The 189,590-nt window shown below is 71.3% G+C and carries 167 protein-coding genes and 5 pseudogenes; 88 read left to right on the top strand and 84 right to left on the bottom strand.

Annotated elements, in window-relative coordinates:
- A partial coding sequence (locus ACZ7L6_RS31750) for a cytochrome c oxidase subunit I (protein WP_471929851.1) occupies positions 1 to 723 on the top strand: 723 nt, incomplete at its 5' end.
- Entirely contained in the window at positions 720 to 1,055 is a 336-nt protein-coding gene (locus tag ACZ7L6_RS31745; protein WP_471929849.1) for a hypothetical protein, read from the top strand. The genes ACZ7L6_RS31750 and ACZ7L6_RS31745, both read left to right, overlap by 4 nt.
- Here the strand turns inward: ACZ7L6_RS31745 and ACZ7L6_RS31740 are convergent.
- A complete protein-coding gene (locus ACZ7L6_RS31740) occupies positions 1,052 to 3,016 on the bottom strand; it encodes a ricin-type beta-trefoil lectin domain protein (protein WP_471929847.1) in 1,965 nt (654 codons plus the stop codon). The genes ACZ7L6_RS31745 and ACZ7L6_RS31740 overlap by 4 nt on opposite strands.
- Positions 3,017 to 3,217: 201 nt before the next feature.
- Between ACZ7L6_RS31740 and ACZ7L6_RS31735 the strand changes: the two genes are divergently transcribed.
- Positions 3,218 to 4,426, top strand: coding sequence for a glycosyltransferase (locus tag ACZ7L6_RS31735; protein WP_471929871.1), 1,209 nt, complete (start codon positions 3,218 to 3,220; stop codon positions 4,424 to 4,426).
- A gap of 112 nt (positions 4,427 to 4,538) precedes the next feature.
- On the top strand, positions 4,539 to 4,868 hold the full coding sequence (locus ACZ7L6_RS31730; protein WP_471929845.1) for a PepSY domain-containing protein: 330 nt from the start codon (positions 4,539 to 4,541) through the stop codon (positions 4,866 to 4,868).
- A 23-nt stretch (positions 4,869 to 4,891) separates the two neighbouring features.
- Here the strand turns inward: ACZ7L6_RS31730 and ACZ7L6_RS31725 are convergent, their stop codons facing one another.
- Positions 4,892 to 5,551: a TetR/AcrR family transcriptional regulator gene (locus tag ACZ7L6_RS31725; RefSeq protein WP_471929843.1), complete on the bottom strand. Its 660-nt coding sequence runs from the start codon at positions 5,549 to 5,551 to the stop codon at positions 4,892 to 4,894.
- Between the two features lie 182 nt (positions 5,552 to 5,733).
- On the opposite strand from ACZ7L6_RS31725, the gene ACZ7L6_RS31720 reads away from it, so the two are divergent.
- Positions 5,734 to 6,987 (top strand): YncE family protein, encoded by a 1,254-nt coding sequence (locus ACZ7L6_RS31720; RefSeq protein WP_471929841.1) that lies wholly within the window; start codon positions 5,734 to 5,736, stop codon positions 6,985 to 6,987.
- 92 nt (positions 6,988 to 7,079) lie between these two features.
- On the opposite strand, the gene ACZ7L6_RS31715 is transcribed toward ACZ7L6_RS31720, so the two are convergent.
- Positions 7,080 to 8,939, bottom strand: a complete 1,860-nt coding sequence (locus ACZ7L6_RS31715) for a cellulase family glycosylhydrolase (RefSeq protein ID WP_471929839.1) — start codon at positions 8,937 to 8,939, stop codon at positions 7,080 to 7,082.
- Between the two features lie 72 nt (positions 8,940 to 9,011).
- Positions 9,012 to 11,054 (bottom strand): GTP-binding protein, encoded by a 2,043-nt coding sequence (locus ACZ7L6_RS31710; protein WP_471929837.1) that lies wholly within the window; start codon positions 11,052 to 11,054, stop codon positions 9,012 to 9,014.
- 258 nt (positions 11,055 to 11,312) lie between these two features.
- On the opposite strand from ACZ7L6_RS31710, the gene ACZ7L6_RS31705 reads away from it, so the two are divergent.
- From ACZ7L6_RS31705 to ACZ7L6_RS31675, 7 genes are read left to right on the top strand one after another with little or no spacing between them, the layout of a single operon-like run.
- Complete coding sequence (locus tag ACZ7L6_RS31705) at positions 11,313 to 11,783, top strand: (2Fe-2S)-binding protein (protein ID WP_471929835.1); 471 nt, start codon at positions 11,313 to 11,315, stop codon at positions 11,781 to 11,783.
- Positions 11,780 to 14,155 carry a xanthine dehydrogenase family protein molybdopterin-binding subunit gene (locus tag ACZ7L6_RS31700; protein ID WP_471929833.1) on the top strand — a complete coding sequence of 792 codons (2,376 nt, stop codon included), beginning with the start codon at positions 11,780 to 11,782 and terminating at the stop codon, positions 14,153 to 14,155. Before ACZ7L6_RS31705 ends, ACZ7L6_RS31700 begins: the two co-directional genes overlap by 4 nt.
- Positions 14,152 to 15,006 (top strand): FAD binding domain-containing protein, encoded by an 855-nt coding sequence (locus ACZ7L6_RS31695; protein WP_471929831.1) that lies wholly within the window; start codon positions 14,152 to 14,154, stop codon positions 15,004 to 15,006. The genes ACZ7L6_RS31700 and ACZ7L6_RS31695 overlap by 4 nt, the downstream gene beginning before the upstream one ends.
- A gap of 15 nt (positions 15,007 to 15,021) precedes the next feature.
- Positions 15,022 to 15,897, top strand: a complete 876-nt coding sequence (locus ACZ7L6_RS31690; RefSeq protein WP_471929829.1) for an AAA family ATPase — start codon at positions 15,022 to 15,024, stop codon at positions 15,895 to 15,897.
- 5 nt (positions 15,898 to 15,902) lie between these two features.
- Positions 15,903 to 17,108 (top strand): vWA domain-containing protein, encoded by a 1,206-nt coding sequence (locus ACZ7L6_RS31685; protein WP_471929827.1) that lies wholly within the window; start codon positions 15,903 to 15,905, stop codon positions 17,106 to 17,108.
- Positions 17,101 to 18,201 carry an XdhC family protein gene (locus ACZ7L6_RS31680; protein ID WP_471929825.1) on the top strand — a complete coding sequence of 367 codons (1,101 nt, stop codon included), beginning with the start codon at positions 17,101 to 17,103 and terminating at the stop codon, positions 18,199 to 18,201. The genes ACZ7L6_RS31685 and ACZ7L6_RS31680 overlap by 8 nt, the downstream gene beginning before the upstream one ends.
- Positions 18,202 to 18,220: 19 nt before the next feature.
- Positions 18,221 to 18,829, top strand: a complete 609-nt coding sequence (locus ACZ7L6_RS31675; RefSeq protein ID WP_471929823.1) for an SRPBCC family protein — start codon at positions 18,221 to 18,223, stop codon at positions 18,827 to 18,829.
- A 163-nt stretch (positions 18,830 to 18,992) separates the two neighbouring features.
- Here the strand turns inward: ACZ7L6_RS31675 and ACZ7L6_RS31670 are convergent, their stop codons facing one another.
- Positions 18,993 to 19,571 (bottom strand): metallophosphoesterase family protein, encoded by a 579-nt coding sequence (locus tag ACZ7L6_RS31670; protein WP_471929821.1) that lies wholly within the window; start codon positions 19,569 to 19,571, stop codon positions 18,993 to 18,995.
- Between the two features lie 182 nt (positions 19,572 to 19,753).
- Here ACZ7L6_RS31670 and ACZ7L6_RS31665 point away from each other — a divergent pair, with 182 nt between their 5' ends.
- Entirely contained in the window at positions 19,754 to 21,700 is a 1,947-nt protein-coding gene (locus tag ACZ7L6_RS31665; RefSeq protein ID WP_471929819.1) for a glycosyltransferase family 2 protein, read from the top strand.
- A gap of 4 nt (positions 21,701 to 21,704) precedes the next feature.
- Entirely contained in the window at positions 21,705 to 22,316 is a 612-nt protein-coding gene (gene rfbC / locus ACZ7L6_RS31660; protein ID WP_471929817.1) for a dTDP-4-dehydrorhamnose 3,5-epimerase, read from the top strand.
- 78 nt (positions 22,317 to 22,394) lie between these two features.
- On the opposite strand, the gene ACZ7L6_RS31655 is transcribed toward rfbC, so the two are convergent.
- From ACZ7L6_RS31655 to ACZ7L6_RS31635, 5 genes are all read right to left on the bottom strand, one after another.
- The gene (locus ACZ7L6_RS31655) at positions 22,395 to 23,201 is read right to left on the bottom strand and encodes a class I SAM-dependent methyltransferase (RefSeq protein WP_471929815.1); all 807 of its coding nucleotides are present in this window, start codon (positions 23,199 to 23,201) and stop codon (positions 22,395 to 22,397) included.
- Positions 23,188 to 24,069: a dTDP-4-dehydrorhamnose reductase gene (gene rfbD / locus ACZ7L6_RS31650; RefSeq protein ID WP_471929813.1), complete on the bottom strand. Its 882-nt coding sequence runs from the start codon at positions 24,067 to 24,069 to the stop codon at positions 23,188 to 23,190. Before rfbD ends, ACZ7L6_RS31655 begins: the two co-directional genes overlap by 14 nt.
- A complete protein-coding gene (gene rfbB, locus ACZ7L6_RS31645) occupies positions 24,066 to 25,055 on the bottom strand; it encodes a dTDP-glucose 4,6-dehydratase (protein WP_471929811.1) in 990 nt (329 codons plus the stop codon). Before rfbB ends, rfbD begins: the two co-directional genes overlap by 4 nt.
- A 23-nt stretch (positions 25,056 to 25,078) precedes the next feature.
- Positions 25,079 to 26,146, bottom strand: a complete 1,068-nt coding sequence (locus ACZ7L6_RS31640; protein ID WP_471929809.1) for a glucose-1-phosphate thymidylyltransferase — start codon at positions 26,144 to 26,146, stop codon at positions 25,079 to 25,081.
- Between the two features lie 95 nt (positions 26,147 to 26,241).
- Positions 26,242 to 28,695, bottom strand: a complete 2,454-nt coding sequence (locus ACZ7L6_RS31635; protein WP_471929807.1) for a SpoIIE family protein phosphatase — start codon at positions 28,693 to 28,695, stop codon at positions 26,242 to 26,244.
- Between the two features lie 187 nt (positions 28,696 to 28,882).
- Here ACZ7L6_RS31635 and lanKC point away from each other — a divergent pair, with 187 nt between their 5' ends.
- From lanKC to ACZ7L6_RS31610, 5 genes are all read left to right on the top strand, one after another.
- Positions 28,883 to 31,489: a class III lanthionine synthetase LanKC gene (lanKC, locus tag ACZ7L6_RS31630; protein WP_471929805.1), complete on the top strand. Its 2,607-nt coding sequence runs from the start codon at positions 28,883 to 28,885 to the stop codon at positions 31,487 to 31,489.
- Positions 31,490 to 31,550: 61 nt separating this feature from the next.
- Complete coding sequence (locus ACZ7L6_RS31625) at positions 31,551 to 31,667, top strand: SapB/AmfS family lanthipeptide (protein ID WP_471929803.1); 117 nt, start codon at positions 31,551 to 31,553, stop codon at positions 31,665 to 31,667.
- A 164-nt stretch (positions 31,668 to 31,831) separates the two neighbouring features.
- Complete coding sequence (locus tag ACZ7L6_RS31620; RefSeq protein ID WP_471929801.1) at positions 31,832 to 33,523, top strand: ABC transporter ATP-binding protein; 1,692 nt, start codon at positions 31,832 to 31,834, stop codon at positions 33,521 to 33,523.
- A gap of 127 nt (positions 33,524 to 33,650) precedes the next feature.
- Entirely contained in the window at positions 33,651 to 33,785 is a 135-nt protein-coding gene (locus tag ACZ7L6_RS31615; protein ID WP_471929799.1) for a hypothetical protein, read from the top strand.
- Entirely contained in the window at positions 33,782 to 35,812 is a 2,031-nt protein-coding gene (locus ACZ7L6_RS31610) for an ATP-binding cassette domain-containing protein (RefSeq protein ID WP_471929797.1), read from the top strand. Before ACZ7L6_RS31615 ends, ACZ7L6_RS31610 begins: the two co-directional genes overlap by 4 nt.
- Before the next feature lie 167 nt (positions 35,813 to 35,979).
- Here the strand turns inward: ACZ7L6_RS31610 and ACZ7L6_RS31605 are convergent, their stop codons facing one another.
- Positions 35,980 to 36,588 (bottom strand): LuxR C-terminal-related transcriptional regulator, encoded by a 609-nt coding sequence (locus ACZ7L6_RS31605; protein WP_471929795.1) that lies wholly within the window; start codon positions 36,586 to 36,588, stop codon positions 35,980 to 35,982.
- Positions 36,589 to 36,949: 361 nt separating this feature from the next.
- Here ACZ7L6_RS31605 and ACZ7L6_RS31600 point away from each other — a divergent pair, with 361 nt between their 5' ends.
- Complete coding sequence (locus tag ACZ7L6_RS31600; RefSeq protein ID WP_471929793.1) at positions 36,950 to 39,100, top strand: PP2C family protein-serine/threonine phosphatase; 2,151 nt, start codon at positions 36,950 to 36,952, stop codon at positions 39,098 to 39,100.
- Between the two features lie 412 nt (positions 39,101 to 39,512).
- Here ACZ7L6_RS31600 and ACZ7L6_RS31595 read toward each other — a convergent pair whose 3' ends face one another.
- The gene (locus ACZ7L6_RS31595; protein WP_471929791.1) at positions 39,513 to 40,868 is read right to left on the bottom strand and encodes a S1 family peptidase; all 1,356 of its coding nucleotides are present in this window, start codon (positions 40,866 to 40,868) and stop codon (positions 39,513 to 39,515) included.
- Positions 40,869 to 41,055: 187 nt separating this feature from the next.
- On the opposite strand from ACZ7L6_RS31595, the gene ACZ7L6_RS31590 reads away from it, so the two are divergent.
- From ACZ7L6_RS31590 to ACZ7L6_RS31565, 6 genes and pseudogenes are all read left to right on the top strand, one after another.
- Positions 41,056 to 41,469: a PaaI family thioesterase gene (locus tag ACZ7L6_RS31590; RefSeq protein ID WP_471929789.1), complete on the top strand. Its 414-nt coding sequence runs from the start codon at positions 41,056 to 41,058 to the stop codon at positions 41,467 to 41,469.
- Positions 41,470 to 41,945: 476 nt separating this feature from the next.
- Entirely contained in the window at positions 41,946 to 42,161 is a 216-nt protein-coding gene (locus ACZ7L6_RS31585; RefSeq protein ID WP_471929787.1) for a type A2 lantipeptide, read from the top strand.
- Positions 42,162 to 42,256: 95 nt separating this feature from the next.
- The gene (locus ACZ7L6_RS31580) at positions 42,257 to 43,063 is read left to right on the top strand and encodes a hypothetical protein (RefSeq protein ID WP_471929785.1); all 807 of its coding nucleotides are present in this window, start codon (positions 42,257 to 42,259) and stop codon (positions 43,061 to 43,063) included.
- Entirely contained in the window at positions 43,060 to 45,282 is a 2,223-nt protein-coding gene (locus tag ACZ7L6_RS31575; RefSeq protein ID WP_471929783.1) for an NHLP family bacteriocin export ABC transporter peptidase/permease/ATPase subunit, read from the top strand. Before ACZ7L6_RS31580 ends, ACZ7L6_RS31575 begins: the two co-directional genes overlap by 4 nt.
- Before the next feature lies 1 nt (position 45,283).
- Positions 45,284 to 48,103, top strand: coding sequence for an NHLP bacteriocin export ABC transporter permease/ATPase subunit (locus ACZ7L6_RS31570; RefSeq protein WP_471929781.1), 2,820 nt, complete (start codon positions 45,284 to 45,286; stop codon positions 48,101 to 48,103).
- Positions 48,104 to 48,213: 110 nt separating this feature from the next.
- Positions 48,214 to 48,375: pseudogene (locus ACZ7L6_RS31565) on the top strand (alpha/beta hydrolase); the annotation flags it as partial.
- Between the two features lie 39 nt (positions 48,376 to 48,414).
- Here the strand turns inward: ACZ7L6_RS31565 and ACZ7L6_RS31560 are convergent.
- Together ACZ7L6_RS31560 and ACZ7L6_RS31555 are read right to left on the bottom strand one after the other, a co-directional pair.
- Entirely contained in the window at positions 48,415 to 48,945 is a 531-nt protein-coding gene (locus tag ACZ7L6_RS31560) for an SRPBCC family protein (protein ID WP_471929779.1), read from the bottom strand.
- 5 nt (positions 48,946 to 48,950) lie between these two features.
- Positions 48,951 to 49,307 (bottom strand): ArsR/SmtB family transcription factor, encoded by a 357-nt coding sequence (locus ACZ7L6_RS31555; RefSeq protein WP_471929777.1) that lies wholly within the window; start codon positions 49,305 to 49,307, stop codon positions 48,951 to 48,953.
- Between the two features lie 168 nt (positions 49,308 to 49,475).
- Here ACZ7L6_RS31555 and ACZ7L6_RS31550 point away from each other — a divergent pair, with 168 nt between their 5' ends.
- The 7 genes from ACZ7L6_RS31550 to ACZ7L6_RS31520 all read left to right on the top strand — a co-directional run bounded on the left by ACZ7L6_RS31550 (position 49,476) and on the right by ACZ7L6_RS31520 (position 55,601).
- Complete coding sequence (locus ACZ7L6_RS31550) at positions 49,476 to 50,978, top strand: MFS transporter (RefSeq protein WP_471929775.1); 1,503 nt, start codon at positions 49,476 to 49,478, stop codon at positions 50,976 to 50,978.
- A 211-nt stretch (positions 50,979 to 51,189) separates the two neighbouring features.
- A complete protein-coding gene (locus ACZ7L6_RS31545) occupies positions 51,190 to 52,251 on the top strand; it encodes a Ppx/GppA family phosphatase (RefSeq protein WP_471929773.1) in 1,062 nt (353 codons plus the stop codon).
- 19 nt (positions 52,252 to 52,270) lie between these two features.
- Positions 52,271 to 52,453 (top strand): hypothetical protein, encoded by a 183-nt coding sequence (locus ACZ7L6_RS31540; protein ID WP_471929771.1) that lies wholly within the window; start codon positions 52,271 to 52,273, stop codon positions 52,451 to 52,453.
- 604 nt (positions 52,454 to 53,057) lie between these two features.
- A complete protein-coding gene (locus ACZ7L6_RS31535; RefSeq protein WP_471929769.1) occupies positions 53,058 to 54,089 on the top strand; it encodes an iron-containing redox enzyme family protein in 1,032 nt (343 codons plus the stop codon).
- Entirely contained in the window at positions 54,090 to 54,773 is a 684-nt protein-coding gene (locus tag ACZ7L6_RS31530) for a HemK2/MTQ2 family protein methyltransferase (protein ID WP_471929767.1), read from the top strand.
- A complete protein-coding gene (locus ACZ7L6_RS31525; RefSeq protein WP_471929765.1) occupies positions 54,754 to 54,960 on the top strand; it encodes a CDGSH iron-sulfur domain-containing protein in 207 nt (68 codons plus the stop codon). Before ACZ7L6_RS31530 ends, ACZ7L6_RS31525 begins: the two co-directional genes overlap by 20 nt.
- A 209-nt stretch (positions 54,961 to 55,169) precedes the next feature.
- Positions 55,170 to 55,601 (top strand): STAS domain-containing protein, encoded by a 432-nt coding sequence (locus tag ACZ7L6_RS31520; protein WP_471929763.1) that lies wholly within the window; start codon positions 55,170 to 55,172, stop codon positions 55,599 to 55,601.
- Between the two features lie 164 nt (positions 55,602 to 55,765).
- On the opposite strand, the gene ACZ7L6_RS31515 is transcribed toward ACZ7L6_RS31520, so the two are convergent.
- Positions 55,766 to 56,200 carry a subtilase-type protease inhibitor gene (locus tag ACZ7L6_RS31515; protein ID WP_471929761.1) on the bottom strand — a complete coding sequence of 145 codons (435 nt, stop codon included), beginning with the start codon at positions 56,198 to 56,200 and terminating at the stop codon, positions 55,766 to 55,768.
- A 337-nt stretch (positions 56,201 to 56,537) separates the two neighbouring features.
- On the opposite strand from ACZ7L6_RS31515, the gene ACZ7L6_RS31510 reads away from it, so the two are divergent.
- From ACZ7L6_RS31510 to ACZ7L6_RS31490, 5 genes are all read left to right on the top strand, one after another.
- Positions 56,538 to 57,098, top strand: coding sequence for a hypothetical protein (locus ACZ7L6_RS31510; protein WP_471929759.1), 561 nt, complete (start codon positions 56,538 to 56,540; stop codon positions 57,096 to 57,098).
- A gap of 287 nt (positions 57,099 to 57,385) precedes the next feature.
- Positions 57,386 to 58,921 carry a purine-cytosine permease family protein gene (locus ACZ7L6_RS31505; RefSeq protein WP_471929757.1) on the top strand — a complete coding sequence of 512 codons (1,536 nt, stop codon included), beginning with the start codon at positions 57,386 to 57,388 and terminating at the stop codon, positions 58,919 to 58,921.
- Positions 58,918 to 59,613: an alpha/beta fold hydrolase gene (locus ACZ7L6_RS31500; protein ID WP_471929755.1), complete on the top strand. Its 696-nt coding sequence runs from the start codon at positions 58,918 to 58,920 to the stop codon at positions 59,611 to 59,613. Before ACZ7L6_RS31505 ends, ACZ7L6_RS31500 begins: the two co-directional genes overlap by 4 nt.
- A 73-nt stretch (positions 59,614 to 59,686) precedes the next feature.
- Entirely contained in the window at positions 59,687 to 60,856 is a 1,170-nt protein-coding gene (locus ACZ7L6_RS31495) for a lactate 2-monooxygenase (RefSeq protein WP_471929753.1), read from the top strand.
- Positions 60,853 to 61,830, top strand: a complete 978-nt coding sequence (locus ACZ7L6_RS31490; RefSeq protein WP_471929751.1) for a 2-hydroxyacid dehydrogenase — start codon at positions 60,853 to 60,855, stop codon at positions 61,828 to 61,830. Before ACZ7L6_RS31495 ends, ACZ7L6_RS31490 begins: the two co-directional genes overlap by 4 nt.
- A 74-nt stretch (positions 61,831 to 61,904) precedes the next feature.
- Here the strand turns inward: ACZ7L6_RS31490 and ACZ7L6_RS31485 are convergent, their stop codons facing one another.
- From ACZ7L6_RS31485 to ACZ7L6_RS31475, 3 genes are all read right to left on the bottom strand, one after another.
- Positions 61,905 to 63,521 carry an RICIN domain-containing protein gene (locus tag ACZ7L6_RS31485; RefSeq protein WP_471929749.1) on the bottom strand — a complete coding sequence of 539 codons (1,617 nt, stop codon included), beginning with the start codon at positions 63,519 to 63,521 and terminating at the stop codon, positions 61,905 to 61,907.
- A gap of 520 nt (positions 63,522 to 64,041) precedes the next feature.
- Positions 64,042 to 64,419 carry a toxin Doc gene (locus ACZ7L6_RS31480; protein WP_433053095.1) on the bottom strand — a complete coding sequence of 126 codons (378 nt, stop codon included), beginning with the start codon at positions 64,417 to 64,419 and terminating at the stop codon, positions 64,042 to 64,044.
- A 3-nt stretch (positions 64,420 to 64,422) separates the two neighbouring features.
- Positions 64,423 to 64,668, bottom strand: coding sequence for a hypothetical protein (locus ACZ7L6_RS31475; RefSeq protein ID WP_030845137.1), 246 nt, complete (start codon positions 64,666 to 64,668; stop codon positions 64,423 to 64,425).
- Positions 64,669 to 64,873: 205 nt separating this feature from the next.
- Between ACZ7L6_RS31475 and sigJ (ACZ7L6_RS31470) the strand changes: the two genes are divergently transcribed.
- Both sigJ (ACZ7L6_RS31470) and qcrB read left to right on the top strand, forming a co-directional pair.
- Positions 64,874 to 65,803: an RNA polymerase sigma factor SigJ gene (sigJ, locus tag ACZ7L6_RS31470; protein WP_471929746.1), complete on the top strand. Its 930-nt coding sequence runs from the start codon at positions 64,874 to 64,876 to the stop codon at positions 65,801 to 65,803.
- Entirely contained in the window at positions 65,800 to 67,293 is a 1,494-nt protein-coding gene (qcrB, locus tag ACZ7L6_RS31465; RefSeq protein WP_471929744.1) for a cytochrome bc1 complex cytochrome b subunit, read from the top strand. Before sigJ (ACZ7L6_RS31470) ends, qcrB begins: the two co-directional genes overlap by 4 nt.
- A 12-nt stretch (positions 67,294 to 67,305) precedes the next feature.
- Here qcrB and ACZ7L6_RS31460 read toward each other — a convergent pair whose 3' ends face one another.
- From ACZ7L6_RS31460 to ACZ7L6_RS31450, 3 genes are all read right to left on the bottom strand, one after another.
- Complete coding sequence (locus ACZ7L6_RS31460; RefSeq protein ID WP_471929742.1) at positions 67,306 to 67,764, bottom strand: hypothetical protein; 459 nt, start codon at positions 67,762 to 67,764, stop codon at positions 67,306 to 67,308.
- A 59-nt stretch (positions 67,765 to 67,823) separates the two neighbouring features.
- Positions 67,824 to 70,058, bottom strand: a complete 2,235-nt coding sequence (locus ACZ7L6_RS31455) for a glycoside hydrolase family 9 protein (RefSeq protein WP_471929740.1) — start codon at positions 70,056 to 70,058, stop codon at positions 67,824 to 67,826.
- A 232-nt stretch (positions 70,059 to 70,290) separates the two neighbouring features.
- Entirely contained in the window at positions 70,291 to 73,398 is a 3,108-nt protein-coding gene (locus tag ACZ7L6_RS31450; protein ID WP_471929738.1) for a glycoside hydrolase family 2 TIM barrel-domain containing protein, read from the bottom strand.
- Between the two features lie 190 nt (positions 73,399 to 73,588).
- Here ACZ7L6_RS31450 and ACZ7L6_RS31445 point away from each other — a divergent pair, with 190 nt between their 5' ends.
- Together ACZ7L6_RS31445 and ACZ7L6_RS31440 are read left to right on the top strand one after the other, a co-directional pair.
- Positions 73,589 to 75,982, top strand: a complete 2,394-nt coding sequence (locus ACZ7L6_RS31445; RefSeq protein WP_471929736.1) for a SpoIIE family protein phosphatase — start codon at positions 73,589 to 73,591, stop codon at positions 75,980 to 75,982.
- A gap of 34 nt (positions 75,983 to 76,016) precedes the next feature.
- Positions 76,017 to 76,688, top strand: a complete 672-nt coding sequence (locus ACZ7L6_RS31440; protein ID WP_471929734.1) for a DUF4232 domain-containing protein — start codon at positions 76,017 to 76,019, stop codon at positions 76,686 to 76,688.
- Positions 76,689 to 76,696: 8 nt separating this feature from the next.
- Here ACZ7L6_RS31440 and ACZ7L6_RS31435 read toward each other — a convergent pair whose 3' ends face one another.
- Positions 76,697 to 78,913, bottom strand: coding sequence for a ricin-type beta-trefoil lectin domain protein (locus ACZ7L6_RS31435; protein WP_471929732.1), 2,217 nt, complete (start codon positions 78,911 to 78,913; stop codon positions 76,697 to 76,699).
- Between the two features lie 346 nt (positions 78,914 to 79,259).
- Positions 79,260 to 80,179, bottom strand: a pseudogene (locus ACZ7L6_RS31430) (helix-turn-helix domain-containing protein).
- 63 nt (positions 80,180 to 80,242) lie between these two features.
- On the opposite strand from ACZ7L6_RS31430, the gene ACZ7L6_RS31425 reads away from it, so the two are divergent.
- A complete protein-coding gene (locus ACZ7L6_RS31425) occupies positions 80,243 to 81,064 on the top strand; it encodes a phytanoyl-CoA dioxygenase family protein (protein ID WP_471929730.1) in 822 nt (273 codons plus the stop codon).
- A 15-nt stretch (positions 81,065 to 81,079) separates the two neighbouring features.
- Here the strand turns inward: ACZ7L6_RS31425 and ACZ7L6_RS31420 are convergent, their stop codons facing one another.
- The 3 genes from ACZ7L6_RS31420 to ACZ7L6_RS31410 form a co-directional block, all read right to left on the bottom strand.
- A complete protein-coding gene (locus ACZ7L6_RS31420; protein WP_471929728.1) occupies positions 81,080 to 82,048 on the bottom strand; it encodes an aldo/keto reductase in 969 nt (322 codons plus the stop codon).
- Positions 82,049 to 82,185: 137 nt separating this feature from the next.
- Positions 82,186 to 82,716 (bottom strand): flavoprotein, encoded by a 531-nt coding sequence (locus ACZ7L6_RS31415; protein WP_471929726.1) that lies wholly within the window; start codon positions 82,714 to 82,716, stop codon positions 82,186 to 82,188.
- A 45-nt stretch (positions 82,717 to 82,761) separates the two neighbouring features.
- Positions 82,762 to 83,220 (bottom strand): nuclear transport factor 2 family protein, encoded by a 459-nt coding sequence (locus tag ACZ7L6_RS31410; protein ID WP_471929724.1) that lies wholly within the window; start codon positions 83,218 to 83,220, stop codon positions 82,762 to 82,764.
- Positions 83,221 to 83,329: 109 nt separating this feature from the next.
- Between ACZ7L6_RS31410 and ACZ7L6_RS31405 the strand changes: the two genes are divergently transcribed.
- Positions 83,330 to 83,884 (top strand): TetR/AcrR family transcriptional regulator, encoded by a 555-nt coding sequence (locus ACZ7L6_RS31405; protein ID WP_471929722.1) that lies wholly within the window; start codon positions 83,330 to 83,332, stop codon positions 83,882 to 83,884.
- An 82-nt stretch (positions 83,885 to 83,966) separates the two neighbouring features.
- On the opposite strand, the gene ACZ7L6_RS31400 is transcribed toward ACZ7L6_RS31405, so the two are convergent.
- The gene (locus tag ACZ7L6_RS31400) at positions 83,967 to 84,167 is read right to left on the bottom strand and encodes a ferredoxin (protein WP_433053053.1); all 201 of its coding nucleotides are present in this window, start codon (positions 84,165 to 84,167) and stop codon (positions 83,967 to 83,969) included.
- Between the two features lie 78 nt (positions 84,168 to 84,245).
- Positions 84,246 to 85,457: a cytochrome P450 gene (locus ACZ7L6_RS31395; protein ID WP_471929720.1), complete on the bottom strand. Its 1,212-nt coding sequence runs from the start codon at positions 85,455 to 85,457 to the stop codon at positions 84,246 to 84,248.
- 309 nt (positions 85,458 to 85,766) lie between these two features.
- Here ACZ7L6_RS31395 and ACZ7L6_RS31390 point away from each other — a divergent pair, with 309 nt between their 5' ends.
- Positions 85,767 to 86,405 carry a LysE family transporter gene (locus ACZ7L6_RS31390; RefSeq protein WP_471929718.1) on the top strand — a complete coding sequence of 213 codons (639 nt, stop codon included), beginning with the start codon at positions 85,767 to 85,769 and terminating at the stop codon, positions 86,403 to 86,405.
- 67 nt (positions 86,406 to 86,472) lie between these two features.
- Positions 86,473 to 86,922: a nitroreductase family deazaflavin-dependent oxidoreductase gene (locus ACZ7L6_RS31385; protein ID WP_471929716.1), complete on the top strand. Its 450-nt coding sequence runs from the start codon at positions 86,473 to 86,475 to the stop codon at positions 86,920 to 86,922.
- Between the two features lie 65 nt (positions 86,923 to 86,987).
- Here the strand turns inward: ACZ7L6_RS31385 and ACZ7L6_RS31380 are convergent, their stop codons facing one another.
- Positions 86,988 to 87,959 carry a cation diffusion facilitator family transporter gene (locus ACZ7L6_RS31380; protein WP_471929714.1) on the bottom strand — a complete coding sequence of 324 codons (972 nt, stop codon included), beginning with the start codon at positions 87,957 to 87,959 and terminating at the stop codon, positions 86,988 to 86,990.
- Between the two features lie 121 nt (positions 87,960 to 88,080).
- Between ACZ7L6_RS31380 and ACZ7L6_RS31375 the strand changes: the two genes are divergently transcribed.
- Together ACZ7L6_RS31375 and ACZ7L6_RS31370 are read left to right on the top strand one after the other, a co-directional pair.
- The gene (locus ACZ7L6_RS31375) at positions 88,081 to 89,094 is read left to right on the top strand and encodes a glutathione S-transferase family protein (RefSeq protein WP_471929712.1); all 1,014 of its coding nucleotides are present in this window, start codon (positions 88,081 to 88,083) and stop codon (positions 89,092 to 89,094) included.
- A 17-nt stretch (positions 89,095 to 89,111) separates the two neighbouring features.
- Positions 89,112 to 89,420: a DUF4235 domain-containing protein gene (locus ACZ7L6_RS31370; protein WP_471929710.1), complete on the top strand. Its 309-nt coding sequence runs from the start codon at positions 89,112 to 89,114 to the stop codon at positions 89,418 to 89,420.
- A gap of 79 nt (positions 89,421 to 89,499) precedes the next feature.
- On the opposite strand, the gene ACZ7L6_RS31365 is transcribed toward ACZ7L6_RS31370, so the two are convergent.
- Positions 89,500 to 89,892, bottom strand: a complete 393-nt coding sequence (locus ACZ7L6_RS31365; RefSeq protein WP_471929708.1) for a VOC family protein — start codon at positions 89,890 to 89,892, stop codon at positions 89,500 to 89,502.
- A gap of 164 nt (positions 89,893 to 90,056) precedes the next feature.
- A complete protein-coding gene (locus tag ACZ7L6_RS31360) occupies positions 90,057 to 90,797 on the bottom strand; it encodes a TetR/AcrR family transcriptional regulator (RefSeq protein WP_471929706.1) in 741 nt (246 codons plus the stop codon).
- Between the two features lie 125 nt (positions 90,798 to 90,922).
- On the opposite strand from ACZ7L6_RS31360, the gene ACZ7L6_RS31355 reads away from it, so the two are divergent.
- The 3 genes from ACZ7L6_RS31355 (at position 90,923) to ACZ7L6_RS31345 (ending at position 96,039) form a co-directional block, all read left to right on the top strand.
- Positions 90,923 to 92,428 (top strand): APC family permease, encoded by a 1,506-nt coding sequence (locus ACZ7L6_RS31355; RefSeq protein WP_471929704.1) that lies wholly within the window; start codon positions 90,923 to 90,925, stop codon positions 92,426 to 92,428.
- A gap of 30 nt (positions 92,429 to 92,458) precedes the next feature.
- Complete coding sequence (locus tag ACZ7L6_RS31350) at positions 92,459 to 94,093, top strand: amidohydrolase (RefSeq protein WP_471929702.1); 1,635 nt, start codon at positions 92,459 to 92,461, stop codon at positions 94,091 to 94,093.
- Positions 94,094 to 94,308: 215 nt separating this feature from the next.
- Complete coding sequence (locus ACZ7L6_RS31345) at positions 94,309 to 96,039, top strand: hypothetical protein (protein ID WP_471929700.1); 1,731 nt, start codon at positions 94,309 to 94,311, stop codon at positions 96,037 to 96,039.
- A gap of 49 nt (positions 96,040 to 96,088) precedes the next feature.
- Here ACZ7L6_RS31345 and ACZ7L6_RS31340 read toward each other — a convergent pair whose 3' ends face one another.
- From ACZ7L6_RS31340 to ACZ7L6_RS31315, 6 genes are all read right to left on the bottom strand, one after another.
- Entirely contained in the window at positions 96,089 to 97,333 is a 1,245-nt protein-coding gene (locus ACZ7L6_RS31340) for a cytochrome P450 (RefSeq protein WP_471929698.1), read from the bottom strand.
- On the bottom strand, positions 97,330 to 97,935 hold the full coding sequence (locus ACZ7L6_RS31335; RefSeq protein WP_471929696.1) for a GTP-binding protein: 606 nt from the start codon (positions 97,933 to 97,935) through the stop codon (positions 97,330 to 97,332). The genes ACZ7L6_RS31340 and ACZ7L6_RS31335 overlap by 4 nt, the downstream gene beginning before the upstream one ends.
- Positions 97,916 to 98,287: a DUF742 domain-containing protein gene (locus ACZ7L6_RS31330; RefSeq protein ID WP_471929694.1), complete on the bottom strand. Its 372-nt coding sequence runs from the start codon at positions 98,285 to 98,287 to the stop codon at positions 97,916 to 97,918. The genes ACZ7L6_RS31335 and ACZ7L6_RS31330 overlap by 20 nt, the downstream gene beginning before the upstream one ends.
- Positions 98,284 to 98,694, bottom strand: a complete 411-nt coding sequence (locus ACZ7L6_RS31325; protein ID WP_015655861.1) for a roadblock/LC7 domain-containing protein — start codon at positions 98,692 to 98,694, stop codon at positions 98,284 to 98,286. The genes ACZ7L6_RS31330 and ACZ7L6_RS31325 overlap by 4 nt, the downstream gene beginning before the upstream one ends.
- Entirely contained in the window at positions 98,691 to 100,430 is a 1,740-nt protein-coding gene (locus ACZ7L6_RS31320; RefSeq protein WP_471929869.1) for an ATP-binding protein, read from the bottom strand. The genes ACZ7L6_RS31325 and ACZ7L6_RS31320 overlap by 4 nt, the downstream gene beginning before the upstream one ends.
- 692 nt (positions 100,431 to 101,122) lie before the next feature.
- Complete coding sequence (locus tag ACZ7L6_RS31315; RefSeq protein WP_471929692.1) at positions 101,123 to 102,097, bottom strand: GlxA family transcriptional regulator; 975 nt, start codon at positions 102,095 to 102,097, stop codon at positions 101,123 to 101,125.
- Positions 102,098 to 102,168: 71 nt separating this feature from the next.
- Here ACZ7L6_RS31315 and ACZ7L6_RS31310 point away from each other — a divergent pair, with 71 nt between their 5' ends.
- Entirely contained in the window at positions 102,169 to 103,119 is a 951-nt protein-coding gene (locus tag ACZ7L6_RS31310; RefSeq protein WP_471929690.1) for an NADP-dependent oxidoreductase, read from the top strand.
- A 1-nt stretch (position 103,120) separates the two neighbouring features.
- Here ACZ7L6_RS31310 and ACZ7L6_RS31305 read toward each other — a convergent pair whose 3' ends face one another.
- Together ACZ7L6_RS31305 and ACZ7L6_RS31300 are read right to left on the bottom strand one after the other, a co-directional pair.
- The gene (locus ACZ7L6_RS31305; RefSeq protein ID WP_471929688.1) at positions 103,121 to 104,227 is read right to left on the bottom strand and encodes an NAD(P)-dependent alcohol dehydrogenase; all 1,107 of its coding nucleotides are present in this window, start codon (positions 104,225 to 104,227) and stop codon (positions 103,121 to 103,123) included.
- A 25-nt stretch (positions 104,228 to 104,252) separates the two neighbouring features.
- The gene (locus ACZ7L6_RS31300; RefSeq protein WP_471929686.1) at positions 104,253 to 105,704 is read right to left on the bottom strand and encodes an aldehyde dehydrogenase family protein; all 1,452 of its coding nucleotides are present in this window, start codon (positions 105,702 to 105,704) and stop codon (positions 104,253 to 104,255) included.
- A gap of 103 nt (positions 105,705 to 105,807) precedes the next feature.
- On the opposite strand from ACZ7L6_RS31300, the gene ACZ7L6_RS31295 reads away from it, so the two are divergent.
- The 3 genes from ACZ7L6_RS31295 (at position 105,808) to ACZ7L6_RS31285 (ending at position 108,895) form a co-directional block, all read left to right on the top strand.
- The gene (locus ACZ7L6_RS31295) at positions 105,808 to 106,245 is read left to right on the top strand and encodes a MarR family winged helix-turn-helix transcriptional regulator (protein WP_471929684.1); all 438 of its coding nucleotides are present in this window, start codon (positions 105,808 to 105,810) and stop codon (positions 106,243 to 106,245) included.
- A gap of 99 nt (positions 106,246 to 106,344) precedes the next feature.
- Positions 106,345 to 108,357 carry an FxSxx-COOH system tetratricopeptide repeat protein gene (gene fxsT, locus ACZ7L6_RS31290; protein WP_471929682.1) on the top strand — a complete coding sequence of 671 codons (2,013 nt, stop codon included), beginning with the start codon at positions 106,345 to 106,347 and terminating at the stop codon, positions 108,355 to 108,357.
- A gap of 157 nt (positions 108,358 to 108,514) precedes the next feature.
- Positions 108,515 to 108,895 carry an anti-sigma factor antagonist gene (locus tag ACZ7L6_RS31285; protein WP_471929680.1) on the top strand — a complete coding sequence of 127 codons (381 nt, stop codon included), beginning with the start codon at positions 108,515 to 108,517 and terminating at the stop codon, positions 108,893 to 108,895.
- 26 nt (positions 108,896 to 108,921) lie between these two features.
- Here the strand turns inward: ACZ7L6_RS31285 and tuf are convergent, their stop codons facing one another.
- From tuf to ACZ7L6_RS31270, 3 genes are all read right to left on the bottom strand, one after another.
- Positions 108,922 to 110,115 carry an elongation factor Tu gene (gene tuf, locus ACZ7L6_RS31280; RefSeq protein WP_471929678.1) on the bottom strand — a complete coding sequence of 398 codons (1,194 nt, stop codon included), beginning with the start codon at positions 110,113 to 110,115 and terminating at the stop codon, positions 108,922 to 108,924.
- Between the two features lie 80 nt (positions 110,116 to 110,195).
- Positions 110,196 to 111,149 carry a ribose-phosphate diphosphokinase gene (locus ACZ7L6_RS31275; protein ID WP_471929676.1) on the bottom strand — a complete coding sequence of 318 codons (954 nt, stop codon included), beginning with the start codon at positions 111,147 to 111,149 and terminating at the stop codon, positions 110,196 to 110,198.
- 101 nt (positions 111,150 to 111,250) lie between these two features.
- The gene (locus tag ACZ7L6_RS31270) at positions 111,251 to 112,441 is read right to left on the bottom strand and encodes a cytochrome P450 (protein WP_471929674.1); all 1,191 of its coding nucleotides are present in this window, start codon (positions 112,439 to 112,441) and stop codon (positions 111,251 to 111,253) included.
- Positions 112,442 to 112,585: 144 nt separating this feature from the next.
- On the opposite strand from ACZ7L6_RS31270, the gene ACZ7L6_RS31265 reads away from it, so the two are divergent.
- Positions 112,586 to 113,248, top strand: coding sequence for a DUF4230 domain-containing protein (locus ACZ7L6_RS31265; protein WP_471929672.1), 663 nt, complete (start codon positions 112,586 to 112,588; stop codon positions 113,246 to 113,248).
- A gap of 12 nt (positions 113,249 to 113,260) precedes the next feature.
- On the opposite strand, the gene ACZ7L6_RS31260 is transcribed toward ACZ7L6_RS31265, so the two are convergent.
- From ACZ7L6_RS31260 to ACZ7L6_RS31235, 6 genes are read right to left on the bottom strand one after another with little or no spacing between them, the layout of a single operon-like run.
- Positions 113,261 to 115,021, bottom strand: a complete 1,761-nt coding sequence (locus ACZ7L6_RS31260; protein ID WP_471929670.1) for a complex I subunit 5 family protein — start codon at positions 115,019 to 115,021, stop codon at positions 113,261 to 113,263.
- Positions 115,021 to 115,368: a sodium:proton antiporter gene (locus ACZ7L6_RS31255; protein WP_471929867.1), complete on the bottom strand. Its 348-nt coding sequence runs from the start codon at positions 115,366 to 115,368 to the stop codon at positions 115,021 to 115,023. Before ACZ7L6_RS31255 ends, ACZ7L6_RS31260 begins: the two co-directional genes overlap by 1 nt.
- A gap of 10 nt (positions 115,369 to 115,378) precedes the next feature.
- Positions 115,379 to 116,119, bottom strand: coding sequence for an MnhB domain-containing protein (locus ACZ7L6_RS31250; RefSeq protein ID WP_471929668.1), 741 nt, complete (start codon positions 116,117 to 116,119; stop codon positions 115,379 to 115,381).
- Between the two features lie 19 nt (positions 116,120 to 116,138).
- Entirely contained in the window at positions 116,139 to 116,411 is a 273-nt protein-coding gene (locus ACZ7L6_RS31245; RefSeq protein WP_471929666.1) for a Na(+)/H(+) antiporter subunit B, read from the bottom strand.
- Positions 116,404 to 116,856, bottom strand: coding sequence for an MrpF/PhaF family protein (locus ACZ7L6_RS31240; RefSeq protein WP_471929664.1), 453 nt, complete (start codon positions 116,854 to 116,856; stop codon positions 116,404 to 116,406). Before ACZ7L6_RS31240 ends, ACZ7L6_RS31245 begins: the two co-directional genes overlap by 8 nt.
- A complete protein-coding gene (locus ACZ7L6_RS31235; RefSeq protein ID WP_471929662.1) occupies positions 116,853 to 117,035 on the bottom strand; it encodes a hypothetical protein in 183 nt (60 codons plus the stop codon). The genes ACZ7L6_RS31240 and ACZ7L6_RS31235 overlap by 4 nt, the downstream gene beginning before the upstream one ends.
- 223 nt (positions 117,036 to 117,258) lie before the next feature.
- On the opposite strand from ACZ7L6_RS31235, the gene ACZ7L6_RS31230 reads away from it, so the two are divergent.
- Positions 117,259 to 117,888, top strand: a complete 630-nt coding sequence (locus ACZ7L6_RS31230; protein WP_471929660.1) for a VanZ family protein — start codon at positions 117,259 to 117,261, stop codon at positions 117,886 to 117,888.
- Here the strand turns inward: ACZ7L6_RS31230 and ACZ7L6_RS31225 are convergent.
- Complete coding sequence (locus ACZ7L6_RS31225; protein WP_471929658.1) at positions 117,885 to 118,661, bottom strand: sulfite exporter TauE/SafE family protein; 777 nt, start codon at positions 118,659 to 118,661, stop codon at positions 117,885 to 117,887. The genes ACZ7L6_RS31230 and ACZ7L6_RS31225 overlap by 4 nt on opposite strands.
- A 189-nt stretch (positions 118,662 to 118,850) precedes the next feature.
- On the opposite strand from ACZ7L6_RS31225, the gene ACZ7L6_RS31220 reads away from it, so the two are divergent.
- Positions 118,851 to 120,080 carry a ricin-type beta-trefoil lectin domain protein gene (locus ACZ7L6_RS31220; RefSeq protein WP_471929656.1) on the top strand — a complete coding sequence of 410 codons (1,230 nt, stop codon included), beginning with the start codon at positions 118,851 to 118,853 and terminating at the stop codon, positions 120,078 to 120,080.
- A 32-nt stretch (positions 120,081 to 120,112) separates the two neighbouring features.
- On the opposite strand, the gene ACZ7L6_RS31215 is transcribed toward ACZ7L6_RS31220, so the two are convergent.
- Entirely contained in the window at positions 120,113 to 120,349 is a 237-nt protein-coding gene (locus tag ACZ7L6_RS31215) for a hypothetical protein (protein ID WP_356576052.1), read from the bottom strand.
- An 85-nt stretch (positions 120,350 to 120,434) separates the two neighbouring features.
- Complete coding sequence (locus tag ACZ7L6_RS31210) at positions 120,435 to 121,451, bottom strand: DNA topoisomerase IB (protein WP_471929654.1); 1,017 nt, start codon at positions 121,449 to 121,451, stop codon at positions 120,435 to 120,437.
- Positions 121,452 to 121,619: 168 nt separating this feature from the next.
- On the opposite strand from ACZ7L6_RS31210, the gene ACZ7L6_RS31205 reads away from it, so the two are divergent.
- From ACZ7L6_RS31205 to ACZ7L6_RS31195, 3 genes are all read left to right on the top strand, one after another.
- Positions 121,620 to 122,630, top strand: a complete 1,011-nt coding sequence (locus ACZ7L6_RS31205; protein ID WP_471929652.1) for a PHP domain-containing protein — start codon at positions 121,620 to 121,622, stop codon at positions 122,628 to 122,630.
- A gap of 309 nt (positions 122,631 to 122,939) precedes the next feature.
- Positions 122,940 to 123,899: an SDR family NAD(P)-dependent oxidoreductase gene (locus ACZ7L6_RS31200; RefSeq protein WP_471929650.1), complete on the top strand. Its 960-nt coding sequence runs from the start codon at positions 122,940 to 122,942 to the stop codon at positions 123,897 to 123,899.
- A gap of 79 nt (positions 123,900 to 123,978) precedes the next feature.
- A complete protein-coding gene (locus ACZ7L6_RS31195; RefSeq protein WP_471929648.1) occupies positions 123,979 to 125,007 on the top strand; it encodes an SDR family oxidoreductase in 1,029 nt (342 codons plus the stop codon).
- 73 nt (positions 125,008 to 125,080) lie between these two features.
- Here the strand turns inward: ACZ7L6_RS31195 and ACZ7L6_RS31190 are convergent, their stop codons facing one another.
- From ACZ7L6_RS31190 to ACZ7L6_RS31170, 5 genes and pseudogenes are all read right to left on the bottom strand, one after another.
- A complete protein-coding gene (locus ACZ7L6_RS31190; RefSeq protein ID WP_471929646.1) occupies positions 125,081 to 125,320 on the bottom strand; it encodes a hypothetical protein in 240 nt (79 codons plus the stop codon).
- Between the two features lie 62 nt (positions 125,321 to 125,382).
- The gene (locus ACZ7L6_RS31185; RefSeq protein WP_471929644.1) at positions 125,383 to 126,672 is read right to left on the bottom strand and encodes an ROK family protein; all 1,290 of its coding nucleotides are present in this window, start codon (positions 126,670 to 126,672) and stop codon (positions 125,383 to 125,385) included.
- 56 nt (positions 126,673 to 126,728) lie between these two features.
- Positions 126,729 to 127,709, bottom strand: a complete 981-nt coding sequence (locus ACZ7L6_RS31180; RefSeq protein WP_471929642.1) for a phosphotransferase family protein — start codon at positions 127,707 to 127,709, stop codon at positions 126,729 to 126,731.
- 22 nt (positions 127,710 to 127,731) lie between these two features.
- A pseudogene (locus ACZ7L6_RS31175) lies at positions 127,732 to 128,221 on the bottom strand (ferredoxin reductase domain-containing protein); the annotation flags it as partial.
- Positions 128,222 to 128,275: 54 nt separating this feature from the next.
- Positions 128,276 to 129,148, bottom strand: a complete 873-nt coding sequence (locus ACZ7L6_RS31170; protein WP_471929640.1) for a DUF3626 domain-containing protein — start codon at positions 129,146 to 129,148, stop codon at positions 128,276 to 128,278.
- Positions 129,149 to 129,284: 136 nt separating this feature from the next.
- Here ACZ7L6_RS31170 and ACZ7L6_RS31165 point away from each other — a divergent pair, with 136 nt between their 5' ends.
- The gene (locus ACZ7L6_RS31165; protein WP_471929638.1) at positions 129,285 to 129,779 is read left to right on the top strand and encodes an FBP domain-containing protein; all 495 of its coding nucleotides are present in this window, start codon (positions 129,285 to 129,287) and stop codon (positions 129,777 to 129,779) included.
- 4 nt (positions 129,780 to 129,783) lie between these two features.
- Here ACZ7L6_RS31165 and ACZ7L6_RS31160 read toward each other — a convergent pair whose 3' ends face one another.
- Positions 129,784 to 131,115 carry an erythromycin esterase family protein gene (locus tag ACZ7L6_RS31160; protein ID WP_471929636.1) on the bottom strand — a complete coding sequence of 444 codons (1,332 nt, stop codon included), beginning with the start codon at positions 131,113 to 131,115 and terminating at the stop codon, positions 129,784 to 129,786.
- A gap of 265 nt (positions 131,116 to 131,380) precedes the next feature.
- On the opposite strand from ACZ7L6_RS31160, the gene ACZ7L6_RS31155 reads away from it, so the two are divergent.
- The 3 genes from ACZ7L6_RS31155 to ACZ7L6_RS31145 all read left to right on the top strand — a co-directional run bounded on the left by ACZ7L6_RS31155 (position 131,381) and on the right by ACZ7L6_RS31145 (position 135,094).
- Positions 131,381 to 132,634: an FUSC family protein gene (locus ACZ7L6_RS31155; protein WP_471929634.1), complete on the top strand. Its 1,254-nt coding sequence runs from the start codon at positions 131,381 to 131,383 to the stop codon at positions 132,632 to 132,634.
- 46 nt (positions 132,635 to 132,680) lie between these two features.
- Positions 132,681 to 133,739 (top strand): hypothetical protein, encoded by a 1,059-nt coding sequence (locus ACZ7L6_RS31150; protein ID WP_471929632.1) that lies wholly within the window; start codon positions 132,681 to 132,683, stop codon positions 133,737 to 133,739.
- A 134-nt stretch (positions 133,740 to 133,873) separates the two neighbouring features.
- On the top strand, positions 133,874 to 135,094 hold the full coding sequence (locus ACZ7L6_RS31145; RefSeq protein ID WP_471929630.1) for a lactonase family protein: 1,221 nt from the start codon (positions 133,874 to 133,876) through the stop codon (positions 135,092 to 135,094).
- Here ACZ7L6_RS31145 and ACZ7L6_RS31140 read toward each other — a convergent pair.
- Both ACZ7L6_RS31140 and ACZ7L6_RS31135 read right to left on the bottom strand, forming a co-directional pair.
- Positions 135,062 to 135,787, bottom strand: a complete 726-nt coding sequence (locus ACZ7L6_RS31140) for a DUF2470 domain-containing protein (protein ID WP_471929628.1) — start codon at positions 135,785 to 135,787, stop codon at positions 135,062 to 135,064. The genes ACZ7L6_RS31145 and ACZ7L6_RS31140 overlap by 33 nt on opposite strands.
- Before the next feature lie 103 nt (positions 135,788 to 135,890).
- Positions 135,891 to 136,499, bottom strand: a complete 609-nt coding sequence (locus ACZ7L6_RS31135) for a TetR/AcrR family transcriptional regulator (RefSeq protein WP_471929626.1) — start codon at positions 136,497 to 136,499, stop codon at positions 135,891 to 135,893.
- A 107-nt stretch (positions 136,500 to 136,606) separates the two neighbouring features.
- Here ACZ7L6_RS31135 and ACZ7L6_RS31130 point away from each other — a divergent pair, with 107 nt between their 5' ends.
- The gene (locus tag ACZ7L6_RS31130; protein ID WP_471929624.1) at positions 136,607 to 138,130 is read left to right on the top strand and encodes a cytochrome P450; all 1,524 of its coding nucleotides are present in this window, start codon (positions 136,607 to 136,609) and stop codon (positions 138,128 to 138,130) included.
- Here the strand turns inward: ACZ7L6_RS31130 and ACZ7L6_RS31125 are convergent.
- Positions 138,092 to 138,922 carry a pentapeptide repeat-containing protein gene (locus ACZ7L6_RS31125; RefSeq protein ID WP_471929622.1) on the bottom strand — a complete coding sequence of 277 codons (831 nt, stop codon included), beginning with the start codon at positions 138,920 to 138,922 and terminating at the stop codon, positions 138,092 to 138,094. The genes ACZ7L6_RS31130 and ACZ7L6_RS31125 overlap by 39 nt on opposite strands.
- Before the next feature lie 166 nt (positions 138,923 to 139,088).
- Between ACZ7L6_RS31125 and ACZ7L6_RS31120 the strand changes: the two genes are divergently transcribed.
- Positions 139,089 to 139,289 carry a DUF5999 family protein gene (locus ACZ7L6_RS31120; protein WP_433052899.1) on the top strand — a complete coding sequence of 67 codons (201 nt, stop codon included), beginning with the start codon at positions 139,089 to 139,091 and terminating at the stop codon, positions 139,287 to 139,289.
- Between the two features lie 27 nt (positions 139,290 to 139,316).
- Here the strand turns inward: ACZ7L6_RS31120 and sigJ (ACZ7L6_RS31115) are convergent, their stop codons facing one another.
- The 10 genes from sigJ (ACZ7L6_RS31115) to ACZ7L6_RS31070 all read right to left on the bottom strand — a co-directional run bounded on the left by sigJ (ACZ7L6_RS31115) (position 139,317) and on the right by ACZ7L6_RS31070 (position 150,091).
- The gene (gene sigJ / locus ACZ7L6_RS31115) at positions 139,317 to 140,210 is read right to left on the bottom strand and encodes an RNA polymerase sigma factor SigJ (protein WP_471929620.1); all 894 of its coding nucleotides are present in this window, start codon (positions 140,208 to 140,210) and stop codon (positions 139,317 to 139,319) included.
- A gap of 31 nt (positions 140,211 to 140,241) precedes the next feature.
- Positions 140,242 to 140,985 carry a PIG-L deacetylase family protein gene (locus ACZ7L6_RS31110; RefSeq protein WP_471929618.1) on the bottom strand — a complete coding sequence of 248 codons (744 nt, stop codon included), beginning with the start codon at positions 140,983 to 140,985 and terminating at the stop codon, positions 140,242 to 140,244.
- Positions 140,986 to 141,013: 28 nt separating this feature from the next.
- Entirely contained in the window at positions 141,014 to 142,315 is a 1,302-nt protein-coding gene (locus ACZ7L6_RS31105; protein ID WP_471929865.1) for an alpha/beta fold hydrolase, read from the bottom strand.
- Positions 142,316 to 142,416: 101 nt separating this feature from the next.
- Positions 142,417 to 143,442 (bottom strand): LacI family DNA-binding transcriptional regulator, encoded by a 1,026-nt coding sequence (locus ACZ7L6_RS31100; RefSeq protein WP_471929616.1) that lies wholly within the window; start codon positions 143,440 to 143,442, stop codon positions 142,417 to 142,419.
- Positions 143,443 to 143,529: 87 nt separating this feature from the next.
- Complete coding sequence (locus tag ACZ7L6_RS31095; protein ID WP_471929614.1) at positions 143,530 to 144,960, bottom strand: BNR repeat-containing protein; 1,431 nt, start codon at positions 144,958 to 144,960, stop codon at positions 143,530 to 143,532.
- A 49-nt stretch (positions 144,961 to 145,009) separates the two neighbouring features.
- Entirely contained in the window at positions 145,010 to 145,330 is a 321-nt protein-coding gene (locus ACZ7L6_RS31090) for an L-rhamnose mutarotase (protein ID WP_003995764.1), read from the bottom strand.
- Positions 145,331 to 145,347: 17 nt separating this feature from the next.
- Positions 145,348 to 146,430, bottom strand: a complete 1,083-nt coding sequence (rhaS, locus tag ACZ7L6_RS31085; RefSeq protein WP_471929612.1) for a rhamnose ABC transporter substrate-binding protein — start codon at positions 146,428 to 146,430, stop codon at positions 145,348 to 145,350.
- A 124-nt stretch (positions 146,431 to 146,554) separates the two neighbouring features.
- On the bottom strand, positions 146,555 to 147,544 hold the full coding sequence (locus ACZ7L6_RS31080; RefSeq protein WP_471929610.1) for an ABC transporter permease: 990 nt from the start codon (positions 147,542 to 147,544) through the stop codon (positions 146,555 to 146,557).
- A complete protein-coding gene (locus ACZ7L6_RS31075; protein WP_471929608.1) occupies positions 147,537 to 148,577 on the bottom strand; it encodes an ABC transporter permease in 1,041 nt (346 codons plus the stop codon). The genes ACZ7L6_RS31080 and ACZ7L6_RS31075 overlap by 8 nt, the downstream gene beginning before the upstream one ends.
- Entirely contained in the window at positions 148,574 to 150,091 is a 1,518-nt protein-coding gene (locus ACZ7L6_RS31070; protein WP_471929606.1) for a sugar ABC transporter ATP-binding protein, read from the bottom strand. Before ACZ7L6_RS31070 ends, ACZ7L6_RS31075 begins: the two co-directional genes overlap by 4 nt.
- Positions 150,092 to 150,374: 283 nt before the next feature.
- On the opposite strand from ACZ7L6_RS31070, the gene rhaI reads away from it, so the two are divergent.
- From rhaI to ACZ7L6_RS31040, 6 genes are all read left to right on the top strand, one after another.
- The gene (rhaI, locus tag ACZ7L6_RS31065; protein WP_471929604.1) at positions 150,375 to 151,535 is read left to right on the top strand and encodes an L-rhamnose isomerase; all 1,161 of its coding nucleotides are present in this window, start codon (positions 150,375 to 150,377) and stop codon (positions 151,533 to 151,535) included.
- A gap of 160 nt (positions 151,536 to 151,695) precedes the next feature.
- Complete coding sequence (locus tag ACZ7L6_RS31060; protein ID WP_471929602.1) at positions 151,696 to 153,735, top strand: bifunctional aldolase/short-chain dehydrogenase; 2,040 nt, start codon at positions 151,696 to 151,698, stop codon at positions 153,733 to 153,735.
- Positions 153,736 to 153,743: 8 nt separating this feature from the next.
- A complete protein-coding gene (locus ACZ7L6_RS31055) occupies positions 153,744 to 155,180 on the top strand; it encodes a rhamnulokinase (protein WP_471929863.1) in 1,437 nt (478 codons plus the stop codon).
- A gap of 71 nt (positions 155,181 to 155,251) precedes the next feature.
- On the top strand, positions 155,252 to 156,007 hold the full coding sequence (locus ACZ7L6_RS31050) for a (Fe-S)-binding protein (protein ID WP_471929600.1): 756 nt from the start codon (positions 155,252 to 155,254) through the stop codon (positions 156,005 to 156,007).
- Positions 156,004 to 157,482, top strand: coding sequence for a LutB/LldF family L-lactate oxidation iron-sulfur protein (locus tag ACZ7L6_RS31045; RefSeq protein ID WP_471929598.1), 1,479 nt, complete (start codon positions 156,004 to 156,006; stop codon positions 157,480 to 157,482). Before ACZ7L6_RS31050 ends, ACZ7L6_RS31045 begins: the two co-directional genes overlap by 4 nt.
- Positions 157,479 to 158,198, top strand: coding sequence for a LutC/YkgG family protein (locus tag ACZ7L6_RS31040; RefSeq protein WP_471929596.1), 720 nt, complete (start codon positions 157,479 to 157,481; stop codon positions 158,196 to 158,198). Before ACZ7L6_RS31045 ends, ACZ7L6_RS31040 begins: the two co-directional genes overlap by 4 nt.
- Before the next feature lie 26 nt (positions 158,199 to 158,224).
- On the opposite strand, the gene ACZ7L6_RS31035 is transcribed toward ACZ7L6_RS31040, so the two are convergent.
- On the bottom strand, positions 158,225 to 159,151 hold the full coding sequence (locus ACZ7L6_RS31035) for a hypothetical protein (protein ID WP_471929594.1): 927 nt from the start codon (positions 159,149 to 159,151) through the stop codon (positions 158,225 to 158,227).
- A gap of 151 nt (positions 159,152 to 159,302) precedes the next feature.
- Here ACZ7L6_RS31035 and ACZ7L6_RS31030 point away from each other — a divergent pair.
- Positions 159,303 to 159,491: pseudogene (locus ACZ7L6_RS31030) on the top strand (threonine dehydratase); the annotation flags it as partial.
- Between the two features lie 28 nt (positions 159,492 to 159,519).
- Here the strand turns inward: ACZ7L6_RS31030 and ACZ7L6_RS31025 are convergent.
- Entirely contained in the window at positions 159,520 to 161,247 is a 1,728-nt protein-coding gene (locus ACZ7L6_RS31025) for a sensor histidine kinase (protein WP_471929592.1), read from the bottom strand.
- A 439-nt stretch (positions 161,248 to 161,686) separates the two neighbouring features.
- On the opposite strand from ACZ7L6_RS31025, the gene ACZ7L6_RS31020 reads away from it, so the two are divergent.
- Entirely contained in the window at positions 161,687 to 162,151 is a 465-nt protein-coding gene (locus tag ACZ7L6_RS31020; RefSeq protein WP_471929590.1) for a pyridoxamine 5'-phosphate oxidase family protein, read from the top strand.
- Positions 162,152 to 162,527: 376 nt separating this feature from the next.
- Here ACZ7L6_RS31020 and ACZ7L6_RS31015 read toward each other — a convergent pair whose 3' ends face one another.
- The 7 genes and pseudogenes from ACZ7L6_RS31015 to ACZ7L6_RS30985 form a co-directional block, all read right to left on the bottom strand.
- Positions 162,528 to 163,028 carry a flavodoxin domain-containing protein gene (locus ACZ7L6_RS31015; RefSeq protein WP_471929588.1) on the bottom strand — a complete coding sequence of 167 codons (501 nt, stop codon included), beginning with the start codon at positions 163,026 to 163,028 and terminating at the stop codon, positions 162,528 to 162,530.
- Positions 163,029 to 163,044: 16 nt separating this feature from the next.
- Entirely contained in the window at positions 163,045 to 163,776 is a 732-nt protein-coding gene (locus tag ACZ7L6_RS31010; protein WP_471929586.1) for a CBS domain-containing protein, read from the bottom strand.
- 299 nt (positions 163,777 to 164,075) lie between these two features.
- Positions 164,076 to 164,339: pseudogene (locus tag ACZ7L6_RS31005) on the bottom strand (type I glyceraldehyde-3-phosphate dehydrogenase); the annotation flags it as partial.
- A 79-nt stretch (positions 164,340 to 164,418) separates the two neighbouring features.
- Positions 164,419 to 166,809: a phosphoketolase family protein gene (locus ACZ7L6_RS31000; RefSeq protein ID WP_471929584.1), complete on the bottom strand. Its 2,391-nt coding sequence runs from the start codon at positions 166,807 to 166,809 to the stop codon at positions 164,419 to 164,421.
- A 104-nt stretch (positions 166,810 to 166,913) separates the two neighbouring features.
- The gene (locus tag ACZ7L6_RS30995) at positions 166,914 to 167,786 is read right to left on the bottom strand and encodes a universal stress protein (RefSeq protein WP_471929582.1); all 873 of its coding nucleotides are present in this window, start codon (positions 167,784 to 167,786) and stop codon (positions 166,914 to 166,916) included.
- A 5-nt stretch (positions 167,787 to 167,791) separates the two neighbouring features.
- On the bottom strand, positions 167,792 to 168,814 hold the full coding sequence (locus ACZ7L6_RS30990; RefSeq protein ID WP_471929580.1) for a zinc-dependent alcohol dehydrogenase: 1,023 nt from the start codon (positions 168,812 to 168,814) through the stop codon (positions 167,792 to 167,794).
- A gap of 27 nt (positions 168,815 to 168,841) precedes the next feature.
- Positions 168,842 to 169,759 (bottom strand): universal stress protein, encoded by a 918-nt coding sequence (locus tag ACZ7L6_RS30985; RefSeq protein WP_471929578.1) that lies wholly within the window; start codon positions 169,757 to 169,759, stop codon positions 168,842 to 168,844.
- A gap of 458 nt (positions 169,760 to 170,217) precedes the next feature.
- On the opposite strand from ACZ7L6_RS30985, the gene ACZ7L6_RS30980 reads away from it, so the two are divergent.
- From ACZ7L6_RS30980 to ACZ7L6_RS30955, 6 genes are all read left to right on the top strand, one after another.
- Positions 170,218 to 170,682 (top strand): cyclic nucleotide-binding domain-containing protein, encoded by a 465-nt coding sequence (locus ACZ7L6_RS30980; protein WP_471929576.1) that lies wholly within the window; start codon positions 170,218 to 170,220, stop codon positions 170,680 to 170,682.
- A gap of 36 nt (positions 170,683 to 170,718) precedes the next feature.
- Positions 170,719 to 171,447 (top strand): CBS domain-containing protein, encoded by a 729-nt coding sequence (locus ACZ7L6_RS30975; RefSeq protein ID WP_471929574.1) that lies wholly within the window; start codon positions 170,719 to 170,721, stop codon positions 171,445 to 171,447.
- 204 nt (positions 171,448 to 171,651) lie between these two features.
- On the top strand, positions 171,652 to 172,353 hold the full coding sequence (locus ACZ7L6_RS30970; protein ID WP_471929572.1) for a response regulator: 702 nt from the start codon (positions 171,652 to 171,654) through the stop codon (positions 172,351 to 172,353).
- An 81-nt stretch (positions 172,354 to 172,434) separates the two neighbouring features.
- A complete protein-coding gene (locus ACZ7L6_RS30965; protein ID WP_471929570.1) occupies positions 172,435 to 173,445 on the top strand; it encodes a 2-hydroxyacid dehydrogenase in 1,011 nt (336 codons plus the stop codon).
- Between the two features lie 223 nt (positions 173,446 to 173,668).
- Positions 173,669 to 174,460 carry an ABC transporter ATP-binding protein gene (locus ACZ7L6_RS30960; protein WP_471929568.1) on the top strand — a complete coding sequence of 264 codons (792 nt, stop codon included), beginning with the start codon at positions 173,669 to 173,671 and terminating at the stop codon, positions 174,458 to 174,460.
- A gap of 3 nt (positions 174,461 to 174,463) precedes the next feature.
- Positions 174,464 to 175,774, top strand: coding sequence for an FtsX-like permease family protein (locus ACZ7L6_RS30955; protein ID WP_471929566.1), 1,311 nt, complete (start codon positions 174,464 to 174,466; stop codon positions 175,772 to 175,774).
- 45 nt (positions 175,775 to 175,819) lie between these two features.
- Here the strand turns inward: ACZ7L6_RS30955 and ACZ7L6_RS30950 are convergent, their stop codons facing one another.
- Complete coding sequence (locus ACZ7L6_RS30950) at positions 175,820 to 176,389, bottom strand: TetR/AcrR family transcriptional regulator (RefSeq protein ID WP_471929564.1); 570 nt, start codon at positions 176,387 to 176,389, stop codon at positions 175,820 to 175,822.
- A 149-nt stretch (positions 176,390 to 176,538) separates the two neighbouring features.
- On the opposite strand from ACZ7L6_RS30950, the gene ACZ7L6_RS30945 reads away from it, so the two are divergent.
- On the top strand, positions 176,539 to 177,396 hold the full coding sequence (locus tag ACZ7L6_RS30945; RefSeq protein ID WP_471929562.1) for an AAA family ATPase: 858 nt from the start codon (positions 176,539 to 176,541) through the stop codon (positions 177,394 to 177,396).
- Positions 177,393 to 178,751, top strand: a complete 1,359-nt coding sequence (locus tag ACZ7L6_RS30940; protein ID WP_471929560.1) for a VWA domain-containing protein — start codon at positions 177,393 to 177,395, stop codon at positions 178,749 to 178,751. Before ACZ7L6_RS30945 ends, ACZ7L6_RS30940 begins: the two co-directional genes overlap by 4 nt.
- A 50-nt stretch (positions 178,752 to 178,801) precedes the next feature.
- Here ACZ7L6_RS30940 and ACZ7L6_RS30935 read toward each other — a convergent pair whose 3' ends face one another.
- Positions 178,802 to 179,503 carry an SDR family oxidoreductase gene (locus tag ACZ7L6_RS30935; protein WP_471929558.1) on the bottom strand — a complete coding sequence of 234 codons (702 nt, stop codon included), beginning with the start codon at positions 179,501 to 179,503 and terminating at the stop codon, positions 178,802 to 178,804.
- Positions 179,504 to 179,686: 183 nt separating this feature from the next.
- On the opposite strand from ACZ7L6_RS30935, the gene ACZ7L6_RS30930 reads away from it, so the two are divergent.
- Positions 179,687 to 180,661 (top strand): NAD(P)-dependent alcohol dehydrogenase, encoded by a 975-nt coding sequence (locus ACZ7L6_RS30930; RefSeq protein ID WP_471929556.1) that lies wholly within the window; start codon positions 179,687 to 179,689, stop codon positions 180,659 to 180,661.
- 24 nt (positions 180,662 to 180,685) lie between these two features.
- Here ACZ7L6_RS30930 and ACZ7L6_RS30925 read toward each other — a convergent pair whose 3' ends face one another.
- From ACZ7L6_RS30925 to ACZ7L6_RS30915, 3 genes are all read right to left on the bottom strand, one after another.
- Positions 180,686 to 181,042: a cupin domain-containing protein gene (locus tag ACZ7L6_RS30925; protein ID WP_471929861.1), complete on the bottom strand. Its 357-nt coding sequence runs from the start codon at positions 181,040 to 181,042 to the stop codon at positions 180,686 to 180,688.
- A 143-nt stretch (positions 181,043 to 181,185) separates the two neighbouring features.
- Positions 181,186 to 182,172, bottom strand: coding sequence for a threo-3-hydroxy-L-aspartate ammonia-lyase (locus ACZ7L6_RS30920; protein WP_471929554.1), 987 nt, complete (start codon positions 182,170 to 182,172; stop codon positions 181,186 to 181,188).
- Positions 182,169 to 182,882, bottom strand: coding sequence for a helix-turn-helix transcriptional regulator (locus ACZ7L6_RS30915; protein WP_471929552.1), 714 nt, complete (start codon positions 182,880 to 182,882; stop codon positions 182,169 to 182,171). Before ACZ7L6_RS30915 ends, ACZ7L6_RS30920 begins: the two co-directional genes overlap by 4 nt.
- Before the next feature lie 150 nt (positions 182,883 to 183,032).
- Between ACZ7L6_RS30915 and ACZ7L6_RS30910 the strand changes: the two genes are divergently transcribed.
- From ACZ7L6_RS30910 to ACZ7L6_RS30895, 4 genes are all read left to right on the top strand, one after another.
- Positions 183,033 to 184,205, top strand: a complete 1,173-nt coding sequence (locus ACZ7L6_RS30910) for an MFS transporter (RefSeq protein WP_471929550.1) — start codon at positions 183,033 to 183,035, stop codon at positions 184,203 to 184,205.
- 66 nt (positions 184,206 to 184,271) lie between these two features.
- On the top strand, positions 184,272 to 186,038 hold the full coding sequence (locus tag ACZ7L6_RS30905) for a beta-galactosidase (RefSeq protein ID WP_471929548.1): 1,767 nt from the start codon (positions 184,272 to 184,274) through the stop codon (positions 186,036 to 186,038).
- Complete coding sequence (locus ACZ7L6_RS30900; protein WP_471929546.1) at positions 186,035 to 188,398, top strand: beta-galactosidase; 2,364 nt, start codon at positions 186,035 to 186,037, stop codon at positions 188,396 to 188,398. The genes ACZ7L6_RS30905 and ACZ7L6_RS30900 overlap by 4 nt, the downstream gene beginning before the upstream one ends.
- 104 nt (positions 188,399 to 188,502) lie before the next feature.
- A complete protein-coding gene (locus ACZ7L6_RS30895; RefSeq protein ID WP_471929544.1) occupies positions 188,503 to 189,570 on the top strand; it encodes a LacI family DNA-binding transcriptional regulator in 1,068 nt (355 codons plus the stop codon).
- Positions 189,571 to 189,590: the final 20 nt, after the last annotated feature.

The following is a 189,590-nucleotide window of genomic DNA, read 5'->3' as shown; positions in this document are numbered from 1 at the left end:
GGCGGTGTGCTGCTGCCGTTCTTCGCCTTCATGACGTTCCTCATCGCCGTCCCCACCGGCGTGAAGTTCTTCAACTGGATCGGCACCATGTGGAACGGCTCGCTGAGCTTCGAAACACCCATGCTCTGGGCCTTCGGTTTTCTGATCACGTTCGTCTTCGGCGGCCTGACCGGCGTCATGCTCGCCTCACCGCCGCTGGACTTCCCGACGTCCGACACGTATTTCGTCGTCGCCCACTTCCACTACGTCATCTTCGGCACGGTCGTCTTCGCGATGTTCTCGGGATTTCATTTCTGGTGGCCGAAGTTCACCGGCAGGATGCTGGACGAGCGCCTCGGCAAGATGACCTTCTGGACTCTCTTCATCGGTTTTCACGGCACGTTCCTGGTCCAGCACTGGCTGGGTGTGAACGGAATGCAGCGCCGGATCCCCGACTATCTGGCGGTGGAAGGGCTGACGCCCCTCAACACGCTGTCGACGGTGTTCTCGTTCGTGCTCGGGCTGTCCCTGCTGCCGTTCTTCTACAACATCTGGAAGACGGCGAAATACGGGGAGAAGGTCGAGACCGACGACCCGTGGGGGTATGGCCGCTCCCTGGAGTGGGCGACGTCCTGCCCACCACCACGCCACAACTTCCTCGTCCTGCCGCGGATCCGTTCCGAATCCCCGGCGTTCGACCTGCATCACGCCCCTGCGCCGGAGAGGGAGTTGACCACTCTGTGAGCCTCACGGACAAGTTCGTGAACGACGTCGAGGGGCATCTGCTGCTCGCCGCGACCCGCGAGGAAGGCCGTACGGCCGCCGCGCGTTTCAGCGCGCCACTGCACTGGCTGACGGACGCACAACGGGAAGAGGTGGAGCGGCGGTTCGAGGCGGAGTACCTCGCACTCGCCCGCGCCTCCTGGCAGCACACGGCGGCGCGTGCCGGGAGTCTGCGGGACGAGTACGAGGCGACCTACCTCGGTCTGCGACGCCGTCTGCTGTCCGGCTGGCTGCTGACCTGCGCCTCGGCTTTCGGCGTCCTTGCCCTGTGCCTGGGCCCGGTCCTGCGCTAGCTCACCGTCCACTTCTGGTTGCCCTGGCCGTTGCACGTCCAGAGCACCAGCTTGGTGCCGTTGGCCGTGGCCGCGCCGTACGCGTCGAGGCAGAGTCCGGCGTTCACGTTGGTGATCGTGCCGTCGCTGTTGAGGTTCCACTTCTGGTTGGTCTGGCCGTTGCAGTCCCAGATGACGACGCGGGTGCCGTTGGTGGTGCCGCGGTTGTAGGCGTCCAGGCACTTGTTGCCGTAGACCACCAGCTCCTTGCGGGTGCTGTTGTACTGCCACACCTGGTTCTGGCCGCCGTTGCAATCCCACAGCTGGGCGTCGGTGCCGTTGACGATGGTGTTGTCGTTGATGTCCGCGCACCGGCCGGACCCGGTACCGGTGATCAGCGTGCCGTTCTTGCCGGGCAGTGGCCGGACGACGATGCCTTCGAGGGTCGGGGCGCTGGAGAAGGCGATCGTGTTGGCGTTGCCCTTGGCCAGGGAGACGTTGACGGAGATGTTGCCGGGGCCGGCGCCGGTAGGCGGGAAGGAGACCTTGGTGGGGGTCTGGCCGTTGACGGTGAGCGTGGCCGTGCGCGCCGTCGTCGTGTTGTTGGTGTAGGAGACCTCGACCGTCTTCAGACCGGCGCTTGCGGCGACCACGCCGGAGAAGGTCGACGTGCCGTTGTAGGTGCTCGCCGTCTGCTCGGTGCCGCCGGTGATGGTGAGTATCACGGAACCGCCCGCCGGGACGCTGGTGGTGTAACTCGTGCCGGTGGTGGCGACGTTCTGGCGGGCCCACAGGTCACGGACGGTCGCGGTCGCGTTCGTCAGGCCGAGGTCGGACCAGCGGACGGTCATGTTCTGGGTGGTCGACGTGCGGTTGAGGAGGACGACGGCACGGTTGCCGCTGCCGGCCAGGACCTTGCCGTACACCTGGAGACCGGTGGTGTCCTCGGCGACCTTCACGCCCTGGAGGCCGCGCGGGTCCTGGTCGACGGCGATGACCTCGGGGTTCTTGAGGATGTTCGCCGTCTCGGTGGTCAGGGTGGTGAGGTCGAGGCCGGTGAGGAGCGGGGCGCCGGAGATCGCCCACAGGTTCATGTGGCTGCGGTTCTGGGCGGCGGTCAGGCCCGTCATCCCGACGACCATCATGTCCGGGTCGTTGTAGTAGCCGGTGTGCTGGGCCGTGGGGTGGATGTTCCGGTCGAAGTTGGTCAGCACCTCGCTGTACGACGGGGTGTTGCCGTGGAAGAAGATGTCCGTGTTCGTCCGCCACATCGGGCCCATGCCCGGCGCCCAGTTCCACGGGTTCTGCCTGCCCCAGTTGCACAGGGAGAGGGCGAGCGGGCGGCCGGTGGTCGCGGTCGCCTTGGTCACGGCGTCGCTGATCGCCTGGTAGGTCGTCTTCGGGTCGAGGCTCTCGGCGTCACCGCCGCACCAGTCGACCTTCACGAAGTCGAAGCCCCACCGCGAGAACTGGAGCATGTCCTGCTCGTAGTGTCCCTCACTGCCCGAGCCGGGCGCAGCGGGGCGGCCGGTGGGGAAGTAGTAGCCGCAGCCGTCCTTTCCGGCGTCGGTGTAGATGCCGGCCTTGAGGCCCTTGCTGTGGATGTAGTCCGCGATGGCCTTCATGCCGCCCGGCCACTCCGTCTCGTCGACGGTGATGTTGCCGGCGCTGTCGCGGGTGCCCTGCCACCAGCCCTCGTCGATGTTGACGTACTCGTAGCCGGCCTCGGGCAGCCCCGCCGCCACGAACGCGTCGACCTGCCGCTTGATGACGTTGTAGTCGACCTTCGCCGCGAAGGCGTTCCAGGACGCCCAGCCCATGGGCGCGGCGGGCACCGGTATCTGACGGGTCGTCGTCGCCGCCAGAGCCGGTGCGGATCCGGCGAACAGCAGGGCGGCCGACGCGGCGAGCAGCAGGGCCAGGACACGTGCGACCGCGGATCTGCAGCGGCGTACGAGAGGCATGCGGGGCGGGGAGTACATACGGCTCCTAAGTGCGGAGGAACACTCAGCTGGTTCGTGATTTCGAACGCAATTCGGAAACCCGAACATGTGGCGCTGAAAGTAGAGCCACGAGGGGGTGAAGTCAACGGCCGGGACGGCCTTGAAGTCGCCCTTTTCCTCGAACCGTTGGAGCACGGAGCAGTCCTCGCCGCCATACTGGCCGATGTGCGTGTAGCGATCATGACGGCGGGCTCCCGGGGTGACGTGGCACCCTACACCGGTCTCGGGCACGCCCTCTCCGTGGCCGGACACGATGTCACCCTGGTCACGCACAGCCGCTTCGAGCGGCTGGTCGCGGGGTCGGGCGTACGCTTCCACTCGCTGCCCGTGGATCCACGGGCGGAGCTGGAGTCCGAGCGCGGGCAGAGTCTGCACCGGAGCACGACCGGCGTCGGCAAGCTCGTGCGCGTGGTCGCGATGGCGCGGGCCCTGGCCGGTCGGATGACGGACGACATGCTGACGGCGGCCCGGGACAGTGACGTCCTGCTCCTGGCAGCCTCCACCGCACCGCTGGGGCAGGCCATCGCCGAGGGCCTCGCCCTGCCCGGCATCGAGCTCCCTCTCCAACCGCTCGCTCCCACCCGGGAGTTCGGGCCGCCGATGCTCGGAGGCCGCTCCTGGGGAAGCCTCGGCAACCGCGTCGCCGGGCACGGCGTGAACCTGGCCATCGAACGCGTCTTCTCGGCGGCCGTACCGGAGGTGCGGACGAGGCTCGGGCTTTCGCGCCGCGCAGTGCCGGGCGCACGAAGGGGCCGCGTGCTCCACGGTTTCAGCCCCCTGGTGGTGCCCCGGCCGCGCGACTGGCGGCCGGACCTGGAGGTCGCCGGGTACTGGTGGCCGTACGACGGCGAGGCGCAACTCCCGTCCGAGCTACGGGACTTCCTGGACGCGGGCCCGCCGCCGGTCTTCGTGGGCCTCGGCAGCGCGACCGTGCCCGATCCTGCGGGGCTGAGCGCCGAGGTCGTGGGCGCCCTGCGCCGGGCCGGGATGCGCGGGGTGATCCAGCGGGGCTGGGGCGGCCTCGAGGCCACCGGGGACGACGTCCTGACCGTCGACGACGTACCGCACTCCCTGCTGTTCCCGCGGATGGCCGCCGTGGTTCACCACTGCGGTGCGGGCACGACCGCGGCCGGGCTGCGCGCCGGGGTGCCCGCCGTTCCCGTGCCGGTCCAGTTCGACGAGGGGTTCTGGGCCGCTCGCCTGGTCGCGCTCGGCGTGGCGCCCGGGGCCGTGCCACTGCGGACGTTCACCGCCGAGGCGCTGGCGGCGGCCCTGCGGCAGGCGACCGCCGACCCGTCCTACCGCCGTCGTGCCCGAGCTCTGGCCGACGGGCTGCGCGCCGAGGACGGTGTGGCTCCCGTGCTCGACGCGGTGAACCGGCTCACCTGAATCGCCGTTCAGCTTCGTTCAGCGCGTGTTCAGCCAGCGGGTCGCATCCTGGAACCGCAGGTCGGACCGCACGACAGGGCGGGCACCGCACCGCGCGGCACAGGGAGTGGACATGAAGCGCAAGGGCAAGTGGATCGTCGCAGGCGTGATCTCGGCCGCGCTCGTCGGCGGCGGCACCTCACTCGCCGTGGCCACGGCCGGTGGGGACGACTCCGAGCCGCCCATCACGGGCAGCGCGCTCCAGAGGGCGAGCGCGGCGGCGCTGGAACACACCAGTGGCGGCAGGGTCACGGACACCGAGGCCGGTGACGAGGACGCGTACTACGAGGTCGAGGTGACGCTCGACAACGGCAAGCGGACCGACGTCCACCTCGACAAGGACTTCAAGGTCGTCGGCAGCTCGGCCGACAGCGGCGAGCACGACACGAACGGCGACGACTGACCCCGGCGGTCCCCGCCCCGCCGTCAGGGGGCGAGGCGCGGGTCCGCCGGCTGGAGGATGCCGAGGAGGAGGCGGACGAGTTCGTCGACGACCTCGTCGAGGGTCGCGTCCACCCACCCCGCGCTCCAGTCGTGCAGCAGCCCGTTGACGCTGCCGATGAACGCGGTCACGGCGAGGCGGTAGTCGCGGGGTGCCGCCTCCCCGCGGGCGACGGCGGCCGCCACCTCGGCGCAGACGAGGTCGATCCACTGGGCGCGGCGGGCGAGGCGCTGCTCCTCCAGGCGCGGGCTGACGCCGACGATCTCGACGAAGGTGATGCGGATGCGGCGCGGGTCGGCGGTGACGTTGGCGGCGTAGGCGCGGAAGATCGCGGTGGCGCGTTCGGCGAGCGGGAGGTCGGCCGCGTCGGCTGCCACGGCCAGGACGGCTTCCTGCGCCCACCCGTTGACCTGGAGGTGCAGGGCGGCCAGGACGTCCTCCAGGGTCCGGAACTCCTCGTAGAACTGACGGGTCGACAGGCCTGCGGCCTCGCTCAGCGCCGCGACGGTCGTGCCCCGGTAGCCGGGGCTGTCACCGAAGAGCTGGAGTGCCGCGTCCAGGAAGCGGCGACGCCGCTCGGCCTGTCGTTCCTCGGCCGACTTGCCGCCGTAGCGACCGGTGGGCGCCTTGAGCCTGCCCGCCACGCTGTCCTCCCGCCACCTCGCCGACCCGACGGCCAATTTTGTCGTGTCCGCGGTCTTGTGGAGAAGGGCCCCCCTTCCTTACTTTGCAGTAAGTTGATTCTGAAAGCGCTTGTGTTCAGATTCGCCACTCTGCTTTTGGCATGCCCCACTCATGACGCCCACCTCAGAGGAAGGGAGCAGTCATGCCTGCCATCAGACCCAGGCACCTGTTCTCCGCAGCCGCCGCCCTCGCCCTGACGGTGACCGCCCCCGCGACGACAGCCACAGCAGCCGACTCCTCCGCCGCCGCGCTGCGCGAGGTGCTGTTCGTCGGCAACAACTGGGACGGCACCGCCGAAGTCATCAAGTCCTCCGGCGACTTCGCGAAGATCGGCCGCGTCAATGTCATCCCGGACAAGGACGAGCGGATGGCGGAGATCAACGCCGATCCGATCAAGTGGATCTACTTCATGGCGATCCGCAACAGCGTCGGCGAGGGCCACGACCAGTTCGTCGACGACATGTACTCCACACCCGACGGCACGTCGATGGTCGTCTCCCGGCCGAGCTTCGCCGACGTGGTGTCCATCGACCTGAGCACGGGTGACATCAACTGGCGCTTCCCCGTGTCCGGTTACCGCGCCGACCACATGGCGGTCTCCCCAGACGGCAAGCGGGTCGCGGTGTCGGCCTCGACGTCCAACACCGTGCATGTGCTGGACATCGTCACGGGCAAGGAACTGGGCAAGTTCGCGACCGGCGACAAGCCGCACGAGAACATCTTCACCCAGGACGGCAAGTACATCTACAACATGGCGATCGGCGACGTGAACACGCAGACCGACGCCCCCTGGCTGGACTGGACGAAGGGCGACCGGCGTATCACCGTCGTCGACGCGACGACGTACCGGCAGGTCAAGGTCATCGACATGCGCCAGCGCCTGGACGCGATCGGTCTGACGGACTACTCCGACGCGGTCCGGCCCGCCGTGTTCTCGCCGGACGAGTCGAAGCTGTACTTCCAGGTGTCGTTCTTCAACGGCTTCTTCGAGTACGACCTGGCCACCGACAAGATCACCCGCACGAAGACCCTGCCGAAGAACCCGGCGACCAGCGACGACCGCACCACCTTCGTCAACGACTCGCGCCACCACGGCCTTTCCATGAGCCCCGACGGCAGCAAGCTGTGCGTCGCGGGCACGATGGACGACTACGCCACCGTCGTCAACCGCAGCACCCTCCAGGAGGGCCCGCTCGTCACCGCCTCCAAGCCCTACTGGGCCACGGTCAGCGGTGACGGCAAGTCCTGCGTGGTCTCCGAGAGCGGCACCGACCAGGTCACGGCGATCGACTTCGCCACGGGCAAGAAGACGGTGTCGGTCCCGGTCGGCGACCACCCGCAGCGGGTCAGGCTCGCCCATGTACCGGCCAACTGGACGAGTCCCTCGGCCGGTTGATCGGACCGCCCAGTCAGCCCAGGGCCTTGAGCACGGCTCCCGCACCGTCCTCGGTCGCCATCCGCCGCACGGCGACCGAGGAGAAGCGGTAGTTACCCGGCGTTCCGGGCGGCCCAAGCAGCCAGCTCGGACTTGGCGGCGTTCAGTAGAGCGGCCGACGGGGCGCTCGCCCCGTTCGTCACCAGCGCGTAGTGCAGGACCCCGGCGTCCGAGTCGGTCAGCAGCAGGCGGCGGCTGCCCGTGCCGCCCGGTTCGGCGGCCACGCCGATCGGGGTCGTCGAGGTGTACGCCGCAGGCGCGTACGCCGTGCCCAGGTCGGAGACGACGGTCGTGGAGGCGGTCGGGAAGGACGCCGGAAGGTGCAGTTCGGTCGGTGCCGTGCCACTGTTCGAGCGCCACAGCAGCAGCCCGTACTGGCCCGATCCCACCAGCTGCGCGACGTTCGGCAGCGAGCTGGGCACCGGGTTCCAGGTCAGGGTCGTCGAGCCGTCGCGGGAGCGGTCCTCGTAGGTGAAGGCGACCGTCGTGCCGGAGGTGGCGCTCGGGTAGATCCGGTCCAGCAGCCGGGCGTCCTGCCGCAGCACCGGCGTGCCCGAGTCGTCCAGGCGTACGGCGGACAGGTCCTCGCCGTTCCAGGCGTCGCCGTCGGTCTGCACCTTGTCCGGGTTGTCGTTCATCAGCTCGTGGTGGCGGCCGTTGTAGATGTCCCACTGCCACTGGGAGCCCGACAGGACGGGACCGGAGCCCGCCGGGTTCGACCACCAACTCGCGCCCTTCACGCGGGAGTCGAGGGCCTGGTACATCGCCTTGTAGACCGTCGGAGCCTTGTCGGAGACGGCTCCGGTGAGCGGATGCCCGAACTCGCTGACGATCGCGGTCGTCCCGGTGGCCGAGGCGCGGTCGCGGACGGTCCCGAAGTCGCCGACGTACTGTCCGTCGGCCGCCTTGCCCCACATGAAGACGCCGGAGATGGCCTTCTGGTCGTAGAAGTGGGTGTTGAAGACGTAGCGCGGGCCGAGCGTACCGGCGTCCAGCAGTCCGCCCTCCTGCTTCTGGAAGTCGAGGTTGGCGTTCCAGAAGAGGTTCGGCTCGACGAAGGCCGGTTTGGCCTGCCAGCCCGCCGCGTCCATGCGGGCGCGGAACTTGACGTAGAACGGCCACAGCACGTCCTTCTCCCACGCCCGGCTGGTCTGGCCGGAGTCGTAGCTGCCCGCGTGCGGCTCGTTCCACGGGTCGAACCCGACGACGCCCGTGAACTGGGCGGCCGTGAGGTTCTGCTTGACGTACGTCATCGTCTTCTGGGCGGTATCGAGGAAGGCGTCCTGGAGGCCGTACTCGTTGTGCCAGAAGTCGTACGTCGACTGCTTGACGGCTTCGTTCGAGGTGATGTTCTGGCCCCAGAACGGGCAGATGCCGCAGTATTCGTCGGGGTAGTCACCGAGGTCGACGGCCCACTTGGGGGCGCCGTCGCCGGTGTACCAGCTGTCCGGATCGAACAGCCAGCGGGAGTAGAGGTCCTGGTGGAAGTCGGGGTACACGCGGATCCCGGCGTCCAGGAACGCGCGCATCTGGTCGGTGGCCTTCGCCAGGTAGGCGGTGTCGACCTGGCCGCGCACGGGCTCCGCGTAGGCCCAGGAGAGCAGGAAACGCACCGAGTTGCCGCCGCCCAGCGCGCGCAGCGCGGTCGCGGACTTCTTCGCGTCGGCGGTCGACGCGAAGGGCAGGCCGTTGTTCTCCTTCAGTTTCGTCTCGCCTGAGACGTTGTAGCCGCGTAGCACGACCTCGCGGCCGTCGCCGTCGACGAAGCGGCCGTTCTGCACGGTGAGCGGTGTTTCGTCGAACCAGAGGGAGTCGGGGAGGGTGGCGGCGGTGGCGGGAGTGGGGCCCGCCACCGTCAGGGATCCGAAGAGGACGACCAGGACAACCAGGAAACGCGTCCGAATGTTCGGCATTCCACTACCGTCGGGTGATATCAGGACACAGTCAACACCCCTGACTCCTGAGTAAGTTCCGTCTCGGCCGGCTCAGTTGCCCACCCTGCGCGTCAGGTTCAACAGGTACTCCTTCCGGTTCAGCGGGTTCAGGTCGGTGCGCCGGCGTTCCGGAACCGTGCCGCGCGGGGCGGGCGCGTAGTGGTCGAAGGCGCTCTCCAGCTCGCCCTCGCCGCGCGTCAGCCCCGGCAGTTGCTGCTCCAGTTCATGCACGTGGGCCGCGGGCACCGAGCCCTCCAGCGCGCAGGACGTACCGCGTGTCTCCGTGGTCTGCGGCACCGCACGCAGCCTGGACAGCACCGGCAGCAGAGCCGCCAGGGTGTCGGTCGGGGCCTCGATGCGGAAGCGGTGCAGGGGCTCGTGGACCTGGGTCCCCGCCCGGCGCAGGGCCTCGATCAGGACCAGCGGGGTCAGACCGCGGAAGTCGTAGCCGGTGCTGGACATGCTCTTGTCGAAGCCCTGGTGGGCGTGGCTCTGCCGGGGCGAGTAGCCGGAGTGGGTCATGGTGACCGTGCAGTCGGGGATCTGCCAGCCGTGCAGCCCCTGGCCGAGGGTCTCCCGGACGGTGTCCTCGACGGCCTTGAAGAAGGCGTACGGCATGGAGCCCAGCTCCACCTCCAGACGGAACTCCACGCCCGAGCCGGGCGGCGCGGCGTCGACGCGCAGGCCGACCGTGGCGAGGAACGGGTTCGCGTCCTTCTTGTTGAACTCGACCGCCGCGCCCGAGCCGACCGGCCGCTCGATGCACAGCGGTGTCGTCTCGCGGAACGTGACGTGGACGCCGAACTCGTCGGCGAGCGTGGCCTGAATGACCTCCTTCTGCACCTCGCCGTAGAGGGAGACGAAGGTCTCCTGCCGTACCTCGTCGTGGCGCAGGTCGATCAGCGGGTCCTGCTCGGCGAGCCGCGTGAGGGCACGGTGCAGGGCCCGCCGGTCCGCGCCGTCGGCCGGGACGACGACCGTTTCGAGCGTGGGCGGCGCGAAGAAGTGCCCGTACGCCTTGCGGGGTTCGCCGAGCGCGTCGCCGATCCTGATGTCGGCCAGACCCCAGAGCTTGGCGATCCGGCCCGCCGTGACCAGGTCGTCCCTGACGTCCGCGCCCTGGTCGAAGACGCTGATCGCGGTGACTCTGCCCTCGGTGCGGGTTTCACCGTCGGCGGGGGTTTCACCGTTGACGCGGGTTTCGCCGTCTGTGCGGCTGTCACCCTCTGTGCGGGCCTCGCCGAAGGGGATCCGGTCGCGGGTGCGCAGCGTGCCGGAGAACATCCGCGCGTACGCGACCTTCTCCCCCGCCGGTCCCCGCTCCACCTTGAAGACGGTGCCCGAGACCGGCCCGTCGGGGTCGCCGCCCGCGGCGGGCAGCAGCTCTCTGATGCCGTCGATCAGCGCGCCGACGCCTGCGCCCGTGATGGCGGAGCCGGCGTAGACGGGGTGGACCAGAGCCTGCCGGGTCTGGTCGGCAAGGGCGGCGCTCAGGCGGTCGTACGAGACCGTGTCCTCGATGTACGCCGCGAGCAGCTCGTCGTCGTGGTCGGCGAGGACGTCGAGGGCCGCCGGTGCGAGGCCGGGGACGAAGCGGGCGTCGCGGGTGCCGGGGGCGTCGGTCGTCCCCATCGGTACGACGGCCGCCGTGAGCCGTTCGGAGATCGCGCGCAGGACGGCGTCGTAGCGCGCCCCGCGGCGGTCGATCTTGTTGACGAAGACGAGCGTGGGGATGCGCAGCCGCTGCAGCGTGCGCATCAGGACCCGCGTCTGGGGCTGCACGCCCTCGACGGCGGAGACGACCAGCACGGCCCCGTCGAGCACGCCGAGCACCCGCTCCACCTCGGCGATGAAGTCCGGGTGGCCGGGGGTGTCGATGAGATTGACCGTCACGTCGTCCAGCGCGAAGGAGACGACGGCGGACTTGATGGTGATGCCGCGCTGCCGCTCCAGCGCGAGGGAATCGGTCTGCGTGTTCCCGGCGTCGACGCTGCCGATCTCGTCGATCACGCCGGCCGAGTGCAGCAGGCGCTCGGTCAGGCTGGTCTTACCTGCGTCGACATGGGCGAGGATCCCGAGGTTGAGCAAGTGCACGAAGCGTCATGTCCTTCGATGAGGGGGTCGTTCCTTCCTGGGGGGACATGAACGCAGTGCGCATCGCTGCTCCTCTGTGCGTGACGAGACGTGAACCCGTGCAGTGCAGCAGGACCGACCCCGCGCGGGCAATGGATTAACGCTCAACGAACCGTGCCGCAGCACTCGCCGCCTCCCCGGTGCCGCCATAGAGTGACGTACATCACGCCCGGCCGATGTTTCCCTCTCTCATCCACCCGATCGGCCTCTGGAGGGCACATGACCCACATCTCGGTGAAGGTGGACGGCACGACCTACGAGGACGACGTGGAGCCCCGTCTCCTCCTGATCCACTACCTGCGCGACCGCCTCGGTCTGACCGGCACCCCGATCGGCTGTGACACCTCGAACTGCGGGGCGTGCACGGTCGAGCTGGACGGCACCGCCGTCAAGAGCTGCACCGTCCTCGCCGTCCAGGCGGACGGCAGCGAGGTGACCACCGTCCAAGGGCTGGCCCGGGACGGGGAACTGACCGCCCTGCAGCGGGCCTTCCACGAGAAGCACGCGCTGCAGTGCGGCTACTGCACCCCGGGCATGATCATGGCGGCGCGCGATCTGCTGCGCGAGCACCCGCATCCCACGCCGGACGAGGTACGGCACGGCCTGGAGGGCAACATCTGCCGCTGCACCGGCTACCAGAACATCGTGCGGGCCGTGCTGGCCGTCTCCGAGGAGGAGGTGAGGGCATGAGCGAGACCGTCGAACGCGAGGTCGGCCGCGCCCGGCCCCGCAAGGAGGACGCGCGCCTGATCACCGGGCAGACCACCTGGACCGACAACATCAGCGTCAACGGTCTGCTGCATCTCGCGATCCTGCGCAGCCCGATGGCCCACGCCCGCATCGACCGCGTCGACGTCTCGGCGGCCCTCGAACTGCCAGGCGTGATCGCCGCGTTCAGCGGACGCGACGTCGCGCAGGAGATGGGCTCGCTGCCGTGTGCCTGGCCCGTCGCCGAGGACACCGTGGTGCCGGACCACCCGCCGATCGCCGTCGACGAGGTGCGCTACGCCGGTGACCCGGTGGCGGTCGTGGTGGCCCGCGACCGGTACACGGCCGCCGACGCGCTGGAGGCCGTCGAGGTCGAGTACAGCCCGCTGCCCCCCGTGCTGGACATCGAGGGAGCACTGACCGACGGCACCCCGCTGGTCCACTCCGACAAGGGCACTAACCGCTGCTACGACTACCACGCGACCAGCGGCGACTACGAGGCCGCCAAGGCCCAGGCCGACGTCGTCCTGTCCCGCCGCTACCACCAGCAGCGCCTCATCCCGACGGCGATGGAGCCGCGTGCCGTCGTGGTCACCCCGCTCGCCGCGTCCGGCGAGTTCACCGTCTACTCGTCCACCCAGATCCCGCACGTCCTGCGGGTGCTGCTTGCCGTCACCACCGGCATCCCCGAGCAGAAGCTCCGCGTCGTCGCCCCCGACGTGGGCGGCGGTTTCGGCTCCAAGCTCCAGGTGTACGGCGAGGAAGTGATCACCCTCGTCCTGGCCAAGCGCCTGGGCCGGCCCCTGAAGTGGACCGAGACCCGCTCCGAGGCCCACGTCGCCACCCACCACGGCCGCAGCCAGGTCCAGGACATCGAGATCGCCGCCCGCCGCGACGGCACCCTGCTGGGCCTGAAGGTGTCGCTCATGGCCGACATGGGCGCGTATCTGATGCTGCTCAGCCCGGGCATCCCGATCCTCGGCGCCTCCATGTACCCGGCGATCTACAAGATGGGCGCCTACGACTTCTCCTGCACCGGCGTCTTCACCAACCGCACCCCGATCGACGCCTACCGCGGCGCCGGCCGCCCGGAGGCGACCTTCGCGATCGAGCGGATCATGGACGATCTGGCGGCGGAGCTCGGCATGGACCCCGTCGACCTGCGGCGCCACAACTGGATCCGGCACGAGGAGTTCCCGTACACCACGATCGCCGGGCTCACCTACGACAGCGGGAACTACGAGGCCGCCACCGACAAGGCCCTCGCCCTGTTCGACTACGACAAGCTGCGCGCCGAGCAGGCGGACCGCGTCGACCACGACGACACCGTACGGCTCGGCCTCGGCGTCTCCACGTACACCGAGATGTGCGGCCTCGCGCCGAGCCGCTGGCTGGGCGAGATGCGCTATGCGGCCGGCGGCTGGGAGGCGGCGAGCATCCGGGTGCTGCCCACCGGCAAGGTCGAGGTCGTCACCGGCACCAGCCCGCACGGCCAGGGCCATGTGACGTCCTGGAGCCAGATCGCCGCCGACGTCCTGGGGGTGCCGTTCGAGGACGTCGAGGTGATGCACGGGGACACCAGGCTGGCGGTGCACGGCATGGACACCTACGGCTCACGCTCCCTCGTCATCGGCGGCGTCGCCGTCCACGAAGCGGCCCGCAAGGTGGTCGACAAGGCCCGCAAGGTCGCCGCGCACCTGCTGGAGGCCAACGAGGCGGACCTCGACTTCGCCGACGGCACGTTCTCCGTCAAGGGCTCCCCCGAGGCGCGCAAGACCATCCAGGAGGTGGCGTTCGCGACCTTCGCCTCGCACGACCTGCCCGACGGCATGGAGCCGTCGATCAACGCCGAGCACGTCCTCGACCCCGACACGTTCTCGTTCCCGCACGGCACCCACCTGTGCGCGGTCGAGGTCGACACCGAGACGGGCGCCGTGCACATCCGGTCGTACGTGTGCGTCGACGACGTCGGCAAGGTGATCAACCCGCTCATCGTCGAGGGCCAGCTGCACGGCGGCATCGCCCAGGGCATCGCGCAGGCGCTGTACGAGGAGGCCGTCTACGACGAGGAGGGCAACCTGGTCACCGGCACGCTGGCCGACTACCTGGTGCCGGGCGCCCCTGACCTGCCCGAGTTCGTCTCCGACCGCACCGAGACACCGGCCACCTCCAACCCGCTGGGCGTCAAGGGGGTCGGTGAGGCGGGCACGATCGCCTCGACGCCGGCCGTGGTCAACGCGGTCGTGGACGCCCTGCGGCCCTTCGGTGTGCAGGACATGCGGATGCCGTGCACACCCGAGCGGGTCTGGCAGGCCCTTCGGTCCGCTCCGTCCGGGAAGGAGGCGTCGGCATGATTCCCCCCGCATTCGACTACGCCCGCCCCAGCAGCGTCGACGAGGCGGTGCGCACGCTCGCCGACGGGGGCGAGGACGCGAAGGTGCTGGCCGGCGGGCAGAGCCTGCTGCCGCTGATGAGGCTGCGGCTGGCCTTCCCGGAGCTGGTCGTGGACGTCAACCGGATCCCCGAGCTGCGCGGCGTCCGCGAGGACGGCGACACACTGGTCATCGGCGCGATGACCACGCACCACGACGTCATCGTCGATCCGCTGGTCCGGCGGCACGCGGGACTGCTGGCGGCCGCCACCTCCACGGTCGCGGACCCGGCGGTACGGCATCGCGGCACCCTCGGCGGGTCGCTCGCGCACGCCGACCCGGCCGGGGACCTGCCCGCGGTGGTGCTGGTGCTGGACGGTGAGCTGGTGGCCCAGGGGCCCCGGGGGCGGCGCACGATCCCGGCGCGGGAGTTCTTCGTCGACTATCTCCAGTCCGCGCTGGCCACCGACGAGCTGCTGGTCGAGGTCCGCATCCCGAAGGCGGACGGCTGGGGCTTCCGCTACGAGAAGTTCCACCGGATCGCGCAGGCCTGGCCGATCGTCGGCGTGGCCGCGCTGGTGCGGCGCGACGACGGGCACATCGCCGAGGCCAGGGTCGGGCTGACCAACATGGGCACCACACCCTTGCGGGCTCCGGCCACCGAGGCGGCGCTGTCCGGGGCCGGGGATCCGGTCGCCGTCGCGCAGGCCGCTCAGGACGCGGCACAGGACGCCCGGCCGGCGCAGGACGCCTCGGCCTCGCCCGAGTACCGGGCGCATCTGGCGCGGGTCCTCACCAAGCGGGCGGTACTGGCCGCCGCCGGAATGGGGTGAGCGCCGATCACGTCGATGAACGGCCCGGAGGAGGTGCGGGCCCGCCTGGCGGAGACGGGGTACCTCGTCGACGACGGGTTGGCCGTCGCCTGCTTCCTGGCCCTGAGGCTGCACCGGCCGCTGTTCTGCGAGGGCGACGCGGGCGTCGGCAAGACCGCGCTCGCGTCGGCCCTCGCAGAAGCCCTCGGCGCCCCGCTGATCCGGCTCCAGTGCCACGAGGGCATCGACGCCTCGCAGGCCCTGTACGACTGGGACTTCCCGCGCCAGCTGCTGCATCTGCGGGCCGCCGAGGCGGCCGGGGTGACCGATGCCGCCCGGCTGGAGGACGAGTTGTACGACCGGCGCTTCCTCGTCGCCCGGCCGCTGCTCAGGGCGCTGGAGACGCATCCCTCGGTGCTGCTGGTCGACGAGATCGACCGGGCCGACGACGAGTTCGAGGCGTTCCTGCTGGAGCTGCTGTCGGAGTTCTCGGTGACGATCCCGGAGCTGGGCACGCTGCGGGCCGAGGTGCCTCCGGTGGTCGTGCTGACGTCCAACCGCACACGCGAGGTGCACGACGCGCTGAAGCGCCGCTGCCTCTACCACTGGTTCGACCATCCGGACTTCGCCCGCGAACTGGCCATCGTCCGGCGGCGGTTGCCGGAGGTGTCGGCGCGGCTGGCGGAGCAGGTGACGGCACTGGTGCAGGCGCTGCGCGCGCAGGATCTGCTGAAGCCGCCGGGCGTCGCCGAGACGATCGACTGGGCCGAGGCCCTGGACACGCTGGGCGCGACCGAGGTGGACGCCGAGCTGGCGGTGGCGACGCTGGGCTCGGTGCTGAAGTACCGGGAGGACGCGGAGCGGGCCCGGGGTCTGGACTTCGCGGCGGTGCTCGCGGCCCGGGGTGCGTGAGCGGCATGGGCGGTGCGGGACGTGAGGTACGGGACGGGCGGCGAGCCCCGCTGGACGCGAGCGACCCGCCGGGCGCGGACATCCGCACCCCCGCCTCGCCCGCCGCGGACGCCGTGCTCCTCGGCTTCGCGCGGGCCCTGCGCGCGGCGGGCGTCGGTGCGAGTGCCGAGCGGGTGCACGCGTTCCTGTCCGCGGTGGACGTACTGCGGCCGGGCATACGGGCGGACGTGTACTGGGCGGGCCGGCTGACGCTGTGCGGGGAGCGGGATGATCTCGAGCGGTACGACCGGGTGTTCGCGGCGTACTTCGGGGGTGCCGGTGAATCCGCCCGGCGGCCGGTGACCGCCCCTCCCCCGCCCCGACTGCGGCTGGTCGTACAGGACACGCTCAGTGGGCCCCGTACCCGGACAGGGGACGAACCGGAAGCCCCGCCCGCACCGTCCCTCGCCAGTTCCTCCGAAGTGCTGCGGCACCGCGATTTCGCCGGGCTGAGCGGCGCCGAGCGGGCGCAGGTGCGCCGGCTGCTGGCCGCGTTCGCGCTGCGCGGCGAGACCCGGCGGTCCGCACGGCGGCGGCCGGCCCGGCGCGGGGAGGTCGATCCGCACCGGACCGTGCGCGAGCTCCTGCGGCGCGGCGGGGAGCCCGCGCGGCTGCGCCGGCACGCGCGGGCCGAGCGGCCACGGAGGGTCGTGCTGCTGGTGGACGTGAGCGGCTCCATGGCGCCTTACGCGGACGCGCTGCTGCGCTTCGCGCACGCGGCCGCCCGCGCCGGGCACACGGAGGTGTTCACGATCGGCACGCGGCTGACCCGGGTGACGCGGGAACTGTCGCACCGCGACCCGGACCTGGCGATGGCGGCGGTCGCCTCGGCGGTGCCGGACTGGCGCGGGGGTACCCGGCTCGGTGAGCTGCTGCGCGCCTTCCTGGACCGCTGGGGACAGCGGGGCATGACGCGCGGTGCCCTCGTGGTCGTGCTGTCCGACGGCTGGGAGCGGGGCGATCCGGAGCTGCTCGCGGCCCAGATGCGCCGCCTGCACCGCCTGGCACACCGGGTCATCTGGTCCAACCCGCGCAAGGCACGCCCCGGATACGCGCCGCTCGCGGCCGGGATGGCGGCGGCGCTGCCGAGCGTGGACGCGTTCGTCGAGGGACACAGCCTGGCCGCGCTGGAGCGGCTGGCGGCGGCGGTGAGAGGAGCGGACGATGCGTGACGTTCTGCCGGTGCTGAACGGCTGGTACACGGCCGGGGTGCCGTTCGGGCTCGCCACGGTGGTCGCCACGAGCCGCAGCGCCCCGCGCGACCCCGGCGCCGCGATGGCCGTCGGCCCGGACGACGAGGTCGTGGGCAGTGTGTCGGGCGGCTGTGTAGAGGGGGCGGTGTTCGAGCTCGCCCAGGAGGTGGTGGCGAGCGGGGAGGCACGCCTTGAGACCTTCGGGTACAGCGACGAGGACGCGTTCGCGGTGGGGCTCACCTGCGGCGGCGAGATCACCCTGCTGGTGCGGCCGGTGACGCCGGAGAGCGATCCGGCGTTCGGGGAGGTCGCGGAGTCGGTCGCCGCGGGCCGCCCGGTCACGGTGGCGACGGTGACCGACGGGCCCGCTCCGCGCGGGGCGACCCTCGCCGTGTGGCCGGACCGGGTCGCCGGCACGCTCGGCGCGCCCGGCCTGGACGTGGCGGTCACCGCCGACGCACGCGGCGAACTCGCCCTCGGCGCCACGGGCCTCAGACACTACGGCCCGCACGGTGAGCGCCGCGAGGACGCGGTCACCGTCTTCCTGCACTCGTTCGCACCACCGCCCCGCATGCTGGTGTTCGGCGCGATCGACTACGCGGCCGCGGTCGCCCGTATCGGCGACTTCCTCGGCTACCGGGTCACGGTGTGCGACGCCCGCCCCGTCTTCGCCACGCCGAAACGCTTCCCCGAGGGCGTGGAGGTGGTCGTGGACTGGCCGCACCGCTACCTGAACGGCACCGACACCGACGAGCGCACCGTGATCTGCGTGCTCACCCACGACCCGAAGTTCGATTTGCCCTTGCTCGAGGAGGCACTGCGGCGCCCGGCGGCGTACATCGGGGCGATGGGCAGCCGCCGTACGCACGACGACCGGATGAAGCGGCTGGTCGAAGCCGGGCTGGGCGAGGGCGAGTTGGCCCGGCTGCGCTCTCCGGTCGGGCTGGACCTCGGGGCGCGGACGCCCGAGGAGGTCGCCGTGTCCGTCGCCGCGGAGATCGTCGCGCTGCGGTGGGGTGGCACGGGCGCCCCGTTGACGGCCACGGCGGGCGCGATCCATTCATCGTCGTAGCAGCCGGTTGGAGGAAGTCATGGAGCTGCACCACGAGTTCACCGTCCCGGTCCCGGTCGACGAGGCCTGGCGCGCGCTCCTCGACATCGAGCGCGTCGCGCCCTGCATGCCCGGGGCGACCGTCGAGGAGTACGACGGCAAGACCGTGACCGGCGCGGTGAAGGTCAAGGTGGGCCCGATCACCGTGACGTACAAGGGCACCGCGGTCTTCGAGGAGCAGGACGAGACGGCGCACCGCATGGTGCTGATCGCGAGCGGCCGGGAGACGCGCGGGCAGGGCACCGCACGGGCCACGGTGACCGGCACGCTCGGCGAGGGCGACGGCGGTACGGCGGTGTCGGTGCACACCGATCTGACCGTGACCGGGCGCCCGGCGCAGTTCGGGCGCGGGGTGATGGCCGAGGTGGGCGACCGGCTGGTCGGGCAGTTCGCCACGTGTCTGTCGGAGCGGCTGGCCGAGCCCGCCGGCACTGCGACCGCTGCCGAAGGGCAGCCGCAGGAGCCGCTCGACCTGTTCCGCACGGCCGGGGTGCCGGTGGCGAAGCGCGCCGCGGTGGCGGGGGCGGTGGTGGGCCTGGTGCTGGTGATGGTGCGCATACGGCGGTGGCGGCGTGCCCTCCGTGCGTGATCAAGGCGACGATCGCCCAGGAACCACCACCAAGGGCTTGATCCCGGAGGAATGGCTCGAATCCGGGGTGTAGGCCGCGCACGAAGGGGTAGTCGCGCCACAACGGAGGCCTACGTGGCCCCCAACCTCACGTCGAAGTGGGAAGGAGGTCCGTGTCAGCGCATCACTCGCAGCGCCCGGGCCGCTTCCCTGCGTATGGAGCGGCCCGGACTTTGTTGCGGCGCATCCCCTGAACCGGTGCCTGGCGCGGCGGCAGCCGGTGAAGATCCACGTCCGTGAGACGGCCCTCGTCCACGGTGGCGGTCATGTAGGTGCAGTGGGGCTGGCGGCGGCGGTCGGTCGGCGAGCCGGGGTTGAGCAGGCGCAGACCTGAGGACGCGGTGGTGTCCCAGGGGATGTGGCTGTGGCCGAAAACCAGGACGTCCAGATCCGGGAAGCGGGCGGCGCAGCGCGCCTCACGGCCCTGGGCGGGGCCGGTCTCATGGACCACGCCGAAACGCAGGCCGCCGAGTTCGACGTAGGCCACCTCGGGGAGCCGGGCGCGCAGATCCGGTCCGTCGTTGTTGCCGTACACGCCGACGAGCCGGGCGCAGCGGCGCTCCAGCAGGTCGAGCGTGGCCGCGTCGACCCAGTCCCCGGCGTGGAACACGACGTCGGCGCGCGGGAGTTCGGCGAGGAGCCGGGCGGGCAGTTCCTTGGCGCGTTTGGGCAGGTGGGTGTCGCTCATTAACAGCAGGCGCACCTTGTCAGGCTACCCGCGTGAGAGGACTTCGTCCGAGGTCGGCCGGGTGTGGGTGACAGTGTCGGCCGGGCGCGGGGTCCGTGGTTGAGCGGTGGACAAAACCGGTGACGTGGTTAGGATTTGGCCACGAGCGCCGTAATCTGACGCAAACGCACAGCGACCCCTAGGGGGCTCGGACCCGGATGCCGGTCAAGGTCAGCGTCGTCGTCCCCGTGTACAACCCCGGGGTCTATATCGAGGACTGCATCGAGTCACTGCTCGGACAGTCGCTGCCCCCGGACGAGTACGAAGTGATCTTCGTCGACGACGGTTCCACCGACGACACGCCGGCCCGGCTCGACGCGCTCGCCGCCACGGATTCCCGGGTGACCGTCGTCCACCAGGAGAACTCCGGCTGGTCCGGCAAGCCCCGCAATGTCGGCATCGCCGCCTCCCGCGGCGAGTACGTGATGTTCGTGGACAACGACGACCATCTCGGCGACGAGGCCCTCGAGCGGATGTACGACTACGGTGTGGCCAACGCCGCCGACGTCGTGGTCGGCAAGATGGCCGGCAAGGGCCGTGCGGTGCCGGTGGAGCTGTTCCGCCGCAACCACCCGCGGGCCACCGTCGAGAACGCTCCGCTGATCGACAGTCTCACCCCGCACAAGATGTTCCGCCGTGCCTTCCTCGACGACATCGGCCTGCGCTTCCCCGAGGGCAGACGCCGGCTGGAGGACCACGTCTTCGTCACGGAGGCGTATCTGCGCGCGGACAACGTCTCCGTACTCAGCGACTACGTCTGCTACTACCACGTCCGGCGGGACGACTCCTCGAACGCCGGCTTCCAGCGCTTCGACCCGGGCGGCTACTTCAAGAACCTCCGCGAGGCCCTGGACGTCGTCGAGCGGTACACCGAGCCGGGCCCGCTGCGTGACCGGCTCTTCCGGCGGTGGCTGCGGGTCGAGATGGTCGAGCGGATGCGCGGGCGGCGTTTCCTCGCGATGCCGGCGGACTGGCGCCGGGGACTGTTCGAGGAGATCCACCAGGTAGTCGTGGAGCGCTTCGGACCCGGCGTCGCGGCCGGCCTCCAGCCGACACAGCAGGTCGTCGCCGCCCTGATCAGGGCGGGCCGGTACGACGACGTCGAGGCCTTCGCCGAGTGGGAGGCCGGCATCGCCCTCACGGCCGTCCCCGAGCGCGTGGCCTGGGAGGACGGCAGGCTGCGGGTCGGTTTCTCCACCGAGTACACGTCCGCCGGTGAACCGATGACCTTCGCCGCCGACCCGGCCCGCACCCCGCCGGCCGGCCCGCCCGAGGACCTGACCGCGGCCCTCGCCTGGGTCGGCGCCGACACCGTCGCCCGGTTCGGCCAGGCCACCGCGGACCTGCTGCTGCGCGAGCGCGCCAGCGGCGCCCAGTACTTCCAGCAGGTGGAATTCACCCGGGAGGAGATCCCGGAACCCGGCGACGACGGCCGCGTCCGCCTGCTCCTGCGCGCGACCGCCGCCGTGGACCCCGCCACCCTCACCGGCGACGGCCTGTGGGACGCCTACGTCCGCGTCAAGCTGGGCGGCTGGACCAAGGAATGCCGCCTCGGCCCCGCACCGCGAGAGAACCGCCCCGCGCCGTACGCCGGTGTGGTCGCCGGCCACGTGGTCCTGCCGTACTGGACCGCACCGCACGCGAGCCTCGCCCTGGACGTCGACCGAGCGACCCACCGCGTCGGCCTGGGCACCCTCGCTCTGGACGACGTCTCGGTCTCGGACGACCGTCTGCGCGCACCGCTCCCCCTCCACGTCCCCGACGCCGGCGCCGAACTGCCCCTCCGCCTCACCTCCTCCGGCACCACCCACGAGGTGCCGGCCAGGCTGTCCCCGCACGGGTCCGGGGCACTGCTGGAGTCGGTGCTCCCCCTCGGTGAGCTGAGAAGAGCGACCTGGCGGGCAGCACTCGGCACGTCCGGGCCGCGCTTCCTCACGCTGCCGTTCGCCCTGCGGGCCGGGGCCGGCGGAATGCGAGTCATACGGGCTCCCCGCGCCGGTGCCCTACGACGGTTCGTCCGCAGGGCAAGGCGGCGGCTCGGCACGACCCTGGGCCGAACGGCGACCCGGCTCCGGACCCGGGCCGCCCGGGCCCGCAGGAGGTGACGGCGTGCGATCCCTCGGCATCGAAGGCGCCTGGGCGCTGGAGCCCAAGGTCTTCCCGGACGACCGGGGCACCTTCCACGAGTGGTACCGCGCCGCGGAGTTCCGCGAGACCACCGGCTACGACCTGACCCTGGCACAGGCCAACTGCTCGGTCTCCCGCCGGGGCGTACTCCGCGGCGTCCACTTCTCCGACGTGCCGCCCGGCCAGGCCAAGTACGTCACGTGCGTGCGCGGCGCCGTCCTCGACGTCGTGATCGACATCCGCGTCGGCTCCCCCACGTTCGGCCAATGGGAGGCGCTGCGCCTGGACGACACCGACCACCACGCCGTGTTCCTCGCGGAGGGCCTCGGCCACGCCTTCATGGCGCTCACCGACGACGCGACGGTGGTCTACCTGTGTTCGACGGGCTACGCACCGGAGCGCGAACACGGGGTGCACGCTCTGGATCCCGACCTGGCCATCGCCTGGCCGGCGCACATCACGCCCGTACTGTCACCCAAGGACGCGCAGGCACCGTCACTGGCACAGGCGCGAGAGGCGGGCCTGCTCCCGTCGTACGAGACCTGCACGGCCCATTACGACCAGTTGCGCACGGGACGTCTGAAGCACGACTGACGACAACTTCCTGGGGGCGCCGGGAACTGCGCGACCAGCCACGATGGCGCGGCAGACACACGACGGCAGATCCCGGCACTACGGATGGCCACCCACCACCCCCTCAACCGCCTTCCGCAGCGGCTCCCACCCCCGAGACCGCCCGACCCCCAACCTGCGAGCTCGCGCCAACGGCCGCCAGAAACCCGCCGCGAGCAACACCTCCGGCGCCACCGCCCCCGCCCGGTCCAGAATCATCTCCGGCACCTTCTGCGGATCGGGCACCTCATACTCGGCCACGATCTCGTCGTACCGATCACGCAGCACCGTACTGCGAGGATCCGCGCCGAACACCACGAGCTGCCCGGTCGGCTGCGTGTCGACGAGCACGGTCACCAGGTCAGGGCGATAACGCCCCAGGATCTCGGCGATCTTGTACACGTCCCCGGTCCACGCCCCGGTATGCCGGTCCCGCGCCGCCTCGTCGACGTTCCGCGGCAGCATGTCGTCGAAGACGATCACGCTGGTCCAGTCGGAGTGCCGCTCGATGTTCATGAAGTCCCGCAACGCGTACTCGAACAGATGCATCCCGTCGATGAACGACAGGTCGAGGACGGTACGCCGCCAGTACCCGAGCGGACTGCGCCCCCGTCGCAGATTCCGCAACGGATGACGTCCGCCCTTGAGATGGATCAGCGGATTGTCACGGGCGAAGAAGTCGTCGCTGGTGGCCTTGACGAGATGGACGTCGCAGCGGATCTCCGTGACGACCTTGAAGGCGGGGTCGACGGCGATGGTGGGGACGCGGGAGAGTCTGAGGCTGCGGCCGTCGTTGACGCCGATCTCCAGGTAGTTGCGGTTGCCGCTGACCTTGTGCAGCTCCTTGAGGAACTCATGGCGTTTCACGAAGGGTCTCCTTGCGGATCCGGGGCAGTGCTTCGTGCAGGGCGGTGCGCCAGTCGCGCGGTGGCGCGAGGCCGAGCCGCTGCAGGCGGCCGTACGCGAGGACGCTGTACGCGGGGCGGGGTGCGGGCCGGGGGAAGGCCTCGCTGGTGACGGGGCGCACCCGGTCGGGGTCGGCGCCGAGCAGGCGGAACACCTCGCGGGCCAGGTCGTACCAGGTGGCCTCGCCGGAGTTGGTGGCGTGCAGGACGCCGGTCGCGTGGGCGCCGACGCGCGGGCCGAGGTCGGCGATCGTCGCGGCGACGTCGGCGGTCCAGGTGGGGCGGCCGCGCTGGTCGTCGACTACGTCGACGGTGTCGCGGCTCGCCTCCAGGCCGATCATCGTGCGGACGAAGCTGCGGCCGTGGACGCCGTAGAGCCAGGCGGTGCGCACGACGGTGCTCGCGGCCGGGAGTTCGTCCAGCACTCCCCGTTCGCCCGCCAGTTTGGTGCGTCCGTAGGCGGTGCGGGGGGCGGGGGGATCGTCCTCGGCGTACGGGGTGCCGGCGTCCCCGGCGAAGACGTAGTCGGTGGAGACATGGACCAGGCGCGCACCGTACGCGTCGCACGCCCGGGCAAGCAGGCGCGGACCGTCTCCGTTGACGCGCAGGGCCTGTTCCTCGTCCTGCTCCGCGTCGTCCACGTTCGTGTACGCGGCGCAGTTGACGACCACGTCCGGATGGTGTGCGGCGAGGGCGCGGTCGACGGCCCCGGGGCCGGTGATGTCGAGGGCGGCGTGGTCGAGGCCGGTCACCTGCTCGCCGCGGGCGAGGAGTTCCTCGACCGTGTCGCGGCCGAGCATGCCGCCCGCGCCGGTGACCAGCCACCTCATGCGTGCTCCTCGTCGACGCGCCGCTTGAGGGGTTCCCACCAGGCGCGGTGGTCGCGGTACCAGGCGACGGTGGCGGCGAGGCCCGACGCGAAGTCGTGGCGGGGGCGGTAGCCGAGTTCGGTGCGGGCCTTGCTCCAGTCGACGGAGTAGCGCAGGTCGTGCCCTTTACGGTCCTCGACGTGCCGCACCCGGTCCCAGCCCGCTCCGCAGGCCTCGAGCAGCAGCGCGGTGAGGTCCCGGTTGCTCAACTCGGTGCCGCCGCCGATGTTGTAGATCTCGCCGGGCCGGCCCTTGGTGCGGACGAGTTCGACGCCGTGGCAGTGGTCGTCGGCGTGCAGCCAGTCGCGGACGTTGAGGCCTTCGCCGTAGAGGGGCACCTGCTCGCCGTCGAGGACGTTGGTGATGAAGAGGGGGATGACCTTCTCGGGGAACTGGTGCGGGCCGTAGTTGTTGGAGCAGCGGGTGACACGGACGTCGAGGCCGTGAGTGCGGTGGTAGGCGAGGGCGAGCAGGTCGGAGGAGGCCTTGGAGGCGGAGTACGGCGAGCTGGGCCGCAGGGTGTCCTCCTCGGTCGCCGAGCCGGTCGCGACGGAGCCGTAGACCTCGTCCGTCGATATGTGCACGAAGGGTTCGACGCCGTGGCGCAGGGCCGCGTCCAGCAGGGTCTGGGTGCCGACCACGTTGGTGAGGACGAAGTCGTCCGCGCCCGCGATCGAGCGGTCCACATGGGATTCGGCGGCGAAGTGCACGACCTGGTCGGCCTCGGCCATCAGCTTGTCGACGAGCTCGGCGTCACGGATGTCGCCACGCACGAACTGCAGCCGGGGGTGGGCGAGTTCGAGGTTGTCCAGGGTGCCGGCGTAGGTGAGCTTGTCGAGCACCGTGATCCGCGGCGCCTCGGGCGCATCCGGTGCGTCGCGGGCGAGCAGACGGCGGACGTAGGTCGAGCCGATGAAGCCGGCGGCGCCGGTGACGAGAAGGTTCACGGGTGGATCTGCACCTTGACCGTTCATGTGTGGATCTGCACCTTGCTGTGGTCTCCGAGGACGAGTCGGTGGGCGCTGGGGACGCTTGGCGCGGGGGTTACCTGGACGTGCCGGCCGATGAGGGAGGACTCGATGCGGCCGACGCCGTCGATGGAGGAGTCCCGCAGCACGATGGAGAACTCCAACTCGCTGTCGGTGATACGGCAGTTCTCCGCGATGGAGGTGAAGGGGCCGACGTAGGAGTCCTCGACGATCGTGCCGGCGCCGACGACGGCGGGGCCGACTATGCGCGAGTTGACGATGCGTGCGCCCTCCTCGACGACCACCCGGCCGATGGTCTCCGAGGCTTCGTCGACGTCGCCGTCGATGCGGCGGGCGAGGCTCTCCAGGACGGTCCGGTTGACCTCCAGCATGTCGGTGACGTTTCCGGTGTCCTTCCAGTAGCCCTTGATGACCGTGCAGCGCACGTCGGCTCGGGAGTCGATCAGGTGCTGGATGGCGTGGGTGATCTCCAACTCGCCGCGCCAGGAGGGGGTGATGGCGCGGACCGCGGCGTGGATCGCGGGTGTGAAGAGGTAGACGCCGACCAGGGCGAGGTCGCTCTTGGGGTGCTCGGGTTTCTCCTCCAGGCCGATGACCTGGCCGCTTTCGTCGAGTTCCGCGACGCCGAAGGAGCGCGGGTCCTGGACGCGGGTGAGCAGGATCTGGGCGTCGGGGCGGTTGGTGCGGAATTCGTCGACGAGGTCGGTGATTCCGCCGACGATGAAGTTGTCGCCGAGGTACATCACGAAGTCGTCGTCGCCGAGGAAGTCGCGGGCGATGAGGACGGCATGGGCGAGTCCCAGCGGCCGTTCCTGCGGGATGTAGGTGATGTCCAGGCCGAATCTGGTTCCGTCGCCGACCGCGTCCTGGATCTCCGCGGCGGTGTCGCCGACGATGACGCCGACCTCGGTGATGCCGGCCTCGGCGATGGATTCCAGGCCGTAGAAGAGCACGGCCTTGTTGGCGACCGGTACGAGCTGTTTGGCCGAAGTGTGCGTGATCGGCCGCAGGCGTGTACCGGCGCCGCCGGACAGCACAAGAGCCTTCATCTGCTTCACCTTAGCCCGGATCCGGCCGATTTGAGGATGGCGGGAATGGCTTGTTCGTCACCGCCGTGCCGTCGGGCGTTCACCGGAATGCGGCCTCAGTCGCCCAATGCGATCTCGCTCCACACCTGTTTTCCGCCACTGACCGGCACCGTTCCCCAGGCCGCGGACATGGCCTCGACCAGGAGAATGCCGCGGCCGCCGGTGGCCTCCCAGTTGATGCTGGTGGGCTTGACCGGCGTGCGCGGTGAGGCGTCGGCGACGGCGACGCGCAGCCGGCCGTGGACGAGGGTGAGGTCGAGGCGGACCCGGCCGTCGGTGTGCACGAGGGCGTTGGTGACGAGTTCGCACACGACGAGCAGCACGGTGTCCATGTCCTCGCGCGCAACCCCCCAGGCGCGCAGGGTGCGCCTGGTGAAGCGGCGGGCGTGGCCGACGGCTTCCGGGACGCGCCAGACCGTCCAGCTCTCGCGCAGCGGGCGTACCGCCATGCCGTCGTAGCGCATCAGGAGCAGGGCGATGTCGTCGCTGCGGCGCGCGCCCACGAGCAGGGCGTCGGCGACCAGGCCGAGGTGGGCGGGGTCGGAGCGGGTGAGCTCGTGGGCGAGCCGCTCCAGGCCGGTGTCGATGTCGGCGTCGGCGGACTCCACGAGGCCGTCGGTGGTGAGGGCGACGAGGGTGCCGGGCTGGAGCCGCAGCGGGCTCATCGGGAAGTCGGCCTGCCGCATCACACCGAGCGGTGGTCCGCCCTCCGCCTCGGCGATCTCCGTGCTGCCGTCGGGGTGGCGCAGCACCGGCGGGAGGTGGCCGGCGCGCACGCACCAGGCGGAGCCCTCCTCCAGGTCGACGTCGACGTAGGCGCAGGTGGCGAAGAGGTCGGTCTCCATGTCCATGAGGAGGCGGTTGGCGTGGTGGACGACCACGTCCGGCGGGTGTCCTTCGGCGGCGTAGGCGCGCAGGGCGGTGCGCATCTGGCCCATGAGGGTGGCGGCGGCCGCGCTGTGGCCCTGGACGTCGCCGATGACGAGGGCCACGTGGTTGTCGGGCAGCGGGATCACGTCGTACCAGTCGCCGCCGACCTCCAGCCCTGCCGTGGTCGGCAGATAGCGGGCGACGGCCTCCGCGCCGGGCAGCCGGGGCAGGCGGCGCGGCAGCAGCTGGCGCTGGAGCATGCCGACGAGTTCGTGTTCGGCGTCGAAGGCGTGGGCGCGCAGCAGGGCCTGTCCCGCGAGGCCGGCGGAGGCGGTGAGCAGGGCGCGTTCGTCGGGGCCGAAGTCGTGCGGGGCGTCCCAGCCGATCAGGCAGGCGCCGGCCATCCTGCCCCCGGCGGGCAGGGGCAGGACGGCCAGGCCGCCGGGGCCGACGTCGGCGAGGGCGGGTTCCAGCGGGGTGCCGGCCGGCCAGATCTGGGCGCGGCCCTCGCGCAGGGCGGAGGCGAGGGTCGGCATGGCGCGCACGGGTGCGTCGGGCCACTCGGTACGCCACTCCAGGCGCCACAGCTCCGGCCAGGACTCCGGTTCGGGCGGGTCGAGGACGGTGACGACGAGGCGGTCGTTCTCCAGCTCGGCGAGCGCGATGCGGTCGGCGCGCAGCGGCTTGCGCAGGGCGGTGACCACGGCGTGGCTGACGTCGCGGACGGTGCCGGCGGTGGCGAGGGCGGCGGCGAGGCGCTGGACGCGGGCCACGTCGGTGATCTCGGCGCGCAAGGTGGAGGCGTCGGCGACGGTGCCGACGAGGCGGGCCGGGAGGCCCTCGCCGCCGGGCAGGAGGCGGCCGCGCAACCTGAGCCATCTGGGCGGGCCGGCGGGCTGCAGGACCCGGAACTCCAGCTCGCGGTCGCCGATGGACATGTGGCCTGCCTCGACGACGGACATCAGCGACGGCAGGTCCTCCGGGACGGTCAGTCCCAGCAGGGTCTCGACCTTGCCGTCGAAGCCGGCCGGGCCGAGGCCGAACAGCGCCAGGATGTCGTCGCCGACCTCGACGCGGCCGGTGTCCATGGCGAGGCTGAACGCGTTCGCCGGCAGCTCGGCGCCCTCCGCGACCGCGGGGAGGCCGGGGAAGGCCACGGCTTCGGCGACCAGCTCCAGGCATGCCCGGTCGTCGGTGTCGAAGCCGCCGGGGTTCTCGGTCACGGCCAGCAGACAGCCGCCGCCGTCGCCGTGGGCGGGAAGGGCGGCCAGGTGGAACTCCCGCGACGGCGCCCGTCGCGACTCCGCCGAGCCGGCGAGTTCCTCCGGGGTGAGCCAGACGGGACGGCCGGTGCGGTGTGCTTCGGCGGCCGGGGAGCGTCCGGTCAGGGCGTAGCCGTCGCGCAGCCCGTACAGGGCGCGCGGCACGCCGGCGGACTCGATCAGGCACAGCAGGTCGGCGTCCTCGCTCGGTGTGTACACAGCGGCGAAGGAGGCTCGGCCGAAGACGAGGGCCTGCTCCAGGACCCGGCGCGGCCGATCGGGTGAGTCCGGCTCGACGGAAAGCGCCTTCAGGGCGCCCTCGGCACGCGGACGCCTCGTCCTGCGTCCCGCAGCGCCCTCAGTGACCACGTCCGCCATTACAGCGCTTGTGGGCCACCTGCGCAGCCCCTGTGACCGTTCGATGGAGTGTTGACGTGGGCAGTGCTCGAAACCCTCCGAACATTTCTTGACGCATGCGTTCCGCACGGCGATCTCGTGACAGCCATGACTGTCCGTGCCCGTCGGCCCGCTGGAAGTCTCGGCATCGGGCCAAGGAGGGGGAGGCATGGACAAGCGGTACGAGGTGTACGCGCTCGCCGACCGGCATTTCTACGAGTCGCCCGAACGCATCGCTTCGGGGACGCGAGACGGCGAACAGCTCTACGAGACGGCGCGGCGCGCGGTGCCGGAGGGCTGGGACGCGGCGCGGATCGGTGACTGGCTGGCGCTCACGCCGCTCGGCGCGGACGGGTCGCCCGTACCCGGTCCGGCCCAGGGCTGGAAGATCCATGCCTCGGCCACCCGGGCGAACGCGGAGCGGATCGCGGCGATCGTGTGGGACTACTGCGTGCCCCGCCGCATTCCGTTCAAGTTCGTGCCGGGCCCGCATCTGCTGCATCTGCGCAACACCAAGTACGCCGCCCGGGACAGCAGCGGCAAGTTCGTCACGGTCTACCCGGCCGACGAGGAGCAGCTGCACGTCGTGCTGCGTGAGCTCGGCCGGCTCCTGGAGGGCTTCGAGGGGCCGTACATCCTCACCGATCTGCGGTGGGGCGACGGGCCGCTGTACGTCCGCTACGGCGCTTTCGCGCGCACCTTCGTCGTCGACGAGCGGGGCTCTCTCGTGCCGGCGGTGCTGGACGGCGAGGGCAAGCGGGTGCCGGACCGGCGGGCGCCGTCGTTCCAGGTGCCGGAGTGGGTGACGCTGCCGGCCTTCCTGGAGCCGCATCTGGCGGCGCGGAACACCACCACGGTGGGCGACCTGCCGTACCGCATCGAGAAGGCGCTGCACTTCTCCAACGGCGGCGGGGTGTACTCGGGCACCGACACCCGGGACGGACGCCGGGTCGTGCTGAAGGAGGGGCGGCCGCATGCGGGGCTGGCCGCCGACGGGGCGGACGCGATCACTCGTCTGGAGCGGGAGAAGGCCGCGCTGGAGCAGGTGGCGGGGACGGGGGTGGTGCCGGAGGTGCGGGACTGGTTCACGCTCGGCGACCACCGGTTCCTCGTCATGGGCTTCCTCGAAGGGCGCCCGCTGAACTCGTTCTTCGCCGAGCGGCATCCGCTGCTCAGCCCGGACCCCGATCCGAAGGCGGTCGCCGAGTACACGGCGTGGGCGGTGCGCATCCACGGGGCGGTGGAGCGGGCGGTCGAGGCGGTGCACGCGCGCGGGTTCGCCTTCAACGACCTGCACGTCTTCAACATCATGGTCGCCCCCGACGAGGAGTCGGTTTCCCTGCTCGACTTCGAGGCGGCGGCGCCGATCTCCGAGCAGGGCCGGCAGGTGGTCGCCCACCCCGGCTTCTTCGCCCCGCCGGACCGCACCGGTGCCGACGTCGACCGCTACGCGCTGGCCTGTCTGAGGCTCGCCCTGTTCCTGCCGGTCACCACGTTGTTCGTGGTCGACCGGGGCAAGGCGGCCCACCTCGCCGAGGTGATCACCGAGCAGTTCCCGGACGTGCCGCGGGAGTTCCTGGACGAGGCGGTCGCGGAGATCACGCGGGGCGCCCCGGTGCCCGCACCGTCGTTCGTGGTGCCCGGGGACTGGCCGTACAGCCGCGACTCGATGGTCAAGGCGCTGCTCGCCTCGGCGACGCCGGAGCGCGACGACCGGCTCTTCCCCGGTGACATCACGCAGTTCTCCGACGGCGGCGGCCTCGGCCTCGCGCACGGTGCGGCGGGGGTGCTGTACGCGCTGGACGCGGTCGGTGCCGAGCGGTACGAGGAGGGCGAGCGCTGGCTGCTGGCCCGGACCGCGCCGCCGCCGACGGGCACGCCGCTGGGACTGTACGACGGTCTCGCGGGCGTCGCCCACGTCCTGGACCGGCTCGGCCACCGGCAGCGCGCCCTGGACCTGGTCGAGGGGATCCTCGCGGAACGGTGGCAGAACCTCTCCTCCGACCTGCACGGCGGGCTGGCCGGACTCGGTCTGGTCCTGGCCGAGCTGGCTCACACGACCGGCGAGACGGAGCTACGGGACCGTGCCGCCGAGGTCGCCGACATCCTCGTACGACGACTCGCGCAGCCGCCCGCGGACACCCCTCGGCGACGCCGGGCCGGTCTGCTGCGTGGTGCGAGCGGCCCCGCGCTGTTCCTGCTGCGGCAGTACGAACGCACCGGTGAGCTCCGGCTGTTGGACGCGGCCGGCGTGGCGTTGCGGCGGGACCTGGAGGGCTGCATGACGCACCCGAGCGGCTCGCTGGAGGTCGACGAGGGCTGGCGCACGCTGCCGTACCTCGGCGACGGCAGCGCGGGCATCGGGATGGTCCTGGACGACTACCTCGCTCAAGTCGCCAAGCAGGAGGCGGAGTTCGAGCGGGCCCGCGCCGGAATTCTGATCGCCGCCACCAGCCGCTTCTACGTACAGCCGGGCCTCTTCCAGGGCCGCGCGGGGATGATCCTGCACCTCGCCCGCACCACCGCTCCCGGCGCGACCGGTGAACGGCTCGCCGAGCAGATCGGCGGGCTCGGCTGGTTCGCCATGGACTACCAGGGCCAACTGGCCTTCCCAGGGCACCAGATGATGCGGCTGTCGATGGACCTGGGCACCGGAACGGCAGGGTGCCTGCTCGCGCTCGGCGCGGCCCACGCGGCCCCCGGCGATCCCGCCGCCCCTCACCTGCCGTTCCTGCCGCCGCTCGGGCGGCCCCCACAGCGCGGTTCCGCGAGCTGACGGAGCCGTGACCCAATCCCGTCCCCACGGGTGGACGACACCGATAAGGAAGGAATGCGACATGGCACTTCTCGACCTGCAGACGATGGAGTCCGAGGACCGCACCGAGGGCGGCGGCGCCAGCACGCTCAGCCTGCTGTCCTGCATCAGCGCCGCGAGCCTCACGCTCTGTCTCTGACGAGCACCGTGTGGCCATGGCTCCGGGCGGTCCGCTCCCGCGAGGGAGGGGCCGCCCGGGGTCCTGCACACGGTCCCGCGCGCGCTCCCGCACACACCGAGGGGTGAGGGGCGCGGTGACGGGTGAAGGGACGCCGAGGGGCGAGGGGTGAGGGGCGCAGCCGTATGACACAAGCCGTCAGGACACTCCCCGGGCCGCTCGGTCCCGCCCCCGCCCGCTGGCTGGCCCTGTGCGTGGTGAGCACGGCCGCGACCGGCGCCGGCCTGCTGCTGCCCGCGGCGTTGGGCCACACTCTGGATCTGCTGCTGACGCGGACCCCGGCGACCCGCTGGGTGCTGTACTGCGCGGCGATCATCGTGCTGCTCGCCCTGCTCGACGCGTGCGAGACCGTGCTCGGCGGCACGGTCGACGCCCGCACCACCGCTTGGCTGCGCCGACGTCTGACCGGGCATGTCCTGGCCGTCGGCCCGCGCGCGGCCGCCCGTTTCGGGCCCGGTGACCTGGTCGCCCGGCTCGTCGGCAACGCCGCCCAGGCCGGCACGGCGCCGACCGCCCGCGCCGCGCTGTTCGCCGCCCTCGCCGGACCGGTCGGCGGCATCGTCGCCCTGGCTCTGATCGACCCTTGGCTGGCGGCCGTGCTGCTGGCCGGAGCACCGGTACTGGCCCTCCTCCTGAGGGCCTTCGCCCGCGACACCCGGGACTGCGTGTCCCGCTACCAGAAGGCACAGGGACGGATCGCACAGGCGCTCTCCGAAGCCGTCCGCGGACACCGCACCATCGAGGCGGCGGGTACCGCCGACCGGGAGACGGAACGGATCCTGCGGCCGTTGCCCGAACTGTCCGAGGCCGGGCACCGCATGTGGCGGGTGCAGGGCCGGGCCGCGGGCCAGTCCGTGGCCGTGGCTCCGCTGCTCCAGCTCGGCGTCGTCGCCGTGGCCGGAATGCTGCTGGCCCGGCACCGGCTGACGGTGGGCGAGGTGCTCGCGGCCTCCCGGTACGCCGTCCTGGCCACCGGGGTCGGCGTCCTGGTCGGCCAGCTCGCCGGACTGGCCCGGGCCCGTGCCGCCACGGGACGCCTCCACGAAGTCCTGGCGGAACCGGCCCCCGACTACGGCGAGCACGGCCTGCCACCCGGTCCGGGCCGACTGGAGCTGCGCGGGGTGACCGCCCGGCGCGGTGGCCGTGCCGTGCTCGACGGAGTCGACCTCGTGGTGCCCGGCGGGACGACGCTGGCTGTCGTGGGCCGGTCGGGGGCGGGCAAGTCCCTGCTCGCCGCGATCGCGGGACGGCTGGCCGAGCCGGACGCGGGAGAAGTACTCCTCGACGGGATCCCGCTGCGTGACCTCACCCACGACACCCTGCGCCGGGCCATCGGCTACGCCTTCGAGCGCCCCGCCCTGCTGGGCGGCACGGTCGAGGAGGAGATCGCCCTCGCCCTTGCGGCCCCCTCCCCCGCCCGCGTCCGCAAGGCGGCCCGTACGGCCCACGCGGACGACTTCGTGCGCCGCCTGCCCCAGGGATACGCCACCGCAGTCGCCGATGCCCCACGCTCCGGCGGCGAGTCCCAACGCCTCGGTCTCGCCCGGGCGTTCGCCCACGGCGGCCGACTGCTCATCCTCGACGACGCCCTCTCCAGCCTCGACACGGTGACCGAGTCCCGCATCACAGCAGCCCTCGTCGACGACACCGAACACAGCAGCACCCGGCTCCTTATCGCCCACCGCGCCGCCACGGCCGCACGCGCCGATGCGGTGGCCTGGCTGGACGGGGGGCGGGTGAGGGCGGTGGGGCGGCATGCGGAGCTGTGGGAGATCCCGGAGTACCGGGCGGTGTTCGCGGACGGGGAGCAACCATGACCGAAGGCATCCACCGGCACGGGCTCCGCCTCCTGACGGACCGGCGGCGCGTGCGAGCGGTACGTCGGCACGCGGAACTTTGGGAACTCCCGGACCACCGGGCTCCGTTCGCGGACGGGGAGCAACCATGACCGAGGGCATCCACCGGCACGGACTCCGCTTCCTGACGGACCAGGGACGCGTGCGGGCCGTGCGGCGGCACACGGAACTGGGAGAACACCCGGACCACCGGGCTGTGTTCGTGAACGGGGAGCAACCATGACCGAGGGCATCCACCAGCGCGGGCTCCGCTTCCTGCAGGACCGGTGGCGGGTTCTGGTGCGGCTCGGTGGCTGGTCCGTGCTGGAGACCGGGCAGACCTTTCTCACCGGGTTCGCGCTCGCCCGCGCCCTGGACGAGGGTTTTCTGGCGGGGCGCCCCGAGGTCGGGCTCGCCTGGCTCGGAGTGGCCGGACTCGGTGTGCTCGTCGGGGCGTACGGCACCGCGCGGGTGTACGGCGCGGTCGCCGCGCTGGCCGAACCGCTGCGGGACCGGCTGGTCGCGCGGGTCGTCTCGCGCGGGGTGCGGGAGGCGGACGCCGGGGCGCTGTCCGGGCTGACCCAGCAGGTCGAGATCGCGCGTGACACCTTCGCCGGGCTGGTGATGGTGTCGCGCTCGTTCGTGTTCACCGCTGTCGGCGCCGTCGCGGGCCTGGTGTCGCTCGACCCGCTGCTCCTGCTGGTCGTCGTGCCTCCGCTCGCCGCGGGCCTGGGCCTGTTCGCGGCGACGCTGCGCCCGCTGGCCCGTCGACAGGAGGCGTTCCTCGTCGCCGACGAAGCGCTGGCCGACGATCTGGGCACCGTCTGCCCGGGGCTGCGGGACATCACGGCGGCCGGTGCGGAGGAACGGGTCGCCGACTTCACGCGGATCCGGGTCGACGCCGAGCTGCGGGCCGCCTGCTCCCTCGCCCGCTGGGGTGTCCTGCGCGTGGCCTCGCTCGCCCTCGGCGGCCACCTCCCGATCCTGCTGCTCCTGACCTGCGCCCCCTGGCTCCTCGGCCAGGGCGTCACCCCCGGAGCCCTGGTGGGCGCCCTCGCCTACGTCACCCAGTCCCTGCTCCCCGCCCTGCACAACCTGGTCCACGGCCTGGGCACGAGCGGCTCACGGCTGGCGGTGGTGCTGCGACGGCTGACCCGTGAAGCGTCCTCCGAAGCCGGGATCGGACAGGGAGCTGAGGCCGGGACCGAGGGCGGAACCGGGACCAGGGTCGGAGGTGAAGCCGGAGCTGAGACCAGGCCCGAGACTGAAGCCGGCGCCAAACCGGATTCGGCTCCCGGCACAGGCCTCACCGACGGAACGTCCGCGCTCCGACACCGGCCCGCCAACGCAAAACATGCAGCCCCGCCCCACGCCGCAAGCGCAGAACTCCCACCCTCAGCCCCCACCGCCAACGCAACACACCCACCCGTACCCCACGCCACCGACCAACCACCCACACCCGCACCGCACGCCGCCGGCCAGCTCCCCGCACCCCACCCCTCCGGCGCTCATTCCGACCCGCCCGCCCTCTCCCTCACCTCCGTCACCTTCGCGTACGGCCCCACCGCGACCCCCGTCATAGACGACCTGGACCTCACGCTCCGGTCCGGCGCCCACCTGGCCGTCGTGGGACCGAGCGGCATCGGGAAGTCGACGCTCACCGCGCTGGTGGCCGGACTGCTGGAACCGGTCCATGGCACCGTCCGGCTCTGCGGGCACCCGGTGCCCGGGCCGGAGGCCGCCGCGCTTCGGGTGCTGATCCCGCAGGAGGCGTACGTGTTCACCGGCACGCTCGCCGAGAACCTCGGGCACCTGCGGCCGGACCCGGTACCCGAGGAGGAGCTGCTCACCGCCGCCGAGGCGGTGGGGCTCCTGCCGCTGCTCGAGGCGCTCGGCGGGCCGGCCGCGACGGTGGATCCAGCGGCGCTGTCGGCGGGCGAGCGGCAGCTCGTCGCACTGACGCGCGCCTACCTGTCGCGCGCCCCGCTCGCCCTGCTCGACGAGGCGACCTGCCACCTGGACCCCCGGGCCGAGGAGCGCGCGGAGCGGGCCTTCGCCGACCGGCCGGGCAGCACCCTGGTCGTCGTCGCGCACCGCATCAGCTCGGCCCGCCGCGCCGACCGCGTGCTGGTCATGGACGGTCGGCACACGGCGTACGGCACCCACGACGACCTCATGCGCAGCTCGCCCTCGTACCGCGCTCTCGTGGGCGACTGGACCCCCGCGCCGTCAAGGACACCCGTCCAGTCGGACACACCCGTCCCGTCATAGACCCGCGCCGGTCAGTCCCGCCCGTCCCGTCATGGCCCCCCGCCCGTCAAACCCTCACGCCCCGTCATAGGACCCCGCCCGTCAGACCAGCCCACCCCGTCACACAACCCCACCCATCAGCCCACCCACCTCGTCATAGACCCCCGCCCCTCAGCCTCCCAACCCCGTCAGAGCCACCCCTCCCCCTGAGAGATCCGGATCGCGTCGATGCGATTGCGGGCGCCGGTCTTACGGGTGATGGCCGCCATGTAGTTGCGCACGGTCCCGTGGGACAGGTGCAGGCTCCCCGCGATCTCCGCCACCGAGGCTCCCTCGGCGGCGAGGGATAACACGCTCAGCTCCCGCCGGGTCAGCGGCATCTCGGCAGCTTTGAGGAAGCCGAACCCCAGCGAGTCGTCGACGAAACGTTCCCCCTCGGCGACGCGCCGGATCCCGTGCACGAGGTTCTCCGGCGAGCCCTCCTTGTCCACATAGCCGAGCGCCCCGGCCTCGGCGGCCCGCTTCAGCAGGCCCGGTCTGTTCGCGCTGGCCAGTACGAGCAGCCGCGGCGGTGTCCGGCCCGCCTCGCGTGCGCACAGGTCGCCGAGTGGCGGGATGCCGTAGGCGTCCGAGCAGTCGAGGTCGGCCGCGCAGACGTCCGGACGCACGGATCGCAGACGGCCGGACGCACCGCGCCACGAGGCGTCGAACACCCCGAGGTCCGGTTCCCGGCGCAGCCACTCCGCCATGACCGACCTGACCAGACACGCGTCGTGCACCAGAAGCACCCGGATCACTGTCCGTCCTCTCAGCTCGTCGTACGTCGTACACCGGTTCCTTGGTGAGGAGCGCGTGCCCCATTCTTGGCGTCCGGCACCGCCACCGGGCGCGAAGAATCGGCCATCAGGGTGCGCGGGGGCGCACGCGTGGCGCCCGTACGCTGCCGCACGCTTCGACTGCGGGGGCATGCTCCGGGGCCAAGGGGGTACGCGGCGGCTCTCGCCGTGTCGCGGGCACCCCGTGCGCCCATGCACGGGCCCGCGCCGGTACCAAGGAGCGCTCGCCGTGCGCGAAGGGGCGTGAGGGGGGAGATTTGAGCCCTGGGGCCCGGCGCGCGCGAGCGGCGCGGGTCGCCTCGGGGCGCGCCCGTGCGAGGAGGTGGTCGGCGTGTCCGACGAGCAGACGTCCGCCCAGGCACCGGCGGCCGCACGGACGCGGGTCGGCCGGCCTCTGCTGTCGCTGGCGCTGGCCTCGATGATGGACGAGGTGAACGCGCACTCCGGTGCCGTGTATCTGCTGGCGGCCGACGAGCCCGTGCTGGAGATGGCGGTGATGGCGGGGCTGCCCCGGGCGTTCGCCGCGCCGTGGGAGCGGGTCGGGCTGAGCGCCCCCATCCCGGTCGCGGAGGCGGTGCGGGAGCGGCGGCTCGTCTGGGTCGCGGGCGAGGAGGACATGGCGGCCCGGTATCCGCGGATCGCCGTCGTGCTGCCCTATCCGTTCGCGCTGGCCGCGCTTCCCGTGGCCACCGACTCCACCGCCTACGGTGCGATCTTCGTGACCTGGCCCGGTTCGCATCCCCCGGAGCTGTCGGACCGGGACCGGGAGCACCTCACGGCCGCCTGCCGACGGCTCGCGGTGCGGCTGGAGCGCGCCATGGAGGACAGCCGCCCGCCGCTTCCGGAGCCCGATCTGCTCGCCGGCCCGGCGTTCAGCGGCGCGGCCGGCACGCTCGGCACGGTGGAGGCGGCGCGGATGGTGTCGCGGCTGCCGTACGGGCTGTGCTCGCTCGATCTGCACGGCCGGATCAGCTTCGCCAACCCGGCGGCGGCCGAGCTGATCGGCGTCCCGGCCAGCCGGCTGCTCGGCAACCAGCTGTGGGCGTGCGTGCCGTGGCTGAACGACCCGGTGTACGAGGACCGTTACCGGGCCGCGCTGATGAGCCAGCAGACGACGTCGTTCGTGGCGCTGCGTCCGCCCGGCGACTGGCTGTCGTTCCGTATGTATCCGAGTACGACCGGTCTGAGCGTGCGCATCAGCAGGGCGCGCGCGGTGGCCGAGATGGCCCGCGGCGGGTCGCGCCCGAGCGACGCGCCGGCCCGGCTGGTGACCATCTCCCAGGTGCTGAGCCTGGCCGGTGCGCTCACCGAGGCGGCCGGCGTGCAGGACGTGGTGCAGCTGGTCGCGGACGAGATCGTCCCGGCCGTCGGCAGCCAGGCGCTGGTGGTGCTGGGGTCGCGGGCAGGGCGGCTGCATGTGCTCGGGCACCGCGGCTATCCGGATCCGCAGTTCGTGGAGCGGTTCGACGGCATGCCGCTGACCGAGCAGACGCCGGGCACTCATGCCCTGTCCACCGGGGTGCCCGCGTTCTTCGATTCCCGGCAGGAGCTGGAGCGCCTGTATCCGGTACGGGGGGCCACCCCGGACGGCTTCTCGGCCTGGGCGTATCTGCCGCTGATCGCCTCCGGCCGGCCGGTCGGCACCTGTGTGCTCGCCTACGCCGAGCCGCATCCCTTCCCGGCGGACGAACGCGCGGTCCTGACCAGCCTCGGCGGGCTGATCGCGCAGGCGCTGGAGCGGGCTCAGCTCTACGACGCCAAGCACCAGTTGGCACACGGTCTGCAGGCCGCCCTGCTCCCCCACTCGCTGCCGACGCTGCCCGGGATCGACGCGGCCGCGCGCTATCTCCCGGCCATGCAGGGCATGGAGATCGGCGGCGACTTCTACGACCTGGTGCCGACGGAGCAGGGTCTGACGGCTGCGGTGATCGGGGACGTGCAGGGCCACAACGTCACCGCGGCCGGCCTGATGGGCCAGATCCGCACCGCCGTACGGGCGTACACGACCGTCGGTCAGGCGCCCGAGGAAGTCATGCGCAGCACCAACCGGCTGCTGCTCGACCTCGGCTCCGACCTGTTCGCCAGTTGCCTGTACCTGCGGCTCGATCCGGAGCACCGGCGGGCGGTGATGGCCCGCGCCGGGCATCCTCCGCCGCTGCTGAGACGACCGGACGGACGGGTACGGGTGCTCGACCTCGCGGGTGGGCCGCTGCTGGGTATCGACGGCTCGCCCACCTATCCGACGACGGAGGTCGACCTCGCGCCCGGCTGTGTCCTCGTCCTCTACACCGACGGGCTGATCGAGTCGCCCGGTGTCGACATCGAGGACGCGCTCGCCGACCTCGGCCAGGTGCTCACCGAGGCCGGGGAGCGGCCGTTGGACGAGCTGGCCGACCTGCTGGTCCAGCACAGCGCGTCGGTTCGGGAACGGGTGGACGACGTGGCGCTGTTGCTGCTGCGGGCGCGGGGGTGAGGGCTCCGGCGCGCTGCCGGGCCGGCGGATGGGCCGCCGGCGGCACACACCGGCCGTCGCCGGGGGTCGAGCAACTCCGCGGGGACGGCGGCCACGTCGTCACGCGGAATGTGGCCGCGGCCGGTGTGTCCCCGGCTCGACGTCGGCGTCGTCGCGGCGCTCACCGAGCTGTCCCGCCGGGACCGCCGGCTGAGGGCTGCGTCTCCTGGTTGGGCGAGCGCCCCGCGTGCACCTGTTCGAAGAGCCCGGCGCGGTCGACGAGGCCGCCTCGGTCCTGTCCGCCCGCCTCTTCCACGGCAGCCCCGCCGAGTCCGGCCCGGACCGGTCCGGACGCGCGAGTGGTCCGGTCCCCGCCGGAGGACCGGACCACGTTCGTGCGGATCACCGGGATCCGTGCGTCGGGGTAGGTGCGTCAGTTGTTCCCGACGCCGTTGCCGACGATCTCGCCGAGGCCGTTGCCCGTGCCGTCGGCGTTGCCGTTGCCGACCTCCTCACCGGCTCCGGCATCCTGACCGGCACCGGCTTCCTCACCGGCTCCGGCCCCTTCACCGGCACCGGCTTCCTCCCCGGCACCCGCCTCGTCACCCGCGCCCGCCTCGTCACCGGCACCGGCACCGGCCTCGTCACCCGCGCCCGCGCCGCCCGCGGCGTCGCCGCCGAGGGTCGCGCCGACCGCCTCCAGGGCGGTGGTCACCGGCTGGAAGAACGTCTCGCCACCGACCGTGCAGTCGCCGCTGCCGCCGGAAGTGAGGCCGATCGCCAGCCCGTCCTGGGTGAACAGGGAGCCGCCGCTGTCGCCGGGCTCGGCGCAGACGTCGGTCTGGATGAGCCCGGTGACGGTGCCCTCCGGGTAGTTGACGGTGGCGTCGAGACCCGTGACCTGACCGTCGTTCAGCCCGGTGGTGCTGCCCATCCGGAAGACCTGCAGACCGACCTCCGCGTCCGCGGCCTGGCTGATCGCGACGGTCTGGTCGCCGGTGTTGACCTCGCTCGGCGCCTCGGTCGCCGGGTCGTCGTACTTGACCAGCGCGAAGTCGCCGGCGCCGGGGAACGTGGCCTGGTCGACGGTGGCGATCGGCTGGCCGCCCTCGGTGTCGGACCACTGCTCGGCCGCGACGCCACAGTGACCCGCGGTCAGGAAGGCGGGGGTGCCGTCGCCCGCGGTGACGTTGAAGCCCGCGGAGCAGCGTGAGCCGCCGGCGAAGATGGCGTCGCCGCCGGAGAGGAACGTCTTGAAGGTGCCGGCCGACTTCTTGATGGTCGCCATGCCGGAGCCGAGGCTCTGGACGGTCGACTCCAGCTGGTCCCAGTTGTCGCCGGTGACCGTGCTGTCGGCGGTGACGAGGATCTTGTTCGTTCTGGGGTCGACGGCCCACGCGGTGCCCGGGATGGTCGCCTCGGACTTCAGGGTCTGCGCGCCGGACTCCAGCTCCGCCAGGCTGTTCTCGACCTCGCGGACCTTCGCGCCCGCCTTCTTGGCCTGGACGATGACGTTGTTGTCGTCGCCGTTCACCACGTTGACGACGAGCTGCCGGCTCTCGGCGTCGTAGTACGAACCGGCGAAGGCGTCGCCGAGCAGTCCCTCGAGCTGCGAGGCGAGATCCGAGGCGTCCGCCGCCTTCAGGGTCTTGGGGGCAGCGGCGGCGCCGTCCGACGCGCCGTCCTGGGACGCGTTGGCGTTCGGCAAAAGGATTGCGGCCGCTCCGAGCGCCACCACGCTGCCCGCGGCTATCGCGGCCTTGCGCTTCGGAATTCGCTTGTGACTCAAACTTCTCGACCTCCTGGGGGACGGGGTCTGTGCCGCCTTTGTTCGGCAGCTGTTCGGGGCGCCTGGTTGGCAGTTGGTACGCACGGGTCCGGTGGGGCGTTCAATTCCGTTTGCGGGCACCCGATTCGCAACACCGAATCGGCCAAGCACCGCGCCCCGAGCTCCGGTGGCGGGAAGAATCCCCCATATGACGATGACCACCGCCGAAGCCGACAAGATCCTCTCCGCCAACTTCGCCCCCTGGGTACTCCGACTCGGCCTGTCCGTCGCGACGGTGGAGGACCGGCGCGCCGTCCTGCGAATGCCCTGGTCGGACGCGCTGGCCCGGGAGGGCGGCGCCCTGTCGGGCCAGGCGCTGATGGCCGCCGCCGACACCGCGACCGTGATCGCCGTGTCGGCGGCACGCGGGGCGTACGGGCCGATGACGACGGTGCAGCAGTCGACGTCCTTTCAGCGTGCGGTGATCGGTTCGGATGTCCTGATCGAAGCGGTCGTGACGAAGCTGGGCCGCCGTATGGCGTTCGCCGACATCACGATGACCGACGAGGCGTCGGGAGACATCGCGGCCCGCGCGAGCACGGTGTACGCACTTCTGGGCTGACACGATCTGCTACCAGTCGGTAGCAGTCAGTTGTGAACACCGATCGGAATCCTGGCTTCAGCGAATCTACACATTCAATACTCAACGAAGTCACCGTGGGCCGGGGTTCTCCACAGGGGGCTACCGACGGTCACCCCCTTGGGGCCGGAGTGTCGGATTCGCCGCCGCATCGGCCCGGGCTCCCGGGAGCGGATGCAACAGCTCGCCTGAGCCGATGCTGTGACGCATGTGAAGAAGTCGCCGACAAGACGTGCCCGCATCTGCACGGATCGATGCTTCTAGGAGTCAAGTGCCCTGGTGAGGGCGTTGGTTGATTGGAAGCCCATACCCGCAGCGTGCTTTGATCCATCGCACCGCGGGGGCCGCGAACGGCTTCCGGGAACGGGCGCCGGGCGCCCGCGGTCGCGGCCGTCATCTGTCCCCCAGAGGGGGCCGCTCCCCCTTATGAGATATCCATTAGGAAGGGAAGTTCCATCATGAACTCCACCCCCCAGGTTGAGACCGTCGAGATCTCCGACGCCGAGCTCGACAGCGTCTCCGGCGGCCTGCAGGTCAACGCCGTGAACGGCGCCCTTGACGCGGTGAACGGCATCGCCCCGGTTTCCGCCCTGGTGGACACCGTCGTCGGCACCGTCGAGGGCACCACCGGCCTGAACACCGCCCCGGTCCAGGGCCTGGTTGCCGGTCTCTGATCGCGCCTTTGCGTCACTGAGTCCCGGAGCCGCAGCCGGCGGTTCCGGGATTCTCCCGTGCTGTAACAACCTCCTCTACGGGTGAGGGAAGTTCCGTGCAGTTCCGCCAACAGGCCCTCGCCAAGCTCCAGTCACCGGAGGAGCTCGACCTTCCGGTGCGCTTCGCCCGCCCGCAGGGCTGGCTGGTGCTCTCCGTGACGGTGGTCGTCATGGCCGCCGCGTCCGTGTGGGCGGTGACCGGCTCGGTCGCCTCCACGGTCGGCGCGCCCGCCATCCTCACGCACGGCCAGGGCAGTTACATCCTGCAGAGCCCGGTCGCCGGGCAGGTCACCGCGGTCCTCGCCGAGCAGGGCGAGCGGCTCCCGGCGAACTCCCCCGTGCTGAAGGTCCGTACGACGAAGGGTGAGACGGTCGTCCGTACGGTCGCCGCGGGCCGGGTCACCGCGCTCGCCGCCACCATCGGGCAGATCATCTCCACCGGCGCGAACGTCGCCGCCGTCGAGAAGGTCGCCCACGCCAAGGACCCGCTGTACGCCACGGTGTACGTCCCCGCCGAGAACGCGGCCTCCATCCCCGACAAGGCCGCCGTGGACCTCACCGTCTCCTCCGTGCCCACCCAGGAGTACGGCGTCCTGCGCGGCCATGTGAAGTCGGTGGACCGCTCCGCGCAGTCGGCGCAGCAGATCGCCGCCTTCCTCGGGGACCAGCAGCTCGGCGAGCAGTTCACCAAGGACGGCAGGCCGGTCGCCGTGACGGTGAGGCTGGACCGTGAGTCGAGCACCAAGAGCGGCTACAAGTGGTCGTCCGCGGACGGGCCGCCGTTCTCCCTCACCTCCATGACCATGGCCAACGCCTCGATCCGGCTGGCCGACCAGCGTCCCGTCGATTGGCTGCTGCCGTGAGCGCCGCACCGGAGACCCGCGGCCGGCGCCGCGCCGCCCCGCCGAAGCGCCCCGTGCCCAAGGGCAGGGCGAAGACCGTGCGCACGCCCACGGTGCTCCAGATGGAGGCCGTGGAGTGCGGCGCCGCGTCCCTCGCGATGGTGCTCGGCCACTACGGCCGCCATGTCCCGCTGGAGGAGCTGCGCATCGCGTGCGGTGTCTCCCGGGACGGCTCGCGCGCCAGCAACCTGCTGAAGGCGGCCCGCTCTTACGGCCTGACGGCCAAGGGCATGCAGATGGACACGGCCGCCCTCGCCGAGGTGAAGACGCCGGCCGTCCTGTTCTGGGAGTTCAACCACTACGTCGTCTACGACGGCATGGGCCGCCGCTTCGGCCGCCGCGGGGTGTACATCAACGACCCCGCCAAGGGCCGCCGCTTCGTGCCCATGGAGGACTTCGACGGCAGCTTCACCGGCGTCGTCCTGGTCATGGAGCCCGGCGAGGGCTTCAGCAAGGGCGGCCGCAAGCCGGGCGTGCTCGGTGCGATGCCGGCCCGGCTGCGGGGCACCGCGGGCACGATGCCCGCCGCGGTGCTGGCGAGCCTGCTCCTGGTCGTGGTCGGCGCGGCGGTGCCCGCGCTGAGCCGTACCTACATCGACATGTTCCTGATCGGCGGGCAGACGTCCCTGCTCAGCGTGCTGTTCGCGTCGATGGGCACCTGTGTCCTGCTCACGGTCCTGCTGACCTGGCTGCAGCAGGCGAACCTGCTGCGCGGCCGCATCATCTCCTCGACCCTCTCCAGCGCCCGCTTCCTGCGGCATCTGCTGCGGCTGCCGGTGACGTTCTTCTCCCAGCGCAGCCCGGCCGACCTGGTCCAGCGCCTCCAGTCGAACGACGCCGTGGCCGAGACCCTGGCCCGCGACCTCGCGGCGGCGGGCGTGGACGCCGTGGTCGTCGTCCTCTACGCGCTCCTCCTCTACACGTACGACCCCCAGCTCACCTTCGTCGGCATCGGCGTCGCTCTGCTGAACGTCGTCGCCATGCGGGTCGTCATCCGGCTGCGGGCCACCCGTACGGCGAAACTGCGCGCGGACAGCGCCCGGCTCACCAACACCGCCTACACCGGCCTGCAGCTGATCGAGACGATGAAGGCGACCGGCGGCGAGGACGGCTACTTCCGCAAGTGGGCCGGACAGCACGCCACCACGCTGGAGGAGCAGCAGCGCCTCGGCGTGCCGAGCGCCTGGCTGGGCGTGGTCGCACCCACGCTCGCCACGCTCAACAGCGCGCTCATCCTCTGGATCGGCGGCATGCGCGCGGTCGAGGGCGGCATATCCGTCGGCCTGCTGGTCGCCTTCCAGGCACTGGTCACCCGCTTCACCGCCCCGATCACCCGCCTGAACGGCGTCGCGGGCCGCATCCAGGACTTCGCCGCCGACGTGGCCCGCCTCAAGGACGTCGAGAACTTCCAGGCCGACCCGCTCTACGGCCGTCCCGGTGCCGGAGACTCGACGCGCCGCCTGCACGGCCATGTCGAGCTGCAGAACATCACCTTCGGCTACAACCCGCTCGACAAGCCGCTGCTGACGGGCTTCGACCTGACCGTCGGCCCCGGCCGGCAGGTGGCGCTCGTCGGCGGCTCGGGCAGCGGCAAGTCGACCGTCTCCCGGCTGATCTCGGGCCTGTACGCCCCCTGGGAGGGCGTCATCCGCATCGACGACCAGCGCATCGAGGACATCCCGCGCGGCGCGCTCGCGGCGTCCGTGTCCTTCGTGGACCAGGAGGTGTTCCTCTTCGAGGGCACGGTCCGCGACAACGTGGCGCTGTGGGACCCGTCGATCCCTGACGAAGCGGTGGTGGACGCGCTGCGCGACGCGGCGCTGTACGACGTGGTCATGCGCCGCCCCGGCGGCATCCACAGCAAGGTCGAGCAGGACGGCCGCAACTTCTCCGGCGGGCAGCGCCAGCGCCTGGAGATCGCCCGGGCGCTGGTGCGCCGCCCCAGCATCCTGGTGCTGGACGAGGTGACGAGCGCGCTGGACGCCGAGACCGAGCTGATCGTGATGGACAACCTGCGCAAGCGCGGCTGCGCCTGTGTGGTGATCGCGCACCGGCTCAGCACCGTGCGCGACAGCGACGAGATCGTCGTACTCCAGCACGGCACGATCGTGGAACGCGGCCGGCACGAGGAGCTGGTGGCGCGCGGCGGCGCGTACGCGGCACTGGTCAGGGAGCGGTGAGATGACCTCCGTCCATGAGGGTGACCTCGTCCTCAACGCACTCGGGCAGATGGGCACGCCCATCGACTGCACGGGGTTCAACCGCCTCGACCTCGAAGGGCCGCAGGTGCTGTGGCTGGTCGCGTCCGGCGCGGTGGACCTGTTCGCGGTGGACGCCGGGCAGCAGGGCCACTGGCATCACCTCGGCCGCCTGGAGGCGGGCTCCCTGCTGCTCGGTCCGGTCGCCGGACCGCAGCACACGCTGGTCGCCCGCCCGCTCAGGGACTGCGTCGTGCACCGCATCGGCCTGCGCGAGCTGTACCAGCCCGCGAATACGCAGACCTGGTCCTACGACGAGTACGGCAACCCGCAGTACGTCCCTCCGACGACGAGCCCGCTGGAGTACGCCCTCGCGCTCGGCGTCGGCCGCAGCCTCTCCATCCTCTTCCAGGCGCCGATGGCGACCGAGGGGTCGGCCGCCGAGGTGACGGACGACGACGTCTTCTGGATGCAGGTGCCGCCGGGGAGTGTGCAGTACGGCTCGCTGTACGGCGCGGAGGCGGCCGCCGACCTGCTGATGGACCCGGCGGTCTGGCAGTCCATGGTCGACCAGCAGTACCGCCTGCTGACGGCGCTGGACCGCTGGATCGAGCAGCTGGAACGCACGCACGAGACGCGCACGGCCGAGGGCATCAAGGCAGGCGAGGCGGTGCGCGCCCAGGCCGACCGGACGCTGCTGGCGTCCATCGGCAGGCGCAGCGACAAGCGGACGACGGCCGCCGACGCGGACGCCAGTTACGCGGCCTGCAAGCTGGTCGCCGAGGCGGCAGGGATCACGCTGGCCGAGCCCGCGCAGAGCGGTACCGAGAGCGACCGGCTCGACCCGGTGGAGCGGGTGGCCATCGCGTCGCGCGTGCGCACCCGGGCCGTACGGCTGGACGGGCGGTGGTGGCGGGACAACGTGGGGCCGCTCGTGGGCCATCGGGCGCTGTCCGGTGCGCCGGTCGCGCTGCTGTGGCGGCGCGGAGGCTATGTCGCCGTCCATCCGTCGACCGGCCGTGAGACGCCGATCGAGAAGGCCAACGCGGAGGAGTTCGAGCCGCGTGCGGTGATGTTCTACCGTCCGCTGCCCGACCGCACGTTGAGCCCGCTGCGGCTGCTGCGGTTCAGCATGCGCGGGACGGGCGGCGATCTGACGAACCTCATGATCAGCGGTCTGGTGACGGTCGCGATCGGTGCGCTGGTGCCGGTCGCGACCGGCAAGGTGCTCGGTGAGTTCGTGCCGAAGGCCCAGACCGGGCTGATCGTGCAGTTCTGTCTGGCCGTGATGATCAGCAGTGTCGTGGCCGCGGCGTTCATGCTGCTGCAGAACCTGACGATCCTGCGGCTGGAGGGCCGTATCGAGGCGACGCTCCAACCGGCTCTGTGGGACCGGCTGCTGCGGTTGCCCACGAAGTTCTTCACCGAGCGCTCGACCGGCGAGCTGGCGAGCCAGGCCATGGGCATCAGCGCGATCCGCCGTCTGATGGCCGGAGTGGGCCCCGTCGTCGCGCAGTCGGTGACGGTGGGCGCGATGAACCTGTCACTGCTGTTCTGGTACAGCGTGCCGATGGCGATGGCGGCGATCGGCATGCTCGTCGTGATCGCGGCCGTGTTCCTGGGGGTGGGGCTGTGGCAGGTGCGCTGGCAGCGGCGGCTGGTGGTGCTGAGCAACAAGCTGAACAACCAGGCGTTCCAGACGCTGCGCGGGCTGCCGAAGCTGCGCGTCGCGGCGGCCGAGAACTACGCGTACGCGGCCTGGGCGGACCGGTTCGCGCGCAGCCGAGAGCTCCAGCAGAAGGTGGGGCGGATCAAGAACCTCACCACGGTGCTGGGCGCGGTGTATCTGCCGCTGTGCACGCTGCTGATGTTCATGCTGCTGGCGGGTCCCGCGCGGGGGTCGATGTCGGCGGCGGCGTTCCTCACCTTCAACACGTCGGTGACCATGCTGCTCACCTCGGTGACCCAGCTGACCGGCGCGTTCGTCTCGGTGGTGGCCGCGCTGCCGCTGTTCGAGGAGATCAAGCCGGTGCTGGAAGCGACACCGGAGGTGCGCACGGCGAGCACCCGGCCGGGCCCGCTGACGGGATCGATCGAGGCGCGCCGCCTGTCCTTCCGGTACTCCGACGACGGTCCGCTCGTCCTCGACGACGTGTCCTTCGACGTCCGGCCGGGCGAGTTCGTGGCGATCGTCGGCCCGAGCGGCTGCGGCAAGTCGACGCTGCTGAGGCTGCTGATCGGCTTCGACAAGCCGGTATCCGGCAGTGTGCTGTACGACGGCCAGGACCTGGCCGCGCTCGACCAGTCGGCCGTACGCCGCCAGTGCGGGGTCGTGCTCCAGCACGCCCAGCCGTTCACCGGCTCCATCCTGGACGTCATCTGCGGCACCGAGCCGTACACGCCGGAAGAGGCGATGGCGGCGGCCGAGATGGCGGGGCTCGCCGAGGACATCAAGCGGATGCCGATGGGACTGCACACCATCGTCTCGGGCAGCGGCGCGATCTCCGGCGGCCAGCGGCAACGCCTGATGATCGCCCAGGCGTTGATCCGCCGCCCGCGCATCCTGTTCTTCGACGAGGCGACCAGCGCCCTCGACAACGAGACCCAGCGCACGGTCATCGAGTCCACCAAGGCCCTCAACGCCACCCGCATCGTCATCGCGCACCGGCTGTCCACGGTGCTGGACGCCGATCGCGTGATCGTGATGGAGGACGGCAAGGTCGCCCAGCAGGGCCCGCCCGCGCAGCTCCTCGGGGACACGAACGGACGGCTGCACGAGCTGGTGCGGCGCCAGATGGCCTGAGTGCGACCGGACGGCGTGCGTGCCTCGCCGTATCAAGTCCAGGGTCGGCTCAGGGTTTCGGATGGCAACCCCTGAGGCGTGGCCCTGAGACCGGCCCTGACCGCCACCCGGTGCGTAACCCGTTCGCGTGGGCGGTGAACGTCCATCGGCAGACCCGCGGGACGACCGTCCTGCTGCCGTACGCGGGCGCGGGACACAGCGTCTACGGACGCAATGACTGCACGCGAGACGCCGTGGACGACTACCTCACGGAGCTGAGAGTCCCGAGCGCCGGGAGCAGGTGCGCCCCCGCCGGGACGAACCGACCGCGCTCAGGCGTCGAGGCCCGGGACCGGGGCGCCGGCGGGGACGCCGGCGGCCACATAGCCGTCGTAGAGCTCCTTCCAGGGCGCTCCGGCCCCGGCGTGCGGCCCCTCGAAACGCTCCCCGCGCGCGTGCGCGTCGAGGGCGGCCAGGCAGACCTCCCAGCCGGCGCTGTTGCGGGCGGCGGTGTTCTCGGCGACGAGGACGTTGGTGAGCGTGAAGCGGGTGTGCCCCTCGTCCAAGGCCTCCAGGTCGAAGTGCAGCTCGTCGCCGCCCCACTCGAACGACAGGTGGCGCGGCTCGTCGACAGCGATCACCCGACCCGTGGAGTCCTCCATGTTCGGGTCGCCGCCGAACTTGATCGTGCCGCCGGGGCGCAGCTCGATCTCGGCGCGGGAGGGGAACCAGTGGGCCAGTTCGTCGGGGTCGGTCACGAACCGCCAGACGCGCTCGACGGGATGGGCGTAGGTGCGGCTGAAGCGGACGGCCGGGCGGCCGTCGTCGAGGGTCAGGTAGGTGCCGGTGAGGTCGGCGGTCATGGGGATCAGTCCTTAGCGGTGGGTTCCTCAGCGGTGGATTCCTCGGGACGGTCCGACGCCTCGTCGAGCCGGCGGCCCAGTTTGTCCAGACTGGCGTTCCACAGCCTGCGGTACGGGGCCAGCCAGGCGTCGAGTTCGGCGATGGGTGCGGGGTCGAGGGCGTAGACGCGGCGCTGCGCGTCCTGCCTGACCCTCACCAGGCCGGCCTCCCTCAGCACTTTCAGATGCTTGGAGGTGCTCGGCTGGCTCAGCCCGCAGGCCTCCACGATCTCCCCGACGGGGCGGGGTCGCTCCAGGAGCAGCGCGACGATAGCCCGTCGGTGCGGATCGGCGAGGGCGGTCCAGAGCGAGGCGTCGGCCATACAGCTAATATGCCTCGACAGTTATATGCTGGTCAAGGAATGTACAGCCTCCACCCCATCGAAACGTTGCCGTTTCGCTCGCCAGGGTCTAGCCTCTTCTAAGTGAACGAAACAGTTTCGTTTACTTCCACATTACCTTCGGCCGGCTTTCCCTGGAGTTGAATCCCGATGCCCGAGAAGACCCTGACCGGCAGCGCCCGCGTGGGCGCGGTCGAGGCCCCGGCGGCGGCCTCGTCGAAGCGATGGTGGATCCTCGCGATCATCGCCGTCGCCCAGCTCATGGTGGTGCTCGACGCCACCATCGTGAACATCGCCCTGCCCTCGGCCCAGGCGGACCTCGGCTTCTCCGACGGCAACCGGCAGTGGATCGTCACCGCCTACGCGCTGGCCTTCGCGTCCCTGCTGCTGCTCGGCGGCCGCATAGCCGACCTGTTCGGCCGCAAGCCCGCCTTCCTCATCGGCGTCGCCGGCTTCGCGGGCGCGTCCGTGCTGGGCGGTGCCGCGACGGGCTTCGAGATGCTGGTCGTCGCGCGCGCCCTGCAGGGTGCCTTCGGCGCGCTGCTCGCGCCTGCCGCGCTCTCGCTGCTCAACACCACGTTCACCGACGCCCGTGAGCGGGCCAGGGCGTTCAGTGTGTACGGCGCCATCGCCGGCGCCGGTGGCGCGGTGGGTCTGCTGCTCGGCGGCATCCTGACCGACGCCCTCGACTGGCGCTGGACGCTGTTCGTCAACGTGCCGATCGCCGCGCTCGCCCTGGTCGGCGGCTGGATGCTGCTGAGCAACCACCGCGACGCCGCGAACTCCAAGCTGGACGTGCCGGGCACGCTCCTGGTCGCCGGCGGTCTGTTCGGTCTGGTCTACGGCTTCTCCAACGCCGAGACGCACGACTGGGGTTCGCCGCAGACCTGGGGCTACCTGCTCGCGGGCGGCGTTCTGCTGGCGGCCTTCGCCTGGTGGCAGACCCGGGCCGCACACCCGCTGCTGCCGCTGCGGATCCTGCTCGACCGCAACAGGGGCGCCTCGTTCCTGGCCGTCCTGGTCTCCGGTGCGGGCATGTTCGGCGTGTTCCTCTTCCTCACCTACTACCTGCAGCTGAACCTGGGCTTCAGCCCGACGAAGACCGGTGTGGCATTCCTGCCGATGGTCGGCGCGCTGATGGTGGCGGCCCAGCTCGGCACCACGGCCCTGCTGCCGCGAATCGGCCCGAAGGCCCTGATCCCGCTGGGCTTCGGGATCGCGACGGCCGGCATGGCCTGGCTGACCGGGATCGGGGTCGGCTCGTCTTACACGAGCGCGGTGCTCCCGCAGCTGATCGTCATCGGCCTCGGCCTCGGCCTGGTGATGCCTACGACGATGCAGCTGGCCACCGGCGGAGTGGCCGCAGAGGACGCGGGCGTCGCCTCAGCGACCGTCAACGCCATGCAGCAGGTGGGTGGTTCGATCGGTACGGCACTGCTGAACACGCTCGCCGCGAGCGCCGCAACCGACTATCTCGCCGGCAAGGACGCCACCAGCAAACTGGTGCAGGCCCAGGCGACGATCGAGAGCTACACCACCGCCTTCTGGTGGTCGGCGGGTCTCTTCGCCGCGGGCGCGGTGATCGCCTTCCTGCTCTTCCGTCGCGGGGTCCCCGAAGAGGACACCTCCGCCGCACCGGTCATCCACATGTGACCGACCCGGTCCGCAGATGACCGATCCGGTCCGTCGAGGCCCGAGGGGCCGCCGTCCGCAGGGAGACGGCGACCCCTCTGCGCTGCCATGGGGACCGTATGCGCCGTACGAGCCCCATCGGCGTGCGGTGCCGGGCCGGTTGCCTCGGCACGCACCAGAGCGCGGCGCGTGATCCTGTTGGCCGGGTCCGAAAACGGGTACTCACGGGCCCATGCGAATCAGCGTGGTGGATGTGGGGTCGAACACGGTCCGACTGGTGGTGGCCGATGCGGAGGACGGTGCACCGCTACCGGTCCACACCGCGAAATGGCGGCTGAGGCTGTCGGAGCAGGTGAAGCCGGGGGGCAGAATCCCGGAGGAGGCCGTCGAGCGGCTCGTCGGCGCGGTCGCCGAGGCCAGCCGCACCGCCGCCCGATGGGGAGCAGCCGAACCGATGGCGTTCGCGACGGCCGTGGTGCGAGCCGCCCCGAACCGTACGGAGGTGCTGCGCGCCGTCCGGGACCGGACGGGGGTGGAGCTGTGCACCATGCCGGGTGAACTCGAGGCCGAGCTGACGTTTCTGGGGGCGCGGCAGTGGATGGGATGGAGGTCGGGACCGCTCGCGCTCCTGGACATCGGAGGCGGCTCACTCGAAGTGGCCTTCGGGCGCGGCCGGTTGCCGGGCTTCGTGGCCTCGCTGCCGCTCGGCGCGGGACGGCTCACCCATGAGTTCTTCGACGGGGAGGACCCGCCACCGCCTGAGCGGGTACGGGCGCTGCGCCGCAAGGTCCGCCATCAACTGCGGGACGTGGCGGCCCGGATCCGCTGGGAGGGGCCTCGCACCGCGGTGGCCACCTCGCGTACGTTCCAGCAGCTGGGCCGGCTGTGCGGGGCGCCGCCCGGGCGCCACGGTCCGTTCGTGGAACGGCGGTTGGCCCGCTCGGACCTGCGCGAGGCGGTGACCCGGCTGGCCGCGCTGTCCGCCGCCGAACGCTCCCGCCTCCCCGGCATCTCCGCACCACGGGCCGCGCAGAGCCTGGCCGGCGCGGTCGTCGGGCACACGGCGATGAAGCTGACCGGTCTGCGGACGGTCACCATCTGCCCCTGGGCGATCCGCGAGGGAGTCCTGCTGCGGCAGATACAGGACGGCCCCTCCTGGTGGGCGGAACTGACCCGGCCGGCCGAGGAGCCCGCTCCCCCTGAGCCGGTGCCGCTGCGCATCGCGGCGGCGGCCGGCGCGACCGAGGCGGCGACGAGCCGGCGGAGGGCGGGCGATCGCGACCGTGCCCGCTGAACGACGGAAGGAGACAGCCATGACCGACCACGAGAAGCGTCACCGGCAAGAGCCCGAGACCGCCGTCGAAGAAGTCCTGCGCGAGTTCACCGACGCCGAGCACCGCATCCGGGACTCCGCCGAGCAGCGCGAGCGCAGGGGCGAGGCCGGCGAGGCCATCACCCCCAACACGCGTGCCCAGGAGGAGTCCGAGGGCGAGTGACCGGGCGGGCGCTCCGGCCGAGCGTGCCAGGTGAACCGCCCTGACCGGGCGGCGCCGCCACAGGCCGCTCGGCCAGAGCGCGGGATGCGCCCGCGCGGGCTTGGGGAGGCGCGTGCCCGCTACGGGCCCCGGAGCCTGTACGGCGGGCGGGGCTGTCCACTGCGGGGCGCCGCTCTCCTTGGACGTGCGTCGCCCCCATGGCACGCCTGCCCGCAGCTACGTCCGCACCGGCGGGTTGCCTGCCATGGCTCGGTCAGCCCGGTGCGACCGACCGATCCCGGCCGCGCTCGTCGTCGAGGCAGTCGGGCGGTCGGGGTAGCCGGGCGGTCGGACAGTCGGCCGGTCAGGACGGTCGGGGCCGGCAGTGCTCGAGGTACCGGCAGGAGGTCCACGCCCCGGCCGGAAGCTGCGCCCGAGGCCGGCCGGCGCTCCCGAGGTCCCGCTGATCACCTGCTGCGCGCCGCCCTCGTTGCCGGTGACGGCCCCGGCGGCGGGGCGTCACCCCCGCTCACGGGTTCGCTGACCACGCCGGGATCGACGGTCCGCCCTCCCGACCGAGTCCGCACGGGCGGGTGGCCAAGGACACCACGGGTACTCGGCCGCCATGACACACGACGTCCGCATCGCACGCAGCGGCGAAGGACCCCGGCTGCCGTCCGCCCGGGGCCGCCTCTCCGCCGCCGTCGAGGAGTATCTGCGGGGTACGGGCCCGCCGCTCAGGCACGAGGACGTCGCCGGTGCTCCCGTCTATGGCGACGACCTCCAGCTGGCGCTCTACCTCTGCTACGAACTGCACTACCGCGGTTTCGCCGGGGTCTCCGAGGCCCTCGAATGGGACCCGGACCTGCTGCGCGGCCGCGCGGCGCTGGAGCACCGTTTCCTGACCGCCCTGCGCGCGGACGCCCCCGTCCACGACAGCGTCGACGATGCGCTGGCCGGCCTCCTGGTCGAACCCGTCGACGGCACCGGCGTCAGCCACTACCTGTCCGCCGAGGGCGAGTTGTGGCAGCTGCGCGAGTACGCGGCCCAGCGCTCCCTGTACCACCTCAAGGAAGCGGACCCGCACGCCTGGGTGCTGCCGCGACTGTGGGGCCGGGCCAAGTCCGGCATGGCGGCGGTGGAGTTCGACGAGTTCGGCGGCGGCCGCCCCGACCGCGTCCACGCGCGCCTCTTCGCCGACCTGATGACGGACCTCGGACTGGACACGGCATACGGGCACTATCTCGACGAGGCGACCGCGGAGGCCCTCGCCACGGTCAACCTGATGTCCCTGCTCGGCCTGCACCGGGAGCTGCGCGGCGCGCTCGTCGGCCATTTCGCGGCGGTCGAGATCACCTCGTCACCGGCCTCCCGGCGGCTGGCGGAGGCGATGCGCCGCACGGGCGCCGGGCCCGCCGCCGAGCACTTCTACGACGAGCATGTCGAGGCGGACGCGGTGCACGAACAGGTAGTGCGCCATGACGTCATCGGCGGTCTCCTCGCAGAGGAGCCGCATCTCGCCTCCGACGTCGCGTTCGGCATCGACGTCACCGGGTATCTGGAGGGCCGCTTCGCCGACCGGCTGCTCGGCGCCTGGCGCGCGGGACGGTCGTCGCTGCGCACCCCCCTCAGGCCCGGAATCTCCGTTAATTCCTGAATGCCGGGGTACCCGAGCGCTGTGAAACCACTGGTGCCACCGGGTGTCTACAGTCCTCAGGAGGACACCGAGCTGCTGGTCGGTGCCCTGCTCGACGAGCCGCTGCCGGACGGCGCGCGCGTCCTCGACGTGGGGACCGGCTCCGGCGCACTGGCGCTCGAGGCCGCGCGGCGCGGCACGCATGTGACCGCGGTGGACGTGTCCTGGCGGGCGGTGTGCACGGCACGGCTGAACGCCTGGCTGGCCCGGCTGCCCGTCCGCATTCGGCACGGCAACCTCTTCGCCCCGGTGCGGGGGCAGTCGTTCGATCTCATCCTCGTCAATCCGCCGTATGTGCCCGCGCCCGACACCGGCCGCGCGCCGCACGGCGCCGCCCGGTCCTGGGACGCGGGCGGGGACGGACGGCTCGTCCTCGACCGGATCTGCCGGGAGGCTCCCGCCCTGCTGCGCCCCGGCGGTGTTCTGCTGGTCGTGCACTCGGGGCTCAGCCGGCCCGGCCGGACACTGGCGCACCTGCGCGACGCAGGGCTGAAGGCATCCGTGACCCGGCGTCGTGTGATCGCGTTCGGCCCCGTGCTGCGCTCGCGCGAGGCCTGGCTGCGGGAGCGCGGGCTGCTGTCCGCTTCGGATCAGTCGGTTCAGAGGGAAGAGCTGGTGGTCGTCCGTGCCGAACTCCCCGTCTGACGAGCCGCGCCGCGTCAAGGTCCAGCGCCAGGGCCCCCTACTGGTCGAGGGGCCGGTCGAGGTGGAACTGGAGGACGGCACGCTCGTCTCCTCCGACCGCTTCCGCGTCGCCCTGTGCACCTGCCGCCGCAGCCGCCGCTACCCGTGGTGCGACACCAGCCATCGCGAGCGCGCGAAGGATCGGTGAGACGGTCGGTCGACCGCGACATGACGGCCGGACGGCAGCGCGGCAGGACGGTAGCCCGGGCCGGACGGCACAGCGGGGCGTCAATCCCTCGCGGGTGAAATTCATCAGGTCGAGTGAACCAGATCTTGTGCGCGGCGTGGCAGGGATGCTCACGCCCGCCCCCGGGTAACTACCCGGATCAAATGCGCCCTTGCCGAGGTGGAGCGGACATGACGCCGGACGCCGACGACCGCGCCCCCCATCCGACCGAGGACCTGGCCGCGAGCACCTCCCGGTCCGCGCCACCCCCGGCGAACGCCCATGCCCGCACCCGCAGATGCGGCCCGTTCACCGTGGTCGAGGTCATGGGGGAGATCGATCTGGCCACGGAGGCGCTGCTCGCCGAGCATCTGAACGCGGCGACCGCGAGGGCGGAGGCGGATGTGCTGGTCGATCTGCGGCGGGCCGACTTCTTCGACTGCTCGGGACTGCGTGTCCTGTGCCGGGCCGAGACCCGGGCCAGGGGCCACGGCGGCCGGCTGAGGATCGTGTCGGACGCTCCGCGGATCCGGCGACTGCTGCGCGGCGCCGGCCTGCTGGGGCGCTTTCCCCTCCTGCCCGGCATCCCCGGGGAGGGCACTTCATCCCTTGGCGGCGCGTGATCCCTTAGCACCGCGTGATCCCGTAGCAGTGCGAGGTGTCGGCCGGGCGGCCCCACTCCGCCCGGCCGACCCCCGGTGCGAGATCGCGGGGCCCCTCGGCAGGACACACACTCCCCAATCTGCGTGCCTCTGCCGAACTGCACGGGGCCGTACGATCCCGGTCCTTAGAACGCGAAGAGGCTCGACACGTAGGAGCTCTTCACGCACTCGTTGGAGAAGGCGCGCTCATAAGAGACGCGCTTGCCCTGCCAGACGCCGTCGACGGTGACCAGCACGGGGTCGTACTGCTTGGTGCACAGCATGCCGTCCGTCGCCTTCAGCTCCTCGAAGTTCCCGCTCACACCGCGCAGTTCGGCACAGGCCGAAGCGGCGTCCGGGTGCGTGCCGGAGGGCGTCGGGGCACAGCTCAGAGTGACCGCACGGACCGGGGTGGCCGTGGCGACGTCGTCGCCGTAGGCCACGGTGAGCACCAGGGCCGAGGGGGCGTAGAGCGAGGCGGGGGCGGCGTCCTGGGCGGCCAGGGCGGATCCGGTGAGGGGTCCGCAGACGGCGGTGGCCGTGAGGCCGAGGGTCGCTGCCCAGCGCGCGGTGTTCCGCATTGTGTGCATCCTTCCGCTCGAGTTGAGGGTGTGCCGGCTCCGGCGCGATCGGTGCCGGAGCGACGAGCGGGAGTCTGCCGAGTCCGCCGCCGAAACTCACATCGACACCACGGGTTTCAGTAACCTTGCGTGTTGAATCAGTGGCGTGAAGTAACGGACTTCGAACGTTCCAACGCCGGAACTTGGCGGCTCTTGATCGTTCCAAGTCGGCAAGTGGCCGGATTTCGCACACTGATTAATCGGCCTGAAACATTCCGGTTGGGCCCTCCGGTTGAGCTCTCAGCTGACTCGCTCCACGCCTCTTGCACCCTCAGTACAGCGGAGTAATGGTAATTACATGATTACCAACGAGCAACGAGAGAAGCTGCGCGGCTGGTTCGCCGGCCGCCTGCCCGACGACCTCTTCGAGGAACTGACCGAGGTGACGGTCGACCGCGAGGAGATCACCGTGATCGGCCGCATCCCCGCACCTCATCTGGCCGAGGACGTCTCGGCGGCCGAGCGCGAGGCGGCCGTGGAGGGCCGGATCCAGGAGTTCCGGGAGCGCACGCGGGAGACCCGGATCGGGGTGGCCCGCGAGGCGGAGCACCGGTTCCGCCGCAAGGTCTCCTGGGGCGTGGAGTGCGGTGGTGAGCGCGCCCTGTTCACGCACATCGCCGCCCCGGTGATGACCCGGCTGCGCCAGCCCGAGCGACAGGTCCTCGACACCCTGATCGCCGGCGGGGTCGCCCGCAGCCGCAGCGACGCCCTCGCCTGGTGCGTACGGCTGGTCCAGCGACACACGGACGACTGGCTCACCGAACTGCGCGAGTCCCTCGAGAACGTGCAGCGAGTGCGTGCACAGGGGCCCGACGCGGAGCCGCCGGAACCGGAAGACGCACCCACGGACAACGACTGATGGAGGTTTCGTCCACTCACGGCACCGAAGATGGATGAACCGTCCTCTGGTGCGGATCTTGCACGCCGCCGTACCGTCTGCAGATCCCCGAGAGGACGGCATCCGCGCTGCCCGCACACCCCAGCGGCAGGCCCCGGCCGTCACCGCCGCCGCGCCACAACGCGCTCCACCGCCCCGCCCACGCTGGAGCCCCCTTGTCCCCGCAGCCCGCGCAGCCTCCGCAGCCCTCCCAGTCCTCACCGCTTTCGCCGCCCTCGCAGCCCGAACTCCCCTCCCCCGCCCCCTCCTTGACCGAGGTCGAGACCCACGGCGTCGACCGCATCCCCGACGCCGAGCGCACGGCGACCCCGCTCGATCTGTTCCGCCTCGCCTTCGGCGGCGCCAACACCTTCTCCACCTGCGTCCTGGGCGCCTTCCCGATCCTGTTCGGTCTCTCCTTCTGGCAGGGCCTCGCCGCCACGCTGCTCGGGGTCGTCGCCGGCGCGCTGATCCTGTGCCCGATGGCGGTGTTCGGGCCGGTCAACGGCACCAACAACGCCGTCTCGTCCTCCGCGCACCTGGGCGTGCACGGCCGCGTGGTCGGCTCGTTCCTCTCCCTGCTGACGGCCGTCGCGTTCTTCTCGATCTCGGTGTGGAGCTCCGGCGATGCCCTGGTCGGCGGCGCACACCGGCTCTTCGGCCTGACGCGCGGCAATCTGTCGTACGTCGTCGCCTACGCCCTGTTCGCCGGACTGGTCCTCGCGGTGTGCGTGTACGGCTTCCGCTTCATGCTGTTCGTGAACAAGATCGCCGTACTGTCGGCGAGCGTGCTGTTCCTGCTCGGCGCGATCGCCTTCGCCGGCGACTTCGACCCGTCGTACGCGGGCGTGTTCACGGACTCCGCGGACGCGCCCACCCGCTCGCTGTTCTGGCCGTCGTTCATCGGCGCGGCCCTGATCGTGCTGTCCAACCCCGTCTCGTTCGGGGCGTTCCTCGGCGACTGGTCACGCTACATCCCGGCGAGCACCCCGCGCCGCAAGGTGATCGGCGCCGCGTTCCTGTCGCAGATCGCGACGCTGCTGCCGTTCGTCTTCGGCCTGGCGACCGCGAGCATCATCGCCACGAAGGTTCCCGAGTACGTCGACCCGGCGGCGCCCGACTTCGTGGGCGGGCTGCTGGCGGTCTCGCCGGGCTGGTACTTCCTGCCGGTGTGTCTGCTGGCGCTGATCGGCGGCATGGCGACGGGGACGACCGCGCTGTACGGGACCGGGCTGGACTTCTCCTCGGTGTTCCCGCGGCTCTCGCGCGTGCAGGCCACGCTGCTGGTCGGTGCCTTGTCGATCGCGTTCATCTTCGTCGGACGGTTCGGACTCGACCTGGTGCAGTCGATCTCGACCTTCGCGACCATGATCATCACCTGCACCACGCCGTGGATGGTCGTGATGATGCTGGGCTACTGGACCCGGCGCGGCTGGTACGACCCCGACGCCCTGCAGGTCTTCAACCGCCGTCAGCGCGGCGGCCGTTACTGGTTCGCGCACGGCTGGAACTGGCGGGGCATGACCGCGTGGTGGGTGGCGGCGCTGACCGGCGTGCTGTTCACCAACATCCCCGGGCAGTTCGTGGGACCGCTGGGCGATCTCGCGGGCGGCGTGGACATCAGCCTGCCGTTGTCGCTGGTCGTGGCGGCCGTCCTGTTCCTGGCGATGCTGTGGCTGTTTCCCGAGCCGCGGGCGGTGTACGGGCCGGAGGGGGCGCGGCTGGCACGGACCGTGGAGGTGCCGATGCCGCCGATCAGCGGGCCGGGGGCGCTGTCAGTGCCTTCGACTACCTTGCCCTCATGACCAATTACGTTCTGGTGGCGGGCGCGAAGCTGGGTGCGTGGGCGTGGGACGAGGTGGTGCCCGAGTTGCGAGCGGCCGGGCACGAGGCCCATGCGCTGACCCTGTCCGGGCTGGCCGAGAAGCGGGGAACACCGGCAGGGCAGCAGACCCATGTGCGGGACGTCGTCGAGGAGGTGGAGCGCCTCGACCTGCGGGACGTGGTGCTGGTCGGACACAGCTACTCGGGCGTACCGGTCGGGCAGGCCGCCGAGCGGATCGGGGACCGTTTGGCACGGGTGGTGTACGTCGACGCGAGCGTCCCGACCGACGGGAAGTCGTTCCTGTGGGGCTGGCCGAGCGACGGGGTGCGGGCGGCGATCGAGGCGAACGGCGGCTTCTGGGCACCCTTCTCGCCCGAGGATCTGGCGGACCAGGGCCTCACGGACGAGCAGATCGCCCGGATCGTGCGGGGCGCGACGCCCCACCCCGGCGCCACACTCACCGAACCGGCCGTCCTGACCGGCTCGCTCGCCGAGGTGCCGACGACCTACGTCAAGTGTCTGCTGGACTGGCCGGAGCCGAGCGACGACGTCGCCGAACTCCTCAAGAGCGACCGCTGGAACCTGGTGACCATGGACACCGGCCACTGGCCGATGTTCTCCCAGCCCCGCGAACTGGCCCGCATCCTGCACGAGTCGGTGACCGCCCCCTGACCCACTCCCCCGCCTACCGGTCGGTATGGTCGGCGTACAGCGCGTTCTCAGTGACGAGAGGCGGGGCGTACGCATGGGCAAGCACTGGGCGGACTTCCAGTACGAGATCTATCTGAACGGGATGACGGGAGCCGTACCCCGGCTCCCCACCGATCTGACCCGGCTGGAGGAGCTGATGGAGCAGCGCCTCGGTCCGGGTCCCGTCGGCTATGTGGCGGGCAGCGCGGGCGACGGCAGTACCGCCCGCGCCAACCGGGCGGCGCTGCGGCGGCACCGGATCGTGCCGCGCATGCTGCGGGACGTGCACGAACGGGATCTGTCCGTCGAGGTGTTGGGCCGCTCCCTGCCCTCTCCGCTGGCACTGGCCCCGGTCGGGGTGCTGTCGATCATGCACCCGGACGCCGAGTGCGCGGCCGCCCGGGCCGCGGCGGCACAGGGCGTGCCGTTCACCCTCTCCTCGGCGTCCAGCACCCCGATGGAGCAGGTCGCGGAGGCGATGGGGGACGCCGAGCGCTGGTTCCAGCTGTACTGGCCGAAGGACCTGGAGGTGGCCCGGAGCTTCCTGAACCGGGCGAAGGCTGCCGGGTTCACCGCGCTCGTCGTCACCCTGGACACGCCCATGCTGGCCTGGCGGCCCCGCGACCTCGACCAGGCCTACTTGCCGTTCCTGCACGGTGTGGGCACCGCCAACTACTTCTCCGACCCGGCCTTCCGGGCGGGCCTGGCCAAGCCGGTGCAGGAGGATCCGGACGCGGCCGTCATGCACTTCGTCGGCATGTTCGCGGACCCCGCCAAGACCTGGCCGGACCTTGCGTTCCTGCGGGAGAACTGGGACGGCCCGATCGTCCTGAAGGGCATCCTGCACCCGGACGACGCCCGTGCGGCCGCCGATGCCGGGATGGACGGGGTCGTCGTCTCCAATCACGGCGGCCGCCAGGTGGCCGGGTCCATCGGGGCGGCTGACGCCCTGCCCCGGGTCGTGGAGGCGGTCGGTGACCGGCTGACGGTGCTGTTCGACAGCGGCATCCGCACCGGCGACGACGTCTTCAAGGCACTCGCCCTCGGCGCGCAGGCGGTGCTCGTGGGTCGGCCGTACGTGTACGGGCTCGGCCTCGACGGACAGGCGGGCGTCGAGCACGTCATCCGCTGTCTGCTCGCCGAACTCGATCTCACCCTCGCCCTGTCCGGGCACGCCACCCCCGCCACGCTCGGACCCGCCGACCTCGTCGAGGAATCCGCATGACCGCCACCAAGAACGTCCTCGCCGTCCTCTCGCCGCACGTGGGCGGCCGTGACATCGGTGCCGGCCTCGCCACGCTCTTCCCCCGGGGCACGAAGGTCACCGTCGTCGAGGCGGCCGACGAGGACCCGGCCGCCCTGCGCTCCGCGCACGTCGTCGTCACCGCGCTCGCCCCGGTGACCGCAGAACACCTCGCCGCCGCACCGGAGTTGGAGCTGGTGCAGTGCGCCAGCCACGGCTTCGACTACGTCGACGTGGACGCGGCACGCGAGCGCGGAGTGCGTGTGTGCAACATAGGCTCCAGCGGGGCCGAGGCGCAGAACGTGGCCGAGCAGACCTTCGCCCTCATGCTCGCCATGGCCAAGCAGCTGATCCCCGCCCACACCGCACTCGTCGAAGCCGACTGGGCACTCCCCCGCCTGCAGCACTCGCTGACCGAACTGTGCGGCAAGACGCTCGGCATAGTGGGCCTGGGGCAGATCGGGCGGCAAGTCGCCCGCCGCGCGGTCGCGTTCGACATGAACGTCGTCTACGCCGGGCGGCGCCGGCTGCCGCCGGAGACGGAGGCCGAGTTCGGTGGTGCCCGCCATCTCCCGCTGGACGAGCTGCTGCGCACCGCCGACTACGTCTCCCTGCACACTCCGCTGACCGGCGAGACCCGGCACCTGCTGAACGCCGAGCGGCTGGCTCTCCTCAAGCCCACGGCGTTCGTGGTCAACACGGCGCGGGGCGCCCTGATCGACCAGGACGCCCTCGCGGACGCGCTGGAGAAGGGCGCCCTGGCCGGGGCGGGCATCGACGTCTTCGACCCCGAACCGCCCACCCCGGCCCTGCGCCTGCTCCGCGCCCCGAACGTGGTGCTCTCACCCCACGTCGGCGGCGTCACCCGCGAAACCCTCGTCCGCATCGCCCTCGCCGCGGTCCAGAACGTGACCGCTTTCCTGTCCGGCGAGACGCCCCGGGACGTCGTGAATTAAGGCCGGCCCGGCGGAACGCGCGGACGTCACGAGGGGGGCGGCACGCCCACCGCGTCCGCGGCCCCGCCACACGACTACGCCCTCGCCTCCCCCCACCGCACCGCCCGGGCCCCCGGCGTCCCCGTCTCCCCGCTGGACAGTGACCCGGGGCTCGCCGAGGTCACCGGATCGGCGGGCCAGCGTTGTGCGTCGGAGCCGTCGCGGACCTTGACGACGATGTCGGCCCCTGCGTCGGAGGTGGTGGCGGCCAGGGCGAGTCGCTCGTCCCAGCGGGGCAGCAACTCGCCCTGCACGGTGAGGTCGTAGCGCACGTCGTCGGCCCGCTTCGAGTCGTCGGCGGCGCACTTGCCGAGGATCACCACACCGGCGTCGACGTGCGAGTCCAGGCACAGGTCGGGGTCCGCCACGCTGCGCAGCAGGCCGTCCTTCTCGTACGACCACAGCTGCGTTTCGTCGGCAGAGCACTCGGCCAGCTCGGTAGCTGCGCCGGCCCTCGGCTCGCCCCGGATGTCGAGGCACAGGTCGGCGGCGGCGTTGCGCAGCCTGGACCGCAGTGGTGCGGTGGGGAGCTGGGCCGTGCCGGGCGGTGAGGAGGACACGGCGGGAGGCACCTGTGGCCCGGTGCCGCCGCCGGTGGCGGAGGCGGCCGGGTCGACCCCGTCGTCGTCCGACAGCAGGCCGGCGGCGAGCATGGCCGCGATCAGCCCGGCGGAGACCAGGCCCACTCCCGTGAGCAGGGTCCGGGGGGACCGGGGTCCGCCGGGCATCCGTCTGCCCTGCGCGGGAATGCGCGGCAGGAGACGGCGACGTCCTCGGCCGTGTCTGGCCGGGCCGCGCGTGCCCGGCCCACCGCTGCGGGTACGGCCCGGACGGGTCTCCAGGTAGCGGCGCGCGCCCCAGCCGAGTACCGCTTCGGCGATGAGGACTCCCAACCCGCCCTCGAAATGACTCAGTTGTTCGGCGGCGTTACGGCAGTAGCGGCACTCGGTCAGATGCTGCTGGACATCAGGCAGCAGCGCCCCTCCCCGGCGAATCGGGACGTCGAGGAGACGGTTGTAGAACCGGCAATCCTTCGTCGGCGCGAGTTCCCGATGGGCATGTACACAACCTTCGCGGAATTTATCACGCGCCTGTTCGAGAGCGGCCGATGCGGCAACGGCATCCATGCCCAACAGCCCGGCGGGGACGCTTACCGGCTCGGCCTCGACCTCGGTATGCCAGAGCAGGCATCGGGCAAGTCCCGGAAGCGCCTGGAATGACCGATCGGCGAGCTTTCGATTTTCGGGCGTCATCGACTTCGCCGTACGCATACCGCGACCACCGGCGGGTTTCGCCAGCTCCGGCAGAACGCCCGCTATTCGGTCCTCGGCCGACCACTGCCGGACCGTGTCCCGGACGGCGACGAGAAGCCGGGGCCGCAGCGCGGCAGCCGGTTCGCCCAGCGCCAGACGGTCGAGGACCTGATGGAAGGCGGCGGCGGTCACCATGTCGGCGACGCTCTCGGGGGAGGCGAGACAGATCACCGCGTATTCATGGACCGGTTGCCAGTGCCGCGCCATCAGCAGCGCGACGGACGGAGCGGCCTCGCCGTCCGGACGGCCCTGCAGCCGGGCGGCGAGGCCTTCGTCGGATTCCTCGGGGACCCCGCCGGGCGGCGGGTAGGGAGGGCGAGGGGGGTGGGGGGTGGGCACTGAACGGATTCCTTCCCACGCGCATGGCACAGAAGTTCTGATCGCCGAAAAGGACCGAGCGGCTTGGTGTGTACCTCTTCGACGCGAGCGCGGGGAGCACGAATTCACCAACGGCCATCCGCCCCGGTTCCCCACGGAACGAATGAACGCCGGCCTTTTCCGCCCCCCACGGGTGGTTCACCCTTGCACAGCGCGCTCATGACCAACAAGGCACTTGGGCAACATCCGCCCCTTTGAAAGAAAGTCAGATACGGCGGCAACTCGCCGCACCTGCGCGAGCTTTCGTCATTCCATGCGCCCCGTGTGAAACGCACGCACGCGCCGGAGCACCACGCACGCTCCCCGGCGTACGCTCCGGCGTAGTCCACTGGAACCGGCCCCTCGGGAGGCCCCGCGCAGGACGGCGGCTCTCCTGCGCGTCCGGCCGCCGACCCCGTTCCTCCCGCCCTCGGTCGGCGGCCCCGAGGGCCCGCGGAACGGGGTCCGCCTGTCCGGCGGGTGTCTGAGCCGGCCGGGGGCGTCAGATCTGCCAGGAGCGCAGCCGGTCGGCGGCGCCGTACACGTCGGTCTTGCCGGAGATCAGGTCACGGGCGAGGTCGACGAGGGCGCCGTAGGGCGGGTCGATGCCGACGCCGCTGACGAACATGTAGGCGACCGCGGAGGCGCAGGCGAAGCGGGCGTTGGCCGAGGGAAGCGGCTTGAGCAGGGCGAGGGTGTGCAGCAGCGCGGCGGCCCGCCAGGCCGGGTCGGAGTCGACGCCCAGGCGGGGCGGATCCACGCGATGGCGGGCGACGGCGGCGACCAACGCGGAGAAGTCGTTGATCGTGGGCTGGTCCGGCAGGACCTCTTCGTGACGCTGGAGCAGCCAGGGCACGTCGATATGGATGACGGGTGCCATGGGTCAGGCGGCCCGTCCCTCGCCCTTGGCGGGCGGTTCGTCGTCGGGGAAGGCGGCCGCGAACTCGTCCGCGTGTGTCGCGAAGAAACGGCGGAACGCCTCGGCGCCCTCCTGCAGCGCCCGGTGCCGAGCTATGTCGGCCGCGGCGGCCTCGCGCACGAGCGCCTTCATCGACGTACCGCGTTCCTTGGCGATCTGCCGCAGGTCCTCTAGCTCGCGGTCGCTGAACTCCACGTTGAGAGCTGGCATGCCCTCACGGTACCGCTCGGGTACTTACGCGTAAATACCTGCAGGTCAAGTGGGATGCACGACGGTACCGAGGGGTGCGGAACGCACCGCCGACGGAAGGCCGCTCGCCGGCTCCCCGAGACGTAGGTCACATTCGACCCCGGGATGTCACATTCCGGCCCCCTCCGGGCCTCGCAGTAGTGAGCGCGCACTGGGAGGCCCCCGTATGTCCGACATCCCCGTACCCGTCACCGACGACGCGACCTGCGTCTTCGTCGAGCACCGTGAGCTGATGTTCGGCGTCGTCTACAACATGCTCGGCAGCGTCGCCGACACGGAGGACGTCCTCCAGGAGACCTGGCTGTCGTGGACGGCGCGGGGCGGGGGCGCGCCGCTCGAGGGGATCGCGAACCCGCGGGCGTACCTCGTGCGGATCGCGGTGAACCACGCGCTGGCGCGCCGGGCCGCGATCAGCCGCCGGCAGGAGACGTACGTCGGCCCGTGGCTGCCCGAGCCGCTGGTCGCGGACGGCGAGGGGGCCGGCGCCGACGACCCGGCGCTGCGCACGGAGTCAGTGTCGCTGGCGATGCTGGTCGTCCTGGAGTCGCTGACGCCACTGGAACGCGCGGTGTTCGTACTGCACGAGGTGTTCGGGTATCCCCACAAGGAGATCGCGGAGATCATCGACCGCAGCCCGGCGGCCGTACGGCAGCTGGCGCATCGGGCCCGGGAGCATGTGCATGCGCGACGGCCGCTGTACGAGGCGCATCCGCGGGTGCGGCGGGAGGCCACGGAGCGGTTCGTGCGGGCCGCGCTGGGCGGGGACATCGCCGCGCTGCTGGAGATCCTCGCGCCGGACGTGACCGTGTGGACGGACGCCGGCGGCAAGCGGAAGCGGGCCGGGGGACTGCGTCCCGTGCACGGCCGGGACAAGGTGCTCCGGCTCCTCGGCTCGTACGCGAACCGGGGCCGTGGGGGCCACCTGGACCTGCGCTACCGGCGCGTCAACGGCGACGACGCGGCGGTGCTGTTCGAGGGCGACGAGCCGTACGCCGTCATGGTCCTGGACCTGACGCCGGACGGCGACCGGGTGTCCGGTGTCTACGTCGTGACCAACCCCGACAAGCTCACGCACGTGCACAGGGAGGAAGCATGAGCACCCGTGAACTGCCCGGCAGAGGCGAGCGGGTAGCGGACTGGTTCGACGGCCGGCTCGGCGTCCACTCCCTGGGCCGGAAGTACCTGCGCAAGGTCTTCCCGGACCACTGGTCCTTCCTGCTGGGCGAGATCTGCCTGTACAGCTTCGTCGTCCTGATCCTGACGGGTGTGTACCTGACCTTCTTCTTCCATCCCTCGATGAACGAGGTGACGTACCACGGCAGTTACCTCCCGCTCAACGGCGTGCGCATGTCCGAGGCGTACGCGTCCACGCTGGACATCAGCTTCGACGTGCGGGGCGGGCTGCTGATCCGGCAGCTGCACCACTGGGCGGCGCTCGTGTTCGTCGCCGGGATGCTCACGCACATGATGCGGCACTTCTTCACGGGGTCGTTCCGCAAGCCGCGCGAGATCAACTGGCTGTTCGGCTGGACGCTGCTGTTCCTCGGCCTGTTCGAGGGCTTGTTCGGCTACTCGCTGCCGGACGACCTGCTGTCGGGGACGGGCCTGAGGTTCGTGAACGGGGCACTGCTCTCCGTCCCGATCGTCGGGACGTATCTGTCGATGTTCCTGTTCGGCGGGGAGTTCCCGGGCCATGACATCGTGGCCCGCTTCTACTCCCTGCACATCCTGGTGATCCCGGGCATCATGGCGGCGCTGGTCGTCGCGCACGTCCTGCTGGTCGTGTACCACAAGCACACCCAGTTCGCGGGCCCCGGACGCACCGAACGCAATGTCGTCGGCGCCCCCTTCATGCCGGTGTACATGGCGAAGGCGGGCGGCTTCTTCTTCCTGGTCTTCGGAGCCCTGTCCCTCCTCGCGGCGGTGGCGTCGGTCAACCCGGTCTGGTCGTACGGCCCCTACCGCGCCGACCAGGTCTCCACCGGTGCCCAGCCCGACTGGTACCTGGGCTTCGCCGAGGGCCTGGTGCGCATCATGCCGGGCTGGGAGATCACTCTGTGGGGCCACACGCTCGTCCTCGGAGTGCTGATCCCGGTCGTGGTCTTCCCGCTCCTGCTGGTCTTCATCGGCGTGTACCCCTTCCTGGAGGCCTGGATCACCGGCGACAAGCGCGAACACCACCTCCTCGACCGCCCCCGCAACCGTCCGGTCCGCACGGGCATCGGCGCGGCCTGGATCAGCCTGTACCTGATCCTCCTGGCAGGCGGCGGCAACGACATCGTGGCGACACGGCTGCATCTGTCGATCAACACTGTGACGTGGGCGGTGCGTGTCGCGGCGCTGGTCGTCCCGGCGGCGGTGTTCGTCGTCACCCGCCGGATCTGCCTGGGACTCCAGCTCCGCGACCGTGAACTCGTGTTGCACGGCCGGGAGACCGGAGTCATCAAGCGGCTCCCACAGGGCGGGTACGTCGAGCTGCACCAACCGCTCGACCAGGCCCGGTTGCACACCCTCACCGCGCACGAGCGACCGGGGCCACCCGTGGAGCACGAGCGCCCGGCCGAACTCCTGGAGCGCGAGCGCTAGGCCTGGCGGCCGCTACCAAGCGGGACGAGTGTCACGGAGGTGGGGTGGCGTCTGCTCCGGCAGCCAGTCTCCGGCCCTGTCCGTGCGCAGCAGCAGGCCCGGGCTCGGTGCGAACTCGTCCGTCGGCGGGGCCGGCTGGTGGAAGCGCTCGGTGCGCGGCAGCTCGATCTCCACCAGCCTGCCGTCGTGGATCATCCACAGCCCGAAGCATTCGTCCTCCTCGTCGTGGATGAGCACCTGCACGCTCTCCGGGCGGGGCCACGGCAACGACTCGAGGTGTTTCAGCAGCCCCGTCCGTGACCCCACCCGCACGAACTCCGACGCCCAGCCGTTCCCCAGCCAGCCACCCAGGGGGCTGGAGATCTCCTCGAACCGGCCCCGCCAACTGCGCTCCGGATCGTCCTGGGTGAGGGGCTCCATCACCTCGGCCGCGTCCATCGCCAGCACGATGACCTCCGCGATTCTGCTCATGGGCGGAATATCATCACGGGCCCGGAGCCCCGGTCACCCCCTATATGTCCTTTGACCTCCTATCCCTGGTCCGCCACGAACGACGCCATCCGGGTCAGGGCGGAGTTCCAGTTGATGGTGTGCTCGTTCGTCGACCAGGACTGGATGTCGTCGATGTAGCAGAACTGGCCGACGCAGCCCTTGAGTTTGCTCTGTGCGTAGGGGTCCTGGATGCTCGAGTTCGGCCCGCCGGCGAGCGTGCCGGCCGGGGGGTTCGGCTGACTCGGGTCGAGCTGGTGGGCGTACCAGCGGGCGTGCTGGTTGTGGGAGTTGACCTCGCCGTAGCCCGTCACGTACGAGATGTTCAGCGCGTTGCGGCCGAGGAGGTAGTCCATGCTCTGCAGCGCGCCGTCACGGTACTTGGAGGCGCCCGTGATGTCGTACGCGGTGGCGATGACGACGGCGTTGTGCAGGATCTGGTGGTTGGAGCCCCAGTCGTAGAGGTTGCCCTCGGGGGCGTACGGCATCCCGTACGGCTGTGACTTCAGCGTGGCCAGGTAGCGCTCAGCGCCCTTGATGACCGACTGGCGCACCTTGTCCCGGCCGGGCAGCCTGCTCGGCACGGTCGCCAGGTCCAGCCGCGCCGCTGCCGCCGTCCTCGCCCAGTCGTAGCCGACGGGAACGAAGACATCGGCCGTGTGGACCGGGGAACCCAGGACGTAGTCCGCGAACTCCTTCTCGCCGGTGCTGAGATACAGCTCCGCCGCGGCCCAGTAGAACTCGTCGGTGACGTTGTTGTCGGCGTACGTGCCGCCGCCGATGCCGTCGCTCTCCGAGGCGTACCGGTCGGGGTGCGCGAGCGCCGCGGACCACGCCTTGCGTGCGGCCGCCAGGGTCTTCGCCGCGAACTCCTTGTCGTACAGCCTGTACAGACGCGCTGCCTGCGCTGCCGTCGCCGCCAGGTTCAGGGTCGCCGCGGTGGACGGCGGATGCAGTTCGCGCTTTTGTGGGTCGTCGCTCGGCAGCAGCGGCAGCCCCGTCCACTGCTCGTCATGGATCTTGTGGTGGGCCATGCCGGCCAGCGGCTGTCCCGCGGGCACCTGCATCTTCAGCAGGAACTCCAGCTCCCAGCGGACCTCGTCCAGGATGTCCGGCACCTTGTTGCCGCTCTCCGGGATGGCGAGCGTGCCGTCGCCCAGCTTCTCCGCCTCGCCGGTGCGGGCCAGCCGTTCGCGCTCGTAGGTGCTCAGCAGCTCCCACACGGAGATGCCGCCGTTGACGACGTACTTGCCGTGGTCGCCGGCGTCGTACCAGCCGCCCGTGACGTCGAGCTTGTAGTCGCACACGCCCGGCTGGCAGGGCACGGCGCCGTCGCCCTGGTTCGGCGCAACGTCGACGTGTCCGGCGGGGCGGGCGTAGCCCGGGCGCAGGTCGTCGCGGATCGCGATGCCGCTGCGCTGCGTGTAGTAGTACTTCACGGCGTCCAGGCGCAGCCGCTCGTAGGCGGCCGTGCCGATGTCGAACGGGCGGCTCGCCTCGCCGTCGGCGACCAGCATGAGGTCCTTGCCCTGCTTGCGGTAGGCGCCGAAGTCGATGGAGTGGACGTTCTGCGCGGAGGAGACGTCGGTGCCGCGCGGCACGGTCCAGCCCTGGGCGACCACGGCCCCGGACGCGTTCTTCAGCTGCCAGGGCAGCTTCTCGGTGGCGTCGGTGACCAGCGTGGCGTTCTTCGGCCCGGCGGGCAGATAGGCGACCTGGTTCACCCGCACCCGCGGTCCGGTGTCCGGCTCGTACACCTCGGGCGGGACACCGCCCAGCAGCGAGGCGTTGTCCATGCAGAAGCGCCATGCGTCCGCGCTGCCGCCGAGTTGGAAGGCGACCTGGCCCTGCGGCGTGTCGACCGGCGAGGTGAAGGTGTACGAGTACGAGTTGCCGGAGACGCTCAGCTGAGGCGTCACCTCGAAGTAGGTGTCGTACGGCGCCGCCGACAGGCCGACGATCGCCCGCACGACATGCCCCTCGGGCGAGCCGTTCGCGGTGAAGGAGAACCGGTACGACTGCCCCTTCACCAGGGTGATGTCGTTCTGGCCGACGCCGGCGTCCCAGCGGTTGGTGGTGCCGCCGGGGACGTCGGCGCACAGCTTGCCGTCGGACAGGCCCGCGGTGACGTTGCTGGTCGACCACCACGGGGCGGTGGTGGTGTCGAAGGTGCCGTTCTTGAGCTGCTCGACCTCGTCGGCGCCGGCCGGTGCGGCGGCCAGGCCTGCGGCCAGCAGGGCCGTGAGGGTCAGCAGGATGGTTCTGCGTCGTTTCACGTCTGGGCTCCTCGGGTGAGGGGCGGGTTACGCTCGAGGTGGGAGCGCTCCCAGAGGCGGACCCGGCCATGTTTGTTGGCGACATGACGGTCCGTCAACGGTCCGGACGGGCAGTTTTCGGCTGCGGCACCGTCGTGGCTGGTCGCGCCCACGCGGCGGAGCCGCATATCGATACAGCCCCGCGCCCCTTGCGGGGCGCCGCCGAACCGGCCGTCCAAGACCGTGACGTGGGTCAGGTGGCCGGGACCTCCAGCTTGCTGATGCGTATTGCCCCTCGGGGCTCTCCCGGGTGGGCGCTGGTCAGGGTCAGTCGCAGCCGTGAGCCTCGTACCGCGTCGAAGGTGATGACGGTCGGTGCGTCCGAGGCGGTGGCCCAGTCCACGGAGGCGCCCTTGACCGGCGTGTACCGTCGGCCGTCCCAGACCTCGGCCCTGACCGACGAGGGCAGCGTGTGTGTGGCGTCCACAGTGAACGACACCTCCACCCGGTCGAAGGCTCGCGCCCGCCCGAAGTCCACGGAAACCCAGTCCTCCGCCCTGGCCCCGTCGAAGGCCGGCAGCAGCGCCGTGGCCGCCTTGAGGAAGCCGTTGGACCAGCCGGTGGCCGGGTTGCCGTCGAGCATCGCGGCCGGGAGGGTGTCCGGGCGGCCGGAGTAACTGGCATCCGCATAGGGGTAGTTCGGGGGCGCGGGATAGTCCGGTTCGAACTCGGCGGCAGGGGTGAGCGCGGCCGACCGCGCCGGAGTCGTCCGCACGGTCACGCTTCCCGCCCGCAGCCCCTCGGCCCGTGCGGTCACCTTCAGGGTGCCCGCCTTCGTGCCGGACCGTACGATCGCCAGCGCCTTGCCGTGGAAGGCCGTGCGGGTGCTTGCCTGGTAGCGCTCGGCGCTCTCCTGCTGTCCGTTGTCCAGCCCGGCGAGCGAGCCGCCCGTCACCTCGAAGGAGATCAGGTCCTCGGCGTCGGGCACCACCACACCGCGGGCGTCGACCACCTCGGCGGTCACGAAGACCAGCGAACGGCCGTCGGCGGCAAGGGACTTGCGGTCGGCGGTCAGGCGCACCGCCTTCGACTCCCCGGCGGTGCGCAGCACGTCGGTGGCGACCACCTTGCCGTCCCTGCGGGCCACCGCCTTCAACTCCCCCGGCTTGTAAGGCACCTTCCAGGTGAGGTGGAGCGTGCCCGCGCTACCGTTCGGGCTGGTGTAGCTGCCGGGGTAGGGACCGTCGGTGAAGGTCTTGTCGTCGCCGGTCGCCTCGGTGGTCTCCAGGTAGACCCGGCCGTCGACGGTCTTCTTGGTGTCGAAGGTCCGCGTGCCGAGGGACTTGCCGTTGAGGAACAGTTCCACGGTGTCGACGTTCGAGTACGCCCACACCTCGACCGTGTCGCCCTCCGCGTGGTTCCAGGTCATCGGCAGCAGGTGGACCATCGGTTCGCTGACCCACTGGCTCTGGAACAGGTAGTACATGTCCTTCGGGAAGCCGGCCGTGTCGACCGCGCCGAAGAAGGACGCCTTGACCGGGAAGACGTCGTACGGCGTGGGCTCGCCGATGTAGTCGATGCCGGACCACAGGAACTGCCCGGCGAACCACTTCCGGTCCCGGTCCTTCTTGTGGCCGTACTCGCCGCTCATGGTCCAGGACGCGAGGTTGTTGTCGTACGAGGAGGTCGCCCGCTTGCCGGGCGTGTGGTTCTCGCCGGTGTTGAGGTGCTCGGGCTCCTGGTACGTCCCGCGCGTCGAGGTCTCCGACGACGACTCGGACTCGAAGAGGAACAGGTGCGGGTACGCCGCGTGCAGCTGGTCCACCGACTTGGCGGTGTTGTAGTTGAGCCCGAGGCCGTCCAGCTTGGCCAGCATCAGGTCGGCGGCGGAGCCCTTGGCGGGCAGACGGCGGTACTTGTCGGAGCCGATGACCAGGGGGCGGGTGTCGTCGGCGGCCCTGATGGCGTCGATGATCCGGTCGGCCATGGCGAGCCCGGCGGTGGAGGTGGAGTCGGGGACCTCGTTGCCGATGGACCACATCAGCACGGCGGGCGAGTTGCGGGCCGCGAGCACCATCTCGGTGGCGTCCTTCTCGGCCCACTCGTCGAAGAACCGGCCGTAGTCGTAGCGTGTCTTGCCGGTCTTCCAGCAGTCGAACGCCTCCACCAGCATCACAATGCCCAGCTCCTCGCAGACCTGGATCATCTCCGTGGAGGGCGGGTTGTGGGAGGTGCGGAAGGCGTTGACGCCCATCGACTGCATGATGGTCATCTGCCGCCGGATCGCGTCGATGCTGACGGCGGCGCCCAGGGCGCCCAGGTCGTGGTGGAGGTCGACGCCCTTGATCTTGTGGTACTCGCCGTTGAGGTGGAAGCCCTCCTCGGGGTCGAAGCGGAAGGTGCGGAAGCCGAAGGTGGTGCGGTAGGTGTCGGTGGTCCGGCCGCCGACGCGCAGTTCGGTCTTCAGGGTGTAGCGGTGGTGCGGGGTCTTGAAGTCCCACACCTTCGGTTCGGGGACCGTGAGTTCATGGGTCTCGGTGGCCTTGTCGGTGACGGCGACCGTGGAGGACGTACGGGCGACGGTACGGCCCCTGGGGTCGACGATCCGCGAGACGATCTCGACGTCCGTACCACCGCCGGAGGCGTTCACCACCGAGGTCCGCACCCGTACGACGCCCCGCTCCTCGGTGATCTCGGGCGTGGTGACGTACGTACCCCAGCGCTCCACATGCACCGGCTCGGTGACGACGAGGCGGGCCTCGCGGTAGATGCCGCTGCCCGAGTACCAGCGGCTGCTGGGGAGCCGGTTCTGCACCTTGACCGCGAGCACGTTCTCGGTGCTGCCGTCGGTGTGCACCAGATCGGTGAGGTCGAAGGCGAAGCCGGTGTAGCCGTAGGGGTGGCGGCCGGTCTCCTTGCCGTTGCAGTAGACGTACGAGTCCATGTAGACGCCGTCGAACTCCACCGATATCCGCTTGCCCGCGAGAGGGGGCGGCAGGGTGAAGGCGAGGCGGTACCAGCCGAGGCCGCCGGGGAAGAAGCCGGTGCCGCTGGTGGTGCCGTGCTCGGTGGTCGGGGCGGACTCGATGCTCCAGTCGTGCGGCACCGCGACCTCGCGCCAGCCCGAGTCGTCGTAGCCGGGCTCGGCGGCGCCGGCGTAGGCGCCGGTCGGGTCGGTGATGCCGCCGGGGTTCACCAGGGCGAAGCGCCAGCCGTCGCGCAGCGGGACCGTGCGGCGTCCGGACGCGGCACCGGCGGCGTCGGCGAGTTCCGCGGCCCGCGCCGTCGGTGTGCTCAGCAGCGCTCCGGCCGCCGGGGCGGCCGTGGAGGCGAGCAGTAACGATCTTCGAGTGACTGTCATGACAGCTCTCCCTCATCAGGGCGCAGAAGTACTCACAACTGATCGTGAACAAACAGATTCTGACGGGGTGGCACGCGGGACAGTCAAGGGTGCGCCCGAGGGTTCCGATACGCGGGGGTCCCCGAAGCACTAGTCTGGAGCGCAGCTGACACGCTTGTTCACCGTGAGTGTGCGCGTTGGAGTGGCGACCATGAGCCCGGAGTATCCGTTCGACGAGGCCGCGACGGCCCGGGCGGTCATCGACGCCGACGGCATGCTCGTCGAGTGGAACGCCGGGGCCGAGCGGCTGCTGGGCCATCCGGCCGCCGAGGTCCTGGGGCGCCCCGCCGTGGAACTGCTGGCCGACGAGGGAGCCGGCCGGTCCGCCGCCCCGGCGGGCAACCGCTGGGACGGCTTTCTCACCCTGCGCCGTCGCGACGGCGGCTCGGTGTCCGTGTGGCTGCTCGCCCACCGGGTACGGCCGCAGGACGACGGCCCCGACCACTGGCTCGTGGTCACGCCGCTGGAGAGCGACGGCCCCCGGGCGCCCGGCGATCCGCTGGACAACATCGGGCTCCTCGAGTCGCCCTGTGCCATCGCGATCTACGACGAGCGGCTCCGGCTGCGCAGGATCAACGGCGTCATGGCGGAGGTCCTCCAGCTCTCCGAGGAGCATGTGCGCGGGCTGCGCGCGCCCGAGCTGACCGGCAGACGGCAGAGCGTCGACATCGAACGGCAGCTTCTGCGCGTGCTCACCACGGGCCGGGGCACCGACGTGCGGACGTACGTTCCGGTCGGCGGTGACCGGACGTACGCCTGGCTGGCCCGCATGGCCCCGGTCACCGACGCGAAGGGGCGGGTGCGCGGTGTGTCCGTCGCCGCGCACGACTTCACCGAGCAGTACCTGGCCCGGGAGCGGCTGCAGCTGGTGAACGAGGCCAGCGTGCGCATCGGCACCACCCTCGACGTCTCCCGCACGGCCCAGGAACTGGCGGACATCTGTGTCCCCGCCCTGGCCGACTTCGTGAGCGTCGACCTGCTGGACCCTCCGGAGGACGGCGGTGACCTGCCCACCGGCCGGCTGACCGCCCCCGTCGGCCTGCGTCGGACCGCCGTGCGATCCGTCAACGCGGGCAGCCCCGAAGCCGTGGTCAAGCCGGGACAGGTGGACCTGTATCCCGCGCCGTCACCCCAGGCCGACGCGCTGCTGGCGGGCCACACCATCGTGGCCTCGACGTCCACCGGCGATCTCGCTCCGTGGCTCTCCTGGGATCCGGTACGCGCCGAGCGGATCAAGGAGTGCGGCATCCACACCACCATGTCGGTACCGATCCAGGCGCGTGGCACCACCCTCGGCGTCGCCGTGCTCACCCGGTTCAAGAACCCCGAGCCGTTCACGCCCGACGACGCGCTGCTGGCCGAGGAGATCACGGCCCGCGCGGCCGTCTGCATCGACAACGCCCGCCGCTACTCCCGGGAACGCGAGACCGCCCTGGCCCTGCAGCGCAGCCTGCTCCCCCGGTCCCTGCCGCGCACCGCCGCGCTCGAAGCGGCCTCCCGCTACCTTCCGGCGGCACGGTCCGGGGTGGGCGGCGACTGGTTCGACGTGATCCCGCTGTCCGGCCTGCGGGTCGCGATGGTCGTCGGGGACGTCGTCGGCCACGGCATCCAGGCCTCGGCCACCATGGGCCGGCTGCGCACCGCCGTACGCACCTTGGCCGACATCGACCTCGCCCCCGACGAACTGCTCACCCACCTCGACGACCTGGTCGTGCGGCTGTCCGAGGAGACGGGCCACGAGGGCAGCCCCGGCGAGGTCGGCGCCACCTGTCTGTACGCGGTGTACGACCCGGTCTCCCGGCGCTGCACGCTGGCCCGGGCCGGGCACCCCTCCCCGGTCATGGTCCCGCCGGGCGGGGAGCCGCAGGAGATCGAGTTGCCCGCCGGGCCGCCGCTGGGCCTGGGCGGCCTGCCCTTCGAGTCCGCCGAGTTCGAACTCCGCGAGGGCACCGTCCTCTCCTTCTACACAGACGGCCTGATCGAGACCCGTGAGCGCGATGTCGACGCCAGCCACGCGATGCTGTGCGATGCGCTCGCGGCCGGCTCCGACTCGCTGGACGAAACCTGCGACCACGTCCTGCGCGCCCTCCTCCCGCCGGGCGGCGCGGCGGACGACGTGGCGCTGCTGCTGGCCCGCACCCAAGGGCTGCCCGCCGCCCAGGTCGCGACCTGGGACATCCCGGCGGACCCGGCGCTCGTCGCGCCCATCCGCAAGCAGGTCGTGGAGCAGCTCGGCACCTGGAGTCTCACCGAGGCGTCGTTCACCGTCGAGCTGGTGGTGAGCGAGCTGGTGACGAACGCCATCCGCTACGGCATCCACCCCATCCGGCTCCGGCTGATCCATGACGCGGCCACGCTGATCTGCGAGGTATCCGACACCAGCCACACGGCACCGCATCTGCGCCGCGCCAAGATCTTCGACGAGGGGGGCCGCGGGCTGCTGCTCGTCGCCCAGCTGACCCAGCGGTGGGGCAGCCGGCACACGGCGGACGGCAAGACGATCTGGGCGGAGATCGGGCTCATCGACGAGCGGGACGAGGGGTGAGTATTCCGCCGGAAAACGGGGATTCGTGACAGACATGGGACGTGCACGGACACTCCATGCCTTACACCGAGCGACTCCCGTCGTGAGTGCCGTCGCGCTGCTGAGCCTGCTGACCGCATGCGACAACAGCGCCGATTCCACGGGCGCCGTACAGACACCGGCCGACACGAGCAGCCGTCCGACCGCGTCGGTCACCGCCGGTACCGAGAGCCCCACGACCGCGCCGGGCACGACCGGACCGGCCCCTTCCGGCACTAACAGCCGTACTACCGGACCGGCCGCCTCCACCACCCGCTGTCACACCTCCGAGCTGCGCGCGTCCATCGGCCGCCCCAGTCCGGGGGCCGGCCAGCGCAACTTCCCGATCGTGCTGACCAACACGGCCGACCGCACCTGCACGGTCCGCGGCTACCCCGGTGCCGCCTTCGTGGACGCGTCCGGCAAGCAGCTCGGCCCGGACCCGAAGCGCTCTCCCGACACGCGTACGACCGTCTCGCTGGCTCCGGGCCGGAGCGCCTGGGCGGGGCTGAGCTTCGCCAGCCCCGAGATCAGCGGGGCCCGTACGGCCGAGCCGGAGGCGCTGCTCGTGACGCCGCCGGACGAGCGGGATGCGCTGAAGGTGGCGTGGACGAACGGCGAGGTGCCGGTGGCCGGGAACGAGTCGTCGGTGCGCCTGACGGTGTTCCAGCCCGGCACCGGCGGCTGACACGGCGGTCAGCGGTAGCCGCCACCGCCGTATCCGTAGCCGCCGTAGCCCCCGGAACCGCCGTAGCCTCCGGAGCCCCCGTACCCGCCGCCGGACCAGCCGTTCTGGCCGTCCCCCGAGCAGTAGTACGGGTAGGCGGAGCAGGCGTCGGTCGGGTACGGGCTCGTAGGTGTCGGCTGCGCGGTCGACGGAGTCGCGGACGGCGTCGCAGTGGGGGTCTTCGACGGCTCGGGGGTGGGGGTCGGGGTCGGCGTGGGTGTCCTCGGTGTGTCGGACTCGTCGACCTCCGCGCCCCAGTTGACCACCTCCATCTGGAGCTCCGTCCTCGACGTGTCGAACACCCACTGCTGGGCGTCACCCTCGTCGTCACGGGTCTTGAGGACCAGGGCGCCCGAGCCGTCCGTGGCGGCGGGGCTGAGGGCCAGATCCTGGTTGAAGCGCGGCACGAGCGTGCCCTGGAGGGTGAAGTCGTAGCGGACGTTCTTGGAGTCGGAATCGGAGGCACCCGTGCACGGGGCCAGCCGGACCGAGTAGCCGAGATGGGAGTCGAGGCAGAGATCGGGGTTCGCGGCACTGCGCAACAGTCCGTCCGTCTCGTACGACCACTGCTGGCCGTCCGCCTCGGAGCACTTGGTGAGTTCGGTCTCCGCGTTCTTGACGGCCTTCCCGCCGACGATGCCGACGCACAGCCCGGACCCGATGTTGTGCAGCCGGCCCCGCAGATCGCCCTTCGCTGCCTCGGCCGCGCCCGCCCAGGAGGGGTTGGCGGGGGTGGAGCCCGCTTCCGAGCCGGGCGTTTCGGTGGGGCGGTCTTTGGCGGCCGGGGCGGGACTGTCTCCGGAGCCGAGGACCGACCAGACGACGAGCGGGAGGACGACGAGGGCGCTGACGGTCGCGACGGCCGCGGTGAGGTTACGGCGCCGAGCGGCACGGCGGGCGGCCTTGAGGGCCGAGCGGCCGGAGCAGGTGCGGGTGTCGCCGGGGCGGGCGGCGGGGTCGCCGGGGCGCGGGGCGGTGGCGGGGCCGGTGCGCGGGGCGGCACGGCGGGCAGCCCGGCGTGCGCTGCGGGGGCCCGGCACAGCGGGCGAGGAGACCGCGTCCGCAGTGGGAAAGGGCTCGCCTGCGGGGGCAGTGGGGAAGGGCCCGCCCGCGGCGGCAGTCAGGAAGCGCCCACCTGCGGCGGCAGCCGTCCCTCCCGTGGCGGCGAGCGCCTCGCCTCCGGGCGAGAAGGACTCGGCGGCAGAGGTGAGTCCTTCGCCCGCAGGAGCCACTCCCGCAGGAGACCCTCCCGTAGGAGCCCCTCCCCCAGGAACAGACACCACGCCGTCGGCGAAGAAGGACTCGCCCGCGATAGCCGCCGCCGGGGCCGGCGCCATCTCCTCAGGCTCCTCGGCCCGGTGCGCTCTCGACTCCACATAGGCGCCCGCGCCCCAGCCGAGCACCGCCTCGGCCAGGGCGACGCCGAGCCCGGCATTGAAGAAGTTCAGCTGCTCGGCGGCGTCGCTGCAGTGCCCGCAGCGGTTCAGGTGCGCACGCAGGTCGGGGTCGATGTCGACGCCGCCGCGCCGGTAGGTGACGTCCAGCATCCGCAGGTAGCGCCGGCACTCCTGCTCGGGGGCGAGTTCGCGGTGGACCTGGAGGCACTCCTCGCGCAACCGCTCGTGGGCCCGGCCCAGTTCGATGCGGGCGGACTCCTCGTCCAGGCCCAGGAGTCCGGCCGGCACGGCCGGCGGTTCCGCCTCGACCTCGGTGTGCCACAGCAGGCAGCGGGCCGACTGGGGAAGCCGCTGGAACGCCCCGGTCAGCAGCCGGCGGTTCACCGGCGGCAGCAGTCGGGCGGCGGCGCGCTCGGCACCGTCCGCCTCGGACCGCAGCTCGGGGTGGAGCAGCTCCCGTCTGCGGTCGGCGTCCCACTCGGCCGCGATACGCCGCACGGTGACGAGCAGCTGGGGGCGCCATGCGGCCGTCGGTCCGGTCTGCCGCAGTGTTTCACCGAAAAGCCGGGTGAATGCCGCGGTGGTGAGCATTCCCGCGGAGCGGGTGTCCACGGTGCACAGTCGCGCGTAGGCGAAGCCCGCTTCCCAGTGCCGGTCGAGGAGTTCACCCACGGGATGGAGCGCTGGTGTCGCCCCGGTCCACCTCTTGAGTTCGGCGCTCAGTTGAGCGTCGGTCGATTCGAAGAGGCGGGCGTCGTGAGGGGAATTCGACTGGCCAGCGTCATGCACGGTGGCATTCCTCCGGAGGGCATGCGGCATTGAAGGTCCATACCAAGGGGTATGCTCCGCGCGCAGCTCTTGTGAAGCGTGGGGCGCGTGGGGGCGAGGCACACCTTTGCACAGGTCAGGGACAGGGAACAAGGGATTCCGGGTTTCTGTGCATTGCATGCTCGGCGATCGGCAATTGACGAACGGTCAATAAGCGGTCGCGGTCATTGCGGTGTATCCACGAGGGAAATTGGAAATGGGATTCAGTCAGGACCCTGCACGGTCTCACCGAAACCATTGAGGAGTAGCACTCCCGTCTTTTTGCCTGGTCATACGGGCGCGCTCGCCTTCACTGCGCCTTCACAGGTCACGCGCCAACCATTGAACCGCCTGCCCGGTACGCCCCGGGCGGCATCCCGTACCGTTCGCGGAACACCCGGTTGAAGTGAAACGGGCTGGCGAATCCCGAGGCGGCGGCCACGCGTTCCACGGACAGGTCGGTGGTCTCCAGCAGCCGGGCCGCGTGCAGCAGACGCGCCTCACGCAGCGCGCGCATCGGCGACTGTCCGATCTGCCGGGTGAAGAGGTGGGCGAACCGGGAGGGCGAGAGCGCGACGTGCCCGGCGAGCGACCGGACAGTGTGCGGGGCCGCCGGGTCGGCGGTGATGAGGGCCTGCGCCCGGCGTACCCGCGCGTCGACCCCTGGGCGGGGCCCGTGTGTCCGCGCGGTGCCGGCGGTGAGCAGGACGACCTCCTCCAGTGAGCACAGGGCGAGTTCGCGGGCCGCGGTGCCGTGCGCCACGGCGACCGACTCGCCCCCCGGCGTGCTGTCGGGCGGTGCCTCCGTCCCCGTCCAGCGGGCGTCGGCGAGCATCCGGCGAAACGCCGCCTCGACACGGCCGTGCACCGCATCCGGGGTCGGCGTGACGACGTACATCCCCTCGCCGGTGTCGTACGGGCGCAGCCAGGAGCGCCAGGAGGGGCGGGCCTGGCAGTGCACCCACCAGAACTGCCAGTGCCCTGCGCCCCGTTCGACGCCGTAGCCGTGCGGGACGCGCGGCGCGAGCACGACCAGGTCCCCGGCCCCGGCCGCGTCTCGGCGCCGCCGTGCCGGAGTCGGCCCTGCCCGCCGGTCGTCCACGTGAACAGCCAGCTGTCGGCGCCGCGGGGCCGTTCGATCCGGTAGCCCGGCGGCTGGTCGAAATGCCCGACCACCACCAGGCCCGGCGGCGGGGCGGGAACGCCGGGCTCAGCAGTCTCGGGCAATCCGTCAGCACTCACGGTCATCCTCCTGGAATGCGTATCTGCATAGCGTTGTGGGGCGAGGACATCTGACCGAGGAGTGGACGCATGACAGCCACGGACATCGGCGCCACCGGCGCACCCATCCTGCCCGATGCCGGGCTCCGCCAGTTCCGCGAGCACGGCTTCACGGTCGTACGCGGGCTGTTCGGGCCCGACGAGATCGAACGGCTCTGCGACCGGTTCGCGGCGTTGCACGCGGCCGGGCCGGTGCCCGGGCATTTCGAGCCACGTCCCACGGACCCCGACCCTCTGCGCGCGTATCCCCGGGTGATGCAGCCGCACGAGATCGACGACTTGTCGCTGCGGGTGCTGCTCGACCCCCGGCTGCGCGGTGTGCTGGAGACGCTGCTCGGGGAGGAGGTGCTGGCGGCGCAGAGCATGTTCTACTTCAAGCCGCCGGGGGCGCGGGGGCAGGCGTTGCACCAGGACAACTTCTATCTGCGGGTGGAGCCGGGCACGTGCGTGGCGGCGTGGATCGCCTGCGATGTGATCGACCGGGGCAACGGAGGGCTGGAAGTGGTCCCCGGTACGCACGACATGGACCTGTTCTGCCCGGAAACGGCGGACGCGGAGGTGTCCTTCGCCCGGGAGTACGTTCCGCCGCCGCCCGGCCTGGCGGCCGTGCCCGTCGACATGGAGCCGGGCGACGTACTGTTCTTCAACGGCAGCCTGGTGCACGGCTCGCAACCCAACGGGACCGCGGACCGCTTCCGCCGCTCGTTCATCGGCCACTACGTGGGCCGTTCGGCCGAGAGGATCGGCGAGTACTACCGCACGTTGACGATGGGCGGCGACCGCGTCCCCCTGCCGCACAGCGAGGGCGCGGGGCCGTGCGGCACGGAGTTCGAGCCGCACGGGCCGCACTGAGCAGGACCGTGAGGATCAATGACCGATGACCGGATGCGGCGCGTAGGGTGCCTGGAGCTCGTCCAACTCCTTCTCGCTGAGCTCCAGTTCCACCGCGGCGGCCGCGTCCTCGATGTGGTGCGGCTTGGCGGCGCCGATGATCGGGGCCGCCACCATGTCCTGGTGCAGCAGCCAGGCGAGGGCGACCTGGGCGCGCGGGACGCCTCGTTCGTTCGCGACACGGGTGACGGCCTCGACGACGACCCGGTCGCTGTCGACGTACAGCCGGCTGCCGAAGTTGTCGTTCGCGCTGCGTTCGGTGACCGTTCCCCAGTCCCGGGTCAGCCGGCCGCGCGCGAGCGGGCTCCAGGGGAGCACGCCGACGCCCTGGTCGGCGCAGAGCGGCAGCATCTCGCGCTCCTCCTCGCGGTAGAGGAGGTTGTAGTAGTTCTGCATCGAGACGAACTTGGTCCAGCCGTGCCGCTCGGCCGTGTACTGCATCTTGGAGAACTGCCAGGCGTACATCGAACTCGCCCCGATGTAGCGCACCTTGCCCGCCTTGACGAGGTCGTGCAGGGCTTCCATGGTCTCCTCGACCGGGGTGTGCGGGTCGAAGCGGTGGATCTGGTACAGGTCGACGTAGTCGGTGCCGAGGCGGGCGAGGCTGTGGTCGATCTCCGTCATGATCGCCTTGCGGGAGAGTCCGGCGCCGTTGGGGCCGGGCCGCATCCGGCCGTTCACCTTCGTCGCAAGCACGATCTCGTCACGGCGGGCGAAGTCCCTGAGCGCCTTGCCGACGATCTCCTCGCTGGTGCCGTCGGAGTAGACGTTGGCGGTGTCGAAGAAGTTGATGCCGGCGTCCAGCGCCTGCCGGATCAGCGGCCGTGACGCCTCCTCGTCGAGGGTCCACTCGTGCACGCCGCGGTCGGGGAGCCCGTAGGTCATGCAGCCCAGACAGATCCGCGACACGTCCAGGCCCGTCGAACCGAGCTTCACGTACTGCATCGTTGCTGCTCCTGCCTTCGGGGTGGGGGGTACCAAGGGGAGCGTACGTCGTCTGTTCGTCAAGCCAGCCGGATCAGCAGCACACCCGGCGCATGCCGGACCGGCGGTGACCCTGCGATGCCCTGTCGGGACGCGGGTCACCGCCGCAGCAGTTCCAGCGCCCGCTCCCAGCCGAACTCCGGCCGCCCGCCGTCCTCCCCCGCCTCACCGGCGTACGGTTCCCCGAAGCGCACGCCCATCCCCCGCAGCCGTATCAGGCTGTCCTGGTAGGCGGGATGGGCGGCCAGCGCGTCGGCGACGCAGGGCAGGGCGGCGATGGGGACGCCGAGGCCGTACGCCTCGCACAGGGTGCCCAGGGCGAGGGTGTCGGCGATGCCACCAGCCCACTTGTTGATCGTGTTGAAGGTGGCCGGGGCGACGACGACGGCGTCGGGCGGCGGGAAGGGCCGCGGATCCGCGGGCGTACGCCAGGCCGAGCGGATCGGGCGGCCGGTGAGGGCCTCGACGGCGGCGGTGTCGAAGAAGCCGTTCATGGCGACCGGCGTCGCGATGACGCCGACCTCCCAGTCCCGCTCCTGCGCGGCGGTGATCAGCTTGCTGACGTCCGCGGCGATCCCGGCGGCGCAGACGACGAGGTAGAGGAAGGGTTTCTGGGCCTGTTCGGTCACTCTGGAACCCTACTCAACCGGCCTTCCGCCGCGGGCTGCACAGGCCTACCGCACCGGGAAGGACAGCCCGCGCTCGTTCTCCGGCCGCGGACCGAGGATGCGCCGCTCCTTCTCCTCGATCGCCACGTCGTTGATGCTCGCCTCGCGGCGGGTCATCAGACCGTGCTCGTCGAACTCCCACAACTCGTTGCCGTACGACCGCCACCACTGCCCTTCCGCGTCCCGGCACTCGTACTGGAAGCGGACCGCGATGCGGTTGCCGCCGAAGGCCCACAGGTCCTTGCGCAGCGCGTACTCCTGCTCGCGGGCCCACTTCTCGGTGAGGAACTCGACGATCTGGGCGCGCCCGGTGACGAAGGTGTCGCGGTTGCGCCACACCGAGTCCTGCGAGTAGGCGAGAGCCACCTTGTGCGGGTCGCGGGTGTTCCAGGCGTCCTCGGCGGTCTGCACTTTCCGTGCGGCGGTCTCGCGGGTGAACGGCGGCAGGGGCGGGCGGTCGGTCATGGCGTCCTCCGGTGACGGAACTGGGGCAGGAACAGCGGGAGAACGAGCGTTCTCCGCTCGGCTGCTACCGTAGGAGAACGCTCGTTCTCACGTCAAGGAGAGACCGCCCATGGACAGCGCAACCGCCCGGGAGCAGGCACTGGACGCCGCGGAGCGGCTGTTCTACGGGCGCGGCATCCAGTCCGTCGGCATGGACGACATCCGGGGCACGTCCGGGGTCTCGCTCAAGCGGCTCTATCAGCTCTTCCCGGCGAAGGAGCAGCTGGTCGAGGCGTATCTGGAGCGGCGTGACGTGCGCTGGCGCGGGCGGCTCGCCGCCCATGTGGAGCGGCAGACCGACCCCGAGCGGCGGATCCTGGCCGTCTTCGACTGGCTGGAGGAGTGGTTCGGCGAGGAGGACTTCCGCGGGTGCGCCTGGATCAACGCGTACGGCGAGCTGGGCGCCCGCTCGGACCGGGTGGCGGACCAGGTCCGGGCGCACAAGCGGGCGTTCCGCGACCAGCTCGCCTCACTGGTGGCCGGGGCCGGGCTTCCCGACGCGCTCACCGGGCCGCTGTTTCTGCTGGCCGAGGGCGCCATGGTCACGGCAGGCATCACGGGCGATGCGCGGCCGGCGGCGGAGGCACGCGAGGCGGCGCGGGCGCTGCTGGGGGCGCATCTCTGACGTCGTGCGCCGGGCCGACCCCGCCGCCCAGCCGCCGGGTGTGGCGGCGGGGCAGCGGGGTGGCGCTCGACGCCTCCCTGCGTCAGCTTCCCGTCTCGGACACGGTGATGGCGCTGACCGGGCAGGCCCGGGCGGCCTCCCGCACCATCGGGTCGCCGCCGCCGTCCTCCCGGCCGGGGATCAGGGCACTGAAGCCGTCGTCGTCCTGGGTGAAGACGGACGGGGCGGCGAGGGCGCACTGGCCGGCGCCGATACAGAGGTCGTGGTCGATGTCGATGCGCATGTCCGGCGCTTCGCGGTTCTCGCTGGTTTCGGGCGTTTCGTTTGCTTTGTGCGTTTTGTTGTCCATGACCGGAGCCTCTTACCAGGTCACGGGGAGTTCCAGCATCCCCTGGATCGTGTCGCCGGGTTTGAAGGGGATTTCCTCCGCGGGGACGGCCAGGCGCAGGGTCGGGAGCCGGTCGAAGAGGGTGTGCAGGGCGATCTCCAGCTCGGCGCGGGCCAGGTTCTGGCCGAGGCACTGGTGGATGCCGAAGCCGAAGGCGACGTGGTGGCGGGCCGGGCGGTGCCAGTCCAGGGTGTCGGGATCGGTGTAGACGGCCTCGTCGCGATTGATGACCGAGGTCGCGAAGAGCACTCCCTCGCCGGCCCGGATCGTCGCGGCCCCCTCCACCTCGATGTCCTCGACGGCCAGCCGCAGCAGCCCGTCGGCGATCGACAGCATCCGCATGAGCTCCTCGACCGCGGCGGGCAGCAGACCCGGGTCGGCGCGCAACTCGGCCAGGCGGTCGGGGTGTTGGAGGAGGGTGAAGGTGCCGAGGGAGATCATGTTGGCGGTGGTCTCGTGGCCGGCGACCAGCAGGATGGTCGCGAGGGCGATGAGCTCCTCGTGGTCCAGCTCGCCGTCGCGCAGCTGCTGGTGGACGAGTTCGTCCAGCACGCCGTCGCCGGGCCCCGGCTCCTTCTGTTTCCGGTCGATGAGCTCGGCGAAGTACTCCTCGAGCCGGTCGCGGGCGTCCATGGTGTCGGCGGCCGTGGGGCCGCGCAGAAGGCGCCGGGACTGCCCCTCGAAGAACTCGTGGTCCTGGTAGGGGACGCCCAGCAGGGCGCAGATGACCATCGAGGGCACCGGCAGGGCGAAGGCGCTCACGAGCTCGGCGGGCGCTCCCCGGTCGATCATCGCGTCCAGCCGCTCGTCCACGATGCGCTGGATCTGCGGGCGCAGTTCGGCCGCGCGCCTGAGGGTGAAGCTGGGCACCGTCATCCGCCGCTGGACGCGGTGTTCGGGGTCGTCGACGCTCAGCAGCGCGCCCTTGCGGTTGCGGAACCCGGCGAACCGCGCGGTGGGTGCGGGGAAGTCGGGCCGGGTGCGGTCGGAGGAAAGCCGCGGGTCGGCTAGCAGGGTGCGGGCGAGGGAGTGGCCGGTGACCAGCCAGGCCGGGCGGCCGTCGTAGAGGGTGATGCGGGCCAGTGGGCGGGTGTCGCGAAGGGGGTCGTAGGCCGTGGGCGGGTGGTAGGGGCAGGTGCGGTTCTGAGGGAAGGCGACGGTGTGCGATTCCGTCATGTCCGTCATGGAAGACCTCGCAGACGAAGAGTGCGTCGTGCCGATCTTCATTAGATGCCTGGGGCATCCAATGGGCGACGCGAAGTTCGGCCAGATCAGGCGCACCGGCAATATGGCCGGAGACCGTCGCACAGGCCTCCGGGCCCCGGGGGGCAGGAGGCCGCTCCCCCACGAAATTCGCTTGTCGGCGGGCAGCCGCCCCCCGCAGAATCCGGCCATGTCTACGACCACCGCCTTCCTGCCGCCGACCGTCGCCGTTCTCGCCGCGCGGTCCCAGCAGCAGCCCGGCCGACCGTGGAGGCCGACGCTTCCCACCTCGTGACCGCCGCGCTCGTCGCGGGACTGCTCGCGGGCTACGGCATCGCCGTCCCGGTCGGCGCGGTCGCGACCTACCTCGTCTCCCTCACGGCCCGTACGTCCCTGCGGACCGGGGTCTGCGCCGCGCTCGGCGTCGCGACCGCCGACGGGCTCTACGCCTTAGTCGCCACCCTCGGCGGCTCCGCACTCGCCGCCGCACTGCGTCCGGTGCTGGGGCCGCTGCGCTGGGCGTCCGCCCTGGTGCTGGCGATCCTCGCGGTCCGGGGGGCGGTCATCGCCGTACGCCACTACCGCGACCACCGCCTCGCCACCCGCTCCACGCCCCCTCCCCCGAGCCCGGCGCGCGCCTACCTGGCGTTGCTCGGCATCACGCTGCTCAACCCGACCACCGTGGTCTACTTCACGGCTCTCGTCCTCGGCACCCGCGCGACGGACGCCGTACCGCCGCTGGAGCAGGGTGTGTTCGTGCTGGCCGCGTTCGCCGCGTCCGCGAGCTGGCAACTGCTGCTCGCCGGCGGCGGGGCGCTGCTGGGGCGGGCGCTGACGGGGCATCGGGGGCGGTTGGTGACGGCGCTGGTGTCGAGCGGGGTGATCCTGGCGTTGGCCGTAAGGATGCTGGTGCAGTCGGCGGCAGGATGAATCCGGCGCCCGCCGGTGTTGTGAGCGCTGTCCGTCAGCATCAGCACACGACGATGGGACCGATGCCATGCCTCTTGAAGGCGAGTACGAGCCCAGCCCGACCAAGTGGGTACGCGACCAGGTGGAGTTGTACGAGAGCTCCGGCGGCACCCGGGGCACGACCCTCATGAACACCGGACGGCCGGTGATCCTGCTCACGACGCGGGGCGCCAGGAGCGGCAAGATCCGCAAGACGCCGCTGATGCGGGTCGAGCACGAGGGGCGTTATGCCGCGGTGGCCTCGCTGGGCGGGGCGCCCCAGCACCCGGTCTGGTACCACAACGTCAAGGCCGATCCCCATGTGGAGCTCCAGGACGGGCCCGTGAAGCGGGACATGAAGGCCCGCGAGATCACCGGCGCGGAGAAGGCCGAGTGGTGGGAGCGTGCCGTCGCGGCGTATCCGCCGTACGCGGACTACCAGAAGAAGACGGACCGGGTGATCCCGGTCTTCGTGCTGGAGCCGTTCGACGGGGACTGATCGAGGCTCCGAGAACTTTTTCTCCTCAGGGACGCATGAACCGGCGTTCGCCGGGCACACGTGCGTCAGGCCCCGCCGCGTTCCCCCGTCGCGGCGGGGCTTCCCTGTGCCTCGCGCGCGGAGCGTTCCGTGACGTCGAGGAAGATCTGGTCCGCCTCGGCGACGGTGCGGCCGATGGACCGCTTGATGCGGACGGCGACCTCCTCGACCTGTTCGCTGTCGAGGCCGGGCACCAGATCGACCCGGGCCGCCACCAGGGCCGTCTCCAGACCCGTCTTCATCGTGAACAGCGCCTCCACGCTGTCGATCTCGGGCTGCGCCTGCAGCAGGGCACGGATCCGGGCGTCCGCCTCGGGGTCGGCGGCCTGCCCGATCAGCTGGTCGCGGGCCTCGCGCCCCAGCCGGTAGGCGACGTACACCAGCAGCGCGCCGATCGCCAGCGAGGCGGACGCCTCCCAGACGACCTGCCCGGTGACCATGTGCAGCACCATGCCGGTCATGGCCAGGGTCACCCCCAGCACCGCCGTGGCGTCCTCGGCGAGGACCGTGCGCAGCGCCGGGTCGCGCAGACCGCGCGCGAGGCCGCCCTCCCGGCGGACCTGGTGCAGTGCCCGCACGAGCGACAGGCCCTCGGCGAGGAAGGCGACCCCGAGCACGACGATGCCCGCCACATAGCCGCTGAACTTCTCCTCGCTGCCGCCGTGCAGCGCTTCGAAGCCCTGGAAGAAGGAGAAGCAGCCGCCCATCACGAAGATGCCGACGGCCGCGAGCAGCGACCAGAAGAAGCGCTCCTTGCCGTAGCCGAAGGGATGGCGGGCGTCGGCGGGGCGGCGGCTGCGGCGCAGCGCGGCCAACAGGAACACCTCGTTCATGCTGTCCGCGACGGAGTGCGCCGCCTCCGACAGCAGTGCGGGTGACTGGGCGAGGACGCCGCCGACCGCCTTGGCGACGGCGATGACGAGGTTGGCGGCGAGGGCCACCAGGACGGTGACGCGGGTCCTTCGGTCGGTCTTGGGTGCCTTGGTCGTCCTGCTCATCTGTCTCCGACTCCCCCGGCCGGTGCGGATCACACCGTGCGGTCGGCGCAAATCGGGGGACCCGTCGGATCGGGGGAACACGGTGTACGGCAGACAGAGCGCGGGCAGAAAGGAGCGCGTCATGAGCGGCGGGGGCAACACCGCCTACGGAAGGAAGTCGTTCCAGCGGTCGAAGGCCCACTTCACGGACCGGATCACCGCGGACGGCCGGGACGGTCGGCCGGTGGAGGCGGACCGCTACCGTCTGATGGTCAGCCGTGCCTGTCCGTGGGCGAGCCGGGCGGTGATCTCGCGGCGACTGCTCGGCCTGGAGGACGCGCTGTCGATGGCGATCGCCGACCCGATCCAGGACGACCGCAGCTGGCGCTTCACCCTCGACCCGGACGGCCGCGACCCGGTCCTCGGCATCCGTTTCCTGAGCGAGGCCTACGACCGGCGGGAGACGGACTACCCGGGCGGCGTCAGCGTGCCCGCGATCGTGGACGTGCCCAGCGGCGAGCTCGTCACCAACGACTACCAGCGGATCACGCTCGACCTCGCCACCGAGTGGACGGCCCTGCACCGCGACGGGGCGCCCGATCTCTACCCGCAGGCGCTGCGCGACGAGATCGACGCCGTCATGGCGGACGTCTTCGAGGACGTCAACAACGGTGTGTACCGGGCGGGTTTCGCCACCGGCCAGGAGGAGTACGAGGGGGCGTGCGCGCGGCTCTTCCGGCGCCTGGAGCTGCTGGCGGAACGGCTGTCCGGGCAGCGCTATCTGGTCGGCGACACGATCACCGAGGCGGACATCCGGCTGTTCACCACACTGGTCCGTTTCGACGCCGTGTATCACGGTCACTTCAAGTGCAACCGCTGGAAGCTGACGGAGAATCGGGTCCTGTGGGCGTACGCCCGCGACCTCTACCAGACGCCGGGATTCGGTGACACCGTCGACTTCGATCACATCAAGCGGCACTACTACCAGGTGCACAGTGGCATCAACCCGACCGGCATCGTCCCTCTCGGCCCGGATCTGTCGGGCTGGCTCACGCCGCACGGCCGGGAGGAGCTGGGCGGCCGGCCGTTCGGTGACGGGACGCCGCCCGGGCCGGTTCCGCAGGCCGAGGAAGTCCCCGCTCAGGGGCGGCCCTGACTACCAAGGAGGCGCACGTGGCCAAGAAGACCAACAAGAAGCTGAAACTCCCCCTCGCCTACAAGCCCCTGGGCTTTGCGCTCGGCTGGTCGAGCGGCTGGCTGGCGGGGCTCGCCTTCCGCAAGACCTGGATGGCGGTACGACACGAGGAGGACGCGCCCGACGCGCTGGACCGGGACCGCGGCTGGGGGGAGATCCTGCTGGCGGCGGCGGTCCAGGGCGCCCTTTTCGCGGTGGCGCGCAGCTTGGCGGACCGCGCGGGCGCCAAGGCCATCGAGCGCTCGACGGGCGTGTGGCCGGTCGGCGAGAAGGGCGGGCGGGACTGAGAGCACGGTCGGGGCACCGGCCGTGCTTTCCTTGGCGGCCAAGGAAAGCACGGCCGGAACCGAGGGGGTTTCTGCCGGTTCAGCCCTGCTTGGGCGCCGTCGGGGCGACGCGGCGCAGGGTGAAGGAGTGGCCTGCCGGGTCGGCGAAGCCGCGTTCCTCGTAGGGGCCGGGGGCGTCCTTCGCCTCCATCGGGCGGCCGCCGAGCCCGACGATCCTGCGTTCCGCCTCGTCCAGGTCCTCCACCACGAAGTCGAGGTGGGCCTGGAGGGAGTTCTCGGGGCGCGGCCAGCTCGGCGGGGTGGCGTTCATGTCGCGGCGGAAGGCGAGCCGGGTGCCGTCGGCGCCCCTGATCTCCACGCGGTTGGCGGTCGCCTCCGTCTGCTCGGCCTCCAGCAGTTCCCGGTAGAACACGGCGAGTTTCTCCGGCTCGGCACAGTCGAGCACCACGAAGCCCGCTTTCACCAGTGGCATGACTCCTCCGAAGGGTCCGGGGCGCGGGACGGTCCTGCCCCGCCGCCCTGCATCCCCTCCGGGTGTCCCGGCCAGGGCGTTTCAGTCCGGGACCAGTTGACGCGGGTGGAAACCCCCGGCCCGCCTCCCGGAGCACGCTCACCTCTCGACGCCGGTCACTGCATTCAGCCCGGGCGGAGCCCCTGGAGAGGGGACGGGCACGGCCCGATCTCGGCCAGCCGAGCCGCCGCGGCGCCGAGCAGCAGGTCCAGGGCTGCCGGATACGAGCTGTGGGCCATCTCCGCCACGAGATGGCGGGCCGTGGCGGAAATGTGCGGGTGGGTGTCGGCGGGCAGCCGTGCGTACGTCGCCCGCCAGACGGCCGCCTCCGCCTGCCGTGCGGCCTTCGGCATCGCCGCGCTCGCCGAGTCGAGGGCGCCGTGGGCGAGGGCCTGGTCGACGAACGCGTGGTAGATCCGCACCGCTTCGGCGTCGGGGAAACCGGCGCCGCGCAGCACACCGAGGATGGTCTCGACGGCCTGGATCTCGTACACCCGCCCGGTCACCCGGTACGAGCTGAGCACGGCCGCCCGGGGATGCGCGAGGGCCCCCGCGTGCATGCGCAGGCCGAGGTCCCGCAGGTCGGCGCGCCAGTCGCCGGTGGGGCGCCAGGTGCGCAGCGTACGGCCGATGAGCTCGTCGGCGATGGCCAGCATCAGGTCGTCGGTGTGCCGGAAGTACCGGTACAGCGAGCTGGGGTCGGCGCCGAGGGCGCGGCCGAGGCGGCGTACCGAGAGGGCGTCGGCGCCGTGCTCCTCGATGAGCCTGAGGGCCGTCTCGACGATCAGCTCCTCGGACAGGACGACGCCCTTCTTGGTGGGACGCCTGCGCTGCCGGGCGGCGGGCGGGACGACACGCTCGCTCATGGACTGCCTCCCTCGGGCCGGGTGCCCGCACCTTATGACAACACCGTTGACCTGTTAACCCCCCGGACAGTTTCATGTGCGCTCATCGGGGCCGCCCAGGCCCCCGGTGCGAGCGGAGACCGGCCATGTCCGACCAGCAGTCCCCCAGCGTCGACCCTCCAGCGCGGCCCGAGCTGCGCAGGTCCCTCGGTGTCCTGGACGGCGTCGCCATCGCCGCGTCCAGCACCGCCGCGACCACCAGCATCGGCATCGGCCTCGGTGTCACGGCCGGCGTGGTCGGGCTGCACCTGCCCGCGATCATGCTGCTGGCGTTCCTGCCGATCCTCGGCATCGCCGGCGCCTACTCCCGGCTCAACAGGGTCGAGCCCAACGCGGGCAACGGCTATGTGTGGGTGGGCCGTTCGCTGACGCCCTGGCTGGGCTTCATGGTCGGCTGGGTGAACATCGTGGCCGTGGTGGCGTTCCTCGCGTACACCACGGCGGTCACGGGCTCGGCGCTGCTCCAGCTGGCGGGGGACGCGGGGCTGCACCGGGTGGGCGGCCTCGCGCTGGACCCGGGGTCCACCGCGCAGACCACGGCCGTCGGCATCGTGGTGCTGGTGGCGGTCACGCTGACAGCCGTGACCGGCATCCGCACCGCCGCGCGCCTGCAGGCCGGGCTGCTGGTCTTCGAGTACGTCGTCCTGCTGGGCTTCTGCGGATACGGCATCGTCACCGGCCCGCACGACTTCAGCCTGAGCTGGTTCGACCCGTTCGCGATCCCGTCGGCGACGGCGCTCGCACAGGGGCTGCTGCTGTCGGTGTTCTGCTACTGGGGCTTCGAGTCGGCGTTCAGCGTCAACGAGGAGGTGCGCGACCCGCGCGACGCGTCCCGGGCCGGGATCACCACCCTGTTCACGATGCTGGGGCTGTTCCTGCTCGGCTCGGTCGCCTTCCAACGCGTCCTGTCCGAGGAGGAGCTGGTCGGCCACGGCCCCGAGGGCCTGGCGTTCTTCGGCGACCGGCTGGCGTCCCAGCCCTGGGCGGCGCTCCCCCTGATCGCCCTGATGTTCTCGGCCGTCGCCTCCCTGCAGGCCGGCGTGATCCCCACGGCCCGGGCGATGTTCGCGATGAGCCGGGACCGTACGCTCGGGCCGGTGTGGTCCAAGGTCAGCCCCCGGTACGGGACTCCGGCGGCCGGGACGGTGCTCATCGGCACGCTGGCGGCGACGGTCGCGGCGCTCGCGCTGGTCATCCCGCGCCTCGCCGACATGATCATGGCGACGGTGAGTGCCGTGGGCATCGTGGTGGCCCTGTCCTACGCCCTCACGGCCATCGCGGCAGCGGTGCGGTTCCGCTCGCTGCTGCGCGAGGACTGGCGGCAGGGCATACGGGCGGTGGTGCTGCCCGCGCTGAGCGCGGCGGTCCTGCTGAGCCTCGGCGGCTACCTCGGCTGGTCGTTCGCCACCTCCGCCGACCACTTCGAAGTCAGCGCGGACAACGGATGGTTCCTGCTCTTCACCCCGGTCGCGATGATCGCGTCGGGCTTCGTGGCCGCCGCTTGGGCGAGGTGGGTGCGCAGGTCGCCGTACTTCCGCACCGGCAAGGGCACCGACGCCGATGCGCCCCAGCTCCTCGCCACCTCTCGATAGCCCCCTGAACCCCCTACCAGGAGACGGACCATGCACGCAGATCTCCTCTTCACCGGCGGCCCCGTCCTCACCCCCGAGGGCCGTACCGCGACCGCCGTGGCCGTCACCGGCGACCGCATCACGGCCGTAGGACGGGAGGAGGTGCACGATCTCGCCGGGCCGCGGACCGAGGTGGTGGACCTCGCGGGACGGCTGCTGCTGCCCGGCTTCCAGGACGCGCACGTGCATCCGGTGCCGGCGGGGCTGGAGCTGAGCCAGTGCGACCTGACCGGAGCGCGGACGGCGGACGAGACACTCGCCAAGGTGCGGGCGTACGCCGACGCGCATCCCGAGCGGCAGTGGATCACCGGTGGCGGCTGGTCGATGGAGGCCTTCGCGGGCGGTACACCGACGAAGGAGCTGCTGGACGCGGTGGTGCCCGACCGGCCCGTCTATCTGCCCAACCGCGACCATCACGGCGCCTGGGTCAACAGCCGCGCCCTCGCGCTCGCGGGCATCACGCGCGACACGCCCGACCCGGCCGACGGGCGGATCGACCGGGACGCCTCCGGCGAGCCGAGCGGCACCCTCCAGGAAGGGGCGATGCAGCTCGTGGGACGGCTCACCCCGCCGGCCACACCTGCCGACCGGCTGGCCGCCCTGCTGCACGCCCAGCGGCATCTGCACGCGCTCGGCATCACGGCCTGGCAGGACGCGCTGGTCGGGGACTTCCTCGGCATGGACGACCCGGCGGAGGCGTACCTGGCGGCAGCGCGGGACGGTTCGCTGACCGCGCGGGTCGTCGGCGCGCTGTGGTGGGACCGGGAGCGCGGCTCGGAGCAGATTCCCGAACTGGCGGAGCGACGGGAGGCATTGAGCCACGGCCGCTTCCGCGCGGGCAGTGTGAAGCTGATGCTGGACGGTGTCGCCGAGACCGGTACGGCGGCACTGCTGGACCCCTATCTCGACAAGTGCGGCTGCGCGACCGCCAACCGGGGCACCAGCTTCATCGACGCCGGGCAACTGCCCAAGTACGTCACCGAGTTGGACGCGCTCGGTTTCCAGTGCCACTTCCACGCCCTCGGCGACCGGGCCGTACGGGACGCGCTGGACGCGATCGATGCGGCGCGGGCCGCGAACGGGCCCAGCGACACGCGGCCCCACCTGGCCCATCTCCAGGTCGTCCACCCCACGGACGTACCGCGTTTCGCCCGGCTCGGGGCGACGGCGAACATCCAGCCGCTGTGGGCCGCGCACGAACCGCAGATGGACGAGCTGACGATCCCGTTCCTGGGGCCCGAACGGGCCGCGCGGCAGTACCCGTTCGGCGCCCTGCTGCGCTCCGGCGCCCGGCTCGCGGCGGGCAGCGACTGGCCGGTGAGCAGCCCCGATCCGTTGCACGGCATCCATGTCGCGGTCAACCGCAGGACACCCGACGCCGACGACACGCCGGTGTTCCTGCCCGGTGAACGCATCGGACTCGCCGAGGCATTGGCGGCCTACACGGCGGGGTCGGCGTACGTGAACCACCTCGACGACACGGGTGAGATTCGCGCCGGGGCGCTCGCGGATCTCGTGGTCCTGGACCGCGATCCGTTCGACGGCCCGGCGGAGGCGATCGCGGAGACGCGTGTATCTATCACTTACGTCGGGGGCGCGCGAGTATACGCAGCTCAACAGGCTTGAGCAGTAACGGACATCACGGTCCGGTTACGCGTAGATCATTTACGCCCTGGGCAGTCTCGTAGCGCTTTTCGGTTCAACTTTCGTATCGCGAAACCCAGTTCGAGCGTGCGGGCGGTCACGGTGACCGCCCGCACGCAGGGGCGTGGGGACTTTGCGCTGCCCAACCACGGCCGATCGATTCCGTTGCCAGGACCACAGCTTGAAGGGAGACCGGTGTGAATTCTCGAGTCGTAGGGGGTGGTCCGGAGACATCCACCGACAGCTTGCTCCAGGCGCAGCCAAGCCCGCAGCTCCAGCCGGCGGAGGCGGGGAACGCCCTGGCCCGCCTCTTCGCGAAACACATCAATGGGTGCACGGATGAGTTCCGAGATTCCCAGAACGCCGCTCAGCAGCGGCTGGACGCACTCATATCCCCCCGCGCCGGCACCACGCTGCATGTGGAGGGAGCCCTCCATCTGGCGCCGCGCGCGTTCCTCCCGCCCGACGAGGAGGGCCACGCCAGGTTGCGGCGACTGGACGCCGGCCTGCGCGTGATCGAAGCGGCCTTCCCCCAAGTCAGCACCGATGTCGAGGTCTGCCGACTGACGTGCACGATGCTGGAAGGGGCCTGGAGGAGCCGGGCGCTCACACCGCCGCGCGAGGAGGAGTGGACAACCGTCTGCGACTGCTCTCTGTGCCGTCGGCTGCCCACACCGCCCGAACGCACGCTGGCCGACTACGGTTGGCGGCAGAGCGCCGGTCGTCCCCTCACCGTCAAGACCTGGCCGTACCACCGGGAACTCGACAGCGTCCTGACCGGTGGCTGGGTCCTGGCCCGGCAGCTGAACGACTTCGAACGCGACCTCGGCTACCGCCACCGCTTCGAGGACGACATCCTGCTCTTCCACGAATACAAACGCGTGATCGACACCATAGACACCACGCACCTCACCCGACTCATCGAAGGCCGCTTGGCCGAGAGTTTCAGCATCAACACCGCACGGGCCCTGGTCTGCGGACTCTACGCGGCCCACAAGCGGTCCGTGGACGAGCACTGGCTCCAACAGCACCACGCGGGCAGCGTCGTACTCCCCCAGACCAACCCGCTCAGCCAGAGCACCTACTCGGTCCTGCAGATGATGGACTGCCTGTTCTGGCACGTCTCACCCGACACCGAACTCTGGCAGGAAGAACACCTCGCCTCCCTGCTGCTGTGCCGCGTCATCGACGACATGGCCGACGTACGAGCCGACGCCCTCACCGGCGAGATCAGCAACTTCTGGCTCGCCGACATACCCGCCCACACCAAGGCCCTCTACGCTGCCTGCGCCATCGCCACGGTCAAGTACGGCTGCATGCCCGAGGCGCATCGCTCGATGTGGAACACCTGGCTGATGCCCAGCACCATCGTCTGGTTGGGGCTCACGGGCCGCCACGGCTTGTGGTTCGACGGCATCACGCAGGGCCTCCCACCGGCGCAGGACTGCCCGCTGTGCGACCTTCAGCCCGACGCATGCACCGGCATCCTCACCCACGGCACCACCCTCACCATCGCCCCGCGGCCCACCGCACCGGCTCTGAGCGCCCGGACCGCCGAGCTGTCCGCACGCTGCCGGGACCAACACCCCGAGACCTGGCCCCTCTTCGACGCCGAGCTCCACGCCTTCGAAGCACTGCACGGCCCCTGGCACGGCAACACCGACAGCACATGGGAGGTCCTGCGCCGTACGTACATCGCCGCCGTGGAGGCAGCCGGCGCAGCACCGTCCACGGCCCGCGCTCGTGCGGTCCAGGAAGACTCCGGCGCAGTCGGATCCGAGTTCTTCCACGCCCTGCAGGACCCTGAGACCGGGAGGGAGGACACCGCACTGCTCGCCTACATGTTCGGCTGCGCGCACCCGCATTTCCTCTGGAACGCCACGGGGTACCGTCCCTCGGACCTCGCGGGCGACTGGCTCGACGGCTGACGCCGCTGCCCGGCCGGGTGATCCCGGCCGGGCAGCGGCGTCCTGGGGCCTAGGCCTCGAACTCGACCGGCAGGCTGTCCAGCAGGGACATCCAAGTGGACGCGGTCGAGGTGAGCTCCTCCGGCGGCACGGCCAGGTGCAGGCCGGGCAGACGGTGCAGCAGGACGTCCACCGCGACCTCGATGATGGACATCCCGATGTTCTGCCCGGGGCACTCGTGCGGGCCCGCGCCGAACGCCAGGTGCGCCTGGTTGCCCTGCACCGAGACATCCGGGTCGGGCCGGATCTCGGGGTCGACGTTGCCCGGGGCGAGACCGAGCACGAGCAGGTCGCCCTCCTCGATGCGGTGCCCGCCCAGTTCGACATCGCTGGCGGCGAAGCGCCCCGGCAGGACGGCCAGCGGCGGAGAGTTCCACATGGCCTCCTCCACCACCGCCGAGATGCTCAGCTGACCGCTGATCAGCCCGGAGAGCCGGGAGGCGTCGGTCAGGACCAGCTCCAGCACCCGGGCCAGCAGGTTGGTCGTGACGTGCGCGGCGATCAGCACCGCGCGCAGGTGGGCCACGACCTCGTCGTGGTCGAGCGCCGCGTGATGCTCCAGCAGGCTGGTGGCGAGGTCGGAGCCGGGTTCGGACCTCCTGCGCTCGGCGAGTTCGCCGAAGATCTCCCTGATCACGCCGTCGTGCATGACGGCGTCCTCGCCGCCCTTCATCACCTGGGCGCAGGACTCGACCAGGCGACGCCCCTGCGCCTCGGCGAGCCCCAGCATGCGGGCGATCACGAGCATCGGCAGATAGTCGGCGTAGTCCGACACGAGATCGGCCCGGCCGGAGTCCGCGAACGCGTCGATCTGCTTGTTGGCGAAGTGCGTGGCGTGGCGCCGGACACCGCGGTCGGCGGCGGACTGCAGCCCGTCGCTGACGGCACCGCGCAGCCGGCGGTGAGCCTCGCCGTCCTGGGACACACAGTCGGGGCGCCAGGCCAGCATCGGAACCAGCGGAGAGTTGTCCGCGACCCGGCCCTCCCGCCAGTCCCGCCAGATCCGCGCGTCCCGGGGGAACTGGAGGGGATTGTCGAGCACTCGCCGGCTGTCCCGGTAGCCCAGCACCAGCCAGGCCGGGATGTCGCCCTCCAGCAGCACCGGCGCGACGGAGCCGTGCTCCTTGCGCAGCCGCTCGTAGATGCCGCCCGGGTCGGTCGCCGCCTCCGGTCCGTACAGCCGGGTGAGCTCGGTGTCATGGCCGAAGGGGCAACCGCGCGGCGCCTCGGGATCGTTTAAGGGCTGGGCGTTCATCGGGACTCCAGTGGGACGGCAGAGCGTTCCTTCAGGTGACGTATCAGGGCGACGAGGACGTCACGGCTGGAAGCCCGGTCGCGGGCGTCGCAGGCCACGATCGGGATGTGCGGGGAGATGTCGAGGGCGTCCCGGATCTCCTCGACCGGATAGTCCCTGGAGTCGGGAAAGACGTTCAGCGCGACGACGAACGGCACGTCCTGCCGCTCCATCTCCTCGATCGCCCGGAAGCTGGAGGCGAGGCGGCGGGTGTCCACCAGGACGACCGCGCCGAGCGCGCCCTTGAACAGGCCGTTCCACAGGAACCAGAAGCGCTCCTGGCCGGGCGTGCCGAACAGGTACAGCATCAGGCTGTCGTTGAGGCTGATCTTCCCGAAGTCCAGGCTGACGGTGGTCTCCGTCTTGTCGGCGACGCCGATGAGGTGGTCGACGTCCGCGCTGGCCTGGGTGAGGGTCTCCTCGGTGGTGAGCGGCTTGATGTCGCTGACCGAGCGGACCATGGTGGTCTTCCCCGTGCCGAAGCCACCGGCGATCATCACCTTCACCGAGCGGGTGCCGCCGCCACCCGGCCCGCCGGGACGGTCAAAGCCTTTCAAGTCCACTGAGTACCTCCTCAAGGAGCGCGAGGTCGGGCCCGCGGCCGGCGTTGTGCGCCGGGATGGGGTCACGGGCTTCGACGTGGCCTGCCTCCAGCAGATCCGTCAGCAGCACCGCGAGAATGTTGAAGGGCAATCCGAGATGGGCGCCGAGTTCGGCCACCGACAGCGGATCGCGGCAGCGCCGGAGGATCTCCTCGTGCTCGTGCTGCAAGCCCGGTGCGGGGGCGGTGCGGGAGACGATGAGGGTTGCCACGTCGAGACTCGACGCCGAACCGCCCGGTCCGCTACGCCCCTTCGTCAGGACGTAATAGCGCTCGAGACCGGACGGATTCGTGGGCCGGCGGGGAGCACTCATCCAGAGTGCTCCTCCAGGCGCGGAGTGGTGCCGAGCAACTCACCCATCCGGCGCGCCAGGTCCCTCATCTGGTGGCCGAGCAGGCCCTGGTCGAGGCCTTCCCGGGCGAGCACTCCAAGATACGTCTCCACCCCGGCCCGTACGACGAACAGGTGGCCGCCGTCGACCTCGATCATCGCCAGCCTGAGCTGCCCCGCGTACTTGGGGAACTGCTCGGCGACCGGCTGGGCGAGCGCCTGCAGTCCCGCCACCACGGCCGCGAAGCGGTCGACGTCGTCGGGGTCCTCGGCGCCGTAGGAGGTGATGGCCTTGCCGTCGCTGGAGGCCACGAGGGCGAAGCGGATCTCCGGGATCGACTCCACCAGATCGCGGAGCGCCCAGCTCACATCGGTTCCCTGCTGCGTCATGTGGACTTGTCGCTCTCTTCAGTGCGGTGCTGCTCGGTGGACTCGCGGCTGTCGGCCGTCGTGCCGTCCTCGCCGGGCTCGCGGCCCGCGGTGGCGAAGGCGGCCAGACCGGCGAAGGACGCGTCGGGCGGAACGGCGGCGACGGACGTCGTCTCCTCGCTCCGCTCCGGACGCGGGGCCGGCTCGTGGCGTGCCGCCTCGTGCCGCTTGCTGCGGCGCCGGGGCAGGCCGCCTGGCGTGGTGTCCACGGCGTCGTCGGTGTCGGCCGGGGCCGCTGCCGGGGCGCGCTCTTCGCGGGCCGGGGCGGACGCGGCGGCGGCCGGTGCCGTCGGGGCGGTCGCCGCCGCGGTGGCGGAGGCGGCCGCGGGCAGCGGGCTGAAGTACTTGTGCGGAACCACGACCACCACCGAGGTGCCCAGCCACGGCGAGTCCGCGAAGGTGACGCGGATGCCGTACCGGCGGGCGAGGATGCCGACGACGCGCAGACCGATGTTCGCGTCCTCCGAGATGCCGCCGAGGCCCGCGCCGGGGGCGGTGCCGGCGAGGGCGTGCTCGGCCTCGCGCTTCTTCTCCTCGCTCAGGCCCTTGCCGGAGTCCTGGATCTCGATGCCGACACCGTTCGGGACCTCCTTGCCGGAGACGAAAACCGGCTCGGTGGGCGGCGAGTAGCGGGCGGCGTTGTCCAGCAGGTGGGCGAAGATCAGCGTGAGGTGGTCCACCAGGCCGCCGTCGACGCCGAGTTCGGGCAGGTGGCGTACGTCGATCCGGTGGAAGTCCTTGATCCGGCCGATGCCGCCGCGGACCACGCTGAGCAGGCGCTGCGGCTCCTGCCACTGCCGGCCCGGCCGGTCCGAGCCGCCGAGGACGCTGATGCTGGCGGCGAGACAGTCGGCGGGGCCGATCGCCTGGTCGAGCTCCATCAGGCCGCGCGCGACGGCCGGCAGCCGGCCGTGTTCGCCCTGCATCTCGTGGAGGCGGCCACGCAGCTTGCTGGTCAGGACGTGGATGCGGTTGCCGATGCTGATCACGGCCTGCTCGGCGGAGGTGGAGCGGTTGAACTCCTCCTCGACGCCGATCAGGGAGGTGCGCAGGACCTTGCGCAGACCGGCCTGCAGTTCGGCGCTGACCTTGGCGCACTGGTTGACGGCGGGCAGGACGTCGTCGATCGCGTCGCCCTCGCGCAGTTGCCGCAGCGCCTCGGGCAGCTGTTCGTCGGCGAGCCGGGTGACGGCGGCCAGCTGGTGGGACAGCTGCTCCTGCAAGATCTCGGCCTGGTCGGCGAGCTGGGCTTCGTAGGACCGGGCCTGGGCGGCGATCCGCTCCTCGTAGGAGGCGCTCTCCTCGGCGATCCGCTCCTCGTACGCCCGGGCCCGCTCGGCCAGTTGGGCCTCGTAGGCGCCGGACTGCTCAGTGAGGGCGCTCTCCAGGGCGGCGCGGTCGGCGCTGAACTTCCGCTCCAGGCCCGCCACATGCTGCTGCCACTGCTGCGAGTGCTCGGCCTGCGAGGCGCGGAACTCACCCTCGGACTTGGACAGCTGCGCCCGGGTACGCAACAGGAGGCGTACGCACACGGCGCTGGCCGCGGTCGCCGCGACACCGGCGACACCTGCGGTTATTCGCTCCGAGCTCATGAACGTGGCGGCAACCGTCCCACCTCCTAAAGCCAGTGGCATCAGCCACCAGCTGTACCAGGCGACAGGGGGCCGCGCCGCCGGCGGCGGAGTGGCGAGTTCCATCTGCATCCTTCGAGGCAACGATCGATCAAGGGGGGGGTGTGCAAGGCGATCGCACTCATGAGTACGCACCGCGAGATGACCGATCAGGACCGAGTCAACTCGCAGCGCCGAACGGGAGCTTATCGGGTTTGAACGCAAAAGGATCAACCTCGCAGGTTGACGGAAGTGAGGGTTCCATCACTCTCCGCCAGGAGTACAAACGTCGACAAATACCCTTACTGACCTGCACAGTTGGCGAAAACGCCGCCGGGGTTCACTGCGGTTCCACTTGCAGCCCATGCCGTCCTTCACCCTGGGCCACGCCTCGACACCGTCGGACGTTCGGACATACGCCATCGACTTGTCATCTGTCAGCCACAACCGCCAGTCGCCGCGCCGGTATCCCGTCGCAGGGGGCGCCCCCACGGAGCTGTTGATCTCGGTGACCGGCCCGCGGCGCCCGACTCGATGCGTGTCGCCCGCGGGCCGTTCTCGTCGAGGTTGCGGACGGGCACGTACAGCGGTCCGTCGTACGGTGTGACCGGCGGCGTTCCCCGGACGACCGCGCTCTCCTCCTCGCTACCGCATCCCACGACCGCTGTCGCCACCAGCACCGATGCGGCCACGAGGCCTCTGCGCATCCCCGCTGCCTGTTCACCTTGCTGCCTTGCGGAAGTGGTCCTTCGACGTGGCTGTGGCAGGAACGTTCACGCCTAACGGGCGGCAGCCGTCTGGAACGTACGCCGGTACGCCTGCGGCGACACCCCGATCGCGGCATGCAGGTGCTGGCGCAGGGAGGCTCCCGTGGCGAAGCCGACCTGGCCGGCGATCTGGTCCACCGACAGGTCGCTGGACTCCAGCAGATGCCGGGCGCGGGCGACGCGCTGCTGGATCAGCCAGCGGCCGGGGCTGAGGCCGACCTCGTCGTTGAAGCGGCGGGCGAAGGTGCGCAGGCTCATCCGGGCGTGGGCGGCGAGGTCGGCCAGGGTGAGGGGTTCGTCGAGGCGCTCCAGGGCCCAGGCGCGGGTGGCGGCGGTGCTCGCCGCTCCGCTCTCCGGGACCGGCTGCTCGATGTACTGGGCCTGGCCGCCGTCCCGGAAGGGGGGCACGACGCAGCGCCGGGCCACCGCGTTGGCGAGCTCGTGTCCGTGGTCGGTACGGACGATGTGCAGGCACACGTCGACGCCGGAGGCGGCGCCCGCCGAGGTGAGGATGCGGCCGTCGTGCACGAAGAGGACGTCCGGGTCCAGGTCGACGTGCGGGTAGCGGCGTCGGAACGGTTCGGTCACCTGCCAGTGCGTGGTGGCCCTGCGCCCGTCGAGGAGGCCCGCCGCGGCGAGGACGAAGGCGGCGGTGCAGATCGACACGATGCGTGCGTCCGGGCGGATCAGCGCGAGCGCGTCGGCGAGCTCGCCGGACAGCCGCGTGGGGATGTACGGGGTTGCCATGGAGGCGACCACCACGGTGTCGGCCGTGGCGAGGATCTCCGGGCCGTGCTGGACGCCGATCGTGAAGTCCGCGTTGCTGCGCACCGGCCTGCCGTCGACGCTGCAGGTCAGCACCTCGTACCGGCCGTCGGCCGCGCCGAAGATCCGGCTCGGGATGCCCAGCTCGAAGGGGTAGACGCCGTCCAGGGCCAGTACCACGACCCGTTCCACATACCGCTCACCGCTTCGCTCTCCGCTCATGGCACGATCCTATCGAAGCTTGGCAATCATGCCATTTTCCTGAGCGGCGGCTCCCGGCAGGCTGTTTCACCATGAGCACTGTGAACACGATGCGAGCCATCAGCCAGGACGTTCTCGGCGGTCCCGAGGTCCTCAGGGAAGTGGAAGTCCAGCGCCCCACCCCGCGCCCGAACGAGGTGCTGGTGCGCGTGCGCGTCGCGGGCGTCAACCCGACCGACTGGAAGCACCGCGCGACCGGCGGTTTCCTGGGCGCGCCGCCCTTCGTCCTGGGCTGGGACGTCTCCGGCGTCGTCGAGGCGGTCGGGATCGGCGTCGCCCGGTTCAAGCCCGGCGACGAGGTCTTCGGCATGCTGTCCTACCCGTTCGGCCACGGCTCGCACGCCGAGTACGTCACCGCGCCGGCGCGCACGTTCGCGCACAAGCCGGCCTCGATCGACCACGTTCAGGCGGGCGCGCTGCCGCTGGTCTCCCTCACCGCGTGGCAGGCCCTGGTCGAGTACGCGGACGTACAGCCCGGTCAGCGCGTACTGATCCACGCCGCCGCCGGCGGGGTCGGGCACGTGGCCGTGCAGATCGCCAAGGCGCGGGGCGCTTATGTGATCGGTACGGCGAGTGCGGGCAAGCACGACTTCCTGCGCGAGATCGGCGTGGACGAGGCAATCGACTACCGGGAGACGGACTTCGCCGAGGCCGTGAAGGACGTGGACCTCGTCCTGGACACGATCGGCGGGGACTACTCGACACGCTCACTACGTGTACTGCGCCCCGGCGGGCTCGTCGTCTCGATCCTGCCGGTCGGTTCGGACGACTTCTACGAGGAGGCCGAGCGGCTCGGTGTCCGGGCACTGCGGATGCTCGTCGACGCCTCGCACAGCGGCATGCAGGCGATCGCGGAGCTGGTCGAGGCGGGCAAGCTGCGCGCCGAGATCGCCGGGACGTTCCCGCTGGCCGATGCCGCCGAGGCGCATGCGCTGGGCGACACCGGCCGGACGACGGGGAAGCTGGTCCTGACGGTCGACTGACTCAGAAGGTCAGCACGGGCTTGATCGCCTTGCCGGCCCCCATGTCCCGCACCGCCTGATCGATGTCCGCGAACGGATAGGCGCTGATCAGGCGGTGCAGCGGGAGCCGCCCCTCCTTCACCAGCCTGACGAGGGCGGGGATGAAGGTCTGCGTCTCGGCGTCGCCGAGGGTGAGGCCGACGACCTGCTTGCCGCCGAGCAACCCGTTGACGTCCAGGGCGACTTCGGTGCCGAAGGGCGGGGCGCCGACGACGACCAGGGTGCCGCGGGCGGCGAGCGCGTCGACGCCCTGGCGCAGGACGCCGACGTTGCCCGTGGTCTCCACGACTCCGTCGGCGCCCTGGCCGCCGGTGATCCCGGCGAGCGCGTCGCCGAGGTCGGCCTCGGCCGCGTTGACGGTGTGGGTGGCACCCAACTCCTGGGCCAGGGACAGGCGTTCGCCGACCCGGTCGACGGCGACGATGTTCGTGGCGGGGGTGAGGGCGGCGGCCATGACGGCGGACAGGCCGACGGCTCCGGCCCCGAGGACGACGACCGTGCTGCCGGTGACCGGCTTGAGGACGTTCCAGACGGCGCCGACTCCGGTCTGCACACCGCAGCCGAGCGGGGCGATGGACTCCAGTGGCACGTCGGGGTCGACCTTGACCAGGCTGCGCTCGTCCACCAGCGCCCGCTCGGCGAAGGAGGACTGCCCGAAGAAGTGACCGCCGAGGGCCTCGCCGTCCCGGCTGATGGTGCTGGTGCCGTCGGCCCGGCGCCCGCCGATGAGGTTCAGCGGCAGCCACGTCGCGCAGTAGGCGGGGTGGCCGCCCCGGCAGTTGCGGCAGTCGCCGCAGGAGGTGAAGGACAGCACGACGTGGTCGCCCGGCGCGACGCCGGTCACGGACGGGCCGACGGCCTCGACGACGCCCGCGCCTTCATGGCCGAGGACGCCGGGGAGCGGGAAGGGCAGTCCGCCGCTCGCCACGCCGAGGTCCGTGTGACACAGGCCGGTGGCCACCATGCGGACGACGGCCTCGTGCGGCCCGGGCTCGTCGAGCTCGACGTCGGAGAGGGTGAAGGGCGCTCCGCCGGACTCGACGACGGCGGCACGGGTGGGGATGGACATCGTACGAACTCCTTGACGTGGGCGCTCAGTCGAGCGAGACGACGACGGACTTGGTGGTGGTGTAGGCGTCGAGCGCCTCGGGCCCGTACTCGCGGCCGAAGCCGGAGTCCTTGACGCCGCCGAAGGGGACCGCGGGGTCGAGCATCGCCCAGTCGTTGACCCAGACGATGCCGGCGTCCAGCCGGTCGGCGACGCGGTGCGCGCGGGCCAGGTTGCCGGTCTGGATGCCCGAAGCGAGGCCGTACGGCGTGGAGTTGGCGAGTTCGACGGCCTCGTCCTCGGAGTCGAAGGGCTGGACGGTAAGGACTGGGCCGAAGATCTCCTCCTGGACGGCCCGGGAGTCGTTCGCCAGGCCGGCGATCACGGTGGGCTTGTAGTAGTACCCGCCGTCCAGGTCGAGCCGCTCACCTCCGCAGACAATGCGGCCGCCCTCCTTGCGGGCCAGATCGACGTACTCCTCGACCTTGCGCAGGTGCCGCTCCCCCGCCATCGGGCCGACGACGGTCTCCGGCTTGCGGGGGTCGCCGATCGGCACGCCGGGCACGGCGTCGGCGAGGATGCCGAGCAGCGTGCTGTAGACCTGCCGGGCCACCAGCAGCCGCGGGCCACCCATGCAGAACTGCCCGGTGTTGAAGACGAAGCCCTTGATGATCGCGCCGACGGCCTTCTCCAGGTCGGCGTCCTCGAAGACGAGGTGGGCCGCGTTGCCGCCGAGCTCCATGGTGACGGGCTTGAGCGACTCCCCGGCGATGGCCGCGACCTTCCGGCCGACCGTGGTCGAGCCGGTGAAGGCGACCTTGTCGACCCCGGAGTGCCGCAGCAGTGCCTCGCCGGCCGCGGGGCCGCCGGTGACGACGTTGAGCACGCCGTCGGGAACCCCGGCCCGCTTGAAGAGGTCGGCCATGTAGAGGGCGCTGAGCGGGGTCTCCTCGGCCGGCTTGTGCACCACCGTGTTGCCGGCCGCCAGCGCCGGGCCGATCTTCGAGCCGGCCAGGATCAGCGGGAAGTTGTACGGGGTGATCGCCGCGACCACGCCGAGCGGGCGGCGCCGGACGTAGGCGAGGGCATTCATGGGCGTGTCCCGGACGGAGCCGTCCAGGGAGTGGGCGAGGGCGGCGAAGTGCTCGTAGTCGTTGGCCGCGTTGGTGACGTCGACGGCGTGGGCGAGCGTGATCGGCTTGCCGACGTCGCGGCTCTCCAGCTCGGCGATGGTGTCCGCGTTCTCCCGGATCAACTCGGCGATGCGGTGCAGCACCCGGCCGCGCTCGCGGCCGCTCAGCCCGGACCAGGCGCCGTCGTCGAAGGCCTCCCGCGCGGCGCGCACGGCCGCGTCCACATCGGCGGCACCGGCGTCCGCGACGGTCGTGACGACCGTGCCCCGGGACGGGTCGACCACCTCGGTACGCGCTCCGTCGGCGGCCTCGCGCCACTGGCCCCCGATGAACAACCGACCGGGTTCGATCTCGAAGGTGGTCATCGCCACTCCTCAGCCTCATCGCCAAGATTTCAACCAACAGGATTCCTGTTTGTCCGCAGTCTCATTACAGACAGGATTCCTGTCAATGCTCTAGGCTGAACTCATGCTCGACGCCCAGGCAACCAAGGCACCCCCGTCGCTTCTCTACATGGTGAAGCAGGTGGAGCTGGTCGTGCGCTCCCACCTGGACGAGCTCGTCAAGCCGTCCGGGATCACCGCGCTGCAGTACACCGCGCTCACCGTGCTGCAGCGGCACGACGGGCTGTCGGCCGCCCAGCTGGCGCGCGACTCCTTCGTCACGGCGCAGTCGATCGCCGATCTCGTACGGAGCCTGGAGACCCGCGGACTCGTCCGCCGGGAGCGCAACCCGCGCAACCGCCGCGAGCTGCTGATCCTGCTGACCGACGCGGGCCGTGAGCTGCTCGCACAGCACGAGCAGTCCGTGCGGGAGCTGGAGGAGCGGATGGTGCGGGACCTCACGACCCATCAGACCGAGCAGTTCCGCCAGGCACTGTCCAAGGCCTGGCACGCACTGTCGTAGGTCACGTCCGCGGCCGGACGGTGCTGCCGGAGCGGCCCCTGGGCTAGGATCGCGCCGGCTGATGATCGTCGGGGTCGCCGTCCTACCGAAGAGGGAGCCATGGGGCGAACAGTGGCCAGTGCGGTGGCCGGTCTGCTCGTACTGTTCGTCGGCAGCCTCGCCTTCAACGCGGCGTCCGAGCAGAGCCGTTGGCCGGGGCCGCTCGACCTTGTACGTGTGCACCCATGGGTGGCACTTCTCCTCCTGATACCGCTGTCGTTGACCGGACTGTGGCGGGCACCGCGCCGTGGCCGTACGCAGTCCCCACCCGAGCCCGTGGCGCACCGGCTGCCGCCGCGCAACACCGACTTCACCGGTCGTGACGCCACGCTGCGCGAGTTGCGTCAGGGCCTCGCCTCGGCGCACGACGTGGCGATGCTGGTCGTCCACGGGATGGGTGGCGTCGGCAAGACCCAGCTCGCCGTGGAGTACGCCTACCGCTACCTCTCGAAGTACCGGTTCGTCGCGTTCGTGAACGCCGAGCGCCCCGACCTGGTGGCGTCGCAGTTCGTCTCGCTGGCCGGGGAGCTGGGGCTGACCGAGGTGAACTCCGAGCAGGCCGTCCCACGGGTGTACGGCAAGTTGCGGGACCGCAGGCCCTGGCTGATCATCTTCGACAACGGGGAGCAGCCGGGCACGCTCACGCACGCGCTGCCGTCGGGTGACCTGGCGAGCAACGGCCATGTCATCGTCACCACCAGGGTGAGGGCCTGGTCGGGCAGCACCGGGGTCATCGACCTGGACGTGTTCACCAGGCAGGAGTCGGTGGAGCTGCTGGTCCGGCGGGTGCCCGGCATGACCGCTGCGCCGGCGGACCGGATCGCCGAGCAACTGGGGGACCTGCCGCTGGCGTTGGAGCAGGCGGCCGGGTACATGGGCTACCACCACACGGCGCCCGAAGAGTACCTGACACTGCTGACGTCGCAGCTGGAGGGCGTGATCGCGCGGGGCGAACAGACCGGCCGGCCGACGGTGGTCGCGTCCCTGTGGCTCAGCGTGCGAAGGCTGGAGACGGAACAGCCGCAGGCGGTGCGGCTGCTGGAGCTGTGTGCCCTGCTGGCGCCGGAGCCGATTCCGCTGGACCTGTTCACCGGCAGCCCCGACGTGCTGGACGTGGCCGCAGCCGACCCGCTGACGTGGGACACGACGGTCGGCGCCCTGGCGGGTCTGAGTCTTGCGAGGCGCGGGAACGCGTCGCTGGTGGTGCACCGGTTGGTACAGGCTGCCGTCCGGGCCGAGATGCCGGACGAGGTCCACACCGGCACTCGGGCCCAGCTGTGTCGTGCGCTGCTCGCGGCCGTGCCGGACGACATCCACGGCGACCCGGATGCACGGCCACGGTGGCAGCAACTGCTCCCCCACGTCATCGCGGTGACCAAGGACGAGCCGCCGGCCGAGTGCGCGGCGGAGACGGCGGTGCTGCTGAGGCTGGCCTCGGAATTCCTCGTCCAGATCGGGGACTACTCGATGGCACTGCGCCTGTGCGAACGCGCTCTCGCGATCGACGAGTCGCTCGAGGGCCGTGATGCGGAGATCGGTTTCGATCTCAGCACCCTGGCGCAGATCCACCGGGAGAACGACGCGCCGGAAAGGGCACTCCCGTTTGCGGAACGCGCACTGCGGCTGCACGAGTCCTGCCTGCCGGCGGACAGTCCCGTCATCGCTACGGACCTGGCCACGCTGGCACGCACACTGTGCCTGCTCGGCGAACACACGGCGGCGCTGCCACTGGCCGAGCGGGCGCTGCGGATCGACGAGGCCGCGCACGGGCCGGACGACCCGTACGTGAGCTTCGATCTGGTGGCGCTGGCGACCATCCACTTCGACCTCGGCGACTACGCCGCGGCCGAACCGCTGATCTCGCGGGCGCTACGGATCCGTGAGGCCCGGTACGCGCCGGACCACCTGTACATCGGGTACGCCCTGCTGTTCAAGGCCCGTGCCCTGCACGCCTTGAACGACCCGACCGCAGCGGACCTCGCGCAGCGGGGCGCACAGATACTGCACACCCGACTGGGCAGGACACACCCCAAGACCGAGGATGCGTTCGCTCTGGTCGACCGTCTGCGTTGACGACGCGGCGGCTCGGCACGGCGGCCATCCTCTGTCGCAATTCAAAGACATATGTCAATCGAACATGCTCAGATTCGCTCGATCGAGGGTAACTTGCAGTGCGGGGGCTGTATTTGGGCACCCCGCCGCAAGTGAACAGGTTGGAGGCGATGTCGTCGTGCAGCAGGATCCTGCGCCGTTCAGCCGGCATCTGCGCGTCCACCGGCACCGGGACCACACGGTGCTGGAGTTCCGCGGCGAGATCGACATCGCGGCGGCGGTGGAGATCGCCCCGTATATCGACCGGGTCACGACCCGCCCCGACGCCCGGATCATGATCGACCTCAGGAGCGTCGAGTTCTTCGACTGCTCCGGGCTGCGTCTGCTGTACCGGGCCCGCAGCCGGGTCCTCGACCACGGCGGGCAGCTGCACCTGGTCTGCACCCACCCGCTCACCCTGCGCGTGCTCAGGATCACCGGCCTGTCCCGGCTGCTGCCCCCGCATCCGACGCCGGACGCGGCCCTGGACCAGCCCGAGACCACGTCCGGCACCTTATGACGCCGTCAACCGCCTTGTAGAGGCGGCTACTTGAGGATCCTGGTGACCTGACCGGCCCCCACCGTCCGGCCGCCCTCGCGGATGGCGAACTTCAGCCCTTCTTCCATCGCGATGGGCTGGATCAGCTGGACGTGCATGCCGGTGTTGTCGCCCGGCATGACCATCTCGGTGCCCTTCGGCAGGGTCACCACGCCCGTCACGTCCGTCGTACGGAAGTAGAACTGCGGGCGGTAGTTCTGGAAGAACGGCGTGTGCCGGCCGCCCTCGTCCTTCGACAGGATGTACGCCTGCGCCTCGAACTCCGTGTGCGGGGTGACCGATCCGGGCTTGATGACGACCTGCCCGCGCTCGACCTCCTCCCGTTTCACGCCCCTCAGCAGCAGCCCGACGTTCTCGCCGGCCCGGCCCTCGTCCAGGAGCTTGCGGAACATCTCGATGCCGGTGACCGTGGTCTTCGTCTTCTGGTCGTGGATGCCGATGATCTCGACCTCGCTGTTCACGAGCAGCCTGCCGCGCTCGATCCGGCCGGTGACGACCGTGCCGCGCCCGGTGATCGTGAACACGTCCTCGATGGGCATGAGGAACGGCTTGTCGACATCGCGCTCCGGCTCCGGGACGGCCGTGTCGACGGCTTCCAGCAGATCCAGCACCGACCGGGCCCACTCCGGGTCCCCCTCCAGGGCCCTGAGCGCGGAGACCCTGACCACCGGGAGCTCGTCGCCCGGGAACTCGTACTCGGTGAGCAGCTCGCGCACCTCCAGCTCGACGAGCTCCAGGATCTCCTCGTCGTCGACCATGTCGGTCTTGTTGAGCGCGACGACGATGTACGGCACGCCCACCTGCCGGGCCAGCAGCACATGTTCCTTGGTCTGCGGCATCGGCCCGTCGGTGGCGGCGACGACCAGGATCGCGCCGTCCATCTGGGCCGCGCCGGTGATCATGTTCTTGATGTAGTCCGCGTGCCCCGGGCAGTCGACGTGCGCGTAGTGCCGGCGCTCCGTCTGGTACTCGACGTGCGCGATGGAGATGGTGATTCCGCGCTGCCGCTCCTCAGGAGCCTTGTCGATCATGTCGAACGGCGTGAACGGGTTCAGGTCGGGATACCTGTCGTGCAGCACCTTCGTGATGGCCGCCGTGAGCGTGGTCTTCCCATGGTCGATGTGACCGATGGTCCCGATGTTCACGTGCGGCTTGGTCCGTTCGAACTTCGCCTTCGCCATGGCGAGCCCTCCTGAGCATCCGGTGATGCCGAACGCCCGGTATCCGGGGTGATACCGAGCGCTGCTCCGCTCCCTCCTGTCTATTCGGTTCCCGGCGCGTCGAACAGGGCGCTGACGGACTCCCCGTTGTGAATGCGGCGCACGGCCTCGGCGAGCGCCGGGGCGATGGAGAGGATCCGCAGCTTCTCGGTGCGCTCCTCCGCCGGGACCGGCACGGTGTTCGTGCACACGATCTCCAGTACGTCGGGCTGCTCGCCGATCCGCTTGAGCGCACCGGAAGCGAACAGGCCGTGCGTGCAGGCGACCCGGATCGACCGGGGCCCCAACTCCCGCAGCCGGTCGAGGAGTTCCAGGACCGTACTGCCCTTGGCGATCTCGTCGTCCAGGACGATGACGTCCCGTCCGGTCACCTCGCCGATGACGGAGTTGATGCTGACCCGGTCGTCCGCGAACCGCTGCTTGGCACCGGCCGCCACCTGGGCGCCGATCATCCGCGCGAACGCGGCGGCCTCCTTGGCGTTGCCGAGGTCGGGCGAGACGACGGTCGTACGGGAGAGGTCGTACTGCCGGAAGTGCGCGGCGAGTTCGCGCAGCGCGTGCAGGTGGTCGACCGGCACCGTGAAGAAGCCGTGCACCTGGGGCGAGTGCAGCGTCATGGCGAGGACGCGGCTCGCGCCGGCCGCCACCATCAGGTCGGCGACGAGCCGGCCGCCGAGGGAGATGCGGGGCGCGTCCTTCTTGTCGGAGCGGGCGTAGGAGTAGTGCGGCATGACGACGGTGATCCGGCGCGCGGACGCCCCGCGCGCGGCGTCGCACATCAGCAGCAGCTCGACGAGGTGCTCCTGGACCGGCCGGACCAGGGGCTGGATCAGGAAGACGTCCCGTTCGCGGCAGTTGGCCTGAAGCTGCACCTCCAGGCAGTCGTTGGCGAACCGGCTGACCCGGGTGGGGCTGAGCGGCACGCCCAGATGCGCGCAGACCTCCGCCGCCAGCTCGGGGTGGGCACTGCCGCTGAACACGGCGATCTCTCGCACGATCCGCTCCTCGCATGATCATTCCGGGTGGCGGACTCATGCTACTGACGTCAGCAGAAACGTTGCGGCTCAGCGAGGGCGGGGGGCGTGTGGTGATCGCCTCACCACGACACGGGCAACCTGCGCGGGCTCCGCGTCATCTGCCCCTCCCGCCACTCGATCGTCTCGGGTGTGAACTCGGCGCGCAGGCGCGGGAAGCGGACGGCGAGGCCGTGCAGGGCGAGTTCGAGTTCCAGGCGGGCGAGCCAGGCGCCCAGGCAGTGGTGGGGTCCGGCGCCGAAGGCGATGCTGGGCGAGGTCAGGGGTGCGAAGAGGTCGGGCTCGCCGGGCGGGAAGACGTCCGGGTCGCGGCCTGCGGAGTTGGTCTGGACGGCGACGACGCTGCCCGCCGGGATCAGCACGCCGCCGACCTCGGCGTCCTCGACGGCGCGGCGGATCAGGCCGGGCAGGACGCGGCCCTCGCTGAGCGGGATGGTCCGCAGCAGCTGCTCGGCCGCGGTGGCCGCCGCCTCCCCGTCCTCGGCGAGTCCCTGCCAGGCGGCCCGTCCGTCGGTGAGGAGGTAGACGACGGCGTTGCCGAGCGCGGTCATGGTGGTCTCGTGCCCGGCGACGACCAGTCCGCAGACCAGCGTGACCAGCCGGCGCTCGTCGATCCCGAGGTCGTCCCCCGCCACGACCAGCCCGCTCACCAGGTCGTCGGCGGGCGACTTCCGGCGCTCGGCGACCAGTTCGCCGGCGAACTCGCCGAACTCGAGCATCGCCGACCGGACTTCCTCCGCGGTGTGGGCGCCGCCGGACAGGGCGTGGTCGGCCCAGTGCCGGATGCGGTCGCGGTCCACGTGCTCCAGCCCCATCAGGCGGCAGATCACCGAGACGGGCAGGGGACGCGTGAAGCCTTCGACGATGTCGGCGGGCCGGTTCTGTGCGGCGAAGTCGTCGAGGAGTGATGCGACGACCGTGGCCACCCAGGGCCGCCAACGGGCGATCGCCCGCGGCGTGAACGCCCGCTGGACCGTGCCGCGCAGCCGCTGATGAGCGGCGCCGTCCTGGTTGAGGAGCCCGTCCGGGGAGTCCAGCAGATTCGGTACGACGAGCAGGGGCGGGGCATCCGGGGCGTGCAGCGCACTCCGGTTGAACCGGGGGTCCATGAGCACCTGCCGCGCCTCGGCGTAGCGGGTCACGATCCACACCGGGGTGCCGGTGGCGAGGGTGCCGAGCCGGGGCGGTCCGGGCTCGGGGAGGCTGATGCGGTGCATGGGGCGAAGCGGCCGGGAGGTGCTGTCTGCGCTCATCCGGGTCTCCAGACGCGCCGGTACGGACGGTTTCCCACGCTAGTGCGCCCTCCCTGCTCCGGTCAGGGGCGGCAATCGGCCAACGGACCGGTCCGGCAAGGGATTTGGGGGTACTTGGTTGAACAGGGAAGGAGGAACGTCGACATGACGACTCCCATCAAGCGCATCAACAAGCGCATGCCCGGCTGGGCGAAGGCGGTGAGCGCCCTCGTGCTGGTGCTCGTCGTCTTCTTCGCCGGGATCCGGCTGAGCGTGATCCCCGGTCTGAAGGACCTGTTCGGCACGGAGACCAACGACCGCTCGGGTCCCGCACTGCTCCAGTCCATCCAGGACATGAGCCGCTACGACGCCGCCTCCGGCAACTTCCAGATCGTCGTGGATCTGGAGAAGGACGCCAAGTTCCTGCCCGACGCGATCCGCGGCAGCCGCACCCTGTACGTCGGCGCGGGCACCGTGGACGCCTATGTCGACCTCGGAAAGGTCGGCAAGGACGACGTCACGGTCAACGACGACCGTACGTCCGCCACGCTCCGTCTCCCGCACGCCGTCCTCGGCAAACCGTCCCTGGACCCCGACCGCTCCTACGCCGTGTCCAAGCAGCGCGGTCTCCTCGACCGCCTCGGCGATCTCTTCTCCGACAACCCGAACAGCGAACAGGCCGTGCAGAAGCTGGCGGTCAAACACATCGGCGATGCGGCGAAGGACAGCGAACTGACTGCGCGCGCCGAGACCAACACCACCGACATGCTCGAGGGCCTGCTGCACTCCCTCGGTTTCAAGGAGGTGAAGGTGACGTACGGGGCTTGATCGGCGATTCCCCTACGACAACAGGCCTGGCAGGGCCAGCGCCCCCAGCACCGTGGCGCCCACCAGCACCCAGGCCACGTAGTCCCCGACGTGCCCGGACTGCAGGCGCCGCAGCGGCAGCGCCCGGTCCGGGGCGGCGAGGAGCCTCGGCCGCGTGACGGCCAGGGCCGCGAGGCCCAGGGCCAGCCCGGTCGAGGCGAGGTCCAGCAGCACACCGGCCGGGCTCCAGTGCGGGGCGGGGACCACCGCACCGCCGGACCCGGCCTCGTTGACGGCGCGTGCCACCACCTCACCGAAGCCGGGGGCCACGCCGACGGCGAGTGAACCGGCGAGCAGCAGGGCTGGGACGGCGGTCATGGTGTCGGGGATCCGGCGGAGTCGGTGCCGGGTCTCGGGCCGCTCGCCGGCGCCGGTCGTCTCGTACACCGCCTTGTCGTACGGTCTGGGCCCGACCCCCAGGAACACGCGCGCGGCGACGCGCAGCACCGCTCCGGCGGTGACCGCGGTCGCCACGACGTACAGCACGGTGAGCGGGCCGCCCAAGGCCTCCTCCGTGACGGCCTTCCCGAAGGCCGTACCGAAGGGCGGCAGTCCCGCGAGGGCCAGCCCGGCCACGGCGAACAGCACGGCGACGCCCCGCAGTTCCCGGGCACGTCCGTGCAGGGCGTGTTCGTCGACGCTGCCGTACCGGTCGAGGAGGATGCCCGTGCAGGCGAACAGGGCGGCCTTCACACCGGCGTGGCCGAGGACGTACAGCGCGATCCCGTCGTCGGCCTCCGGTGTCAGAGCGCCGATGCCGATGAGGAACAGCCCCGTGTGGGCGACCGTCGAGTACGCCAGCAGCCGTTTGATGTGCCTCTGGTACCAGCACATCACCGCGCCGATCAGCGCCGTCACCGCGCCGAGCACGAGGAGCACCCGCTCCAGGTCGGCCGCGGGGATGCCGCCGGGTCCGGCGAAGACCGTGCCGTACACCCGCCAGACGCCGTACGCGCCGAGTTCGACCATGACGCCCGACAGCAGCATGCACACCGGGGTGGGTGCGACGGCGTGGGCGTCCGGGAGCCAGAAGTGGAAGGGCACGGCGGCCGCCTTGACCAGCAGGCCGGTCATGAGGAGGACGAAGGCGGCGAGGACCAGCGCGTCCGGCGGGCCGTGGGCGTCGAGGCCGCGGCCGATCTGGGTCATGGCGAGCTCGCCGGTACGGGCGTAGAGCAGGCCGATGCCCATCAGCATGGCGTAGGCGCCGAGGGAGGTGACGACCCCGAAGGTCAGCGCGCCCTGCACGGCCCTGGCCTCCTCGACCCGGGTGCCGGTCAGCGCGTACGCGACGACGCTCATCAGCTCGAACCACACGAACGCGTTGAACAGGTCGCCCGCGATCGCGAACCCGCACATGCCGCCCTGGAAGAGCAGTATCAGCGCGGGGAACGAGCCGGCGTGCCGGCGCGGGGGTTCGTCGAAGTAGTGCCAGGAGTACGCCAGGGCCGCGAGGGTCAGCAGTGAGGCGAGGGCGGCCATGCCCAGGCCCGGGCCGTCCCCTACCAGGACGATGCCGACGCTGCGGCCGCCCACGGGAGTCCAGCCGCCGACCCATTCGGTCATCGGCGGCGAGGAGTTCAGCAGCAGCACGATGGCGAGCCCGGCGGTGCCCGCCGAGACGGCACAGCCCACGGACTCGGCGAGGACGCGGGGCACCCGGCGTCCGCCCGCGACCAGGAGGGCGGCCCCGAGGAGCGGTACGGCGACGAGCAGCGGCAGCAGGTCGTTCATCAGCCGCGCAGCTCGGAGAGTTCGTCGGGGTCCACCGTGCCGTGCCGTTTGGAGACCTGGATGACGAGCGCCAGGAGGAGGGCGGTGACGGTGGCGCCGACGACGACGTCCGTGAGGGCCAGTGCCTGCACGACCGGGTCGACGACGGGGCGTGAGCCGGGCTCGATGTCGGAGAAGACGGGCGCGGTGGCGCCGTCGCGGTAGCCGACAGCGAGCAGCAGGACGTACGTCGCGGACTGGCAGACGGAGAGGCAGCCGACGGCGTGGATGAGATTGCGGCTGGTGGCGAGGCCGTAGCAGCCGGCCAGGAAGATCCACGCGGAGACGAGGTAGGGCAGTACATCCATCACGGTGCTCTCACTTCCCGCTCTCCTCCTCGATCTCGACGGCCTGGTCCAGGAAGCGGGCGAGCAGCACGACGACCGCGCAGGCCACCTCCATGCCGATGGCCGCGTTCAGCAGGGGAACGGTGCCGCCGGAGGACAGCGTGTTGAACGTGCCGTACGGCAGCAGGGTGTTGGCGAGGAACGCGGTGCCCCCGATGAGACCCGCGAGGCCGGTGACGAGGTAGGCGGAGGCGGACAGGGCGTCGCCGACCTCGTACAGGCCGACCGGGCGGATGCGTTCCAGGGCTCGGTAGTCGGCGCCGAGGTAGAGCAGGTGCAGGGAGGTCGCGGCGACGACGCCGCCCTGGAAGCCGCCGCCCGGGCTCAACTGCCCGTGAGCGATGACGTACAGCCCGGTGGCCAGGGCGACCGGCAGGACGACCAGGGCGTACCGGCGTACGGGTGGGGCCACGTCGGCGGGTTCGGGCCGGGCGCGGTGTTCGTCGCGGGTCTGCCGCAGCAGGACGACACAGCCGACGACGGCCGCGAACAGGATGGTCATCTCGCCGAGGGTGTCGAAGGCGCGCTGGTCGAAGTTGACGGAGGCGACGGTGTTGGCGGTGTGCCGGGCGAGGGACGCGTGCACGGCGCGGTCGCCGTAGGGATGGCGGTCGCCGCCGAAGTCGGGCAGGCGCAGGCAGGCGGCGACGAGGAGTGCGGCGAGGCCGGCGCCGCCGACCGCGACGAGCCAGAGCCGGGTGCGCGGGGTCATCGCTCCCGCCCCTTCCGCGTCATCGTTCAGGCCTCTCCGCTTCATCGTTCAGGCCCTTGCGGCGCTTGACCTTGCGGACCGACAGGAGCAGCAGCAGCGGGGTCAGGGCGCCGCCGACGGCCAGTTGCGACAGGGCGACGTCGGGCGCCTGCACCGCGGTGAACAGGACGGCGAGTACGACGCCGAGGACGGCCAGCACGAGGGCCTGGCGCACCGGGTCGCGGACCAGTACCGCCACGGTCGCGGCGCCGGCGACCAGCAGCAGCGCGACGACGATCACCGCGTCAGCCACCGCGCACCCCCGCGAAACCGCCGGACAGCGCGCGGGAGGCGACGATGTTCCCGCCGATCAGCAGTGCGCCCGTGACCAGCAGCTTCACCATGGCCCGGCTCGGTCCGACCGCCGCACACAGCACCAGGACCACCGCCGCGACGAGTCCCGCGGCCGCCCAGGTCACGCCCCAGGCGCGCGGCCGGTCATCGGCCAGTTCGTCGGTGAGCAGGCGGGCGAAGACGAGGGTGCCGACCGGGCCGAGCAGGGCCAGGACCAGGGCGACATCGACGTACGCCGGGCGGTCGTATCCCTGTGCGAGCAGCAGCAGTCCGGGGCAGACCAGCGCGGTGGACAGGTTCTGCGCCACGACCCGGCGTCGCAGCGGTCCGGTGGCCACGCCCCAGAGGGTGGCGCCCACTCCCCCGCCGAGCACGACGGTCGCCGCGAGGAGATAGCCGTTCACCGCCCGGTCACCGCCCGGCGTGCGGCGACCGCCGCGAGCGCGGCCACGCCGGCGACTGCCGCGCCGACCGCGAGCTCCGGGGTGTCCACGGCGCTGATGAGGACCAGCCACAACAGGGCGAGCGCGGCCCACCAGGCCAGGAACTCGGCCGCCGCGAGGAGCGTCGTAGGCCGGTTCATGCGCCACCTCCGCGGGCCAGTTGTCCGTTACGTCCGTTCCGCGTCATCCAAACACCACCCGTGGTGACAGGGGCGGCGGCGCGCGCGGGTCTCCGCCCGGAGTGCCCCGACAGCGTGAAGGGAAACCGGGCGCGGCCACGGCCGGATGCGACGCGGCGGCATCGCAGCGCGATACGGGGGTAACCCGCTTACTACGAAGGGAAGTTGAAGACTGGAGGATCGCATGGCCCGTGGAACCCCACGTTCGCGCGCCGCGTTACGCCCCGGCACTTCCAAGTCCGCGAAAGCCGCCAAGTCGGAGGGCGGCGCCAAATCCGAGCGCACCACCAAGTCCAGGCGCACTGACAAGTCCAAGCGCACCGCCGAGCCCCCGCCCGCCCCGCGATCCGAGCGACGCCCGCTGCGCGTTCTCGGCCGCCTCCTGGCGATGCTGTGCGCCTTCACGTTCATGGTGGCCTTCGCCGTCGTCCTGGCGAGGCTCACCCTGCAGCCCTCCCCCGCGTCGGAGGCCCTGACGCACACCAACCTGCATCCGGGCCGCTCCCTGCGGGCCTATCTGGACCAGCCCGAACTGCGCGACGCCGTCCGGCAGATCGGGGGGAACCTGTTGCTCGGTGTTCCGTTCGGCATCCTGGTTCCCGTCCTCGCCCCGCGGACGCGCGGCATCCTGCGGGTGCTTCTGCTGACGGCGACCGTCATGCTGCTCGTCGAGTTCGCGCAGGGCGCGCTGGTGCGGGGGCGCGCGTTCGACATCGACGACGTCATCCTCAACACGACCGGCGCCCTGATCGGCTACCTCCTGCTGGGGCGGCGACTGAGCCGGGCCGTGCACGCGAAGGAGGCTCGCTCCTAGCGCAGCAGCAACTGGACGATGGCCACCGTGCCGACCACGACGATGAGCACACGCAGGACGGCGGGAGGAAGGCGGCGGCCCGTCCGAGCTCCGAGATGGCCGCCCGCCGCGGATCCGGCGGCGAGGAGGGCGACGGCCGTCCAGTCGAAGTCCGCGACGACGAGGAAGAAGAGCGCGGCGACGGAGTTGACCACGGCGACGAGCACGTTCTTGACCGCGGTGAGGCGTTGCAGGCTGTCGTCGAGGAGCATGCCCATGAGGGCGACGTAGATGATGCCCTGGGCGGCGGAGAAGTAGCCGCCGTAGACGCTGGCCAGGGTCAGTCCGGCGAGCAGCAGGGGGCCGCCGTCGGGGCGCACGGAGCTGCCCTTGCGGGCGCGGCGACTGCGCAGCCTCCTGCTGATCAGCGGCTGGAGGACGACCAGCACGAGGGCGAGCCCCACCAGGACCGGCACGATTCGTTCGAACGCCGAGGCGGGCAGGGCCAGCAGCAGCGCGGCACCGGCGAGTCCGCCGAGCAGGGCGCCGGCGCTCCACTTCAGGATGCGCCGGCATTGCCCGCGCAGTTCCCCGCGATACCCGATGGCACCGCTGATCGAGCCGGGGATCAGGCCGAGCGCGTTGGAGACCGTGGCGGTGACGGGCGGCAGGCCGGTCGCGAGCAGCACGGGAAACGTGATCAGCGTCCCCGACCCCACGACGGCGTTGACCGCGCCGGCGGCGATGCCCGCGCCCAGGACGGCGAGCAGCTCACCGATGTGTGCGGCGTTCATGAGCGGAAGCCTAAGAACCGAACACTTCGGCGGCTGCCGCATCGTTCTCAACTTCTGGTCCGTACCAAGGTATTGACGGCCTCTTATCTCACTCCTTAAATCAAGTGGCGACACCTCCACCCCCACCTCCACCCCCCCACCTCGGTCGGCGCACCCCGTCCCCCGGGTCGCCGTACGGAAGGGAGCACGATGGCCTCCCCACGCCTGCTCCGCACCGCACTCCTCGCCGCTCTGCCGGCCGTCCTGGTCGCCTCCGCCGCGATCGGCCCCGCGCAGGCCGGACCACCGGACGTCACGGCCGCCGCGGTGACCTTCTCCGACAACTTCGACGGGCCCGCCGGTGCCGCGGTCGACGCGTCGAAATGGCAGATCGAGACCGGCGACAACGTCAACAACCACGAGCGGCAGTACTACACGTCCGGCAACAAGAACGCGGCGCTGGACGGCCAGGGCCATCTGGTGATCACGGCCCGGCGGGAGAACCCGGCCAACTACCAGTGCTGGTACGGCACCTGCCAGTACACCTCGGCCCGGCTGAACACCGCCGGGAAGTTCACCGCCCAGTACGGGCACATCGAGGCGCGGATGAAGGTGCCGCGCGGCCAGGGCATGTGGCCCGCGTTCTGGATGCTCGGCACACCGGTCAACTGGCCCGACTCCGGCGAGATCGACATCATGGAGAACGTCGGCTTCGAGCCCTCGACGGTGCACGGCACGATCCACGGCCCCGGCTACTCCGGCTCCGGCGGCATAGGCGCCGCCTACTCCCTGCCGAACGGGGAGGCCTTCGCCGACGCCTTCCACACCTTCGCCGTCGACTGGGCGCCCGACTCGATCACCTGGTCCGTGGACGGCAACGTCTACCAGCGGCGCACGCCTGCCGACCTGGGCGGCCGGCAGTGGGTCTTCAACAAGCCGTTCTTCCTGATCCTCAACCTCGCGGTCGGCGGCTACTGGCCCGGCGACCCGGACGGCTCCACCGTCTTCCCGCAGCAACTGGTGGTCGACCATGTCTCGGTGACGACCGGCGACAGCGCCGCCGGCGCCGCGGTCAGAGGACTGGCCGGGAAGTGCATGGACGTGGCCGGGGCGAGCTCCGCCAACGGCACGCCCGTGCAGCTCTACGACTGCAACGGCACCGCCGCCCAGCAGTGGACCGCCGGCTCCGACGGCACCCTGCGCGCGCTCGGCAAGTGCCTGGACGCCACCGGCAACGGCACCGCGGACGGCACGACCGTCCAGCTGTGGGACTGCACCGGCGGCCCCAACCAGAGATGGACCGTCACCGCGGCGCACGACATCGTCAACCCGCAGTCCGACAAGTGCCTGGACGTGACCGGCAACAACCCGGCCAACGGCACCCGGCTGCAGATCTGGACCTGCACGGGCGGCGCCAACCAGAAATGGACGGTCGGCTGACCGGCCGTCCGACGGCCGGCGGACCCGGTCGGCTAGTGATGGTGCCAGGTGAACTTGTCGCCGCCCACCCAGCGGACCACGTCCGGGTCGTCCAGGTCATGGACCGTGATGCCGAAGGCGGCGGCAGTCTCCAGGACGTCGGTGATGGTCCTCGCCTCACCGACGACCACACCGTCGATCTCCATGATGCGGAACGGAGGTGTGCCCGGCTGAACCCCGAGCACCATGATCCGCGGGTGTGAGATGTGCGGGCTCGCGATTTCGGTCATGCATAGAGCGTAGAGCGCAACCCGCGTGAACGGATCCTTCGGGGCAAACAGACCCGTAAGGGCAGCACACATCGGGCACGTCAGGTCAGGCACGCAGCAGGTCGAGGACCGCGGCCTCGACGGCCCCCTGGGTGGCCGGACGCCCGAAGGCGCCGTGCTCGCCGAGCCGGGTGAGCGCGTCGGCGACGGTCCGGCCCTGCTCGAAGAGCTCGAAGACACGGGGGTCGATGTAGGAGGCGCGGCACACGGCGGGGGTGTTGCCGAGGTAGTGGCTGACCTCGCGGACCGCCCGGCTCATCTGCCGGCGCCTGGCGGCGGGGGTGTCCCGGGCGTCCCGGGTGGTGACGGCGAGCGCGACGGCGGCGAGGACCGTCGCATGCCAGGTCCGGAAGTCCTTGGCGGTGATCTCGGTGCCGGCCAGCCGGCGCAGCGCCTCGTTCAGGTCGTCGCTGTGCAGGTCGCGCCAGGCGCCCCGCTCCCAGTACACGAGCAGCCGCTCCCCACCGCGCGGGCGGCGCAGCAGGGCCCGTACGACGGTGTGCGCCTGTGCGTCGACGAGTGCCCGCACGATCTCGGTGCCGCCCTTGGCCGGATAGCTGAACGTGATCTCGCCGCGGCCGCAGGTGACGTGCTCGCGCAGCATCGTCGTCAGGCCGTAGGTCTCGTTGTCCCGGGTGTGCCTGTCGCTGCCGATCCGGAAGAAGCCCAGGTCGAGCAGGCGGACGGCACAGGCCGTGACCCGCGCCCGGCTCAGGCCGCGGCCCGCGAGGTCGAGGGCGACCCTGGCGCGCAGCTCGGGCAGGGCCCGCGCCACCTGCCGTACGTGCTCGTGCTTGGCCTCGTCCTGCTGGGCGCGGAACCGTTCGTGGTACAGGTACTGGCGGCGTCCTGCGTCATCGGTGCCGACGGCCTGGAGGTGGCCGCCCGGCCAGGGGCAGATCCACACGTCGCGCCACGCGGGCGGGATGGTCAGGGCGCGGATGCGGGCGAGGTGGCCGGGATCGGTGAGGGGCCTGCCGTCCACGTCCAGGTAGCGGAAGCCCCGGCCGCAGCGGACGCGGGTGAAGCCGGGGTCTGTGCAGGAGCTGGTGCGCAGTCTCATGGCAGGCGCATCACGTCTCCCGACGAGTGCGGGGCTGAAAGTACGGCATCGCGGGCCTCTTCGCGGGCGGGACGGGACGACGCCGGAGTACCCCGGGGGTGTACCGCCAAACCGTCCGCCACTGTGCGGGGGCGGCGGGGCCGGGGAACCCTGGAGGTGGAGGTGGCGATGGATCCCGTAGAGGCGCTGAACCGGATCGCCTTTCTGCTGGAGCGGTCCCTGGCGCCGACGTATCGCGTACGGGCCTTCCGTACGGCCGCCCGGGCGCTGGCCGAGCTCCCCGAGGAGGAGGTGCGGGCGCGGGCGGAGACCGGGACGCTGGAGTCGCTGCGGGGCGTCGGCCCGAAGACGGCCCAGGTGGTGCGCGAGGCGCTGGCCGGTCAGGTGCCCGGCTATCTGACGGACCTGGAGGGCCGGCCCGCTGCCGCGCCGCCGGAGAACGGCCGGCGGCTGTGGGAGCTGCTGCGCGGGGACTGCCATCTGCACTCCGACTGGTCGGACGGCGGCAGCCCGATCGAGGAGATGGGCCGGACGGCGGCCGAGCTCGGACACGAGTGGGCGGTGCTGACCGATCACTCGCCACGGCTGACCGTGGCCCGCGGGCTGTCGGCCGACCGGCTGCGGGAGCAGCTGGAGGTGGTGGCGGAGCTGAACCGGACCTGGGCGCCGTTCCGGCTGCTCACCGGCATCGAGTGCGACATCCTCGAGGACGGCTCGCTCGACCAGGAGCCCGAGCTGCTGGAGCGGCTCGACGTCGTGGTGGTGTCCGTGCACTCCAAGCTGCGGATGGACGCCCGCGCGATGACCCGCCGTATGGTCGCCGCCGTACGCAATCCGCACGCGGACATCCTCGGTCACTGCACCGGCAGGCTGGTCACCGGGCGGGGCCGGCCGGAGTCGGAGTTCGACGCGGACGAGGTGTTCGCCGCCTGCGCCGAGTCCGGTACGGCGGTGGAGATCAACAGCCGGCCCGAGCGGCTGGACCCGCCCCGGCGGCTGCTGCGGCGGGCCGTGGAGGTGGGGGTGCTGTTCTCCATCGACACGGACGCGCATGCGCCCGGGCAGCTCGACTGGCAGCGGTACGGCTGTGCGCGGGCGGAGGAGTGCGGGGTGCCGGCCGAGCGGGTGGTCACCACCTGGACGGTGGACGAGCTGCTGGACTGGACGCACAAGAACTGAGCGCATGGGGGGCGTGACGCAGATCACCGCGTATCGTGGCAAACCCAGGAACACCCACCGATGGTTTCCCGTTGAACCAGCCGTGGGTGCGGATGGGACAGTGTCCCCGGGCCTCACCTTTTGCCCACAGGGACGATCGTTCGGCTGGAGCCCTGTGGAGCCTTTCGCCGAGAGGCGACCGCCATCCGCGCCCACCACCGACCGCCCCGACCGTGAATCCCCCGTCACGGTCGGGGCTTTCTTCTGCCGCTCGACTTTGAGCCCATGCCGCTTGACTTCGAGAGCGCTCCAATTCGTAGCGTGCCGCGCATGACCACTGCACAGCACAAGATCGGCTCCGGTTTCGGAGCCACGAGCACCGCCGACGACGTACTCCACGGCATCGACCTGACCGGCAGGCTCGCGATCGTCACCGGCGGCTATTCGGGCATCGGCCTGGAGACCACCCGTGCGCTCGCCGAAGCCGGTGCCCGCGTCGTCGTCCCCGCGCGTCGCCCGGCGGATGCACGGGAGGCGCTGGCCGACGTGCCCGGCGTGGAGGTGGACGAGCTGGACCTGGGCGACCTGGAGAGCGTGCGCGGCTTCGCGGAACGGTTCCTCGCCTCCGGCCGGTCCGTCGACTTCGTCATCGACAGCGCCGGGATCATGGCGTGCCCGGAGACGCGGGTCGGGCCCGGCTGGGAGGCCCAGTTCGCGACCAACCACCTCGGCCACTTCGCCCTCGTCAACCGTCTGTGGCCGGCCCTTGCACCCGGAGGCGCACGGGTGGTCTCCGTCTCCTCCGGCGGGCACCACCTGAGCGGCATCCGCTGGGACGACGTCCACTGGCAGCGGGGCTACGACAAGTGGCAGGCGTACGGGCAGGCCAAGACCGCGAACGTGCTGTTCGCCGTTCACCTGGACCGGCTCGCCAAGGGCTCCGGCGTACGGGCCTTCGCCCTGCACCCCGGCGCCATCCTCACCCCTCTCCAGCGGCACATGGCCAAGGAGGAGATGGTGGAGCGCGGCTGGATCGACGAGGACGGCACCCCGCTGAACCCCGAGGGCTTCAAGACCCCGCAGCAGGGCGCGGCCACGCAGGTCTGGGCGGCGACCTCGCCCCAGCTGGACGGCATGGGCGGCCTGTACCTGGAGGACTGCGAGGTCGCCGAGCCCGCGCCGGCCGACGGCGCGATGCGCGGTGTGAAGGACTGGGCCGTCGACCCGGAACAGGCGGCGCGCCTGTGGCAGCTGTCGGCGGAGCTCACGGGCGTGAACGCGTTCGCCTAGCAGTGCGGGGCCGGAGCGTGCGCTCGCCCGGGACGGGTACTCGGACGTGCCCGTCCCCCCGTCCCGAGAGGAGCCGCAGGTGAGCAGCGAACCGGCCCGCAGGATCGTGGTCACCGGCGCCACGGGCAATGTCGGTACGAGTGTGGTGCGGCTCCTCTCGGAGGATCCGGAGGTCGGTTCCGTGCTGGGGCTGGCCCGCCGGACTCCCGAGTGGTCGCCGCCGAAGACGGACTGGGCCGAGGTCGATCTGGCGTCCGAGGAGGCCGATCTCGTCAGCGTCCTCGAGGGCGCCACCGCCGTCGTCCATCTGGCCTGGGCGTTCCAGCCCACGCACGATCCGGCGGTGACCTGGCGGACGAACGTGCTGGGCGGCATCCGTGTGTTCGAGGCGGTGGCCGCGGCGAGGGTGCCGACGCTGGTGCACGCGTCGTCGGTCGGCGCGTACTCGCCGGGGCCGAAGGACGAGGCCGTGGACGAGTCGTGGCCGACGCACGGCTGGCCCGACGCCGCGTACTGCCGGGAGAAGGCCTACCTGGAACGGGCACTGGACACCTTCGAGGGACTGCACCCCTCGGTCCGCGTGGTGCGGATGCGGCCGGCCTTCCTGTTCAAGCGGGAGTCGGCGAGCGAGCAGCGCCGCATCTTCGCCGGCCGCTTCCTGCCGGGGCCGCTGGCGCGTCCCGAGTTGCTGCCGTTCCTGCCCGACATCCCGGGACTGCGGGTGCAGGCCCTGCACACCGACGACGCGGCCGCGGCGTTTCGGCTCGCCGTGACGTCCGACGCCCGCGGCGCGTTCAACCTCGCGGCGGAACCCCCGGTCGACGCGGCGCTGCTGGGCGAGATGCTGGGCGCCCGCCCGGTCCGGCTGCCGCGCACGGCGGCCCGGTCGGCGATCGCCGCCGCCTGGGGGCTGCACCTGCTGCCCGCCTCCCCGCATCTCTTCGACGCGGTCCTCAGGCTGCCGCTGATGGACTGCACCCACGCGCACACGGAACTCGGCTGGCGCCCGGAGCGTACGGCGCCCGAGGTGCTGGAGGAGTTCCTCCAGGGCCTCCAGCGCGGAGAGGGCGCGGCGACGGAGCCACTGCGGGGCCGCAAGGTGGGCTGACCACCGGTGACGGGCCCCCGGTGACGGGACCCGGGCCCTGGCTGTGGCTCTCAGCCCGGCCCGTGGCCCCGTCTCAGCCCGTCGGCTCCTCAGGTGCCGGGTGTTCGGGGTGGACCGTGCCCGACTGCGGGGCCCCCTGCCGGCCCGTGCCCGCCTCGTCCATGTCCGGGACGTCGTCCGCCTCGGTGGTGTCGTCCACGGGCTCGACGGGCACCTCCCAGGGGTCCTCCCCCGCGTCCGCCTGCTGGTCCGGCAGGTCCCTCGGTACCGGCTCGCCGGTCTGGTCCGGCGCCTCGCGACGGTCGTCGGCCATGGTGCACCTCCTTCGCGTCGTCCGAGCGCCCCGCGAGTACCGCCTGCCTCACCGGCGAAACCTCAGGGCGCCACCCGCTGGGCCAGAGCCGTGCGCCAACCCGGCGCAGGGTCCTCGGGTCCCGGTTCGGCGCGGCGTCCGCCGCAGGCGAAGAAGTCGTTGAGCGGCAGGACCGCGGCGCCGACGGTGACCGCGTCGGGGCCGAGCCTGCCCAGGTCGACGGTGACCTTCCGGGCCGGATGCCGCAGGGCGTACGAGGCCGCGTGGCGGCGTACGTCGGGCAGGAACCGTGCCCCGAGCTGGAGACCCGCCCAGCCGCCGATGAGGATGCGCTCCGGCTGGAAGAGGTTGATCAGGTCGGACAGCCCCGCACCCACGTACTCGGCCGTCTCCTCCAGTACGGCGATCGCCCCCGGGTCGGCCGACTTGCCCTCGGCCGGATACGCGCCGGCCAGCATCGCCGCGAGCGCGGTCTCCTCGTCGACGCCCTCCGGCACGCGCCCGCCCTCCTCGCGCCAGCGTTCCAGCAGCGCCTCCGCGCCCGCGTAGGCCTCCAGACAGCCGAGCGCACCGCACCGGCAGCGGCGCCCCCGGACCCGTACCGTCAGATGCCCCCACTCGACCGCCCGCCCCTGCTCCACGTCCGGGGTGACCAGGCAGGCGCCGACGCCGGAGCCGAAGAGCACGACGACCGCGCTGCGGGCGCCGCGTCCTCCGCCGAACCACATCTCGGCCTGGCCGAGGGTCTTCGCCCCGTTGTCGATGAAGTACGGCACGGTGTCCGGGAGCGGGGAGCCGTCACGCAGGAGCTGCTCCAGCGGTACCGCGTCCCAGCCGATCGTCTGCCCGTGCACCACGGCACCGCCCTGCTGCGTGTGCTCGACGATGCCGGGGACGCCGATGCCGACACCGAGGAGCCGCTCGGGCCCGAGGCCGGCGCCCGTGAGCACCTCGTCGATGCCGTCGCGCACATGGCCGACGATGCCGTCGACCTCGTAGCGCTGCTGCTCCAAGGGGCGTTCGGCGTGGGCGAGTTCGGTGAGGGTCAGGTCGAACAGCCCGATCCGCACCCGGGTCTCCCCGACGTCGACGCCGATCATGTGGCCGCTGCCGGGAACCACCCGCAGCAGGATGCGCGGACGGCCGCCGTCGGAGTCGACGCTGCCGGCCTCCTCGACCAGCCCGTCGGCGATCAGCTCGGCGACGACATTGCTGACGGAACCGGAGCTGAGCCCGGTCGCCGGGCCGAGTTCGAAGCGGCTGAGGGGGCCGTCGAAGTAGAGGCGCCGCAGTACGGCCGTACGGTTGGCCCGTCTGAGGTCCCGTACCGTGCGCCCGTTCCGCCCCGCCATGTGGCTCCCTTCGGACCAGCCCTGTTCCCCACCTGTTCGAACGCCCCCATTGTGGACTACGCCGTGAGGTCCTCGACCTCGGCCAGCGCGGCGACGAGCTCCGGCGCGACCGTCGCCTGGACCCAGCGTTCCGTGTCGACGTCGACCGCTCGCGGGACCGTCTCGGTGAGCATGATCAGGTAGAGGTAGGCACGGTAAAGGGCCAGCCGCAGGCGGGCCGGGACGTCGAACTCGGCCCGGCCGCCAGCCTCCCGGTAGCCCGCGAGGAACGCCTCGTCCTTCCTGATGTCCCCGCGCAGCGCCAGGGAGACGAAGTCGGCGAGGGGGTCGCCCCAGAACATCCGCTCGCCGTCGATGAGCCCACCGATGCGGGGCTCCTGCTCTGCCGTGCGGTCCAGCAGGATGTTCCCGTCCCACAGGTCGAAGTGGACCAGTACGGGGACCGTGACCTCGTCGAGCGCGGGGTAGGCGGGCCGGAGCATGCGGGCCACCTGGTCGGCGGAGCGGGGCAGCCGGGCTTCGTAGTCACGGGCGTCGTCCAGGACGGCCTCGATCATGGCCGTGAACGCGGTCCGCCAGTCGGGCGCGAGCGGGCCGAGGGCGCCGGAGGGGTAGCCGAAGCCCGGCCCGGTCACCGTGTGCAGACGGGCCACCTGACGCCCCAGCTCCCGACGCAGCGGCGCCTTGTGGACTTCGGGGAGCGAGCCGTTCCAGGGCTCGCCGGGGCAGGCCGTCATCAGCAGATGCGGTACGACGGCCTTCTCGTGGAGGGCCACGACGCGCGGGGCCCGCACACCGGCCCCGGCGGCCCCGCGGTAGAACTCCGCCTCGGAGATCAGCAGGCCGCGCTCGTAGCGCAGGCCGGGGACGGTGGACGCGGGCGGGACCTTGAGGATGTAGCGACTGCCGTCGGTGAGGAGGAGTTCCTCGACGGTGTTGTACGTGCCGCCGCTCAGGGGCCGCACCCCGGCGAGCAGGCCGGCGTCGAGGCCCGCACCCTCCAGTACGCGCCGAGCCCAGTTCCAGGAGTCCGTCAACGCCCCGCCCCGTTCTCGCGTGTCAGCCCGCGGCGTACACGTCCTCCACGTAACGCCCGTCCCGCACCAGTCCGTCGAGCCACTGCTCGGCGGCCGCCCCCGGCGTGCGGTCCCGGAACAGGGTACGGAACGCTTCCCGCACGCCGGGTGCCATTTTCGAGCCGTCGCCGCAGACATACACCGGGGCGCCCGCTTCGAGCAGTTCCCGGACCTCGTCGGCCTCGGCGGCGATGCGGTGCTGCACGAAGGTCACGCCGTCACGCGGGGCGGCGCTGAAGGCCGGCCGGAGCGAGACCGCTCCGGCGGCTTCGGCGGCACGCAGTTCCTCGGCGTGCAGGAAGTCGGCGTCGGGGGCATCGCAGCCGAAGCAGCAGAGGCCGGGGCGAGTTCGGTGCCGGCCGCGAGGGCCTCCGTACGGTCGGCGATCGGCCCGCGGAAGGGAGCGAGCCCGTGCCCGCCGCGACCATGACGACCGGTGCCGAGCCGTCGATCCGGAAGGCCTCCCGGCACGGCGCCGCCTGTCGACACGGTGGGGCGCGGCGAACCGTACGGAACTGGTCGCGCACCTATGCGCTGGGCGTGCTCGCTCCCGACGTGTGGCCACTGACGCCGGCCGTCTCGGACGAGCCGGAGCAGGCCGTGCCCGCTCCCTCGGGGGCGCCGAAGCGGGCCAGCGTGTGCCACACCATCTTCAGGTCCTGGAGTTCGTGGCGACCCGTGCGCGCGGCGTCCCCGATGACGCGCGGGTCGATGCGGCCGTCCGCGGCGATCCGGGCGCCCAGGTCGGCGTACTCCTGGCCGCGGTAGTCCGCGTGGCGGAGCAGCTCGGGCACGGTGAGCCGGTAGCCGGGGTGCCATTCGACGGGGCAGGGCAGCAGGCGGGCCGCGGCCTCGACCGGTGTGCCGCGGTAACAGGCGTCCAGGACGACGGCCTCCACGTCACGGGCCAGGACGACCCCGCCGTGGACCTGGGCCTCGATGTAGTCGTTGAGGGCGTCCTGCTCGTCGGATTCGGCGAGTGCGACGAGGTGCATGCCTGCCGCGACTCCGAAGTCGGTTGGCTCCGCGGCGCTGTCGGGATAGCAGAAGGTGGCGCGGGCGAGTGCGGCCCCGGTCAGCCGGAAGTGCGAGGAGCCGAACCGCGGGGCGGCGCCGACCACTTGGCGCCGGAAGTTCAGCGCGCCGTACACGGGCCGCTCGTCGGCGGCCGCGTCGTCGTACACCCCGCCGAAGATCCGGCTCTCCCAGCGCCAGCGGTCGCCGCCGGGGTGGGCGGTGAGGCCGCCGTTGCCGGTGCCGGTGACGAACTGCGAGTGGTACGTGCCGTCCTCGGCCAGCGCGCGCAGGATCGGCACGCCCCGCACCAGCCGGTCGGGGTGGAAGTTGAGGGTGATGCGCACGTCGGGGTCGAGGGCAGGGCCCGTGGAAGAGGCGGCCACATGCCGCAGTGCCGCCCGGGCCCGAGGTGACCCGACATCGCCGAAATTCACTGGCTTCCCTTCTCCAGGCTACCTACCCTAGGCGAAAACCTAGAGGCCCTAGGTTTACGCCGATCGACTCCGCAGGAGGCTCACCATGAGGTCACTCACCGAGCAGGACATCCGCAACTCTTTCATCAACTGCTCGAAAGGCGAGGCCAAGCGCCTCTCCCTGCCCCGCGATCTCGCCGAACGCCCTTGGGACGACCTGGACTTCCTCGGCTGGCGGGATCCAGGAGCACCCGACCGCAGCTATCTCGTCACCGAACGAGAAGGACGCCCGGTCGGCGTCACCCTGCGCTTCCCCTCCTCGCAGCGCAGCCTCCTGCGCTACAGCATGTGCTCGCTGTGTCTGACCTCCCATCCGCGCGGCGGCGTCTCCCTGATGACGGCCCGCAAGGCGGGCCCTGCGGGCCGTGAGGGCAACTCGGTCGGCCTGTACATGTGCACCGACCTCGCCTGCTCCCTCTACCTCCGCGGCAAGAAGAACCCGGAGGCGGGCCCGCGGATCGAGGAGAGCCTGACGCTGGAGGAGCAGATCGCGCGGACGAGGGGGAATCTGACGGCGTTCCTGGACCAGCTGTACGCCTGACCGGTCAGCGGTCCCGCAGCCGGGCCGCCTCGACCCGGTGCAGATGGATCAGGACGTCGTGGCTGCGGGCGAGGGCGATGTCGTGCTCCGGCTCCGGGTACTCCGTGCCGATACTGCGGGTCGGCCGCGCCTCCCTCAGCCAGGGACGGGCCGGTGACGGCACGGTCCGCAGGTCGACGACGTAGTCACGAGGGCGTACTCGGTCGAGCGTCTCCTCGTTGCTGCCGGGGCCGGCCGGGCCCAGCCGGAACACCTGCACGTCCCCCTCGGGTGCGGTGGCGTTGAACGAACCGCGGTAGAAGGTGAAGCCGACGCTGACGTACGCGTCACCGAGCCGGTCGCGCAGGAAGGCGCCCTGCATCTTCGGGTAGTGGGCGGGATCGTCCGGCACGTAGGCGACGTGTGCGTTGTGCGCAGACAGCAGGACCTTGGCGCCGGTGTGCTCCGTCCACCAGGCCACGTTGTCGGCCATGACCGAGTCGCGGTAGCGCATGGCGGCCCTGAGCTGCTGCTCGTCCGCGAAGTCGAAGGCGTAGCCGCGGGCGGTCTGGTCGATGGCCGTGGCGTGCTGGACCGCCCAGTCGTACGCCTCCCGGTCGGCGCCCGGATGCTGTTGCCGCAACAGCTCCAGCGCTTCACCGGTCCGGGCCGCCATCAGTTTGCGTTCCGCGTAGGGCTTCTCCATGTACTGGTCCATGTACACGCCCGTCGCCACTGTGGGCCGCAGCCCCCGGTACAGCTCCGTGAAACGGGGCAGAAGGCCGGCGTGCGTCCGAGCCACGTAGTACGTGACCTCGTCGTACAGCTCGGGGCCGGCCCAGGCGAAGTCGTCGCCCATGAACCGGACCGGGTCCTGCGGATGCTGCCGGTTGTAGGCGCGCATCCATTCCACGAGCCGCAGATAGTCGGTGTTGTTCCACCACAGGTAGTCCCGCTGGAACTCCTCGCGCATGATGCGCCGGGGATCGCCCTTGCCGTACAGCACGTAGTCGTTGAGGCGCAGGCCGGTGCTCCACGGTGCCTCGAGGGCGAAGGTGCGGAAGCCCTTCTTCTCGACGAGATGGCGGAACACGCGGTCCTTGAGGGCGAAGAAGTCGTGCGAGCTGTGAGTGGCCTCGCCCAGGCCGACGACCCGCGCGTCTGCGATCATCCGGTCCAGGGGGCGCAGATCGCGGGTGTCACCGCCCGGCTCGACGGCGCGCAGGGGGTGCGCGGCGCGGTCCAGTGTCTCGACGACCGTGGCGGAAGTCGGTGCCGCCGTGGCCGGGATGCCGGTCATCAGGGCGGCGAGGATGATGAACAGGGTCAGTGCTAATCCGGTCCGATGCCGTTTCATGATCCAAGGCTTGCCGCTCCGGGCCGGTGGGGGCCATACGGCCGTCCCCCCTCTGCGGGTGTACACAACCAGAAGGGGACGGCGGGGGTTTTCCCGACCCGCGGACCCGATCGGCCGCCCGACCTGCCTCGCGCGGGTGTCGACCATCACCACACCGGCCCCTTGCCGTACTCCGGCCGTTGCGATCAATCTGGGGGCCTTGCGGACGGTTACCGTCCGCAACAACTGTGTGTGGGAAGCATCTGCGAAAGGGAACAGCCCAAGGATGCGAGAGGTACGTGAGGAGACGGCGTTCAAGGAGCGGCTCGGGAAGCTGCGCCGGGACCCCGTTGTGGTTCAGACGCTGCGGTCGGCGGCCGCGGCAACGATCGCGTACGTCATCGCGCTGCGCGTCAGTCCGGAGGCGGCGCCGCTGACCGCGCCCCTGACCGCGCTGCTGGTCGTGCAGGTCACCCTGTACGCCACGCTCACCAACGGCATCCGCCGGGTTAACTCCGTGGTGGCCGGCGTCCTCGTCGCCATCGCCTTCAGCCTGATCGTCGGCCTCACGTGGTGGAGCCTCGCGCTGCTGATCGTGGCCTCGTTGGCGGTCGGGCATCTGGTGCGCGTCGACGAGTACGTTCCCGAGGTGGCGATCAGCGCGATGCTGGTCCTCGGTGTCACCACCATCGGCGACACGGCGTGGTCCCGGGTACTGGAGACGCTGATCGGCGCGGTGGTCGGGCTCGGTTTCAATCTGCTGCTCGCGCCGCCGGTGTGGGTGGAGGAGGCCGGTGAGTCGCTCGACGACCTGGCTCGCCGGCTGCGGCAGTTGATGCTGCGCATCGGCGAGGAGGCCGCCGGCCGGCAGCCGTTCGAACAGGCCGCGGCCCGGCTGCACGAGGCGCGCCGGCTCGACCACGACATCGTGGAGGTGGACGCGGCGCTGAGGCAGGCCGAGGACAGCCTGCGGCTCAACCCGCGTGTGCGCGACAGCGTGCTGCACCGGGTGGTGCTGCGGACCGGGCTGGACACGCTGGAGATCTGCACGGTCGTCCTGCGGGTGCTCGCGCGCACTCTCACCGACCTCGCGAAGGAGCGCGAGCCCGAACCGCTGTTCGCCAAGGAGACCGGCGGCGTGGTGGAGCAGTTGCTGTCCGAGATCGCCGACGCGGTGGTCAGCTTCGCGGTGCTGGTCACCACGCACGTCAGCAGCAACGCCGACGCGGCGGAGTCGCGGCTGTCCGCGGAGTTGCGCACGGCGGCGGGCACCCGCGACAAGCTCGCCCTGCTGCTGCGCGAGGAGGCCGAGCGCGAGACGCGGCACTGGCAGCTGCTCGGCGCCGTCCTGACCGAGGTGAACCGCATCCTCGACGAGCTCGACACCGAGCACCGCTCGCGGCGCCTGCTGGAGGAACTGGACCGCGTGTCGGGGGAGCAGCGGGCCCGGATGCCGCACCTGACCCGGCTGCGCGAACGCATGGGAGTGCAGGAAAAGCTGTGGCGGAACCGCACCGGGATGGGCGGGCGTTCTTGGTGAAGGAACGCCGGGACGGGGCCGGCGCCGGATGTGAGGGAGCGGGCCGATGGCGGACGACACCGTGCGGATCGACGGAAACACCCTGAGGCTGCCGGGTGGTGTGGCGGTGCGGTTCATCCGCACGCTGCGGCTGCCCGAGAAGGGTACGCATCCGCTGCCGCCGGGGCTCGGCGAGTTCCCGGTCCGCCGGGTGGCGGACTACGCGGACACCGTTCCCGAGGCGTGGCGGGCGCGCGGCGGTGTGATGCTCCCGGTGTACCTGCGCGAGGCGATGTGGCTGAGCTTCGGCGGTACGACCGAACCGGCCGCCCTGCAGGTCGGGGTGGGCAAGGTGTGCGCGGTCTCGGGAAAGCCGTGGAGCGACCGGCTGTCCCGCAAGCCCCAGAACTACGTCGTATTGCCCCGTCAACCCTGGCTGGACGGCATCAACTCCGGCAAGGGCACGGTCCGCCAGTTCGTGGCGGTGCCGCTGGGGCTGGGCGCGACCGTCGAGGGGCAGGTCACCGGCGAGGAGGTCTGGGGCGGCGTACAGCTGCAGTCCTTCGGGCTGAAGGAGCCGCAGCTGGCGAGGTGGCGTGAGGAAGAGCGGCGCCGGGCGGAGCAGGCGCGGGCGATGCCGCAGTTCGGCGGCTACGGAGCCGCCATGCCGATGGCCGCGCCGCCCGCCCCCGGCGCGGTCCCGGCGCCCGCGGCCGCTCCGGCGGGCGGGCCGCGCCGGGCCGCCGCTGCGATGGGGCTGGGCGTGGGAGGTTCGATGCGTCAGGAGGTCTACGAGGACGACCGTCCGCTGTCGGACTGGGCCGACCGCCCCGGCGGCCGGGTCTTCGTCCACCTCGTGACACCTCCGGAGTGGCGCCGCATCACCGGTGAGGCTCCCCCTCCGTCGCCGGTGGACCGGGCGGCGTACACGCGCGCGGGGCTGCCGTGGTTCGACTACTACGACGAGGACGCCGAGGATCTCGCCCCGACCGACACGCTGGAGGCGGTGAAGCCGGTCGGCGACTGGCTCGGCGACGACCACGAGCCCTGGCAGGCGCCCTCGCCGGGCCAGGTGAAGCCGCTGAAGGACGCGCAGGGCAAGCCGGTGGAGGACGGGGACTGGTAACGGCCCGAAGAGCCCGCCCAGGACATCCTCTCGTTGCACTGTATGCAACGCCTGTTGCTGTTCTTGCGCTCGGCGGCTGATCCACGCCAAGGTGGCTGTCGCGACCACGACGACCGACGACCTGAGGTGTGGACATGGGCAGTGGTGGGCTGAGCAGGCGCCGATTCGTCGGAACCCTCGCCGCGACGGCCGCCGGGGCGGCGCTCCCCGCGGCCACGGCGTGCGACGACGAGCCCGCCCCCGCGGACACGGCCGACACCGCCGCCCCCGAGGCGAGCGCGCCCGCGACGCGTCCGAGCGCCCAGACCGAGAGCCGCAAGCCGTCCGGGCCGCGCCCGCTCTACCTCGGCACCTACACCTCCGTCGAGGGCGGCGGCACGGGCGTCGGTCTCGCCACGTACGACCCGGCCACGGGCCGTATCACCGGCACCGGGACGCTCAAGGGCGTCGGCGACCCGTCGTATCTGGCGCTGCACCCGAACGGCCGGACGCTGTACGCGGTCAACGAGCGCGAGGACGGGGCCGTGACCGCCGTGCGCCTCGCGGACCGCCGGATTCTGGGGAGCCGCAGCACCGGTGGGGCGGCTCCGTGTCATCTGTCGGTGCATCCGAGCGGACGCTGGCTGCTGAGCGCCAACTACGGCACCGGCAGCGTGGCCGTGCACCCGATCGACGCATCGGGGGCGCTGGGTGAGCGCACCGAACTGGTCACGCACTCCAGCCCGTCCCCCGGTCCTGGCCAGGAGGGCCCGCACGCCCACCAGTTCATCACGAGCCCCGACGGCGGCCACGTCCTCGCCGTCGACCTGGGCACGGACACGGTGTACACCTACCGCCTCGACCAGAAGGCCGGCACGCTCACCGAGGTCGCGCGGGCGCAGGCGAAACCGGGTGCGGGGCCGCGTCATCTCACCTTCCACCCGGGCGGCCGGTACGCGTATCTGGCCAACGAGGTCGACAACACCGTCGCGGTCTGCGCGTACGACCCCGGCACGGGCCGGCTGAGCATCGGCGAGGAGCAGTCCACGGGCACGGGCTCGGGCACGAGCTATCCGGCCCAGCTCGTGGTGACGCCGAACGGCCGTTACGCCTATCTCGCCAACCGGGGCCACAACAGCCTCGCGCGCTATGCGGTGGAGTCGGACGGCGCCCGGCTCAGGCTGCTCGACACGGTGCCGGTGTCCGGGGACTTCCCTCGGCAGATCGCCCTCTCGCCGGAGGGCACGCTGCTGTTCGCGGCGAACCAGCGCTCCAGCACGGTCAGCGTCTTCCATGTCGACGAGGACAGCGGTGAACTGCGGCTCGCGGGCGAGCCGTTCGCGTCACCCGTCGCCGTCTGTGCGCTGCCGCTGTAGCGCGCGCGGGCAGGACGCGGCACTGGCCTGGGCGAGCAGGACGTGCATGCGTTCGGTGAGCTGTCCGACGTCGTCGGCGGGCCGGTGGAACGGCAGTCGTACGTCGGCCTGGGCGCGGGCGCGCTCGATACGCAGTGTCAGGCCGTGCCGGTCGACGGCGAGGGGCTGGACGCGGACGACGCCGTGCAGGCTGTCGGAGCCGACGAGGCGGGTGAGCCGCTCGACGGCGTCCGGGTGGCAGTCGGCGAGGTGGGTGAGCAGCCGGGCCTCGGCGGTGGTCAGCGGGTCCGGCGCGGCGGCGGCGAACTCGTCGAGGTCGACGACCACGGCACCGGTCGGCTGCCGCAGCACCACGCGCGTGGCATGGAAGGCGAGCCTGCCCTCTTCGGGAGTGAACCAGCCGGACAGCCAGAGCCGGGCGCGGATCCGCGCCCGCACGGGCACGGGGGCGACATCGGCGAACTCCAGGACCGCGGACGGCTCGCCGCGGGGCGCGCAGACCGCAGCCGTGACGAGCACGCTGTCCTCCGGCACGTCGAGCAGGACCCGTCCGTCCTCGGTCACGGTGTGCGCGCCGACGAGTTCCTCTCGGCAGCCCTCCGCGGTCACCGCGACGGACCACGCGGCGGCGAGCACCGACCGGGCCCGTTCCGCCGCGGACGGCGCGGCCGCCCAGGTTTGGCTGTCACCCATCCCATACCTCCTTAGGTAAGCCTCACCTAACCTATCGAAGATCGAGCCGCACGCCAACCAGCCCCGTCGATGCGGTGCGATCTCTTTGCGGGCCGAGAGGCGATCAGGGTGCGATGACACCCAACAGCGCGCGGGCGCACAGGTCGCGCACCTGCTCGCGGGACAGGTCCGAGCCCCGCAGCCACTCCAGACAGACGGCGGTGGTGAACGCCAGCCAGCCCCGCACGGCGAGCCGGACGTCGGGCCGCTTCTCGAAGACCGGGCCGAACTCGGGGTCCGCCGCCATCGCCGTCAGGATCTGCTGCTCCTGTGCGGCCAGGGCGCGTTGGTAGACCTTGCGCACGGCCTGGTCGCCGGCGGCGTCGGCGCGGTGGAAGGCGCGGTAGCCGTGGGCGTGGGCCGCGACGTACTCCAGGAACGTGTCGAGGCCCGCGGGGAGCTGCTCGCGCACCGGGACTCCGGGCACGGCGGCCGTCATCCGCAGCATGCGCTCACTCTCCCGCTCGACGACGGCCGCGAAGAAGTCCCGCTTGGTCGGGAAGTAGTGATAGAGCAGCCCGCGCGAGACACCGGCGATCTCGGCGACCTGCTCGATCCACACGTCGTCGTACGGACTCTCCGAGAACAGCCGCGCCCCGACCGACAGGAGCTGCTCACGGCGCTCCTCGGTGCTGAGCCGACGGCGTGTGCGCTCGCCCTGGTTCGCGGCCATACCCGCACTTTACTTGACGTCGATTCAACAGCGGGACCACACTGAGCGCGTTATTGAACCCACGTACAACGAGCCCAACCTGCCGCTGGATCAAGGGAGATCGCGTCATGGCGGAGACGACGACCGGGAACGGACTGCCGAAGGGGTTCCGCAGCGCCGAGCAGGGCTGGCCGGAGCTGCACCGCATACCGCATCCCCCGCGCCGGCTCCCCCTGCTCGGCGATGTGCTCGGCGCCAGCCGGCGCACGCCCCTGCAGGACTCCCTGCGCTACGGCCGGGAGTTGGGGCCGATCTTCCGGCGCAGGGCGTTCAACAGGGAGTTCGTGTTCGTGTGGGGCGCCGCACTCGCGGCCGACATGGCGGACGAGTCGCGCTTCGCCAAGCATGTGGGGCTCGGCATAGCCAATCTGCGGCCGGTCGTCGGGGACGGCCTGTTCACGGCGTACAACCACGAGCCGAACTGGCAGCTGGCGCACGACGTGCTGGCCCCGGGGTTCAGCCGGGAGGCCATGGCGGGCTACCACCCGATGATGCTGGCCGTGGCCGGCCGGCTCATGGACCACTGGGACCGCGCGGTGGCGGCGGGCCGGGCGGTGGACGTGCCCGGCGACATGACCAAACTGACGCTGGAGACCATCGCCCGCACCGGGTTCGGCCATGACTTCGGCTCCTTCGAGCGCGCCCGTCCGCATCCCTTCGTGACGGCGATGGTCGGCACGCTCACCTACGCGCAGCGGCTCAACACCGTGCCGGCGCCGTTCCTGCTCCGGCGCGCCGCCCGTCGCAACGAGGCCGACATCGCGTACCTCAACCGCACGGTCGACGACCTGGTCCGCGCCCGTACCGCGAACGGGCCGGGCGACGGGGATCTGCTGGACCGGATGCTGGAGACGGCCCATCCTGAGACGGGCGAGCGGCTCTCCCCGCGGAACGTCCGCCGTCAGGTGATCACCTTCCTGGTGGCCGGCCACGAGACCACATCGGGCGCGCTCTCCTTCGCCCTGCACTACCTCTCCCGGCACCCGGACGTCGCGGCCCGCGCCCGGGCCGAGGTGGACCGTGTCTGGGGCGACACGGCGGTGCCCGCCTACGACCAGGTGGCGAGGCTCAGGTATGTGCGCCGGATACTCGACGAGTCCCTGCGGCTGTGGCCGACGGCGCCCGCCTTCGCCCGGGAGGCGCGCGAGGACACCGTGCTCGGCGGGGTCCATCCGATGCGCCGGGGCGCCTGGGCGCTGGTGCTGACAGCGATGCTGCACCGCGACCGCGAGGTCTGGGGCGCGGACGCCGAACGGTTCGATCCGGACCGCTTCGAGCCGGGGGCCGTGCGGACGCGTCCGCCGCACACCTTCAAGCCGTTCGGGACGGGGGCGCGGGCGTGCATCGGGCGGCAGTTCGCGCTGCACGAGGCCACGCTGGTGCTGGGTCTGCTGCTGCGCCGGTACGAGTTCCGGAGCGACCCGGCGTATCGGCTGCGGGTGACGGAGCGGCTGACGCTGATGCCGGAGGGGTTGCGGCTGGGGCTGGAGCGGCGGGCGGCCGCTCTTGCGTCTGCGGCGCCGGTTTCGTCCGGCGCGGATGAGGACGCGCCCTCAGAGCTCCGCTGTCCAGTGCGCCGGGCGGCCGACTGAGGCGGGCAGCCGGGTGCCCGCGCTGCCCCGGGCCGCGTTCAGCTGGGTCTGGGTCAGGAAGAAGGCGCCGGTCAGATCGGCGTCCGTGAGGTCGGTGTCGCGCAGGTCGGCACCGATGAGGTCCGCCCCGCGCAGGTCGGCGCCGGTGAGGTCGGCGGCTATGAGGTAGGCGCCGCGCAGGTTCGCGCCGCGCAGGTCGGCGCCCTTCAGCCGGGCGCCGATCAGGTCCGCGCCGCGCCGGTCCTTCTTGCGGCCGCGTACCCCCGCCCGCGCCAGCTCGCTGGTCCTCAGCAGGAGTGCGTTGACCTCCTGCCGATGGGCGGCCACGTCCAGCGCGCCGAGTTCTTCCGGGGTCCGCCGCGTGAGCTCCTCGGTGGCTTCCCTGATCGTGCGCAGCTCGGCCTGGAGGGGACGGGCGGCGGGCAGGGTGAGCGCCTCGGTCAGGTACCAGAGCAGTTCGTGGAGCTGGCGGACGACCGGGAAGACGTCGAACATCCGCCGGGCGTCTTCGCGGGAGCCGCTGCGCCAGTCCTGGCCCGCGAACGTGACCTGCGAGACCTTCTGCCCGGCGCCGAAGCAGTCGTAGACCGTGCAGCCGGTGAAGCCCTTCTGCCGGAGCCGGGCGTGGATGCCGCAGCGGTGGTCGTCCCGGAGGTTGCGGCAGGGTGTCCCGGCGTCCTTGTCGACGGCGAAGTCCGCCGAGGCGGCGAAGGGCAGCGCGACACAGCACAGCCCGAAGCAGTTCGCGCAGTCTCCGCGCAGGTCCATGAGGTCGCCGGGGTGATCTTGCATGCCACCAAGCCTAATGGCCCCCCGGAACGAAACCTCACCGATGAGATTCCGCCGCTGTGGGGGTCCTCTCATACAACGGAAAACAACCTCGGCTACCACTGGATAAGAGCCGACGGAATCAGGAGCAGCGCCCCGACGAGGAAACCGGAAAGACCGAGGAGACGTCATGTGCAGCCACCAGCCCGCGTGCCCCACTGCCGACAGCCCGGACCATCACGCCGCCGTCATCGTGTCGGCCCACCCCGAACAGGGCTGGAGCCTGCTGTGCAACGGCACCATCGTCTTCGACGACACCGGTGAACTCCTGCCGGACGGGCGGGTCGTGGACCCGCACCGCACGGTCGGCACGCTCGCTGTGGCCGCCTGACCCCAGCCGCCTGACTCGGACGCCCCCTCAGCCGCCGAGCTCCGGCAGATCGAGGCGGGCCAGCCGCTCGGGGTCGGCCAGGATGTACATCTCGGTGATCCGGCCGTCGGCGATGGTGACGCCCATGACCGACAGTGGCTGTCCGTCCTGCACGCCGACGACGCCGACCTCCCCGTTGACCAGCGCGAACTGTGCGTACTGCGCGAACTGCCGGAACAGCATCGCCTGTTCGGCCACCGGCTTCGCGCCGCGCACCACCTTGGACACCGCGACACCGCCGACCAGGGGCCCGGAGTCGGCCCGCAGCACCACCTCGGGGTCGAGGACGGCGAGGAGTGCCTCGAAGTCGCCCGCGCGGGCGGCCGCCATGAAGGCGTCGAGGACCTGCCGCTGTCTGCCGCGGTCGGGCTCGGCCGACGGCGTGGCGCCCTTCACCCGGCGCCGGGCGCGGCTGGCCAGCTGCCGCGTCGCGGCCGAACTGCGCTCCACGATCGGGGCGATGTCGTCGAACGGCACCGCGAACATGTCGTGGAGAACGAACGCGATCCGCTCGGCGGGCTCCAGCGTCTCCAGCACCACCAGCAGGGCCAGGCCCACCGAGTCGGCCTGGAGCACCTCCTGTTCCGGGTCGATCGTCGACAGCGGGCGGATCACGGGGTCCGGGACGAAGGTGTCGTCCAGCGGCTCCTCGTGGCGCCGCGTGCGCGAGCGCAGCATGTCCAGGCAGACCCGGCCGACCACGGTGGTCAGCCAGCCGCCCAGGTTCTCGATGTCGTCCGCGTCGCTGCGGCTCAGCTTCAGCCAGGCCTCCTGGACGGCGTCCTCCGCCTCGGCCAGTGAGCCGAGCATGCGGTAGGCGACCGCCTTGAGATGGCCGCGGTGCTCCTCGAAGCGGTCCGCCAGCAGATCCGTCCCGTTCACGTCTCCCCCTCCGTGATGATCTTCGAGCAGGCTAGCGGCCGAACAGTTCGAACGCCACGGCCGGCTTCCCGCCGAACCGCTCCCCCGTCGCCTCCGCGTGCGAGGTGAGGAAGCCGCGGACGTACGTCTCCGGGTCCTCGTCCGTCAACACCTCGATGTAGGTGCGGTGTTCGAGCAGCGAGCGCACCGCCCGCTCCAGCCCGGCCGTCGCGTCCACCGCGTGCGTGGGCGTGCTGGACCCGGCGACGGCGACCCAGCGGACGCCGTTCCACGGCTGAAGGCCCTGCTCAATGAGGTCCGGGAAGATCCAGCGGTTGCCCGCGTCCCCGGCCGCGTCCAGCGTGGCCCGGCCGACCGCCACATGGTCCGGGGTGTTCCAGGCGACGCCGCCCCAGGTGTCCCGGTGGTTGAGGGTGATCACCAGCTCGGGCCGGTGCCGGCGGATCGCGGCGGCGATGTCGCGGCGCAGGGCGGTGCCGTACTCGATCACGCCGTCCTTGTGGTCGAGGAACTCCACCTCCGACACTCCCACGACGGCCGCGCTGGCCCGCTGCTCGCGTTCGCGCAGCGGACCGCACTTCGCGGGATCCAGGGTGTCGATGCCGGCCTCGCCCCGCGTCGCCAGGACGTAGGTGACCTCGCGTCCGGCATCGGTCCAGGCGGCGATCGCCGCCGAGCAGCCGTACTCGAGGTCGTCCGGGTGCGCTACGACGGCGAGCGCGCGCTGCCAGTCGTCGGGCATGGGCTTCAGCTGAGTGATCGTCGGCTCGGTCATGCCCGCACCCTAACGCGTGACTCCGACATCACGCTTCGTCACGGGTGAGCGCCAGCAGCCGGTCCAGGACACGCGGGCCGCCGGCCCGTACGCCGTCGTGCTCGAACTCGTCGGTGACCCAGGTGCGCAGGCCCCGGATCGCGCGGGCGGTGGCGAGGGAGTGGGCGGTGTCGACGTACATGTCGTCGTGGTAGACGGCCGCGGCGACCGGCACCTCGTTGGCGGCGAGCCGCGCGGAGTCGTACAGGGGCTTCCAGTCGGTGCGGGCGGCGAGGAGTTCGGCGGTCTCGCGCAGGGGGCGCAGCGCCGGGTCGCAGTCGAACATCCAGGGGTGGATGGTCTCGCCGGTGAACAGCAGCGGCCCGTCGCCCGCGAGGGTCTTGGCCGCGTCGAACTGCGGGAACTCGGCGCGGACCCGCTCGGCGGACCAGGCCGTCGGGCGCGCGTCCTGGCCGTAGATCGCCTCGTGGACGAGGGCGTACAGCGGGTGGCTCGCGTACGACAGCAGGCCCTGCGCCTGCTCCTGGAACTCGTCGGAGAGTTCCGGGCCGTGCGGGGTGCGGACGAAGGCGTGTTCCAGGAGGTAGTGCAGGCGGTGGCTGCCCTCGCTGCCACCGAGCAGGATGCCCAGCGACTGGAAGGCCTCGGCGGTGAGGCGGTAGCCGTTCGGCAGGACGACGTCGTTCGCCAGGAGGTGGTCGGCGATACGGCGAGCTCGCTCGACGTCCTGCGGGTAGCGGGCGTAGTGCGCGGCGACCTTGCGCTCGATGCGCGGGTAGGCCGCGCGGTAGACGTCGTCGGCCTGGGCGTCGAGGGAGGGCAGGCCGCCGGTGACGACGGCGGCGGTCAGGCCCTCGGGGGCGGTGGAGAGGTAGTTGACCGTGCAGAAGCCGCCGAAGCTCTGGCCGAGAACGGTCCAGGGGGCGCCGCCGGTCACCTCGCGGCGGATCGCCTCGCAGTCGCGGACGATCGAGTCGGCGCGGAAGTGCGTGAGGTAGTCGGCCTGTGCGGCGGGGCCGCCGCGCAGCGGGAGTGTCTGGCGGTTGGCGGGCGTGGAGTGGCCGGTGCCGCGCTGGTCCAGGAGCAGGACGCGGAACTCCTTCAGCGCGCGGCCGAGCCAGGCGCCTTTGCCGACGAAGCGGTTCGCGCCGAAGCCGGGGCCGCCCTGGAGGTAGACCAGCCACGGCAGTTCCTGGTGCGCCTTGTCGCTCGCGACGACCTCACGGGCGTAGAGCTCGATCGTCTCGCCCTTCGGGGCGTCGTGATCGAGGGGCACGCTGAAGTGGCGGTCGGTGAGGACGACGCCGGGCTGGCGGTAGGTCGCGGTCAACAGGTCTCCCGGGACGAAGGACTTTCGGGACGCGTCCCAGTTCAGCACATGGTCGTCCGGCATCCGACCCCTTGGATCATGAAATCCTGCTGAACCCCGGATCAGCGGGCCGACAGGCTGGACCGCCGCACGACCAGCTCGGGCTGGAGGACGACGCGCCGGTGCTCGTGCTTCTTCGCCCCGGTCTCCTCCTCCGTCTCCTCCAGCAGCATCTCCGCGGCGAGGGTGCCCATGGTGACCGCGGGCTGCCGTACGGAGGTGAGGGGGACGGCCGCGGCGGCCGCGAACTCGATGTCGTCGTAGCCGACGATCGCCAGGTCGTCGGGGACGCCGACGCCCGCGGCGTACATGGCCTGGAGCACGCCGAGGGCGAGCAGGTCGTTGGCGCAGAAGACGGCGGAGGGGCGCTCGGCGAGACCGAGCAGGCGGGCGCCGGCGTCCCGGCCCGCGGCGACGTCGAGCCGCTCGGTGGGCAGTTCGCGCAGGTGCTCGGGGCCGAGGCCGGCCTCCTCCAGCGCCTTCAGGGCGCCCGTGCGGCGGTCGCGGACCTGGTTGAGGCCGGGCGGGCCGCTGACGTACGCGATGGAGCGGTGTCCGGCGTCGACGAGATGCCGTACGGCGAGTGCGCCGCCCGCGACGTCGTCGACGGAGACCGAGCACTCGGTGGTGCCCTCGGCGACCCGGTCGACGAGGACGAAGGGGATGTTGTGCCGCCGAAACGTCTCGATGTTGCGGCCGGTGGCGTCGGCGGGGGTCAGCAGGACGCCCCGCACCCGCTGCTCGGCGAAGAGCGACAGATAGTCGGCCTCCTCGCTCGGACTCTGCGCGCTGTTGCAGACCATCACGCCGAGCCCGGCCTCGCGCGCGGCCCGCTCGGCGCCGCGCGCCACGTCGACGAAGAAGGGGTTGCCCATGTCGAGGACGAGCAGCCCCATGATCCGGCTGCGGCCCGCGCGCAGCTGGCGCGCGGACTCGCTGCGGACATAGCCCAGCCGGTCTATCGCGGACTGCACCCGCGCCCGGGTCTCGGTCGCGACCGTGTCCGGACGGTTGATGACGTTCGAGACCGTGCCGACGGAGACTCCGGCGGCGCGGGCGACGTCCTTGATACCCACCGACTGGGTCATCGGGCAGAGACCTCCAGGAAGACGTGTACGACGTGGGGCGGCGGGAAGGCCTTCACATTACCGTCAAGCCGCCCACAACGGCTGCGATCAGGCAGGCAGGCGGAAGTTGAGGTTACGCAGCGCCGAGGGCGTCGTACCGCTGGACTTCTCCTGGTACATGATCGACAGGAAGTTGTCCTGTCCGACCCGCGTCTCGTCGATGACGACCTCGCCGAAGGCGTTCAGCCCGGCGGTGACGCCGTCGTACAGCATCGTCCAGTCCGTGTACCCGGAGGCCTTGGAGGCTCCGGCGATGCGGCAGAACGGGAAGATCGCGTACGCGTTGTCGTACTTGTCCAGGATCAGCTTGGTGCGCTGGCTGGAGTTCAGCGGGACCGGGATCTCGGTCTTCTGCCAGGTGCCGGAGGAGTTCTTGCGGACGTGGAAGGCGCGGCCGTTGGCGGTGCGGTCGGCGACGTAGTTCGTGGTGCACTGACCGAAGCGGCCCGGTACGTAGCTGATGATCGCGTGCGGCAGGCCCGCGGAGTCGGTGAACTGGCTCTCCTGGTTCATCAGGGAGTGGTCCGGGTTGAGCGCGTCGATCACCAGCCCGCCGTCGGTGACGGCGACCTTGTCGGAGCCGCCGGTGGTGCCGACGACGGTGCCCGCGTTGTTGCGCCAGGTGCGGCCGCGGTCGTCGGAGTAGACGTAGCCGGTGTCGTGGTTGGTGATGCCGCCGCTGGAGCACATCACGGCGCCGTTCTGCTCGCGCCAGGTGAAGAAGGAGTGCAGCCGGCCGTTCTTGTCGTAGTCGATGCCGTGCAGGTACATGTTGCGGGCCGTGGAGGAGCCGTGCTCGCTGGTGTACGTGCCGGTGGAGCTGGACCACTCGCCGAGGTTGGTCCAGGTCGAGCCGTTGTACTCGGCGAGGGCGTTGCGGCCGTTGCCGGAGACGGCCACCCGGTAGCTGAGCTGCAGCTTGCCCTCGGGGGTCGAGATGAACTGCGGGTAGGTGAACTGCGAGGTGAGGGCGAGCCCGTCCAGGGTGGACTGGGGGGCGCCGAAGCGGCTCGCGGTCCAGCTCAGGCCGGCCGGGTTGTCCATGAGACCCGCGACCGACTTGACGTAGGTGAAGCCGTCGCTGTGCGAGTCCATGTTGAGGTGGAGACGGCCGTCGACCTTGGAGACGCCCATGGAGATCACGTTGTGGGAGTCGTTGTAGCGGAGCGTGTGCCCGACCTTGACGGTGGACCAGGTGCTGGAGCCGAGGACGCGGCGGCCGACGACGGCGTTGCGGTCGGCGGTGTACCAGACCGCGTACTGGTAGCCCTTGTAGGTCAGCAGGCCGTTCTTCTGGAACGAGTTGTTGTTGACCAGGCCGTCGTACGAGACGAAGAAGATGGCCTGGGTGTCGAGCGTGGTGGTGCCGGTCAGGGTGACCGAGGGGCCGGGGTCGGCGGCGCGGGCGGTGCCGGCGGCGAGGGCGGGGGTCATGACGGCTCCGGCGAGGGCGGCGCTCAGCAGCGTGCGTCTCTTCATCTCGGGGGACTCCGTTGTCGGCGAGGTGCGGGGATGGAACCTTCAGGGGTCAGGCGAGGTGGAACACTTCCGTGAGCGGTTTCATGGCCTCGTCGGGCCGGGCGCCGTCCAACGACTCGAAGAACGGCGCCATCTCCGCCTGCCAGCGGGCGTTGACGTCGGTGGCTTCCATACCGGCCACAGCGGCTGCGAAGTCCTCGGTCTCCAGGTAGCCGACCAGCAGGCCGTCCTCACGCAGGAAGAGCGAGTAGTTGTGCCACCCGGTGGCCCGCAATGCGTCGAGCATCTCGGGCCACACGGCGGCGTGCCGCTCGCGGTACTCGTCGAGGCGGTCCGCCCTGACCTTCAGCAGGAAGCACACGCGCTGCATCAACAACCCTCCGGATGTCAGAAGTTGTACTGGTCGATGTTCTTGGCGTCGAAGACGGTCGGCTTGCCGAGGCTGATCACACCGTCCTTGCCGATGGTGAACTCGCCCATGTCGCCGGCCTTGAAGGTCTCGCCCTCCTTGCCGGTGATCTGCCCGGAGACCAGCGCGACGGCGGTACGGGCGGCCAGCTCACCCAGCTTCGCCGGGTCCCACAGCTCGAAGCCCTCGACCGTGCCGTTCTTGACGTACTTGCGCATGTCGTTCGGGGTGCCGAGGCCGGTCAGCTTGACCTTGCCCTTGTACTTGGAGCCCGACAGGTACTGGGCGGCGGCCTTGATGCCGACGGTGGTCGGGGAGATGATCCCCTTCAGGTTCGGGTACTCCTGGAGCAGGCCCTGGGTCTGCTGGAAGGACTTCTGGGCGTCGTCGTCACCGTAGGCGACCTTGACGAGCTTGATGTCCTTGTACTTGGGGTCCTCCAGCTCCTTCTTCATGAAGTCGATCCAGACGTTCTGGTTCGTCGCGGTCTGCGCGGCGGACAGGATCGCGATCTCGCCCTTGTAGCCGATCTGCTCGGCGAGCAGCTGCACCTCGGTGCGGCCGAGGTCCTCGGCGGAGGCCTGCGAGACGAAGGCGTTGCGGCAGTCGGCGGTGGTGTCGGAGTCGTAGGTGACGACCTTGATGCCGTTCTTCATGGCCTGCTTGAGCGCGGTGCACAGGGCGCCCGGGTCCTGCGCGGAGACGGCCATCGCGTCGACCTGCTGCTGGGTGAGCGTGTTGACGTACGACACCTGCCCGGCGGTGTCCGTCGCGCTGGACGGGCCGACCTCCTTGTAGCTGGAGCCCAGCTCCTTCAGGGCCGCCTCGCCGCCCTTGTCGGCGGAGGTGAAGTAGGGGTTGTTGACCTGCTTGGGCAGGAAGCCGACGGTCAGCCCCTTCTTCAGCTCGGCGTTCGGGTCGGCCTTCCCGGCGGAGGCGGCGGAGGCGCCCTCGCTCTTGACGTCCTCCTTGGTGGTGCCGCCGCAGGCGGTGAGGGCCAGGGCGAGGGAGGTTCCGGCGGCGAGGGCCGCGCAGGTACGGCGGAGGGATGACTTGCGCATGGCGGGTTCCTTTTAACGAAGGGTGAGAGGTAGCGCCCCTTCAGGGGCGCGGGGCTGTTTCGATATGCGGCTACCGCCGCGTGGGCGCGACCAGCCACAGACGGCCGGCAGATCGGGGACGGCCTTACGAGCCGAGTGATTGCGCTCTACGGCCCGCCCGCGCGACGGCGATCTGCCGAGCGACCCGAGGACCGAGAACCGAGAGAACGAGCAGTACGCCGGTGACGACGATCTGCGACTGCGCGGAGACGTCCTGGAGGCTCATGACGTTCTGCAGCGCGCCCAGCAGGAACACCCCGGCGATCGCACCGCCCAACGTGCCCTTGCCACCGTCGAAGTCGATGCCGCCCAGCAACACCGCAGCCACGACGGAGAGTTCCAACCCCGTGGCGTTGTCGTACCGCGCACTGGCGTAGTGCAGCGCCCAGAAGATTCCGGTGAGCGAGGCCATCAGCCCCGTCACCGTGAACAGGATCAGCTTCTGCCGCTTGACGCGGATGCCGGCGAAGCGGGCGGCCTCCTCGCTGGCGCCGGTCGCGAAGATCGACCGCCCGAACGGGGTGGCGTGCAGCGCGACCACGGCGATCGCGAGCAGGACGAGGAAGGGCAGGAAGGCGTACGGGATGAACGTGTCGCCGATGCGTCCGGCCGCGAAGTCCAGGTACTGCGTCGGGAAGTCGGTCACCGCGTCCGAGCCGAGCACGATCTGCGCGATGCCGCGGTAGGCGGCGAGCGTGCCGATGGTGACGGCGAGGGACGGCAGGCCCAGCCTGGTCACCAGCAGACCGTTGATCAACCCGCACACCACGCCGAGCAGCAGACAGATCGGAATGATCGTTTCGATCGTCATGCCCTGGTTCCACAGGGCGCCCATCACGGCGCCGGAGAGACCGGCGGTGGAGGCGACCGAGAGATCGATCTCGCCCGAGACGACCAGGAGCGTCACCGGCAGCGCGATCAAAGCGATCGGAAGAGTGTTCCCGATCAGGAACGACAGGTTGAGAGCGTTTCCGAAACCATCGACCGTTCCGAAGGACAGCAGGAGCACGACGATCAGAAGCGCACCCACGACGGTGTCCCAGCGGATCGCTCGGCTCAGGGAGAAGTCAGCCATGACGGGCGTTCCTCTTCTTCAGGGCGGAGGCCACGCGCACCGCGACGATCCGGTCGACGGCGATGGCGAGGAGGAGCAGGATGCCGTTGATCGCAAGCACCCAGACGGAGCTGACACCGAGGGCGGGCAGCACGCTGTTGATGGAGGTCAGCAGCAGCGCGCCGAGGGCCGCGCCGTAGACGCTGCCGGAGCCGCCGGTGAAGACGACGCCGCCGACGACGACCGCGCTGACGACGGTGAGTTCGTAGCCGTTGCCCGTGCCGGAGTCGACGTTGCCGAAGCGGGCCAGGTACATGGCGCCCGCGAGTCCGGCCAGCGCACCGCAGAAGGTGTACGCGGCCAGGATCCGCTTGCGCACCGGGATACCGGCGAGGCGGGCGGCCTCCGGGTTGGAGCCGAGGGCGTACAACTCCCGGCCGCTGCCGTACTGCTTGAGGTAGTACGCGGTCGCCACCAGGACGGCGAGGGCGATAAGCGCCAGCCACGGCACCGCGGAGACGCCGCCCGAGCCGAAGTCGACGAAGCCGTCCGGAAGGTCGGCCGCCGTGATCTGCCGGGAGCCGACCCAGATCGAGTCGATGCCTCGGATGATGTAGAGCGTGCCGAGGGTGACCACGAGTGCGGGCACCTGGCCGAGGCTGACGAGGAGGCCGTTCAGCAGGCCGAAGCCGATGCCCATCAGGACCGCCAGGAGCACGGCCACGACCGGGTTCCCGCCGCCCTGGAGATACGTACCGGCGGCGAAGGCGCTGATGCCGAGCGTGGAGCCGACGGACAGGTCGACGTTCCTCGTGATCACCACCAGGGACTGGCCCGTGGCGACCAGGACGAGGATCGTCGCGTTCAGGAGCAGGTCCTTGATGCCCTGCTCGGTGAGGAATTCGCTGTTGCCCAGTTGGGTGACGACGATCATCACCACGAAGACGACCAGGATGGCGAGTTCGCGCATCTTGAACACGCGGTCGACGAGCCGCGTGCCGCTGGACTTGGGCACGTCGGCGACGGGGGCTTGGTTCGGGGTGGTCACCGTCATGCGGCGGCCCTCCCCGTGGCTGCGGCCATCACGGTTTCCTCGGTGGCTTCGGAGCGTGGGATCTCGGCGGTGAGGCGGCCCTCGTGCATCACGAGCACGCGGTCGGCCATACCGAGGATCTCGGGCAGGTCGGAGGAGATCATCAGGACAGCCACGCCGTCGGCGGCCAGCTCGCTGAGCAGCCGGTGCACCTCGGCCTTGGTGCCGACGTCGATGCCACGGGTGGGCTCGTCGACGATCAGCACCTTGGGGCCGGTGGCGAGCCACTTGGCGAGGACGACCTTCTGCTGGTTGCCGCCGGACAGGGTCGACACGGCGTCGGCGATGCGGGCGTACTTGACCTGGAGCTTGACGGCCCAGTCGAGGGAGCGGCTGCGTTCGGCGCCGCGGTCCATCAGGCCGGCCTTGACGGTCGTACGAAGGCCGGTGAGGCCGATGTTGCGCTCGATGGACATGTCCATCACCAGGCCCTGGGCGCGCCGGTCCTCGGGGACGAGTGCGAGGCCGGAGGCCATGGCGGTGGACGGGGCGCCGTTGATCAGGGCCTTGCCGCCGACGGAGACCTCGCCGGCGTCCCAGCGGTCGATGCCGAACACGGCCCGCGCGACCTCGGTTCGGCCCGCGCCGACGAGCCCCGCGAGGCCGACGATCTCTCCGCGCCGTACATCGAAGGAGACGTCGGTGAAGACGCCCTCGCGGGTCAGCCGGCGCACGCTCAGGGCGACTTCGCCCGGCTTCACGTCCTGCTTGGGGTACAGCTCGTCGAGGTCGCGGCCGACCATCCGGCGGACCAGGTCGTCCTCGGTCATGCCGTCCAGCGGCTCGCTGGCGATCCAGGCGCCGTCGCGCAACGTCGTGACCCGCCGGCAGATCTGGAAGATCTCCTCGAGCCGGTGGGAGATGAACAGGACGGCGGCGCCTTGTTCGCGCAGGGTGCGGACGACGCCGAAGAGACGGGCGACCTCGCTGCCGGTGAGGGCGGCGGTGGGCTCGTCCATGATCAGGACGCGGGCGTCGAAGGAGAGCGCCTTGGCGATCTCGACGATCTGCTGGTCCGCGATGGACAGTCCGCGGGCGGGGCGGTCGGGGTCGAGCTCGACGCCGAGGCGCTGCATCAGCGCCAGCGTCGCCTCGTGGGTGGCCTTGTGGTCGATGCGGCCGAGGGCGCGGCGCGGCTGGCGGCCCATGAAGATGTTCTCGGCGATCGACAGGTCGGGGAAGAGGGTCGGCTCCTGGTAGATCACGGCGATGCCGGCGTCGCGGGCGTCACCGGGGCCGTGGAAGACGACGGGCGCTCCGTCGAGCAGCACCTGGCCCGCGTCGGGCCGGTGCACGCCGGCGAGCGTCTTGATCAGGGTCGACTTGCCCGCGCCGTTCTCGCCGGCGAGGGCGTGCACCTCCCCGGGAAACAGCTCCAGGGAGACGTCCCGCAGGGCGCGGACCGCGCCGAAGGACTTCGAGATGTCCCTGAGCGCCAGAACCGGGGCCGGACCCGTGGTGGACGGGTGGGTCATGGGGGCTCCTCGACGACGCCGGCGGGACGGGCCTCTCGGCGTCGTGAAAGGTTTCAACTTGGTTGCCGGGACGTTAGGCATGGAGCGCATGTCACGTCAATGGGTCCGTGTCGAAAAAATTTCGATGAACGAAGGTCACGGCCGAGTCACGAGAAAGAGCCTTGGTCGCGGGGCTTGACACCCCTCCGGGCGGCTCATACGTTCCCGTCTTGAATCGTTTCACAGCGAAGCGCTTTCAGAAGACTTCCGTCTGATCTCCGTTCCGACGTCACAGGAGCCCTCAGTGACCGAGCTCGCCGCGGTGAAGGCCGCACTCAAGACCCAGGCAGTCGAAACGCCGTCGTGGGCGTACGGGAACTCGGGGACGCGGTTCAAGGTCTTCGCCCAGCAGGGCGTTCCACGCACGCCGCGGGAGAAGTTGGAGGACGCGGCAAAGGTGCACGCGTTCACCGGAGTTGCGCCGACCGTCGCGCTGCACATCCCGTGGGACAAGGTCGACGACTATGCCGCGCTGGCGAAGTTCGCCGAGGAGCGGGGCGTGAAGCTGGGGGCGATCAACTCCAACACCTTCCAGGACGACGACTACAAGCTGGGCAGCATCTGTCATCCGGATGCGGTGGTGCGGCGCAAGGCCGTCGATCACCTGCTGGAGTGCGTCGACATCATGGACGCGACGGGGTCGCGGGATCTGAAGCTGTGGTTCGCGGACGGCACGAACTATCCCGGCCAGGATGATGTTCGGGCGCGGCAGGATCGGCTGGCCGAGGGGCTGGCCGAGGTGTATGAGCGGCTCGGGGACGGGCAGCGGATGCTGCTGGAGTACAAGTTCTTCGAGCCGGCGTTCTACACGACCGATGTGCCGGACTGGGGGACGGCGTATGCGCACTGCCTCAAGCTCGGCGAGAAGGCGCAGGTCGTTGTCGACACCGGGCATCACGCTCCCGGGACCAACATCGAGTTCATCGTCGCGACGCTGCTGCGGGAGGGGAAGCTCGGGGGGTTCGACTTCAACTCTCGGTTCTATGCGGACGATGACCTGATGGTCGGGGCCGCGGATCCGTTCCAGTTGTTCCGGATCATGTACGAGGTCGTGCGTGGGGGTGGGTTCTCGCCCGAGGTCGCGTTCATGCTCGACCAGTGCCACAACATCGAGGCGAAGATTCCGGCGATCATCCGGTCGGTGATGAACGTGCAGGAGGCCACGGCGAAGGCGCTGCTCGTTGACCGGGAGGCGTTGGCCGCAGCCCAGCAGGCCGGCGATGTGCTCGGCGCCAACGCCGTGCTCATGGATGCGTACAACACGGACGTGCGGCCGCTGCTTGCCGAGGTGCGGGAAGAGATGGGTCTCGATGGCGACCCCATTGCCGCGTACCGCCGGTCCGGGTGGGCCGAGAAGATCGTGGCTGATCGGGTTGGTGGGGAGCAGGCCGGGTGGGGGGCGTAAGCGTCTGCCGAGTTCTGTTGTCTGCGGGGTGCGGGCCGTGTGTGGCTGGTCGCGCAGTCCCCCGCGCCCCTGTGGGATCGGCGCTGCGCGCCTGATCCCCACGCCCCCAATGGGCCCCTCTGGAACACGTACGGACTCTTCACCTAAGGACTGAAACCACATGGCTCCCCATCCCGAAGCCGCCGCCCTCCTCGCTCGCTCCCGTCGGCTCGGCTCCGACCCCCGCAACACCAACTACGCCGGCGGAAACGCGTCCGCCAAAGGCATCGACACCGACCCCGTCACCGGTGGTGACGTCGAGCTGATGTGGGTCAAGGGGTCCGGGGGCGACCTCGGCACTCTCACCGAGGGCGGGCTGGCCGTGCTGCGGCTGGACCGTATGCGGGCGCTCGTCGACGTCTATCCGGGCGTCGAGCGTGAGGACGAGATGGTCGCCGCCTTTGATTACTGCCTGCACGGCAAGGGTGGGGCCGCTCCGTCCATCGACACCGCCATGCACGGGCTCGTCGAGGCCGCGCACGTCGATCATCTGCACCCCGATTCCGGGATAGCGCTCGCCTGTGCCGCCGACGGGGAGAAGCTGACCGCGGAGTGTTTCGGGGACAGCGTGGTGTGGGTGCCGTGGCGGCGGCCCGGGTTCCAGCTGGGGCTCGACATCGCCGCCGTGAAGGCCGCCAATCCGCAGGCCATCGGGTGCATCCTCGGGGGGCACGGCATCACCGCCTGGGGTGACACCTCCGAGGAGTGTGAGCGGAACTCGCTGCACATCATCCGGACCGCCGAGGCCTTCCTCGCGGAGAAGGGGAGGGCTGAGCCCTTCGGGCCGGTGATCGAGGGGTACGCGGCGCTTCCCGAGGGCGAGCGGCGGGAGCGGGCCGCCGCCCTGGCGCCGTACATCCGGGCGATCGCCTCTCAGGACAGGCCTCAGGTCGGGCACTTCAACGACTCCGAGGTCGTGCTCGACTTCGTCGCGCGGGCCGAGCACCCGAGGCTGGCCGCGCTCGGCACCTCGTGCCCGGATCACTTCCTGCGGACCAAGGTGCGGCCGCTGGTCCTCGATCTGCCGCCGACCGCGCCGCTGGACGAGGCGATCGCCCGGCTCAAGGAGCTGCACGCCGAGTACCGGGAGGAGTACGCCGCCTACTACCAGCGGCACGCCGAGCCCGACTCCCCCGCCATGCGCGGCGCCGACCCGGCGATCGTGCTCGTGCCGGGGGTCGGCATGTTCAGCTTCGGCAAGGACAAGCAGACCGCCCGGGTCGCGGGTGAGTTCTACGTCAACGCCATCAATGTGATGCGGGGCGCCGAGGCAGTCTCTGCGTACGCGCCCATCGAGGAGTCCGAGAAGTTCCGGATCGAGTACTGGGCGCTCGAGGAGGCCAAGCTTCAGCGGATGCCGAAGCCCAAGCCGCTGGCGACCCGGGTGGCCCTGGTGACCGGTGCCGGCAGCGGGATCGGGAAGGCCATCGCGCGTCGGCTCGTCGGCGAGGGCGCCTGTGTGGTCGTGGCCGACCTCAACGGTGACAACGCCCAGGCCGTCGCCGAGGAGCTCGGCGGGCCCGACAAGGCCGTCGCCGTGACCGTCGACGTCACCTCCGAGGAGCAGATCGCCGACGCCTTCAAGGCTGCCGTGCTGGCCTTCGGCGGGGTTGACCTGGTCGTCAACAACGCCGGGATCTCCATCTCGAAGCCGCTGCTGGAGACCTCGGCCAAGGACTGGGACCTCCAGCACGACATCATGGCGCGCGGTTCCTTCCTCGTGTCGAGGGAGGCGGCGCGCGTGATGACCGCGCAGGGGCTGGGCGGCGACATCGTCTACATCGCCTCGAAGAACGCCGTCTTCGCCGGGCCCAACAACATCGCCTACTCGGCCACCAAGGCCGACCAGGCCCACCAGGTGCGGCTGCTGGCCGCCGAGCTCGGCGAGCACGGCATCCGTGTCAACGGCGTCAACCCGGACGGTGTCGTGCGCGGGTCGGGGATCTTCGCCGGTGGGTGGGGTGCCCAGCGTGCCGCCGTGTACGGGGTCGAGGAGGAGAAGCTGGGTGAGTTCTACGCCCAGCGGACCATCCTCAAGCGCGAGGTGCTCCCGGACCATGTCGCCAACGCCGTCTTCGCCCTGACCGGCGGCGACCTCACCCACACCACCGGGCTGCACATCCCGGTCGACGCCGGCGTCGCGGCCGCCTTCCTGCGGTGAGCGCGGCCGTGAAGTCGTACGCCGCGGTCGACCTCGGCGCGTCCAGCGGGCGTGTCATGGTCGGCCGTGTCGGCCCGGACTCGCTGGAGCTGAGCGAGGCGCACCGCTTCCCGAACCGGCCGGTCCGGGTACCGGAAGGGCTGCGCTGGGACGTGCTCGCCCTGTACGCGGGTGTCCTGGAGGGGCTGAAGTCGGCCGGACAGGTCGACTCCGTCGGCATCGACAGCTGGGCCGTGGACTACGGTCTGCTCGACGCCGACGGGGCGCTGCTCGGCAACCCCGTGCACTACCGGGACTCGCGGACCGAGGGCGTCGCGGAGAAGGTGTGGGCGACCGTACCGGCCGCCGAACTGTACGCGGCGACGGGCCTGCAGTACGCCCCCTTCAACACCCTGTACCAGCTGACGGCAGCCCGTGAGACACAGCAACTGGCCCACGCCCGGCGCCTGTTGCTCATCCCCGACCTGCTGACGTACTGGCTCACCGGCGAGCAGGGCACCGAGCTCACCAACGCCTCCACCACCCAGCTCATCGACCCACGGACGCGCGAATGGTCGTACGACATCGCCTCCCGGCTGGGCATCGGCCTGGACGTGTTCGCGCCGCTCAGGCAACCCGGCGATCCCGCGGGGCTGCTGCGTGACGAGGTGCTGGAGGAGACCGGGCTCGCCGGTCCCGTGCCGGTCACGGCGGTCGGCTCGCACGACACCGCGTCCGCCGTGGCCGCCGTCCCGGCGGACGGCGAGCGGTTCGCGTACATCTGCACCGGTACCTGGTCTCTGGCGGGGCTGGAGCTGACCGCCCCCGTGCTGACCGAGGAGAGCCGGGCCGCCAACTTCACCAATGAGCTGGGGCTGGACGGCACGGTCCGGTATCTGCGGAACATCATGGGGTTGTGGCTGCTCCAGGAGTGCGTACGGGCCTGGGGCGACCCCGACCTGGGCGGGCTGCTGCTCGACGCGTCCAAGGTGCCGGCGCTGCGGTCGGTCGTGGACGCGGGCGACGCGGCGTTCCTGGCGCCGGGGCGGATGCCGGAGCGGATCGCCGAGGCGTGCCGGGCGTCGGGGCAGCCGGTGCCCGCCTCGCCCGCCGAGATCACGCGGTGCATCCTCGACTCGCTCGCTCTCGCGCACCGCAGGGCGATCGCGGACGCGCAGCGGCTGGCCGGCCATCCCGTCGACGTCGTGCATGTCGTCGGCGGTGGGACCCGCAACGCCCTGCTGTGCCAGCTGACCGCCGACGCCTGCGGGCTGCCGGTGGTGGCCGGCCCGACCGAGGCCGCCGCCCTCGGGAACGTCCTCGTCCAGGCGCGTGCCCACGGGCTGGTCGGCGACCTCGCGGACGGTCGGCGCCTGCTCACCCGTACGCAGCCGTTGACGCGGTACGAGCCGCGGGGGGACGCGGCACGCTGGGACGAGGCGGAGACCCGGCTCACCCGACGGTGAGCGGGGTCTCCCCCGGGCCGCGCGCCCGCACTACCCTGCACTCATCCGATGATCGATCACAAGGAGCCGCGATGCGTGTCGCCCTGTTCCTGACCTGTGTCAACGACACGCTCTATCCGGACACCGGGCGCGCCGTGGTGAAACTGCTGACCAGGCTGGGCGTCGAGGTCGACTTCCCGATGGCGCAGACCTGTTGCGGGCAGGCCCACTACAACACCGGATACCGGCACGAGGCCGAGCCGCTCGCCCGGCATTTCTCCGATGTCTTCGGGGAGTACGAGGCGATCGTCACCCCGTCCGGGTCGTGCGGGGCGATGGTGCGGGAGCTGTATCCGCGGATGGGTGAGCGGGCGCGGGCCGAGGGGCGTGGCGACACGCTCGCTGCGACTCTCGCGCCGGTGGTGCCGAAGACGTACGAGCTCACGGAGTTCCTGGTGGACGTGCTGGGGGTGACGGACGTGGGCGCCCACTACCCGCACAAGGTGACGTACCACCCGACCTGCCACGGCCTGCGCGGGCTCGGTCTCGGCGACCGGCCCCGGCGGCTGCTCCAGGCCGTCAAGGGGCTCGAGTTGGTCGAGTTGCCGGGGGCCGAGGAGTGCTGCGGCTTCGGCGGCACCTTTGCGCTCAAGAACTCCGATGTCTCGGCCGCGATGGGCGCGGACAAGGTGCGCAACGCCGAGGCGACGGGCGCCGAGGTGCTGTGCGCGGCCGACAACTCCTGTCTGATGCACATCGGCGGGACCATGGCCCGGCTCAGTACGGGCATGCGGCCGGTGCACATCGCGGAGATCCTGGCGAGCACGGAGGAGGAGCCGACGGTATGAGTGGGACGTTCGTCGGGATGCCGGCGTTTCCGAAGGCCGCGCACGAGGCCGTGCACGACGCGACCCTGCGCGGCAACCTCCGCCACGCCACGCACACCATCCGCGCCAAGCGGGCGAAGGCCGTCGCCGAGGTGTCGGACTGGGCGGCACTGCGCGAGGCCGGAAAGCGGATCAAGGACCATACGCTGCGTCATCTCGACCGGTATCTCGTGCAGTTGGAGGAGTCGGTCACGGCGGCGGGCGGCGTCGTCCACTGGGCCGCCGACGCCGACGAGGCCAACCGGATCGTGGCCGATCTCGTCAAGGCGACCGGTGAGTCGGAGGTCGTCAAGGTCAAGTCGATGGCCACCCAGGAGATCGGCCTCAACGAGGCCCTCGAAGCGGAGGGCATCCGCGCCTACGAGACCGATCTCGCCGAGCTGATCGTGCAGTTGGGCAAGGACCGGCCCTCGCACATCCTCGTCCCCGCCATCCATCGCAACCGGGGCGAGATCCGGGACATCTTCCGGAGCGAGATGGGCGAGTGGGGCCGCCCGGCACCGGAAGGCCTGACCGACACACCCGCCGAACTCGCCGAGGCGGCGCGCCTGCACCTCCGTGAGAAGTTCCTGCGGGCCAAGGTCGGCATCTCCGGCGCCAACTTCATGGTCGCCGAGACCGGCACGCTGGTGGTCGTGGAGTCCGAGGGCAACGGGCGGATGTGCCTGACCCTGCCCGAGACGCTGATCTCGGTCGTCGGCATCGAGAAGATCGTGCCCACCTGGCGGGACCTGGAGGTGTTCCTGCAGACGCTCCCCCGCTCCTCCACCGCCGAGCGCATGAATCCGTACACCTCCACCTGGACCGGTACGACCGACGGGGACGGGCCGCACAACTTCCACCTGGTCCTCCTCGACAACGGCCGTAGCGACACACTCGCCGACGAGGTCGGCCGCCAGGCCCTCCGCTGCATCCGCTGCTCGGCGTGCCTGAACGTCTGCCCGGTGTACGAGCGGGCCGGCGGGCACGCGTACGGGTCGGTCTACCCGGGGCCGATCGGCGCCATCCTCAGCCCTCAACTCCGGGGCGTGACCAGCGAGATCGACGCCTCGCTGCCGTACGCGTCGTCGCTGTGCGGCGCCTGCTACGAGGTGTGCCCGGTCGCCATCGACATCCCCGAGGTGCTGGTGCATCTGCGGGAACGGGTCGTCGAGGGCGGTCAGGTGACGGCACAGGGCAACAGGGTGGTGCTGAAACCCGCGAAGGGGCACGCCGCCGAGCGGGCCGCGATGCGGGCGGCGCGCTGGGCGTTCAGCCGTCCCGGCGCCCTGCGCGCCGGTCAGCGGCTGGCCTCGCGCACGCGGCGCCTGCATCCGCGGTCGCTGCCGGGGCCGGGCAAGGCGTGGAGCGGGACCCGGGATCTGCCGGCGGTGCCCAAGGAGCCGTTCCGGGACTGGTGGCAGCGGACGAACGGCGGGAAGGACGGCGCCAAGTGAGCAGCAGGGAACGGATTCTCGGACGGGTGCGGCGCGCTCTCGCCGACGTACCGGACGAACGGCAGGACGACACTCCCCCAGTGCCTGAACGGCCTGGGAGGGACCCACACTACGAGCAGGCGGTTCCGCGTGACTACCTGCGGGAGCACGGGGAGCGGAGTGTCGAGGAGACGGTCGATCTGCTGGCCGAGAACCTGGCGGACTACCGGGCGATCGTGCACCGCTGCACCGCCGCCGATCTCCCCGCCACCATCGCCGGGATGCTCGCCGCGCGCGGCGCGAAGACGGTGCTCGTGCCGCCGGGGCTGGAGGCCGGGTGGCTCGCGGCGACCGATGCCGAGCGGATCGCGGACCGGGCGAAGAGCACGCCGCACGAGCTGGACCAGGTCGACAGCGTGGTCACAGCGTGTGCGGTCGCTGTGGCCGAGACCGGAACCCTCGTCCTGGACGGCTCCCCCGACCAGGGCCGTCGCCGTATCACCCTCGTCCCCGATCACCACATCTGTGTCGTACGGGTCCCGGACCAGGTCGTCTCCTCCGTCCCGCAGGCCCTCGAACGCCTCGACCCGGCCCGCCCGTCGACGTGGATCTCCGGTCCGTCGGCGACCAGCGACATCGAGCTGGACCGGGTCGAGGGGGTGCACGGTCCGCGCACCCTGGAGGTGGTGCTGGTGGCCGGTCAGGCTGATCCGGCGAGTTCCGACGTCACGTCGTAGCGGCCGGACGGGAGTCGGTAGGAGGATCAGGAACCCTTGCCCGGTCGCCTCGTCGAGTCGCGGCTCAGGATGCCGAAGGCCCACCGTTCGTTGAAGCCCGCCACGAAGCCGACGGCGCACCAGAAGCCCCAGAACTCGGTGCCGGCGGCGGCCGCTCCCGGGTTTCCGGCCAGGCAGATCTCGGCCGTGGTGGCGGGCGGCTCGAAGACGGTCATGATGCCGCCGCTGAGCAGGAAGTAGACGGCGAGGGCGAGGATCCAGCCGACGAACACCCGGTAGACGCCCTCGTGGCGCATGCTGCGGGCCATCTGGCCGGGGACGACGATGCCCTCGCGCCCGTTGGTCTGACGGCGCGCCAGCTGGTCCGCGCTTCCCCGCAGCCGTACGAGCACACTGAGCACGGCCCCGAACGCGCCGACGCCACCGCTCACGAACGCGCCCAGCAGGCTCCAGCGGTTGGTGCAGTTCAGCATCACGCCCAGGGCGCCGAGCAGGTCGGCTCCCCAGAGCAGCGGAACCGCGAGCAGCGCGAGGCCGACGGCCGAGCCCATGGCGAGTCCGATGTTGAGCCCGCGGCTGACGGCGGTCGCGCTGTCCTGCGCGAGCCGGCCCCTCAAGTCGGCGATCTCCTGGTCGAGATACTCGGTCAGGTACTCGTTGGGCTTGGGATCGCCCAGCCGAGGATCACTCAGAGCGTTGCCGAGCACCCGCACCACGGTGACCCGCGCCGACACGCGCGTCCTGCGCTCGAAGGCGCGCTGCGAGGCGCCGTAGAGAAGCTGCAACTGCAGCTGCTGTTCGGGATAGAGATCGCCGAACTGCACATACGCAGGCTCGAAACCGGTCGGCACGACCTCCGTCAGCCCTTCGGGCCACAACTCGGTGTCCGCCCCCTGGATCGACTCCCGCAATCCCCGCCACCACGCATGGCGACGTCCCCCGCTGTCCGTCATGAGCTACCTGTACCGCCGGCGGACCCAACCGGGGAAGCCACGCAAGGCACCAGTACGGTCACCGACGTCACGGAGCCATGACCTCCGCTCACCGTCGGATGTAGACGATCGGGCTCCCCGAGCTCAGCGCCGCCTGAACCACATCAACTGGGTGGCATCCCGCTTCGTGACTGCGGCCAAGCTTGATCGCATCCGCGCGCTGGACACCAGGCGGGAACTGGTGGACGGCGACCACGAGACGGCTCGCGAGCGGGCGGCGGCCATGGTGCGCCACGACGGCATCCGGCTGCTCGAGGACAGCCTGGACATCGAGACCTGCGAGGGCGCGGCAACCATGGGAAGTCAGGAAGGCGGAGGCCCGCGACCGGCTACTTTGTCGGTACCGGCACCCGCCACACCAACGTCGTGCCGCCACCATCGGGGCTGCTCAACTGCAATTCCCCGCCCAACTGCCGCGCCCGCTCCGCCATGTTGCGCAGCCCGCTGCGCCGGCCGTCGGCCGGGACACCGACGCCGTTGTCGGTCACCGTGAGGCGGACCTGGTGGGAATCGGCCGTCAGGACGATGTCCGCACGGTCGGCGCGGGCGTGCCGCGCGATGTTGGTGAGTGCCTCGGAGAGTACGGCCACCAAGTGGTCGGCGATCTCGCGCGGCACCCAGGTCTCCACCAACCCCTCCATCCGCACACTCGGCGCGAAGCCCAGCACCGGTGCCGCCTCGCCCACGATCCGCACCACACGCGCCCGAAGCCCGGCCTCGCCGGCGCCTTCCCGCGAACGCAGTCCGAAGATCGTCGACCTGATGATCTTGATGGTCTCGTCGAGGTCGTCCACCGCGCGCACCACGCGCTCGGAAGCCTCGGGATGCTCGATGAACCGGCCCGCGCTCTGCAGGGTCATGCCCGTGGCGAACAGCCGCTGGATCGCGAGGTCGTGCAGGTCGCGGGCGATGCGGTCGCGGTCCTTGAGCACGGCGACCTCCTCGGCGTCCGCGCGCCGCTCCGCCAGTTCCATCGCGATCGCCGCCTGTGCCGCGAAGCCCTTCAACGGTTCGATCTCCTTACCGGAGAACACCGTCCGGCCGGTCTCGCGGACCAACAGGACGACGCCCCGGAACCCGCCGGAGTCCGTTCCGATCGGTACGGCGACGGCCGGTCCGAGCCCGGAGAAGTGGGCGAGGGCTGACGACACCCGTTCGTCATGTGACACATCGGTGCTGGTGACGGGCGTGCCGGAGGCGAACGCCTCGCCGATCAGACTGCCCTCCCTGGGGATCACCAGAGCCCGGTGCGTGTCCGCGTCCGGCCCGACGGCGAGTTCCACGGCGAGCGAGTCGGTGTCCTGCACGGGCATCGCGACCAGAGCCAGGGCCGCTCCGGTGATCTCCCGGGCCCGGTCGGCGATCAGTCCCAGGACCGTGCCGCGCTCGCCACCCGACATCAAGGTGTGGGTGATCTCCGCGTTCGCACGCAACCAGCGCTCCCGCAGCCGGGAGTCCTCGTACAGGCGGGCGTTGTCGATCGCGACTCCGGCCGCCACGGCCAGGGTGGACAGGACCGACTCGTCCTCCTCGTCGAACTGCGCTCCGCCCCGCTTCTCGGTCAGGTACAGGTTGCCGAAGACCTGGTCGCGCACCCGGATGGGAACGCCGAGGAACGTGTTCATCGGCGGGTGGTTGGGCGGGAAGCCGTACGAGGCCGGGTGCTCGGAGATCTTCCCCAGGCGCAACGGCTCGGGACGGCGGATCAGCTCGCCGAGGATGCCATGTCCCTCCGGGAAGTGGCCGATCCGGCCGATCTGGTCCTCGGTGACCCCGACCGTGTGGAAGGCGGAGAGCCGCTTGCCATCCGGTCCGATCACGCCGAGGGCGGCGTACTCGGCGTCGACCAGCACCGCGGCGGCCTCGACGATGCTGCGCAGGGCCTGTTCCAGATCCAGCTCGCGGCCGACGGACAGCACCGCCTCCAGCAGGCTGTGTACCCGGTCACGGGTACCGCGGGCCGCGTCCAGCCGTGCCTGGAGCTCTTCGAGCAGCTCGTCCAGCCTCAGCTGCGGCAGCCGTACGCGGGCTTCCCACGGCTCCTCGGGGCTTCCCACCTGCGTCTCCTCCGGTCACCTGGGCGGGCGGGCACCGGCCGCTCCGGATATGGGTCACGCTACCGGTCCACGGCGCGTGAGGGTATGGCATCGGATCCAGCGGTACGTGGTCCGGTGGCCGCCCTCGCCGGGCACCACGCCTTCACGGCTCGGCAAGGACCGAACCGAAAAGCCGAACCGAAGGGCCGGGCGAGACCGCCGAGCCCTAGGAGCGCAGCGTCATGGCCCCGCCTCACCGTTCGAGACGATCGACCTGGACGGCGTGGGCCGTCTGGTCCACATCGGGGCCCATCGGCCCTTGGAACGGGTCGTGGCCCGGGAGACAGTGGAGGCAGGAGCGGCACCGATCCCCCGCGGTGTCGCTCCGCCCGCAAGCAGACCAAGCGCAGACCGAGCCACGCGCCAGACAGTGAGCAACGCACCTCAACGGAAGTCAGTCATGGTCCACGACGACAATCGGCCGATCCTGGCAGGACCTCGCCGCCGCATCGAGCTCGACGGTGCCGAGGCGCTGCGGCTGCTCGGCAGCGTGTCCCTGGGGAGGATCGTCTTCACCCGGCACGCGCTGCCGACCGTGCGCCCGGTCAACCACGCTCTGGACGGCGGTGACATCGTCATCCGCACCCATGAGGGCGCTGCCCTGACCTCGCACGCCCAGCGGGCCGGGGACCCGGGTGTCGTCGTCGCCTACGAAGCGGACGCCATCGACCCGCAGACGCATCTCGGCTGGAGTGTGGTGGTGACCGGGTACGCCCGGCTGGTGACCGATCCCGACGACCTGGCCCGCTGTCGAGCGCTGGTGCGGCCGTGGGTGGAGCAGGCCATGGACCAGGCGATCCGCATCCGGACGGACCTGGTCACGGGCGTCCTGCTCAGTGCAGACGGCAGCTCGGACGAGGCCTGAACGACGCCCGAGCGGCACATGCGAGAGGTACCGGTCAGCCGCCGGGAACAACGACAACGGCTCGGTGCGATGGGCGAGGAGAGCGTACGCGACCGGCCCGGGCGGGCTCCGTGGTGGATCCGATGACGACGGCTTCCTTGGAGGACGCCGGACCGGCCTGGTCCAGGCTCTGGTCCAGCTGTCCGCGAGAGCCGGGCCGGTGGTCGTGGGACGGGGCTCAGGGGGCGAGCCGGAGCCGGTCGCGCGGCGCTGCTGCGCGAAGCCATGTGCCCCGTCGCCCTGGTGCCCTCTTGGCAAGCCTCGAACTTCTCAACAAGCCCTCGAGAAACGACCCTGGTGCCCGCTGTCCCGGTACCAGGGTCGTCCGCTTCGTCGGCTAATCACCAGCCGTGAGCTCGGCGGCTACACGCCTCGCCCACTCCTCGATCGCGGTGAAGTCCCGGAAGTCTCCGCCTTTCCCTGAGCGCAGGATCATCCCGGCCACCCACCCCTTCGCACCGTCCTCCAGGCAGCCTCCGAAGGTGATGTGCTCCCTGGCTTCCAGTCGCACCATGGCCTTCTTCACCCCGGGCACCGGCGGGATGTCCCGCTCGGAGGCCGAGGGGTCGAGAGGGCCGCTGCTGAAGAGCCAGAGCGGCCGTTCGGCGAGATCCCGGCCGTGCCGCCGGACGAAGCGGCGAGCGTCCTTGTGCCAGCGTCCGGCGTACAGTCCGCCGCCGACGACGACGGCGTCGTACGAGGACACGCTCGCCACGGTCCGGGCGGGCACGGCATCAGCCGTGAGCCCGTCCTTGCGCAGGACGTCGGCGATGGCTTCGGCGATCTGCGCGGTCGATCCGTTGGTTGTTCCGTAGGCCACCAGCACGTTGCCCGTCATGGTGGTCCACCTCCTCTCAGAGCCGGCGCAGCCAGTCGTCGGCCACGCCCTGCAGTGCCGGCTCGTCGGGCCGCTGCTTCGTGTCGTCCAGGCTCCAGGTGAGCCGGCTGACCACTGAGACCACGCCGTCGATCTGGCGGGTCATCGAGACAGCGATGTCCGTCTCGCTCTTGCGTTCCGTCCGGCCGCTGAGGGTGACGACCCCTTCCGCGACGGAGACCTCGATGCTGGGCGGTAGCAGCCACAGTGCGCGTATCAGGACCTCCTGGACGATCTCGTCGCGGATCTCCCTGTCGGGGCGCAGGAAGACCTGGAGCAGGTCGCGCCGGGTGACGATGCCGACCAGGCGGTCCGCCTCGTCGAGGACGGGCAGCCGTTCCACGCGCCGCTGGGCCATGGTCCGGGCGGCCTCGATGATGGTGTCGTCGGCGTGCACGGTGACCGGGGGTGCGGTCATCAGCTGACCTGCGGTGCGGGCTTTGGCCTTCGCGGCCTGCTGCCGGGCGCTGCGCGTCATGTCGGCCAGTCGGAAGCGGCGCTTCGGTTCGTAGGGGTGGGGAGTCGCTGCTTGGCGCGCCATCAGGTCCGTTTCGGAGATGACGCCGATCACCTTGTCGTCTTCGTCGACGACGGGCAGTCCGCTGATCCGGTGGCCGGCGAGCAGCCGCGCGACCTCCTTGAACGGGGTGCCGTACTCGGCCCGGACGACGTCACTGGTCATCACGGAGCCGACCTTGTTGTGCTTCATGGCTGGTCCTCCTCAGCGCAGGCGGCGCAGACAGGGGTCGTGGGGCCGACGCGGCAGCAGGCGGACACGTGCGTCGAGCACGGTGACCCGGCCCGGTGTCGCAAGGACTGGGTTGCAGCCGGCCTGGGCGAGCTGCGTAAGGTCGGCCGCCTTCGCACTTCGAGCATCCAGCGGATCGGCGAGGGGGCCCATGGGCTGTCCGGGTATACCCGGGGCCGGTCGGCCCAGCGTCTGCCGCTGGGTGGTCCCTGGTGCGGCAAAGGGCCGGTGATCGGCGGCACCGGCCCTCTCGAGCTGCGTCAGGCCTCGGCCACGAGGGCCCTGAGGTCGAGGAGCCGGTTGGTGTAGCCCCGCTCGTTGTCGTACCAGCCGAAGACCTTGACCAGGGTTCCGTTGGTCTGCGTGAGAGCCGGGTCGCAGACGCCGAAGGCGGGGTCGCCGATGACGTCGCGGGAGACGATCGGCGCCTTGGAGATGCGCAGGATGCCGTAGAGCAGTCCCTCGGCGGCGCCTGTGGCGAACGCCTCGTTGATCTCGTCCACGCTCGCCTCACAGTTCAGGAGGGTGTGGCCGATGCAGCCGAAGCGGTTGACGCCGACGCGTACGGTCATGATGGCGAACCCCTTCCGGGAGCAGGCTGGTTCAGGCGTTCCAGGCCCAGTCGGCGACCTCGGGCAGGTCGGTGCCGTGCTCGCGGATCCAGTCGTGGTGGCGTGCGCGGGCGTCGGCCATCTGCTGCCGTACGGCGGCGGCGCGCACCGCGAGGCCGGGGACCCGGTCGATGACGTCCATGACGAGGCGGTAGCGGTCGAGGTCGTTGCGGACGACCATGTCGAACGGTGTGGTCGTGGTGCCGGACTCCTTGTAGCCGCGCACGTGCAGGTTCGGATGGCCGGTGCGGCGGTAGGCGAGGCGGTGGATCAGCCAGGGGTAGCCGTGGTAGGCGAAGATCACCGGCTTGTCCGTCGTGAACAGGCCGTCGTACTCGAAGTCGGTCATGCCGTGCGGGTGCTCCTCGCGCGGCAGCAGCCGGGTCATGTCGACGACGTTGACCACGCGCACGGCCAGGCCGGGCAGGTGACGGCGGAGCAGTTGGGCGGCGGCCAGCACCTCCTGGGTGGGCACGTCGCCGGCGCAGGCGAGGACGACGTCCGGTTCGCCGCCGTTCTCGGTGCCGGCCCAGTCCCAGATGCCGGCCCCGCGCGCGCAATGGGCGCGGGCGGCGTCCATGGACAGCCAGTCGAAACAGGGCTGCTTGCCGGCCACGATCACATTGACGTAGTCGCGGCTGCGCAGGGCGTGGTCGGCGACGGAGAGGAGCGTGTTGGCGTCCGGCGGCAGATAGACCCGTACGACTTCGGGGCTCTTGTTGAGGACGTGGTCGACGAAGCCGGGGTCCTGGTGGGAGAAGCCGTTGTGGTCCTGGCGCCACACGTGCGACGTGAGCAGGTAGTTCAGGGAGGCGATCGGGGCGCGCCACGGCAGCTCCCGCGACGTCTTCAGCCACTTGATGTGCTGGTTGACCATGGAGTCGACGATGTGGACGAAGGCCTCGTAACAGGAGAACAGCCCGTGCCGGCCGGTGAGGAGATAGCCCTCCAGCCAGCCCTGGCAGGTGTGCTCGGAGAGGATCTCCAGCACGCGGCCGTGCCGGTCCAGATGTTCGTCGACGGGAAGGGTGCCTGCTTGCCAGGCCTTTCCGCTGGCGTCGAAGACGGCTTGGAGCCGGTTGGAGGCGGTCTCGTCGGGGCCTACGATCCGGAAGTCCCGGCGGGAGCGGGTGTCGTTCATGACCTGTTCCAGGAGGTCGCCGAGGACCCTAGTCGGCTCGTGCAGGGTCGTGCCCGGCTTGTCGACGGGTACGGCGAAGGAGTCCAGAGCGCGGATGGGCAGGTCACGCACGAGGAGTCCGCCGTTGGCGTGCGGGGTGGCGCCCAGCCGTCGGGAGCCTTCCGGAACGCAGGCGAGGACGTCGGCGACGGGGCGGCCGTCCGGGTGGAAGAGCTCCTCGGGGCGGTACGAGCGCAGCCACGCCTCCAACTGCCGCAGGTGCTCCGGGTGTTCCCGTACGCCGGCCAGCGGCACTTGGTGGGCACGCCAGGTTCCCTCCACCTGCAGTCCGTCGACCTCGGCGGGGCCGGTCCAGCCCTTCGGCGTGCGCAGGACGATCACCGGCCAGTGCACGCGCTCGGTGACGCCGTCGTCGCGGGCGGAGCGCTGCATCAGGGCGATACGGTCCAGTGCCTCGTCGAATGCGCGCGCCATGGCACGGTGGACGGCGACGGGCTCGTCGCCGGTGACGTGGAGCGGCTCGTATCCGTATCCCCGCAGGAGCTGGTCGAGTTCGGCCTCCGGCAGCCGGGACAGCACGGTCGGGTTGGCGATCTTGTAGCCGTTGAGGTGCAGGATCGGCAGGACCGCGCCGTCATGGACCGGATCGAGAAACTTGTTGGAGTGCCAGCAGGCGGCCAGCGGTCCGGTCTCCGCCTCGCCGTCGCCGATCACACAGGCGACCAGCAGGTCCGGGTTGTCGAAGGCGGCGCCGTAGGCGTGGGCGAGCGAGTAGCCGAGCTCGCCACCCTCATGGATGGACCCCGGGACCTCCGGCGCGACATGGCTCGGCACACCGCCGGGGAACGAGAACTGCCGGAACAGTTGCTCCATGCCTTCTGCGTCGCGTGAGACGTCCGGGTAGATCTCGCTGTAGCTGCCGTCCAGCCAGGACCCGGCGAGCACCGACGGCCCGCCGTGCCCGGGACCCCACACGCACAGCGCGTCGAGTTCGCGCGCCTTGATGACGCGATTGAGGTGCGTGTACACGAGGTTCAGCCCTGGTGAGGTGCCCCAGTGGCCGAGCAGCCGCGGCTTGATGTGCTCGGGCGTGAGGGACTCGGTCAGCAGCGGGTTCGCCAGCAGATAGATCTGGCCCGCGGCGAGGTAGTTTGCGGCCCGCCAGTGGGCGTCCAGGGTGCGCAGTTCGTCGTCGGGGAGTTCGGAAAGTGCGGTGGCGTTCTGGTGTTCCACCTTGGACATAAGGAGACTCCGGAAGTCGTCGATTCAGCTCGCAGGGCCGGTGAAACCGGCAGTTCAGCCGCATGTCGGTGACCCTGCCGCGCAGGGCGTCCGTGCTCGAATGCTCACTGCCGCTCCGGCACGATGGCGACCGGACAGGCCGAATGGTGCAGCACCCCGTGGGCCACCCGGCCCAGCTGAAGCCCGAAGTGCCGGTGCCGACGCTCGGCGCCGATGACCAGGAGGTCGGCACCGCGCGAGGCGTCCGCGAGGACGCTGCGTGTGGTGCCCTCGACCGCACGGCGGTGAGTTTCGACATCGGCGCAGACGTCGTGCAGCGCCTTTTCCAGTACCTCCACGGCCTGCCGCTCATGCATCCGGGCGGGTTCCCCGGCGAGCAGAGGGTGGTCCGTGGTCTCGTGCGCGGGGCACCGCCAGGCGCGAACGACCTCCAGGACCGCGCCTCGCCGCCGCGCCTCGTCGGAGGCGAAACGCACAGCGGCCGGAGTCGTCCGCCTCTCCCCGACGCCGACGACAACGCGACCGTGCGGCCCCGACCGGACCAGGTTGTCGTGGCTGCCGCGGACGACGACCATCGGGCAGTGCGCGTGCCCGGCGACGGTGAGACTCACCGACCCCAGCAGCGCCTCGGTGATACCGCTCCGGCCGCGGGTGCCCGTCACGAGCAGGGCGGCGTTGCGACTCTCGCGCACCAGGGCGTACTCGGGTTCCTCGGGAAGCGTGTCGGTGGAGATCTTCACGTCGGTCTGCCGGCGCTGGGCACGCAGGGCGGCGGTCTCCACGATGTCCTCGGCCCGCACTTGCTCGGACGGCTTGCCCAGGTCCTGGGCGAGCGCGGCACCCTCGTATCGCTCCCACAGCGAGGCGTACACCAGCCGCAACGGCACCCCGCGCAGTACGGCCTCGTCGGCCGCCCAGTCGACGGCCCGCAGGCTGGGCTCGGAACCGTCCACGCCGACGACGATCGGCAGGTCCATCGCCCTCACCGTCCCACACCGAGGTCGAAGACGATCCGGGCCTTGACCTGGCCGCGCAGCACGTCGTCGATGGACTCGTTGACGGAGCTGAGCGGGCGGGTCTCGCAGATGACCCGGGTGCGGCCGGCCGCGTGCAGTCGGAAGACCTCGGCGAGGTCCTGCCGGGTGCCGACGATCGAGCCGATCACGCTCGTCCCGTTCAGGACGGTGTCGAAGATCGGGAGCTCGATCGTGCCGTGGGCGGGCAGAGCGACCATCACGAGCTTGCCGCCCCGCCGCAGCCCGGAGTTGACGGCCATGAACGCGGCCTCGTTCACCGCGAGCGCGATGGCCGCGTGCGCGCCGCCGTGCCGCTTCAGCACCTCGCCCACATCGTGCTTGCGGGCGTCGATGACGAGGTCGGCGCCCAGTTCGGCGGCGAGTTCGAGCTTCTCGTCGGTGACGTCGACGGCTGCGACGGTGGCTCCGGCGATCTTCGCGTACTGCACGGCCAGGTGACCGAGCCCGCCGATCCCGGAGATCGCCACGAGCTGGGTCGGCCGTACGTCGGCGACCTTGAGCGCCTTGTACGTGGTGACGCCGGCGCAGGTCAGCGGGGCGGCGTCGACAGCGGGGACGCCCTTCGGCACCGGCTGGGCGAAGTCGGCCCAGGCGAGCATCTTCTCGGCGTGGCCACCGTCGCAGCCGTAGCCGGTGTTGATCTGCTGCTCGCACAGCGTCTCCCAGCCGGACAGACAGTGCTCGCACCGGCCACAGGCCCTGCCGAGCCAGGGAACGGCGACCCGCTGCCCGACGCTCAGGTGAGTGACGCCGTCGCCGAGCTTCTCGACCAGGCCGACTCCCTCATGGCCCGGCACGAAGGGCGGGTTGGGCATGACGGGCCAGTCGCCGTGGGCGGCGTGGATGTCGGTGTGGCACAGCCCGGAGGCCTCGACCCGGACGCGGACCTGACCGGCGCCGGGCTCGGGGTCGGGGCGGTCCTCGATGACCAGGGGCTCGCCGAAGGCTCGTACGACTGCTGCCTTCATGGTTTCTGCTCCTTGAGGGACGGTGGGTCAGCCGTGCGGGACGACGGCGACGGGAGCGGTGGCGTGGTGCAGGACGGCGTGGGTGACGGGACCGATGTGGGAGCCGAACGCGCTGCGGCGGATCCGACGGCCCACGACGACCAGGGAGGCTTCGCGGGAGGCGTCGACAAGATGGCTGCCGGGCGTGCCGAAGTGGGATTCCGCGGTGACCTCGACTTCCGGGAACTTCTTGCGCCACGGGCGTATGACCTCGGTCAGGGCAGTGGTGTCGCCCCGTGCCAGGGCCCCGTGGAGTTCGAGGTCCGCGGACAGGCCGTAGGCGTAGTACGGAGGCGGGTTCCAGCCGTGCACGACCCGCAGGGAGGTCCCACGACGGGAGGTGGCGGCGAACGCGAACTCGATCAGTTCCTCGTCCGGACTCTCGATGTCGAGGCCGAGGACGACAGGCCGGAATGCGGTCGCGGCGGACGGGATGCCTGCGGGGTCCATCTCGTGTTCGTCGGCGGCCTGCTGGTCGGCGCGGACCAGGACGACCGGCCGCTCGGCGTGCGCCACGACGGCGAGTCCGACCGAGCCGACCATGAAACCGCCGATGCCGCTCAGTCCCCGGGAGCCGAGAACAAGCAGTTCGGCCTCCTTCGCCAGGTCGGCCAGCACTTCGGCGGGCCGGCCGGTCTGCTGCTCGATGATCACGTCGAGGCCGGGGTGACGCACCCGGATGCCCTCGGCCGCTTCGCGGGGGATCCGGTCGATCCAGTGCTGCTGGGTCTCGGCGCCGAGGAGCGGTGCCTGCGCCATGCGCGCCGGTACGGGCTCCCAGACGTGGACCAGCTTCAGCGGCAACCCGAGCAACTGTGCTTCGCGGGCCGCCCACTCGGCCGCCGCGCGGCTCTCACGTGAACCGTCGAGGCCGACGGTGACGCTGAGGGTGATGGTGCGGGTCATGATTCCACCTCCGGAACCGGTGGTCCCGAGTCGAGCTTCGTCTTCGGACACAGCCCCATGGCAGGGGCCGCAAGGTCCCTGCAAGGGGCCGACCGGCCCTGACCGGTCCGGCGTGGTGCGGTAGTCCCAGCGCCGGCCCACCGCACCGGCCATGGTGGTGATCCCTTCAGCGAGATGGGGGACGGTCGGTCGGTGTCCGCCGCCGCTCACTCTCGCCGTGGCCGGGCGGTGGCCGCCGGATGCCGAAGGTCCGTGGCCGTAGGGCTGAACGGCCCTGTCGTCATGACCCGTTGGGGTCGTCCACGCCTTGGCGGCGTACCCCGCCGACTCGAGAAGAAGCCGCTGCCGAAGCTCGGAGCCGGGTGGGCCCCCTCCAGGGGCCGGGTGGCCCATGTCCCGTCGGCGGCTGCGGGCAGACGCTGGCGGTGGAAGCACCTGCACCCGTCGGGAGGCACACCATGATCAGTACCCCCACGCCCAGCACGCTGCGCGCCCTGCCCGCCGAGCACCGGGAGCGACTCATGCGCGTCGCCCGCGAGGTGTCCTTCCCGCAAGGGACACGCCTGTTCGAGGAAGGCGGCAAGGCCGACCGGTTCTGGATCATCCGCACGGGCACCATCGAGCTCGACATGCACGTGCCCGGCCGCCGCCCGGCCGTCATCGAGACCCTGCGGCACAACGAACTCGTCGGCTGGTCCTGGCTGTTCACCCCGCACGTCTGGCACCTGGGCGCCGAGGCAACGACCTTGGTACGGGCGTACGAATTCGACGCCACGGCCGTCCGCTCGATGTGCCGGGAGGACCCGGCCATGGGCCACGCCGTCACCCGATGGGTCGGTGACGTGCTCTCCCACCGCCTCCGTTCCGCCCGGACCCGGCTGCTGGATCTGTACGCCCCGTACGGCTCCGGCAGCTACGTCTGAAGGTGCCCGCGAGCGGAAGAGACCGAGGGAGCCACCATGTACAGCACCCCGCACCTCGTCAGTGACGTCATGACCCACACGGTCACCGCCGTCGGACGCAGGGCCACCTTCAAGGAGATCGTGCAGCTGATGCAGGACTGGAAGGTCAGCGCCCTGCCGGTCCTGGAAGGCGAGGGTCGCGTCGTCGGCGTCGTCTCAGAGGCCGACCTGCTGCCCAAGGAGGAGTTCCGCGACAGCGACCCCGACCGCTACACCCAGCTCCGCCGCCTGTCCGACCTGGCGAAGGCCGGCGCGATCACCGCGGAGGAACTGATGACCTCCCCTGCGCTCACCACCCGCCCCGACGCGACGCTCGCCCAGGCCGCCCGGACCATGGCGCACGCCAAGGTCAAGAGGCTGCCGGTGGTCAATGAGCTGGGCATGCTGGAGGGCGTCGTCAGCAGGGCCGACCTGCTCAAGGTGTTCCTGCGCGGTGACGACGAGATCGCCGAGGAGGTGCGGCGCGAGGTGGTGGCCCACCTCTTCCCGTCGCCGGGCTCGGCGCTCCGGGTCCAGGTGCACGATGGAGTGGTGCACCTGGCTGGACGTGTCCGGGACACGTCTCTGGTCCCCGTGGCCGCCCGTCTCGTGCGCGCAGTGGAAGGGGTCGTGGATGTGGACTTCGAGCTTCAGGGCCGCACAAGCGTCGCCGGGTCCGGCGACTCGTCGAACGCGACAGCCGCGGGAAGCCCGACTCCGGTCCAGCGGGTTCTGGACGGCTCGTAGAGGGGCGGGCCACCCGCGTGATCTTGGATTTCGACCGGGACACGACCGAGGCCCGCTGAACCATGGCCGTTGGGCCGTTCGGGGCGCATCTCGCAGCCGATGGGGCCGGACGGCCCTGGTGCATCCGGCTCCGGCGGGCAATGATCGGCATCACGGGCAGTCCGTGGTCCGCGGACCGTGAGCCATCGGGAACAAGGGGCCGTCATGACCGAGACACGCACCTTCACGGAGCAGAACCCGATCCGCGTGTTCCTGCTGGACGACCACGAAGTCGTACGACGGGGCCTGACGGACCTGCTCGACGCCGAGCCGGACATCTCGGTGGTCGGCGACGCGGGCACCGTCGAGCACGCGCTGGTCCGCGGGCCGGCGCTGCGCCCACACGTCGCCGTACTCGACGTACGCCTCCCGGACGGCGACGGCATCACGGTCTGCCGCGAGCTGCGCAGCCGGATGCCGGAGCTGGCCTGCCTCATGCTGACGTCGTTCGACGACGAGGACGCCCTGCTCGACGCCATCATGGCCGGGGCCTCGGGCTACGTCCTCAAGCAGATCAGAGGCTCCGACCTGGTCTCGGCGGTCCGCACAGTCGCCTCGGGCCAGTCCATGCTGGACCCCGCCACCACGGCCCGCCTGATGCGCTCACTGCGCGCCGACCCCGCCGAGACGCCGACCATCGCACCCGAGCTGGCAAGCCTGTCGCCCCGCGAGCGTGACATCCTCGCCCTGATCGGGGACGGCCTGACCAACCGCGAGATCGGCAAGAAGCTCTACCTGTCCGAGAAGACGGTCAAGAACCACATCTCCCGCCTGCTGGCCAAACTCGGCGTCCAGCGCCGCGTCCAGGCCGCGGTCCTCGCCTCGCACCTGGAGCAGCCCGGGACGAGCGAGCGCCGAAGGCCGTGACCCCAGCCGTGGCACGGACCGCTGCCTGGAGTCACTGGTGGGACCGGTGGGACATGCCATCGTGCAGCGGAAGGAAACGACGTGGAGATCATCGCGTACGGAGTCTTCGCCGACGAGAGGCCGCTCCTGGAGGAAGCATTCAACCGGGCATTCAACCACCACGAACTGCGATGCCTGCAGCTGTTCCTCAACCGGGACTCCGCGCCCACCGCGGCCGGCCGCGAGATCGTACTCAGCAGCGTCAACGACACCCTCGACGCCGAGGTACTGCGGCACCTGGCCAAGGGCGGGACGAAGTTGGTCGCCCAGCGGGCCACCGGCTACAACAACATCGACCTGACCGCGGCACGGGAACAGGGCCTCACGGTGGCCAGGGTGTCCTACTACTCGCCCCACTCGGTGGCCGAGTTCGCCTGGGCCCTCGCCCTTGCCGTGAACCGCCGGATCGTCCGGGCCGCGCACCGCACCCGTGAGTTCGACTTCCGCCTCGACGGGCTGATGGGCCGCGACCTGCACGGCCGCACCGCGGGTGTGGTGGGCACCGGCAAGATCGGGACGGTGTTCGCCCGCATCGCCCACGGCTTCGGCATGCGCCTGCTGGGCTGGGACATCACCCAGAACCCCGACTGCCTGGCCCTCGGCATGGAGTACGTCCCACGCGAACGGCTGTTCGCCGAGTCCGACCTGGTCAGTCTGCACGTACCGCTGCTGCCGGACACGCATCACCTGGTGGACGCCAGGATGCTCGGGCTCATGAAGGAGGACGCGGTTCTGATCAACTCCAGCCGCGGCGGCCTGATCGACACCGACGCCCTGCTGACCACCCTGCGCACCGGTCGCCTCCGCGGCGTGGGCCTGGACGTGTACGAGGAGGAGGCCGGGGTGTTCTTCCTCGACAAGTCCTTGGAGGTGATGACCGACGAACGCCTGGCCCGGCTGATGACTTTCTCCAACGTACTGGTCACCTCCCACCAGGCGTACTTCACCCGGGACGCCGTCGGCCAGATCGCCGAGACCACCGTGCGCAACATCGAGGACTACTTCGCCGACCGTACGAGCGACAACACCCTCGTCCCCCCGGGCCTCGGATGAGGCGGGCAGACGGTACGCGGGGCGTTCCCCGCTGAGCACATCCGCAGCACCCTCCACGACCGGGCCGTCGGCTCACCCCTGACATGGTCCTCGGCCCCGGGTCTGCCCCAGGCCGATGGTGTCGCTGAGTACACCGGGCGATACGGGTTCTGCGCCCAATGTGGTCAAGCCGCCGTCTCCGTAGCTTCTTCCGCAGGGCACAGGGAGTGCCGGACGGAGAGTGATGACGATGTTTCGCGCAGGCTCGCGACGCACGCACGACAAGGGACCCGCCGCCGAAGCGCTCCGGCTGGTCAAGGTCGCCAAGACCTACGGAGCGCACGACAGTGCGGTGACCGCGCTGGACGGGATCACGCTGGGGCTCGGGCGGGGCACCTTCACCGCGGTGATGGGGCCGTCGGGTTCCGGCAAGACCACGCTACTGCACTGCGCGGCGGGCCTGGACCGGCCCGACAGCGGCATCGTGCGCGTGGACGGCACCGAGCTGACGGAGGGCGGCGAGGCCGAGTTGACGAAGTTCCGGCGCGGGCGGATCGGGTTCGTGTTCCAGCAGTACAACCTGCTGGAGACGCTGACCGTCGCGCAGAACACGGTGCTGCCGCTCAAACTGGCCGGGCAGCGCGTCGACCGCAGGCGGGTCAGGGAGGTCCTGACGTCCGTCGGTCTCGGCGACCGGCTCGGGCACCGCCCGGACCAGCTGTCCGGCGGTCAGCGGCAGCGCGTCGCGATCGCCCGGGCCCTGGTGACGGAGCCCCGGGTGATCTTCGCGGACGAGCCGACGGGCGCCCTGGACACCCGCAGCGCACGCGATGTGCTGCGGCTGCTCCAGCAGGCGGTGCGGGTGCACGGCCGGACCGTCGTGATGGTGACCCACGACCCGGTCGCCGCCTCCTACGCCGACTCGGTGCTGTTCCTGGCGGACGGCCGGCTGGCGGGCCGGATGGACGCGCCGACCCCGGACGCGGTGGCCGAGCGGCTGGCGCACCTCGGCGACGACGTGACGCTGGGGGTGTGAGCGATGTCCCTGCTGGCCATGCGGTCGATACGGCACCGTCCCGGGCGGTTTCTCGCCACTCTGCTGTGCGCGTTCCTGGGCGCCGCGATCATCATGACGTTCAACTCTCTGCACGACACGGCGGCGCAGGACGGCGTCGACTCGACCAGCGCGGAGACGCTGTCCCTCGCGGCGGGCGTCGTCGGCGGCTACGGCACCCTGCTGGTGTTCTTCGCCGTCGCCTCCGCCCTGACGGTCAACGTCCGTCAGCGCGCGGCCGAGTTGGAGTTGCTGCGCTGCTCGGGGGCGACCCCGGCACAGCTGAAGCGGATGGTCGTGGGTGAGGCGGTGGTCGTGGCCCTGGTGGGCGCGGCGCTGGCGATCGGCTCGGCGATGCTGGGCGGTCGGGCACTGCTGGAGATGTTCCAGGACAGCGGGCAGGTCGCCGAGTCCGTCGACCACTCCTTCGGCCCGATCGCGCTCATGACGGGCATCGACATCACGCTGCTCGCGTCGGCGGGCGCCGCCTTCCTCGCCGTACGGCGGGCGACGCGCGGGCACGAACGGCGGGGCGGGGCACGGAAGTTCCTCGCATACGCCGCGCTGCTCACCGGTGCGGTGTCCATCTCCTCCACCTTCGTCTTCTCGGCGACGGACGAGGCCCTGATGGCGCCGCCCGCCTACGGGGCGATCCTGCTGTCGGTGGGCTGCGCGCTGATGGCGCCGCGGTTGCTGGAGGGCGTACTGGACCGGCTGCCGCTGAACGGGGCGAGCGGCTGGCTGGCGGTGCGGAATCTGCGGGAGCGGGCCGGTCATCTGGCCGGGATCCTGATGTCGCTGATCCTGTTCACGGCGGTGGCCACGGCCACGCTCACCATGCAGGCGGTGGAGAGCGACGCCGTCGAGGCCTCGGGGCTGACGAAGTCGATCGACGCCAAGAACCTCGAGACGCTCAACTTCACGGTCGTCGGCATCATCGTGGTGTTCGTCTGTGTGATGCTGGTCAACTCACTGTATGCCGCGACGAGTTACCGCGCCCGGGAGTTCGGTCAGCAGCGGCTGGCCGGGGCGACTCCGGGCCAGGTGCTCGGGGCGGTCGGCGCCGAGACGCTGATCCTGACCGTCACGGGAGTGCTGTTCGGGATGGTGGCCGCGCTGGCGGGGATCGTGCCCTTCACCGTGGTCCGCAGCGACGGGGTGCTGCCGGGCGAGTTCTACGGCATCGGGGGCACGGTCGTCGCGATCGCGGCGGCGGTGACGCTGGGCACGAGCCTGGTCACGGCGCGGCGGATGCTGCGGATTCCGGCGGTCGGGGCGGTCGCGGTGGCGTCGTGAGAACGACCCGCACGATGAGGGCGGTCGCTTCGGCGGCCGCCCTGTTCACCGCACGCCGCCGGCATCGAGCAGCGCCGTGACCGTGGTGGTCACCAACCCGTCCAGCGTCTCGATCCGGGCACCGGCACGGGCGCTCGCCCCGTCGAACACCAGCATCAGCTGACGGGCGAGCAGCTCCGGATCCCGCGCCCCGCCCTCCTCGGCCTGCGCGCGGAAGAAGCCCTTCAGCCACTCCTTCGCCCCATGGGCGACCACACTCGCCGGATGTTCGAGGTCCTTCAGCTCGACCAGCGCGGCCAGATAGGGGCAGCCCTGGTACGCGGGCTCAGCAGACGCCTTCTCCAGCCGTGCGAAGACCTGAAGGATCCGGTCGCGGGGCGTGCCGGTGTCCTGCGCGGTGGGCACCAGCTGGGCCCCGTACTCCGGAAGCCGTCGCTCCAGGCTCGCCGCGAGGACCTCGTCCTTGCTCGCGAACAGCTGGTACATGGACCGCTTCGAGACCCCGGCGGTCCGGCAGAGCGCCTCCACGCCGACGGAGACGCCCTCGCGGTAGAAGAGCTCGGCCGCGGCGTCGAGAAGCCGGTCCCTGGTGGACGCCTTGTCTGATGTGGCCATACGGGCGAGGTTACCTCGCCACGAGGCGACAGGAAACCGATCGGTCTCCCCCCTTCCGATCCCCGGGACCCCCGTGACAACATCGCTGAACAAGCGCTTAGATAGGTGCTCTGACCGTCCCGACCGTCGCCGCCGACCTGGAGGCCCCGTTGTTCACATCCGTCGACGACGTCTCCGCACGCCTGGCCGAGACCGGCTATCTCGCCTCGCCCGCGGTCGCCACGACCGTCTTCCTCGCCGACCGCCTCGGCAAGCCGCTCCTGGTCGAGGGCCCGGCGGGAGTGGGCAAGACGGAGCTCGCCAAGGCCGTCGCCGAGGTCGCCGGGGCGCGGCTCGTGCGTCTGCAGTGCTACGAGGGGGTCGACGAGTCCCGGGCGCTGTACGAGTGGAACCACGCAAAGCAGCTCCTGCGCATCAGCGCGGGCCGCGACGAGACGTGGGACGAGACGAGCACGGACATCTTCAGCGAGGAGTTCCTGCTCACGCGCCCGCTCCTGACGGCCATCCGCGGCGACGACCCCAAGGTGCTCCTCATCGACGAGACCGACAAGGCGGACGTCGAGGTGGAGGGCCTGCTCCTGGAGGTGCTCAGCGACTTCCAGGTCACCGTCCCGGAACTGGGCACCATCACCGCGACGCGCAGGCCCTTCGTCGTCCTCACCTCCAACGCGAGCCGCGAGCTGTCCGAGGCGCTGCGCCGCCGCTGTCTCTTCCTGCACATCGGCTTCCCCGACGAGGAGCTGGAGCGCCGGATCGTACGGCTGAAGGTGCCGGGGCTCGACGAGGCGCTGGCCCGCTCCGTCGTGCGGGTCGTGGGCGCGCTGCGGGCGATGGACCTGCGGAAGGTGCCGTCGGTGGCCGAGACCATCGACTGGGCGCGCACACTGCTCGCGCTCGGCGCCGGCACGCTGGACGAGACGGTCGTGCAGGCCAGCCTCGGAGTGCTCCTCAAGCATCAGGACGACGTGCTCAAGGCGACCGCCAAGCTCGACCTGGACGCCCTGTGACCACGCCCGCGGGCGTCGCGGAGCGGCTGACGTCGCTCGTGGGCGCACTGCGCGAGCACGGCTTCCGGATCGGTACGAGCGAGACGGTGGACGCGGCACGGGCGATCGAGGTGCTCGGCCTCACGGACCGGGAGCGGTTGCGCGAGGGGCTGGCGGCGACGCTGTTGCACGGCACCGGCGGGCGGCAGGTGTTCGATCCGGTCTTCGACCTGTACTTCCCGCGCGGCGTCGGCGCGCCGGAGCAGCAGGCCGCGGGGCGGGAGGCGCTGCGGGACCGGCTGGCGGCCGCGCTCACCGCGGACGACCGGGCGATGATGGCCCGGTTGGCGGTGGAGGCGGTCGACGGCTTCGGTGGCTACGGTTCCTCACCGGAGTCGGACGGCTGGTCGTCGTACCAGACGCTCGAACGGCTGCGCCCGCAGACCCTGCTCGCCCGTGTCCGGGACAACATCCGTACCCAGGGCGGCAGTTCGGGGTTCGCCGACCGGCTACTGGAGGACGAGATCCGCCGGCGCATCGAGGCGTTCCGGGCACTGGTGGCCGCGGAGGCGCGGCGCCGGGTCGCCGAGCGGCGCGGACGGGACGAGATCGCCCGGCGGGCGGTGAGTCCGACCGCCGACCGGGTGGATTTCCTGTTCGCCGGAAAGGCGCAACTGTCCGAGCTGCGCAGGGCGGTCCAGCCGCTCGCCCGCAAGCTCGCGACCCGGCTCGCGGCCCGTCGCCGCCGGGCCTCCCGGGGCACGATCGATCTACGGCGGACGCTGCGCGGTTCCCTGTCGACGGGCGGGGTGCCGATGAGGCCGGTGCTGCGCCGACGGCGGCCCGTCCGCCCCGAACTGGTGCTGCTGTGCGACGTGTCCGGCTCGGTGTCCGGCTTCTCGGACTTCACGATGCTGCTGGTGCAGGCGCTGCACGACCAGTTCAGCAAGGTGCGGGTGTTCGCCTTCGTCAACCGGATCGACGAGGTGACCGGACTAGTCCAGCGCGGCACGGCCGACCCGGAGGGGCTCGGCGCCCGCATCCAGGCGGAGGCCACGCTCACCGGCTATCACGGAAGCAGCGACTACGGCTTGGCGCTGGGCGAGTTCGCGGAGCGGTACGGCGACGCGGTCGGCCCGCGCACGACCGTGTTCGTGCTCGGCGACGCCCGCACCAACATGAGCGATCCGAACCTGCCGGCCGTGCGGCAGATCGCCGAACGGGCGCGCCGCGTCTACTGGTTGAACCCCGAGCAGAGCTCCCGCTGGGGCACGGGCGACTCCGTCGCGCCCGCGTATGCCGAGCTGGTCGAGATGCACGAGTGCCGCACCGCCCGGCAGCTCAGCGCCCTGGTGGCGCGACTGCTGCCGGTGTGACGGGCCGCGGATCCGCCGCGATCGGACGACGAGCTGCGGATCCGCCGCGATCAGGCGGCGAGCTGCGGATAGAGGGTGGCCGGATCGGCCGACAGCCCGGCCTTGACCTGCCGCGAGATGTCGTCGGCCAGGACCTCGTAGGCACCCGACGCGATCCCGTCGAGGGCCTGGGCCGCGACGCTCTCGGCGGTGGACTTGGGCGCGTCGATGCCGGCGGTCAGGTCGGTGTCGACGTATCCGACGTGCAGGCCGGTGACGTCGATGCCGCGCGGCTTCAGGTCGAGGCGCAGGGAGTTGGTCTGCGACCAGAAGGCGGCCTTGGAGGCACTGTAGGAGCCGGCGAGGCCGATCCACGACAGCACCGAGTGGACGTTGAGGATGTGGCCACCGCCGTTGCGCTCGATGACGGGCACGAAGGCCCGGGTGACCAGGAGCGGTCCGTAGAAGTTGGTCTCGAACTCCCGGCGGACGTCGTCGACGGGTGAGTCGAGGAAGTTCGCGTTCACCGACGCGCCCGCGTTGTTGATCAGCAGGGTGACGTCCTGCGCCTGCTCGGCGGCCGCCGCGACCGAGGCGGGGTCGGTCACCTCCAGGGCGAGCGGCACCGCGTCGGGGTGTGTGACAGTGCGCGGGTCACGGGCGGTGGCGTACACCTTCTTCGCACCGCGCTCGTAGAGGGCGGCGACCAGCGCGCGTCCGATGCCGCGACTGCCGCCGGTGACCAGGGCGACGGAGCCTTCGATGGTGGTCATGAGTCTCTCCCAGTGGGGCCGAGCCGAGGGAAACCGATCGGTTTCCATTGCGTGGGAGCCAGCGTAAACCGATCGGTTTCCTGGGGGCAAGGTAAGGGCCCGTCCGGGACAAAATCAGGGTTCGCCCCCGATATGCGGTCCCGCGCGCCTTCCGTACGCTCGCCACAACCAGAGGGGGACGCCATGAAGGCAGTGGTTCAGGACCGGTACGGCTCGGCGGACACGCTGGAGTTCAGGGACATCGACAGGCCCGTGCCGGCTGCCGGCGAGGTGCTGGTGCGGGTGCACGCTGCATCCGTCAACGCGTACGACTGGCACTACATGCACGGCGACCCGAAGCTCGCGCGCGCCGTGTTCGGGTTCAGCAGGCCCAAGGCGCGTGTCCGGGGCCGGGATTTCGCCGGGCGGGTGGAGGCGGTGGGCAGGGGGGTCAGCGGGCTCAAGCCGGGTGACGAGGTGTACGGGGAGGCCGACGGCGCGTTCGCCGAGTTCGTGTGTGCCAAGGACGGCATGGTGGGCCCGAAGCCGGCCAACCTGACCTTCGAGCAGGCCGCCGCGATACCGCTGGCGGGGAACACCGCCCTGATCGGCCTGCGCGACGTGGCGGGGGTGCAGCCCGGCCAGACGGTCCTGGTCAACGGCGCGTCGGGCGGGGTGGGCACGTTCGCGGTGCAGCTCGCCAAGGCGTACGGCGCGGAGGTGACCGCGGTGTGCAGCACGAGGAACGTCGACCTCGTCCGCTCTCTCGGCGCGGACCACGTCATCGACTACACGCGCGAGGACTTCACCGGCGGCGGCCGGCGCTACGACGTCGTTCTGGACCTGGTGGGCAACCACTCGCTGGCCGGCCTCCGGCGCGCGGTCACTCCCACCGGCGCGCTAGTGCTGTCCGGCGGTGGGGTGTACGAGGGCGGCAGCGTCTTCGGACCGATGGCGCTCTTCTTCCAAAGGCGGCTGGCGGCACCCTTCACCCGCCGGCGGATGCTCGAACTCGCGGCCAGGCAGACCAAGGCGACCCTCGCTGCCCTGCGCGAGCTCGCCGAGTCCGGCAAGATGACCCCGGTCGTCGAGCGGACGTATCCGCTCAGCGAGGCGGCCGAGGCCATCCGGTACCTGGAGGTGGAGCACGCGCGCGCGAAGATCGTCGTCACCGTGTGACGAGCCGGCGCGGTACGGCCGGCGCTACTTCTTCGCGTACTCCCTCGCCGTCTGCCCCTGGAAGTCGTAGACCACGCACTGCTCGTCGCCCACGACCCAGGCGTCGTGTCCGGGCGAGCAGACGAAGACGTCGCCGGGGCCGACTTCCTGTTCGCCGCCGTCGTCCATGCGGATGTGCATGCGGCCCTGGACCACGTAGCAGTTGTGGTGCATCCGACAGCTCTCGGTGCCCGCGATCGGGCCCACGGACTCGGACCAGCGCCAGCCGGGCTCGAAGGTCGCCACGGCGAAGTCGAGGTCCGTCATGTGCACGGCTTCGAGGTGGCCGCGGGGGAAATCACGTCGCTCGTCGGGCTTCTCGAGCGGCTTCACTTCCAACACCATGACGCGCTCCCTTCCGGCCGCGGTTCACCGCGGCCGGGGCCGGTCTCCCCGGCGACCCTGGGCACCGCCGTCGGCGGCCGACCCCCTACCAGTCCATCGTCCGCCCGGCCACCCGGGGCCGCCATTCGGCGAACGGCCGCTCAGCCCTGGTCACCCTGGTCGCCGCAGAGTTCGGCGAAACGCCCGGCATCGATGTTGCCGCCGGAGATGATCACGCCGACCCGGCGCGGCAGGCGTCCCGCCCGGCCGGTGAGCAGGGCCGCCAGCGGGGTGGCACCGCTCGGCTCGACGACGATCTTGAGGCGTTCGAAGGCGAACCGCATCGCGTCCCTGATCTCGTCGTCGGTGACCAGCGCGATCTCGTCGACGAGCCGCCGGTTGACGGAGAAGGTGAGTTCGCCGGGCGTGTGCAGGGCCTGGCCGTCGGCGATGGTGTGCGGCACCGGGATGCTGATGCGCCGCCCCGCCTCCAGGGATCGCTTGGTGTCGTCCCCGGCCTCCGGCTCGACCCCGATCACCCGGGCCCCGGGGCGCAGGCCCTTGACCACCGTGGCGCTGCCCGCGATCAGCCCGCCACCGCCGACGGGCGTGATCAGGGCGTCCAACTCGCCGATCTCCTCGAGCAGTTCAAGGGCCGCCGTGCCCTGCCCCGCCATCACGTGGGGATGCTCGTAGGGCGGGATCAGGGCGAGCCCGCGCTCGGCGGCCAGGGCCTCCCCGATCGCGACACGGTCGCCGGTGTAGCGGTCGTAGGTGACGATCTCCGCGCCGTAGCCGAGGGTGGCGGCCCGCTTGGACGGCGGGGCGTCCTCGGGCATGACGATCACCGCGCTCGTGCCGAGTTCCCGGGCGGCCAGGGCGACGGCCTGGGCGTGGTTGCCGGAGGAGTAGGCGGCGATGCCCCGGGCCAGTTGCTCCGGGCTCAGCCGGGACGCCGCGTTGTAGGCGCCGCGGAACTTGAAGGCGCCGACCCGCTGGAAGTTCTCGCACTTGAGGAAGACCTCGGCCCCGACGAGGGCGTCGAGGGTGCGGGAGCGCAGCACCGGCGTGCGGTGCGCGACGCCCTTGAGCCGCGCGGCGGCATCACGGACGTCGTCGAGGGTGATCGGCGGGGTGGTGGTCGTCACGCGTGTCCTCCACTGGATGTCTGGTCGGTCGCTCGGCCCGTGGTAGTCCCGGCCTCGGCGCGCGCCTGCGACAGATAGCTGTAGGCGGAGGCGCGGGAGATGCCGAGCCGTGCCGCGACCTGCTCGATCGCGCGCCGCACGGCGAAGACGCCCCGCTCGTCCAGGCCACGGAACAGCTCCAGGCGCCGGGCGCGGTCGAGGGCGGCCCAGCTGCCGTTCTGCCGGAGCTGGTGGGCGTCGAGGATGGCGTCGACGACGGAGTCGATGTCGTTGCCGAAGGTGGTGACCGGGACGTCGGCCGAGGTGCCGCCGAATCCGGCGAGCGCGCCGAGCAGGGCATGGGCGTCGCCCACGGCGGTGACGTCCAGGTTGACGCAGAGGGCGCCGAAGACGGTGCCCGTGGAGTCCCGCAGCACCATGGTGGACGCCTTGACGAGCTTGCCGTTCCGGGTCCGGGTGACGTAGTTCAGTTCGTCGCCCGCCTCGTCGCCGCGCGCCACGATCCGCATGCCGATCTCGCTCATCGCCCCGCCCACGGTCCGCCCGGTGACCGAACCGGCCACGGCGACCACGGACTTCTCGGGCTGCCGGTAGTCGTGCAGGACCACTTCGCACATCGGCCCGAACGTCGCCGCGAGCCCGTCGACGACCGGCGTCAGCGCGGCGACGATCGCGTCCCGCTCGGCTTCCAGCGCCTGATCGGCGGCCATCGCACCCTCCCCGTCCGTCCTGGACCCGGACGCTGTCCCCGGGCCCACTTCTAGACTACATGTCCAATCTCTGTACTGACAGTCCAAATCAGATGGCCCAGTGCGCCGATCTTGACGACCCGCGTGATGTTACCGGTAACATCACGCCTCATGACAGTGACGTCGGCACCCCCGCACCCACGGGTCTTCAGCCCTGCCGCAGTGGTCGCCTCCTGCGTCGGCTTCATGCTCATAGGCGCCCTCCAGGCGCTGTACGGCCCGGCGATCCCCGCCTTCCGCGAGGAGTTCGGCCTGTCCCCGTCGGCCGCGGGTCTCGGGCTGAGCGCGCACTTCGTCGGCGGGGTGGCCGGCGTGCTGCTCTTCGACCGGCTCTACGGCCGGATCGGCAACCGGCAGATCCTCGGCACCTCGTATCTGCTGATGGCCGTCGGCGCGGCCGGCTTCGCGCTGGCGCCGAACTGGCCGACCGCGCTCGCCATGGCGCTCCTGGCCGGGCTGGGCTTCGGCGGGATCGACTACGGCCTCAACCAGCTGTTCGCCGTCGGCTTCGGCCACCGTTCGACCGCCATGCTGAACATCCTCAACGCCCACTTCGGCATCGGCGCGATCCTCGGCCCGGCGCTGATCGGCGCGGTCGGCGCCGCGCACTACCCCGCGGTCTTCCTCGGCTTCGCGCTGGCCAACCTCCCGCTGCTGCTGTGCCTGCGCGGCGTACGCGACCGGGCGCCGCAGCAGTCCGAGGCGGCCGACGAGTCGTACGGCGGCCAGGTCCTCGCCCGCAGCCTCGGCTCCGTACTCGCCGTGTTCGTCGCCCTGTACGTCCTGCACGTCGGCATCGAGGCCGGGGTCGGCGGCTGGGAGCCGACCCATCTGGAGACCGTCGGCTACGGCGCCGGGTTCGCCGCCACCGCGACTTCCGTGTACTGGCTGATGATGACCCTCGGCCGCTTCCTGGTGGCCCCGATCGCGCTGCGTTTCTCGGACCGGGCCATCATCACCGTCTCGTGCGCGGGCATGACGGTGTGCCTGCTGCTCGCCGCGATTCCGGGGCTGGCCCCGTACGCCTACGCCGGTGTCGGCCTCTTCATCGCGCCGATCTTCCCCACCGGCCTGCCCTGGCTCCACCGGGCCGCCCCGCAGGCCCGCCGGGCCGGCGCCCTCGTCATCGCCGCCTCCATGGTCGGCGGCGTGGTGGCGGGTCCGGCGCTGGGCAAGGCCATCGAGTGGTCCGGCGTCCGCAGTGTCCCGCTCCTCCTGGGCGCCGTCTCGGCGCTGTGCCTGACGGCGACGCTCTGGCTGATCCGCGCCACCCGGCCCCGCTGACCTGCGCCCCGCCCGTCGCCGATCCTCCCTCCCCCCTGCCTGTCCGCACCGAAGGGAAGTCTCCGCATGTCCGCTCTGACAGCGTCGTCCGACGGTTTCCTGCTCCACGGCGAGCCGTTCCGGATCATCTCCGGCGCCATGCACTACTTCCGGATCCACCCCGACCAGTGGGCCGACCGGCTGCGCAAGGCACGGCTGATGGGCCTCAACACGGTGGAGACGTACGTGCCGTGGAACGCCCATCAGCCCGATCCCGACGGACCCCTCGTCCTCGACGGCTTCCTCGACCTGCCCCGCTTTCTGAGCCTCGCCCGCGACGAGGGCCTGCACGTCCTGCTGCGCCCGGGTCCGTTCATCTGCGCCGAATGGGACGACGGCGGCCTGCCGTCCTGGCTCCTCGCGGACCCCGGCATCCGGCTGCGCACCGCTGATCCGCGCTTCACACAGGCGATCGACCGCTACTTCGACGCTCTGCTGCCCGAGTTGCTGCCGTACATGGCCGCGGCGGGCGGCCCGGTCATCGCCGTGCAGGTGGAGAACGAGTACGGCGCCTACGGCGACGACACGGCGTACCTGAAACGTCTCGAACAGGCCTTCCGGGCCAGGGACGTGGAGGAGCTGCTCTTCACCTGCGACCAGGCCGACCCCGAGCACCTGGCCACCGGAAGCCTCCCCGGAGTCCTCGCGACCGCCACCTTCGGCAGCCGGGTCGACCAGAACCTGGCGGAGCTGCGCAGGCACCGGCCCGACGGCCCCTTGATGTGCGCGGAGTTCTGGATCGGCTGGTTCGACCACTGGGGCGGCCCCCACCATGTGCGGGACGCGGCCGACGCCGCCGCCGACCTGGACCGCCTGCTGTCCGCGGGCGCCTCGGTCAACATCTACATGTTCCACGGCGGCACCAACTTCGGCTTCACCAACGGCGCCAACCACAAGTACGCCTACGAGCCCACGGTCACGTCCTACGACTACGACGCGGCCCTCACCGAGTGCGGTGATCCCGGCCCCAAGTACCGCGCCTTCCGCGAGGTCATCGCCCGCCACGCACCGGTGCCCGACGAGCCCGTGCCCGCCCCGGCTCCCAAACTCCCGCCCACCACAGTTGAGTTGGACCGCCGGTCCTCCCTCCTCGCTCATGTCGAGAGGCTCGCGAAGCCGATCCGCACCGAGGACCCGGCGACGATGAACGACCTGGACCTGCAGACCGGTTACGCGCTGTACCGCACGACCTTCGACACGGCGGGCGACGGCCTCCTGCACTTCACGGGCGGTGTCGGCGACCGCGCCCAGGTCTTCGTCGACGGCGCCCCCGTCGGCGTACTGGAACGCGAACGCCACGACGAGACCCTCCCGGTACGCGTCCCGCACCCCGGCGCCAGGCTGGAGGTCCTCGTCGAGAACATGGGCGGCGTCAACTACGGCCCTCGCATCGGCGCCCCCAAGGGCCTCCTCGGCCCCGTCACCTTCGACGGCACCCCGCTGCACGGCTGGGACTGCCACCCCCTGCCGCTGCACGACCTGGACACCGTGCCGTTCGCCCCGTCCGACGCGCCCACGGCCGCCGGACCCACCTTCCACCACGGCACGTTCGAGGTCGCCACCCCGGCCGACACCTTCCTCGCCCTGCCCGGCTGGACCAAGGGCCAGGCCTGGATCAACGGCTTCCACCTCGGCCGCTACTGGAGCCGCGGCCCGCAGCACACCCTGTACGTCCCCGCGCCGGTCCTGCGCCCGGGCACCAACCACCTCGTCGTCCTGGAACTGCAGGCCACCACCGCCACCCGCGCCCAGCTCACCGACACCGCCGACCTCGGACCGGAGAACACCTGGTGACCCACCCACACCGCCTGCGCGTCCCCGCGCCCGCCACTCCCCCGCCGACCGGCCACCTCCCCTTCGCCGACGCACCGGACGTGCCCGACCCGATCGAGGTGACCAGCCGCCGGCTCACCCGCGGCGGCCGCCCCTGGTTCCCGGTCTCCGGCGAGTTCCACTACTCCCGCTACCCCGCCGAGGAGTGGGAGGAGGAACTCCTGAAGATGAAGGCGGGCGGCGTGACCGCCGTCGCGAGCTACCTCATCTGGATCCACCACGAGGAGACCGAGGGCCGGATCCGCTTCGACGGCAACCGGGACGTACGCCGCTTCGCCGAGCTCTGCGCCCGCCACGGCCTGGACTTCATCCCCCGCATCGGCCCCTGGTCCCACGCCGAGGTACGCAACGGCGGCCTGCCCGACTGGCTCCTGGCCCGCGACTGCACGCCCCGCACCGACGACCCGGCGTACCTGGAGCCGGTCCGCGCCTGGTTCGCGGCGATCGCCGGGCAACTGCACGGCCTCGACCGCGGCCACGGCGGCCCGGTCATCGGCATCCAGATCGAGAACGAGCTCTACGACCAGCCCGACCACCTGCGCACACTCAAGCGCATGGCCCAGCAGGCCGGTCTCCGCGCGCCCATCTGGACGTCGACCGCGTGGGGTGGCGTACAGCTGCCGGGCGACGAACTGTTCCCCCTCTACGGCGGCTACCCCGAGGCCTTCTGGACCGAGGCGGACGGCGGCTGGCCCGACACCTGCCGCAAGCACTTCTTCTTCACCCACCAGCGAGACGACGAGGGCATCGGCGCCGACCTGCGGCCGACCACCGTCCGGGGCGGCGACCCGGACGCCCTCGCGGACCGGTTCCCCTGGGCCACCTGCGAGTTGGGCGGCGGCATGGCGGTGGCCTACCACCGGCGGCCGCGACTGGACGCCGCCGACATCGGCGCGCTCGGGCTCACCAAGATCGGCTGCGGCTCGGTGTGGCAGGGCTACTACATGTTCCACGGCGGCACCAATCCGCTCGGCGAGCGGTCCACCCTGCAGGAGTCCCACGCCACGGCGTATCCGAACGACCTGCCCGTGCTGACGTACGACTTCCAGGCGCCGCTCGGCGAGTACGGTCAGTACCGGCCCTCGTACCACGAACTCCGCCTCCAGCACCTGCTGTTGGCGGACTTCGGTCACCGCATCGCCCCCATGGAGTCCGTGCTCCCGGAACACCGGCCCGACGGCCAGCACGACCGGGAGACCCTGCGATGGGCGGTCCGCAGCGACGGCCGCTCGGGCTTCCTGTTCGTCAACAACCACCAGCCGCACGAGCCGCTGCCGGCGCACCCGGGCACCTGCTTCACGGTCGAATTCCCGGACGCGTCAGGAGCGTTGACGCTTCCCAGCTCCCCCGTGACCGTCCCCGAGGGCGCTTACTTCTGCTGGCCGCTGCGTCTGGAGGTGGCGGGGCTGCGGCTGGAGTGGGCCACCGCTCAGCCCGTGTGCACGGTCGACGTGGACGGCCGTACCGTCCTGGTGCTGGCCGCCACCGACGGCATCGCGCCCGAACTCGCCCTGGACGCGAGCACGGTGACGTCCGTCAGCGCGCCGACCGGGGACATCGCCGAGGTCGGCGGCCGGGTCCTGGTGACGGGGCTGCGGGCCGGTACCGACGCGCTGGTCGAGGTCGGGACGGTGGACGGTGGGCGGGCCGGCCTGCTGGTGCTGGACGCGGCGACGGCTCGTACCGTCTACCGGGGTGAGGCATGGGGCGCCGAGCGGCTCGTGCTGTGCCCGGACGGGGTCGTGTTCGACGGCGACGAGATACGGGTGCACGGCGCTGCCGCGGGGTCGTCGTTCGCCGTGCTGCCCGCGCCGGAGCATGCTCCGGTGGTGGACGGGGAGACGGTGGCCGGCGAGGCGGACGGGGTGTTCTCCCGGTACAGCTTCGGGGCGGGCGGGGATGCGGTTCTTGATGCCCCGGTGGCCCTGATCCGGCCCGCGGGTCCTGCGCCCGAGCCCATGACGGGCGTGCTGGACCGGGCGAGCGTGCCTGCGGACAAGTACTTCGACACGGTGGCCGCCGAGTACCGCATCGACGTGCCGGAGGATCTCCCGGAAGGGACTCTTCTGCGGCTGCACTGGGCCGGGGACGTGGGGCGGGCGTATGTGGGAGACACCCTGGTCGCCGACCAGTTCTTCTCCGGGCGGTGCTGGGACATCGGGCGGCTCCCCGCGGGAGCGGCGCTGTGCGTGCGGGTGCTGCCGTTGCATGCCGATGCCCAGGTGTACGTGCCGCGGGACACGGCGGACGCGGCGCGGACGGCTGTCGTGTCTCATGCCGAGTGGGTCCGGAGCCGTACCTGGACGGTGCGGTCGGGCTGAGGCGGCGCCCGTCGGGGATTCCGCCCCGTCGCCCTGCCTATGCTGGGGTCCTGCCGGGGCGGAACACCACCGCACTGCCGTACCGACGTCGAGGAAACGCGATCATGACCCGAAGCTCCGCCGACGGCTCCGCTCCGAGAGGGCGCAGCAGACGGAACTTCGCGGGCGCGCGCCCCGTGATGGACGATGTGGCACGGCTGGCCGGGGTCTCCAAGCAGACCGTCTCCCGCGTCCTCAACGACCATCCGTCGGTGCGGCCCGAGACCCGCGAGACGGTCCTGACCGCCATGCGGACGCTCGGCTACCGGCCGAGCCGCAGTGCCAGGTCACTGGCCAGCGGCCGGACCCGCATGGTCGGCGTGATCTCCTTCGACGCCGCCCGCTACGGGCCCGCCGCCATCCTGACCGCGATCAACACGGCGGCGCAGGAGGCGGGTTACCTGCTGAGTTCGATCGCGCTGGACACGGCCGAGCCGGACACCGTGGTCGAGGCGGTGAACCGGCTGTCGGCCGAGGGCGCGGACGGTGTGATCGCCATCGCCCCCCAGCTGTGGGTGGGCAAGGCCCTGGCGGACACCCGCCTCGACACCCCGCTGGTCGTGCTGGAGAACGGCCTCGACACCGAAACCCAGCAGGTCACCGGCGACTCCCGGACCGGCGCCCGCAAGGCCGTCGAGCATCTGCTGGACCTGGGCCACCGCACCGTGTGGCACATCGCGGGCCCGACCGGCTGGACCTCCGCCGACCTCCGGCTGGGCAGCTGGCAGGCCGGTCTGGAGGCGGCGGGGGCCGAAGTCCCGGAGCCGCTGATCGGCGACTGGAGCGCCGACTCCGGCTACGAGCTGGGCCGGCGCCTGGCCGCCCGTCCGGACGTCACGGCCGTGTTCGCCTCCAACGACCAGATGGCCCTCGGCCTGCTGCACGCCCTGCACGAAGCAGGCCGCTCCGTCCCCGGCGACGTCAGCGTCGTGGGCTACGACGACATCCCCGAGGCCGCGCACTTCCTGCCCCCGCTGACCACCGTGCGCACGGACTTCGCCGAGATCGGCACGCGGTCACTGCGCCTGCTCCTCGACCGGCTCGACGGCAGCGCCGAGTCGCCCCGGGTCGACACGCTGGTCCCGGTCGACCTGGTGATCCGCCACAGCAGCGGCCCGGCACCCGGACGCTGACGGCGTCCTCCCCGACGACG

The sequence above is a fragment of the Streptomyces sp. NPDC107522 genome (assembly GCF_055657525.1).
The sequence above is the reverse complement of the archived record's forward strand: the minus strand, read 5'-3'. Positions and strand labels throughout refer to the sequence as shown.

What these genes read in the sequence shown, in the direction of transcription:
- ACZ7L6_RS31140 (WP_471929628.1), bottom strand. Translation starts at nt 135,787, where the DNA reads ATGGGTGACAGCCAAACCTGGGCGGCCGCGCCGTCCGCGGCGGAACGG.
- ACZ7L6_RS31350 (WP_471929702.1), top strand. Translation starts at nt 92,459, where the DNA reads ATGCACGCAGATCTCCTCTTCACCGGCGGCCCCGTCCTCACCCCCGAG.
- ACZ7L6_RS31130 (WP_471929624.1), top strand. Translation starts at nt 136,607, where the DNA reads ATGGCGGAGACGACGACCGGGAACGGACTGCCGAAGGGGTTCCGCAGC.
- ACZ7L6_RS31295 (WP_471929684.1), top strand. Translation starts at nt 105,808, where the DNA reads ATGCTCGACGCCCAGGCAACCAAGGCACCCCCGTCGCTTCTCTACATG.
- ACZ7L6_RS31080 (WP_471929610.1), bottom strand. Translation starts at nt 147,544, where the DNA reads ATGGCTGACTTCTCCCTGAGCCGAGCGATCCGCTGGGACACCGTCGTG.
- ACZ7L6_RS31160 (WP_471929636.1), bottom strand. Translation starts at nt 131,115, where the DNA reads ATGAAACGGCATCGGACCGGATTAGCACTGACCCTGTTCATCATCCTC.
- ACZ7L6_RS31490 (WP_471929751.1), top strand. Translation starts at nt 60,853, where the DNA reads ATGACCGCCACCAAGAACGTCCTCGCCGTCCTCTCGCCGCACGTGGGC.
- ACZ7L6_RS31325 (WP_015655861.1), bottom strand. Translation starts at nt 98,694, where the DNA reads ATGACGCAGCAGGGAACCGATGTGAGCTGGGCGCTCCGCGATCTGGTG.
- ACZ7L6_RS31380 (WP_471929714.1), bottom strand. Translation starts at nt 87,959, where the DNA reads ATGAGCAGGACGACCAAGGCACCCAAGACCGACCGAAGGACCCGCGTC.
- ACZ7L6_RS31570 (WP_471929781.1), top strand. Translation starts at nt 45,284, where the DNA reads ATGACCTCCGTCCATGAGGGTGACCTCGTCCTCAACGCACTCGGGCAG.
- ACZ7L6_RS31405 (WP_471929722.1), top strand. Translation starts at nt 83,330, where the DNA reads ATGGACAGCGCAACCGCCCGGGAGCAGGCACTGGACGCCGCGGAGCGG.
- lanKC (WP_471929805.1), top strand. Translation starts at nt 28,883, where the DNA reads ATGGACAAGCGGTACGAGGTGTACGCGCTCGCCGACCGGCATTTCTAC.
- ACZ7L6_RS31675 (WP_471929823.1), top strand. Translation starts at nt 18,221, where the DNA reads ATGGAGCTGCACCACGAGTTCACCGTCCCGGTCCCGGTCGACGAGGCC.
- ACZ7L6_RS31340 (WP_471929698.1), bottom strand. Translation starts at nt 97,333, where the DNA reads ATGAACGCCCAGCCCTTAAACGATCCCGAGGCGCCGCGCGGTTGCCCC.
- ACZ7L6_RS31545 (WP_471929773.1), top strand. Translation starts at nt 51,190, where the DNA reads ATGCGAATCAGCGTGGTGGATGTGGGGTCGAACACGGTCCGACTGGTG.
- ACZ7L6_RS31385 (WP_471929716.1), top strand. Translation starts at nt 86,473, where the DNA reads ATGCCTCTTGAAGGCGAGTACGAGCCCAGCCCGACCAAGTGGGTACGC.
- ACZ7L6_RS31730 (WP_471929845.1), top strand. Translation starts at nt 4,539, where the DNA reads ATGAAGCGCAAGGGCAAGTGGATCGTCGCAGGCGTGATCTCGGCCGCG.
- ACZ7L6_RS31135 (WP_471929626.1), bottom strand. Translation starts at nt 136,499, where the DNA reads ATGGCCGCGAACCAGGGCGAGCGCACACGCCGTCGGCTCAGCACCGAG.
- ACZ7L6_RS31185 (WP_471929644.1), bottom strand. Translation starts at nt 126,672, where the DNA reads ATGGCGGGGCGGAACGGGCGCACGGTACGGGACCTCAGACGGGCCAAC.
- ACZ7L6_RS31215 (WP_356576052.1), bottom strand. Translation starts at nt 120,349, where the DNA reads ATGACCGAAATCGCGAGCCCGCACATCTCACACCCGCGGATCATGGTG.
- ACZ7L6_RS31440 (WP_471929734.1), top strand. Translation starts at nt 76,017, where the DNA reads ATGGGACGTGCACGGACACTCCATGCCTTACACCGAGCGACTCCCGTC.
- ACZ7L6_RS31270 (WP_471929674.1), bottom strand. Translation starts at nt 112,441, where the DNA reads ATGAGCGCAGACAGCACCTCCCGGCCGCTTCGCCCCATGCACCGCATC.
- ACZ7L6_RS31400 (WP_433053053.1), bottom strand. Translation starts at nt 84,167, where the DNA reads ATGCGCATCGACATCGACCACGACCTCTGTATCGGCGCCGGCCAGTGC.
- ACZ7L6_RS31535 (WP_471929769.1), top strand. Translation starts at nt 53,058, where the DNA reads ATGACACACGACGTCCGCATCGCACGCAGCGGCGAAGGACCCCGGCTG.
- ACZ7L6_RS31720 (WP_471929841.1), top strand. Translation starts at nt 5,734, where the DNA reads ATGCCTGCCATCAGACCCAGGCACCTGTTCTCCGCAGCCGCCGCCCTC.
- ACZ7L6_RS31590 (WP_471929789.1), top strand. Translation starts at nt 41,056, where the DNA reads ATGACGATGACCACCGCCGAAGCCGACAAGATCCTCTCCGCCAACTTC.
- ACZ7L6_RS31715 (WP_471929839.1), bottom strand. Translation starts at nt 8,939, where the DNA reads ATGCCGAACATTCGGACGCGTTTCCTGGTTGTCCTGGTCGTCCTCTTC.
- ACZ7L6_RS30915 (WP_471929552.1), bottom strand. Translation starts at nt 182,882, where the DNA reads ATGGCCGCCGATCAGGCGCTGGAAGCCGAGCGGGACGCGATCGTCGCC.
- ACZ7L6_RS30970 (WP_471929572.1), top strand. Translation starts at nt 171,652, where the DNA reads ATGACCGAGACACGCACCTTCACGGAGCAGAACCCGATCCGCGTGTTC.
- tuf (WP_471929678.1), bottom strand. Translation starts at nt 110,115, where the DNA reads ATGGCGAAGGCGAAGTTCGAACGGACCAAGCCGCACGTGAACATCGGG.
- ACZ7L6_RS31320 (WP_471929869.1), bottom strand. Translation starts at nt 100,430, where the DNA reads ATGGAACTCGCCACTCCGCCGCCGGCGGCGCGGCCCCCTGTCGCCTGG.
- ACZ7L6_RS31090 (WP_003995764.1), bottom strand. Translation starts at nt 145,330, where the DNA reads ATGCAGCGCGTGTGCTTCCTGCTGAAGGTCAGGGCGGACCGCCTCGAC.
- ACZ7L6_RS31355 (WP_471929704.1), top strand. Translation starts at nt 90,923, where the DNA reads ATGTCCGACCAGCAGTCCCCCAGCGTCGACCCTCCAGCGCGGCCCGAG.
- ACZ7L6_RS31095 (WP_471929614.1), bottom strand. Translation starts at nt 144,960, where the DNA reads ATGAAGAGACGCACGCTGCTGAGCGCCGCCCTCGCCGGAGCCGTCATG.
- ACZ7L6_RS31425 (WP_471929730.1), top strand. Translation starts at nt 80,243, where the DNA reads ATGACAGCCACGGACATCGGCGCCACCGGCGCACCCATCCTGCCCGAT.
- ACZ7L6_RS31420 (WP_471929728.1), bottom strand. Translation starts at nt 82,048, where the DNA reads ATGCAGTACGTGAAGCTCGGTTCGACGGGCCTGGACGTGTCGCGGATC.
- ACZ7L6_RS31365 (WP_471929708.1), bottom strand. Translation starts at nt 89,892, where the DNA reads ATGCCACTGGTGAAAGCGGGCTTCGTGGTGCTCGACTGTGCCGAGCCG.
- ACZ7L6_RS31120 (WP_433052899.1), top strand. Translation starts at nt 139,089, where the DNA reads ATGTGCAGCCACCAGCCCGCGTGCCCCACTGCCGACAGCCCGGACCAT.
- ACZ7L6_RS31125 (WP_471929622.1), bottom strand. Translation starts at nt 138,922, where the DNA reads ATGCAAGATCACCCCGGCGACCTCATGGACCTGCGCGGAGACTGCGCG.
- ACZ7L6_RS31445 (WP_471929736.1), top strand. Translation starts at nt 73,589, where the DNA reads ATGAGCCCGGAGTATCCGTTCGACGAGGCCGCGACGGCCCGGGCGGTC.
- ACZ7L6_RS31540 (WP_471929771.1), top strand. Translation starts at nt 52,271, where the DNA reads ATGACCGACCACGAGAAGCGTCACCGGCAAGAGCCCGAGACCGCCGTC.
- ACZ7L6_RS31640 (WP_471929809.1), bottom strand. Translation starts at nt 26,146, where the DNA reads ATGAAGGCTCTTGTGCTGTCCGGCGGCGCCGGTACACGCCTGCGGCCG.
- ACZ7L6_RS31235 (WP_471929662.1), bottom strand. Translation starts at nt 117,035, where the DNA reads ATGAACCGGCCTACGACGCTCCTCGCGGCGGCCGAGTTCCTGGCCTGG.
- ACZ7L6_RS31690 (WP_471929829.1), top strand. Translation starts at nt 15,022, where the DNA reads ATGAACGGCCCGGAGGAGGTGCGGGCCCGCCTGGCGGAGACGGGGTAC.
- ACZ7L6_RS31145 (WP_471929630.1), top strand. Translation starts at nt 133,874, where the DNA reads ATGGGCAGTGGTGGGCTGAGCAGGCGCCGATTCGTCGGAACCCTCGCC.
- ACZ7L6_RS31735 (WP_471929871.1), top strand. Translation starts at nt 3,218, where the DNA reads ATGACGGCGGGCTCCCGGGGTGACGTGGCACCCTACACCGGTCTCGGG.
- ACZ7L6_RS31360 (WP_471929706.1), bottom strand. Translation starts at nt 90,797, where the DNA reads ATGAGCGAGCGTGTCGTCCCGCCCGCCGCCCGGCAGCGCAGGCGTCCC.
- ACZ7L6_RS31045 (WP_471929598.1), top strand. Translation starts at nt 156,004, where the DNA reads ATGAGTGGGACGTTCGTCGGGATGCCGGCGTTTCCGAAGGCCGCGCAC.
- ACZ7L6_RS31705 (WP_471929835.1), top strand. Translation starts at nt 11,313, where the DNA reads ATGACCCACATCTCGGTGAAGGTGGACGGCACGACCTACGAGGACGAC.
- ACZ7L6_RS31635 (WP_471929807.1), bottom strand. Translation starts at nt 28,695, where the DNA reads ATGGCGGACGTGGTCACTGAGGGCGCTGCGGGACGCAGGACGAGGCGT.
- ACZ7L6_RS31330 (WP_471929694.1), bottom strand. Translation starts at nt 98,287, where the DNA reads ATGAGTGCTCCCCGCCGGCCCACGAATCCGTCCGGTCTCGAGCGCTAT.
- ACZ7L6_RS31480 (WP_433053095.1), bottom strand. Translation starts at nt 64,419, where the DNA reads ATGGCACCCGTCATCCATATCGACGTGCCCTGGCTGCTCCAGCGTCAC.
- ACZ7L6_RS31155 (WP_471929634.1), top strand. Translation starts at nt 131,381, where the DNA reads ATGCGAGAGGTACGTGAGGAGACGGCGTTCAAGGAGCGGCTCGGGAAG.
- rhaS (WP_471929612.1), bottom strand. Translation starts at nt 146,430, where the DNA reads ATGCGCAAGTCATCCCTCCGCCGTACCTGCGCGGCCCTCGCCGCCGGA.
- ACZ7L6_RS31100 (WP_471929616.1), bottom strand. Translation starts at nt 143,442, where the DNA reads ATGACCCAGTCGGTGGGTATCAAGGACGTCGCCCGCGCCGCCGGAGTC.
- ACZ7L6_RS30995 (WP_471929582.1), bottom strand. Translation starts at nt 167,786, where the DNA reads ATGGACCTGCCGATCGTCGTCGGCGTGGACGGTTCCGAGCCCAGCCTG.
- ACZ7L6_RS30895 (WP_471929544.1), top strand. Translation starts at nt 188,503, where the DNA reads ATGACCCGAAGCTCCGCCGACGGCTCCGCTCCGAGAGGGCGCAGCAGA.
- ACZ7L6_RS31020 (WP_471929590.1), top strand. Translation starts at nt 161,687, where the DNA reads ATGGTCCACGACGACAATCGGCCGATCCTGGCAGGACCTCGCCGCCGC.
- ACZ7L6_RS31300 (WP_471929686.1), bottom strand. Translation starts at nt 105,704, where the DNA reads ATGACCACCTTCGAGATCGAACCCGGTCGGTTGTTCATCGGGGGCCAG.
- ACZ7L6_RS31305 (WP_471929688.1), bottom strand. Translation starts at nt 104,227, where the DNA reads ATGTCCATCCCCACCCGTGCCGCCGTCGTCGAGTCCGGCGGAGCGCCC.
- ACZ7L6_RS31620 (WP_471929801.1), top strand. Translation starts at nt 31,832, where the DNA reads ATGACACAAGCCGTCAGGACACTCCCCGGGCCGCTCGGTCCCGCCCCC.
- ACZ7L6_RS31665 (WP_471929819.1), top strand. Translation starts at nt 19,754, where the DNA reads ATGCCGGTCAAGGTCAGCGTCGTCGTCCCCGTGTACAACCCCGGGGTC.
- fxsT (WP_471929682.1), top strand. Translation starts at nt 106,345, where the DNA reads ATGGGGCGAACAGTGGCCAGTGCGGTGGCCGGTCTGCTCGTACTGTTC.
- ACZ7L6_RS30935 (WP_471929558.1), bottom strand. Translation starts at nt 179,503, where the DNA reads ATGACCACCATCGAAGGCTCCGTCGCCCTGGTCACCGGCGGCAGTCGC.
- ACZ7L6_RS31190 (WP_471929646.1), bottom strand. Translation starts at nt 125,320, where the DNA reads ATGGCCGACGACCGTCGCGAGGCGCCGGACCAGACCGGCGAGCCGGTA.
- ACZ7L6_RS30980 (WP_471929576.1), top strand. Translation starts at nt 170,218, where the DNA reads ATGATCAGTACCCCCACGCCCAGCACGCTGCGCGCCCTGCCCGCCGAG.
- ACZ7L6_RS31260 (WP_471929670.1), bottom strand. Translation starts at nt 115,021, where the DNA reads ATGAACGACCTGCTGCCGCTGCTCGTCGCCGTACCGCTCCTCGGGGCC.
- ACZ7L6_RS31450 (WP_471929738.1), bottom strand. Translation starts at nt 73,398, where the DNA reads ATGACAGTCACTCGAAGATCGTTACTGCTCGCCTCCACGGCCGCCCCG.
- sigJ (WP_471929746.1), top strand. Translation starts at nt 64,874, where the DNA reads ATGTCCGACATCCCCGTACCCGTCACCGACGACGCGACCTGCGTCTTC.
- ACZ7L6_RS31460 (WP_471929742.1), bottom strand. Translation starts at nt 67,764, where the DNA reads ATGAGCAGAATCGCGGAGGTCATCGTGCTGGCGATGGACGCGGCCGAG.
- ACZ7L6_RS31585 (WP_471929787.1), top strand. Translation starts at nt 41,946, where the DNA reads ATGAACTCCACCCCCCAGGTTGAGACCGTCGAGATCTCCGACGCCGAG.
- ACZ7L6_RS31110 (WP_471929618.1), bottom strand. Translation starts at nt 140,985, where the DNA reads ATGACCGAGCCGACGATCACTCAGCTGAAGCCCATGCCCGACGACTGG.
- ACZ7L6_RS31265 (WP_471929672.1), top strand. Translation starts at nt 112,586, where the DNA reads ATGACGACTCCCATCAAGCGCATCAACAAGCGCATGCCCGGCTGGGCG.
- ACZ7L6_RS31210 (WP_471929654.1), bottom strand. Translation starts at nt 121,451, where the DNA reads ATGAGACTGCGCACCAGCTCCTGCACAGACCCCGGCTTCACCCGCGTC.
- ACZ7L6_RS31530 (WP_471929767.1), top strand. Translation starts at nt 54,090, where the DNA reads ATGCCGGGGTACCCGAGCGCTGTGAAACCACTGGTGCCACCGGGTGTC.
- ACZ7L6_RS31050 (WP_471929600.1), top strand. Translation starts at nt 155,252, where the DNA reads ATGCGTGTCGCCCTGTTCCTGACCTGTGTCAACGACACGCTCTATCCG.
- ACZ7L6_RS31375 (WP_471929712.1), top strand. Translation starts at nt 88,081, where the DNA reads ATGAGCGGCGGGGGCAACACCGCCTACGGAAGGAAGTCGTTCCAGCGG.
- ACZ7L6_RS31035 (WP_471929594.1), bottom strand. Translation starts at nt 159,151, where the DNA reads ATGACGGACAGCGGGGGACGTCGCCATGCGTGGTGGCGGGGATTGCGG.
- ACZ7L6_RS30985 (WP_471929578.1), bottom strand. Translation starts at nt 169,759, where the DNA reads ATGACCCGCACCATCACCCTCAGCGTCACCGTCGGCCTCGACGGTTCA.
- ACZ7L6_RS31220 (WP_471929656.1), top strand. Translation starts at nt 118,851, where the DNA reads ATGGCCTCCCCACGCCTGCTCCGCACCGCACTCCTCGCCGCTCTGCCG.
- ACZ7L6_RS30960 (WP_471929568.1), top strand. Translation starts at nt 173,669, where the DNA reads ATGACGATGTTTCGCGCAGGCTCGCGACGCACGCACGACAAGGGACCC.
- ACZ7L6_RS31205 (WP_471929652.1), top strand. Translation starts at nt 121,620, where the DNA reads ATGGATCCCGTAGAGGCGCTGAACCGGATCGCCTTTCTGCTGGAGCGG.
- ACZ7L6_RS31075 (WP_471929608.1), bottom strand. Translation starts at nt 148,577, where the DNA reads ATGACGGTGACCACCCCGAACCAAGCCCCCGTCGCCGACGTGCCCAAG.
- ACZ7L6_RS31150 (WP_471929632.1), top strand. Translation starts at nt 132,681, where the DNA reads ATGGCGGACGACACCGTGCGGATCGACGGAAACACCCTGAGGCTGCCG.
- ACZ7L6_RS31255 (WP_471929867.1), bottom strand. Translation starts at nt 115,368, where the DNA reads ATGGATGTACTGCCCTACCTCGTCTCCGCGTGGATCTTCCTGGCCGGC.
- ACZ7L6_RS31200 (WP_471929650.1), top strand. Translation starts at nt 122,940, where the DNA reads ATGACCACTGCACAGCACAAGATCGGCTCCGGTTTCGGAGCCACGAGC.
- ACZ7L6_RS31685 (WP_471929827.1), top strand. Translation starts at nt 15,903, where the DNA reads ATGGGCGGTGCGGGACGTGAGGTACGGGACGGGCGGCGAGCCCCGCTG.
- ACZ7L6_RS31520 (WP_471929763.1), top strand. Translation starts at nt 55,170, where the DNA reads ATGACGCCGGACGCCGACGACCGCGCCCCCCATCCGACCGAGGACCTG.
- ACZ7L6_RS31680 (WP_471929825.1), top strand. Translation starts at nt 17,101, where the DNA reads ATGCGTGACGTTCTGCCGGTGCTGAACGGCTGGTACACGGCCGGGGTG.
- rfbD (WP_471929813.1), bottom strand. Translation starts at nt 24,069, where the DNA reads ATGAGGTGGCTGGTCACCGGCGCGGGCGGCATGCTCGGCCGCGACACG.
- ACZ7L6_RS30930 (WP_471929556.1), top strand. Translation starts at nt 179,687, where the DNA reads ATGAAGGCAGTGGTTCAGGACCGGTACGGCTCGGCGGACACGCTGGAG.
- ACZ7L6_RS31010 (WP_471929586.1), bottom strand. Translation starts at nt 163,776, where the DNA reads ATGAAGCACAACAAGGTCGGCTCCGTGATGACCAGTGACGTCGTCCGG.
- ACZ7L6_RS30950 (WP_471929564.1), bottom strand. Translation starts at nt 176,389, where the DNA reads ATGGCCACATCAGACAAGGCGTCCACCAGGGACCGGCTTCTCGACGCC.
- ACZ7L6_RS30975 (WP_471929574.1), top strand. Translation starts at nt 170,719, where the DNA reads ATGTACAGCACCCCGCACCTCGTCAGTGACGTCATGACCCACACGGTC.
- ACZ7L6_RS31475 (WP_030845137.1), bottom strand. Translation starts at nt 64,668, where the DNA reads ATGCCAGCTCTCAACGTGGAGTTCAGCGACCGCGAGCTAGAGGACCTG.
- ACZ7L6_RS31395 (WP_471929720.1), bottom strand. Translation starts at nt 85,457, where the DNA reads ATGACGGACATGACGGAATCGCACACCGTCGCCTTCCCTCAGAACCGC.
- ACZ7L6_RS31495 (WP_471929753.1), top strand. Translation starts at nt 59,687, where the DNA reads ATGGGCAAGCACTGGGCGGACTTCCAGTACGAGATCTATCTGAACGGG.
- ACZ7L6_RS31230 (WP_471929660.1), top strand. Translation starts at nt 117,259, where the DNA reads ATGGCCCGTGGAACCCCACGTTCGCGCGCCGCGTTACGCCCCGGCACT.
- ACZ7L6_RS31060 (WP_471929602.1), top strand. Translation starts at nt 151,696, where the DNA reads ATGGCTCCCCATCCCGAAGCCGCCGCCCTCCTCGCTCGCTCCCGTCGG.
- ACZ7L6_RS31225 (WP_471929658.1), bottom strand. Translation starts at nt 118,661, where the DNA reads ATGAACGCCGCACACATCGGTGAGCTGCTCGCCGTCCTGGGCGCGGGC.
- ACZ7L6_RS31250 (WP_471929668.1), bottom strand. Translation starts at nt 116,119, where the DNA reads ATGACCCCGCGCACCCGGCTCTGGCTCGTCGCGGTCGGCGGCGCCGGC.
- ACZ7L6_RS31310 (WP_471929690.1), top strand. Translation starts at nt 102,169, where the DNA reads ATGAGCACTGTGAACACGATGCGAGCCATCAGCCAGGACGTTCTCGGC.
- qcrB (WP_471929744.1), top strand. Translation starts at nt 65,800, where the DNA reads ATGAGCACCCGTGAACTGCCCGGCAGAGGCGAGCGGGTAGCGGACTGG.
- ACZ7L6_RS30990 (WP_471929580.1), bottom strand. Translation starts at nt 168,814, where the DNA reads ATGAAGGCAGCAGTCGTACGAGCCTTCGGCGAGCCCCTGGTCATCGAG.
- ACZ7L6_RS30910 (WP_471929550.1), top strand. Translation starts at nt 183,033, where the DNA reads ATGACAGTGACGTCGGCACCCCCGCACCCACGGGTCTTCAGCCCTGCC.
- ACZ7L6_RS31625 (WP_471929803.1), top strand. Translation starts at nt 31,551, where the DNA reads ATGGCACTTCTCGACCTGCAGACGATGGAGTCCGAGGACCGCACCGAG.
- ACZ7L6_RS31550 (WP_471929775.1), top strand. Translation starts at nt 49,476, where the DNA reads ATGCCCGAGAAGACCCTGACCGGCAGCGCCCGCGTGGGCGCGGTCGAG.
- ACZ7L6_RS31560 (WP_471929779.1), bottom strand. Translation starts at nt 48,945, where the DNA reads ATGACCGCCGACCTCACCGGCACCTACCTGACCCTCGACGACGGCCGC.
- ACZ7L6_RS31695 (WP_471929831.1), top strand. Translation starts at nt 14,152, where the DNA reads ATGATTCCCCCCGCATTCGACTACGCCCGCCCCAGCAGCGTCGACGAG.
- ACZ7L6_RS31555 (WP_471929777.1), bottom strand. Translation starts at nt 49,307, where the DNA reads ATGGCCGACGCCTCGCTCTGGACCGCCCTCGCCGATCCGCACCGACGG.
- ACZ7L6_RS31510 (WP_471929759.1), top strand. Translation starts at nt 56,538, where the DNA reads ATGATTACCAACGAGCAACGAGAGAAGCTGCGCGGCTGGTTCGCCGGC.
- ACZ7L6_RS31740 (WP_471929847.1), bottom strand. Translation starts at nt 3,016, where the DNA reads ATGTACTCCCCGCCCCGCATGCCTCTCGTACGCCGCTGCAGATCCGCG.
- ACZ7L6_RS31515 (WP_471929761.1), bottom strand. Translation starts at nt 56,200, where the DNA reads ATGCGGAACACCGCGCGCTGGGCAGCGACCCTCGGCCTCACGGCCACC.
- ACZ7L6_RS31700 (WP_471929833.1), top strand. Translation starts at nt 11,780, where the DNA reads ATGAGCGAGACCGTCGAACGCGAGGTCGGCCGCGCCCGGCCCCGCAAG.
- ACZ7L6_RS31000 (WP_471929584.1), bottom strand. Translation starts at nt 166,809, where the DNA reads ATGTCCAAGGTGGAACACCAGAACGCCACCGCACTTTCCGAACTCCCC.
- ACZ7L6_RS31315 (WP_471929692.1), bottom strand. Translation starts at nt 102,097, where the DNA reads ATGAGCGGAGAGCGAAGCGGTGAGCGGTATGTGGAACGGGTCGTGGTA.
- ACZ7L6_RS31165 (WP_471929638.1), top strand. Translation starts at nt 129,285, where the DNA reads ATGAGGTCACTCACCGAGCAGGACATCCGCAACTCTTTCATCAACTGC.
- ACZ7L6_RS30955 (WP_471929566.1), top strand. Translation starts at nt 174,464, where the DNA reads ATGTCCCTGCTGGCCATGCGGTCGATACGGCACCGTCCCGGGCGGTTT.
- ACZ7L6_RS31500 (WP_471929755.1), top strand. Translation starts at nt 58,918, where the DNA reads ATGACCAATTACGTTCTGGTGGCGGGCGCGAAGCTGGGTGCGTGGGCG.
- ACZ7L6_RS31070 (WP_471929606.1), bottom strand. Translation starts at nt 150,091, where the DNA reads ATGACCCACCCGTCCACCACGGGTCCGGCCCCGGTTCTGGCGCTCAGG.
- ACZ7L6_RS31610 (WP_471929797.1), top strand. Translation starts at nt 33,782, where the DNA reads ATGACCGAGGGCATCCACCAGCGCGGGCTCCGCTTCCTGCAGGACCGG.
- ACZ7L6_RS30905 (WP_471929548.1), top strand. Translation starts at nt 184,272, where the DNA reads ATGTCCGCTCTGACAGCGTCGTCCGACGGTTTCCTGCTCCACGGCGAG.
- ACZ7L6_RS31015 (WP_471929588.1), bottom strand. Translation starts at nt 163,028, where the DNA reads ATGACGGGCAACGTGCTGGTGGCCTACGGAACAACCAACGGATCGACC.
- ACZ7L6_RS31410 (WP_471929724.1), bottom strand. Translation starts at nt 83,220, where the DNA reads ATGACCGACCGCCCGCCCCTGCCGCCGTTCACCCGCGAGACCGCCGCA.
- ACZ7L6_RS31615 (WP_471929799.1), top strand. Translation starts at nt 33,651, where the DNA reads ATGACCGAGGGCATCCACCGGCACGGACTCCGCTTCCTGACGGACCAG.